The sequence below is a fragment of the Flavicella sp. IMCC45668 genome (assembly GCF_057219105.1).
In genome coordinates this window covers 979,738-1,210,423 of sequence record NZ_CM170114.1, presented here as the reverse complement: position 1 = coordinate 1,210,423, position 230,686 = coordinate 979,738, and the positions used below count along the sequence as shown (strand labels likewise).

Annotated in this window: 181 protein-coding genes, 2 tRNA genes and 3 rRNA genes (2 of these 186 running past the window's edge); 109 read left to right on the top strand and 77 right to left on the bottom strand. The window is 33.2% G+C overall.

Annotation, left to right across the window (positions count from 1 at the left end):
- The 6 genes from AC2DZ0_RS05520 to AC2DZ0_RS05495 form a co-directional block, all read left to right on the top strand.
- Positions 1–1,481, top strand: the 3' portion of a protein-coding gene (locus AC2DZ0_RS05520) for a GH92 family glycosyl hydrolase (RefSeq protein WP_484644197.1). Its footprint begins 829 nt before the window's first position; only the last 1,481 of its 2,310 coding nucleotides appear in the window; its start codon lies beyond the left edge, outside the window; it ends in the stop codon at positions 1,479–1,481.
- Positions 1,482–1,698: 217 nt separating this feature from the next.
- Positions 1,699–2,559: a hypothetical protein gene (locus tag AC2DZ0_RS05515; protein ID WP_484644196.1), complete on the top strand. Its 861-nt coding sequence runs from the start codon at positions 1,699–1,701 to the stop codon at positions 2,557–2,559.
- Positions 2,560–2,752: 193 nt separating this feature from the next.
- Entirely contained in the window at positions 2,753–4,738 is a 1,986-nt protein-coding gene (locus AC2DZ0_RS05510) for a sulfatase-like hydrolase/transferase (protein ID WP_484644194.1), read from the top strand.
- A 278-nt stretch (positions 4,739–5,016) separates the two neighbouring features.
- Positions 5,017–6,393: a sulfatase gene (locus AC2DZ0_RS05505; RefSeq protein ID WP_484644192.1), complete on the top strand. Its 1,377-nt coding sequence runs from the start codon at positions 5,017–5,019 to the stop codon at positions 6,391–6,393.
- 65 nt (positions 6,394–6,458) lie between these two features.
- Positions 6,459–7,988, top strand: coding sequence for a sulfatase family protein (locus tag AC2DZ0_RS05500; RefSeq protein WP_484644190.1), 1,530 nt, complete (start codon positions 6,459–6,461; stop codon positions 7,986–7,988).
- 26 nt (positions 7,989–8,014) lie between these two features.
- On the top strand, positions 8,015–8,899 hold the full coding sequence (locus AC2DZ0_RS05495) for an alpha/beta hydrolase (RefSeq protein ID WP_484644188.1): 885 nt from the start codon (positions 8,015–8,017) through the stop codon (positions 8,897–8,899).
- 713 nt (positions 8,900–9,612) lie between these two features.
- Here AC2DZ0_RS05495 and AC2DZ0_RS05490 read toward each other — a convergent pair.
- From AC2DZ0_RS05490 to AC2DZ0_RS05470, 5 genes are all read right to left on the bottom strand, one after another.
- Positions 9,613–11,016, bottom strand: a complete 1,404-nt coding sequence (locus AC2DZ0_RS05490) for a sulfatase family protein (protein ID WP_484644187.1) — start codon at positions 11,014–11,016, stop codon at positions 9,613–9,615.
- 469 nt (positions 11,017–11,485) lie between these two features.
- The gene (locus AC2DZ0_RS05485; protein WP_484492006.1) at positions 11,486–12,889 is read right to left on the bottom strand and encodes a sulfatase; all 1,404 of its coding nucleotides are present in this window, start codon (positions 12,887–12,889) and stop codon (positions 11,486–11,488) included.
- 152 nt (positions 12,890–13,041) lie between these two features.
- Positions 13,042–13,956, bottom strand: coding sequence for a T9SS type A sorting domain-containing protein (locus AC2DZ0_RS05480; protein WP_484644185.1), 915 nt, complete (start codon positions 13,954–13,956; stop codon positions 13,042–13,044).
- Between the two features lie 480 nt (positions 13,957–14,436).
- On the bottom strand, positions 14,437–15,366 hold the full coding sequence (locus AC2DZ0_RS05475) for a DUF4861 family protein (protein ID WP_484644184.1): 930 nt from the start codon (positions 15,364–15,366) through the stop codon (positions 14,437–14,439).
- A 158-nt stretch (positions 15,367–15,524) separates the two neighbouring features.
- Positions 15,525–16,658: a glycoside hydrolase family 88/105 protein gene (locus AC2DZ0_RS05470; protein WP_484492003.1), complete on the bottom strand. Its 1,134-nt coding sequence runs from the start codon at positions 16,656–16,658 to the stop codon at positions 15,525–15,527.
- Positions 16,659–17,386: 728 nt separating this feature from the next.
- Here AC2DZ0_RS05470 and AC2DZ0_RS05465 point away from each other — a divergent pair.
- The 4 genes from AC2DZ0_RS05465 to AC2DZ0_RS05450 are packed head-to-tail and all read left to right on the top strand — an operon-like array spanning position 17,387 to position 21,952.
- Entirely contained in the window at positions 17,387–19,207 is a 1,821-nt protein-coding gene (locus tag AC2DZ0_RS05465) for an arylsulfatase (RefSeq protein WP_484644183.1), read from the top strand.
- 15 nt (positions 19,208–19,222) lie between these two features.
- Positions 19,223–20,230: a hypothetical protein gene (locus AC2DZ0_RS05460; RefSeq protein ID WP_484644181.1), complete on the top strand. Its 1,008-nt coding sequence runs from the start codon at positions 19,223–19,225 to the stop codon at positions 20,228–20,230.
- 2 nt (positions 20,231–20,232) lie between these two features.
- Positions 20,233–21,150: an SMP-30/gluconolactonase/LRE family protein gene (locus AC2DZ0_RS05455; RefSeq protein ID WP_484644179.1), complete on the top strand. Its 918-nt coding sequence runs from the start codon at positions 20,233–20,235 to the stop codon at positions 21,148–21,150.
- Between the two features lie 13 nt (positions 21,151–21,163).
- Positions 21,164–21,952 (top strand): SDR family NAD(P)-dependent oxidoreductase, encoded by a 789-nt coding sequence (locus tag AC2DZ0_RS05450; protein WP_484644178.1) that lies wholly within the window; start codon positions 21,164–21,166, stop codon positions 21,950–21,952.
- A 211-nt stretch (positions 21,953–22,163) separates the two neighbouring features.
- Here the strand turns inward: AC2DZ0_RS05450 and AC2DZ0_RS05445 are convergent, their stop codons facing one another.
- The 3 genes from AC2DZ0_RS05445 to AC2DZ0_RS05435 form a co-directional block, all read right to left on the bottom strand.
- Entirely contained in the window at positions 22,164–24,794 is a 2,631-nt protein-coding gene (locus AC2DZ0_RS05445) for a sulfatase-like hydrolase/transferase (protein ID WP_484644176.1), read from the bottom strand.
- 109 nt (positions 24,795–24,903) lie between these two features.
- Positions 24,904–26,628: a RagB/SusD family nutrient uptake outer membrane protein gene (locus tag AC2DZ0_RS05440; protein WP_484644174.1), complete on the bottom strand. Its 1,725-nt coding sequence runs from the start codon at positions 26,626–26,628 to the stop codon at positions 24,904–24,906.
- 5 nt (positions 26,629–26,633) lie between these two features.
- The gene (locus AC2DZ0_RS05435) at positions 26,634–30,002 is read right to left on the bottom strand and encodes a SusC/RagA family TonB-linked outer membrane protein (protein WP_484644172.1); all 3,369 of its coding nucleotides are present in this window, start codon (positions 30,000–30,002) and stop codon (positions 26,634–26,636) included.
- 437 nt (positions 30,003–30,439) lie between these two features.
- On the opposite strand from AC2DZ0_RS05435, the gene AC2DZ0_RS05430 reads away from it, so the two are divergent.
- The 16 genes from AC2DZ0_RS05430 (at position 30,440) to AC2DZ0_RS05355 (ending at position 56,842) form a co-directional block, all read left to right on the top strand.
- On the top strand, positions 30,440–30,907 hold the full coding sequence (locus AC2DZ0_RS05430; RefSeq protein WP_484491995.1) for a (2Fe-2S)-binding protein: 468 nt from the start codon (positions 30,440–30,442) through the stop codon (positions 30,905–30,907).
- A complete protein-coding gene (locus AC2DZ0_RS05425) occupies positions 30,904–33,057 on the top strand; it encodes a xanthine dehydrogenase family protein molybdopterin-binding subunit (protein ID WP_484644170.1) in 2,154 nt (717 codons plus the stop codon). The genes AC2DZ0_RS05430 and AC2DZ0_RS05425 overlap by 4 nt, the downstream gene beginning before the upstream one ends.
- 2 nt (positions 33,058–33,059) lie before the next feature.
- Complete coding sequence (locus AC2DZ0_RS05420; RefSeq protein WP_484644168.1) at positions 33,060–34,385, top strand: sulfatase-like hydrolase/transferase; 1,326 nt, start codon at positions 33,060–33,062, stop codon at positions 34,383–34,385.
- A gap of 325 nt (positions 34,386–34,710) precedes the next feature.
- Positions 34,711–38,124 carry an alpha-mannosidase gene (locus AC2DZ0_RS05415; RefSeq protein ID WP_484644166.1) on the top strand — a complete coding sequence of 1,138 codons (3,414 nt, stop codon included), beginning with the start codon at positions 34,711–34,713 and terminating at the stop codon, positions 38,122–38,124.
- 73 nt (positions 38,125–38,197) lie between these two features.
- On the top strand, positions 38,198–39,427 hold the full coding sequence (locus tag AC2DZ0_RS05410; protein WP_484644165.1) for an Nramp family divalent metal transporter: 1,230 nt from the start codon (positions 38,198–38,200) through the stop codon (positions 39,425–39,427).
- A gap of 13 nt (positions 39,428–39,440) precedes the next feature.
- Complete coding sequence (locus tag AC2DZ0_RS05405) at positions 39,441–40,517, top strand: class I mannose-6-phosphate isomerase (protein WP_484644163.1); 1,077 nt, start codon at positions 39,441–39,443, stop codon at positions 40,515–40,517.
- Between the two features lie 149 nt (positions 40,518–40,666).
- Positions 40,667–42,949 carry a GH92 family glycosyl hydrolase gene (locus tag AC2DZ0_RS05400; protein ID WP_484644161.1) on the top strand — a complete coding sequence of 761 codons (2,283 nt, stop codon included), beginning with the start codon at positions 40,667–40,669 and terminating at the stop codon, positions 42,947–42,949.
- A 31-nt stretch (positions 42,950–42,980) separates the two neighbouring features.
- On the top strand, positions 42,981–44,645 hold the full coding sequence (locus tag AC2DZ0_RS05395) for a sulfatase family protein (protein WP_484644160.1): 1,665 nt from the start codon (positions 42,981–42,983) through the stop codon (positions 44,643–44,645).
- Between the two features lie 78 nt (positions 44,646–44,723).
- The gene (locus AC2DZ0_RS05390; protein WP_484644159.1) at positions 44,724–46,163 is read left to right on the top strand and encodes a sulfatase-like hydrolase/transferase; all 1,440 of its coding nucleotides are present in this window, start codon (positions 44,724–44,726) and stop codon (positions 46,161–46,163) included.
- Between the two features lie 8 nt (positions 46,164–46,171).
- On the top strand, positions 46,172–47,551 hold the full coding sequence (locus tag AC2DZ0_RS05385) for a sulfatase (RefSeq protein ID WP_484644157.1): 1,380 nt from the start codon (positions 46,172–46,174) through the stop codon (positions 47,549–47,551).
- A 2-nt stretch (positions 47,552–47,553) separates the two neighbouring features.
- Positions 47,554–49,821, top strand: a complete 2,268-nt coding sequence (locus AC2DZ0_RS05380) for a GH92 family glycosyl hydrolase (protein WP_484644156.1) — start codon at positions 47,554–47,556, stop codon at positions 49,819–49,821.
- 79 nt (positions 49,822–49,900) lie between these two features.
- Positions 49,901–50,998, top strand: coding sequence for a sugar phosphate isomerase/epimerase family protein (locus AC2DZ0_RS05375; protein WP_484644155.1), 1,098 nt, complete (start codon positions 49,901–49,903; stop codon positions 50,996–50,998).
- A gap of 205 nt (positions 50,999–51,203) precedes the next feature.
- Positions 51,204–52,778, top strand: coding sequence for a sulfatase-like hydrolase/transferase (locus tag AC2DZ0_RS05370; RefSeq protein WP_484644154.1), 1,575 nt, complete (start codon positions 51,204–51,206; stop codon positions 52,776–52,778).
- A gap of 62 nt (positions 52,779–52,840) precedes the next feature.
- Complete coding sequence (mgrA, locus tag AC2DZ0_RS05365; protein ID WP_484491982.1) at positions 52,841–53,833, top strand: L-glyceraldehyde 3-phosphate reductase; 993 nt, start codon at positions 52,841–52,843, stop codon at positions 53,831–53,833.
- A gap of 134 nt (positions 53,834–53,967) precedes the next feature.
- Positions 53,968–55,140 (top strand): glycoside hydrolase family 99 protein, encoded by a 1,173-nt coding sequence (locus AC2DZ0_RS05360; protein WP_484491981.1) that lies wholly within the window; start codon positions 53,968–53,970, stop codon positions 55,138–55,140.
- A gap of 127 nt (positions 55,141–55,267) precedes the next feature.
- Positions 55,268–56,842 (top strand): sulfatase, encoded by a 1,575-nt coding sequence (locus AC2DZ0_RS05355; protein WP_484644151.1) that lies wholly within the window; start codon positions 55,268–55,270, stop codon positions 56,840–56,842.
- Positions 56,843–57,114: 272 nt separating this feature from the next.
- On the opposite strand, the gene AC2DZ0_RS05350 is transcribed toward AC2DZ0_RS05355, so the two are convergent.
- A complete protein-coding gene (locus tag AC2DZ0_RS05350; RefSeq protein ID WP_484491979.1) occupies positions 57,115–57,423 on the bottom strand; it encodes an EF-hand domain-containing protein in 309 nt (102 codons plus the stop codon).
- A 915-nt stretch (positions 57,424–58,338) separates the two neighbouring features.
- Here AC2DZ0_RS05350 and AC2DZ0_RS05345 point away from each other — a divergent pair.
- The 5 genes from AC2DZ0_RS05345 (at position 58,339) to AC2DZ0_RS05325 (ending at position 67,301) form a co-directional block, all read left to right on the top strand.
- A complete protein-coding gene (locus tag AC2DZ0_RS05345; protein ID WP_484644149.1) occupies positions 58,339–60,612 on the top strand; it encodes a GH92 family glycosyl hydrolase in 2,274 nt (757 codons plus the stop codon).
- 147 nt (positions 60,613–60,759) lie between these two features.
- Positions 60,760–62,049 carry a glycoside hydrolase family 99 protein gene (locus AC2DZ0_RS05340; protein WP_484644147.1) on the top strand — a complete coding sequence of 430 codons (1,290 nt, stop codon included), beginning with the start codon at positions 60,760–60,762 and terminating at the stop codon, positions 62,047–62,049.
- A gap of 191 nt (positions 62,050–62,240) precedes the next feature.
- Positions 62,241–63,548, top strand: coding sequence for an L-fucose:H+ symporter permease (gene fucP / locus AC2DZ0_RS05335; RefSeq protein WP_484644146.1), 1,308 nt, complete (start codon positions 62,241–62,243; stop codon positions 63,546–63,548).
- A gap of 369 nt (positions 63,549–63,917) precedes the next feature.
- The gene (locus AC2DZ0_RS05330; RefSeq protein WP_484644144.1) at positions 63,918–65,498 is read left to right on the top strand and encodes a sulfatase-like hydrolase/transferase; all 1,581 of its coding nucleotides are present in this window, start codon (positions 63,918–63,920) and stop codon (positions 65,496–65,498) included.
- Between the two features lie 273 nt (positions 65,499–65,771).
- The gene (locus tag AC2DZ0_RS05325) at positions 65,772–67,301 is read left to right on the top strand and encodes a T9SS type A sorting domain-containing protein (protein ID WP_484644143.1); all 1,530 of its coding nucleotides are present in this window, start codon (positions 65,772–65,774) and stop codon (positions 67,299–67,301) included.
- 105 nt (positions 67,302–67,406) lie between these two features.
- Here AC2DZ0_RS05325 and AC2DZ0_RS05320 read toward each other — a convergent pair whose 3' ends face one another.
- Positions 67,407–67,601, bottom strand: coding sequence for a hypothetical protein (locus AC2DZ0_RS05320; protein ID WP_484644142.1), 195 nt, complete (start codon positions 67,599–67,601; stop codon positions 67,407–67,409).
- Positions 67,602–68,255: 654 nt separating this feature from the next.
- Between AC2DZ0_RS05320 and AC2DZ0_RS05315 the strand changes: the two genes are divergently transcribed.
- The 3 genes from AC2DZ0_RS05315 (at position 68,256) to AC2DZ0_RS05305 (ending at position 74,216) form a co-directional block, all read left to right on the top strand.
- Positions 68,256–69,716, top strand: coding sequence for a T9SS type A sorting domain-containing protein (locus AC2DZ0_RS05315; RefSeq protein WP_484644140.1), 1,461 nt, complete (start codon positions 68,256–68,258; stop codon positions 69,714–69,716).
- A gap of 714 nt (positions 69,717–70,430) precedes the next feature.
- Entirely contained in the window at positions 70,431–72,920 is a 2,490-nt protein-coding gene (locus AC2DZ0_RS05310; RefSeq protein ID WP_484644139.1) for a Kelch repeat-containing protein, read from the top strand.
- A 234-nt stretch (positions 72,921–73,154) separates the two neighbouring features.
- The gene (locus tag AC2DZ0_RS05305; RefSeq protein WP_484644828.1) at positions 73,155–74,216 is read left to right on the top strand and encodes a hypothetical protein; all 1,062 of its coding nucleotides are present in this window, start codon (positions 73,155–73,157) and stop codon (positions 74,214–74,216) included.
- A 70-nt stretch (positions 74,217–74,286) separates the two neighbouring features.
- Here the strand turns inward: AC2DZ0_RS05305 and AC2DZ0_RS05300 are convergent, their stop codons facing one another.
- On the bottom strand, positions 74,287–74,808 hold the full coding sequence (locus AC2DZ0_RS05300) for an IS1096 element passenger TnpR family protein (protein WP_484644138.1): 522 nt from the start codon (positions 74,806–74,808) through the stop codon (positions 74,287–74,289).
- A 144-nt stretch (positions 74,809–74,952) separates the two neighbouring features.
- Between AC2DZ0_RS05300 and AC2DZ0_RS05295 the strand changes: the two genes are divergently transcribed.
- The 5 genes from AC2DZ0_RS05295 to AC2DZ0_RS05275 all read left to right on the top strand — a co-directional run bounded on the left by AC2DZ0_RS05295 (position 74,953) and on the right by AC2DZ0_RS05275 (position 80,700).
- Positions 74,953–75,375: a PaaI family thioesterase gene (locus AC2DZ0_RS05295; RefSeq protein WP_484491969.1), complete on the top strand. Its 423-nt coding sequence runs from the start codon at positions 74,953–74,955 to the stop codon at positions 75,373–75,375.
- Positions 75,376–75,385: 10 nt separating this feature from the next.
- Positions 75,386–76,441: an isochorismate synthase gene (locus AC2DZ0_RS05290; protein ID WP_484644136.1), complete on the top strand. Its 1,056-nt coding sequence runs from the start codon at positions 75,386–75,388 to the stop codon at positions 76,439–76,441.
- 77 nt (positions 76,442–76,518) lie between these two features.
- Positions 76,519–78,192 carry a 2-succinyl-5-enolpyruvyl-6-hydroxy-3-cyclohexene-1-carboxylic-acid synthase gene (gene menD, locus AC2DZ0_RS05285; RefSeq protein WP_484644134.1) on the top strand — a complete coding sequence of 558 codons (1,674 nt, stop codon included), beginning with the start codon at positions 76,519–76,521 and terminating at the stop codon, positions 78,190–78,192.
- Between the two features lie 5 nt (positions 78,193–78,197).
- Entirely contained in the window at positions 78,198–78,614 is a 417-nt protein-coding gene (locus tag AC2DZ0_RS05280; protein WP_484491966.1) for a S1 RNA-binding domain-containing protein, read from the top strand.
- 103 nt (positions 78,615–78,717) lie between these two features.
- Positions 78,718–80,700 carry a ComEC/Rec2 family competence protein gene (locus AC2DZ0_RS05275; protein ID WP_484644133.1) on the top strand — a complete coding sequence of 661 codons (1,983 nt, stop codon included), beginning with the start codon at positions 78,718–78,720 and terminating at the stop codon, positions 80,698–80,700.
- Positions 80,701–80,749: 49 nt separating this feature from the next.
- Here the strand turns inward: AC2DZ0_RS05275 and yiaA are convergent, their stop codons facing one another.
- Together yiaA and AC2DZ0_RS05265 are read right to left on the bottom strand one after the other, a co-directional pair.
- Entirely contained in the window at positions 80,750–81,265 is a 516-nt protein-coding gene (yiaA, locus tag AC2DZ0_RS05270) for an inner membrane protein YiaA (RefSeq protein ID WP_484644131.1), read from the bottom strand.
- A 33-nt stretch (positions 81,266–81,298) separates the two neighbouring features.
- The gene (locus AC2DZ0_RS05265; protein WP_484644130.1) at positions 81,299–81,718 is read right to left on the bottom strand and encodes a hypothetical protein; all 420 of its coding nucleotides are present in this window, start codon (positions 81,716–81,718) and stop codon (positions 81,299–81,301) included.
- Positions 81,719–81,872: 154 nt separating this feature from the next.
- Between AC2DZ0_RS05265 and AC2DZ0_RS05260 the strand changes: the two genes are divergently transcribed.
- Positions 81,873–83,345 carry a hypothetical protein gene (locus AC2DZ0_RS05260; RefSeq protein WP_484644129.1) on the top strand — a complete coding sequence of 491 codons (1,473 nt, stop codon included), beginning with the start codon at positions 81,873–81,875 and terminating at the stop codon, positions 83,343–83,345.
- Here AC2DZ0_RS05260 and AC2DZ0_RS05255 read toward each other — a convergent pair whose 3' ends face one another.
- The 7 genes from AC2DZ0_RS05255 to AC2DZ0_RS05225 form a co-directional block, all read right to left on the bottom strand.
- Positions 83,346–84,578, bottom strand: coding sequence for a metallophosphoesterase (locus AC2DZ0_RS05255; RefSeq protein WP_484644127.1), 1,233 nt, complete (start codon positions 84,576–84,578; stop codon positions 83,346–83,348).
- A 156-nt stretch (positions 84,579–84,734) separates the two neighbouring features.
- Positions 84,735–85,451, bottom strand: a complete 717-nt coding sequence (locus AC2DZ0_RS05250; protein WP_484491960.1) for a YebC/PmpR family DNA-binding transcriptional regulator — start codon at positions 85,449–85,451, stop codon at positions 84,735–84,737.
- 165 nt (positions 85,452–85,616) lie between these two features.
- Positions 85,617–86,006, bottom strand: coding sequence for a group III truncated hemoglobin (locus AC2DZ0_RS05245; RefSeq protein WP_484644125.1), 390 nt, complete (start codon positions 86,004–86,006; stop codon positions 85,617–85,619).
- Positions 86,007–86,009: 3 nt separating this feature from the next.
- A complete protein-coding gene (locus AC2DZ0_RS05240) occupies positions 86,010–86,360 on the bottom strand; it encodes a cupin domain-containing protein (RefSeq protein ID WP_484644124.1) in 351 nt (116 codons plus the stop codon).
- 27 nt (positions 86,361–86,387) lie between these two features.
- Entirely contained in the window at positions 86,388–87,575 is a 1,188-nt protein-coding gene (locus AC2DZ0_RS05235) for an acetate/propionate family kinase (protein ID WP_484644123.1), read from the bottom strand.
- The gene (gene pta, locus AC2DZ0_RS05230) at positions 87,575–89,671 is read right to left on the bottom strand and encodes a phosphate acetyltransferase (protein ID WP_484644121.1); all 2,097 of its coding nucleotides are present in this window, start codon (positions 89,669–89,671) and stop codon (positions 87,575–87,577) included. The genes AC2DZ0_RS05235 and pta overlap by 1 nt, the downstream gene beginning before the upstream one ends.
- A 208-nt stretch (positions 89,672–89,879) precedes the next feature.
- Positions 89,880–91,508, bottom strand: a complete 1,629-nt coding sequence (locus AC2DZ0_RS05225; RefSeq protein WP_484491955.1) for an acyl-CoA carboxylase subunit beta — start codon at positions 91,506–91,508, stop codon at positions 89,880–89,882.
- A 134-nt stretch (positions 91,509–91,642) separates the two neighbouring features.
- On the opposite strand from AC2DZ0_RS05225, the gene AC2DZ0_RS05220 reads away from it, so the two are divergent.
- From AC2DZ0_RS05220 to rrf, 13 genes are all read left to right on the top strand, one after another.
- Positions 91,643–91,996, top strand: a complete 354-nt coding sequence (locus tag AC2DZ0_RS05220) for a DoxX family protein (protein WP_484644119.1) — start codon at positions 91,643–91,645, stop codon at positions 91,994–91,996.
- Entirely contained in the window at positions 91,996–92,406 is a 411-nt protein-coding gene (locus AC2DZ0_RS05215) for an OsmC family protein (protein ID WP_484644118.1), read from the top strand. The genes AC2DZ0_RS05220 and AC2DZ0_RS05215 overlap by 1 nt, the downstream gene beginning before the upstream one ends.
- A 3-nt stretch (positions 92,407–92,409) precedes the next feature.
- Positions 92,410–92,940, top strand: coding sequence for an NADPH-dependent FMN reductase (locus AC2DZ0_RS05210; RefSeq protein ID WP_484644117.1), 531 nt, complete (start codon positions 92,410–92,412; stop codon positions 92,938–92,940).
- 6 nt (positions 92,941–92,946) lie between these two features.
- Positions 92,947–93,384, top strand: coding sequence for a MarR family winged helix-turn-helix transcriptional regulator (locus AC2DZ0_RS05205; RefSeq protein ID WP_484644115.1), 438 nt, complete (start codon positions 92,947–92,949; stop codon positions 93,382–93,384).
- Positions 93,385–93,456: 72 nt separating this feature from the next.
- Positions 93,457–94,323, top strand: coding sequence for a pirin family protein (locus AC2DZ0_RS05200; RefSeq protein ID WP_484644114.1), 867 nt, complete (start codon positions 93,457–93,459; stop codon positions 94,321–94,323).
- A gap of 261 nt (positions 94,324–94,584) precedes the next feature.
- Positions 94,585–95,832: a hypothetical protein gene (locus AC2DZ0_RS05195; protein ID WP_484644112.1), complete on the top strand. Its 1,248-nt coding sequence runs from the start codon at positions 94,585–94,587 to the stop codon at positions 95,830–95,832.
- 308 nt (positions 95,833–96,140) lie between these two features.
- The gene (locus AC2DZ0_RS05190; RefSeq protein WP_484644111.1) at positions 96,141–98,729 is read left to right on the top strand and encodes a carbohydrate-binding protein; all 2,589 of its coding nucleotides are present in this window, start codon (positions 96,141–96,143) and stop codon (positions 98,727–98,729) included.
- A gap of 105 nt (positions 98,730–98,834) precedes the next feature.
- The gene (locus tag AC2DZ0_RS05185; protein ID WP_484644110.1) at positions 98,835–100,820 is read left to right on the top strand and encodes a glycosyltransferase family 39 protein; all 1,986 of its coding nucleotides are present in this window, start codon (positions 98,835–98,837) and stop codon (positions 100,818–100,820) included.
- 606 nt (positions 100,821–101,426) lie between these two features.
- Positions 101,427–102,950, top strand: a 16S ribosomal RNA gene (locus tag AC2DZ0_RS05180).
- Between the two features lie 95 nt (positions 102,951–103,045).
- Positions 103,046–103,119, top strand: a tRNA-Ile gene (locus AC2DZ0_RS05175).
- A 106-nt stretch (positions 103,120–103,225) separates the two neighbouring features.
- Positions 103,226–103,299 (top strand) — tRNA-Ala (locus AC2DZ0_RS05170).
- A gap of 287 nt (positions 103,300–103,586) precedes the next feature.
- Positions 103,587–106,416 (top strand): 23S ribosomal RNA (locus AC2DZ0_RS05165).
- A 165-nt stretch (positions 106,417–106,581) separates the two neighbouring features.
- Positions 106,582–106,692 (top strand): 5S ribosomal RNA (rrf, locus tag AC2DZ0_RS05160).
- Together the 16S, 23S and 5S rRNA genes with 2 tRNA genes alongside form the textbook arrangement of a ribosomal RNA operon.
- Before the next feature lie 185 nt (positions 106,693–106,877).
- Here rrf and AC2DZ0_RS05155 read toward each other — a convergent pair.
- The 5 genes from AC2DZ0_RS05155 to AC2DZ0_RS05135 form a co-directional block, all read right to left on the bottom strand.
- Positions 106,878–108,083 (bottom strand): RsmB/NOP family class I SAM-dependent RNA methyltransferase, encoded by a 1,206-nt coding sequence (locus tag AC2DZ0_RS05155; RefSeq protein WP_484644108.1) that lies wholly within the window; start codon positions 108,081–108,083, stop codon positions 106,878–106,880.
- A 55-nt stretch (positions 108,084–108,138) separates the two neighbouring features.
- Positions 108,139–111,066, bottom strand: coding sequence for a hypothetical protein (locus AC2DZ0_RS05150; protein ID WP_484644106.1), 2,928 nt, complete (start codon positions 111,064–111,066; stop codon positions 108,139–108,141).
- A gap of 49 nt (positions 111,067–111,115) precedes the next feature.
- Complete coding sequence (locus AC2DZ0_RS05145) at positions 111,116–111,646, bottom strand: hypothetical protein (protein ID WP_484644105.1); 531 nt, start codon at positions 111,644–111,646, stop codon at positions 111,116–111,118.
- Between the two features lie 167 nt (positions 111,647–111,813).
- Positions 111,814–112,650 (bottom strand): hypothetical protein, encoded by an 837-nt coding sequence (locus AC2DZ0_RS05140; RefSeq protein ID WP_484491943.1) that lies wholly within the window; start codon positions 112,648–112,650, stop codon positions 111,814–111,816.
- 35 nt (positions 112,651–112,685) lie between these two features.
- Positions 112,686–113,546, bottom strand: a complete 861-nt coding sequence (locus AC2DZ0_RS05135; protein WP_484644104.1) for a hypothetical protein — start codon at positions 113,544–113,546, stop codon at positions 112,686–112,688.
- Between the two features lie 194 nt (positions 113,547–113,740).
- On the opposite strand from AC2DZ0_RS05135, the gene recG reads away from it, so the two are divergent.
- Positions 113,741–115,840 carry an ATP-dependent DNA helicase RecG gene (gene recG / locus AC2DZ0_RS05130; protein WP_484644103.1) on the top strand — a complete coding sequence of 700 codons (2,100 nt, stop codon included), beginning with the start codon at positions 113,741–113,743 and terminating at the stop codon, positions 115,838–115,840.
- Here recG and AC2DZ0_RS05125 read toward each other — a convergent pair.
- Both AC2DZ0_RS05125 and AC2DZ0_RS05120 read right to left on the bottom strand, forming a co-directional pair.
- Positions 115,837–118,308, bottom strand: a complete 2,472-nt coding sequence (locus AC2DZ0_RS05125) for an exopolysaccharide transport family protein (RefSeq protein ID WP_484644101.1) — start codon at positions 118,306–118,308, stop codon at positions 115,837–115,839. The two genes, recG and AC2DZ0_RS05125, sit on opposite strands and share 4 nt — an antisense overlap.
- 9 nt (positions 118,309–118,317) lie before the next feature.
- Positions 118,318–119,115, bottom strand: coding sequence for a polysaccharide biosynthesis/export family protein (locus AC2DZ0_RS05120; RefSeq protein WP_484644099.1), 798 nt, complete (start codon positions 119,113–119,115; stop codon positions 118,318–118,320).
- A gap of 96 nt (positions 119,116–119,211) precedes the next feature.
- On the opposite strand from AC2DZ0_RS05120, the gene AC2DZ0_RS05115 reads away from it, so the two are divergent.
- The 6 genes from AC2DZ0_RS05115 to AC2DZ0_RS05090 all read left to right on the top strand — a co-directional run bounded on the left by AC2DZ0_RS05115 (position 119,212) and on the right by AC2DZ0_RS05090 (position 125,922).
- Positions 119,212–119,988 (top strand): O-methyltransferase, encoded by a 777-nt coding sequence (locus AC2DZ0_RS05115; RefSeq protein WP_484644098.1) that lies wholly within the window; start codon positions 119,212–119,214, stop codon positions 119,986–119,988.
- 2 nt (positions 119,989–119,990) lie between these two features.
- On the top strand, positions 119,991–120,554 hold the full coding sequence (locus AC2DZ0_RS05110) for a cob(I)yrinic acid a,c-diamide adenosyltransferase (RefSeq protein ID WP_484644097.1): 564 nt from the start codon (positions 119,991–119,993) through the stop codon (positions 120,552–120,554).
- A 103-nt stretch (positions 120,555–120,657) separates the two neighbouring features.
- On the top strand, positions 120,658–120,879 hold the full coding sequence (locus tag AC2DZ0_RS05105; RefSeq protein WP_152287470.1) for a DUF2795 domain-containing protein: 222 nt from the start codon (positions 120,658–120,660) through the stop codon (positions 120,877–120,879).
- Between the two features lie 179 nt (positions 120,880–121,058).
- Positions 121,059–124,394 (top strand): preprotein translocase subunit SecA, encoded by a 3,336-nt coding sequence (secA, locus tag AC2DZ0_RS05100; RefSeq protein WP_484644096.1) that lies wholly within the window; start codon positions 121,059–121,061, stop codon positions 124,392–124,394.
- Positions 124,395–124,494: 100 nt separating this feature from the next.
- Positions 124,495–125,172: a DUF2461 domain-containing protein gene (locus tag AC2DZ0_RS05095; RefSeq protein WP_484644095.1), complete on the top strand. Its 678-nt coding sequence runs from the start codon at positions 124,495–124,497 to the stop codon at positions 125,170–125,172.
- Positions 125,173–125,175: 3 nt separating this feature from the next.
- The gene (locus AC2DZ0_RS05090; RefSeq protein ID WP_484644093.1) at positions 125,176–125,922 is read left to right on the top strand and encodes a VIT1/CCC1 transporter family protein; all 747 of its coding nucleotides are present in this window, start codon (positions 125,176–125,178) and stop codon (positions 125,920–125,922) included.
- Here AC2DZ0_RS05090 and AC2DZ0_RS05085 read toward each other — a convergent pair whose 3' ends face one another.
- From AC2DZ0_RS05085 to AC2DZ0_RS05075, 3 genes are all read right to left on the bottom strand, one after another.
- A complete protein-coding gene (locus AC2DZ0_RS05085; RefSeq protein WP_484644092.1) occupies positions 125,923–126,378 on the bottom strand; it encodes a MarR family winged helix-turn-helix transcriptional regulator in 456 nt (151 codons plus the stop codon).
- A gap of 86 nt (positions 126,379–126,464) precedes the next feature.
- A complete protein-coding gene (locus AC2DZ0_RS05080) occupies positions 126,465–127,115 on the bottom strand; it encodes a response regulator (RefSeq protein WP_484644090.1) in 651 nt (216 codons plus the stop codon).
- Positions 127,112–128,821: a tetratricopeptide repeat-containing sensor histidine kinase gene (locus AC2DZ0_RS05075; RefSeq protein WP_484644089.1), complete on the bottom strand. Its 1,710-nt coding sequence runs from the start codon at positions 128,819–128,821 to the stop codon at positions 127,112–127,114. The genes AC2DZ0_RS05080 and AC2DZ0_RS05075 overlap by 4 nt, the downstream gene beginning before the upstream one ends.
- Positions 128,822–129,771: 950 nt before the next feature.
- Here AC2DZ0_RS05075 and AC2DZ0_RS05070 point away from each other — a divergent pair.
- Together AC2DZ0_RS05070 and AC2DZ0_RS05065 are read left to right on the top strand one after the other, a co-directional pair.
- Positions 129,772–130,164 carry a MarR family winged helix-turn-helix transcriptional regulator gene (locus tag AC2DZ0_RS05070; RefSeq protein ID WP_484491933.1) on the top strand — a complete coding sequence of 131 codons (393 nt, stop codon included), beginning with the start codon at positions 129,772–129,774 and terminating at the stop codon, positions 130,162–130,164.
- Positions 130,165–130,185: 21 nt separating this feature from the next.
- Positions 130,186–130,764, top strand: a complete 579-nt coding sequence (locus AC2DZ0_RS05065; protein WP_484491932.1) for a YceI family protein — start codon at positions 130,186–130,188, stop codon at positions 130,762–130,764.
- A gap of 47 nt (positions 130,765–130,811) precedes the next feature.
- On the opposite strand, the gene AC2DZ0_RS05060 is transcribed toward AC2DZ0_RS05065, so the two are convergent.
- The gene (locus tag AC2DZ0_RS05060; RefSeq protein ID WP_484644087.1) at positions 130,812–131,102 is read right to left on the bottom strand and encodes a DUF3817 domain-containing protein; all 291 of its coding nucleotides are present in this window, start codon (positions 131,100–131,102) and stop codon (positions 130,812–130,814) included.
- 174 nt (positions 131,103–131,276) lie between these two features.
- Between AC2DZ0_RS05060 and pheT the strand changes: the two genes are divergently transcribed.
- The 4 genes from pheT to AC2DZ0_RS05040 all read left to right on the top strand — a co-directional run bounded on the left by pheT (position 131,277) and on the right by AC2DZ0_RS05040 (position 136,658).
- Positions 131,277–133,703 (top strand): phenylalanine--tRNA ligase subunit beta, encoded by a 2,427-nt coding sequence (pheT, locus tag AC2DZ0_RS05055; protein ID WP_484644086.1) that lies wholly within the window; start codon positions 131,277–131,279, stop codon positions 133,701–133,703.
- Positions 133,704–133,856: 153 nt separating this feature from the next.
- Entirely contained in the window at positions 133,857–134,891 is a 1,035-nt protein-coding gene (locus tag AC2DZ0_RS05050) for a quinone-dependent dihydroorotate dehydrogenase (protein WP_484644084.1), read from the top strand.
- Between the two features lie 84 nt (positions 134,892–134,975).
- Positions 134,976–135,473 (top strand): ferritin, encoded by a 498-nt coding sequence (locus AC2DZ0_RS05045; protein WP_484491928.1) that lies wholly within the window; start codon positions 134,976–134,978, stop codon positions 135,471–135,473.
- 369 nt (positions 135,474–135,842) lie between these two features.
- Entirely contained in the window at positions 135,843–136,658 is an 816-nt protein-coding gene (locus AC2DZ0_RS05040) for a hydroxymethylglutaryl-CoA lyase (RefSeq protein ID WP_484644826.1), read from the top strand.
- A gap of 35 nt (positions 136,659–136,693) precedes the next feature.
- On the opposite strand, the gene AC2DZ0_RS05035 is transcribed toward AC2DZ0_RS05040, so the two are convergent.
- Positions 136,694–139,984 (bottom strand): DUF4955 domain-containing protein, encoded by a 3,291-nt coding sequence (locus AC2DZ0_RS05035; protein WP_484644082.1) that lies wholly within the window; start codon positions 139,982–139,984, stop codon positions 136,694–136,696.
- Between the two features lie 249 nt (positions 139,985–140,233).
- Here AC2DZ0_RS05035 and AC2DZ0_RS05030 point away from each other — a divergent pair, with 249 nt between their 5' ends.
- The 4 genes from AC2DZ0_RS05030 (at position 140,234) to AC2DZ0_RS05015 (ending at position 145,749) form a co-directional block, all read left to right on the top strand.
- The gene (locus AC2DZ0_RS05030) at positions 140,234–141,502 is read left to right on the top strand and encodes a DUF4856 domain-containing protein (protein WP_484644081.1); all 1,269 of its coding nucleotides are present in this window, start codon (positions 140,234–140,236) and stop codon (positions 141,500–141,502) included.
- A gap of 101 nt (positions 141,503–141,603) precedes the next feature.
- Positions 141,604–142,722: an imelysin family protein gene (locus AC2DZ0_RS05025; RefSeq protein ID WP_484644079.1), complete on the top strand. Its 1,119-nt coding sequence runs from the start codon at positions 141,604–141,606 to the stop codon at positions 142,720–142,722.
- 66 nt (positions 142,723–142,788) lie between these two features.
- Positions 142,789–145,287, top strand: coding sequence for a TonB-dependent receptor family protein (locus AC2DZ0_RS05020; protein ID WP_484644078.1), 2,499 nt, complete (start codon positions 142,789–142,791; stop codon positions 145,285–145,287).
- A 12-nt stretch (positions 145,288–145,299) separates the two neighbouring features.
- On the top strand, positions 145,300–145,749 hold the full coding sequence (locus AC2DZ0_RS05015; protein WP_484644076.1) for a heme-binding domain-containing protein: 450 nt from the start codon (positions 145,300–145,302) through the stop codon (positions 145,747–145,749).
- A 121-nt stretch (positions 145,750–145,870) separates the two neighbouring features.
- On the opposite strand, the gene AC2DZ0_RS05010 is transcribed toward AC2DZ0_RS05015, so the two are convergent.
- From AC2DZ0_RS05010 to argE, 6 genes are all read right to left on the bottom strand, one after another.
- Positions 145,871–146,215, bottom strand: a complete 345-nt coding sequence (locus AC2DZ0_RS05010) for a hypothetical protein (RefSeq protein WP_484644074.1) — start codon at positions 146,213–146,215, stop codon at positions 145,871–145,873.
- A gap of 9 nt (positions 146,216–146,224) precedes the next feature.
- Entirely contained in the window at positions 146,225–146,743 is a 519-nt protein-coding gene (locus AC2DZ0_RS05005; RefSeq protein ID WP_484644072.1) for a flavodoxin, read from the bottom strand.
- A 93-nt stretch (positions 146,744–146,836) separates the two neighbouring features.
- Entirely contained in the window at positions 146,837–147,778 is a 942-nt protein-coding gene (locus tag AC2DZ0_RS05000) for a sterol desaturase family protein (RefSeq protein ID WP_484644070.1), read from the bottom strand.
- Positions 147,779–147,842: 64 nt separating this feature from the next.
- The gene (locus tag AC2DZ0_RS04995; RefSeq protein ID WP_484491919.1) at positions 147,843–148,193 is read right to left on the bottom strand and encodes a hypothetical protein; all 351 of its coding nucleotides are present in this window, start codon (positions 148,191–148,193) and stop codon (positions 147,843–147,845) included.
- A complete protein-coding gene (locus AC2DZ0_RS04990) occupies positions 148,186–148,473 on the bottom strand; it encodes a hypothetical protein (protein WP_484644068.1) in 288 nt (95 codons plus the stop codon). Before AC2DZ0_RS04990 ends, AC2DZ0_RS04995 begins: the two co-directional genes overlap by 8 nt.
- 25 nt (positions 148,474–148,498) lie before the next feature.
- Positions 148,499–149,668, bottom strand: a complete 1,170-nt coding sequence (argE, locus tag AC2DZ0_RS04985; RefSeq protein WP_484644067.1) for an acetylornithine deacetylase — start codon at positions 149,666–149,668, stop codon at positions 148,499–148,501.
- A 64-nt stretch (positions 149,669–149,732) separates the two neighbouring features.
- Between argE and AC2DZ0_RS04980 the strand changes: the two genes are divergently transcribed.
- Both AC2DZ0_RS04980 and guaB read left to right on the top strand, forming a co-directional pair.
- Positions 149,733–149,966, top strand: coding sequence for a VF530 family protein (locus AC2DZ0_RS04980; protein ID WP_484491916.1), 234 nt, complete (start codon positions 149,733–149,735; stop codon positions 149,964–149,966).
- A 139-nt stretch (positions 149,967–150,105) separates the two neighbouring features.
- Positions 150,106–151,572 (top strand): IMP dehydrogenase, encoded by a 1,467-nt coding sequence (gene guaB / locus AC2DZ0_RS04975; protein WP_484644065.1) that lies wholly within the window; start codon positions 150,106–150,108, stop codon positions 151,570–151,572.
- A gap of 61 nt (positions 151,573–151,633) precedes the next feature.
- Here the strand turns inward: guaB and uvrA are convergent, their stop codons facing one another.
- A complete protein-coding gene (gene uvrA / locus AC2DZ0_RS04970) occupies positions 151,634–154,447 on the bottom strand; it encodes an excinuclease ABC subunit UvrA (RefSeq protein WP_484644063.1) in 2,814 nt (937 codons plus the stop codon).
- Between the two features lie 277 nt (positions 154,448–154,724).
- On the opposite strand from uvrA, the gene AC2DZ0_RS04965 reads away from it, so the two are divergent.
- Together AC2DZ0_RS04965 and AC2DZ0_RS04960 are read left to right on the top strand one after the other, a co-directional pair.
- Positions 154,725–155,309, top strand: a complete 585-nt coding sequence (locus tag AC2DZ0_RS04965) for an RNA polymerase sigma factor (RefSeq protein WP_484644061.1) — start codon at positions 154,725–154,727, stop codon at positions 155,307–155,309.
- Between the two features lie 55 nt (positions 155,310–155,364).
- A complete protein-coding gene (locus tag AC2DZ0_RS04960; protein WP_484644059.1) occupies positions 155,365–155,514 on the top strand; it encodes a hypothetical protein in 150 nt (49 codons plus the stop codon).
- A gap of 39 nt (positions 155,515–155,553) precedes the next feature.
- Here AC2DZ0_RS04960 and AC2DZ0_RS04955 read toward each other — a convergent pair whose 3' ends face one another.
- From AC2DZ0_RS04955 to AC2DZ0_RS04930, 6 genes are all read right to left on the bottom strand, one after another.
- Entirely contained in the window at positions 155,554–156,309 is a 756-nt protein-coding gene (locus tag AC2DZ0_RS04955; protein WP_484644057.1) for a 3-keto-disaccharide hydrolase, read from the bottom strand.
- A gap of 3 nt (positions 156,310–156,312) precedes the next feature.
- Positions 156,313–157,365 carry a sugar phosphate isomerase/epimerase family protein gene (locus AC2DZ0_RS04950; RefSeq protein ID WP_484644055.1) on the bottom strand — a complete coding sequence of 351 codons (1,053 nt, stop codon included), beginning with the start codon at positions 157,363–157,365 and terminating at the stop codon, positions 156,313–156,315.
- A 37-nt stretch (positions 157,366–157,402) separates the two neighbouring features.
- Entirely contained in the window at positions 157,403–158,548 is a 1,146-nt protein-coding gene (locus AC2DZ0_RS04945) for a Gfo/Idh/MocA family protein (RefSeq protein ID WP_484644053.1), read from the bottom strand.
- A 9-nt stretch (positions 158,549–158,557) separates the two neighbouring features.
- A complete protein-coding gene (locus tag AC2DZ0_RS04940; protein WP_484644051.1) occupies positions 158,558–159,727 on the bottom strand; it encodes an MFS transporter in 1,170 nt (389 codons plus the stop codon).
- 18 nt (positions 159,728–159,745) lie between these two features.
- Entirely contained in the window at positions 159,746–160,666 is a 921-nt protein-coding gene (locus AC2DZ0_RS04935) for a sugar phosphate isomerase/epimerase family protein (RefSeq protein WP_484644049.1), read from the bottom strand.
- 80 nt (positions 160,667–160,746) lie between these two features.
- Positions 160,747–161,796, bottom strand: coding sequence for an AraC family transcriptional regulator (locus tag AC2DZ0_RS04930; RefSeq protein WP_484644047.1), 1,050 nt, complete (start codon positions 161,794–161,796; stop codon positions 160,747–160,749).
- 231 nt (positions 161,797–162,027) lie between these two features.
- On the opposite strand from AC2DZ0_RS04930, the gene AC2DZ0_RS04925 reads away from it, so the two are divergent.
- Genes AC2DZ0_RS04925 through AC2DZ0_RS04915 form a run of 3 tightly spaced genes read left to right on the top strand, consistent with a single transcriptional unit; the run spans position 162,028 to position 165,152 of the window.
- A complete protein-coding gene (locus tag AC2DZ0_RS04925; protein WP_484644045.1) occupies positions 162,028–163,725 on the top strand; it encodes a GMC oxidoreductase in 1,698 nt (565 codons plus the stop codon).
- A 3-nt stretch (positions 163,726–163,728) separates the two neighbouring features.
- Complete coding sequence (locus AC2DZ0_RS04920; protein ID WP_484644043.1) at positions 163,729–164,352, top strand: gluconate 2-dehydrogenase subunit 3 family protein; 624 nt, start codon at positions 163,729–163,731, stop codon at positions 164,350–164,352.
- A 5-nt stretch (positions 164,353–164,357) separates the two neighbouring features.
- Positions 164,358–165,152 carry a 3-keto-disaccharide hydrolase gene (locus tag AC2DZ0_RS04915; protein WP_484644041.1) on the top strand — a complete coding sequence of 265 codons (795 nt, stop codon included), beginning with the start codon at positions 164,358–164,360 and terminating at the stop codon, positions 165,150–165,152.
- Between the two features lie 24 nt (positions 165,153–165,176).
- On the opposite strand, the gene AC2DZ0_RS04910 is transcribed toward AC2DZ0_RS04915, so the two are convergent.
- From AC2DZ0_RS04910 to AC2DZ0_RS04885, 6 genes are read right to left on the bottom strand one after another with little or no spacing between them, the layout of a single operon-like run.
- Positions 165,177–165,524: a DUF1801 domain-containing protein gene (locus AC2DZ0_RS04910; protein WP_484644039.1), complete on the bottom strand. Its 348-nt coding sequence runs from the start codon at positions 165,522–165,524 to the stop codon at positions 165,177–165,179.
- Between the two features lie 5 nt (positions 165,525–165,529).
- The gene (locus tag AC2DZ0_RS04905) at positions 165,530–166,843 is read right to left on the bottom strand and encodes a TolC family protein (RefSeq protein ID WP_484644037.1); all 1,314 of its coding nucleotides are present in this window, start codon (positions 166,841–166,843) and stop codon (positions 165,530–165,532) included.
- Between the two features lie 2 nt (positions 166,844–166,845).
- Positions 166,846–167,961 (bottom strand): efflux RND transporter periplasmic adaptor subunit, encoded by a 1,116-nt coding sequence (locus AC2DZ0_RS04900; RefSeq protein WP_484644035.1) that lies wholly within the window; start codon positions 167,959–167,961, stop codon positions 166,846–166,848.
- A gap of 5 nt (positions 167,962–167,966) precedes the next feature.
- Positions 167,967–168,659: an ABC transporter ATP-binding protein gene (locus AC2DZ0_RS04895; protein WP_484644033.1), complete on the bottom strand. Its 693-nt coding sequence runs from the start codon at positions 168,657–168,659 to the stop codon at positions 167,967–167,969.
- A gap of 11 nt (positions 168,660–168,670) precedes the next feature.
- Entirely contained in the window at positions 168,671–169,906 is a 1,236-nt protein-coding gene (locus tag AC2DZ0_RS04890) for an ABC transporter permease (RefSeq protein ID WP_484491898.1), read from the bottom strand.
- 13 nt (positions 169,907–169,919) lie between these two features.
- Positions 169,920–171,149 (bottom strand): ABC transporter permease, encoded by a 1,230-nt coding sequence (locus AC2DZ0_RS04885; RefSeq protein WP_484644031.1) that lies wholly within the window; start codon positions 171,147–171,149, stop codon positions 169,920–169,922.
- A 329-nt stretch (positions 171,150–171,478) separates the two neighbouring features.
- On the opposite strand from AC2DZ0_RS04885, the gene sucD reads away from it, so the two are divergent.
- The 7 genes from sucD (at position 171,479) to AC2DZ0_RS04850 (ending at position 176,344) form a co-directional block, all read left to right on the top strand.
- Positions 171,479–172,351: a succinate--CoA ligase subunit alpha gene (gene sucD, locus AC2DZ0_RS04880; RefSeq protein WP_484491896.1), complete on the top strand. Its 873-nt coding sequence runs from the start codon at positions 171,479–171,481 to the stop codon at positions 172,349–172,351.
- 174 nt (positions 172,352–172,525) lie between these two features.
- Complete coding sequence (gene fabG / locus AC2DZ0_RS04875) at positions 172,526–173,275, top strand: 3-oxoacyl-[acyl-carrier-protein] reductase (RefSeq protein ID WP_484644029.1); 750 nt, start codon at positions 172,526–172,528, stop codon at positions 173,273–173,275.
- Positions 173,276–173,354: 79 nt separating this feature from the next.
- Entirely contained in the window at positions 173,355–174,338 is a 984-nt protein-coding gene (locus AC2DZ0_RS04870) for a type I phosphomannose isomerase catalytic subunit (protein WP_484644028.1), read from the top strand.
- Between the two features lie 21 nt (positions 174,339–174,359).
- Positions 174,360–174,827 carry a MaoC family dehydratase gene (locus AC2DZ0_RS04865; protein WP_484491893.1) on the top strand — a complete coding sequence of 156 codons (468 nt, stop codon included), beginning with the start codon at positions 174,360–174,362 and terminating at the stop codon, positions 174,825–174,827.
- Positions 174,828–175,100: a hypothetical protein gene (locus AC2DZ0_RS04860; RefSeq protein ID WP_484491892.1), complete on the top strand. Its 273-nt coding sequence runs from the start codon at positions 174,828–174,830 to the stop codon at positions 175,098–175,100.
- A 25-nt stretch (positions 175,101–175,125) separates the two neighbouring features.
- Complete coding sequence (locus AC2DZ0_RS04855; protein ID WP_484644026.1) at positions 175,126–175,959, top strand: prohibitin family protein; 834 nt, start codon at positions 175,126–175,128, stop codon at positions 175,957–175,959.
- Between the two features lies 1 nt (position 175,960).
- Positions 175,961–176,344 (top strand): transmembrane 220 family protein, encoded by a 384-nt coding sequence (locus AC2DZ0_RS04850; protein ID WP_484644024.1) that lies wholly within the window; start codon positions 175,961–175,963, stop codon positions 176,342–176,344.
- Here the strand turns inward: AC2DZ0_RS04850 and AC2DZ0_RS04845 are convergent.
- The 3 genes from AC2DZ0_RS04845 to AC2DZ0_RS04835 are packed head-to-tail and all read right to left on the bottom strand — an operon-like array spanning position 176,337 to position 179,747.
- Positions 176,337–177,521, bottom strand: a complete 1,185-nt coding sequence (locus tag AC2DZ0_RS04845) for a BaiN/RdsA family NAD(P)/FAD-dependent oxidoreductase (RefSeq protein ID WP_484644023.1) — start codon at positions 177,519–177,521, stop codon at positions 176,337–176,339. The two genes, AC2DZ0_RS04850 and AC2DZ0_RS04845, sit on opposite strands and share 8 nt — an antisense overlap.
- 8 nt (positions 177,522–177,529) lie before the next feature.
- Positions 177,530–178,540, bottom strand: a complete 1,011-nt coding sequence (murB, locus tag AC2DZ0_RS04840) for a UDP-N-acetylmuramate dehydrogenase (protein WP_484644021.1) — start codon at positions 178,538–178,540, stop codon at positions 177,530–177,532.
- A gap of 13 nt (positions 178,541–178,553) precedes the next feature.
- Positions 178,554–179,747, bottom strand: a complete 1,194-nt coding sequence (locus AC2DZ0_RS04835) for a pyridoxal phosphate-dependent aminotransferase (RefSeq protein ID WP_484644020.1) — start codon at positions 179,745–179,747, stop codon at positions 178,554–178,556.
- 204 nt (positions 179,748–179,951) lie between these two features.
- On the opposite strand from AC2DZ0_RS04835, the gene AC2DZ0_RS04830 reads away from it, so the two are divergent.
- The 4 genes from AC2DZ0_RS04830 (at position 179,952) to AC2DZ0_RS04815 (ending at position 186,496) form a co-directional block, all read left to right on the top strand.
- On the top strand, positions 179,952–181,199 hold the full coding sequence (locus tag AC2DZ0_RS04830; protein ID WP_484644018.1) for a PDZ domain-containing protein: 1,248 nt from the start codon (positions 179,952–179,954) through the stop codon (positions 181,197–181,199).
- Positions 181,200–181,376: 177 nt separating this feature from the next.
- Positions 181,377–183,833, top strand: a complete 2,457-nt coding sequence (lon, locus tag AC2DZ0_RS04825) for an endopeptidase La (protein ID WP_484644017.1) — start codon at positions 181,377–181,379, stop codon at positions 183,831–183,833.
- A 73-nt stretch (positions 183,834–183,906) separates the two neighbouring features.
- Positions 183,907–185,526 (top strand): S8 family serine peptidase, encoded by a 1,620-nt coding sequence (locus AC2DZ0_RS04820; protein WP_484644015.1) that lies wholly within the window; start codon positions 183,907–183,909, stop codon positions 185,524–185,526.
- Positions 185,527–185,554: 28 nt separating this feature from the next.
- A complete protein-coding gene (locus AC2DZ0_RS04815) occupies positions 185,555–186,496 on the top strand; it encodes an NAD(P)H-dependent flavin oxidoreductase (RefSeq protein WP_484644014.1) in 942 nt (313 codons plus the stop codon).
- An 8-nt stretch (positions 186,497–186,504) separates the two neighbouring features.
- On the opposite strand, the gene AC2DZ0_RS04810 is transcribed toward AC2DZ0_RS04815, so the two are convergent.
- The 5 genes from AC2DZ0_RS04810 to mtaB all read right to left on the bottom strand — a co-directional run bounded on the left by AC2DZ0_RS04810 (position 186,505) and on the right by mtaB (position 190,222).
- Entirely contained in the window at positions 186,505–186,876 is a 372-nt protein-coding gene (locus AC2DZ0_RS04810) for a TSUP family transporter (RefSeq protein WP_484491882.1), read from the bottom strand.
- A gap of 6 nt (positions 186,877–186,882) precedes the next feature.
- Entirely contained in the window at positions 186,883–187,254 is a 372-nt protein-coding gene (locus AC2DZ0_RS04805; RefSeq protein WP_484644012.1) for a TSUP family transporter, read from the bottom strand.
- A gap of 10 nt (positions 187,255–187,264) precedes the next feature.
- Complete coding sequence (locus AC2DZ0_RS04800) at positions 187,265–188,155, bottom strand: lytic transglycosylase domain-containing protein (protein WP_484644011.1); 891 nt, start codon at positions 188,153–188,155, stop codon at positions 187,265–187,267.
- A 69-nt stretch (positions 188,156–188,224) separates the two neighbouring features.
- On the bottom strand, positions 188,225–188,878 hold the full coding sequence (locus AC2DZ0_RS04795; RefSeq protein ID WP_484644009.1) for a YqiA/YcfP family alpha/beta fold hydrolase: 654 nt from the start codon (positions 188,876–188,878) through the stop codon (positions 188,225–188,227).
- 27 nt (positions 188,879–188,905) lie between these two features.
- On the bottom strand, positions 188,906–190,222 hold the full coding sequence (mtaB, locus tag AC2DZ0_RS04790; protein ID WP_484644008.1) for a tRNA (N(6)-L-threonylcarbamoyladenosine(37)-C(2))-methylthiotransferase MtaB: 1,317 nt from the start codon (positions 190,220–190,222) through the stop codon (positions 188,906–188,908).
- 130 nt (positions 190,223–190,352) lie between these two features.
- Between mtaB and AC2DZ0_RS04785 the strand changes: the two genes are divergently transcribed.
- Both AC2DZ0_RS04785 and AC2DZ0_RS04780 read left to right on the top strand, forming a co-directional pair.
- Positions 190,353–191,981, top strand: coding sequence for an ABC transporter substrate-binding protein (locus AC2DZ0_RS04785; RefSeq protein WP_484644007.1), 1,629 nt, complete (start codon positions 190,353–190,355; stop codon positions 191,979–191,981).
- Positions 191,982–192,056: 75 nt separating this feature from the next.
- Positions 192,057–194,273: a fibronectin type III domain-containing protein gene (locus AC2DZ0_RS04780; protein ID WP_484644006.1), complete on the top strand. Its 2,217-nt coding sequence runs from the start codon at positions 192,057–192,059 to the stop codon at positions 194,271–194,273.
- A 74-nt stretch (positions 194,274–194,347) separates the two neighbouring features.
- Here AC2DZ0_RS04780 and AC2DZ0_RS04775 read toward each other — a convergent pair whose 3' ends face one another.
- The 5 genes from AC2DZ0_RS04775 to aqpZ form a co-directional block, all read right to left on the bottom strand.
- Positions 194,348–194,539 (bottom strand): cold-shock protein, encoded by a 192-nt coding sequence (locus tag AC2DZ0_RS04775; RefSeq protein ID WP_300320482.1) that lies wholly within the window; start codon positions 194,537–194,539, stop codon positions 194,348–194,350.
- A gap of 143 nt (positions 194,540–194,682) precedes the next feature.
- Positions 194,683–195,936, bottom strand: coding sequence for a DEAD/DEAH box helicase (locus tag AC2DZ0_RS04770; RefSeq protein WP_484644004.1), 1,254 nt, complete (start codon positions 195,934–195,936; stop codon positions 194,683–194,685).
- 88 nt (positions 195,937–196,024) lie between these two features.
- Positions 196,025–196,393, bottom strand: a complete 369-nt coding sequence (locus tag AC2DZ0_RS04765) for a hypothetical protein (RefSeq protein ID WP_484644002.1) — start codon at positions 196,391–196,393, stop codon at positions 196,025–196,027.
- Positions 196,394–196,847: 454 nt separating this feature from the next.
- The gene (locus AC2DZ0_RS04760; RefSeq protein ID WP_484644001.1) at positions 196,848–197,450 is read right to left on the bottom strand and encodes a DUF975 family protein; all 603 of its coding nucleotides are present in this window, start codon (positions 197,448–197,450) and stop codon (positions 196,848–196,850) included.
- A 20-nt stretch (positions 197,451–197,470) separates the two neighbouring features.
- Entirely contained in the window at positions 197,471–198,172 is a 702-nt protein-coding gene (gene aqpZ / locus AC2DZ0_RS04755; protein ID WP_484644000.1) for an aquaporin Z, read from the bottom strand.
- A gap of 269 nt (positions 198,173–198,441) precedes the next feature.
- Here aqpZ and kdsB point away from each other — a divergent pair, with 269 nt between their 5' ends.
- The 4 genes from kdsB to AC2DZ0_RS04735 all read left to right on the top strand — a co-directional run bounded on the left by kdsB (position 198,442) and on the right by AC2DZ0_RS04735 (position 200,501).
- A complete protein-coding gene (gene kdsB / locus AC2DZ0_RS04750; protein ID WP_484643998.1) occupies positions 198,442–199,170 on the top strand; it encodes a 3-deoxy-manno-octulosonate cytidylyltransferase in 729 nt (242 codons plus the stop codon).
- Positions 199,161–199,862, top strand: coding sequence for an HAD family hydrolase (locus AC2DZ0_RS04745; RefSeq protein ID WP_484643997.1), 702 nt, complete (start codon positions 199,161–199,163; stop codon positions 199,860–199,862). Before kdsB ends, AC2DZ0_RS04745 begins: the two co-directional genes overlap by 10 nt.
- A 76-nt stretch (positions 199,863–199,938) precedes the next feature.
- The gene (locus AC2DZ0_RS04740; RefSeq protein ID WP_484491869.1) at positions 199,939–200,205 is read left to right on the top strand and encodes a hypothetical protein; all 267 of its coding nucleotides are present in this window, start codon (positions 199,939–199,941) and stop codon (positions 200,203–200,205) included.
- Between the two features lie 101 nt (positions 200,206–200,306).
- Positions 200,307–200,501, top strand: a complete 195-nt coding sequence (locus AC2DZ0_RS04735) for a hypothetical protein (protein ID WP_484491868.1) — start codon at positions 200,307–200,309, stop codon at positions 200,499–200,501.
- 32 nt (positions 200,502–200,533) lie between these two features.
- Here AC2DZ0_RS04735 and AC2DZ0_RS04730 read toward each other — a convergent pair whose 3' ends face one another.
- The 3 genes from AC2DZ0_RS04730 to AC2DZ0_RS04720 form a co-directional block, all read right to left on the bottom strand.
- Positions 200,534–201,478 carry a hydrogen peroxide-inducible genes activator gene (locus tag AC2DZ0_RS04730; protein WP_484491867.1) on the bottom strand — a complete coding sequence of 315 codons (945 nt, stop codon included), beginning with the start codon at positions 201,476–201,478 and terminating at the stop codon, positions 200,534–200,536.
- Between the two features lie 111 nt (positions 201,479–201,589).
- Positions 201,590–202,405: a lysophospholipid acyltransferase family protein gene (locus AC2DZ0_RS04725; RefSeq protein WP_300320507.1), complete on the bottom strand. Its 816-nt coding sequence runs from the start codon at positions 202,403–202,405 to the stop codon at positions 201,590–201,592.
- Positions 202,406–202,456: 51 nt separating this feature from the next.
- Positions 202,457–203,089 (bottom strand): NUDIX hydrolase, encoded by a 633-nt coding sequence (locus AC2DZ0_RS04720; RefSeq protein ID WP_484643996.1) that lies wholly within the window; start codon positions 203,087–203,089, stop codon positions 202,457–202,459.
- 115 nt (positions 203,090–203,204) lie between these two features.
- Here AC2DZ0_RS04720 and AC2DZ0_RS04715 point away from each other — a divergent pair, with 115 nt between their 5' ends.
- On the top strand, positions 203,205–203,753 hold the full coding sequence (locus AC2DZ0_RS04715; RefSeq protein WP_484643994.1) for a TlpA family protein disulfide reductase: 549 nt from the start codon (positions 203,205–203,207) through the stop codon (positions 203,751–203,753).
- Between the two features lie 4 nt (positions 203,754–203,757).
- On the opposite strand, the gene AC2DZ0_RS04710 is transcribed toward AC2DZ0_RS04715, so the two are convergent.
- Entirely contained in the window at positions 203,758–204,348 is a 591-nt protein-coding gene (locus AC2DZ0_RS04710) for a hypothetical protein (RefSeq protein WP_484491864.1), read from the bottom strand.
- A 261-nt stretch (positions 204,349–204,609) separates the two neighbouring features.
- Between AC2DZ0_RS04710 and AC2DZ0_RS04705 the strand changes: the two genes are divergently transcribed.
- Together AC2DZ0_RS04705 and AC2DZ0_RS04700 are read left to right on the top strand one after the other, a co-directional pair.
- Complete coding sequence (locus AC2DZ0_RS04705; RefSeq protein WP_484643993.1) at positions 204,610–206,901, top strand: type IA DNA topoisomerase; 2,292 nt, start codon at positions 204,610–204,612, stop codon at positions 206,899–206,901.
- Positions 206,901–208,133, top strand: a complete 1,233-nt coding sequence (locus AC2DZ0_RS04700; protein ID WP_484643992.1) for a glycosyltransferase family 4 protein — start codon at positions 206,901–206,903, stop codon at positions 208,131–208,133. The genes AC2DZ0_RS04705 and AC2DZ0_RS04700 overlap by 1 nt, the downstream gene beginning before the upstream one ends.
- Here AC2DZ0_RS04700 and AC2DZ0_RS04695 read toward each other — a convergent pair whose 3' ends face one another.
- From AC2DZ0_RS04695 to rlmH, 3 genes are all read right to left on the bottom strand, one after another.
- The gene (locus AC2DZ0_RS04695) at positions 208,134–208,286 is read right to left on the bottom strand and encodes a PspC domain-containing protein (RefSeq protein ID WP_484643990.1); all 153 of its coding nucleotides are present in this window, start codon (positions 208,284–208,286) and stop codon (positions 208,134–208,136) included.
- A gap of 77 nt (positions 208,287–208,363) precedes the next feature.
- A complete protein-coding gene (locus AC2DZ0_RS04690) occupies positions 208,364–209,638 on the bottom strand; it encodes a T9SS type A sorting domain-containing protein (protein ID WP_484643989.1) in 1,275 nt (424 codons plus the stop codon).
- A gap of 442 nt (positions 209,639–210,080) precedes the next feature.
- Positions 210,081–210,554 carry a 23S rRNA (pseudouridine(1915)-N(3))-methyltransferase RlmH gene (gene rlmH / locus AC2DZ0_RS04685; protein ID WP_484491860.1) on the bottom strand — a complete coding sequence of 158 codons (474 nt, stop codon included), beginning with the start codon at positions 210,552–210,554 and terminating at the stop codon, positions 210,081–210,083.
- A 127-nt stretch (positions 210,555–210,681) separates the two neighbouring features.
- Between rlmH and nadC the strand changes: the two genes are divergently transcribed.
- From nadC to AC2DZ0_RS04630, 11 genes are all read left to right on the top strand, one after another.
- Positions 210,682–211,539: a carboxylating nicotinate-nucleotide diphosphorylase gene (gene nadC, locus AC2DZ0_RS04680; RefSeq protein ID WP_484643988.1), complete on the top strand. Its 858-nt coding sequence runs from the start codon at positions 210,682–210,684 to the stop codon at positions 211,537–211,539.
- A 19-nt stretch (positions 211,540–211,558) separates the two neighbouring features.
- On the top strand, positions 211,559–212,461 hold the full coding sequence (locus AC2DZ0_RS04675; protein WP_484491858.1) for a YihY/virulence factor BrkB family protein: 903 nt from the start codon (positions 211,559–211,561) through the stop codon (positions 212,459–212,461).
- 80 nt (positions 212,462–212,541) lie between these two features.
- Complete coding sequence (locus AC2DZ0_RS04670) at positions 212,542–214,425, top strand: T9SS type A sorting domain-containing protein (protein ID WP_484643986.1); 1,884 nt, start codon at positions 212,542–212,544, stop codon at positions 214,423–214,425.
- Positions 214,426–214,950: 525 nt separating this feature from the next.
- A complete protein-coding gene (locus tag AC2DZ0_RS04665) occupies positions 214,951–216,051 on the top strand; it encodes a Re/Si-specific NAD(P)(+) transhydrogenase subunit alpha (RefSeq protein WP_484491856.1) in 1,101 nt (366 codons plus the stop codon).
- Between the two features lie 11 nt (positions 216,052–216,062).
- Positions 216,063–216,371, top strand: coding sequence for an NAD(P) transhydrogenase subunit alpha part 2 (locus tag AC2DZ0_RS04660; protein ID WP_484491855.1), 309 nt, complete (start codon positions 216,063–216,065; stop codon positions 216,369–216,371).
- 50 nt (positions 216,372–216,421) lie between these two features.
- Positions 216,422–217,816, top strand: coding sequence for an NAD(P)(+) transhydrogenase (Re/Si-specific) subunit beta (locus tag AC2DZ0_RS04655; protein WP_484643984.1), 1,395 nt, complete (start codon positions 216,422–216,424; stop codon positions 217,814–217,816).
- A gap of 168 nt (positions 217,817–217,984) precedes the next feature.
- Positions 217,985–219,361 carry a histidine--tRNA ligase gene (gene hisS / locus AC2DZ0_RS04650; protein WP_484491852.1) on the top strand — a complete coding sequence of 459 codons (1,377 nt, stop codon included), beginning with the start codon at positions 217,985–217,987 and terminating at the stop codon, positions 219,359–219,361.
- Positions 219,362–219,384: 23 nt separating this feature from the next.
- Positions 219,385–220,071 (top strand): GTP cyclohydrolase I FolE, encoded by a 687-nt coding sequence (gene folE, locus AC2DZ0_RS04645; protein ID WP_484491851.1) that lies wholly within the window; start codon positions 219,385–219,387, stop codon positions 220,069–220,071.
- Between the two features lie 104 nt (positions 220,072–220,175).
- Positions 220,176–221,294: a DEAD/DEAH box helicase gene (locus AC2DZ0_RS04640; RefSeq protein ID WP_484643983.1), complete on the top strand. Its 1,119-nt coding sequence runs from the start codon at positions 220,176–220,178 to the stop codon at positions 221,292–221,294.
- A 65-nt stretch (positions 221,295–221,359) separates the two neighbouring features.
- A complete protein-coding gene (locus AC2DZ0_RS04635; protein WP_484643982.1) occupies positions 221,360–222,409 on the top strand; it encodes a flavin monoamine oxidase family protein in 1,050 nt (349 codons plus the stop codon).
- Positions 222,396–222,662, top strand: a complete 267-nt coding sequence (locus tag AC2DZ0_RS04630) for a hypothetical protein (RefSeq protein ID WP_484643980.1) — start codon at positions 222,396–222,398, stop codon at positions 222,660–222,662. The genes AC2DZ0_RS04635 and AC2DZ0_RS04630 overlap by 14 nt, the downstream gene beginning before the upstream one ends.
- Positions 222,663–222,686: 24 nt before the next feature.
- Here AC2DZ0_RS04630 and AC2DZ0_RS04625 read toward each other — a convergent pair whose 3' ends face one another.
- From AC2DZ0_RS04625 to gcvT, 3 genes are all read right to left on the bottom strand, one after another.
- Positions 222,687–223,145: a GyrI-like domain-containing protein gene (locus AC2DZ0_RS04625; RefSeq protein ID WP_484491847.1), complete on the bottom strand. Its 459-nt coding sequence runs from the start codon at positions 223,143–223,145 to the stop codon at positions 222,687–222,689.
- A gap of 63 nt (positions 223,146–223,208) precedes the next feature.
- Positions 223,209–223,904, bottom strand: a complete 696-nt coding sequence (locus tag AC2DZ0_RS04620; protein WP_484643978.1) for a helix-turn-helix transcriptional regulator — start codon at positions 223,902–223,904, stop codon at positions 223,209–223,211.
- A 12-nt stretch (positions 223,905–223,916) separates the two neighbouring features.
- Positions 223,917–224,999, bottom strand: coding sequence for a glycine cleavage system aminomethyltransferase GcvT (gene gcvT, locus AC2DZ0_RS04615; protein ID WP_484643976.1), 1,083 nt, complete (start codon positions 224,997–224,999; stop codon positions 223,917–223,919).
- 261 nt (positions 225,000–225,260) lie between these two features.
- Between gcvT and AC2DZ0_RS04610 the strand changes: the two genes are divergently transcribed.
- Complete coding sequence (locus AC2DZ0_RS04610; protein ID WP_484643974.1) at positions 225,261–227,090, top strand: sulfatase-like hydrolase/transferase; 1,830 nt, start codon at positions 225,261–225,263, stop codon at positions 227,088–227,090.
- Between the two features lie 68 nt (positions 227,091–227,158).
- Here AC2DZ0_RS04610 and thrC read toward each other — a convergent pair whose 3' ends face one another.
- The 3 genes in view from thrC to thrA are tightly spaced (at most 38 nt apart) and all read right to left on the bottom strand, a layout consistent with a single transcriptional unit that may run on beyond the window.
- The gene (gene thrC / locus AC2DZ0_RS04605; RefSeq protein WP_484643972.1) at positions 227,159–228,457 is read right to left on the bottom strand and encodes a threonine synthase; all 1,299 of its coding nucleotides are present in this window, start codon (positions 228,455–228,457) and stop codon (positions 227,159–227,161) included.
- A 38-nt stretch (positions 228,458–228,495) separates the two neighbouring features.
- On the bottom strand, positions 228,496–229,419 hold the full coding sequence (locus AC2DZ0_RS04600; RefSeq protein ID WP_484491842.1) for a homoserine kinase: 924 nt from the start codon (positions 229,417–229,419) through the stop codon (positions 228,496–228,498).
- A gap of 19 nt (positions 229,420–229,438) precedes the next feature.
- A protein-coding gene (thrA, locus tag AC2DZ0_RS04595) for a bifunctional aspartate kinase/homoserine dehydrogenase I (protein WP_484643970.1) crosses the window boundary here: on the bottom strand, positions 229,439–230,686 show its 3' portion. The gene runs 1,203 nt beyond the window's last position; the window shows 1,248 of its 2,451 coding nt (coding positions 1,204–2,451); the start codon falls outside the window, past its right edge — the gene reads right to left on this strand; it ends in the stop codon at positions 229,439–229,441.

The window sequence follows — 230,686 nt, the reverse complement described above, 5'->3', positions numbered from 1 at the left end:
CGATTTCGCCTGTAAGCACAGATGGTGCCAAAGCAAATATGTTGGCAGAGCTTCCTGGATGGGATTTTAATGAGGTTGTTGTTGAGAGTAAAAAAGAGTGGAACAAGCAATTGTCAAAGATTAATGCAGAAGGTGGTACAAATGACGAACAAACTATTTTTTATACAGCGATGTATCATTCCATGTTGAGTCCAAATACAGCTATGGATGTAGATGGTGGATATATGGGAATGGATCAAATTGCTCATAATTCAAAAGAGTTTACCAATCATACTATATTTTCTTTATGGGATACTTTCAGAGGTTTACATCCCTTATTGACAATAATTAACCCAGAAAAAGATAATGAGTTAATTAAAACTTTGCTTCAAAAAAGAAAGGAAGGTGGAATTTTACCTAAATGGGAACTGGCATCTAATTATACAGGTACTATGTTGGCATATCATTCTGTAGCCGTAATCTATGATGCCTATAAAAAAGGAATATCAAATTACAATGCAGAGGAAGCTCTAGAGGCAATGATAGAAGCATCAATTTATGATCCATCTATGTTAAAAGTTTCGGGTTATAACAATGCGGCAGGTAACGTAATGGAAATTGGAAAAAAATATGTGTCAGAATTAGGATTTATTCCTGGAGATAAAACTGTGGCTTCTGTAGCCAAAGCCTTAGAGTTTGCATATAATGATTGGTGTATTGCACAAATGGCAAAGGATTTAGGGAAAACTGAAGTGTTTGAAAAATATATAGAGCGCTCTAAATTTTATCAAAAATATTATGATAAAGAAACACAATTTATGAGAGGAATTATGTCAGACAGGTCATGGAGAACACCTTTTAATCCAAACAATTCTTCTCACTGGAAAACGGATTACTGTGAAGGAAATGCATGGCAATGGTCATGGTTTGTACCGCATGATATTGAAGGTTTTCAAAAAACGATGGGAGGGAAAAAAGTTTTTACTGAGAGGCTTGAAACTTTGTTTACAACAAGTCCTAAACAGGATGGAGAACATGTTCCTGGTGATATTTCTGGATTGATTGGGCAATATGTTCATGGAAATGAACCAAGTCATCATATCATTCATTTATTCAACTATTCAGAAAAACCTTGGTTAACTCAGCACTACGCGGATATGGTAATGAATGAGATGTATTTTAATAATCCAAATGGTTTGGCTGGTAATGAAGATTGTGGACAAATGTCTGCTTGGTATGTGTTAAACGCCATGGGTTTCTATCCTATTTGCCCTGGAAAACCTGAATATTCAATAGGTCGTCCAATTTTTGATAAAGTTGAAATCAACTTAGATAATGGAAAAAGAGCAACTTTGATTGCTCGAAATAATAGCAGAAAAAATAAATACATACAGTCTATAAAAATCAATGGTACTAAGGTTGATCAAACTTATATAACTCATTCAAATCTAATCAATGGGGATACGATTGAGTTTGAAATGGGGGCTAGCGTTGTTAAATAATTAATTAATTAATAGCTGTATTAAATGGACTAGTTAGTGAACATTGGTGTACTGATAGTGAGAAAATAAAATTTTTAGCAGTCCCCAATTGTATTCGAGAGCTCACTGTAAACTCAGGATTTTGGAATTAGTATTGGAATATTAATATTGATAAATCTTTTGGGAACTCTATGAAAGAGATGTTATTTCATTTAGTAATTTATAAAAATGAATATTTATGAAAAATCAGATTTTGAAATTAATATTGTTAATGAGTATAGTTTTTTTTGTTGGTTGTGAGAATGATATAGAGACAGAAAATAGCGGAACTACTGATTATTTAGAAACTGACAACGATGCTATCAATGATGAGGAAGGCAACGATGAAGATGGAGATCCTAATGAGGAGAATTCTGAAATTTTCATATTAGCCTATATAGAGGAAGAAGGGGTTGTTAAGGTAGAAATGGAAAGCGTATTGGATGCGTTAGATTGGACGGTTTCAACTCAAGAAAATTTTCCAAATGATTTGGATAATCATTTTAGGTCAGTCGCTAATTTAGCGGGTTATACAGGTGAAGGCTATATGTATAATGGTACTGGTGTTCAATATTTTCATGAACCTGGTACAGGTACATTAACCTACAATATTAAAATAACCAATGTTGGAACATACCATTTCCAATGGAGGGCTCTGATAATGAATAATATAGATGGGAATACAGAGCACAATGATGCTTGGCTTCGTTTTCATGATGCCGACGATTTTTATGGTTATAAAGGTACTGTTACTCCGCAAATCGTTTATCCTAAGGGGGTTGGTAAAACACCAGTTGTAGACGGGTCTAGTAAAGATGGTTGGATGAAAGTATATTTTAAAAACGTTGCAAATTGGTCTTTTACTGGGAGTACTTCTGATGGAGGAGGATATGATATTTATGTTGTTTTTCACGAACCAGGGATCTATAAAATGGAGGTTTCTATGCGCTCTACATATATCGCCTTAGATCAATTTGTTTTAATGAAAGAAGGGGTAAACGAATCCTTAGCTAAAAGAGTTACTACTTCGGTTAGTAAGATTGAAAGTATACAGAAATAAAGACTAAAATAATTTCTGCATATTGAACATTTTGAATATATCAGATAGATATATTTATCTTCAGAAAAAGTCGGAAACTAATGATTTAAATGGTAGAAATAGTGGTGAGTTATAAACGAATTATGTAACCCCAATATTATTAATCCGTTTAAGATATAAATTAAATAAAAGAATAATTTTAAGCATATTAAACATGAAAAAAATAACGCTACTTGCATTTGTTATGTTGTTTGGCGGAATGACCGTTATAGCAAAGAAAAAAAATCCAAAACCTAATGTATTACTCTTTTATGCGGATGATTTAGGATGGGGAGATTTAAGTATTAACAATGGAATAATTCCTACCCCTAATATTGACCAAATCTTTAAAAGAGGTACTACTTTTAATAATTATGGAACTCATTGTGTTTGTTCTCCTTCTAGAGCCGGATTGTTAACAGGAAAACATTACGTGGATGTGAACGCCGGCCCACAAACAGGAGGTGAGTTAGATCCAAAGGAAACAACAATTGCAGAATCCTTTAAAAAGGAAGGGTATGTAACTGGAGCATTTGGAAAATGGCACAATGGAAATCCTCCAAACTACGGTAAGAATCCTACCCCAAAGATTCAAAAGAAGTATAGTATAGGTTATGGTGTAAACAATCATGGTTTCGACAGATTTGTTGGTTATTATGGTGGTGGTGGTAACTACTTCACGAGATACACTTCTTATTATTATTTCAATACTTGGTACCATGATAATGAGAACAAACCAGATGAGAAGGGATACACAACGGATTTGGTAACAAAATATGCGATAGATTTTATGAAAGAAAACAAATCAAAGCCTTTCTTTTGTTACATTCCTCATGAAGCTATGCACAATCCAATTCATGCCAAGTACGAAGATATCTTAAGAGTTCCAGAATCGGTTAGACAAGGTGAAAAGTTATTATCAAAAGAAGAATACATGTCTTGCTTTAAAGATGAAGTAAGCTGGAAAAAATTATCGAAAAAACAAATACAAATTATTCGATCAGCAATGTTGATCAGTTTGGATGATGCAATAGGAAGAACAATTCAATTCTTGAAAGAAGAGAACTTGTATGATAATACAATTATCATGTTTACTTCCGACAACGGAGCAACGCCAGAAGGGAATAATTTACCATTAAGAGGAGGGAAACATACTGTATTTGAGGGCGGAATTCATGTTCCTGCTGCTATTTTGTGGGAAAATGGAGGTATTAATCAAGGGAAAAATTTTGAGGGAGACTTTGGTTATTTAGATGTGTATCCTAGTTTATCTGCAATGGCTGGGGTTGAACACAAAGTACTTTCAGAAATTGATGGAAAGGACTTAAGTAAAGAAATATTAGCGAATACAAAGCTAGAATCAAGATACAAGCATTGGGTTTGGAGACAACAAGGAGTTGTTAAAAATGAAAAGTGGAAACTGATTTACAACCTGAAAAGTATGCAGTTGTATGATTTAGAAAAAGATATCAGCGAGGAAAAAAACGTAGCTAAAATATACCCAGAAATTGTAGCAAAATTAAAAATAGAACACGAAAATTGGTTGGAAGAAAAAAAATGTAAACCTACCTATATAATACCAGAAAATGATAATATCGAAGCAACCCCTGAAGGAGAAGTGTTAGAGTTTTATGCAGAGCAAGTTAAAGAGGTAAACAACCAAAGAAAAGGGTTGAGATTTGTTTTTGCTTTAGGATACCCTAAAGATAAGGCTGTATTACCAGGTGATGTTATTGAATACGATATATGCGTGGCTAAAGATGGTAGAGAAGATGGTATTTTGTATACACCAACTACTGGATGGAGCCCTATGTTTTTACAGAACACAGGATACGATCAGTTTGGAAGATTGCAGACTACAGCTCCAAAGATAAAGGGAGGTAAAGGTGTTTGGGAACACAGAGTTTTGGGTGTTGGAAACGTTTGTCCTTTAAGAATTCCTTTTAACGTGATTGCAATGGTAGGAAAAAAAGAAGGAGTTTATCATTTTTATATAGATAACATTGTTGTAACTCGTGAAGATGGATCTAAAATACCTTTATGGCAAAACAAATCCAATACCTTCGCTAGGTGGAATGAAAAACCTTTTATGATGACACCAAAAAATAGTGCCTTTAAAGATATAAAAGTAAATGCAGTACAATTATCTAGTATACAATAAATTTAAATGAGCTTATCAAGAAATATCAAAGTTGTTTTTTTAATAGTTGTGTTATAGTATGTTATGTCGGTGATAAACAAAAAACAAGAATAAGTTACCTTCAAAATAGAACAATCTAAAATACTCGTATTTGATGCAGAACATGAGATAAAAGTGTTTTACATGAGAAAAAATAACAACTACATCTATGAGCATCTTTTCGAGGAAAATCGTCATAAAAGTAGAAGATATAATTATAAAAGAGTAATTAATTTTAAGAACCAATTCAAATTTTAAAAATGAAAAAAATTATCATTCTATTATTTTCAGTTTCATTGATTGCTTGTAAAGGACAAAAGCAAGATACGAGTAGTAGAACATTAAAACATAATCCTAAAAAGAATGTTCTTTTTATTGTGGTAGATGATTTAACAACAGCTTTAGGATGTTATGGTAATAAAGCAGTATTAACACCGCATATCGACGCCCTTGCTAAAGATGGTATCTTGTTTAATAACGCTTATTGTAATTATTCAGTCTGTAACCCTAGTAGAACTTCTTTCTTAACGGGTTTGACTCCTGAAACGACCACTGTTATGGATAACAAAACACCTTTGCTTTCTATTTTAGGAGACAAAGTTACACTACCAGCTTTATATAAAAGCAATGGTTATCAGACTGCTAGCTATGGTAAAATTTTTCATAAGTCTAATAAAGGTTACAATGATCCAAAAGCTTGGGATATTATAAAAGATTACCAAACAACCAAGATTGGAAATACAGGGAAAAAGAGAAACATGACTGATGGAGCATTAAAATGGTGCAGATGGTTAGAGGCAGAGGGTACGGATGAAGATCAGGAAGATGGTATGATTGCAAGAGATGCTGTAGAATTCTTAAAATCTAAAAGAGATAAACCTTTCTTTTTAGCTTTAGGTTTTAAAAAGCCACACGATCCATTCAATGCACCAAAAAAGTATTTTGATTATTACCCAATGGATGAAGTTAAAATTCATGAATTGCCTAAAGATTGGAAGTCTCCGAATAAACTAACGCTACCAGATGCGACAAAAATTTTTGATAAGTTTTCAGATCAGGATAAGAAAGAATTTATAAGAGCTTATTATGCTTGTGTTACTTTCATGGATACGCAATTAGGGAAAGTAATCAAGGTCTTAAAAGAAACAGGAGCGTATGAGAATACGTTAATTGTTTTTTTAAGTGATCATGGTTACCATCTAGGAGAACAAAACTGGTGGAATAAAGTTACTCTGTTCGAAAAAGGAACAAATGCGCCTTTTATAGTATCAGGAAACTTGGTTAAATATAAGGGAGTAGAGTCAAATTCTATGTTTGAGTATATCGATATTTACCCAACATTGGCAGATTTTTCTAATTTAGATAACACACCATCGTACTTAGAAGGAAAAAGTTTCAAAAAGGTATTAGATAATCCTAAAACACCCTTTAGAACGGAAGTAAGGGCAGTAATTAAAAGAGGTGAAAGACTTGGGAAATCAGTTAAAAATAAAAACTGGAGGTATGTACAGTGGGATAATGGCAAGTTTGGAGATGAGTTGTACAACCAGAATACAGATCCTTTTGAGTATGAAAATTTAGCGGATGATAAAGCATACAGTAATGTCAAGATGCAAATGGAAAAATTATTGAATTAAGGTTAAAATCAATAACCATAATCTAAATATTATTTATCCTGATAATTTTTTAATAAAAAACAATTATGAATTATAAAATAATGTCAAAACTTTTAGCCATAAGTATTGTGGCTGTTCTTTTTAGCTGTAAAAAAAATAAAACAACTGATTTTTTGGCTAACAATGAAGCTGAATTACCCAATATATTGTTTTTATACATGGATGATATGGGAATAGGAGATCCACAATGTTATAATTCGGAATCATTGATTCCTACACCCAATATTAACAAATTAGCGGCACAAGGAGTGCGATTTACTGATGCGCATTCAGCTGCTCCTGTATGCGGTCCAAGTCGTTATGGGTTAATAACCGGGAGGTATCCTTGGCGACGTGGCGAAGAAGGATTTGGAAACGGAGAAATGTATGAAAGTGTAATGATAGAAAAAGGTCGTGAAACTCTTGCCTCTGTACTTAAGAAAAAGGGATACAACACTGCTCAAATAGGTAAATGGGGGCTTAAGAATAATTACAATGATGCGGTAAAAGAAGGAGAGGAACCAGGGTCAATAGATGCTTATGATTTTCCTAATAAAAAACTACTAGGTTCAAACTTAGCAGGATTCGATTATGCTTATACTCAAACACACATATATGAGAAGGAGGGTTTTGACAGTATAAAAGGTATGGCTCCAATATCGGATTGTAAAATGCCTTTTGTAAACGGTTTGCCAGTCAATAAGGATTTGGAACCTGAAAATCCGTATAATTGGGTGCCTAACAGTGCTAAAAAAGTTATTGAATATTTAGAAGTATTTGCAGGCAAAAAAGAGAACCCAGAATATGGAATGGATAAAAGTAAACCATTTTTTATTTATTGGGATCCCCCAGGACCTCATGCTCCATACGTACCACTTCCTGAATTTGTAGGGAAAACTAAGGTTGGGAGATATGGTGACTATGTTTATGAAATTGATCACTATATTGGAAAGATGTTAGAAACTTTAGACGAACTTAATTTGTCAAAAAATACGATCGTGATTTTTTCTTCAGATAATGGTGCAGATAAATATTCGTATGATAGAATTCAAAAATTCAAGCATTATGGTATGGGGACATGGCGTGGCTTAAAACTAGATGTTTGGGAAGGAGGGAATCGCATTCCGTTTATTGCTAGATGGCCTGGACAAATTGAACCGAATACAATAAATACGCATCAATTTTGTTTGACAGATATGATAGCTACATTCGCAGAATTGGTAGGGGGTAACTTATCTGATGATGCAGGTGAAGATAGTTTTAGTATTCTAGAATTGTTAAAAAATGGAAAACCAACGGAAAAACGAGCACCAATTCTATACAATACACCTCGTAAATATTTAGGAATACGTAAAGACGAGTGGGTATATATTGATGCACCTGCGGGAGGCAAGGGTGAGCCAAAGTGGTTTATAAATGAACGGGGAATCAAAGAACACAATCAAAAGAATGAATTATTTAATTTAAAAGATGATCCCGGGCAAACAAAAAATTTAGCTCTTGACTATCCTGAAAAAGTAAAAGAATTGAAACAGGAATTAGAGAAAATGGTTGCGCAAGGTAACTCAAAAGAATAAATTATTAAATTAATACAAATTCAACAATGACAATTAATAGTAGTAAAAACATCGTTATATCTTTTTTAGCAATTATTTTAATAGCCTGTTTTGAGGGTTATTCGCAAAATAACACAAAAAAGGTAACCTATGTAGGAATAGATGGAAAGGATCAAGATATACAAATCTTTTTTCCTAAAAATCATAAAACAAATGACAAGAAAAACTGTTTTGTTTTTTTTCATGGGGGTGGATGGACCAAAGGTAATTTAACTCAAGGAAATGAAATTTGCAGTTATATGGCTGAAAGAGGATTGGTTGCTATTTCCGCCAATTATTCGATGCATGAAAAAGAAAAATCCAAGAATTTACCAAATGGAGAGTCAAAAAAAAGAATATGTGTTACGGACGGGAAAACTGTGGTCAGATGGGTCAAAGAGAATCATGAGGATTTAGGAATAGATCCAGAGAATATCGTTGTTAGTGGAGTATCTGCAGGTGGGCATATAAGTGTGATGCAAATGATGGATACCCAATTCAATAATCCAAAGGATAATACAGAAATTACAACGGATGTTAAAGCGTTTGTGTTGATATGTCCTGCATTTACATTATTGGAAAGAGATAAAACTCCAGAGCTAAATGTATTCAATCATTTAGATAAAAAATTTCCACCAATGCTCTTTATTGTAGGAGAAACTGATAAATGGAAAAAAGCCTCAGACAAACTCGTAGCCAAACTTAAGGAGCAGAAAGAGGTAGATTTGGAATTGTGGGTTGGACTAAATTCTCCTCATATGTTTTACAGAGAACAAAAATGGATGCCTTCAACACTATTAACTATAGATAACTTTTTAGTAAAGAGAGGCTTTTTATCCGGAACAGCGACGGTTGAATTAAAAAAGGAAAGTAAAAGTCTAGTAGGAAGATAACCTTTAATCCTCAGTATGCTACTCTGAAAATTTACTTCAAAAAACATTTTCTGGTATTCAAATAAAGCCTCCTTGTATTGAACTTGCTTAGTTTAATTTAAGGAGGTTTTCTGTGTTGGAAGAAAAATGTTTCTATAAAAGGCTATTCGGATACCTATAGTATGGTAGTTGTTTGCTTAGTTCGCGGACAAATAAGTTGTGTTTGTACATTCTAAATGATAAAAAAGTTAAATATGAAACTTGTATAACGAAATAACCTCACGCTGCAGTAGAAATAATTATATCAGTAGCCAATAAATACTGACAAAGTCAGGAAATAGATGGTAACATCGTGGACGAGTTGCATTTTACCAATAAGATGATTTTGGAGTTGTTGGCTTTGTCAAGAGAGGTATGGATAATCACTTTTTTTATATCAACTTATGTTAAAAAAAATATTGAGTAGCATTCCAGCTTTTCAAACCATTAAGTAAAAAATACAGGGATTAATATGGTTTATATGTTGAAAGGAAATTTTTTACCTTAATAATATCTTTTAAATAAATTTGTAAATAAAATGATAAGCAATATAAAATTCAATAACATCAAAAGTTTAATTTAATAACTTAGAGGGATTAAATACCAATTCATTTTTTGAAAACGAAAAAAAATCCGACTTTGAAAACTATCAAAGTCGGATTTTTACAATATAATATATAGAAACAACTAACGAACTAATGTGAGTTTTTCTTCTTATTCTTTTTATTTTGCTTTGGAGCTAAACCAATTGCTTGATCATATTTTTTCTGTTGTTTCTTGGTGAAAGGTTTCATTTGAGATCTCCAATCTTTGAAAACATCCTGCAGTTCTGCTACTTTTTCAGGATTTGAATCTGCGATATTATTTTTTTCAGAAACATCATTAGGTAAATAGAATAAATGTGTTTTTAATGGAGATTTATTGTTTACTTTGTCGTAAACTAATTTCCAACCATCTTTTAAGACTGCGTAGTTAGCGGCTCCATTATACCAAATAAATTCATCATGCAATTTATCCACTTTTCCTTTTATTAGAGGCATTAAATCCTTTCCATCAACCATGATTTCTGGGATTTCCATTCCAACAGCTTTTAAACTAGTAGGTAATATATCAAATGACATAATCGGTGCTTCTACAACAACCCCTGGTTTGATCTTATCCTTCCATATCACTCCAAATGGAGTTCTATGTCCACCTTCCCAAAAAGTGTGCTTATTTCCTCTTAATGGAGTGTTATCAGCTTTCATTCCAGGAGCACCACCATTATCGGTTAGAATAAAGATCAACGTATTGTCATAAATTCCATTGTCTTTTAATGCTTTTGTAATTCGACCAATATTTAAATCCATATGGTCTATCATCGCCATTAAGATATCTCTTGTTTTATCTCCTGTATTATATTTAAGGATATCTTCATCAGGTGCTTCAGCAGGTGAGTGAACGGCATTAAAACTTACCTGCATAAAAAATGGTTTATTTTTGTTTTTATTAATAAAATTAACAGATTCATCTCCAATTCTTGTAGTGAGGTAACCCTGATCGTTAATAGGGTCTAAATTCTTTTTCATACCATTGTACTCCATGTTTTTATCTCCAACTGGACCTAGGTCAAAATAGCTATGCCCCCCATGACCTAAAAATCCGTAAAAATAATCGAAACCTCTGTTGGCAGGGTTGTATTCCGGAGTTAAACCTAGGTGCCATTTTCCAATCATTGCTGTTGAATATCCTAATTCTTTAAAATATTCAGGTGCAATTTTTAAGTTTTTGTCAAAACCTTGGCGTGTATCAGGTGTATTATACAAACCATTTCTTTGTTGATAATTACCACTTAATATAGCTCCTCTGGTTGGAGAGCAAGTAGCACCACTAGTATGTGCATTCGTAAAACGAGCACCATCCAAAAGAAGTTTATCCATTTCTGGAGTTTTTACGTCTTTTTGAGAAAATTCAGACAAACTATAATCTGCATATCCTTGATCATCTGTTAGAATGATTAGAACATTTGGTTTTTTAGATTGCGCATTAGACAAGTTTGCAGAAAAAATTGCAAAAGTCATAAAAAATAGAATCAAAGTTTTTGATATGTTGTAGTTCATGTTTAATAAAATTAATTTCTCAAATATATCCGAATAGATTAAAAAAATAATAATAATCTATTAATAGGTTCTTTTAAGTAACCGTTGTAAAATAATTAAGAACATTATATTAAAGTTTTGGTTAAAGGTTTAAGTTAGGTATGTTTTTTTTGAAAAATCAAAATTTAAAAATTTATTTAGAGTAACGTAAAGCTTCTTTAGAATTAAATTTAGTGGTCTCCTATTTGGTTAAATTAAGTTCCTTCAAGGGAGTTCTGCTTTAGCAAAAATGATACCCGTCTCGAGAGTTACTTCATTTAAACTACGAAAAATTTGCTAATGCAATGACCATTATATGAAGTAATTTTTTAGCTAGTTAAAATAACTTAGCGTCTATTTGTTTAAATAAGGGAAGTTTATTTAATAAAAAAATTAAAACATTGATTTAGAGTGTCTTTACGAGGTGATTGTCGAGTTGAAATATTTTATTCTACCTTTTTTGATTAGGATTACTAGGATTAATTTTTCGATTTTTCATTTCGGTTACTACAGTTGCATATTTAGACTTACTTATTTCTTCCCAATTCATATTCTTAATTAAATTGTAATATTCACCTGGGTCTTTACTATGATCGTACAATTCATATTGTACTGGATTTCTATCAGCCCATACCGTAAAACGATAGCGGTTGGAAACAATGCTGTATTGCAAATTATTTACATCATTTCCTTCGTAAATAAACGCTTCGTTATCCCATGTAATAGTTGGATTTTCAACAAGAGTCTTGAAACTTTCCCCTTCAAGGTTTTTAGGTGGTGTAATATTAAGATAGTCTGCAATTGTTGGAAATATATCTACCAACTCCACGATACTTTTAGTTCGTTCTCCATTGGTTTTCAAATTTGGGGCGTAAAAAATCATTGGTACACGAGCGCTTTGTTCATAAAGGGTTACCTTTCCCCAATGGTTAAGATGTTCTCCTAGGTGATAACCATGATCGCCAAAACAAATAATTATAGTGTTTTCCCAGAGATTATGAGCATCTAACTTATCGAGAAGGCGTCCCATTTGATTATCGGAAAAAGTAGTAGCTGCTGCATAAGCAGCCATAAATTGTTTGCGTTTCTTCATGTCCATAGCATTGAATTTTTCTCTGCTAGATTTTGGAGTTGCCCAATTATAAGGAGGTATTAAATCTTTTGGCTCTTCAATCAGCACCATTTGATTTGTAGGGTATAAATCGAAATAACTAGAAGGGGCAATATACGGGTTATGAGGTTTTTTGAATCCCGCAGCAAGAAAAAAAGGTTGATGTAGGTTTACGGCTTTGTCTAAGAATTGTTGAATATCAGAAGCTACTAAATGATCTGTATATCCGTATGCATCTAAATCTTCTGGTCCTTTATAGGCATATTCACGAGATTTACCATTTAATTTGATATAGTTGGGGTCATTATTATATTTACCTGCTTTTTCATGATTTATGGGGTCTTTGTATTCTTTTTTATCCTCTAGATCCATATTCCATGATTTTCCATCCCCTGAATTATTATGAAAAACTTTACCAATAGATATCGTATAGTAACCATTGGTTCGTAGAAATTGAGGGAGTGTTATAATGTTTTTGCTAAGTTTGAAATCAGTCTTAGTATTTTGCACAACTTTGGTACTGGGGGGCCTTAAGCCACTAAGAATAGATGCGCGACTAGAATTGCATACGGGAAATTGACAATAGGCTCTGTCAAATCTAACTCCACGTTTTGCTAGACGGTCAAAATTAGGTGTTTGAACATCAAAAGGAGTAAACGAATCATGATCTCTTAAATCATCAATAATAATCATTATAATATTAGGCAGAGTAACTTCTTTTTGGTTTTGTGCTGAAGTATACATTGATGATAGAGAGAATAAAAATATGCTAGATATTAGGAATTTATTTAGTATTGTGCCCTTGGTTTTCATTTTGTGTTTTATGAGTCGTAGTTTTATATAATAAAAAAGGTGTTTTATATAATAAAACACCTTTTTTATTCTCATTACTTTATTTAATTAATAAGTATTTTGTTCGTTGAAGATCGATCATTTATGGTTACTTTTAAAAAGTATAGTCCTGGTTTAACTGAACGAACATCTAAAACATTTGAGTTTAACTGTATATCGTAAACGCTTCTTCCAATTGTGTCAAATAATTCAATATGTTTAGTTCCTAAGATAGTGGAGTTTATGGTTACTAAACCATCTTTTACAGGGTTAGGATAAATTGATAATTCTGAACTTGAAAATTCTTTGGTAGATAAAGTTAATGAAAATGACCCTAAAGGATATGGGATAGAAGGCGATGCTACTTCGAGACCGGCTAAATAGGCTTCTATACCGCCACCGCCATTAGCATCACATTTCACCTCACTGTCTACACTATTAAACCCCGTAAACACCCAGTTACTTAGGTTAAAACTCCCGTAATTTGGAGATCCATCTAGTCTAACAACAACCTGATCTCGGTGATCCCAATCCGTACCGACACCATCATTACCATCTTCTAAACCAACTCCAAATTGATCTGTTATCACGCCATCTACAATTGCTCTATATGCTTTATCTCCATTAGAAGTCGCTGAAACCGCGATGGCATTATATCCAGAAGTTCCGGAAGTAAAGTTAAAAGTGGTACTTGGGAATTCAGCAGCAATATCAGTTTCGCTAGTTAATCTCATGATATAAAAAAATTGATCGCTAACCATTACACCATTAAGTGTACCTAGACCAATATTATTCCAGGCATCAATGGTTCCATTTGTAACGTTTAAATCAAAATCTCCTAAATCTAAAGTTCCGTCAATATAAAGTTCTACAAGTCTTGCTTGTGAACTACACTGTGTTTCAACAACCTTCGTTATTGTAACTGTTTGTGCATAATTCATTGCTGTACATAATAAAAATAATTGGTAAAGTTTTTTCATGATAAAATAATTTAATTATAAATTAATGGTTAATAATTTTGTTAATCTTTTAAGTTCGAACTTTTTAAAGATTTGGTTTAAATCGGCAAGATAATTTTGCTTTGTTAAAATTCAATTAATTAATGATTAACATGAATAATTTTCGATAAAATTAAGGGAGATAATCAGCCTTAAATTCATGTTTATGCATTTTTTAATCAAACGTTTTTTTCTTACCGTATCAATAGAGTCTGTATCGTTCAGAAAATTTCTTTCAAGTCAAAAACAATTGTTTGCTTAATTTGGAAATTTTAATACTTCCAAAGTAGCGAAGACCTAGGTTATAAATGGAATCGTTTTATTACGAATACATCAAAAAAGATGATGTATAGTTTGTGATAAGTCATTTAAAAGACTTTAAGGTTTTGTTGTTTTGTGATGCCCAAGTTGGATGTGAAAAAGTTTAGTTTATCCTTAATTTTTTTTCGAGTCATCTCGGTTTTAATTTTCAGATTTTTTTGTCGTAAATGTATTTAGATAAGTCGTCCATTGGTCTTGAGTTTTAATATCACCTGCTTTTTCCCAAGCATAACCCGCGTTGTAAGTAATTGCTCCTTTCTCGTTAGTTTTAGCGATAATTAAAATATGCCCAGTATTATTTTTACCCGTTTTTTTCTTTCCGGGTAACATTTCAATAGATGATATTTGTTTAGGGTTCATAGAAACTGCGGTCCCAAGTCCATATCCATCATCGAGTGATTCATAGCAGGAAATCCAGCCAGAAGCTGTATTTATTGTTGTAATTGCATTACCATCATGTGTGGTAATACCAACACAAACTTCTAAATCTTTAGCAATTTTACCATTTTTGTAAAAGGTACTTTCAGCTTGAAACAATCGCTGGTTCATTTTAAGTGAAATTTTCTTTTCCTCCATATAAACATTACCTTTAATTTCCTTGATATAAGACAATACAAACTCACAATGGTTGTCACTTAATTCTAAAATTTTCCATGCTGTAAAACAATCTAATTCTTTTCGTTCATTTTCTATCCAGACTGCAGTACCGCCGGTACCAGCTGAGTTACCGACTTTGTATCCATCCCAGCCTTCACCGCGATCTATATGATAAGAATAGCCTTCTTGTTGTAATTTATACCACTTATTTATAATGGGATATTCTACATTTTTAGTCCAGATATCACAACCTGCTCCTTCAATTTTATTTCGCAAGCTTGGACCGTAAAAACGCATAGCTATATAATTATTTTCAAACATAAAATCATCTTTGCGTTCAGGTATAAAGCGACAAAAAACCTTTGGCTTTAGGTCTTCAATTTGTATTAAATTATCCTTAAGTGTTTTTTTATTTTGACTGAAAATGTTCAGACATACTATTAAAACCAATATTACAGATAGCTTATTTCTCATATTCTTAAAGTATGGGCAAATGACTATAAATTGATAATTAAAATACGTTAATGTTTTTTTGTTTTCCGCCAGGTATGAAGCTGTGGATTATTGATTTTTGGAGTATTGCCAAACATAGGTATAACCTTTTTTGCCATGGTTTCTATTATTTCAAGGATTTAATTTTTGTTTAATTCTAATAAGGCATTCGTACACCATAATACAGGTGCTTGTCCATGAAAATCACCTGTACGACGTTTTCTTTTAAGATATGCTTCTGCACCTGTCATTTCATTGGTACCGATACACACGTCCGAAATTTCTCCATTTTCATTAATCTTTTCAGTCAAAGCCAACCATCCTTTGCGAGCTGCAGGTCCATAAGTTTTAGCATCAAGCCACCCTTTATTAATTCCCGTAATATAGGAATATGTATACATGCCAGTACAAGAAGTTTCTTCATAAGCCTCTGGGTAATCAACTAATTGACGCCATAATCCACTTTTTGCTTGCAATGGTAGTAGACCAGCCATAAGTTTTTTATAGTACTCCATTAAGCGAGGGTATAATATATGATCTTCTTTAAGGGTTGTAAGTGCCTCCGTTAAACCAGCAGCTACCCAACCTATACCGCGTCCCCAATAAAAGGGCACACCATCGGTATGCGGAAGCAACCCATTGTTATCTTGCAGTTTACTACAATATGCATGAAGTAATAAAGCTGCGTTATTTACATATGTTTGATCTCCTGTAATACGTGTTGCCAATGCGTCTATTGAAGCAATCATATAAGCATCATCAATCCACCAGCGTGCTTGCCAAGTTAATCCATCTTCAGGATTAGGGTCTTTCCATTGTAGGTCTACCATTTCTTTTCCTAGACGATAAAAGCGTTTATCTCCTCTAAGTCTATATAATTCGAAAGGGACTAATGCGAAAACCGTAAAATCTCCGTGAAAACCTTGTGGAATTAAATGAGAATCTTTTTCATCTACAATAGGACGATAGCGTTTCTCTAAGCTTAAGAGTAGTTTTTTGTCTTTAATTAAATCGGAAAATTTAATAGCTCCATAGGCGGTAACTATTTCGGCATAGTGAATTGATCCTTTGCCTTTATTATTGAGGAAATGTGTTAGCATATAATCTCTTCCAAGAAGATTTTCCGTTACTCTAAGTCCAATTTCTTTTGGTGTTTTTCCTTTAGGGAATTTAGTTAGATGTTTATCTTTTTGAGCGTGTAGCATAGAGCAGGTTAATAATATTATCGCTTGGATAATAAACAAATTCTTTAGTTTTAAGTTTATAAGTTTCATGGTTGTAAGTTTTAAAAAAGTATATTTTTCTCTAATTTGAGAGGTTGTTATTAATATTTGATTAATAGTAGATTAATACATTCAATTAGAGTTTTATGAAACTTACAATAGGTTTGAGAAGTTTTATGATATACCTACTCACATAAAATTTTGTTTGCTGTAAATAATCAAGGATGATTCGCAACTTCTGATGTCGCCATTATGAATGTAAGGGATATTAAAATGTATCAAAAGAGAAAACTATTGAGCCATTATCCATTAAATCAAAATGCAAGCTTTAGATCACATCGAAACATAAAAAACAAATTACTAGAATTACTAAACTTATTAAATTAAATAAGTTCAATTTACTTGAGTACAATGGGGATTTAAAACTGCCGATGTACTAAGTTCTTTAAAATTCTTGATCATATCTTTTTCAAGAATCATTTCAATTAATTAAAAATTAACCCAAAATTAACTCAGATATCCGAATTTGCTGAAAATATGAATTTTTACAAAATCGAGTATTAATTATTTTGGGTAAAAAACAATTATCATTTTTAGAATCTAAACAAGTCTTTAAAAATACTGTTCCATCCAAACTGAGCATCTTTATTGATAGAAAGCGGCTGGGGGAAGGTTCAATACTATTTTTTTTTAAGTTCTTCATGTTTTCAATGATTTATAGCATAGCTCTTGGCGAATTAACAGAAGACCATAGCGAGTAAGTTAATTGCACTATAATTATGACTAAATTTTTAAGTCGTAAAAATTTAATTTTTAGCAGTATGTATTCAGTTCCTAATATTTTTCGTGAAGAATCAAAAATAATTCCAATTGTAATATGGTGTTTGTTTTTCAATTTTGTTGGAAAAGCAATGCATAATAAACCGCCAAACGTAATCATCATTATGACAGATGATCAAGGCTATGGTGATTTTGGTTTTACGGGAAATCCCCACGTTCAAACTCCAATTTTGGACGCCTTAGCTAAGAAAAGCATAAGATTTAATAATTTTTATGTGTCTCCAGTATGTGCTCCAACTCGTGCAAGTTTAATGACTGGAAGGTATTCTTTAAGAACTGGAATTAGAGATACTTATAATGGAGGAGCTTCTATGTCAACTAATGAAGTTACGATTGCAGAATTATTAAAAGAGAAAAATTACAAAACAGGTATTTTTGGAAAATGGCATTTAGGTGACAATTATCCGTTTAGACCGACTGAACAAGGGTTTGACGAATCTTTAATTCACCTTGCTGGAGGAATGGGACAAGTTGGGGATATCACAAATTTTTTTAAAGGAAATACTAGTTACTTTGACCCTGTTTTATGGTATAATAATACTAAAAAATCTTACCAAGGATATTGCTCTGATATTTTTACTGATGGCGCAATCTCCTTTATTGAAAAAAACAAATCGAACCCTTTTTTTTGTTACTTGTCCTTTAACGCACCTCACACACCCTTACAAGTTCCTGATAAATATTATAACAGATATAAAAAAACAGACCCCTCAATTGGTTTCAAAAAAGAAAATATACCCGTTCTACAGATGTCTGAAAAGGATAAAGAAGATGCCCGAAAGATCTATGGAATGGTTACTAATATTGATGATAATATTGGAAAACTGCTACAAAAACTAGAGGACTTGAAAATTTCCGAAAATACAATAATCATTTTTATGACGGATAACGGACCGCAACAAAATCGATATATTCAAGGAATGCGTGGTCTAAAATCAAGCGTATATCAAGGTGGTGTGAGAGTTCCAATGCTCATAAGATACCCTAAGGTTTTAAAAAATGATAGGGATATCTCTACCATGACGGCACATATAGATATTCTTCCTACAATAGCTGAATTTTGCGGTATAGAACTATCAAAAGAAAGTATCCTGGATGGGAAGAGCTTGGTGCCCCTTATAAATATGAGAAATGTTGAATGGACCAACAGATTATTATTTTTTTATTGGACCCGACGTTATCCAGAGCTATATAATAATATGGCGGTTCAAAAAAATGGTTTAAAACTCCTAGGTAAAACTGATTATAATGCTAAAATTGAAAAATTCGAGCTGTATGATATTGGAAAAGACCCTTATGAGCAAAACAATATTATTTTAAACCATAAACCGACTGCACGGAATCTAAAAATTGAAATGGACAGTATTTACAAAGTACTCATAAAATCTAAAAACCTTGTAAATCCTCCTTTACCAATTATTGGGACTGAATTTGAAAATCCTGTAATCCTAAATAGAAATGATGCAGATGGACAACATGGTATTTGGAAAGAAGAGGAAGTATATGGGAAATGGAATGTAAGCTTCAAAAAAGGGTATTATAATGTGAAATTTAAGTTTATCAAGCCTATTGAAAAAGGTGGAAAAATTATTCTAGAAACAACAGGGATTATTTATCAAAAGAAAGTCAAAAATGTGGAATCAGGTTTTATAAAAATGGATTCAATTTTTATCTCTGACATAGATACAGAACTTGTTCCTTATTACGCAGTAAAACAAAAAAAAATATTTCCTTTTTATATAGAATTGGAAAAATACTAATCTAAAAAAAACTTTATGAAAAAAATCTTATTTTTAATTTGTACAAATTTCTTGCTTTTTTCATGTTCAGCAAATCAAGTTACTGAAAGTGAGACAAATGATCCTGCAGAGTCTACTGAATCTACTGAAAATGTTACTGATCCAATCAACCCCTTCTTTGCCTATAATTTTGGAGAAGGGTTGGTAAATTTATCAGCCAAACAACAAGTTGAAAAGCTTCGTAAATATGGTTTTACAGGTATGACTTTTCAAATAGATAGTGATGATCAAATTGAATTTATGAAAGAGGTTATAACTGAAGCTGCAAAGGTTGACAATTTCGATTTGACATCCGTATTCTTCCGATACAATTTTGAGCTTGGTGACTTTCTAGAAAAATATGAAGAGGTTATTGATATCATAGCTGAAAAATCACCTCAAACTAATTTTTGGTTAATTTTTGGTAAAGTAGGTAGAGATAAAAATTTTGATTACAGCTATGTTGATGATGCTTTTGTAGAGTCTAAGTTGCTAAGTATTGCCAAATATGCGAAGTCAAAAGATATTGGAATCACTTTATATCCTCATAGTGGTACCTTTTATTATTCTGCGGAGCAAATCATCCCTGTGGTTAATAAAACCAATACAATGATAGGTGAACCATATATGAAAATTTCGATTCATTTATGTCATGAGTTACGTGCTGGAAATGGTAACCGTTTAGAGGAAGTTGTCAAAAATGTAGGAGATTTATTAGCTTATGTCAGTATTTCTGGAGCAGATAAAGTTCCAAATGAGGAGAATAATAGAGAATTTACGGCCAGTACACTGCGGTTATTATATTGGGGAGATGAAAGTATAGATCCCAATCAATCTAATAATAATGCATATGACATAACAAAATTTATAAAAGCGCTTAAAGTGAACAATTTCAAAGGACCAGTTGCGATGATAAATTTTAAAATCGACAATGCACTCGACGATTATTTACCAAAATCAATAGCGAAGTGGAATCAACTTAAAACGGAATATTTAAATTATTAAAAATGAATAAGATATATTATACTTTACTCATAGGAGTCCTAGTTTTTAGCACTAGTTGTCAAAATAAAAATACCCAAAAAGGAACTTCAAAGGATTCGGTCAAAGAAGTAGAAAAAGCTGGCGCTGAAAAGACATATGATGCGCCAGACCAGGCGGTTTGGCATGCACCATCAAAAACATGGTTTGTTTCTAGTTTAGGAGGAGGTATTTCTTTAGACAGAGATAATTATTCTTGGATTACGAGAACGGACGCTCAAGGAAATGTTATAGATCCTTTTTGGATTGACAAAAACCAAGGCTTACATGCTGTTTCAGGTATGATTGTGACGGATAGTTTATTGTTTGCATGTGATAGAGATGGCGTATACGAAATAAGTATTTCAGAAGGGAAAATAAAGGATTTTTATAAATTAGAAGGAGGAGAGTTTATAAACGACATTGCTATGGCAGCTAATGGTGATTTGTATATTTCAGATTTTTTTGGGAACAAAATATATAAAATTCCAGCGGATACAAAAAAAACAGAAGTATGGTTACAAACACCACGGTTGGAATCACCGGATGGTCTATACATGGATAATGGCAAATTAATAGTAGGCTCATGGGGGGTACTTAAAGAACCAAATTCTTTTGAGACTATCAAATTGGGTGATTTATTAAGTATTGACCTAGAAACGAAGGAAATTTCAGTTTTAGTTAAAGAACTTGGTAATCTAGAGGGCATCACCAAAGCAGGCGATTATTTTTATATTACAGATTGGGCTTCAGGAAAGGTATTGAAGGTAAATGCAGAACAAAATTCTGTTATCACTTTTATTAGTGGTTTATCTCACCCAACAGATCCAAACTACTCAAAAGAACTAAATACATTAGCTTTTCCTCAGCACGGAACGGATCAAGTTTTATTTATAAAGCTTTAAATATTTTGAAATTATGGAATTAGAACTTAAAGGAAAAATAGCCTTAGTAACAGCCTCGTCTTCAGGTATTGGTTTAGAAATAGCGAAATCTTTAGCTAAAGCTAATGCCACCGTTATTGTTAATGGGCGCACACAAAAAAGTGTGGATAATGCGATGCATTTAATTAAATTAGGCATTAAAAATGCAGAATTATTACCCTTAATCGCAGATATTTCAACTGATGTAGGCTGTAATGAAGCTATAGCTAAATATCCTGATATTGATATTTTAGTAAATAATCTTGGAATTTATGAATCTGTTGGGTTTTATAATGAAACAGATGAGGATTGGCAAAGACTATTTGAAACCAATGTGATGAGTGGCGTTCGGTTATCTCGATTTTATTTAGAGAAAATGATAATAAAAAACACTGGACGCATAGTATTTATTTCTAGTGAGTCTGCAATAAGCCCAGCTCAAGAAATGGTACATTATAGCGCCACAAAAACGATGCAATTAGGAATTTCAAGAGCATTGGCTGAATTAAGCAAGGGAACTAAAGTAACTGTTAATAGTGTTTTGCCTGGACCAACTAGAACAGATAATGTAGAAAAGTTTGTTCAAAGTCTTTATCCTGAATTATCACCTGATGAAGCCGCAAATAAATTTATAAAAGAAAATAGACCAAGTTCATTAATACAACGTTTTATCAACCCAAAAGAAATAGGAGATATAGTTGCCTTTGTATGTAGTGAAAGAGCATCAATTATAAATGGATCGAATATTAGAGCTGATGGTGGTTTGGTGAGAAGTGCTTTTTAACTACTTCATAAACTAAAAAAACTTTCCTTTACAGATGTTTATACTGCATTGAGAACAAATTCAAAAAAAAATCGAGAGGAAAACTCTCGATTTTTTTTTGATTGAGCACTTTCAAGAGCGATGTTCCTTTGTGAGATTCTATCTTGAAAGTTTTATGATTAATGATAAGTTTATCTTAGTGTTTAAGAGTACTTATTTACTTTTTTGAATACTATTTTTTTACAAATTTTTTGTGTTTTATAGCTCCTTCACTTTTAAGTAATAAAATGTAAATCCCTGATTTAAGGTTACTCGTGTCTAAAGTGTAGTTTTTTAAATTAATCTTTAGATCATTTACTTTTTTTCCATGTACATCTATTACTTGTAGTTCTTGTATAGTGGTGTTTGATTCAATGTGTAAAGAATTACTTGCAGGATTTGGATAGAGTAAGATGTCAAATTGTGACTTAGTCACTTTTTCGATGTCTAAAGATCCATTGGCCTCCTGTAGTTTGATCCAGTTGAAATTACCCATTACAGGAAAGCTGGATCTTCTCGCCACAAAATCTAATGTCAAAGTATGAGAGCCTGTAGGAATATCAACCGGAATATTCAAGATTTTATAGGTGCCATCTATCATACTATTATTAATTTCAAATTCACCTATATTAATATCATCTAAAAGGACATATATGAACCCTCTGTTTATAGGTTTACATCTAACGTCTATACTAGTAGCACTTTTAGTTAAATCTATATCGTAATTGAACGATGCGTTTTCTGTTGTTTGAGAAACATCCAATACTCCATCACAATCTTCTGTAATAGTGTTATTAGTATTTTCAGAAGAACTATAGTCTTCAGCTTCAATTTTAAAATAAGTAGTAACAGTACCATAGTTAAAGGATATTTCTGTGTAATAATTTTGATTGTTACTAGAATTTCCCCTTCCAATAATACGCAAGTGTTGTGCAGTTGTTTCTGGAAAATTAAATGTTTCTAATGATGTTGTATTTGTTCCGATATTTTGAGCATTTGTTAAAACCCTTGTCCAATTCTCACCATCCAATGATGTTTCTATATCAAAAGTATAAATACGACTATCACCATTAATTTTAAAGGACATATCAATACCAGAGATGCTCTCAGGGTCACACCAAGAAAACGTTATAGTTTCCCCGTCTCCGATAGATTCCCAATATGTGTTATTATCATTGTCAAAAATATTCTCAGGTTGTGAATCAGCATCACTGCTGGTTACAGTTACACTTTTTCCACCAACACCATTTGATTCAAAAATATATAATGAAGATAGTTTTTTGTCAAGTGAACCTAGAAATGGGGTACTACTCGTAATGAGATATCTTTCTCCTTCTAAATTGTCTTCAGTAAATCCATAGGCACTATATCCGGGAGCCAACAAAATAGATTGAGTTTCATTATCGTTGATACCGGTTAAATCACTTGAATTATAAACACCAACACTGTTAAAGCTTTGGTCGTTCCCTGCATAATAATATCCATCGAATAATGTTAGTAATTGTCCAGAAACTATATTAGGAGACCATTGTTTGCTTTGGGATTTTGGTTCAGGCATTTCACTGAGCCAGTCATTATATTGAGAAATCATAGATGTTACAATTTCTGGTTGCTGATTTGCCAGATCTGTAGTCTCACTAGGGTCTGTACTTAAGTCAAATAGTTCAATTTCGTCTTCAATAGCAACTAATTTCCAATTGCCATCTCTCATTGCCCATTCTCCTTCAATACCACCTTCATTCCAATAAAGTTTATCATGTGTTTTTTGAACTGTACCATCTAATAATGGAAGAAAACTTTTACCATCAAAAGGTTTATTAGTTGGGTGGGGAGTACCTGTAACGTCAAGAATGGTTGGTAGAATATCCATTGCTGAAATTGGTGTCGAAATCTCAGTATGATTGGGGTATTGATCTGGCCAACTAAAGATAAATGGAGTACGAATACCACCTTCCCAATTGGTTTGTTTAGTTCCCTTGAGAGGAGAGTTATCAGCTTCCATAGCACTTGCACCTCCATTATCTGTAAGGAAGATTACGATCGTGTTATTAAAAATATCATTGTCTTTAAGTGTTTGTATTACTTCACCAATACCATCATCTAAGTGTAAAAGCATTGCCATAAGTGTATTTCTTGTATCATTACCAGTATTGTATTTGGCAATATCTTCAGCGGGGGCTTGTGCTGGTGTGTGAACTGCATTGTATGCTAGATAACAAAAAAATGGATTGTCTTTTTCACGTTCTATAAAAGCAACAGCTTCATCCGTTAATAAATTTGTTAGATAGCCTTCAGCCGTAATAGGAGTTAGGTTTCTATACAAGGGATCATCAAGATTGTCTAATTCATAATAGTCATGGGCTCCTCTACCCAAAAAACCATAAAAATAATCAAAGCCTCGGGATGCAGGACTGTATTCAGCAGTCAAACCTAAGTGCCATTTCCCAAAAGCAGCAGATGTATACTCTTCAGGTAAAAATTGTGGAAATATAGTAGCATCTAATGATAACCCACTACCACCTTCTCCTGAATCGTAGATAGATTCGCGGTGTTGATAACGACCAGTCAAAATAGCTGCTCTACTTGGCGAACACGTATTTCCTGTCAAATATGCGTTAGTGAAAAAAATTCCCTCATTAGCAAGTAAATCCATATTTGGTGTATCTACATAACTTTTATGTTCTGGATTGTAGCTAATATCAGCATACCCCTGATCGTCGGTTACAATAACAACTATATTGGGGCGAATTTGTGCCGACAAATAGTTTGCAATTATTAGAAAAAATAAAGCATAGGACAATTTTGTTTTGAAGTTATAAAACATGATTTCAATTGTTTTTTTATTTATAGGGATAAAATTGTTTATTCTAAGTAAAAAGAAAGACTATTTAAACTTAGTCTTTCTTTTTATAATTTATAAGAGTTGTAGTGTCTTAAAAACCAGGGTTTTGCATAAGGTTACCAGTGCTGATTTCGTTTAATGGTATTGGGTACCACATTTTAAAAGGTTGGAAGTTAGCTTGTAAACTAAGGATTTGAGGTTTCATATAATTAGAGTGATTATCAACAACCAAACCTTCTATCATTTCTTGGTAGCGGTGTGTTCTAATCAAATCAAATCGTCGCCAACCTTCAAAGGCTAATTCTCTGGTTCGCTCTTCTAATAACTCAAGCATGGTGTCTGCTCTAAAATATTCAGTATTTAATGCTTGTAAATTAGTTGCATAAGCTGGGTCAGAAGTGTCCAAACCTAATGCCCTACCTCTTACAATATTGAGCATATCTGTAACCTCCTGTGTTCTAGTTTGACCATTAATTTCATAGGAGGCTTCAGCACGCATGAGTAATATATCTGCATAACGTATTAAGGCTTGATTGATGTCAGTATCTTTATCTGCTAGGTTAGGATATTGCCCTTCTCCTTTTGAAGGATTTCGGTATTTTGCAATATGGTAGTTATTATCTAATGGTCCATTTGGTCTCACAGGTTCTGGTAAAATGTATATGACGCCATTGTAAACTTCTCGGCTGTCTCTACCAGAATTAAGAGGTCTACCCATTAAATTTGTATTAAATCTAGTATCCATAGCTTGATTCATCAAATAATAAAGCTTAGCAGTGGGTCTCATAACACCTGCACCACCACCAAAAAGTGAATTTCCTCTAAATAAAAACTCATTTTGCATACGACGAGGTCTTAATGGTGAAAAGTTAATTCCAAAAAGCATTTCTGATCTCACGTCAGCATCTCTTTCAGTTGCGGTGATAAACAAATGCTGAAATACACTTGTTAAACTATTTCCTTTAACAGCATAAATTGCATCTGTGTATTCTTTTACTTTATTGTAACGAGCTATGTCATCAACCCAATCAAAAGAATTGATTTCTAACCAACCTCCAATATTATCAATATTTGTTCCAGAACCATAGCGTTTCATACTTGCAGCGTACAAATTAAGTTTTGCTAAATAGGCATAAACACCCATTTTACCGATTTTACCGTCATCAGTCATATCATTATTTGGAATGTCTTCCAAAGCTTGAAGCCATTCACTTTCAATAAACTCAGAAATTTGCTCTACACTTGCTCTTTTTGGTAATTTATTAGGGTCGTATGACTCAGCTTTTGTAACCAATGGAACTCCTCCATAATAAGTCATTAAATAAAAGTAATAAAGACCTCTCATGAATTTGGTGTGTGCAATAATTATATTTTTCTGTATAATGTCTGCATCGCTTGGGGCAGGGGTGTTTTTAATATTTTCAAGTATAACATTTGCAAGAAAAATACCTTGATACATTGCTACCCAAGTTGCACGCACTTGGGGATTATTAGCTCGATAAGACATTAATGATATTACACCTTCTGATGAACCTGAGTTTTGTGGTCTCACAATACATTCATCCGTATTTGAAGAAGATAAATGATCATTACCGCCATTACCAGTCCATACTCCAGTTTTACCATCTGCTGTTACTGTGTTATCGCCAATTAACGCATATAAACTTAGCATCACTGATTCGGCTCTACTTAATTCATCAAAAACAATATCTGATTGAGAGGTAGAAAAAACTTCTTCATTAAGAAAGTCGCTGCATCCTTGTGTTGTCATGGTAACAATCATCAAAAGGACTATATGTTTGAATATTTTTTTCATTTTTTTTAAATTTTAAAGTTTAATCCTATCGTTACACTTGCAGATCTAGGGTAGCTTGCCCTATCAACACCTTGAACTTGAGAAGCATTACTAGATCTAACTTCAGGATCAAATCCTTTATATCCTGTTATGGTTAATAAATCAAAACCTGATATAAACATTGTAAAGTTGCTAATGCCGTATTGATTCAATACATTACTTAGTGAATAAGATAAGTTTACACGTTTAAGTCTTAAGAATGAACCATCTTCTACATAGTAACTTGATGCAAGATCCATATTACCATTTTGTCCGTTAAATGTTCTAGGAACGTCAGTAGCTGTTCGATCTGGTTGCCAGAATCTGTTATAGTAGTCATAGGATACATTACCGTTAAGGCTTTTATGCGCCTCAGTTAAGTACCTTGAAGAATTATAAATATCATTTCCTATAGAATAAATCATATTAACCTGTAACGATAATTTTCCATAGATAAACGTATTATTAATACCTCCATACCAATCCGGTAAAGCGTTACCAATTATTTTTCTGTCATTTTCATTTACTTCAAAATCGTTATTTGGATTGTCATCATCATCTATAATCAAATTAGCATATTTTGGGTCTCCAGGTTCTGGATTCGCATTTCGATTAGTATATGCAACTCCATCTTTTAAAGTATAGTTGTTCGGGCTGTTATCAGCTGGAGAAACACCATTTCTAATTGCATAATATTCTGCAATGGCTTCTTCTTGAGTCATGCCATCAAAATTTGTAAAGTCTTCGTATCCATAGGTACCGACGTACTCATAACCATAAAAGTTTCCTAGTTGATCCCCAACTCGAATCAAACCGAGTTGATCAAAGGTCGCGTCTCCATCCAGAACTCTAAAATCTACAGCTCCAATGTCTTTAACAACAGATACATTTCTTGATGCTGTAATTAAGGCATTCCAAGTAAACTTCTTATTTCTGATAATATCTCCTGAAAGAGAAAGTTCTAAACCATCATTGTCAATTTGACCAATATTTGTAATATACCTATCGGTTCCATAGATACCTGGTAAATCTGCATTATAGAGTAAGTTCGTAGTTGACTTTTTGTAAACATCTGTTGTGAAATTTATTCTATTGAGCAAACTTAAATCCAAACCAAGATTAAACTGAGCTGTTTCCTCCCAAGTCAAATTTGGATCTCCAATATTATCGATTGCAAAAACAGAAATACTAGTACCGTCATTAGTAGGTATTATAGTACTTCTTAAATTTAATGTCGTTTGGTTATTTGGAATTCTATCATTTCCTGAAGTACCATAACTTGCACGAATTTTCAAATTTGATATAGTGTTTGAATTTTTTAAGAAATTCTCTCCAGAGACCATCCAAGCTGCGGCAACAGAATAAAAATATCCCCATTTATTGTCAGCTGCGAATTTACTTGACCCATCTGCTCTAAAAGTACCAGAAAACATGTATTTACTAAATAAATCAAACTGTCCACGACCAAAATAAGATAATCCTTGACTTTTAGTTCTATTACTATTCTGAATAAATGGTGAAGAACCAGCTTGAATATTATAAGCACTCCCAATACCTTCTTCAAATGATTGGTTCACAATTCTTTTGCTAGACCTGTCATCAACCCTGGACTCAATACCACCCAATAAATCCATTCTTAAGTCTCTGCCAAAAAAGTTATCGCGATACCTAAGTGTACTTTGAAAGTCATATCTCGTGCTAGCTTGAGATCTGACATCTGCTTCTCCATTAACAATAAAACCTCGTCTTACACTCGGGGTGTTAGGGTAAAATCTATTTGCCTCGGAATAAGCAAACCTTCCAGAAATTTGATTTCTCCAAGTAAGCTTGTCTGTAAATTTGTAATCCGCTCTTAAAGCTCCAAGTATATTAGCTAAAGTGTTGTTGTTAGTTACAGCGTTTAAATAGGTGAGAGGATCATCTAATTGCTCATCTTCATCTATAGATTCAGCATCTTCTACATTTGTAAACTGAATAGGAATTCTACCAATAGATTGTCTAAGTGGTCCTGCTGTATTCTGACTGTTTCCATCAGAATTATAGATCGTTCCGTTTCCAAAACCATAAGACATGTTTAAATTTGATTGCATAGTCAGTTTGTCAGTAACATCGACGCTATAATTCAATACGGATGTGATTCTTTGGTAGTTAGTATTTTGTACTGATCCTATGTTGTTCAGGTAACCCAATGAAGCTGACGATCTACTAGTTTCACTACCGCTTGTAAAAGAGATTCCTATTTGCTGAGTTCTAGATTGTTTGATAACTTCTTTTTGATAGTTTCTAGCTACATATTCCCCAGGGACTAGTTCTCGTGGACCTGTAATAATATCATCTTCTGTGTCTGGAATTCCATCAGGACCCGGAATAGTTTCATTAAAGTTTGGATCTTCTGGGTTTTTATAAAATCTGTAATCTACATAGTCTTCAGCAGTTAAAACATCTACTGGATTTGGATTAATTCCTATGTTACTCGAATAGGTTACGTTTAAAGATTTTACACCGTTTTTACCAGATTTGGTGGTAATAATAACAACACCATTTGCTCCTCTAGATCCATAAATTGCAGTTGCGTTTGCATCTTTTAATACTGTTAGTGTTTCAATATCATCTGGGTTTATAAATGATAAAGGCCCTAAGTTTTGGAATTGACCTGGATCTGCTCCAACTAAATTTGAGCCATCAGCTTCTACTTGAATACCATCTATAACATAAAGAGGACTTGTTGCTCCAGATAATGAACTTGCACCACGAATTTGAATATCAAAACCTACTCCTGGAGCACCTGAATTGGATGTAATTTGGGCACCTGCAATAGAACCTTGAATAGCACTTAATGCATCACCAGTAGGGTTACTAACTAAATCTTTTGATTTTATAGTGGAAACAGCTCCCGTTAAATCTCTTTTCTTAACCTCGGTATATCCAATAACCACAACTTCATCCAGTTCTGCAGCATCAACCATCATTTGAACATTTATTATGTTTGAGCTTGTTACAGTTATAGATTCGGATTTCATTCCTATATAAGAAAATTGAAGAATTTCCCCAGTTTTTGCTGCGATACTGTAATTACCATCAAAATCTGTGAGAGTTCCTCTTGCCGATCCCTTTACAATAATAGTTACTCCAGGCAATGGCTGATTATTTTCATCCGTAATATTTCCAGTAATTTGATTTTGATCATCATATGAAACAATTTTTATACTTTCTGAATTTGTTTCATTTGTAATGGCTTGAGTTTTACTGATGTTTAAAAAAACTATTAGAAACGTACATATCGACAGTTTTAATTTTAGTTTTTTCTTTTTTTGACAAGTGCTTTGATAATAACCACTTTTAAATTTTAGATTCATATTGCGTTTTTTGGTTTAGTTATTCGATTGTTACAGCAACCGAAATGAATAATTAGCATGTTCTGGGTAGCAATTAAAGAAACAACATCTAATAAAGTCTTAACAAATCATTAACACAGTGTGTTTTTAATAAAATTACGATAAACATTTTGTTTTTTAGGTATCACGTATTTTGTTTTTTCTATGCAGATGAAATCAGTGTTTGAATTATAAATCTCTATAAGTGAAGAGATGCTGTCAGTGGGTAGGGGATGGGGTTTTGTGTAGTGTAAGAATCTCCGATAAGTTTAACTTAAATTTAGATAAAATAAAACCAAAGAAACAGCCTGCTTTGAAAAACACTAATTTTTAAATTAATGATTTATTAATAAAAAAATAATCGATTCCTTTTAAATTGTTCTACGCATATGAATATGAATTATAATAAAAAAGTCGCTATGCCAAATTACGAGTTAAACATTAATAACAAGAAGTATAAGATTTCAGCTGAAGCAGACACTCCCTTGTTGTGGGTTTTAAGAGATGCACTGGGACTGGTTGGTACAAAATTTAGTTGTGGTATTGGAATGTGTGGTGCTTGTACAATACATTTTGAAGGTAATGCAATAAGAAGCTGTGTATTGCCAGTAGCCGTTATTGGTGAGTCCAAAATAACAACGATTGAGGGGCTTTCCGTTGATAATAGCCATCCGGTACAAAAAGCATGGAAAAAACTCGACGTTCCACAATGTGGTTATTGTCAATCAGGTCAAATAATGACTGCTTCTGCATTTCTAGAACAAAATAATAATCCAACAAAAGAAGAAATAAGGCAGGCAATGCATGGAAATATATGTAGATGTTGCGCGTATAACAGAATTGAAAAAGCAGTGGGTGAAGCAGCTAAAAATAATAATAAGTTATGATAAAGAACAAGAAAGAGGAAATGAATACTTCGTTCAGCAGAAGGTTGTTTATTAAGACGGCAGCTCTCTCTACTGGAGGTATTATATTTGGTGTTAATTTTTTAAATGCTTGTAAGGATGACAGCAAATTAATTTTAGCTAATGCTGAATTAAATTTTTTTGAATTTAATGCTTTTATTAAAATAGCAAAAAATGGCATTGTAACCATAATATCCCCGAATCCTGAAATTGGACAGGGGGTAAAAACTTCTATGCCAATGTTAATCGCTGAGGAACTTGATGTTGCTTGGAAAAACGTTGTGGTGGAACAAGGTGTTTTAGATACAGGTAATTTTAAAAGACAGGTTGCTGGAGGCAGTGGTTCCATAAGAACTTCTTGGCTTCCATTGAGACAAACTGGGGCGATAGCAAGACAAATGCTAATAAATGCTGCTGCATTAAAATGGGGTGTTTCTCCTTCTCAATGTAGTACAAGAGAAGGTATTATTGAACATTCAAGTGGTAAAACATTAAATTATGGTGATATTGTAGAATCTGCAGCTGGTTTAGAAATTCCTGAAAATGTTTCATTAAAAAATCCCAAGGATTTTAGGATTATTGGTAAAGATAAAATAAACGTAGATATAGATAGAATAATTTCAGGAGAGCCATTATATGGTATGGATTTTAAACGAGAAGGAATGCTTTATGCAACAGTATTGAGAAGTCCATCCTTTGGTCAAAAGTTGTTAAGTTATAACGATAAAGCTGCTAAAGCCATAAATGGGGTTTATAAGATTTTTGAATTTGATGACAAAATAGCCATTTTGGCTACAAATACTTGGGCTGCTATTTCTGGTAAGAAAGCAATAGAAGCTGAATGGAGTTATGATACTGGTTATATGAGCACCACAGATTATGATAATAAATTATTCAATTTACTAGACTCAGATAAGCTTAAAACAAGACGTTCAGATGGAGATATTAATATGTCCATAAAAAATGCAGATAAAGTAATTGAACATACTTATGAAAGTCCATTTTTACCGCATAACTGTATGGAACCAATGAATTTTTTTGCACATGTTACAAAAGATAAGGTAGAATTGATAGGGCCAATTCAAACACCGGAAGGTACTGCAAAAACAATTGCTAAATTGTTAAAGAGACCTGTTGAAGATATCTCATTAAATATGACAAGAATTGGTGGAGGATTTGGAAGAAGATTAAAAAATGATTTTGTACAAGATGCTGTTCTCATTTCCAAAACATCCAAAAAACCAATCAAATTGGTGTACACTAGAGAGGATGATATGACTGCTGGAATATACAAACCCCAGGTAAAGTATAAGATAAAAGCAGTTATTAAAGATTCAAAAGTTGTTGGTTACCATCTAAAAGAGGCTGCGGTTCGTGTAAATATTAATAAAAGTCGGGCAGGTAATTTTCCTGCTGGAGCTATAGAGAATTATAAAATTGATGTTGGTTCATTAAGAACTGAAGTGACTGTTGGTGCTTGGAGAGCTCCAGTTAGTAATACTTTGGCATTTGCTGAACAATGTTTTTTAGATGAGCTTGCAGAGACACTAAATCAAGATCCAACAGAAATGCAATTACAAATGTTGCAAAAAGCGAAAAATAGCCCGAAAAGAAGTATGGCATATGTTCCATCTCGAATGGAAAAGGTTATTAAGAAGGTTGTTGAAAAATCGAATTGGGGTAAGGCTAAAGAAGGAGTTTATCAGGGGTTTAGTTCGTATTTCAGTCATCAAACATATGTTGCAGAAGTAGCAGAAGTGATAATAAAAGATGAGATGCCAGTTGTAACCAAGGTATATTGCGTAGTTGACTGCGGAGTTGTTGTAAATCCAACGGGTGCAAAAAATCAAATAGAAGGTGGTATTATTGATGGTATTGGGCATGCAATGTATGGTGAGCAGACATTAAAAAACGGAAAACCAGAGAATTCTAATTTTAATACTTATAGATTGATAAGAATGATGGAGACTCCTTTAGTTGAGACTCATTTTATTAAGAGTGATAAAAATCCAACTGGATTAGGTGAGCCTACCTTACCTCCTGCGGGAGCGGCAGTAGCTAATGCAATTCATGCAGCCATAGGAATACGCGTTAGAAAACAACCTTTCATCAAGAATTTGAAGTTTTCTTAATCATGAATTGTAACATAAAAAGACGACCGTGTTTACTGCTTTTATTCGTGTTTTTTTGGGGTAATATTTACAGTCAAAATAGAGATAATAGACCCAACATCATAATTATTATGGCAGATGATTTAGGTTATGGTGATATTTCAACTTTCGGGAATAAAGAGATTTATACTCCACACATTGATACATTGGCTTTACATGGGGTAAAGTTTTTAGATTACCATTCCAACGGATCTGTCTGTACGCCCACAAGAGCTGCCCTTTTGACGGGTAATTACCAGCAAAGGTCAGGTTTAGAAGGTGTTATTTATGTGCAAAAAGAAAAGCGTATTTATGGTTTGTCTGATTCGGAAACAACAATGGGAGAGTTATTCCAAAAAGCAGGTTATAAAACAGGAGTTTTTGGTAAATGGCATTTGGGGTACCAACCAAAATACAATCCGATTCATGCAGGCTTTGACGAATTCTATGGCTATCTGAGTGGTAATATTGATTATATTTCTCATCGAGATGGAATTGGTGTTTATGATTGGTGGCAAAATGACCAATATAGTTTTGATAAGGGGTATGTAACAGATTTAATTACAGAACATGCATTGGACTTTATTGAAAAAAACAAGAAAAATCCATTTCTACTCTACATTCCCCATGAAGCACCTCATTTTCCTTACCAAGGAAGAGAAGATAAAGCAGATCGTTTGTCAGAAAATCAAGATTTTGAAATGCTAGGGTCTCGTGTAGATAAGGATAAAGCCTATAAAGAAATGGTTGAAATAATGGATGAAAATATTGGACTAATTCTGATGAGAATAAAAGATTTAAACTTAGAATCTAATACGTTTGTCTTTTTTTGTTCTGATAATGGAGCTAGAAGACCTGGTAACAATGCAAATTTAAAAGGTTACAAAGGTTCCTTATGGGAAGGAGGGCATAGAGTACCAGCAATCGCGTATTATCCTAAAAAAATTAAAAAAGGGAAGGTGTCCAATACACCTATAATGAGCATGGATATATTGCCAACAATATTATCTATTGCTCATATTAAAACTAATAAAGAATTTGATGGTGTAGACATGTCTGATGTGTTGCTTTCAGAGGGAATCCCAAAAGAAAGAGCTCTGTTTTGGAGATATAAGAATCAAAAATCAATACGACAAGGGAATTGGAAATATTTGAAAGTTGATAATAAAGAATACCTTTTTGATTTAGAAAGTGATATTGGAGAGAAATCTAATCAGATCACCAATCACCCTATAAAAACCCAAAAATTAAAACAACTTTTGTTTCATTGGGAACAAGAGATGAATGCATATAGCCAAAAAACAAACTAAACGCCACCATAGTCTAGTTTTAGAAGAATATTTTCAAGTGCTATATTAAAATTCAATAGAATATTTATAAATCAAAAGTAATTGTTTTTCGTTATAAATTGTTGGTTGTTAAGTGTGTATGTGTATTTGTGTGTAGTTTTGTGATTACAGTTTTCTTCTTAATGATATATTAATCAAATATTAATGCATTAAAATTTAATTAGCAATCTAAACTTGAATTAAATATTTAAATGTCATCAGTCATCTTTTTAGTTGCTGAATTTGCAATGATAATGAGTACCCATGTTTCAAAAGATTGACATTTTTCAAAAACTATCGATAAAGAATGAAAATAATAATTATTTCTAATATGAGAACATTAAGTTTTTTTAAACTATCTGTATTTTTCTTTTTCTCAGTTTTTATGTCTTTTGGACAAACTAATAAATCAAAAATAGTAAATACATATATTGATCCTTCTTCTGTTGACTTAACAAAGCCCACTATATTTGCTATACCATATTCGCATTTAGACGATCAATGGAGGTGGGCATATCCGCAAGTAGCTCGTGAGTTTCTTAGAAATACTCTAGACGAGAATTTTGCATATTTTGAACAATACAAAGATTTTAATTTTAACTGGACAGGAGGCTTTCGATATGCTATGATGAAAGAGTATTATCCGAATAGATATAAAGAATTAAAAAAATGGATCGATAAAGGGAGGTGGTATCCCAATGGTAGTTCTTGGACTGAGAATGTTGTGTTAGCACCAACAACTGAATCTGTTATCCGTCAGATTCTTATGGGGTCTCAATTTTTTAAAAATGAATTTGGAACAGAAAGTCGTGAGTACATGTTGCCTGACTGTTTTGGTTTTCCTTACTCTCTGCCATCTGTTTTGAGTCATTGTGGCATAAGAGGTTTTTCTACACAAAAGCTAACATGGGAATCTGCGAATGGAATTCCTTTTAATATTGGAAAATGGATTGGACCTGATGGAAATTGGGTTGTTGCTTCATTAAATGCTGGAAATTACGCTGGAAAACAGCATGAAGGTGTTGTTTATAGTACTGATGAAAAGGTAGCCAAACGTCTAAAAAAGAATGAGGAAAAATCAGGTTTACCTATTGATTACTTCTATTTCGGTGGAGGTGATCATAATAATGCTGATAGAGGTGGAGCACCAAGACAGAAAAATTTAGAATCTATTAAGAACTCTTTGCAAACAGAGGGTCCTGTGAATCTTGTTGTGGCACAACCAGACTTAATGTTTAATGCAATCACAGATAAGCAAGCAGAAAAATTTCCAACGTGGGAAAAAGATTTACTACTTGTAAAGCATTCTACAGGAGTACTCTCCTCTCAAGCATATCAGAAAAAAATTAATAGAGAGGCTGAATTAATTGCTCCTTCTGCTGAAAAAGCTGCAGTTACAGCACATATTTTAAACGGGATGGCCTACCCCAAAAAAGCAGTAAATCAAGCTTGGGGGCTTATGTTAAGTAATCAGTTTCACGATATATTACCTGGAACTTGCATTCCTGAAGCACATTCTTATGGGTGGAATGATGGTATTATAGCGCTAAATCAATTTGATGGAGTATATCAGGACGCCGTAGGTACATTAGCCCAATCGCTAAATACAAATGTCAAAGGAATACCAGTTGTAGTATACAATCCAATGTCAATACCCCGTACAGCTGATGTTGAAGCATTAATACCAGATGAACTAAAGAAAGCCAACAAGATAGCGGTTTATAATGCAAAAGGAAAAGAAATACCTTCTCAAATTACAGTGGGCTTTGATGGAAAAAAACGTATATTATTTCAAGGCAAACTTCCTGCTCTTGGTGCAAGCGTGTTTTCTATTCGTGAGGGAAACTCTAAAATAAAAAAATCAAGCTTAATAGTTCGCGAAAATTATCTTGAAAATACTGATTTTAAAGTCACTATTGATAAAAATGGTGATATCTCTAGTATTATTGACAAAAGCATCAATCGAGAATTACTTGAAAAACCAATTCAATTAGAGTTTGGTGAAGATTTTCCAGATTCTAAACCGGCTTGGCGTATTTATTATAAGGATATTATAAAACCTGCGGCTCATGTGTTATCAGATCCAATATCTGTAAAAGTTATTGAAAATGGCCCAGTGCGTGTGGCTATTGAGGTAGTAAGAGAATTTGGAGAAACAAAAGTTTGGCAAAGGATAAGATTATCATCTGGAGATGATGGAGCTAGAGTTGATATAGCTAGTCAAGTAGATTGGAAAACCCGAGGGCACTTCTTGAAGGCAGCTTTTCATTTATCAGCGGAGAATCCTTTAGCAACTTATAATTTAGATTTAGGGGTCATTCAAAGGGGAAATCGCAATAAAAAGCAATATGAAGTGCCTACACATAGTTGGATTGATCTAACAGACAAATCAGGTGAGTTTGGAACTTCTATCTTAACAGGTTATAAATACGGAAGTGACAAAGTAGATGATAATACCATTCGAGTTACCTTAATTCATTGTCCAAATACAAAAGAAAGTCAACAAGAAGTTATGGATGATGGAACAATGTCTGAACAAAGATGGCAAGATTGGGGTAGACATCAGTTTACCTATGGAATAACAGGGCATAAGGGTGATTGGATAACCGAAAAACTTCATAAAAAAGCAATGAGTGCTGAACAGCGTCCTGCAGCTTTTGTTGTTCCGAAATACAAGGGAAACAAAAGTACCTTATCGTTATTAGAAATCAATTCAGATTTGGTGAATATTCAAGCAGTTAAAATGGCTGAGGATGGATCTGGTGTTGTTGTAAGATTACAAGAATTATATGGAAAAGGAGTTTCTAATTTATCACTTTCAGCGATAAAACCGATTAAATCAGCTGAGTTCATTGATGGTGCAGAACGTAAATTAGGGAAAAAAATTATTGTAAAAAAAGGTAAGGTTAATTTAAACTTTAAGCCTTTTGAATTGAAATCTATCTTATTGAAGATGCCTGTTGCTACCACGAAACCGGTATTAACAACACCGGTTAAACTAGAATTTGATACAGATGTTTTTACTGTAAACGAAGATCCGGAGGATGGTTATCGTGAAGATGGTTTAGGTACTGCCACACCAAGATCTGAGGCGTATCGCGGTAGTTTTGATGGAAAAGGCGGAACCTACCCCGCAGAACAAGTAGCAGATAAAATACAAGTTGGTAACGTAGAATTTGTTATGGGGTCTAGAGATTATAAGAAATATAATGCAATGCAATGTGTAGGTCAAACCGTTGATTTGCCAGTAGGAACTAAAGTTGTTCATATTTTAGCCGCTGCTGATATTGAGAAAGAAGTTGTGTTTAAGATGGGGGAAAAAGATGTTCCTCTAACCATTGGTGCATGGACAGGATATCTAGGACAGTGGGATACGCGCTTGTTTGAAGGGCATGTTGCTGAGTTGTCCTATTCTTTAAGAAATCCTTTAAAGACTATTCGTCCAGCGTATTATAGGAACCATCGTGTGGCTTGGACCGCTTCGCATCATCACAGACCTGGTACTATGGTAGATCAATGGTATCAAACAAGTTATATGTTTGCTTACCGACTAGAACTTCCAGAAGGCACAAGTCGCCTAACCTTGCCTGATGATAGATATGTTCGTATTATGGCTATGAGCATAGGTGATGAAGCCCCTGCAAAAGCCTTACAATCTCCTTTTGAAGATTTACATCGTAATCAAGAATTCAAAAACAAATTTTATAACACAAACTATTAAAAAAAAACGAAAAGGGAAATAAACCAACTAAACGAAACCAAAATTAGAAATCATGAGTTTTAAAAAAAAGTTTATGAACACACTTGCCTTATTCCTTCCTGGGATTTTCTTACTGGGATTTAATATTGGTACTGGGAGTGTGACATCAATGGCAAGAAATGGTGCTTCTTATGGTATGCAGTTATTATGGGCAGTGGCTGCATCTTGTTTGACAACTTTTTTATTAATCAGCATATATGGAAAATTTACTGTGGTAACCGGTGAAACAGCTTTACAAGCTTTTAGAAAGTATATCCATCCTAGCTTTGCCTTGTTTTTTATTATCGCCTTAACTTTTGGAGTAAGCGGCAGTGTCATGGGGGTTATTGGTATTGTTGCAGAAATTTGTCAAGAATGGTCTAAATCTCAGGGAGGTGATGGTATTGATTCGATTTGGTTTGCAGGTTTTTTTATCACTTTGGTGTATATCATTTTTTGGAGAGGCAAAACAAAAGTCTTTGAACGCATGTTAGCACTTATTGTGGCATTAATGGCGGCTTGTTTTTTATTAAATTTCTTTATTGCAATGCCCCCTTTAGGGGATATACTTTCAGGTTTAGTGCCTAGTGTTCCGGATGTTAAACAAGGAGATGATCCATTGTTGCTTATAGCAGCTACTGTTGGTACTACTGTATTCTCTGGATTATTCATTATTCGTACCACTTTGGTAAAGGAAGCAAATTGGGATATATCTCATCTTAAACAGCAAAATACGGATGCAATTGTATCAGCCTCACTTATGTTTGTTATAAGTGCGGCTATAATGGCAGCGGCGGCAGGCACGCTTTATAAGGAAGGAGTTGTTATGCATCATGCATCTCAAATGATTACTATTTTAGAGCCTCTTGCGGGTGCTTTAGCAACCACTCTATTTGCTTTAGGTATTGTTGCTGCTGGAGTTTCTTCACAATTACCAAACATACTTATGTTGCCTTGGTTAATTTGTGATTACAATAATTCAGAGCGAGATATGAGTTTAACTAAATATAGAGTTATAGTAGCATTTATCTCGTTATTAGGACTGGTTGTACCAGTTTTTGGTGGTCGTCCTGTTTTTATAATGCTTTTATCTCAAGCATTAAATGCCTTTATTTTACCCGCAACTGTTGGGGCTATTATTTACCTAACAAATAGGAAAGACTTAATGGGAGAGTACAAAAATTCTTTATCAATGAATTTGTTTTTAGGGTTAATATTTGCCTTTTCATTGTTTACATCCTTTATAGCTGTAAATGGCCTAATTGACAATTTAAGTAGATTATAAAAATTAGATATTTATGAAAATACCTGACATACTTTTTTTACCAGCCAACCGCGTATGGAGAACTTACCCAGGAGGTAAAAAACTAGATATTCTCGAAGGTATTGCAAAAGTTGAGGACAATCATTTTCCAGAAGATTGGATTGGTTCAACAACTAGAGCAGTAAATTTAGGACGTGAGCATTTAACCGATGAAGGTTTAGCAGAAGTTGAAGTGGATGGCGTCATGGTTACTCTAAAAGAACTTTGTGAGAAAGAACCAATTGCAGTTTTAGGTGAAAATCATTATAAAAAATACGGATCAACAACGCAGTTTTTATTAAAGTTTTTAGACTCTGCAATTCGTCTTCATATTCAGTGTCACCCAACAATTCCATTTGCTAAAAAACATTTAAACAGCGACTCTGGAAAAACTGAAGCATACGTTATTTTAAGTGTACGAGAGGAAATTGAAGATCCATATATTTATTTCGGATTCCAGAAAGCTCCTGATGAAAAAAGATTTAAGAGAATTGTTGAAGAACAAGATATTGATGCGATGTTAGCTTGTTTTGAAAAAATTCCTGTGAAACCTGGCGATGTGTTTATGGTACCCGGAGGTATGCCACATGCAATTGGAGAAGGTGTTTTTATGGTAGAAATAATGGAACCTACAGATTTTGCCGTGCGAGTAGAGTTTGAAAGAGGAGGCTATGTACTTCCAGAGGGCTCTCGGTTTATGAATCGCGGTATTGATTTTGCGTTATCGATGTTTAATTATAACTCTATTTCTATCAAGGATATTAAAAAGAAGTTTTTCTGTCATCCTCGTTTGTTAAATTCTCAAAATAATAGTAAAGAATATATCCTTATTGATAAAGTCAAAACAACATGTTTTAAAGTAAATAGAATTGATGTAAAGGACAGTTATATCAAAATATCGGAAACTTTTTATATTGGAATTATCACAAAAGGCTCTGGGAAAATAGTGTTTAATGGTACCGATTATACCGTTAAATATGGAGATAAATTTTTTATACCGTACCAAACACATATGGTGCAATATCAATCGGATAATGAGATGGAAATTTTGCTCACGTTTCCACCAGAATAAAACGTCTAATGTTGTTAGTTTTCATACTTCAATATGAATTCAATTCATCGTTTTCGTTAATTAAGTATGTTAAACCATATTGAAAAACAAAGACACGACTTTTATTTATTACGTTTTAAATAATTTTTAGAAATCAAAATCACTTAAATATGAAAAAAATAATTCTAATTATAATCTTCTTTTTTAGCTTGTTACAGGTATCTTTTGGTCAAGAGGATTATACAAAGTACGTTGATCCAAAAATTGGAAATGTAGCACAGTTTTTAGTTCCGACATATCCTACGATGCATTTGCCTAATCAAATGCTAAGAATGTTTCCAATAAAAAATGATTATTTATCGGATGAAATAACTGCTTTTCCATTACAAGTGGTTTCCCATCGGAGAAAAGGAATCTTACAAATGAGCGTTTCACAAGGAAAAATAACTGATGATACATGGAATGCTAAAATGCATATAGATCATGATTTGGAAGTTGTTAAGCCTTGGTTTTATTCAACTTACTTAATTGATGATGATATTCAGGTAAGTTTTGTTCCTTCAAAAAGGACTGCAATGTATAAAATAGATTTTCCTAAAGGAGAACAAAAGAATGTAATCATACAAGGAACAAGAGATATGGAAAGTGTCGCATTTGACAAGAATGCCTTTACGATTCAAGAAAAAATTAAATATAAATCGAGAGGTGTAAATCCAATAACTAGAGAAATGTCAGCTTATGTTTACGCGACGATAACTAATGAGGAGGGTAAACCGATTAAAGGGTTACGATTTAATACAAAAAACAATAAGTTTTCTCTTTCATTAAAATCAAAGGTAGCTACCACATTATTTGTAAAATATGCAATTTCCTACATCAGTTTTGAGCAAGCAAAAATTAATTATGAAAAAGAAGTAGCATCAAAGAATTTTAATGCACTTGTTAATGATGGAAAAAAGGCTTGGGAAAAGGTCATTAGTCAAATTGAAGTTGAGGGAGGTACTACAGCACAAAAAAGAAGCTTTTATACCTCTTTATACCGAACTTATGAGAGAATGATAGATGTAAATGAAGGGGGCAAATATTACAGTGGGTATGATGGTAGAGTTCATGAGAGTGATCGTCCTTTTTATGTAGATGATTGGATTTGGGATACCTATAGAGCCCAGCACCCTTTGCGTACGATTCTTGATCCTCAAGTGGAAAATGAAATTTTGAATTCATATACTTTAATGTATAATCAAAGTGGTTGGATGCCAACATTTCCTCAGATACATGGTAATCACATGTGTATGAATTCATACCATTCTTCAGCAATTTTTATTGACGGTTATAGAAAAGGTTTAAGAGATTATGATATTGAAAAAGCCTACCAAGGTGTCAAAAAGAATTTAACAGAAGGTACTTTTATACCATGGAGGCAAGGTGCAAAGAAATTGCCCATTGATGATTTTTACCATGAAAACGGCTATTATCCTGCACTTAAAATACTAAAAAAAGAGGGGGATGGTAGAGACTTAAAAGAAATAATGGAAGAAGAAACTGAACCTATGGTTGATGATTTTGAAAAGCGCCAAGCAGTAGCTGTTTCTTTAGGTGTAGCTTACGATTTTTGGGCGCTAGCAGAGCTTGCCAGAGAATTAGGTTATGAGAAAGATTACCTAGAGTTTACAAAAAAAGCTAATAATTATAAGAAACTTTGGCATAACGAACTTCTTTTGTTTATACCAAAAGATAAAGATGGTCAATGGATAGATATAGATCCAAAGGCATCAGGGGGGGCTGGTTATAGACATTTTTACGATGAGAACAATGCTTGGACGTATGCCTGGGATGTGCAACAAGATGTTAAAGGTTTACTAGGATTGTTAGGAGGTAAAGAAAAAGCAGAAGCTAGGCTAGACCAATTGTTTAGAGAACCTTTAGGCATGAAGAAAAGGGATTTTTATGTAAATGGTTCTAACTCAACGGGGCTTGTCGGTCAGTTTTCTATGGGGAACGAACCCTCTTTTCACATTCCTTATTTATATAATTATTTTGGTGCCCCATGGAAAACACAAAAGCGTACCAGGTTTTTATTAGATGTATGGTTTAAAGACAATATTTTTGGAATCCCAGGAGATGAAGATGGAGGAGGAATGACTGCCTTTGTGGTATTTTCTTCTATGGGATTTTATCCAGTTACACCAGGATTACCTTTTTATAGTATTACAAGTCCCATTTTTGAAAAATCTACAACTCATTTAAAAAATGGTAAAAAATTTATAGTACTAGCTGAAGGAGCAAGTAAAACTAAAAAATACATCCAAAAAGCTTTTATAAATGATGAGGAAATTTACAGTCCTTTTATAACACACAAACAAATTATGGAAGGTGGTACCTTGAAACTTGTTTTAGGAGAACTTCCTAATAAAGCATGGGGGAAAGCAGGAGAAGTTCCTAATTACAAATAAATTTTAATGAAATAAAAATCCAAATGTAATCATGATATATAATAGAATAAATATTGTGTTGAGTTTAAGTTTCTGCTTAGGTTTTTCATTAATAGTTTTCGCTCAGAGTAAGGTTTCAAAAAAAACAAATATAATTTTAATTCTTATTGACGATCAAGATATGGATGAAATTGCTACTTATGGTGGTAATGTGTATACACCTAACATGGATTTGTTAGCAAAAGAAGGAATTAAATTTAATAATGCTTACGTAAGTAGTACCGTATGCACCCCTTCAAGGTATAGTTTTATAACAGGACGTTATGCTGGGAATTCATATAGTAATCTATATAAAAAAGAAGTTGGAGAAATAAAACAAGGTGCACCGGGTTTTAATGTTGCTATGGAAAATGATAGGATGAATGCAGCTCGAGTTCTAAGTGAGGCTGGTTATGTTACTGGTTTTACAGGGAAATATCATCTTACATCAGAGCTTGATCAGCCAGAGATGTATAAAGATTATACACCTTATAAAAATAAAAAAAAATTAGTACCAACTCCAGAAGTGTCTGCTTTGTTTGCTAAGAATGAGGCTTGGGGTAGAGCGTATTTAAAACATATTGGATTTGATTGGGCTAAAAATATTTATGAGGGTAATTTAGAAAAACCTTATGATAGTCATAACCCTGAGTGGACAGTGAACGCAGCGTTTGAGTTTTTAGATATGAATCATGATAAAACTTTTTTCCTGCAAGTATGTCCAACATTATTACACGGCCCTGTGGGGGAATGGGTAAAGTCGTTTGATCATCCCAATTACACAGCAGCTGGAGAGATAGAAGTTCCTCCTTCTATTATGGAAATAAGAAAAAAACTTAGAAAAAAATTGACAGATTTAGGTTATGATCCAAAATCTGGTGACTGGGGGATTGCTTGGATTGATGCCATGATTGGAGACATACTTGACAAGTTAAAAATGTTAGGTATTGATGATAATACTTTGGTGATATTTGCTCCGGATCATGGTAGTTCAGATAAATCTAGTTTATATAGTATCAATGGTACTAAAATACCTTTGTTAATGAGATGGCCTAATGGAATACCAGCAGGAATTGAAAGTGATGCCCTTGTACAAAACATAGATTTAGTTCCTACGTATTTTGAATTAGCCAAAGTAAAAACACCTCAAAATTATCATATTGACGGGAGAAGTTTGACAAGATTATTTAAAAATGGAAAAACAAAAAATTGGAGAGAGCATTTATATTTTGAATTAGGAAACAGCAGAGCTGTAATGACAAGTAAAAAGAAATATATAGTAAAGAGGTTCACCAAAAAAGAAATAACAAGAATACAGAATTCAAAGATTGAAATGCTCCCAAAATTGATGAATCCTCTTAAACGTTGGGGTATTGGATTACGAGGAGCAAGTCATCCAGGTTTTTGGGATGAAGATCAACTATATAACCTAACAATCGATCCTAATGAAAATGTTAATATAGCTTATGATATTAATTACAAGCACGATCTCTTGGATATGCAAGATATTCTTAAGAGTTATTTGATGAAAATTGGTCGTCCTTATGGAGAGTTTTATCTCGGGGAAGATTCGGCTCCTCCTGGGCAAGTTGATGATAAAATTGAAATTGTAAAACAATTAAAAATTAAAGGTAAAAAAGTTATTGTTACCAATTCCATAAATGTTAATACTAACTAAAAGCTTTCATTCTTATTAAATAATAAGGATTGTTATAGAAGCTTCTTTTTAATAAACCAATATAAATTATTGAGAGACATGAAAATTAAATTAATTTTTATCTTATCCACAGTGTTTTTAAGTTTTGGCTGTGAAAATAGTATTAACTCTACCTCTGAAACAGAACAAAGGCCAAACGTAGTAATTATTTTAGCTGATGATATGGGGTACGGTGATATTTCTTGCTATGGTCAAACAGGTTATAAAACACCAAATATAGACGCTATAGCAGCTCATGGTATAAGTCTTACAGATTTTTATGTTCCAACGCCCTATTGTGCACCTTCAAGAGCAACTTTATTAACAGGAAGGTTTCCTTTGCGGCATGGGATGATAAAAAATCCACATCCGGATACCACAGAAGAAGCTTTTAATGTAGGAATACCTTCTAGCGAAATTTTAATGTCCGAGATATTTAAGGTATCTGGTTATGCAACAAAAGCCATTGGTAAGTGGCACATGGGGCATAAAGAAAAGTTTTTTCCTGTAGAAAATGGTTTTGATGAGTATTACGGGATACTATACTCAAATGATATGCTTCCGATACAGGTAATTAAAGATAGAGACACCATACAGTATCCAGTAGATCAAAGACAACTTACAACTAATTATACAAAACAAGCTGTCGATTTTATAAACAGAAAAAAAGATAGTTCTTTTTTCTTATATATGGCACATAGCATGCCTCATAAACCATTGGCCGTTTCAGATAAATTTTTTACACCAGATACACCAAATGATTTATATAATGATGTAATTATGGAATTAGATTGGTCTGTTGGTGAGGTTATGAAAACATTGACAGAGTTAAAGTTATTAGAAAATACAATCGTTATTTTTATGTCTGATAATGGACCTTTTTATGGAGGAAGTACCGGTGGGTTTAAAGGGATGAAAGCAACTACATGGGAAGGAGGAATAAGAGTCCCTTTTATCATAAGTTATCCTAAAGTTTTTCCTAAAAACCAAAAAGTAAGTGTACCATTATGGTCTCCTGATGTGTTACCAACACTTTTGTCTCTAACCAATACCACACCAGAAAAAATGAATACACTGGATGGACAAAATATAATTGAAATTCTGAAAGGAAATGAAGCAAACCACCCTCCAGTTTTTAGTTTACACAACGATAAAATTATGTCTATCAGAAAAGGTGATTTTAAGCTCTTTTTAAATAAGCCTAATAATCATTTAGTTAATATTGAAACATGGGTTGATAAAAAAGCTCCAGATGGAATTAATATCATCGCCCAAATGGAAGGGCAACCAACACCAGAACAATATCCGGGTGTAATTCCTCAAAAATCTAAGAATAAAATTCAACTGTTTAACATAGTAATAGATCCTAGTGAGACAGAAGATTTGGCAAAAACAAATACATCTAAAGTAAATGAGTTAATGCAAGATTATAAAGCATTTTTTAAAAGCTTACCAGCTTTAGGAGATAATAAACAAGAAATTAAATCTAAGAATCATTAATAAAAAAAATGGAAAAACTATTTATAACAATTACAATTCTGCTAATAGCGTTTGGATGCAAGAATATCGATAAAACAAAAGTAGCAGAAGAAGCGAAAAAAGATAAAAATGTACTCTTTATCATTGTTGATGATTTAAAACCAACCTTGGGAACGTATGGACATCCTTTGGTAAAATCTCCAAACATAGATAATTTAGCTAAAATAGGTGTTCAGTTTAATAATGCGCATTGTAATTTTGCCGTTTGTGGTCCAAGTAGAGGATCGTTCATGACAGGATTACGCCCAGAAACTTTAGGGGTTTTAGATAATGAAACACCATTACAATCTGTTTTAGGCGATAGAACCACGTTGCCTTATTTGTTTAAGAAAAACGGGTATGAAACCATTGGTATTGGTAAAACCTTCCACGATAAAAAGCCTGATCATGGAGATGTTAAATCATGGGATGCCTATTATAAGTTTAAAACTACTGAAATTGGCGAAAGGGGAGAAAAGCGCAACTTAACTGATGGGGAGCTGCCATGGTGTTTTTGGAAAGCAACAGAAGGTACAGATGATGACCAAGATGATGGACAAATAGCTAAAAAAGCGGTAGAGATTATTAAAACAAAAAGAGAAAAACCATTCTTCCTAGCAGTAGGATTTAAAAAACCTCACGATCCTTACGTAGCTCCAAAAAAATATTTTGATATGTATCCTTTAGAAGATTGTGATCCTCTAGAATTACCAGAAGGATATGAATTACCATATAATCATTCTTTGTTACCATGGTCAAATGAGTTTGATAAGTTTGATGAACAAGATAAACGTGAATTTTTACGTTCCTATTATGCGTGCACTACTTTTATGGATGCACAAGTTGGACGGGTAATTGAGGCATTAAAAGAAACAGGACAGCTAGACAATACGCTTATTGTTCTTTTTGGGGATCATGGTTATCATTTAGGGGAAAACAAGTGGTGGAACAAAGTAACAGTTTATGAGCAGGGTACTAGAGCACCTTTTATTATAGCAGGAAATGCAGTTGGTAAAAAAGGTCTAAAATCTGATGCAATGTTTGAGTTTATTGATATTTATCCAACACTTGCAGATATATTGAACTTAAAAAATACGCCGGATTATTTGGAAGGTAAAAGTTTTGCACCAGTACTTCAAGATCCAGAAAAGTCATTTAAAGATCAAATATATGCCGTAACAAGACGAGGGGAAATGATGGGACGTATGGTTAAAAATAAATCATGGAGATATATAGAGTGGGATAATGGCAAAAAAGGAACAGAGCTATATGATCAAAAAAATGACCCTCTAGAATATAATAACTTGGCTGCGAATAAAGAATATTCAAATATTGTTGATGAAATGAAGATTTTATTAGAAAAAAAATAGATATGGTTATTTTTCGTTTTATTCATTATGTTTTATTAGTATCATTTTTTGCTGTGGCTTGTAAGAATTCAAGTGATAAAGTTAATAATAAAAATAAGCTAAGTAGTTTTGATTATGTAGATCCAATGATTGGTACTGATGGTTGGGGACACACATTTCCTGGTGCTACCACCCCTTTTGGTATGGTTCAATTAAGTCCATCACATGATGACCCTGGAAGAAACTGGGTTGCAGGTTATCATTATACCGATACTATTATAAAAGGATTTGCTCATAATCATTTGAGCGGACCTGGTTTAGGTGCATTTGGAGATTTTTTAATAATGCCAACATCAGGCAAATTAATTGTTAATCCAGGAGAGGATGCCAATGAACCAGATAAAACATATCGTTCAAGATTTTCACATGAAAGAGAAAATGCTAAACCTGGATATTATAGCGTAATTTTAGACGACTATGATATCAAAGTAGAGTTAACAGCTTCCCAACGAGTTGGTTTTCATCGATATACTTTCAATAAGAAAGGCGAAAATCATATCATCATTGATCCTACACATAGCATTAGAGAAAATATTAAAAATACTGAAATAGAGTTTATATCAGATACCGAAATTAGAGGGATGAAAGCATCTACGGGTGCAGCTGGACGTCCGGAGTCGAGAACTGTATTTTTTTATGCAAAATTTTCTAAACCTTTTAAAGCGAAAGGATTGGTTGTGAACAATAAAATTTTAATTGACGCCAACAAGGCAACCAACAAAAGTACAAGGGCTTTTATTTCATATGATTTAGAGGAAGGAGAACAAGTTCAAGTAAAATTAGCCTTATCATATATAAGCTATGAGGGCGCAAAAAAGAATTTTGATGCTGAGGCTACTAGAAAAGATTTTGAGGAAGTTTTAAAAGAAACACAAGGATTATGGAAAGAAAAGTTGTCAAAATTTGAAATAAAAGGAACTGAATCTCAAAAGAGGACTTTTTACACGGCTGTTTATCATTCTTTTATTGGTCCAAATTTAATATCGGATGTTGATGGGAAATATATTGTAGAATTTAAAGAGTTACAGTCGGATTTACCTCAATTCAGCAATCTTTCTACCTGGGATACATATCGTGCTTTACATCCGCTATTTAACTTGGTCGAACATAAGAAAAATGCCGAAATTGTAAATTCTATTGCTTCACGATTTACTGAGGCCCAAGTAAGTTTGCCGATTTGGGAATGCGGTGGGTTTGATAATTTTTGTATGATTGGTCGTTCTCCTATTGCTATTCTAGGGGAAGCGATACTAAAAGATGTTGAAGGAATAAACATAGAAGCTGCATATGCTGCAATGTATGACGCTGCTTTTACAAAAATTGGAGCTAGTCCTAATTATGGGAAAAATAATGGAATGGATAGTTACCTTGAAAACGAGGGTTTTATAACTGCAGACATTGGATGTGCGGTTTCAAAAACAACAGAATATAATTATCATGATTATGTTTTGGCACAAGTTTCTAAAAAACTCGGGAAAATCGAGGATTATCAATATTTTTCAAAAAGATCTAAAGGATATCGCAATTTATGGAATAATGATAAAATGTATCTGTGGCCTCGATATGAAGATGGTAAATGGATGGAATTAGATTTAAAAGAATGGGGTGATAAAAAAACGGGATTGAAAAGTGCCTATATTTCAGGTAATATTTGGGCATATTCAACCTATGCACCTCATGATTTGGAGGGCCTAATTGAGTTGGTAGGAGGTAAAGATAAGTTTGTAAAATGGTTAGATAAAATATTTACGGATACTACTGTTATTTCGGGAGAGAAGCATACTGATATTTCAGGTTTTATTGGTAAACTAGGTTTTGGTGATGAGCCTGGTCATCATACACCATACCTTTATACATATGCGGGAGCTCCACATCGTACTCAAGAATTGGTTAGACAAATAGCCACTAATTTTTTCTCTGATAAACCAGATGGTTTGGTTAATAATGAAGACTTTGGACAAATGTCTGCATGGTATATTTTTTCATCACTTGGTTTTTATCCAGTTTCACCTGCTGATAAAGAATATGCTATTGGCTCTCCATTAGTTGATGAAGCTATTGTAAAACTTGATAATGGTAAAACATTAAAAGTTACTGCTATTAATAACTCTGCTGAAAATAAATATGTAAAATCAGTATTTTTTAATGGTGAAAAAATTAAAGACTTTATTATAACACATAATATGATTATGAGTGGTGGCAATTTAGTTTTTCAAATGGAATCTAAATAACGGTATAATGGGTTTTAAATAAGTCTTTGTTAAGTAAAGTAGAATCTATTATTCATATATAGAAAATAATTTTGAAACTATGAACAGAAGAGAGTTTACAAAAAATACCGCATTAAGTTTATTAGCGTTAAATACCTTGCCTGTTGGTGCAATTACAAAATTTAGGACTCCTATTTTAAATAGCAACCAAAAAGTTCCTTTAGGAATATGTAATCACTCATTAAGGAGTCTAAAATTTAACGCAGATCAATTTATTACATTTGCTATTGCTCAAAATCTTGATTCTGTTTTATTTAACACACTACATTCATTTGATAATTTAGAAAGTATTTATCTTGTTGATTTAGAGAAAAGAGCAAAGGAAAACGACATAAGTATTTATGTTGGTGTTGGTAGTATTTGTGAATCATCTAATTCATTTTCAAAAAAATATGGCAATCCTGAAGCCTTACTTAAGGAAGGAGTTCGTGTTGCTTCTGAATTAGGGTCTCCTATCGTTGGTTGTGCTATCGGTAGTATAAATGATCGTTATACTGATGGAGGTATAGAGGCTAAAATAGAAAGAGTTGTAAAACTCATGAAAAAAGTGGCTCCTAGGGCTAAAGATGCTGGCGTTAAGTTTGCCTTTGAAAATCATGCAGGAGATTTGCGCTCAAGTGAATTATTAGAGCTCATCGATCAAACAGGTACTGATATTTGTGGTGCTTTTTTTGATCCCGCCAATGCTTTATGGGCAATGGAAGATCCTATGGAAGCTTTAGAAATACTGGGATCTAATATTTTATGTACAAGTATTCGGGATGTTGCTATTTGGGAAACTAAAACTGGAGCAACTTTTCAAGGTAAAGCAATAGGAGAGGGGGGGATGGATTATAAAATGTATGCAAAAACCATGTCAAAACTATGCCCAAATGTACCATTGCATGTTGAAACTATATCAAATTCACCAACTACAATACCTTATCTGAAACCTGAATTTTGGGACGGTTTCCCTAAATTATCCCCTAAAGATATTGTTGGATTTTTAAGATTGGTTAGAGTAGGAAATATTGAAACTCCTTTGCAGTCAGTTGTTGGACTGGATAAAAAAGAATTTGAAGGGATGTTGCAAAAATCCGAATTACTAAAAAGTTTTCAATTTTTAAGAAAACATTGTAATGCTGGTTTGAAATTTTAGTTAATCTAATATTAATCCTAAATTAAGTACAGCTCATTATTTTAGCCAGTAAGATTACCTATCATTAAATAATAGGAAAGCAGAGAAGTTTAAAATTATTTTCTATAAGTATTGAAAAGTGTTTTTCTATCCTTTTGTAGGCAATCAATCTATTAAAGTAAAATAAAGCATGTTGACCCAGTTTACAAGTTTAAAACATAATGATATGAATAATTTTAAATTTAGTTTTTTAAGCAACCATTTTCAAATGGTATTTCTAGTCCTTTTTTATACATTCTGTAATGTTTTTGCTTGTTTAGGACAAAACCAAAAGCAAAAACCTCCAAATTTGTTGTTTATCATGACAGATCAACAGCGATTTGATGCGTTGAGCTATGCTGGGAATAAAGTTTTAAAAACATCAAACTTGGATAGATTAGCTCGTGAAGGGGTATACTTTGTAAATGCACATACTCAAATGGCGGTATGTTCACCGGCAAGAGCAGCAATTTTAAGCGGACAGACTGTTGAAAATACAAAGGTATTGTCAAATAGAGAGGCTTATTCTGGACCAGAAACAGGTATTATGCCAAATAAAACCTTTGATGAAATTTTAGATGAGAACGGTTATCATTGTGAATATTATGGCAAGTGGCATACACCAACTTTTCGAGCAAAAGTGTATAAGAATTCTGTTACCGTTGCTGGTAAGTCGAAATCAGAATTAGGAGTAGGGCAAAAACAAGCGTATCTTAATTTTTTAGACCCTCTTTTCCCAAAAAAGAAACCAAATGAAAACCAATTAATGGATACATTTACGGTTCGTCCATATGCTCCAGATCCGTTAGATGTAAGGCACAATCTAAAAAAAGAGGGTAAAGATTACAATATAAAGGTTGGGCAATCATCTATTCATGGGGTTATAACTATTCCTCCAGAATATCATGTTTCTGCATTTGAAGCAGGTGAAACCATAGAAGCATTGGAGCGTTTAAAAGATAAAACTTTTAGTATAACTTGTTCGTTTCATCATCCACATCCTCCCTATTTGGCATCAAAAGAGTATTCAGAAATGTTTCCCGTAAAGGACATGACTCCTCCAGAGAGTATTAGTGATGATATGTTGAATTCCCCATACTTCAAATCAAAGAAAAGAACGAGAGAAGGGTATTCAGATCCTGAAAAAATAAAATATTTTATTTCAGAATATTACGCCCTTGTAAAAGAAGTCGACGATTGGATTGGTTTGATATTAAATAAATTAGACGAATTGGGCTTAAGTAACAATACTTTGGTGGTGTTTACAAGTGACCATGGAGAAATGCTTGGGAACCATGGTATGGTTGGGAAATTTAATTTTTATGAAGAATCATCTCATATACCCATGTTGATTAGATTTCCTGGAAGAATAAAACCGGGAACAGTGGTTAAATCTCCTACTTCAAATATGAATTTATTTGCTACCATTTTGGATTATTTAAACATGGATAAAGTTCCTTCTGATGGAGAGAGTTTACGTGGATTGATAGAAAATGGTGATAATGAAAACGCCTATGTGGTTACTGAATGGTTAAGCGATTTAACCTCCAAACCATCGCATATGGTATTGAAAGGAGGATGGAAATTAATGTTGCCACATGCGTCCGGGAAAAATGTGAAAATGGCCTTGTACAATCTTAATGAAGATCCACATGAGCTAAACAATTTGCTAGTTCCTGAGTCGGAGAAATACAAAAATAAAATTGCTGAGTTGCAAAGTTGTTTTCAGGAATGGCAAGAAAAAACAGGTTCAAAGATTTAATAATTTTTCAACTGTTGGTTTACTAATTAGAACCAATGGAACTAATATAAATAAAACGCATTATGCATTTTCAAGCAAAAGAGAGTAGGTATTCAAACATGGTTTATCGTAGAAGTGGTAAAAGTGGGATTAATTTGCCCGCCATTTCATTAGGTTTATGGCATAATTTTGGAGGAGTTGATACTTTTGAGAATTTTCGTAAAATAATTTGGAAAGCATTTGATTCAGGAATTACCCATTTCGATTTAGCAAACAATTATGGTCCCCCTCCTGGATCTGCAGAAGAGAATTTTGGTAAAATTCTTAAGATGGATTTTAAATCTCACAGAGATGAAATGATTATTTCTACTAAAGCTGGTTGGGATATGTGGCCAGGACCTTATGGAGATTTGGGATCCAGGAAATATTTGATAGCGAGTTTGGACCAAAGTTTAAAACGTATGGATTTGGATTATGTAGATATCTTTTATTCACATAGACCAGATTATGACACACCATTAGAAGAAACAATGGGCGCATTATCAACTTCTGTAAATTCTGGTAAAGCTTTATATACTGGTATTTCAAGTTATGAGGCAGATAGAACAAAAGCTGCATCCGATTTATTAAGAAAAAGTGATACTCCTTGCTTGATACATCAACCCAAATATTCCATGTTTGAACGATGGGTAGAAAATGGGTTGCTGGATGTTTTAGGGAATGAAGGTATTGGTTGTATTCCTTTTTCACCACTTGCACAAGGACTATTAACTAATAAGTATTTAAATGGAATACCGAAAAACTCTAGAGCAGCCAAATCTACTGGTTTTTTGCAATCGGGTGAAGTTACTCCTGAAAAAATTGAAAAAGTAAAACTACTCAATAAAATTGCAAAAAACAGGAATCAATCTCTTGCGCAATTGGCAATTTCTTGGTTGTTGAAAGATGAGCGAGTGACATCCGTTTTGGTGGGGGCAAGCAGTACGGAACAACTTGAAGATAATTTAAAATCATTAGATAATTTGAATTTTGAAACTGATGAATTATTTCAGATTGAAAATATTCTCAAACAATAAATAAAACTTATTATACAGCCTAAAAGATAGAAACAATGAAAAACAATAAATCACACATACTTTTCTTCCTAGTTCTAATAATATTAAGTTCATTTTCCTTTGCTCAAACAAAGCATGCTAAAAAAAGTAAATTCATGAGTTATAAAGGCCTTGTTATGGCTGGTTATCAGGGTTGGTTTAATACTCCAACTGATGGCGCAAATAGAAAGTGGACGCATTATAGTAGATCAGGAAAATTTGAAGATGGTTATACCACTATTGATTTTTGGCCAGAAATGGATGAATACAAAAAGAAATACAAGACTGCGTTTAAATTTGAAGATGGTTCACCTGCTTATGTGTTTAGTTCATATGATGAAAGTACAGTTGACCTACACTTTAAATGGATGAAGGAATACGGTGTTGATGGTGTATTTATTCAAAGGTTTTTTTCGGTATTGACGCGAAAAGGTAGAATAAAACACAATGATAAAGTGCTTAAGTCTGCCATCAAAGCGGCCAATAAATATGGTATAGCTATTTGTTTGATGTATGATATTGGAGGTATGGATGACGAAAACTATGAACTGGTTTTAAAAGATTGGAAACATTTAGTTGATGATCTTAAATTGACGAATCAAAAAAATAAAACAACGTATTTATTTCATAATGATAAACCTTTGGTAGCCTTGTGGGGAGTTGGTTTCAAAGATAGAAACAGCAGTCATATTCCCGAGGTTTCTAAAATGATGGATTTTTTTAAAAATGATCCTAAATATGGAAACTGTTCAATTCATTTGGGTTTACCTGCTTATTGGAGAACTTTGGGAAGAGATACATCTGGTGAGCCTGAACTTTTAGACTTGGCAAAACAAGCTGATATCATTCATCCTTGGTTAGTTGGACGTTATAATGAGAAAAGTTATGAAAAGTTTAGAAAAGAAGTAATCCTTGGAGATGTTGAATGGGCTAAAAAACACAAAGTGTCGTATGTACCTACCGTTTTTCCCGGGTTTTCTTGGTACAATATGAAACCAAATGCTAAATTTAATTCCATACCTAGAAATAAAGGTAAATTCTTTTGGAAACAAATAGCTGGAGCTATGAATAGCGGTGCAGAAATGATTTATGTAGCTATGTTTGATGAAATTGATGAAGGTACTGCCATAATAAAAGTAGCTAGGGAAGTACCTGTTGGAGAGAAAAGTAAGTTTGTTCCTAGAGAAGAGGGGGTGCCTTCAGATCATTTTTTATGGTTAACAGGTATGGCCGGTAAAATACTAAGAGGAGAGGTTGTTTTTTCTAATGAAATGCCAGTAAGAAATTAATAATTTGTGTCAATTTAATTGGAAGTTTTAAAAATGTTTACTGTTTTTCCAATTAGACCTCGTTTGTTTTTATCTCTTTTTTTATGGAATAAAAAGGAGTTGTAACATTTACATATTAAATAAAACTATGATAAAAATAAGAGTATTAATCCTTTCCCTTTTTGCTGTTGCTTCAATAGTGTTCTTTTTTACAAATCAAGAAAAAAAAATTAAAAATACGGAAGCTTCGCCAATAACAAAAAATGGATTATTAGAGCAGCCTAATGTTATTATGCTGGCATTGGATGATTTAAATGATTGGATAAACCCATTGGGATATACACAATTAAAAACCCCGAACTTAGATAGATTAGCAAATGCGGGGGTTAACTTTACCAATTCACATGCTCCAAATTCTTATTGTGCGCCCTCTAGAACTGCAATTTGGACTGGACTTCAATCATCTACTACGGGATGTTATAAAAATGAAGTATATCATTATGATTATCCAAATATTTTGCCTTTGCATTTAGCTTTTAAAAAGGGGGGCTATGATATTTATGGAGCGGGTAAGTTATTTCATCACAGGGCGGGATTTGTTGATTTACGCGGATGGAATGAATATTATACCAGGACCAAAGAAGTTAAGGAAGTAGGATATGAAATGGGATATCGTGGTAATGACTTGCCATTTCCAGAACCTTTTCCTTATAGCCCTTACTATATAAAGCAAGGAAAAAAGATTAAAGGTGGTCCTTTTTTAGAGTGGGCACCTATCCCTAACGAACTTAGTGAACAAATGTTAGAAAATAAGCGAACTAATTGGGTTTGTGACCTTCTTAGAAAAAAGCATGAAAATCCGTTTTTTATTGCTATAGGTTTGTATACACCTCATTTCCCAAATTATGTGCCACAAAAATATTTTGATATGTATGATTTGGAAAATATTGAGATCCCTGAATTTTTTGAAAATGATTTAGATGATTTACCTCCTGCTATTAGAGATGCTGCAATAAAAAGAAAAGCGCAACATCACGATAAACTAGTTAAATTAGGTTTAATGAAAGAGGCATATAGGGCCTATTTCGCAGCTGTATCATATGCTGATGATATGCTGGGGCGTATATTAGATTCACTTGAGCAGAGCCCCTATAAAGATAATACGATAGTTGTTGTTTGGAGTGACCAAGGTTATCATCATGGGGAAAAAGGAAATTGGGGTAAGCATACTTTATGGCAAGAAACATCGCATGTTCCTTTTATTTTCGCTGGCAATGATTTAAAAAAAGATATTGATGTTGATGCAACAGCTGGCTTAATTGATTTATACCCTACATTAGCTGAACTTTGTAATTTACCAAAGTCACACAATTTGGATGGTATGTCTTTAGTTCCGGCTTTAAGAGGAGAGAGTATGAAGGATAGGTCTTTGTTTGTTCCTTACCACATAAGAGGAAGTTATTCTGTTATTAATTCTGATTGGAGATACATTCATTATAACGACGGTACGCAAGAACTTTATGAATTAAAAAAAGATCCTAATGAGTGGTATAATTTAGCAACTAAAGAAAATTATAAAGAGGTTATAAATAATTTAAAAAAAGAGGCGCCGAAAGAGTTCAGAGAATCTGCCACACCAAGGAATACACTTGATTTAATTATAGAGAAGGATACCATGTATTGGAAGAGTAAAAATGGGGGAAAACCTCAAATGTATTATTAGATAAAGTTATTTAAAACATCAAGAGTTGTTCATAAATCTTCTAGAGATCAAAAAAAATCTATCGTTATTGAAAAAATCTCATGGAGGTATTATCTAAAGTCTTTTTGCTATGATCATTGTATAGAATTTTAAAGAAGAAAACGGAATATTTAATTGATTTTGTAATGGACAAAGAAGTAAATTAAATTTAAAATTACAGACTTCCGTACAGATAGGTATAAAAAAAGCTCAAGTTTTAAACTTGAGCTTTTTTTATTTAGTGATTTTTAAGCCTATTTTTCTTTTTTCTTTTTTCTTTCTGCAGCAGCCTCAGAAGCTTCAATCGCTTCTTCTAAAGATACCGTGCCATTGGAGTCTTTATCCATTCTGTTAAATTGTTTTTCTAACCTGTCATTAGGAATTTCCTTCTGTCTTTTCACTGATTTGAATTCTTCTAATGTCATAACTCCATCACCATTACTGTCCCAACGTTCAAACCTTTTTTCATAATTTGGCTCTTTTTTTTCTTGTGCAATGGTACTAAATGAAAAAGCAATTACAAATATTATAAATGCGATAAATTTTGATGTGTTTAGTTTCATATTGTTTGTGTTATTATTTTAACAATGATAAGATTTATACATTAATTTTTAGTTAATAGATTCTTAACAGTATATGGAAGAGAATTATACAATTATTGAATTAAGAGAAAGATAACGTGTGTATTGGGAAATTTCGTTAGAATTTGTTTTGATAATTCTATTTTGGTTTTACACCCGATGCTGTTTTTTGTACGTTAGAAGGTATTTATGATGTGCTAAAATTCAAGAGAAAAATAATTAGCGGATGAACTACTTAAATCATCCTTTGTCCAGTATTTATCGCGGATTGTATAAAAACAATTTATAATATCATGTTGCACAACTGTTAGCTTTTACTATTTAAAGCTTAAGACATTACTATAAGCACTTTCTAGATCTTCAGGAACTTGATAAAATATTGGAACTTCCAATAAGTGATAAATTTAATAAGAATATTTTTTTCTTAAACCAAAGTCAGAGACTGTAAAACTAACGGTATAATTTTCATAGCTATTAAAAAATAACTTGCAAAGTGAAATTGAAAAGGGTGGAATTGAAAGCAAAATAGCAATAATCTAACAATGACTTTGCATATTATTATTTAAGGCAATATTGATTGGTCGAACAAAGAATATCAACAATGTTTAAAAGTATGAATGAAAAAAAGCTATTTATCGATTCCATTTTATCTATGATTTAGGGATGGGGGTAGATTTCTGTTTTTTAAGGGGTTAGGTGTGTGTTTTGACTTTGTTTTTTTTATTTGTCGACCAAGAAATTAAAATTAATACTTAATTAAGTAATTATTATTTAATCATTAATCACTCGCTTTTACATTTATAAAAAGTTAATATGAATATTTTGTTTTAAAAATAAATTGAGAATTAGGATTTAATTAAAACGCTTATTCAAAACCGTATAATTTAATTTAAACAAATGAATAAAACATTTAAGTACTCAATTTTTATAGGAATCTTTATTATAATGATTTTATCAGGGTATGGATTGTCTGATTTGAAGCAGAATAAGAATAAAACAAAACCAATAGACTTAGTAAACCCTTATTTGGGTAACATAAGTCATTTACTAGTTCCAACTTTTCCAACCATGCATTTGCCCAACAGTATGTTACGCGTATATCCAGAACGTTCGGATTTTACTAGCGATTTATTGAATGGTTTACCCTTAATTACAACAAGTCATAGAGGAAGCTCAGCTTTTAATCTAAGCCCTTTTCAAGGAAAGGTTGAAGATATGAAATCTGTAATGAAATATAGTTATGATAATGAAAAATTGACTCCCTATTCCTATTATGTTTTTTTGGATGATGATGAGATTGATGTGAATTTTGGATTGTCTCATCAATCAGCAATATATTCGTTAGAATTTAATAAAGAAGAAGATACTTATTTGATAATAAATTCTAAAAATGGAGCTATATCTTGGAATGATTCAGGTTTGTCTGGGTTTCAACTTATTGAAAATGAAACAAAGGTATTTTTGTCAATGGAGTTTGAAGAAAAACCAGAAACGATTTCGGTTTTGAAGGAAGGAAAAGTATCGGAAGGAGCAAGTATCAAAGGTAAAAATGCAAGTCTTGTTTTGAAATTTCCAAAAGGTACTTCTAAAATAACTCTACGTTATGGGATTTCATTTATTGATGAAGCACAAGCAACTCGTAATTTATCGCGAGAAGTTAAGGGAAAAGACTTAAAAACATTACAAAATACAGCACGCAATATTTGGAATAATGCTTTAGGGAAAATAGAAGTTGAAGGGGGAAGTGAAGCTGAACAGCGCGTTTTTTACACCTCTTTATACAGAACTTACGAAAGACCCGTATGTCTTTCAGAAGATGGACGATATTACAGTGCTTTTGATAACAGCATTCATCAAGATAATGGCCGTCCTTTCTATACAGATGATTGGATTTGGGATTCTTATAGAGCCCACCACCCATTGCGTATTTTGGTAGACCCTAAAACAGAAGAAGATGTTATTAATTCTTTTGTCATTATGGCAGAACAAATGGATAATTTTTGGATGCCAACTTTTCCAGAAGTTACAGGAGATAGTAGACGAATGAATTCAAATCATGGTGTTGCCTCTGTAATTGATGCTTACAGAAAAGGGTTAAGAGGTTTTGATTTAGAAAAAGCTTACGAAGCTTGTAAAAACGGAATTAACGAAAAAACTTTAGCTCCTTGGTCTGGTTTACCGGCTGGAGAGATAGATTTGTTTTACAAAGAAAAAGGATATTTTCCTGCGCTTCATGATGGAGAAAAAGAAACTGTGCCAGAGGTACATCACTTTGAAAGTCGACAACCTGTAGCAGTAACTTTAGGTACTTCTTATGATGAATGGTGTTTGTCTCAAATAGCTAAAGAATTGGGGAAAGCTGAGGAATATCAAACTTTCAAGGCACATTCCTATAACTATAGAAATTTATACAATGATAAAACCAGTTTTTTCCATCCAAAAGACAATAAGGGAAATTTTATTGAACCTTTTGATTATAAGTTTTCGGGAGGAATGGGTGCAAGAAAGTATTATGGAGAAAACAATGCTTGGACTTATCGATGGGATGTACAGCACAATGTAAAAGATTTAATTGAGTTGATGGGAGGAAATGAATCTTTTATTGAAAATTTAAATAATACATTTTCAGAGCCTTTAGGTAGAAGTAAATTTGGTTTCTATGCTCAATTACCTGATCAAACAGGTAACGTTGGTCAATTTTCAATGGCAAATGAACCTTCATTACATATTCCTTATCTATATAATTATGCTGGTCAGCCATGGAAAACGCAAAAACGAATTAGAACTTTGTTAAATCAATGGTTTAGAGATGACTTAATGGGAGTTCCAGGAGACGAAGATGGCGGAGGAATGACTGCTTTTGTCGTATTCTCTCAGTTAGGGTTTTATCCAGTAACACCCGGGTTAGCTATATATACGATTGGGAGTCCAGTTTTCGAAGAATCTATAGTTCATTTAGAAAACGGAGCAAATTTCACCATAAAAGCAACAAATTATGCACCGGATAATAAATACATTCAGTCTGCAAAATTTAATGGTAAAACTTGGGAAAAGCCTTGGTTTACTCATTCTGATATTATGGAAGGTGGTACTTTAGAATTGGTGATGGGTAATAAAGCCAATAAGTCTTGGGGAAGCTCCTTAAGTCAAGTGCCTCCATCATTAGAATAAAAAGTATATAATAATTAGCCTATCAAACACAAACCAATTTATTGCCTCTAAATAAATAAAAGGGATAAATATTGGAAGTCTATTCTTGAGATTTTGGTTTGAAGGTTAAAAAATAAACACAGAATTACTTAATAATACAAATAAGAAATGAATAATAAATATTTAACAGGCATCATATTATTGTGCTTATTGTCGAGTCAATTAAATGGGCAAAGTAAACATGCTAGAAGTTATAAGTTTCCAAGCTATAAAGGCTTAGTAATGGCTGGTTATCAAGGTTGGTTTAGGGCACCAGGGGATGAAGCAAATTCTAAATGGGGGCATTACGGTTCTGGTGGTAAATTTGATAAAGATCATAATACCATTGACTTCTGGCCTGATGTGTCACAATATGAAAAAACTTACGAAACGAAGTTTAAATTTCCTGATGGTACAAAAGCAAGAGTGTTTAGTTCTGTGGATAAAAGTACAACAGATTTACATTTTAAATGGATGAAAGATTATGGTGTTGATGGTGTGTTTATGCAACGTTTTTTTGGAGTTGCAAGGCAGCATCATAATCTTGAAAAATCCCATGATGTTATTCTAGCGAATGCAGTATCAGCAGCTGAAAATAATAATAGAGCGATTGGTGTCATGTATGATCTCTCTGGTATAAAAGCAAATGGCGAAGATTGTTCTGTTGTTATTGAGGATTGGAAAAATTTAGTTGATAATTTAAAAGTTACCTCAAGTGAGAATTACATCCATCACAATGGTAAACCATTAGTAACTATTTGGGGCTTAGGATTTCCTGATCGCCCTTATAATATTCGTGAAATAGGAATTAATAGGTTAATTGATTTTCTAAAGAATGATCCAGAATACGGAGGATGTTCAGTAATGTTAGGTGTACCTACGTATTTTAGAGAATTGGATAAAGATTGTTTGCCAGATCCATATTTACATGATGTTATAAAATCTGCAGACATTGTTTTACCTTGGATGGTTCAACGCTTTACCCCATTATTACATCAAGACGAAATTCGTTATAGAGACCATGTAATTGCTGATATAAAATGGTGTAAAGAAAATAAAGTAGACTATGTGCCTTTAGTGTATGCAGGGTTTAGTTGGCGTAATTTATCAAAGATGAACCCACGTTTAGCAAAACATACCTCTTATGGAGCTATTCCCCGTTTAGGCGGTAAGTTTTATTGGGGGCTTATCTACAATGCTATTAATGCTGGGGGTGAGATGTTATATGTTGGTATGTTTGACGAAGTGGATGAAGGTACTGCCATAATTCCTATTTTAAACAAACCTCCAAATAGTAAAGATGCTTATTTTGTAGGAAATGATGATGTAGCTCCAGATCACTATTTGAAGTTAACCGGTTTAGCGGCCAAAATGTTAAGGAAAGAGATACCCCTGGAAAGTGAAATGCCTCTACAATGATTTTACGTTAGTTTTAAGTTAGTGAAGTAAGACGATTCTGTTAGAGGAAAAAAAGAGGGATTTATCCCTCTTTTTTTATTTGGTAACAGTTCATTAACACTTGGGGTTATGACAATGTTAATGAAAAATTAATCATAATTGTTAATCTTGTAGAATTAAAAAAAACAAACAAAGACTTAAACTAGAAGTAAATGAAAAAACAAAATAAAATAGCAGTTGTTTCAAGAGAAAACCTTATTCCCTTTATCTTAGTAACATCTTTATTTGGTCTATGGGGATTTGCGAATGCAGTTACGGACCCCATGGTACAAGCTTTTAAAAAAGTGTTAGAATTATCAAATTCTGAAGCTGCATGGGTTCAAATGGCATTCTACGGAGGCTATTTTTGTATGGCCTTGCCTGCTGCTATGTTTATGAGAAAGTATTCTTATAAAGTGGGAATTCTAATTGGACTTGGATTGTACTCTGTCGGTGCGCTTATGTTTTATCCAGCTGCGATTTCGGAGGAATTTTGGTTTTTTTGTATGGGACTTTATGTATTAACATTTGGATTGGCTTTTTTAGAAACAGCTGCAAATCCTTACGCCTTAGCAATGGGAGCAAAAGAAACAGCAACCCAACGATTAAATTTAGCGCAGGCTTTTAATCCAGTGGGGTTGATTGCGGGTTTGTTTGTTGCTCAACAATTTGTATTAAAAAACTTACAGTCCGATGATATTGCGGATTTTTCTGCATTAGAAGAGGCTTCGAAAGTATTGATAAAAACAGCTGATCTTTTGGTGATTAGAAATCCGTATGTGATACTTGGTTTAGTGATTATGGGGGTTTTTGTGTTGTTTTTGATGAGTAAAATGCCTCAATCTAAAGAAGAAGGAGCGATGCCAAAAATTGGTGAGACATTTGCTACGCTTGGAGAAAACAAGTCTTATGTTTTGGGTGTTGTTTCACAAATATTATATGTAGGAGCACAAATTATGTGTTGGACTTATATTTACCAATATGCTGAAGGAATAGGCATTGATAGTGTAACAGCTGGATATTATCAAATGTTTGCATTTGTGTTATTTACAGTAGGAAGAGCTTTTGGTACGTACATGTTAAGGTTTATGAATTCAGGAAGATTGTTAATGTCTTTTGCTGTATTAGCAATGATTTCATTATTGGGGACTGTTTTTATCCAAAATGCCTATGGGTTATATTGTCTAGTGGGTGTTTCCTTTTTTATGTCATTGATGTTCCCAACTATTTATGGGATAGCTTTAGGTGATTTGACAGAAGAGCAGTCCAAAGTTGGTTCTGCTGGTTTAGTGATGGCAATTGTGGGTGGTGCATTAATGCCCAAAATGCAAGGTCTAATTATTGATGCAGGTGGATCAGGTGTTTCGGATACGGAAATAATGGGGGTTTCTGAAGTGAATTTTTCTTTCGTGTTACCTTTATTGTGTTTTGTATTTATTGCCTGGTATGGAAAATCAATGAGTAAAAGTGTATCAGCCTAAACGAAGTAACAAAATAAATTCAAATGAATAGTCTAAATATCGGGAATGATAAGGATTGGAGAGAAGAAGATGCGGCTGACAGTTATAGTTTTAAAAAGACTGTTTTAAGGCATTTTATACATTATGAATGTCGATTATAGGTTCATAAAGATGCTGGTGTTAGAAAAGCAATATACTTTGGTACATGGAAATATATTGAGTGAATAGTAAGGGATGCAAAAAATGAGAGAGGTGAAATGCTTTTGGTTTAGTAAAAGATTAAGGAGAAACTAAGAAAAGAATAACTATGGAGACTGCAGTAACAAAAAAGGCTAAGAATTAATTAGTTCAGATACTTGAGTCTTTATCTAATAAAATTAGAAATAAATTATGAGAAATTTTAAATATCAATTGTTGTTTTTGACTTTAGGGCTTTGTTGTTTTAGGGGTGAGGCACAAAAGAAAAACTTGTTATTTATCATCACTGACCAACAAAGGTATGATGCTTTAAGTATTGCTGGAAATGAAGTTCTGGAAACACCAAATTTAGATAGATTGGCTAATGAAGGTGCTTACTTTAAGAATGCATACACCCCATGCGCTGTATGTGGACCGGCTAGATCTTCTATTTTGACAGGTCAAACTGTTGAAAATACTGGGGTTAATACAAATGATAAAACGTATCATTATAATGAAACACCAGTAATGACTTCTATAACTTTCGATGAGATATTAGATGAGCAAGGATATACATGTGAATACTATGGAAAATGGCATACGATGTCAACTCATTCCAAAGTGTATAAGAATCCTAAAAAGAAAGCGGATAATGGTAAATCGATGTTCGATCATGGTGGTCAGAATTATTTGTACCAAGATTATTTGAATGAGGCCTTTCCTAAAAGAAAACCGAAGAAAGGACAACTTATGGATAAATTCTCTAAAAGACCCTATATTCCGGATCCAATAGATGTGAATTTTGGTAAAACTTACGAGGAGGTTCGATCTGAGAAGCAAAAATTAACTCAGCCTGATTACCATGGGCAATCTGTAATTCCTGAGGATCATACAATTACCGCATATTACGGAAAGGAGACGATTGATGCGATTGAACGTTTAAAAGACAAGCCATTTAGTATTACCTGCTCGTTTCATTTTCCTCATGCGCCTATGCTTCCATCATTGCCTTATTATGGAATGTATCCAGCAAAGAAAATGGCTCCACCGTTAAGTATTCATGATGATATGAAAAACTCACCTTATGCGAATGCGAATGGGAGAAAGAGTTTAACTCAGTTTGCAGATCAGGAGAAAATAAAATATATGATTTCAAATTATTATGGACTAGTTAAAGAAATGGATATTTGGGTCGGAAAAATCTTGAATAAATTAGAGGAAGAAGGCCTTACAGAAAATACTTTGATAATTTTTACAAGTGATCATGGTGAAATGTTGGGAGCCCATGGAATGAGAGAGAAAAATGTGTTTTATGAAGAATCGTCTCATATCCCATTAATAATAAAAGATAAAGAGGCGATTTCAACTGCAATATCATTGAATCAATATGTTTCAACTATTGATTTATTTCCTACTATTTTGGATTATTTAAACATTCCTGGGGAATATAAATCTGACGGAAAAAGCCTAAGAGGAATTATTGAAGATAAAGATAAAGAGCATGGAAAGTATGTGGTTACAGAATGGGATTATAGAGGAGATATTTCTCCAAACTATATGATAGTAAAAGATAATTGGAAACTAATGATTCCCTATTCTGTTTCATCCAAAGTAATCAATGCGATGTATAACCTAAATGATGATCCGTATGAGATGAATAATCTATTGGGGAAAAACCCTAATAAAACTCAATATGAGAAGAAAGCAGAAGAACTGAAGGAATGCTTATTAGAGTGGTTAGCAAATAAAAAATCAAAACATTATAATGGAGTGAAAAACAGAGAGTTAATTTAAAAAAAGAGCTGTGTTTTGTAGTTTTAAGGATGACATATTCAATTAATTGGATAGAATGAACTTGAAGGAAATCAAAGAAAAAGAAGAAATGGGATACATCAATTAATAAAAGAAAAAAAATGAAAAAGAGTTTTTTAATATTTAATAAAATACAAATAATGGGTTCTAACAACTCAGGTAAGGTATTTTAATACTAACAAATTTATGGGGCATGTATTTAATGGGAGTATTTCTCTAATGACCTTTAAACTTTTAACTAAAACAATTTCTCAAATGAAAAACAAGACATTACTATTATTAATTTTATTCTTCGGAATAATTGTTTCTGCCAATTCTCAGGAAAACATAGATCTTTATATTTGGGCTGGGCAATCAAATGCCATGGGCTGGAAAGGAGATGGTGCGTTTTACCCTGCAGATCCCGACAATTTAGATACTTCAATCAGATTAAATCAGACACTAATGAGAAGCAATAATCCGGATAAACCGTTTACAACTGATGGTTGGGTTACTATGCAAGCTCAAGAAGGATTGTTTGATGATGGGCATTTTGGTCCTGAAGTTACCTTTAGTCGAAAACTCAAGCAAGCAGGTTATAATCCGGCCATTTTTAAGTTTGGACAAGGTGGATCAAGTTTGTATGAGGATTGGCAAGGTCCTGGGGATGGAATGAATTATGATCGAATGATCAGTAAACTAACTGAAGCTATTGATGAATTAGAAGCCGAAGGACATACGGTTAATATTAAAGCTTTTGTTTGGATTCAAGGAGAACATGATGCTCAGGCTCATACCTTCCCTGAAGATTATGAAACAAGACTTTCTTCACTGATATTGAATATTCGTAATTTTGTTGGAAATAGTGTATTACCCGTAGTTTTAGGTGTTGATGAACAACATAGAAATGTCGTTGATTATCCGGCGATTCATAATGCTCACCAGAATATTGCGCAAAATGATGTAAATATAAAGTTTACTTCAATGTATGGTTTTCCTAAAGCAGATGGATCTCATCTTACACCTGATGGTTTGGTAGCACATGGAGAACATTTATTTGATAACTACAATATTTTGCTTTCATCAGAAAAACCCTCTGAAAATTGCGTTGTTTCATCCTCAGGGACGAATCAAACAAAGGAAAATGTTTCATGGGGTCAATCTTTCAAACCAGATTGTTCTGGATTTTTGTCAGAGTTAACGTTCGATTCAGCATCAACAATAAATTCTTCCTTTACAATTTCAATAAGAAATGGTCCAGATTGTTATGCAACAGAGCTTCTTAATCAAAGTATTTCATCCATTACCGATGGAGATAACACAGTCCTATTGTCAAATCAAATTTACTTAAACGGGGAACACAATTACTATATCAATATTAGTTCTGATTTAGATGAAGAATGGCGTGTTCGCTATAGTGATTCTGACCAAATAATAGGGAATTTAAGAACTTATACAGACGAAGAAACTAGCACATCTTGTGGATTGAGTTACCCTAGCTATGATATGTCATTTTCAGTTTCAATTACTGAGAGTACACTGCATACAGATAAACAGGAACAACTTTTAAATGCAACTTATATAGCACCAAACCCAACTGAATCTGTAGTGAGTATTTATTTAAATGATCTTAAAGAAGTTTCTTTAAAAGTTTATGATATAAATGGTAGAGAAATATATAATAAGGATAACATAAATTCAGTCATTCAACAAATTGATTTAAGTAATGTTGCTACTTCTGGTATGTATTTGGTTCAGATTAATACCAAAGGCTATCAAAAAACCCACAAGCTTCTTATTCTTTAATAAGTACTAATAAAAAGAAATGTAAAAACGTTCCGCAATAGTGCATTTGCTCTATTGCAGAACGTTTTTTTGTTTCCAAATATAAGGAAGTGTAACTTACTCGATCTAATTTTTATAAGATGTAGTGTCTCTATACCTCCCAACAGACCATGGGGGAAACATATCAAATGCTCTTAATGGTTTATTCCTATAAGGCTCTGATTCACTATCTCTAATATGAGTTCTCCTGTATGAAAGGACTCCAGAAATTACATAAGTTTTGTTATTCTCTTTTCCATTTTTAGATTTGAATAAATCCAAAACATCTGTAACATATCTTACGGTGTAAGGTCTGTCAATGAAATCAAGCTCCCAAATTGCTAAAACATGTTTTTAAACTTTATCTCTGTGATTTTTTAATTTAGGATTTTCTAAAGACATTAATAATCGTTGTAAAAAAACTCCATCGATACCATAAGTCTGCATCCATTTAAAATGAAGGTCTATGGTTTGAGAATCATTTGAGGAGTATAACTTTACAGATTCACCATTTTTACAAGTTTAGCCAAGTGCCATAAAGTTTTTTAGTTAAATATTTTATTAATTTTGAAAACCTATCTATGGTAAGTGTTTCAGCATTTAAATCTTTTGACCCTGTTCCCCAATGAGTCCATTTGTTTAATTTGAAAGAATCTCCTTTTGTGGTGAAACAACCTTAATGTCCGCCGTGTGCTTGGTTCAAGAGGTCTTGCGCATGTAACCCTATGCAATAAAGAGTGATACATAGTATGCATCTTTTTTGTCTTAATTTATAGTTATTTGATAGAATTAATCGAAAAGGTTATTCTGACATTAATTTTTTATTTTAAAAAAAATAGACATTTTTTTAAATTTTTCTAGTCTATTAATATAATAATAAGACTTAATTAAGTTAGCGGCATAATTTTACTAATTATTAATTAAAAAATATTAATCATGAAAAAAATTACACAATTTAAAAATGTATTCTTACTTAGTGCTGCACTACTAGTGTCATCTGTTGTTGCGGCGGCTGATATTTATGTAAAATCAGATGGTAATGATTCAAATTCTGGTTCAGACATTGACAATGCACTAGCTACTTTAGATGCAGCCTATACAATGGCGAAAGGGACTTTAGCTGAAAATGATAGGATTATCATTAGTGGTACCCTAACTGTTGCTTCTTCATTGAATGTAAATGATACTAGTGGTACAATAACATTTATTAGTCATGATGATGTGGATGTTGTTTCCGGAGTTCAGGGGGTAATTTCTAATTCTGGTGGTATTAAAGTATTTAACCTGAATAGTTCGAGCGTGGCTACATCGGTATTCTCAGGTTTGGAGTTTACCAATATTGCTGGTGCTAGTAATGGAGGTGGCTTATTTAGTACTGTTGGTTCTGGGTCAAACACTAGTTTTACGGATTGTACCTTTACCAATAATAGTAATTCGGCAGGAAATGGGAATATTTATATTACTAATTCAACGTTGTCTTTGACAAATTGTGTTTTTGACAGCAATAGCACAGCTAACGGAAGCGGAGGAGCCATTTATGTTGGTTCTCTAGCAAATGTAACTGTTGTAGATTGCGTGTTTAAAGGCAACAGTGCAACAGATGCAAGTGATACTTCTACTGGTGGTGCAATTTCAAATTCTTCTACAGGTTCCGTTACGATTACGGGGTCTACTTTTTACGATAATTCAGCAGATCGTCAAGGTGGTGCAGTTTATACGACTGGAGACAGTAATTTATCAATGACAAATGTAACCATGTTTGAAAATACGATAACTACAACGCTTTCGCAAAGGGGATCAGCATTTAGAACAGATTCAACTGGAACTGTTAGTATTACGAATAGTTTGATATATGGAAACACATCTCCAAATGCAACGACATCAGCAGATATTGCTTTTGGTGGATTAGGGAATTCAGCATCGGTAACACATGTACTTTCAGGTAGCTATCGTAAGATTGTTGACTTCACTCTAACAGATATAGGTTCTGATTTGGAAGCAGATTTGGCAAGTTCAATGTTAACATGGAGTCCAAGTGAAGGGCTAGGAGCAGTTACATATGGTATTGCTACTTCAGGTAATTCGCCAATTGATTACGGTTCAGATGGTGAGGATGTTGGAGCCTGGGATTCAGGGTTAACGCAACCGTCATTATCAGTAAATGTTATTGATGCTTTAAATAATTTCGTAGTGAAAAATTTATCGAATGGTAATGTGAAATTTGAGTATCCAGGTATTGTTTCTGGAGAGGTATATAATTTATTAGGTACAAACATTACTTCTTTTGAAATGAACGGAGTCTATACTTTAGATACATCAAGTATGTTAGCAGGTATTTATGTTTTAAAAATAAATATTAATGGGGAGTCGGTAACAATCAAGTTTATTGTCTCATAGAGCTTCATAATAAATTAGTTTAGTTTAAAAACCACAGTTGTAAGGACTGTGGTTTTTTTTCTGTAAAAGTATATTTAAACTATTTTAAGAGTTTAAAATCAGATACCTTAAAAATTAAGTCGCTTAAAGTGTATATAAATAATACCTAACTAAAAATAATTACGGTTTAGTGCATTTATGATAGATATTGGTTTTGAAGTTTTATATTTTCATTTTGCATTTAGTAATTATACGAAAAGGTGTTTAGTTAGAGAGGCTACTGAACTTTTTAAAATTATTTATTTTTATTTATACGATTGGACCTTTGCAATTTCAAGATAAAAATTAGTTTTATTTTTGAAGTGAAAAATAGAAGATGCTTTTTATCATATCGATATTTGACTATCTTTGAAATAAGGTAGTGTTTTATTTAGTGCTAATGCAACGTTTAGATGCTTGTCACGTATCGAAATGTTTATTTTTTTTGTGATATTGATAGAGAACTAAACACAATACTTTTGTTAAAATGTAAATTTTTATTTGTAAAATTGTATTGCCTGTCAGATAGTAGGCTAAAAATAATTAAGAGATATCTTAATTATAAAGCGTAAATTATATTCCATTTTTTCCATGATTTTAAAATTGCGATTAATATTATTTTTAAGTGTTTTATTTTGTTTAAATGAAGTTTGCTCACAGTCTTACGGCGTTCAATTTTCAGGTCAAGATGTAATTTTGGACGAAAGAACAAGCTTAAATGTATTTCCTAATGGATTTAGAACATTTGACAATGAATTCGAGATGAAATTTAACTTGAATCTTAAAAATAACAGCTTTGGATATATTTTTAGGGTGATAAATGAAGAAGGTGATAATCTTGATTTAATTAATAATATAGACAAAGGAATAAACTTTAGTTTAGTAGGTAATAACAACGAGAAACCTAATGTTTTATCTATTTTTCAAGAAAAATATATCGATGATACATGGATTGATGTTAGGGTAAAATTTTTATTGTCAAAAAACGAGGTCATTCTATACTTATATGACGATATTTATGTGATGCATGGAGTAAATTTTAAATCTGTAGATCGTTTTAAGATTTTCTTTGGTGGTACTGATTACAATTCATTTACGAACACAGATATTCCGTCCATGTCCATTCGAGATTTAAAAATATTTGAGAATGGTAAATTGCAATTGTTTTTCCCTTTTGATGAAAATGATGGAAATATTGCTCATGATAAAATAAGCAATCACAAAGCGACACTTAAAAACCCTAATTGGATTGCTCATCTACACAATCATTGGAAGGAAATTGCAGAGCAAGAGGTGGACGGCTATGTCTTAAGTGTCTATAATGAGTTAAAGTCAGAAGTTTATTTATTGCAACAAGATATATTGAGAATATATGATGTAAAAGGAAATAAATTTAAAAAGATAAATTATTCTTCAAAACCTCCATTTCTTTCAGAAAGTTTTGAAGCCGTTTACAATATAAAAAACAATAAAATATATTGTTACTCAATTGATGAACGAAAAATTTATATTGTAAATCCAAGCACAGGTGATTGGAAACCAGATTTTCCACTTGATGATACAGCTGATATCAATAAGAAAGAATACCAACAGCACAATAGTTACTATAGTGCATTGGATAACTCAATACATGTTTTTGGAGGTTATGGACAATATCGCTACAAGAACGATTTAATTAAGTATCAAATAGATACTAAAACATGGTCTGGTTTCAATAAAAGAGATTCGCTATTTACACCTAGATACCTCGCAGGAATCGGTGTTTTAAATGACTCTATTTATTTATTAGGAGGCTATGGAAGTGTTTCAGGAGATCAAGTTATGAATCCCAAAAGTTATTATGATTTAGTTGGGTATTCATTGGAAAATGAAGCAATGTTTGAAAAACAAAAAATTACCGAACTTTTTGATGGAATGAGTGTTTCGAATACTTTTTACATAGATAAAAACACGAAGGATTTTTTTGCACTTGTTTATGATAAAAATAGTTTTATCGGAAATTTACAGCTAATAAAAGGTTCTTTAATTAACGGAGAGTTGGAGATCTTAGGTCAAGAACTTCCGTATAGTTTTATTGATGTAAAATCGAAATCAAAGCTGTTTTATTCAAAAAAGGCTAAAAAATTGTTAGGTTTTAAGTCCTATATAACGGATTCCTTGAAAACGAAGTATAGCTTACATACTATTAATTATCCTCCAAATAAATTAGCCTTGCAAAATAATGAAGAGCTAGATGAAAGTAACTTCAGTATTTTGTATTTTACGTTATCCGTCATTTTGTTGACTGCCATGATTTTATTGTTTTATTTTTGGAAGAATAAAAAAATGAAGCTTAAGGAGAATAACATAATATTAGATGCTGAACCGTTATCGAAAGAAGAGACTTTCTCTAATACTGAGATAGAAAATTCGGTTAACAAAACGAGGATTAAAATACAGGATTCAAGTAAGGAAAAATTATCAGAGTATGATTTTGTATTATTTGGCGGCTTTCAGGTTTTTGATGCATCGTCTAATGATATAACAAGTAAATTTTCTCCTCTTCTAAAAGAGTTGTTTTTGCTTATATGGGTGTTTACGGTAAAGAATAATAAAGGAATTTCATCTGAAAAGATTGTAGAAATATTATGGTATGATAAATCTCCAAAGAGTGCTCAAAATAACAGGGCTGTAAATGTAGCAAAACTAAGAACGATTTTGAGTTCGATAGGAGACTATGAATTAAGTAAAAAAACAGGATATTGGAAAATAATCGAAAGAAATAATAATATCAAATGTGATTATTTTGATGTTGTAAACATGGCCTCTTCAAAATCAGAACTAACTAAAAATGATATTGATTACTTGATGAAAATTACAGAGAAAGGGCCTTTTTTATTAAACGTAAATTATGAATGGTTAGATAATTTTAAAGCTTATGTTTCAGATTCAATAATTGATGCGTTAGTTACATTTGCAGAAAATTTTGACATTAAGGAGGATCCGGAATTCATTATCAAGCTATCTGATTGTGTCTTTAATTTTGATTCTATCAACGAAGAAGCCATGGCCTTTAAATGTAAGGCGCAAAATCTTATGGGGAAGCATAGTTCTGCAAAATTAACATATGCGAAATTTGAAAAGGAATATGAATTATTATATGGTCAAAAATTTGAATTATCTTTTACAGAGGTTATTCAAGATTAATTATTTCTCTCAGTTAAAAAGGCTCGAAATTTATTTCGAGCCTTTTCTTATTTTGTCCACTTGAAAATTGAATCTAACCAGTATCTTTGAATGATTGACCGTTTAAAGATAGAGTTAAGAGCATCTGTATTTTTAGATCTTTTTGAATTAAAAGAGACTTAAAAGTCCTTTTATTTGAGTAAATTTGTGGTAGCTTCTTGTGATTTTTTTCAAGAAGAATTAGACTATAGAATTATGGAAGAAAAATTAATTTCTAAGAAGAAGCCGAGTTTTCCGATCAGTGATAAATTAAAAGATTATTTAAAAAAATATAGTAGAAACGTACACATGCCTGTGTTGTATGATGATTTGTTGCGTTATTCTGGTGGAATTGAGGTATATGATAAATCTGGTGCAGATACCTTTTGGATCCGTGTTTATTATCCTGAATTTGAGCGTGAGGAAATAGATAGAAGTTTAAAAAGAATTTATAGTATTCTGCATGCCGATGGTAGTGAAGACTCTATTCCGTTTTTGAACATTGATGCTGTGGATTTTTGCACTTTTGGAAACTCTAAACCTTTTAGGGTAAAAGTAAGAAACATCCTTAATGATAACTATATGTATATGTACATTAAAAAGGCAGATGCATCTCGTGTTTATGGGTTGGAATTAGAACATCTTTTATCTCCGGATAGGATTAATTTTTTAGTATACAAAGATACGATTGTAGAAGAGCATATTCAGGGGATTCCTGGAGATGTTTTTATGAATGAGGGATACAAGAATTTTTCTTCACGTGATCAGAAGCAACTTTCTAAAGAATTTGTAAAATTTAATGAACGATGTATTATTCGTTTGTTAGGAGATATGCGTTCTTATAATTATGTGATTGTACCAACGCATGATTTTGATCAAGTACAGTATAGAATTAGGGCAATAGATTTTGACCAACAGTGTTATGAGGGTAAGTTTAAGGTATACATGCCACAGTTTTTAAAAGAAAATAATTTGTTTGTGCAAATGGTACATGAAAATTTGCATGAACAATCTATTAATCAATATAAAATTGAGGAACGATCGGCTATTTCAAAAAGAATTTTACGGGTACATGATCGTGTATTGCATTTATTAGATTGTATGTCTGAGAATGCAATTTCTACGCCTGAAAAAGTAGAGCAATTGAAAGCAGATTTGTTGATGTATACCAAAGATGTAAAATTCAAAAAATGTAAAAGTATGGGAGATTTACTTGGCGTTGCCTTTGAGTTTGTTGTTAGGAATTATGAAAATGAGAATCACTTTTTGATACATTAAGAATTAGAATAAGATAAAAAGCGCCCAAAACTATCGTTTTTGGGCGCTTTTTATTTTAAGGAATATCTAACTAATAGATATCGGTATCTAAGTCATCTAAACTTTGATGTTCTCCAAAGTTGTCAAAATCATCTTCTAATCCATAAGGGTCATTATCAAATCCTGGTTCTTTATCAGATGTAAATTCTTTTTCTGGAGCTTTTTCAGGTACATCACCAATTGTCAAGACTAATTTAGGAAGTTTATCTGCTGAGGTATCAGAGACTTCAACAATCTCAACAAAGAAAGTCCACATTTCTAAAAAGTCATAAACATAGATAAGTTTTTCACCTTCGTCCTCTATGTTTTGTTCTATAGTGGTGGTTGCCATAGATAGAGCACCTGGACTATCATCCATATTAATTAATGGAATTTCTTCACCTTGGGTCCAGTCATCATCAGTTCTATAAAATGACGCCATTTGTTGACCATTAAAACCAAATACATTGGCAATGGTATTATGAAGGTCTTCAAGAGTATTTTTAGAATCTATAGCAATAGTTCTGATAACATCTTCCTTTACATCTAGTACAACTCTAATTTTATAGATCATAATTTTTTCATTTTCGATAGTGCAAAATTAGGCTATCCCTAGGTACAAATCAAAAAATAAAAGAGAATATTTCATGAAATAATTCATCCGATATGAAATAAGATTGCAACATAAATTGTATTTTTATGCTCTAAAACCTAAGGTATGGATCGTGCTAAAATGCTTGAGCTGGCGAATAAAATTACTAAGAATACTTTGATGGAAACATTAGAGATTGAGTATATAGATGTTGGCCCTGATTATTTGATTGCAACCATGCCCGTAACACCAAAAGTTCATCAGCCTTTAGGTTTGTTGCATGGCGGGGCGACAGCTGCTTTAGCAGAAAGTGTAGGAAGTGCTGCTTCACATTTATTGATTGATACAAATTCCTTTGAGGTGAGAGGTATAGAGATTACTGCAAATCATCTGAAAAGTGTACGATCAGGAGTTGTAACTGCCAAAGCAAGTGTTTTACATAAAGGGAAAACAACACATTTGTGGAAAATAGAAATTCGTGACCAAGAGGATAATTTGGTCTCGTTTTGTAAACTAACAAATATTGTTTTACCAAAAACAAAAAAATAAGAATTCTAGCTTGATACAATTTAATTTACTGCTTAAAAAATTAGCAGAAGCATACGAGAATGGATTGCCTTTTGTAGGTTATAACAAACCCAATTCATCAGTAATTAATAGTTTTTTTCAGAAGGACGATACGCTCCATTATGTGAAAGATTTTTCTGAGGAAGGATTTGTTTTTTCTCCTTTTGATGCAAAGGAAAAGACTGTATTGATCCCTAATGAATTGTCGTTTTCTGCTGAGGTGAAATTTGATAAAAGAGCAGACCAAGGTAATGTTATTAGGGTTGGAGAATCTGAAGAAGTAAAAAAACATCATATTGATTTTGTAACGCGAACAAGAGAGAAAATTCAAAGTTCTGATGTTTCAAAAATTGTGATTGCAAGAGCTAAAGAAGTTTCGAATATAGAAATTGATGTCTTTGAAGTGTTTGAAAGATTGGTACAAAAGTACAAGCATGCTACTTGTTATATTTGGTTTCATCCTAAAGTTGGTTTGTGGATGGGAGCAACACCAGAAACTTTGTTGGAAACAAAAAAAACTCATTTTAAAACAATGTCTTTGGCCGGGACACAGCGGTATATTGATACACTTGATGTTGTTTGGGGAGGCAAAGAATTAGAAGAACAGCAGTTGGTTACGGATTATGTACTGTCAAATTTAGAGTCAGTTACCAGTACTTTAGAAGTTTCTAAAACCTATACTGCAAAAGCAGGTGCCTTGTTGCATTTAAGAACTGATATACAAGGACAATTTGATAAAGAAAATTCTGTTTCTAAATTGATTAATGTGTTGCACCCAACGCCAGCAGTCTGTGGTTTTCCTAGAGAAGAATCTAAAGCTTATATCCTTCAAGAAGAAAAATTTGATAGATCATTTTATACAGGTTTTTTTGGTGAATTGAATGTAAACCAAATGTCTTGTTTATATGTAAACTTACGTTGTATGGAACTGCTGGAGAAAAATACTATTCGTTTGTACGTTGGTGGTGGTATTACAGATAAAAGTAACCCTGAGAAGGAATGGGAAGAAACCGTTGCAAAGTGTAAAACAATGGAATCTATTTTGTAATTTTACACACTTAAAATTTTAAGTTGTTTGGGCGTTTTGTTCAAGTTTCTTGAAAATAATTTTAGGTTTTGTAATAGATGAAATACCCAAAAAATGATCTTGCTCAATTAGTAATAGCATCTTGCCTTGCCAATGGCATTGATTCTGTTGTAATATCTCCAGGGTCTAGGAATGCTCCTTTAACGATTGGCTTTACAAGTCATCCTGAAATAAAAACTTATAGTATCGTTGATGAAAGGTGTGCGGCTTTTGTAGCATTGGGAATGGCGCAACAAACAAGAAAGCCTGTAGCTTTGGTTTGCACGTCAGGTTCTGCTTTATTAAATTATTACCCAGCGATTTCCGAAGCATTTTATAGTGATATTCCTCTGGTAATTCTATCAGCAGATAGACCTGAGAATTTGTTAGAAATTGGAGATGGTCAAACAATTCGTCAAAAGAATGTATTTGAAAATCATGCTATTTACAATGCAAATTTGATTACTGGTGAAAGGGAGTACAATTCAGAAGAAATAAAAAATGCTTTATTTCAGGCGGTTGTGAATAAAGGACCTGTGCATATAAATATTCCTTTCGATGAACCTTTGTATGAAACAGTAGATACTATTTTATCATTGGATACAGTTGAACATTATGATTTTTCTAAAAGTTTTTTAAAGGAGACTCCTTTAGATGTAGACATGTTACAATTGTATGCGGATAAATGGAATAGCGCCTCGAAAAAGATAATTCTGATCGGAAGTAATTTTCCAGATGACTTATTGCAAGTTCAAATGGAGCATTTATTGAAAGATCCGTCTGTATTGGTTTTTACTGAGACTATTTCGAATATAAAACATGAACGTTTTTTTAATTCTATAGACCAGTTATTGTTTCCTTTAGAAGAACAGGACTTCGAAAAAATGCAACCAGAAATTTTGATTACTCTCGGTGGACTAGTAGTTTCTAAAAGAATTAAACAGTTTTTTAGAAAATATCAACCTAAAGAACATTGGCATGTGAACGAAAAAAGAGCTTTGGATTCTTTTCATTGTATGACACGTCATTTTGAAATTTCTGCTCAATTATTTTTTAGTCAATTTTTCTTTTTAACAAAGGAGAAAGAAAGTTCTTTTCATCATGATTGGATGCAAGTAAATAAGCGAAATAGCATAAAACATGAAGAGTATCTTAAACAGATTCCATACTCTGATTTTATGGTTCACGATATGTTATTGAAATCTTTTCCTGAATCTATTCAATTGCAATTAAGTAATAGTTCGATTGTGCGCTATAGTCAATTGTTTGATTTACATCCTTCTCTAAAAGTTTTTTGTAATAGAGGAACGAGTGGGATTGATGGAAGTACGTCAACCGCTATCGGTGCGGCAATGTCTACCAAAGAACAAGTTGTTTTTGTTACTGGAGACATTAGTTTTTTTTATGATAGTAATGCCTTATGGAATCAGTATATTCCAAAAAGTTTTAGAATAATAATTATAAATAATAATGGAGGAGGGATATTTAAATTTATTCCTGGTCCCTCTAATAGTGGAGCGTTAGATTATTTTGAAACTCCTCATGGACTAACAGCGGAGCATTTGTGTAAAATGCATGGTTTAGCATATAGTACTGCTTCTGATGAAGAGAATTTAAAAGAAGCCTTGAAGGAATTTTATGATGTTTCTGAGCAACCAAAATTGTTAGAAATACATACACCTTCAGAAATAAATGATAGAATCTTAAAAGAATATTTTAATAATTTAAAATAGAAGAAATGGAATTAGAAGTAGGAGAAAAGGTCGATTTGGTTATTGGTCGTTTTACAAATGTTGGAATCAGCGTTTTGGTAAATGACGAGTACGAGGGCTTATTATATAAGAACGAAGTTTTTAAACGTGTCAGAGAAGGCCAGAAGGTAGTTGGATACATAAAAAAACTTAGAGAAGATGGAGGGATTGATGTTTCATTGCAGCCTATTGGATTTTTAAATAAAATTGGTCCCAATGAAACTGTAATTTTAGAGAAATTACAAAGTTTAGATGGTGGATTTATTGGTTATAATGATAAAAGTAGTCCAGAGGATATCAAGTATCATTTTAAAATGAGTAAAAAATCTTTCAAAAGTGCTATAGGTGGATTGTATAAAGCAAAGAAAATTGAAATTTCTGATAAAGGAATTCAGTTGTTGTAATTCATAGATTTGACTAATGAATTAAATGTCAAAAAAAGTCTCTGTAAATTTTACAGAGACTTTTTTGTTGGTGCAAAACTATTTTTAGTAACTTAAAGTTGCTATGAAATCTTTTTTACATTTTATCCCAACACATATTTTTGTGTTATATAGTGCTGGTGTATTATTTCAGTACTATTTCTCTTTGTTTAATTCTACAATTATTCTATTTGGGATAGTCATTTTTTGTCTCATTGGACTTAGACTATATAAGTATTATCAATATTTCTTTTGTTTGTTGATTTTTACCTTTGGCATACTGTCTTTACAACTGAGAAACAGTCCTGTTAAAGAATCGCAAACGGATAAAACAATGATCCCTCTAGTTATTCAGGATGTTTTAAAAGAACCTGATTATTCATATAGTTATATTGCCTTATATCAGAATCCTAAAAGAAATAGGGGCTCTGAAAAAATATTGCTTAGAGTAGAAAAAACGCATCAAACCTTCCCGTTTTTGATCGGAGATGAGCTCATAGGTTATTCTAAAATTGAAGCAGTTTCATCTAAAAGAAATCCATATGATTTTGATTATAAAAATTATTTAGAGAAACAGAATATAAAAAGACAAGTTTCACTAAAACACGGAATATGGAAGCGGTTAGACGGATATCGATTTTCATTGAAACGAATTGCATTTCAATTGCGGCATAATCTGATAGGGTCCTTAACCCAAAGGATAAAGAACAAAGAGGTGCTTTCTGTATCCTTGGCGTTATTGTTAGGAGAACGTCAATACATTTCATCAGAATTACAGAAGAATTACGAAAACGCTGGCGTCATACATATATTAGCAGTTAGTGGATTGCATATTGGTATTATTGTACTGTTGTTATATTTTATTTTTCAGCCCTTAAAAAGAATCAAACATGGTGTAATAATAGAATTTCTTTTAATATTTCTGTTTTTATGGGGTTATGCCTTTTTAGCTGGTTTGTCTCCATCTATTGTTAGAGCCGTGGTTATGTTTTCATTTATTTCATTTGGATGGGTAATAAACCGTAGAGGCAATGTTTTTCATTCGCTTATTACATCTGCATTAATTTTAGTTTTGGTAAATCCCTTTTATTTATTTGATCTTGGATTTAAAATGAGTTATATAGCTGTATTTTCGATTGTGATTTTACAGCCTATTATTTCTAGGCTATGGAAACCAAAAAACAGCGTAATAAAATATTTATGGAACCTGTCGACTGTTTCTATGAGTGCTCAATTGGGTTTGTTGCCGTTAAGTTTGTATTATTTTCATCAATTCCCCGGTTTGTTTATAATCTCAAATTTAGTCGTTTTGCCAGCCTTAGGTTTGGTTTTAATATTTGGCTTTTTTGTTTTGTTATTGTCCTATTTTAGAATTGATATAGACGTATGTTATCAAATATATAGTAGTGTTGTGCAATTATTGAACGATTTTATTGCATGGATTTCTGTTCAAGAAAAATGGTTGTTAGAGAATATATATTTTTCAAGTGCTATGTTGTTAAGTTCATATTTAATATTATTCTTGACTTTGGGCACGTTTTATAAAATTAATACAAAGCGTTTATATGTTTTAGGGTTTTCAGTATTGGCTTTTCAGGGTGTCTTGTATTATGAAATGCTTCAACGTAAAAATTTAGAGGAGTTGATTATCTATCAGCAGTATAAAAAAAGCTGTATCTCAATTAGTAGAGGAGGGCGATTAAATTTTTATGGTGCTGATATTGAAAAAGAAGACCAGTTAGTTCAGTATTACGTAAATAAAACGGGGGTAACTTTGGATAGCTTGTTTAAAGAAGTACCACCAGTGATTTTTTTTCAAGATAAAAAGATATTGATCATTGATGCGTACGCGGTTTACAAGGTTTTAAATTTTTCTGATGGAATCCTTGTATTAAAAGACTCACCCAAATTAAATTTGGAAAGGTGTATAGATTTAGTGAAGCCAAACATGATTATTGCTGATGGCTCCAATTATCCCTATTTGAAAGAAAGATGGAAAAAAACTTGTTCAAAGTATAGAATTACTTTTCATGATACACAAAAAGATGGAGCATTTGTTTTAAAATAAAAAGCCACTTCTATTTTGAAGTGGCTTGAAAATTTTTGGATCTGTGAGATTAACTAGTTGTCTTTTGGTCAGTACCCTCAGACTCTAGAGATTCTATATATGCCTTATCTCTGGTGTTTTTTTGAACTGCTATCGCGGCAAATAAACTTAGTAGATATGACATTGCATAAAATCCTTTTTCACTAGCTAATAGATCTGCATTCCAAAGTCCGATTGTTAATAATACAAGAGCGGAGAGTGCAGAAAACCAGCTTATATTATGATACATTTCTGTCACTTTTAATCCTTCTAATTTGTCTCTTACACTTTTTTGAAGCGACACGGCTGAGAATAATCCAAATAATAGAATGGTAAAATAATAGCCACGTTCGTTTAATAACATGTCGGAATTCCATAAACCAATACAGTAGGCAAGAGTTCCGGCTAATAGAGCGAACCAAGATGCTCCGATAAATGCCGGTGTTGGTTTTTGATCAAATTGCAGCGTTCTTTCCTTTTTAGATGATTTCATTTTTTTATTTGATGAATTTTCTTCTGTTACGTCACTTTTAAAATTATAGTCCATAATAATTGATGTTTTTAGTTAATAGTTGTTTGTTTACATAATAGCAGCTATAAAAATGTAGCTGATGAGGTTTCCAATAAAAAGTGGAATGAAAATTTTTTTGATATTTTTTTTCAGAATAAACTTTACAGCAAAAGCTTCAATAATTACACTTCCAGAACACATTAAAATAAAAGTCATGATCCAGTTAATAGAGTTAAAAGATCCTTTGAAAAAAAGTGTGTCGGCTACCAAATGCCATAGAAGCATACCAAAGGTCATAACAAATGTTCCAATGATTCCAGAAACTAGATTTCCTATAAATGATATAAAAAACGAGTTTATCCACGAAGTTTTTAAAAAATATTTAATTGTGATGAGTTCGATAGCAATGGTTCCAATTATGATAAACCAAAACTCTAGAAAGGTTTGACTCACATAAACAGCAGGCCAAATGACATTTAAAAATTGCATATTATTTTATTAGGTTGTTAATACTGATGCAAAGATGCCTGACATTTAATGAATTGTAAATTCTATTTAGGTGAAAAACTTACGATTTAATATGTTTAAAAATAATTATATTGACCTATTTTGTTATATTTAGATTTCTTAAACTTACGATATAATGAATATAAATAAAACCATTATTGACACATTTTCTTTAGATCAGAAAAAAGAGTTTCTATCGATTCTAAAGAAAAAGAACAGAAGGGGAGATGTTAAGAATATAGAATTATTTTTAATGTTATCGCATGGTAAAGAGGACAAACCTATGGATATTGCTCTGTATGGTGCATCTAACAAAGGTGCTTATCACGCCATAAATAAAAGACTGCATGATTCTTTGATTGAGTTTATTGCAAGTGATAATTTCTCTAAGGGAAATTCCAATGAAACTTTTGTTTCAAAACTATTGGAAGCTAGTAAGTATTTTTTTTTATGTAATAGAACTGAACTTGCATTTAAGACCTTAAAGAAGGCGGAATTAAAAGCTCAGAAGCATGACCTCTTTCTGTTGTTACAGGAGATTTATCTGCTTAAAATGCAAAATTTACATAAATCCAAGGTGTATCATTTTTCCGACGTGAAACAGGATTTTGAGAAAAATAAATTGCAGTTACAGCAGCAAGAGAATTTGCAATTGTTTTATGCAACAATTCAATACGAGTTGGAAAATACTAATGCAAGTCCCGAAGAGGTGTTAGAATATAATTTAGAAAAATTTGCCATTACTGCTTCTAATGGATTGCACTTTGTAGCATTGATAAAGATTATAGAGGTGTTCAATACAGTGGCCCATGTCACAGGTAAACACATCAAATTATGGTCTTATGTTGAGAACATGATGGCTGAAATAGAGAAAAAAAATATAGAAGTAGAGCGTTATCTTCCTGAAAAAATACAGTTGTTATTCTATTTAGCCAACTTTAATTTTAGGACTAGAAATTTCGAGGCTTCCAATAAATATTTGGAGGAAATGCACGCTCATATGTTGCTAAAGAAAGGGGGGTATTACAATCATTTTGTTTTAAAATATAAGTTATTGAAAGTTTTAATAGCACTTTTTTCAAATAGAATAGACGTGGCATTAATTACTTTAGATGATTTGCCTAAGGAAATTTCTAAAACAGAAGAATATTATGATCTATTACTAGCAAGAATTGTTGTTTTATTTTTTAAAGGAGAAATTCTTGAGGCTTACAGAGTTTATTCGGAATTTTACCATAGTGATGTTTGGTATACTCAAAAAGTAGGGACTCTTTGGGTTATTCAGAAAAATTTAATTGAACTATTGTTGCTTCTAGAACAGGATTCTTACGATCTGTTTCAAGTAAGATTAATGAGTTTTAGAAAAAAACATAAAAGTTTACTCAAAAATAAAAATGAGGCTCGGGTTCTTGAATTTGTCAAATTGATTACTGTTTATTACAAAGATAATTCCTGTGTCGAAAATGACTCTTTTAAGGGAAAAGTGAATGATTTGATAAACCAAGACACCAAAACAGAAGATGTTTTTATTCTTTGTTTTTATGCATGGATAAAATCAAAAATAGATAAAAAAGAATTGTATACTGCTTGTTTAGACTTGTTACGATAATTATTTGGTGATGATAAAGCTGTCAAAACTTTTACCACTAATAGAGTTGATACCTTCAAATTTTAATGTATTCCCATCGATGGAAATTAAAGAAAAACTAGGTACATGTTCAAAATGTGCCACGATGCTTCCATCTTCACAGTTTTTTATATCATTTGGATCAGGACTCCATTTTTTATTCAATTTTCCACCTGCTCCCACGGTAATAGAAATAAAGCTTTTGTCTAATTTTTTGTAAGAGGATTGATTCTTAATTTCAGGATCTATGTCGCCGTTTTCATTATACGGCTTCAATCTCTCATAAGTATGTGCATGTCCGTTTAAAAGTATATCTACATTGTAGTCTGCAAGAATGTTGTATATAGAAATGACAGACTCATAGTTGGGTTTGTACGAGCATGTTTTTCCATTGTGATGTAAATAGACGATGGTCCAATCAAATTTTCCCTTATTAGATTCTAGTGTTTTTTGTAGCCATTTTAATTGCTCTTTGTAATTGTAGAACTGTCCTTTAGAGGAATCTAGACCAATAAAAAGTGCGTTAGAATATGAAAAACTATAATAATGTTCGTTATTTGGTAATGACCATTCTTTTTCAAAATTGTGTTCTGGGTCCGAATACCAATCATGATTCCCTGGGACTGGATAAAACGGAATATTTTTGAAGACTTCTTGAAATGGCTCAAACAATTGTTTGTCGTAAAATTTACTTTCTCCTTTTGCATATACGATATCTCCTAACCCCAACCCAAAATTAGGTTTGTTTTTTAAATTTTCAATACGCTTCGCAGGCTCGTCTGCAAAACTTTGAGGTAATTTGGCTCCGATATCACCTAATGCATAGAAACTAAATGCATTTTTTTTCCCTTTTGGGTTTGTGATGAAATAATAATCTTCACCACTAGCTAATTTAAAACCGTTAGAGTAAATACTGTAATAATATTTTGTGTTAGGTTTGAGTTTGTCAAGTACGACTTCATTAAACTTATTATTTTCATGCAGGCTCAGTGATCCCGAAACTCGTATTGTCTTATCCGATTTTTCTTTATGTATTTCAACATAGCAGTTCTCCGCAATATTATTTGTTTTCCATGTAATTGTTGCCGATTTTTCTCTTACCATTTGTAAATAAGGTTCTCTGAGCAATAAAGGTTGTTCAGGGGTGTTATTATTCATGAAAGTTGTAAAAGCAAAAAGAATTGGAAGTAGTAGTGTAAAAAGTATTTTTTTCATACAAATAATGCCGTTAAAATTGTAGTTGGGTAAAACTACATTTTTTTTGGAGTATAAATTTAAGTTTGACGGAAATGAGTCAATATTTGACGAATTTTACCCATAAAAAAACCGCTTTTTTTTGAAAAGCGGTTTTTTTATCTTGATAGAAGTATATTACATCTCTAAAGAATGATAAACATTTTGAACATCATCATCTTCTTCTAATTTTTCTAATAATTTTTCTACTTCTGCTTGTTCAGCTTCTCCGAGTTTTTTAGTTGTAGTTGGGATTCTCTCAAAACCAGAAGAAAGTATTTCTAAATTATGTTCTTCAAGATATCCTTGAATGGCACCAAATTGTTCAAACGGACCATATATTAAGATTCCGTCTTCATCTTGGAATACTTCTTCTACATCAAAGTCCATTAATTCTAATTCTAACTCTTCTAAATCAATATCAATACCTTCAGATTTTATTCTAAAGTTACAAGTATGGTCAAACATAAAAATTACAGACCCAGAAGTTCCAAATGTTCCATTACATTTATTAAATGCGGCACGTACATTGGCTACCGTTCTGTTGTTATTATCGGTTGCCGTTTCGCAAACAATTGCAATTCCATGAGGTGCGTAACCTTCAAACAAAACTTCTTTGTAATTAGCTGTGTCTTTATCTGTTGCTTTCTTAATCGCACGTTCTACATTGTCCTTAGGCATATTTGCTGCCTTTGCATTTTGCATTACAGCTCTTAATCTAGAGTTGGTGTCAGGGTTTGGTCCACCTTCCTTTACAGCCATCACGATATCTTTTCCAATACGTGTAAAAGTTTTGGCCATTGCTGACCAACGTTTCATTTTTCTTGCTTTACGGAATTCAAATGCTCTACCCATTTCTAAATGTAATTTACTTCTGTTAAAATTTGTGAAGCAAATGTAAAAATTACTGCCCTAGTTTACAACTTTTATTTATACTTGATGGTTGTCAATTATTATAGGTTAGGAGGGGAGAAAATTTCTACAAATACTTTTATTTCAACTAGAATACTTCTATTAAAATTATTTCGGTCTATGATTCCAAATAGCCATAAATTGACCATGAGCCATGCGTCTGGATGCTTCCTTTGCTTTGGTTGCTACATCCCCTGAGTAGAGTTCATCTATAGTTTCAAACCAAAGCTGCAACCACAACCCAAAATGAACTTGATCTACTTTGTGGTGTAAGTTTTTGTCAACATTGATATGTTTCATGGTCGGACTTCCTTTGAATTTTGGGATGCCAAATAGATTTGTTTCCCAAAAATCAGTAAGTTTATCTACGTGTTCTGGCCAACTATTCTCAGGGATATGCTTGTTAAAGATTGGACCTAAGGTTGCTTCGGTTCTAATTTTATCATAAAAGTTATGGACCAATAATGCTATATCTTTTCTAGATTCAATTGCTTTCATGATTTATTTTGTTTCAATTCCATGAATAACCTGCTCAACTCTATTGATAGTATCTTGCTTTGATAATGTTAATCGAACAATACTATTTTCTTGAGCGAATAAATCGTGCGGTACATTAGCTTCAAGACTGATGATAGCCCCTGAATTAAAGGAATGTACTTTTCCTTTTACTCCAAAATCAACCAATCCATCAAGGACATGCACAATAATTGGAAATTTGGTTTTGTGCTCTTTCATAACCTGTCCTTTCTTCATTAGAATACGAATCTCTTTTGAAAAATCAGTTTCTAAAATTACTTTCGTTTTAACTTTGTCTTCAAATTCTAATTCGTTGTTGAATGATGTAATTTCCATTTGAATGATTTTGTGGAGAAAAATGTTTTAATTCTGTAAAAGTTCGTAGGTCTGTTTTGCAATTTCAATTTCCTCATTGGTAGGAATGATTAAAACTTTAACCTTGCTTTTAGTATTTTGAATTTCTCGAATTCCTTTAGCGCGTGTATTGTTTTTGTCAGTGTCGAGTTCAATTCCTAAATAATCCATTCCTTTGCAGCTCAATTCACGCATTAAACTTGAGTTTTCTCCAATACCTGCTGTAAAAACAATTGCATCAAGACCATTTAATATTGCTGTATAGGAACCAATATACTTTTTAATTCGATGCGCTGCTAAATTCAAGGCATTGATACAATCTTCATTTCCTTCAGCAGCTAAGTTTCCTATATCTCTTAGGTCAGAATGGCCAGTTAAACCTTTCATTCCAGATTCTTTTTGTAGAATATGGTTTACTTCATCTGCTGTTTTTCCAAACTTCTTTTGTAAGTGTATTACAACGGATAAATCTACATCTCCAGCTCTCGTTCCCATTACCAAACCACTTGTAGGCCCTAATCCCAAGGAGTGCTCAATACATTTACCATCTTTAATTGCTGATATACTACAACCATTTCCTAAATGTATGGTAATTATGTTCTTAGAGTTTTCTCCTAAATGCTCAATCGCTTGTTCAGAAACATACTTATGACTTGTTCCATGAAAACCATAGGCTCTAATTTGATCTTCCTCTAGATATTTTTTTGGAATAGCATACTGATATGCTTCTTGGGGCATTGTTTGGAAAAAGGCTGTGTCAAAAACTACAGTTTGCGTTGCGTTCGTAAAAATATGCTCCGCTACTTCAATTCCTGTTAAGTTAGCAGGGTTGTGTAAAGGAGCGAGGGCAAACAATTCTTTGATATTTTTTTTAGCTTCTTCAGTAGCAACAACGGTATTTGCAAATTTACTTCCTCCATGAACAACTCTGTGACCCACAGCATCAATTTCATCAACATTTTTTAACACTCCATAATCGGTATGCATTAACGCAGCTTCCACTTTTTTTAATGCGATAGAGTGATCAGGAATAGGGCAGACTTCATTATGTTTCTGGTTTTCTTTTTCATGTGTGAAAATTGCATCATCCATTCCAATCCTTTCTACCAAACCAACACACTTTACTTGCTGAGAAGGCATTGAAATCAATTGGTATTTTAACGATGAAGATCCTGCATTCAGTACTAATATATTCATTATGATTCTTGGTTTGCTTGTATTGCGGTTAGTAAAACAGTGTTAAAAATATCATCAACTGTACAGCCTCTACTCAAATCGTTAACAGGTTTGTTAAGCCCTTGCAGCATAGGTCCAATTGCCAATGCGCCTGTTTCTCTTTGTATTGCTTTATAGGTATTATTACCAGTGTTTAGATCAGGGAAAATTAGTACCGAAGCTTGTCCGGCTACCTTTGAATCCGGCATTTTACTTTTTGCAACGTTCATATCAACAGCGGCATCGTACTGTATAGGTCCTTCAATTTTTAATTCAGGATGTTTTTTAGATACGATTTCAGTTGCAAGTCTAACTTTTTCAACTTGTTCCCCTTTTCCAGAACTTCCAGAAGAGTAAGATAGCATTGCTACTCTTGCATTGATTCCGAAAGCTTCTGAGGATTGAGCAGAACTAATAGCGATTTCAGCCAATTGTTCTGCATTTGGGTTTGGATTTACAGCGCAATCTCCCATAACAGAAACACGATCAGGTAAACACATAAAGAAGACAGAGGATACAACGGAAACTCCTGGTTTTGTTTTTATGAGTTGAAGCGAAGGTTTTATGGTGTGCTGAGTGGTATGTGCTGCACCAGAAACCATTCCATCTGCCATTCCTTTCATAACCATAATGGTTCCGTAATATGATACATCTTTAACAAGGTCATTGGCCGTTGTTTCCGTCATGCCTTTATGTTTGCGAGCTTCATATAAAGTTTGAGAGAATTCTTTGTTGTTAATGGAATCTTCAGGGTTTAGAATATTGATTTTATCCAAATCTATTTGAAGTCCTAATTGGTCACATTTTAATTGGATAGTACTTTTGTCTCCTAAAATAGTAAGGTCAACAATATCTAATAATTGCAAACGAGCAGCTGCTTGTATTATTCTATCGTCATTTCCTTCTGGTAACACAATATGTTTTCTGTTTAGTTTTGCTCTTTGCATCAGGTTGTACTGAAACATGTTCGGAGTAATTCTTTCTGAATTATATTGTGTAAGAATATTGGCTATTCCCTCTGCATTTACATAAGAATCAAAAGTATCCAATGCTAGCAGTATTTTTTTTGAATTGGTTGAATATATTTTTGATTTTACGGCTCCAATTTTATTTGTAGTGCTAAAAGTACCTCCTTGAACAGAAATAATTGGAACGGTAGATTGCACTCCTTCTATCAATTTGAGGATCGATGCTTCAGGCAACAAACCACCCGTTAAAATAAGTCCTGCAATTTTTGGATAGTTAGAGGATGCATTTGCTTGCAATGCTCCTAGAATAATATCGGCTCTATCTCCTGGTGTTACCACCAAAGCGTTTTCCTTAATACGGGTCAAGTAGTTTCTCAACTGCATGGCACCTGAACTAAAGCTACCAATGGTATTGTCAATAAATTGTTCACCAAATAAAACCTTTCCTTCAAGGGCTTCATTAATTTCTTTTACCGTTGGGTTTTCTAAATAAAGACTTTCAGGGATTACATCTATTTGGATCACGGTTGGGATTACTTTTTGAAGTTCTGTAGCAACTAAATCTCTATCATCAAGTTTAACTTTATTTGCAATCAAACCAAGTATATCCACCTCTTTTCTTTTGAAAGCTTTGTAGGTGATTTCCATACTGTTGATAAACTCATCCGTGGTTTTGTTTTTTCCAGATCCCACAATAACACAAGGTATTCCTAGGTTTTTGGCAATTGCAAGATTTAGATCGAGTTCTAGAAAACTACCCTCTTCAGAGAAATCAGTTCCCTCTACAAGTACATAATCAAACCGTTCTTCTAGGTTTTTATATTTTTCAATCACCGTTTGGATAACTTCGTCAACCTTTCCTTTGCTTAATAATTTCAAAACTTCACTTTGCTTGTAGGCATAGCAGTCAGATAATTTTAAATCTAAATTGAAAAAATTAATAGCGGTTTTAGTGTGGTTGTCAAAATGTCCACTTTCAGTATCGTTAATGATAGGTCTAAAATATCCTACCTTAATCGATTTCGTTAACATCATTCTTAAAAGTCCCAGTGAAACTAATGATTTTCCAGTGTGTGACTCTATCGTAGCAATATAAATAGCTTTACTCATCCGTTGTGTGTTTTGTGATTCGAATTTACAAAATATTCGACTTCAAAAATAAAACTGAGTCTTTATTATTTTTATGATGCATATCATAATCTGTAAACTATTATTAGGGTATTTATGGAAACTATTTTATGTTGTTCTTATTTTGAGGGAATAAAAAAGGTCAATACTTTTTAGTATTGACCTTTTTTAATTTTGTTTTCAAACCAATTTAAGCTTGAATAACACCAAGATTAAATTGTTTTTCAATAGGTGCGTTGTTTGCTATATCGATTCCTGTACTAATCCATTTTCTGGTGTCTAATGGGTTGATGACTCCATCTGTCCAGAGTCTTGCGGCTGCATAATATGGAGATGTTTGTTTGTCATATTTTTCCTCAATAGATTTTAGTATTTCAGCCTCACGTTCAGGAGTAATTACTTCTCCTTGACTTTTAAGTGAAGCTGTTTCCATTTGTAATAATACTTTAGCAGCTTGTGTTCCTCCCATTACCGCTAGTCTCGCACTCGGCCAAGCACAAATTAATCTAGGATCATAGGCTTTACCGCACATGGCATAGTTTCCTGCTCCGTAAGAGTTACCAATTACCACAGTAAATTTAGGTACTACAGAGTTACTTACTGCATTTACCATTTTTGCACCATCTTTTATAATCCCTCCGTGCTCAGATTTACTACCAACCATAAATCCTGTAACATCTTGTAAAAAGACTAGTGGGATTTTTTTCTGGTTGCAGTTAGAAATAAAACGAGTTGCCTTAGTAGCACTATCTGAATAGATCACTCCACCAAACTGCATTTCTTTCTTTGCAGTTTTTACCACTTTTCTCTGGTTTGCTACAATTCCAACAGCCCATCCGTCAATACGTGCATATCCACAAATAATGGTTTTACCAAATTCTTCTTTGTAAGGCTCAAATTCAGAGTTATCAACCAATCTTTTGATAATCTCATTCATATCATATTGGTCCGCTCTTGATTTTGGTAAAATTCCAAATATATCCTCTTGATTTTCCTTCGGTAATAGCGCTTCTTTTCTGTTGTAACCTGCTTTTTCTGAGCTTCCTATTTTGTCAATGATGTTTTTGATGGTATCCAAGGCGTCTTTATCGTCTTTAGATTTGTAATCGGTAACACCTGAAATCTCACAATGAGTAGTTGCTCCTCCTAAAGTTTCATTGTCAATACTTTCACCAATAGCTGCTTTTACAAGATAACTACCTGCTAAAAAAATACTTCCCGTTTTGTTAACAATCAAGGCTTCATCACTCATAATTGGTAAGTAGGCTCCTCCAGCAACACAACTTCCCATTACCGCAGAAATTTGAGTAATACCCATACTGCTCATTATAGCATTGTTTCTGAAAATTCGTCCAAAGTGTTCTTTATCAGGAAAAATTTCATCTTGTAAAGGAAGGTATACCCCAGCGCTGTCAACCAAGTAGATAATAGGAATTTTATTTTCCATGGCAATTTCTTGTGCACGTAAGTTTTTCTTAGCAGTAATAGGGAACCAAGCCCCAGCTTTTACAGAAGCGTCATTTGCAACTACGATGCATTGCATCCCTTTTATTTTCCCTATTTTTACTACTACACCTCCAGACGGACATCCGCCGTGTTCTTCGTACATATCTTCACCAACAAAAGCTCCAATCTCTATTGCATTCGCATCATTATCTAATAAGTAGCTAATGCGTTCACGTGCAGTAAGTTTTCCTTTTGCATGAATTTTAGCAATACGTTTTTTTCCACCACCTTCATAAACTTTTAAAAGTTTTTTCTTTAAATCTGTTGAAAGAAGTCTGTTAGAATCTTCGTTTGCGTTGAATTTTATATCCATTAGTATTGCTGATTTTTGCGCGGCTAAAGTACAAAAATGTAGTTAAATATCATTTTTTATATACCTTGGTTTTATTTACCATGGTAAATAAAAATATTTTTATTACATTTGTACTGTAATTAAAACTTTATAATATGAAAACAAATAAAATTATTTTTTGGGTTGCAACGGGGTTGTTGTCTTTAATGATGTTAATGTCGTCTGGGATGTATGTCTTTAACAATGCAATGATTAGTGAAACTTTTTTGAATTTAGGTTTTCCAACATACATTATTTATCCATTGGCCTTTTTTAAGTTATCTGGTATTGCAGTGATTACCCTGACAAAGTGGGAAACAGTGAAAGAGTGGGCATACACAGGTTTCTTTTTTAATTTTTTATTAGCAATTGGTGCACACCGTTCTGTTGAAGATGGTGAGTTTTATGGAGCTTTGATGGCTATGATTTTGTTGATTGTTTCTTATGTTTTTAGAAAAAGATTGGCTTAATGAAAGTAAAACCAAGTTCTAAAGTAGCTCTTAGTACGGAGAATTTTAAGGCCAAAGTACGTAGTAGGAACTTTTCTTATGTAATTGACACACCAAAATTAAAAGGAGGTAGTGGGACGGGGCCTACACCAGTTGAGTTTTTTTTAGCTGCAATTGGAGGGTGTGTCGCCATCACACTTAGAACTTATGCCGATAAAATGGAGTGGGATTTGGGAGAGATTATTGTGGAGGTTACAGAGGAAACGAAACTGACGCAAAAGGGAATTGTAAAGAAGATTCATGAAGAAATTTCAATAGAAAATAAAATTTCTCATGAACAATTAATGGCACTTAAGGAACGGGCTAAAAGTTGTCCTGTAGCGCAAATGGTGAATAACCCGACAGAAATAATTAGAAAAATAAAAAATTAAAATATGAAAAATATTATAGTAATAGGAGGAAGCAACAGTAAAATTTCTATAAACAAAACATTGGCAACATATGCGGCGGAACAGTTAGAAGAAGTCGTGCTTACCATTGTAGATCTTAATGAATTTAATTTGCCATTATATGGAATAGATTTAGAGACAGAGAATGGAATACATGAAGAAGCCAAAAGGTTGAGTGGTGTTTTTGATTGGGCTGATGGTTTTGTTGTTTCACTTGCAGAACATAACGGTGCTTATTCAGCAGCATTTAAGAATGCTTTCGATTGGTTGAGTAGAATTAATGGTAAGGTATGGAGAGAAAAACCAGTACTGTTATTGGCGACTTCTCCAGGAGGTAGAGGTGGACAAACGGTTTTACAAATCGCAGTAAACAGTTTTCCTCATTTAGGAGCGAAAGTTACAGGAAGTATGGCTTTTCCGTCTTTCTTTGAAAACTTTAAAGAAGGTGAGGTTGTGAATGTGGAACTGAAAGAAGCCTTAGAAAAAGAAATAACAAAATTTCAAAACGCAATTTAAAATTATATGGGAGATTTAGCCAAAGATATTAACTCTACTTTTCCGTCAGAACATGTAAAGGCTTTGATTAATATTAAATACACTGCTAATTGGATTGAGGGGAAATCAAACCATGTATTGAAGCCTTTTAAAATTAGTGTTCAGCAATATAATATATTAAGAATATTACGTGGAGCAAAAGAAAAGGTAACAGTACAGACCGTAAAGGATAGGATGATTGAAAAATCTCCGAATACAACAAGGTTGATGGATAAGCTTTGTGCAAAGAATCTGATAGAACGTGTACGTTGTGAAAATGATAGACGTGTTGTTTACGTTCAGATCGCGGATTTGGGATTGAAAATGTTACAGGATATAAAAATGGATGGAGTGGGAGCAACAATGAATAAATTAACAGAAGCTGAGGCAGAACAACTCAATCTGTTATTAGATAAGATTAGGTAGAATTTGCAGTTTTTAAGAGAAATATGATGTGATAAAGAGACATATTTAGGAATCAATTATAAAAATATAGACATGAAACTTAAAAATATAAAAGCAAAAAGTAAAAGCAATTTTGTAAACATGGGGCCAATACGATTAAGACAGCCCTTGCCAAGTTTTCAAATTAATGATGTAGATCCGTTTATTTTGTTACATCATTACGGGCCTTATGATATAAGCCCAGAAAGCAATCCGTTTGATTTAGGGCCTCACCCGCATAGAGGTTTTGAACCGATAACCTTCTTGATTCAAGGAGAGCAACTTCATAGGGATTCTTTAGGGAATAATAGTGTTGTAGCTGGTGGAGATGTGCAATGGACAACTGCGGGAAAGGGAATCATTCATGCAGAAGGGCCAACGAAAGAATTTGTTGCGAAAGGAGGTAAATTGGAAGGTATTCAATTGTGGTTAAACTTGCCAGCTTCTCATAAAATGATGGATCCAGCGTATCAACATGTGAAAGGAGAAGATATGCCATCGGTTAGAAGTGCTGATAAGAAGTTGATTTTAAAAGTGGTTGCAGGAAGTTTTGAAGGGAAAACGGGGAAAATTGAAACTCAAACGCCAATAAATATGTTGTGGGGTTATGCGGATGAGCAGGCTCAAAAAGAAATTGAGATAGAAACAGGTCACGATGCTCTTATTTACTTGATTAGTGGTCAACTTACAGTAAATGGTTCGGAGCCTTTAAATGAAGAGGCAAATCGAATGCTAACATTTATTGGAGAAGGAGAAGGTATTTCTATAGTAGCAAATAGTAAAAGCGAATTTATTATTTTGACCGGTGAGCCTTTGAAAGAAAAGGTAGCCACATACGGTCCGTTTGTAATGAATACCCAGGAAGAAATTCATCAAGCCATGCTGGATTATCAATCTGGTAAAATGGGAGTTCTTGAGTAAGTGAAAAGGAAATAAAAATGATTATAAAAGCCTAGGTGTTAAACCTAGGCTTTTTTTTAGATGAAATATTAAAAACTAAAAAAAAGTAAAATAGTCTGATATATACTGTGTTGAGTTGTTTTTTGTAGGGGCTGTGTCTAGAGTTGATTGTTTTTGGCAATGCAATTAAAAGATTTTTGTCAATTTATTGTAGAGTCTATATTTATCGATTCTTAGGTTGTTGTCAGTAAAATTGTTCTTTAACTAATTAAACTATTAATTATGAGAACAAAATTACTCTTTAGACTATTAATGATTTTAATACCAGTATATATTGGTGCACAAACGAATCACGTTTTGTTAAATCAAGATTTTGAAACAAGTTCAGGTGGGGTACCTACAAATTGGAATGTCAATTTGGGAACTTCAGCTGATGGTGATGCTTATACTGGGGCTAATGGTGTACTTTTTACGAGCAGTGCAGGAAGTCCAAATAGTGAATTGTTAAACGAAACTGTAAGTGTTTTATCAACTAGCTTGGCTACTTATTTTACAGTGTGGGTAAAACCAACTGCACTCAATGATAGAACTGCTCTCAGACTAGTGAGTTCTGACGGTACTTCAAATATTGCTGGAGGTTCGGCAATGGTTTGGAGTAATGCGGAGTATATAAACTCTTGGCATAAAGTATTAATGACAAAATATACACCTGTCTCAGAAGAAAGTGTGCGTGTTCAAATTGATAACCCTATTGCTAACGATATTATTCATTATGATACTGCTGAACTTGTTCAAAACCCATTAACAGTAAACGGTGATATGGAAATTGACTTTATGGGGAACAGTAAGACAACACCGCAAACTCAAATTTATCAGAAAAGCGGAATCAATCCCATGGAGAGAGAAACATCGGTAAAAAGGAATGGTAATAACTCTATTAAATGTACGACTACATCTGTATCTCCATATTTTCAACAAAATCCTAATTATCGATATGTTAGAGAGGCGGTATCAATGGAATACCAAGGGAGTATTTGGGTGAAGGTGGCGGATGAGTCACCTGCCGCAGATTTTACTGCAGAGTTGTTTGTAGATAATGTTAAAGTAGCTACTGGAATCACAACAAATGTAACTAATGCATCCGACTGGGTAGAAATAACAACACCTCTGTTTATCTCTGATGATACTGGAGGAGGGACAGTTTATTTAAGGTTGACCGTTACTAATGATGGTGAGAATAGGACTATATTCTATGTAGACGATTATGTGTTAACGAAAAGTTTACCGGAAACGGCTTCCGTTAGAAATGTTGAATTAAATAAGAACTCTCTTGTTGTGTCGAACGAATGTGTTCGTATTGATGGTAATTCAGGTGATATTAGAATAACTGATCTATTGGGGAGATTAATAGCATCTAAGGTGGTTGAGTCAAACGAAAAATTTGAATTTAACTTTGACAAAGCAAAAGTATATATTGTTGTTGCAACTACTAATTTGGGGACGATTTCAAAAAAGGTACTCTTTGATTAAAGAATAATGTATCCTAGTACAAAATATTCCTTTTTAATCTTAAGTCCGAGATATAATCTCGGGCTTTTTTTATGATGAAATTTTATGTGCCATTATTCAGATGTTGTTCTTTTCAGTGGAGATGCTTTATTGATTTTGTGATGTCAAGTTTTTATAAAAACTTGACATCATCTTATTCAGCGCATGTTTTATAGGGGATTTTAACTAGACATTTATGTCTTGTCTAGCAAAGGGTTAAAATAGCATATAAACAAGATAAAATTTGATATAGTTTTGTTGGTAACTAAACTAACCAAATTATTGAAAAAATGAAAAAAACAACCGAATCAATTATTTTAGACAATCTTAAATATAGGTACTTTAAAAACACAATTCTTTCAGCCTTATTTTTTATCGTCGTATTTTCCGTTCAATCTCAGGAATGGTCTGGGATTGTAGTTCCTGCCAATGCTGGTTCCGGAAAAACATGGAGTCTCCAAGAAAATGTATCAGATGATTTTAATTATAGCTTCGATGCTGTTAATTATCAGACGAATTTTGGAAGTAACAAATGGTATAATTTTTACCACAATCAATGGGATGGACCAGGAGTGACATATTGGAAAAATGATCATGTAAAAGTAGATGGAGATAATCTAGTTTTACGTGGTTCGAGATGGGATAAAAATAACCAATCAAATCCTCAATACCCATATCCAGGAGCAACAGAAGCTTTTAAAATGGGTAAAGAATATGAGGGAGTGAACTTAGGTTGTGTCACTTCAAATAATAGAGTTAAATATCCTGTTTTTGTAGAGTCTGCAATTAGTGTCGCAAACATCAACTTAGCTTCATGTTTTTGGTTATTAAGTCCAGATGACACTCAAGAAATTGATATAATAGAAAATTATGGTAGTACACCCTGGTTTAGACAATTTACTCATATCAGTCATCATTCATTTATTAGAAACCCCTTTCATGATTATCAGCCTAGAGATATAAATAGCTGGTGGCCAGACTCAAGAGTTTCTGATGCCTCAGGAGGATGGGGAGCTTGGGCTTGGAATGGTGGTAACAGAAGGTATCTTCGATTAGGTGTGTACTGGATAACTCCAAATCATTTTGAATACTATATTGATGGAGAGATTGTTAGAGTAATGTATCAAAATGCGATTGCTACTAATTTTAATGGTACTTGGAAGTATACCTATTATAATTCAATAAATCCAGCAGGAACGACGGATCAGTGGGGAGCGAATATTGGTGGAAGACCCACAGAGGTAAATGGCTATTCAGATGTTACCGTTCATGGAACATCTACAACATATGATTTTTCCAAATTACAGGCGGCGAACAATGCTTCTAATGGAATTAATGTTATCGATCCTGGAAATTATCAGAATGGAACTGGGTTTAATAAGGAAATGGATATCATTATAAATTTTGAATCCCAATCTTGGTTAGCGAATGACCATGCTCCAACTACACAAGATTTAAATAATACGAGTAAAAATGAAATGAAGGTGGATTGGGTACGTGTTTACAAACCTGTTGCTACCGAATCCGTAACGGGGGTTTCTGTAAGTCCGGCTACGTTAAGTTTAGAGCCAGGAAATCAAGGATATTTAACAGGAGCCGTGAGTCCTTCAAGTGCAGCAGATAAAACGATGACATTTACTTCTAGTAATCCAATAATTGCCTCTGTTAATCAAAGCGGTGTTGTTTCGGCTAACTCAATAGGTACTGCAGTTATAACTGTAAAAAGTACTGATGGTGGTTTTATGTCAACAAGTACCATTACTGTTGCAAACGGTGATGCTGAGAGTTTAGTTTTAGAAGCGGAGTCCTTTGTCACTACGGGAGGAACCTTTAATGATGGCTCAGTGCCTTATGGCGTAAATAGAGGAAGTTCAATTATAAATTTTGTAAATGCACAAGATTATACAGAGTATAATTTGAATGTTTCTGTGTCTGGTGAGTACAGTGTTATTTATAAAATAGCGACACCTCAAAATAATGCTGAGGTTTCTATGTATGTGGATGGTATTTTGCTTAATGTTGATACTGTGTTGAATAATGATTCTTGGAGTGATTATCAAGATTTGCAAGGTGCAAATAATATTTCATTAACGGCAGGTGTACATCAGGTAAAAATAGTTGCTTCTGGTAGTAATAGTTGGCAATGGAATCTAGATAAAATCGTTTTAAACAAAATTGGTGGCATATCAGCTCCTGTTTCTGCAGAGATTGTAATTGAGGCAGAGAGTTTTTCTTCAACTACAGGAACTTTTAATGATGGTTTGGTACCTTTTGGAATGAATAAAGCAGCAACGTTGGTGAATTATGTAAATAAAAATGACGAAGCTATATATAACGTAATGATTGAAGAAGCTGCTGTATATCATATATTATATGATGTTGCAACTCCGATGTCAAATGCTGAAATAAGTATTTATATAGATGGTGTTTTGATAAGTAAAGACGCTGTTATAAATGTTGGTTCTTGGGGGAGTTTTCAAAGATTAAAGGCGGAAGATAGCGCCTATTTGTCCTCAGGACAACATGTTTTGAAAATTATTGCTTCAGGAGCGGATAATTGGCAATGGAATATGGATAAATTTATATTAACTACCAGTTCTACCTTAAGTAAAACTGCGAAAGTTTTGAAAAATGAGTTGGATACAGATGTTTTTTCAATAAAAATGTTTCCAAATCCTGTTAGTGATTTTCTATTTATTGAAAGTTCAGAGTCGGTTTTGTCTGTTCGAATTATGAACTCTGCAGGTTCAGTTGTTCTAAATAGCAATAAATATTTTGCTCCAATTGATGTAAGTGATTTAAATACTGGAGTGTATTTTGTTGAGGTTATATCAAAATCAAATAAGAGGACCGTTAAAAGAATAATGATACAGCACTAAAGTTGTAGCGAACTCTAAAGACAAGTCCGGGTTTTATAAACTCGGACTTTTTTGTTTTAGAAATATTATAATACTTTCGCAATTCACAATCAAATAAATGGTTTAATGAGAGTTTTTCAAAAGCAAGAAAGTCGAATAATAGCAGTATTGCTGGTAGTAGGATTTTTATTGAGGTATTTGTTTGTTGCAGATTTGGCAATTTGGGGGGATGAATTTGTATTTTATAATACGGCATTGAAATTTTTAAAGGGAACTGGTGAGTTGTTTCCAGGGGACAATAATGGAGTTTTGTATACGCTCATATTATTACCTGTTTTCAAGTTTATCTCTACCTCTGTAATAGTAGCTCGTTTACCGAGCGTTATTTTTGGCTCCCTTAGTGTGTATATGGTTTATCGTTTAGGGAAAAAAGTGTATAATAAATATGTAGGAGTCATAGCTGCATTTTTAAATGTATCCTCATTAATTTTGATTTATTGGAGTAGGGTGCTTCGTAATTATTCGTTTTTCGAATTTTTCTTTCTTTGGTTTTTGTTGTGTTTGTACTTGTTTATAGAGCCGAAAGAAATTACCACAAAAAACAAGTATTTGAGGAAGTTAAATATTGATGTACCCTCTTTAATCTATGTAATAATTTCATTTACACTTGCTTTTTTAAGCCATCAATTGGTCTTTGTCTCGCTTTTTGCATTGTCTTTTTATTTAGGGGTAATGGGGCTAAAAACTTATTTTGTAAAATCAGAGAAGAATGTTATAAAATATCGTTATGTAGGCTTGTTTTCTCTATTTGTTATTTTGCTGTTGCTTGTTAGTCCGGCATTTTTAAATTTTACGAGGTCTGTTCTTAATTTATTATTACATCAAGAAATTGTTGATTGGATAGTGCCAGATCTTGCAAGGTTGGGGTATTTATGGGAAACTTCTCCTTATAAGGTCTTTGGGGTATATAAGGATGTATTGCTGTATGAAGTTGGGATCGTTCTTTTAGTGTTTGCAGCAATAGGTGTTGTTTGGGGATTTGTTAAGAAATTTAAATCTACCTTGTACTTGTCTTCATTTTTTTTCGTCCCATTTATATTGATGAGTTTTGTGTTTAGAGAGGCTTTTGCACCTAGGTACTTTGTTTACTTATTGCCTTTAGTTCATTTGTTTATTGGGGTATTTGTGTATGAGTTTTGTTTTTTTATTTCGTCTAAGTTTGAAATATTAAAAACTAACAAAGGGTTTTTATCAATGACCTTCTTTGTTGTGATACTATTTCTAGGTCAGGTAAAGTACAGAGAGATTTACAGTCTAGTTACGGTAAAATTAAAATCTGGAAATTTGGTGGATAAACGATTGTCGCAATGGTATTTTATGGATTATAAATATGCGTCAAGCTATGTAAATCATTTTAAAAAGGAGGGAGATGTTGTTTTTGCAACGCATGTAAATTCGGGGAAGTATTATTTAGGAGATAGTGTAATTCAGTTTCGACAAGTGTATTATGATAGGAAAGCGAAGCAATTTAAAAATTACCCAATAAGCAATAAGTATTCAGAATTTGGTAGAAATATGAATACCATTAAAAAGCTTTATAAAGAGAATGATCGAGGTTGGTTATTAGCAGATCAATCCTATTTTAGGAATAAATTGACTTCTGATGAAGCCAGGAAATGGGTTTTTAGTCATATGAGATATCATAAAAATGGAACTATTGATGGGGGAGTACAGGTTTTTGCTTGGGATAAATCTAAAAAAGTCCCCAGATATCAAGTAATTGTAGAAGATCTTGGTAAGAGTGATGTTGCTCACTTTTCAGCAGAATACAATGTATATATTAATGACAAAAAAAACTTAAAAATTAATTTGGTATCCGAAAATATAGACAGTGACCAGGAAGCGGCGATGATTTTAAATAGAAAGTTTAGATTGAAATTGAAGAAAAACACAGTTATGAATAAACCTCAGTTGTTTTCAATAGCTATTGATGAAAAATATTTTGTAGAGGGTAATAACCTTGTTCAGTTTTTTTACAATAAAGATTTGTCCGCAAATAAGGAGAAAGAAAAAGGCTTTATTCTTTACGGGTTTAATTTTTCAAAACAATAAAATTAAAATCAAAGTTTAAGATATTTAAAAAAAATAGATGGAATCCACCTTTTGTAATAAAGGGTGGATTTTTTTGTAAAGTTTCATGTTTGCGTTTTTCGGTGTTTACATGCTGATACTATTAAGTAAATCGGTTATAGTTTCAAGTATTGTTTCTATTTATGTAAAAAAGATTTTGTTTTAAACTGCATGTTTTAAGTGATGTAGGTTTTGGGAATAAAATAATTTCAAAAAAAGCGATTTTTTTCATTGTTGTAAGGATAAAAAGATCTAGTTTTGCATCCGCTAAGGAAAACAGCTATTGTTGTTTTGGGATGCGAAGAGTTCTTTAAAATGCTGGTGAAATTTAAGATTAAGAGTTTTAAAAAATAAATTAAATTTTATTTTTTTATAACGAAAAAAGGTTTTAGATTTGCAGCCGCTAACACGCCAAGCGTTGTTAGAGAAAAAGAAACAAACCAGATCTGTGATCTGACGTTCATTGAAAATATTGAAATTGACAGCGTAAAATTAAAGATTAAATTACGTGTTTTTAGTAACACGAATTCTGATTAGAGTAAGCTAGTATCGTATAAAAATAAGTCACTTTGGTGACTAAAAAAAATAACGATGAAGAGTTTGATCCTGGCTCAGGATGAACGCTAGCGGCAGGCTTAACACATGCAAGTCGAGGGGTAACAGGGAGAAGCTTGCTTTTCTGCTGACGACCGGCGCACGGGTGCGTAACGCGTATAGAATCTACCTTGTACAGAGGGATAGCCCAGAGAAATTTGGATTAATACCTCATAGTATAACTGAATGGCATCATTTAGTTATTAAACATTTATGGGTACAAGATGACTATGCGTCCTATTAGTTAGTTGGTAAGGTAACGGCTTACCAAGACATCGATAGGTAGGGGTCCTGAGAGGGAGATCCCCCACACTGGTACTGAGACACGGACCAGACTCCTACGGGAGGCAGCAGTGAGGAATATTGGACAATGGAGGCAACTCTGATCCAGCCATGCCGCGTGAAGGAAGACTGCCCTATGGGTTGTAAACTTCTTTTATATAGGAAGAAACACTCTTACGTGTAAGAGCTTGACGGTACTATATGAATAAGGACCGGCTAACTCCGTGCCAGCAGCCGCGGTAATACGGAGGGTCCGAGCGTTATCCGGAATCATTGGGTTTAAAGGGTCCGTAGGTGGACTAATAAGTCAGAGGTGAAATCCCATAGCTCAACTATGGAACTGCCTTTGATACTGTTAGTCTTGAGTTACTTGGAAGTAGATAGAATGTGTAGTGTAGCGGTGAAATGCATAGATATTACACAGAATACCGATTGCGAAGGCAGTCTACTACGAGTATACTGACACTGATGGACGAAAGCGTGGGGAGCGAACGGGATTAGATACCCCGGTAGTCCACGCCGTAAACGATGGACACTAGTTGTTGGGATTTATCTCAGTGACTAAGCGAAAGTGATAAGTGTCCCACCTGGGGAGTACGGTCGCAAGATTGAAACTCAAAGGAATTGACGGGGGCCCGCACAAGCGGTGGAGCATGTGGTTTAATTCGATGATACGCGAGGAACCTTACCAGGGCTTAAATGTAGGATGCATTAGCTAGAGATAGCTATTTCTTCGGACTTCTTACAAGGTGCTGCATGGTTGTCGTCAGCTCGTGCCGTGAGGTGTCAGGTTAAGTCCTATAACGAGCGCAACCCCTATTTTTAGTTGCTAACAGGTTAAGCTGAGGACTCTAAAGAGACTGCCGGTGCAAACCGTGAGGAAGGTGGGGATGACGTCAAATCATCACGGCCCTTACGTCCTGGGCTACACACGTGCTACAATGGTATGGACAGAGAGCAGCCACCTGGCGACAGGGAGCGAATCTACAAACCATATCACAGTTCGGATCGGAGTCTGCAACTCGACTCCGTGAAGCTGGAATCGCTAGTAATCGCATATCAGCCATGATGCGGTGAATACGTTCCCGGGCCTTGTACACACCGCCCGTCAAGCCATGGAAGCTGGGAGTGCCTGAAGTCGGTCACCGCAAGGAGCCGCCTAGGGTAAAACTGGTAACTAGGGCTAAGTCGTAACAAGGTAGCCGTACCGGAAGGTGCGGCTGGAACACCTCCTTTCTAGAGAAAGAGATGTTAGGTTATGAAAATTAAGAATTGTTTAATTCTTTAATTGCTGTTCAATTTTATATTATATACAAGACTAAAAGAAACAGAGTCTCGTAGCTCAGCTGGTTAGAGCGCTACACTGATAATGTAGAGGTCGGCAGTTCGAGTCTGCCCGAGACTACTTTTTTTAAAAAGAGTTAGGTATATAACATATAGGAAATTTTAGAAGTTGAGTATTCGTTAGAAGTCTAACGACTAACTACCCAATACTAGCTACTAGTAATTTTGGGGGATTAGCTCAGCTGGCTAGAGCGCCTGCCTTGCACGCAGGAGGTCATCGGTTCGACTCCGATATTCTCCACAAAAGTCAATTGACAATTACCAGTTGACAATTAGCAATTTTATAATTGTTATTTGTTATTTGAGAATTGTTTATTGCAAAGAGTTCATTGACATATTGAAATACTGATATCGTATGATATTAGAAGTTATATTTTAGAAAAACTAAAATTAATAACGAGCTATAATACAAATAGAGGCATGCATAGCATGCAAACCGTAGAAGGTATTTAGTTTAGGACAGGTAGTAATACTTTGTTTCTGATACTATTTACATTATACAAATAATAGAATAAAAGAGCAAAAAGTACAAAAAGCTAAGTAAGGGCGTATGGCGGATGCCTAGGCTCTCAGAGGCGATGAAGGACGCGATAAGCTGCGATAAGCTTCGGGGATTTGCACATAAGAATTGATCCGAAGATTTCCGAATGGGACAACCCAGCATGTTGAAGACATGTTACTCCGCAAGGAGGGCGAACCCGGTGAACTGAAACATCTAAGTAACCGGAGGAAGAGAAAACAATAGTGATTCCGTTAGTAGTGGCGAGCGAACGCGGATTAGCCCAAACCAAGCTTGTTTCGGCAAGTTTGGGGTTGTAGGACCACGATATTTGATGTTAATTGAATCAGAACAAACTGGAAAGTTTGGCCATAGAGGGTGATAGCCCCGTACGGGTAAAATTAATTATTGATAGTGGTATCCTGAGTAGTGCGGGACACGAGTAATCCTGTATGAATCCACCGGGACCATCCGGTAAGGCTAAATACTCCTGAGAGACCGATAGTGAACTAGTACCGTGAGGGAAAGGTGAAAAGAACCCTAAGTAAGGGAGTGAAAGAGATCCTGAAACCGTACGCCTACAAGCGGTCGAAGCACATTTACTGTGTGACGGCGTGCCTTTTGCATAATGAGCCTACGAGTTACTGTTTCTAGCAAGGTTAAGTGATTCAGTCACGCAGCCGTAGCGAAAGCGAGTCTGAATAGGGCGTATAGTTAGTAGTAGTAGACGCGAAACCTGGTGATCTACCCATGGGCAGGTTGAAGCTGTAGTAACATACAGTGGAGGACCGAACCCGTTGACGTTGAAAAGTCTTGGGATGACCTGTGGGTAGGGGTGAAAGGCCAATCAAACCAGGAAATAGCTCGTACTCCCCGAAATGCATTTAGGTGCAGCGTTGTGGTTTAGTTTATTAGAGGTAGAGCTACTGATTGGATGCGGGGGCTTCACCGCCTACCAATTCCTGACAAACTCCGAATGCTAATAAATATACACAGCAGTGAGGGCATGGGTGCTAAGGTCCATGTCCGAGAGGGAAAGAACCCAGACCATCAGCTAAGGTCCCCAAATATATACTAAGTTGAACTAACGAGGTTCGATTGCATAGACAGCTAGGATGTTGGCTTGGAAGCAGCCATTCATTTAAAGAGTGCGTAACAGCTCACTAGTCGAGCGATCGAGCATGGATAATAATCGGGCATAAGTATATTACCGAAGCTATGGATTTATGATTTATCATAAGTGGTAGGGGAGCATTCTAGTTGCGTTGAAGGTGTTCTGTAAGGAATGCTGGAGCGTCTAGAAAAGAAAATGTAGGCATAAGTAACGATAAGGCGGGTGAGAAACCCGCCCACCGAAAGACCAAGGTTTCCTCAGCGATGCTAATCAGCTGAGGGTTAGTCGGGACCTAAGGCGAACCCGAAAGGGGTAGTCGATGGACAACTGGTTAATATTCCAGTACCTGCTCACGTTAAAAGTGACGGATTCGTATAGTTGTTGCGTACTGACAGAATAGTACGTTGAAGGGAGTGGTAACACCCCGATAGTACACTGAGACTTCGGTCAAGGTGATAATACAGCGAAGCGAGTTCCAAGAAAAGCGAGTGAAGCAGCCCGTACCCTAAACCGACACAGGTGGTTGGGAAGAGAATTCTAAGGTGCTCGAGTGATTCATGGCTAAGGAACTAGGCAAAATCGCCCCGTAACTTCGGGAGAAGGGGCGCCCATCTATGATGGGCCGCAGTGAATAGGTCCAGGCGACTGTTTATCAAAAACACAGGGCTCTGCTAAAACGAAAGTTGATGTATAGGGCCTGACACCTGCCCGGTGCTGGAAGGTTAAGTGGAGGAGTTAGCTTCGGCGACGCTCTCAAATGAAGCCCCAGTAAACGGCGGCCGTAACTATAACGGTCCTAAGGTAGCGAAATTCCTTGTCGGGTAAGTTCCGACCTGCACGAATGGTGCAACGATCTGGACACTGTCTCAGCCATGAGCTCGGTGAAATTGTAGTATCGGTGAAGATGCCGATTACCCGCTACGGGACGAAAAGACCCCGTGAACCTTTACTATAGCTTAGTATTGACTTTGGATAAGTAATGTGTAGGATAGGTGGGAGACATCGATCATGCGTCGCCAGGCGTATGTTAGTCGTCCTTGAAATACCACCCTTTGCTTGTCTAGAGCCTAACCCTGCGAAGGGGACAGTGCTTGGTGGGTAGTTTGACTGGGGTGGTCGCCTCCAAAAGAGTAACGGAGGCTTCTAAAGGTACCCTCAGCACGCTTGGTAACCGTGCGTAGAGTGCAATGGCATAAGGGTGCTTGACTGCGAGACTAACAAGTCGATCAGGTTGGAAACAAGAGCATAGTGATCCGGTGGTTCCGCATGGAAGGGCCATCGCTCAAAGGATAAAAGGTACTCCGGGGATAACAGGCTGATCTCCCCCAAGAGCTCACATCGACGGGGGGGTTTGGCACCTCGATGTCGGCTCGTCACATCCTGGGGCTGGAGAAGGTCCCAAGGGTTGGGCTGTTCGCCCATTAAAGTGGCACGCGAGCTGGGTTCAGAACGTCGTGAGACAGTTCGGTCTCTATCTGTAGCGGGCGTTAGAAATTTGCGTGGATCTGACTCTAGTACGAGAGGACCGAGTTGGACTAACCTCTGGTGTATCTGTTGTTCTGCTAAGGGCATTGCAGAGTAGCTACGTTGGGAAGGGATAAGCGCTGAAAGCATATAAGCGCGAAACCCACCACAAGATGAGATTTCTTTAAAGGGTCGTGGAAGATTACCACGTTGATAGGCTATAGGTGTAAAGGCAGTAATGTCATAGCCAAGTAGTACTAATAACCCATAGGCTTTTGTACAAAGAACTTCCGCTAGGCAACTAGCGGGAGGGAAACTCTTTATACATTCTATTACTCAATTATTATAGCACTTCTAATTTGAATATTATATTTATGGCATCTCTGATGCATTTCAATATGTTAATTATTAAATACTGGTTTAAGAAATTAGACTAACAAAGACCTTAAGGTGGTTATTGCGATAGGGCTCACCTCTTCCCATTCCGAACAGAGAAGTTAAACCTATCAGCGCAGATGGTACTGCCTAACCGGTGGGAGAGTATGTCACCGCCTTTTTTTGAAACCTCAATCAGTAAAATGATTGAGGTTTTTTTTGTGATAAACTTAAAATACTTTTTACTGCATTGATACTATTGAACAATCTATACAGGAAAGCTGACATTGTAACAATACAATCTTATAAAAAGATCCCTCTTATTATCTAATAAGAGGGATTTAAAGAATTATATAATAATTAGGGCTTATTGTTTTCTTTCCAACAGAGCCATATAGAAACCGTCAAAACCACTTTCTGAAGGTAGAACTTTGTTATCCTTTATGAATACAAATTCATCATTGTTCGAAAGGAATTTCTTTACTTGGTTTTCGTTTTCAGAAGGTAAAATAGAACAAGTCGCATAAACTAACTTACCACCTTTTTTAACTAATTTTGAATAGCTAGCAAGGATTTCTTCTTGTGTACGTTTGATGTTCTCGATAAACTCTGGTTGTAATTTCCATTTGGCATCTGGGTTTCTTTTAAGAACTCCTAATCCTGAGCATGGCGCATCAATTAAAACTCTATCCGCGCTATTATGGAGTTTTTTAATGGTTTTGGTACCTTCTATTTGTTTTGGTGTGATATTGTGAGCACCGGCACGTTTTGCACGTCTTTTAAGCTCTTTTAATTTTCCACCATAGATATCCATTGCAACGATAGATCCTTTGTTTTCCATAAGTGCAGCAAGATGCAACGTTTTACCTCCTGCACCGGCACAAGTATCAATAACGCGCATTCCCGGTTTAACTTCAAGATATTCAGCTACGAGTTGTGAAGAGGCATCTTGAACTTCAAATAAACCACTTTTAAATGCGTCCGTTCTAAAAACATTTTTTCGTTCTTTAAGAATTAATGCGTCTTTATATTTAGGGTCTACAGTAGTTTCAACTTCATTGTCATTTAATGTTCTTTCTAAGTTTTGACGAGACCCTCTCAAGGTATTGGCACGAAGAACAACGGGAGCTTGGATGTTTAAGGCTTTAATTTCTTTATCCCAATTTTTCCCTAACTCTTGAACACCTAATTCGTCTAACCAGTCAGGAATAGATTCTTTTATTTTACGTATTGATTGTAGTTCATCAAATCTTCCTTTGATCCGTCTAACAGGCGCATTAGTAAAGTATTTCCAATCAGGTAATTCTATACCTCTAAGAACCGCCCAAACAGTAAAAAGTTTCCAAAGGTTTTCTCTAGAGAAATGATCTTTAGTTTCAGCAACTTCATTATAGAGACGCTTCCATCTTACAATTTCATAAATAGTTTCTGCAACAAATTTTCTATCTCTAGCTCCCCATCTCGGGTCTTTTTTAAGTGCAGCTTCAACTGCTTTATCAGCGTATATACATTCGTTAAATATGGCATTTAATGAATCGATAACTGTGAATACTAAATTTCTGTGTAAACGCATAGTCATTATTTTGAGAATGCAAAGGTACTTAAATCAGACCGTAAAGAAGAATTTGCTACTTTTTCTTTTTAGAAAAATCACGTATAATAACTTTTCTACGTTTTTCTAAAATATAAAACGATGTATAATAACCGTCTTGGTTATTATTTAATACAATTGGTATATTATTTCTGGACAATCTTAGTTTACTGCTAAGTATTGAATCATCCATAGTAAGTGTATATTCACCATTAGGAAGATAAAATTCGAAATGTCCCTTACTATCCGTTAGTGTACTATAAGTTTTTTCTTTTGTAGCTGTTATTTTAATTCTAGATAAATCCATAGGTTGTTCATCTGTGATGGCAATTTTTTGACGGTCAATGATAACATCACCATATAATTTAACTCCCCTTGAATAAGGTATAAAAACAATATCTTCACTATCGATATTAATTGAATCATTAACTTGAGGAAACCAGCCTTTTAAGTCTTCTAATGCTAAAACGTTAAATTTGTATTTTGCAAGCGGAACTTTGTTAATTTTAGCGATCCCTCTTGGGTTAGTAATTACTTCTTTAGTTCCTAGTGATACTACTATGTTGTCTAATATAACTTCGTCATATTCTTTGATACCATTACCGTTGCTGTCTTGAAAAGCTATAAAAGGGACATTAACCGTATGCTTTTTAGCAAAGGGTATAGGTATACCAAATTCTTTTCTAATCCCCATCCCTAGGGTAAAGTTAGACGATTGAGTTTTACCAATATTTGCAGTTGAGTATTGTTGTTGTTCAAAATTGATAAAACTATAGTCGGAACTATTATAAAAATAACTAGATGTAAAACTAAATCGCCAGTTAGTTTTTGAAAAGTAGTATAAACTTGGACTGATCCCGAATGAGTTGTTATTTGCAGTATTTCTATAAGTATAACTTGTATTTGTTTCTAAAATAAAGCGTCTATTTTTAAATGTATATTGGTTTTGGACAGATCCACGTATTAATTGTGGAATTTTAGTAAGTAAAGCAACATTTTGATTAGGATTAATTGAGGTAAATCCATAATTGTATTTGAAAGTAAAATTCCAAATTTTATATCGCGTTAATGTCGTAAAATCGAAATTAAATAAATTATCAGTAGGAGTAGCTAGAATTTCTTGTGTTAGACCAAATCTAAAGTTAAAAGATGTTTGTAAGTTATGTTCGGGTTTGTAAATGGAAAATCTATGTTCATAACCCCTGGTTTTAAATTTATAGGTTGCATAATCTCTTAAATCATAAAATAAACCGTTTTGTACTGATCCGAGTTTTGTTTTCTTAGTGATGTTAAATCTGTTATTAGCAAAAGAAGTAGATAATAGTTTGATATCCTGATTTGCTAAAAATGAGTTAGTTTGTTGAAAACTGTTACTTAAATTAATTGTGCGTCTAGAAGACATTTTAAAAGAAGTGCGATGATTAGCGTTAAGTCTTTCTATAGTGGAATTACCGAATTTAGGATCGGTGTATCGACCATTTACATTAAATTTTAATTTTCTAGATAATGTTGAACTAATTCCAGCTGTATAGGCATAACCTACTCTTTTAAATCCAGTTGTTTCATATTCATTGGTAGATTGTGCAGCTGAAAAATTAAAACGATGTTTTCTAAACAAATTAATTTGAGGACTAACGGTAATTATATTTGTAGTTCTGCCGTAAGTAAGGTTGTTACTTCTTCCATACGAGGTACTAATACTGAAGAAGTTTGTAAAGAAACTGTAACTAGCACCATAGGATTCATTGTTTTTTTTCTGGAATTGATCTTTCGATACAGAATAAAAAGCCGTTACTCTGTTGTTATTATTTAATCTGTAACTAGAGCGTATCCCTGTTCCTCCTGTAGAAAGTCCAGCAATATTGGTGTTTGTTTGACCGATTTCGAAAGATTTTCTATCATCAAAATATGCGACGTTCCACGGTACATCTTGAATGAAACGGTTGTTATAATAAGGTTTACTGAAATTGAAATTAGTGTTATAGGTTAAAACACCGTTATTTTTCAATTGTTTTACCCCTCTTAAATTAATAAACATGAATGGATTATCAGCTAAAATGTTTTGGATATACATATCCATGGTCAAAGGTATGGATGGGTATCCGTAATTTTGCATGTCAATTTCATTAGGAAGTTTAATGAAAGAAACTTTTGCCGTTTTTTTATAAGTTTTTTTTGTTCCTGATTTGTCCTCTTTACTATTTATAACTAAGTCATACTTTTTGAAATATTTATTTTCGTATGGTGTATAAGTTGTATTGGAAACTTTCCTTTGATTTCTATCATCTTTTTGAATAGCAGAAGCGTAATAGCTAAAGTCCGCTTCTTCACCTACATCAAGACTGATGCTATTATTTTTTTTTACAATTTCTTTTTCAACGTTTGTAGTGTCAGAAATAAATAAATCTTTTTTAGGAATTTTGTGATTGATTGAAATATCTTGTTTATAATTCCCTTTATTAACGATGCTATATTCAAATTTTTTATTGAATTCTTCGTTTTTAAAATAGAATCTATTGGCGGTTTTTACACCAATATCCCATTTAACTTGTTTTTTTGTACGGATGATAAATGAATTGTCACCGATTTGTTGACCATCCAAGTCCAAAATAAAACTATTGATAATCACTTCGCTATTTCCTGACTTTAATTTAGAAGGTACTACAATAACTGGTATAACTAGTGTGTCATTTACTTGTAAGTTGTAAGTTTTGTCAGGGTTAATGATACTGCTCCAGTCGTTAGGTATTAGAACGTCTAAGGTGAAGTTTAGATTATCATTACTGTTATTGATTATTTTAAGAACATTTGAAATTAAACCAGATTTTTCAATCTCAATTTCAGGTTTGATAAACTTGGTTTTAACTTTCTCCGCGGAAGAACCCTTATATCCATCATTGTTGGATATAACAGGAGAAGTTTGAGCATTAGATATTCCTAAATAAAAGAATAACGAAAAGGTCAAAAAAACTCGAAGAACTGTATGAAGATTTTTAAGGGGTATCAAATCTAAATTAAATGTTTTCTTCTAGACGGAAATTAAAAGTTAATCCGAAAGTACCTGGGTTATATGACATACCAGGTCTAATTCTTAATTCAATTTTAAAGGTGAATTCACTGTAATTGCTTATATAGTCTCCAACACCGTTAACGTTTTGTGTGCATGCTCCAGCGTTAATAATATCAGAGATATCTAAAGTACCTGCATTAGGTTTTATAAGTTCAAGAACATTAGTTACATCGCTAAGAGGCACAAAATTGGAATAGTCTGTTGATGTCATACAGTCATTAATCGCGCGAATCTCAAAAATACTTAATAATGGATTTTGACCAAGGCCATCACCATATAAATGTAACTGTTCTAATTCATCAGTCGGGGCTCCATCGTTGTCTAACAGAATTTTTAAATTCCAAGAGCATAAAACATCAGGTGTCGTTTTATCAGTAACACGAATTTTAAGTCTAGCTATAGTTTTGCGAGGGAAACCACCTTCATAAGATGAGAACTTATCAAAAACAAATTCATTATTCCCTGTGTCTTCCAAAAATAACTCTACAGATCCACAGTGCGTTTGAGAATTTGATAAGTTAATTATGAAAACAAAAAATAGAAAAAATATGAATTGAATTTTCTTCAAGTTGCTAATTGTTTTATACAGTAAAAGGATGTAATTGAACTACATCCTTTTACTTAAGTATAATTATTTGTTTACTATTGATCTTCTAATAAGATGTATTGTACATACATAGTATAAACACCAGGTTCAGCATAAGATGAAGCACCATTTACAGTAGCAATATCTTGAGCTGCAGCTAAAGTATGGTCATAAGCCATTGGGAAAGTAGCAGGTAATCCTGGAAGAATTCTATAATCAATTGTATAGTAATAATCAGAAGTTGTACCAGTTTGGTTTAAATAAGTTCCACCTGGCATAAAGTCTTCAACTCCACTAGTACCACTATGACCAGCAATATATTTACCAGTAGGTCCTGGAGGTGTTCCTGCAGAATTTACATAAATATTATTCTGGTGTAATGCAATTGGATCCGCAGCTACTCCTGCGGTAATTCCATCACTTTGATTTGTAGTTCTGTCATTTTGGAATTGTGCACTATAATCTCTTGTTTGGATTAATGGATCCACAATAGCTGGAATAGCAGAGTTTGGAGTGTTTTGTCTGATTTCTAATAAACTTAAAGGTAATTCTCCAACAGCGTTTACATTATCTCCGTTACCATAGTCAATTTGTTGATCCCAAAATCCATCTCCTGAATTTCCTTGTGATCTACCCACAGCATATAAATCCCAACTTACTGTAGAACTAACTTTTAAGATAGTTGCTGCATATTGAGTTATACCAGCTTGATATTCGTTGATGTCATCAAATACAAATTGAATTTGATCTGGTGTTGTCATTTCCAATTGAAGTACAGGCTGTAAGTCAAGTGTAATTGAAACATCTTTTTCATCGATAAGCTGTGCACTTGCAGTAGTTCCAATAAGAGCTGCTGCTGCTGCGAATAATTTAAACTTGTTTGTTGTTTTCATTGTTTTTTAAAATTAGGGGTTAGTAATTGTTTATATTAATTTATTGAAAATTCCATTTTGGCTGCTTGTATTTCTTCTGAATTCTCAAAATCTAATACTCCTACAGCAATATAATCACCGGGTTCTACATCAGGCGGTATCTTAAAAATAAAATCTCTTACCAAATCAGGTAGAATAGTGAATTTTTTCACTTTTAATCTTTGTTGTGTTCCGGTCTTTAAGTTTGTCAAATCAATATACGATGTGCAATATGAAATACCATCACCTTTATTTTCAGCGATAATAGATATTTTTTTACCAGTTTCGTTATAAACAAAATCTATGAATTCGACTTCATTAAGTGCTACGTTAGGAGGGTTTTGGTATACAAATACACCAAAAGCAAATGTAGGTATAACACCTAAAGCAACTGTGCCTTCTGATTTATTATCTGGGCTCAATGAAGTACGAGCTTCTTGTTGCTCAATCATGATAATACTCCAAGCTGCTTTCGCGCCAGATTCAGAAACAGGCACTGAAACTGTAAAATCAACTTTTCGTTTTTCATGTGGTTTCAATTCTACAAAAGTTGGGCTTATTGAAACCCATTTAGATAACGAATATTTTCCTTCTCCAGCTTCTAAAAATTGACTTTTTCCCTTTCCATTCATATTAAAGTCCAACATTTTAAGTCCGAAACTTTTAGAAGATGGAGTGTCATTGTTAATAGTTATACTATAAACTTTTGACTGACCTTGTTTTAAGTTTAAATGAAAATGTGCTGGAGAAACAGAAACACCGGAAGTCTTTTTGTCTGACGAAATTCCAACTTTTTTTACAGATTTATTCTGTGAATAAACAGAAGTTAAAAACAGAAGTAATACTGCAATAGGGGTATATTTTTTAAGAAGATACATTAATCGGGGGTATAGGGTAATATTAATTGTATGTTTAACAAATATAAATGGTTTTATCGGAAAAACAAATAAAAGTGAAAGAAATTAATGTTTTGTTAAAATGTCAAGTTGCTTATTTTATTCCGATGTTTTAAATAGATTATTTAGTCTTTTAGAATTTATTGATTAGTTTTGACAAGAGTTTTTAGTTGAAAATGAAAGATTTTAATATACCAGTATCTTATTTAAAAGGGGTTGGACCTGCTAGAGCGGAGTTGCTATTGTCCGAATTAAGGATAAGGAAGGTTCAAGATTTGTTTTCACTTATCCCGATAAGATATATAGATAGATCAAAATTTTATAAGGTACGAGAGTTACAGCCTACCTCATCTGAAGTGCAAATGATAGGTGAAATCTCAAATTTTAAAGAGGTTAAACAAAAAAGAGGTTCTCGTTTTACGGCCGTTTTTAAAGATCCTTCAGGAACTATTGAGTTAGTGTGGTTTAAAGGAGGGAAATGGTTAAAAGATTCCATGAAAGAGGGGAAGAGTTATGTTATTTATGGGAAATTGAAATTTTATAATGGCAATTTCAGTATGGCGCATCCAGAGGTTGAATTACTATCTTTATTTGAAAAAAGTTTGCGACCTGGTATCCAGCCCGTCTACCCCTCAACCGAAAAGTTAGCAGGAAGAGGAGTATCGAATAAAGTTATGTGTACTATTCTGGAGCACGTATTTAGGGATTTTTATGGTGGAATAAAAGAATCTTTACCTGTTGATATCATTGAAAAATTTGGATTTTTATCTAAACGTGAATCCTTATTAAATATTCACTTCCCTAAAAATCAAGAATTACTTGCTAAAGCTGAACATAGATTAAAATTTGAAGAGTTGTTTTTTTTACAATTACAGATATTGAACAAAAAAATAAACATTAACCAAAAAATTGCCGGATATACTTTTGGTCTTGTTGGTGAAAAGTTCAATGATTTTTATAAGAATGGTTTAAGTTTTGACTTGACAAATGCGCAGAAAAGAGTTTTAAAAGAAATCAGAAAGGATGTGGGGTCTGGTGTTCATATGAATAGACTTTTGCAAGGGGACGTTGGTTCAGGGAAAACTATTGTTGCCACATTAGCAATGCTGTTGGCCTTGGATAATGGGTTTCAGGCAGCCTTAATTGCTCCAACAGAGATATTAGCAAATCAACATTATTTTAGTGTAAAAGAAGCACTTGGAAATTCCAATATAAAAGTGAGTTTGTTAACGGGGTCTTCCAAAACTAAGGAAAGAAAGGAAATTCATGCCGCATTAGAGGATGGATCTTTAGATATTTTAGTAGGGACTCATGCTTTACTTGAGGATAAGGTAAAGTTTAAAAACCTTGGATTAGCAATTATAGATGAACAACATAGATTTGGAGTAGCTCAAAGGTCTAAGATGTGGATGAAGAATGTCAAACCACCCCATGTTTTGGTAATGACGGCAACCCCAATTCCTAGAACCTTAGCAATGAGTGCTTATGGAGATTTAGAAATTTCTGTAATCGATGAGTTGCCTCCAGGAAGGAAAGAGATTACAACGGTACATCGTTTTGATAGTAATCGATTAAAAGTATTCAAGTTTATGAGGGACGAGATTACCAAAGGAAGGCAGGTGTATGTTGTATATCCTTTGATAGAAGAATCAGAGGCAATGGATTATAAAGACCTAATGGATGGGTATGAAAGTATAGTACGTGAGTTTCCTTCTCCAAACTACCAAATTAGCATTGTTCATGGAAAAATGAAAGCTGTTGATAAAGAGTTTGAAATGAATAGATTTGTAAAAGGAGAAACACAGATTATGGTGGCAACTACCGTGATTGAAGTAGGAGTAAATGTGCCAAATGCGAGTATAATGGTTATTGAAAGTTCTGAACGGTTTGGATTGTCTCAATTACATCAATTGCGTGGTAGGGTTGGTAGAGGAGCAGAACAAAGTTATTGTGTACTGATGTCTGGTTATAAATTGTCAACAGATGCTAAAAAAAGAATTGAAACCATGGTAAGTTCTTCTGATGGATTTGAGATTGCAGATGTTGATTTGAAACTTCGTGGACCAGGAAACCTCATGGGGACGCAACAAAGTGGTGTTTTAAATTTAAAAATAGCAAATTTAGTTCAGGATACCGAAATATTGGAAAAGGCCAGGCAAACTGCTATCGAACTTCTTAAGGTAGATCCTGAATTAAAAAATGAGAAAAATAAAAATTTGTCTGAAGTTTATTCTTCCTTTGTCAAAAAATCAAATCTATGGTCTAATATCAGCTAGGATTTTGTGAGAAAATTAGAAATCTTATCTTTTATAGATAGTTTTTCATTTTCGTGATAGCTGTTTCCATAACCATAGCCGTATCCATAACCATAGCCGTATCCGTATCCGTATTTTCCATTAGAGGTAAAATCGTTAAGAATATAACCAATATTTTGTACTTCACCATTGATGTATTTGTCATCGATCATTTTCATCATTCCTCGTTTAGAGAAGTTTTGGCGGATTACGTAAATATTAGCATCGGAGTATTTTAAAAGTTCAAAAGCATCTGAAACCAAACCTACTGGTGGAGTGTCAATGATGATGTAATCATACTGTGTTTTTAAGGTATTGAAAAACTTAGTAGTGTTAGATCCTAGAATTAGTTCAGAAGGATTTGGAGGAATTGGACCCGAAACAATTAGATCCATATTTGGGATTTCCGTTTTATGGGTTATTTCTTCAATTGTTTTTTGATTGATTAAATAATTAACAATTCCAATATTATTATCAATATTGAAATCATTGAATATTTTTGGTTTTCGCAAATCTAATCCAATTAGGATTGTTTTTTTACCACTCAAAGCAAAGGCAGTTGCCATGTTTATTGAAACCATTGTTTTTCCTTCTCCACTAACAGAAGAGGTTAATAGAATCGTTTTGTTTCTACTGAATTTATTGTCGCTTTCCCTTGATTCGGTCAAAAATTTAATATTAGACCGTAAGGCTCTAAAGGATTCCGCTACCGATGATTTGGGTCTTTCAAAAACTGCAAGATTTGTGGAACTAGTATTCTTTCCAATGACACCTAGAACAGGAATTGAATAACTTTTCTCTATCTCCTCAACACTACTAATACTATCGTCTAATAATTGTTTAAGTACGATATACATCAAAGGAAAGATGATAGCCAGCATTAGTGAAACCATGTAATTGAACGAGGTTCTAGGTTTTGAGGAGCCTTGTCCAACATCTTTGGCTATATCTAATACTTTAATGTCCGAAACGTTTGCAGCAATTGCTGTTCCGGCCTCGTAACTTTTTTGTTTTAGGTAAGTATAATTACTTTCTGTTTGTTCGTAATTTCTTGAGTATTTTACTAATTCTTGCTCAAGCTGAGGGATTTTTTTTAGTTCTCTGTTTAGTTTGTTTAATCTTTTATTAAGTTGATTGATATCGTTTTTGTTTTTTTTCTCCAAAGAGGTTAAATTTTCTACAACAATCTTTTTTCTAGACTCAATTCTGTTTCTAATATCAATCATCTCTGGGTGAATCGCAGTAACCCCTGCGTCTTCTAATTCGTTTTTCAAGGTAACCAACGTGATGAGTTCCTGAGTGTTCGAAATTGTGGTAGGTTCGTTAATTTCGGTAATTGTAGGAGCTGGTATGTCTTTTGAACGCTGATCATGTGAAATAAGATAATTTCGTAGGTTTTTTATGTAATCTTGACTTCTTTGCTTTATCAAAAGTTCCTCATCAATTTCAATAATCTTTTCAAATAAACGATTTCCTTCTGTTTCTACATTATACAAATTTGTCGAATCTTTGAATTTTGATAGTTCTATTTCTAGTTGCTGTAATCGTTCTGCTTCATTTTTAAATAGAGTATCAATATATTTTTTCGTTTTTATGGCGTAAGAGATTTTATTCTCTTTTTGATCGTTACCAAGTACTTTAACAGATGTGTTTAGATAGTCTACCAATCTACCTTTATTGGATCCCGTAAGTGATAGGTCTAATAGAGAGGTACCAGATTTCAAATCTTTTATATAAAGATCACGATACTTATTTACGGTACTGTTAATATTTTTAAACTTTATATAGTATTTCTTAGTTTTGACGAAGTCGTATTTTTTTTCGATCAGGAATTCACAAAAAGGGGTTTTAATGGTGTCTCTGATGTCAAATTCTTTCTGAAATAAAATTTCACTAGGAGTAAAAACTGTTTTTCCATCGTTGGCATACTCATAAAGTGTTGTTGTTGATTCAGTATTCTCAAAATTAACAGTTACAGTAGCTTTGTTTTTCTCTAGGAATTGAATTCCAATTTCTGTGTTTGCTAACTGATACTTAGAAGAATCTGTTTTTATTTTAAATGGGATTTTTCCATAAACATCTTCTAGTCTGTATTTACCTTCTTCAAGATAATCGATATAAAATTTTAGTTGTTTTACAACTTTTTCATTATGAGTCCGTGATTTGAACCTAGCTTTTATGGTTTCTACGATGTTACTAGATCCCCCCCAGTTAAAAGCAATGTTTGTGCTTGATGAAAATAGAGGATTCTGCTCTTCTTTTACACTAATAGTTGTGTGGATTGCATATGACTTTTCTTCATATCCGTTTTTGAATTTAGCAATGCTTAAGGCTATAATTGAGGTAACAACGAAAAGTTTCCAATAACCAACTATTTTATACAATAATGGTTTTAAATCTATAGAATTTTCCTCTTGGGATTCATTAAATGAAGAATTCTTGTTTTTCATATAGATTGTTTAGAATGATTTTATCAATAACAAAGTAGTCGCGATAATTGAAAATACAGAGGCCAGAGTGGTGAAAGTTTGCAACCCGGTTGTTCCAATACCCCAAGATTTTGTTTTTATTGGGTTCACGAAAATGATGTCATGTGGAAGGATGTTAAAAACCTCAGAATCAAAAACGTCAATTTGAGTTATGTCAACCGTATATTTTTTTAATCCGTCAAATTCTTCTCTAAGTACCTCCACTTTTGTTCTGTCCCCTGTAGCGATAATGTCTCCAGAATTAGCAATAGCCTCTACAATATTTACTTTGTTTTGATATATGATGTGGGTACCTGGAGTTCCTATATCACCTAATATAGTGTATTTGATTCCTGCCAATTTAACGGTAACAAATATGTTTTTATCAAAATTGATATAATATTTTAATTCGGATTTAATCTTAATACGAACCTCTTCAATTGTATATCCAAGTACATTTACGTTTCCAACATAAGGAAGTCTTATGTTTCCATGTTCGTCGATGGTGTAACCTGTAAAGTAGAGATTAGAACCTCCAGTACTGCTGTTATTTGTTTGGTTATTATTATTTGTATTATCATTATTGTTAAACAACTTCACTAGATCCTCATTTTTGGATTTCAAAGTAATGTACAAGATATCGTTAACTTGAAGCTTGTATGGTGTGTCGTTTATTTTATGGATGTCTTCTTTTTCAATAGGTTCTCCTTGGAAATAGACTAGTTTTCTATGAGGAACACAAGAACTAAGAATAATTGAAAAACTAATTACTATAAATAATTTGTTCATGGTTAGTTTTTTTATCAATTTACAAATATAAATTTTATTGGTTATAAACAATGAATTTTCTATTACTTTTGCTCATACCTACATGCTGTCTTAATTATGTTTTTTATTCAAAAAGAGTATTTTCAATATTTGTTACGATCGACGAATCAACATGGAGTTCATTCTCCATTTATTTTTAATCTCTTGACAAAATGCATTTATTTAAAAAGTACCAAAGAACAAGTTGATAGATTTAACAAATATAAAGCTTGTTTATTGCACTCAAAAGAAATTTTGGAGGTAGAAGATTTTGGTGCTGGTTCCAAAGTATTTAAAAGCAATCAACGAAAGGTTTCTGAAATAGCTAAAGTAGCGGGGATTAAAAAAAAGTATGGGTTACTATTAATGCGTATGATGGAGTATTTTGATATAGAGAATTGTTTGGAGGTAGGGACTTCTCTAGGTTTGGCCTCGAATTCTTTGTTTAGAAACACCGAAAATTACAAGTTAACAACTTTAGAAGGATGTAAAAACACGATTGATTTTGCAGAGAGAAATATGACTAAGCAAGGTAATTTAAATGTGAAATATGTTGTAGGTAACTTTGATGTAACACTTCAAAAGGTTTGTGAAAAGGAAGTTTTTGATCTTGTTTTTTTTGACGGAAATCACACCAAAAGTGCAACATTGAATTACTTTAATTACTGTTTAGGAAGTAAACATAATAACAGTGTTTTTATCTTTGATGATATACATTGGAGTAAAGGAATGAAAGAGGCGTGGATACAAATTAAGAAGCATCCTGAAGTTACTGCTACTATTGATTTATTTCAATGGGGAATTGTTTTCTTCAGAAAGGAACAAGGAAAAGAACATTTTACAATTCGATTTTAACGATGAAAATATATACGAAAACGGGAGACAAAGGTACGACAGGGTTGTACGGAGGCACAAGAGTCTCAAAAGGTGATTTAAGAATTGAAACTTATGGTACAGTTGATGAGCTGAATTCTTATTTGGGGTTGATCCGTGATCAAAATTTGGACACGCAAAGTTTTGAAAGTTTGATTAAAATTCAGAAAGATTTGTTTGTGATTGGGGCGGTACTTGCGACTCCGGTAGACAAGGAGATTTTGAAGAATGGAAAAAGGAGATTGGCGGAAACTAAGGTTACCGAAAAAATGGTTTTATTTCTAGAAGAGCAAATAGATATGATAGATAAGGATTTGCCGGTAATGACGCATTTTGTTTTGCCAGGCGGTCATAGTACTGTGTCATATTGTCATATTGCCAGGTCAGTTTGTAGAAGAGCTGAGCGTTTGATAGTGATTTTGATGGGAAATGAATTGATTGAAGAGAACGTTTTAAAGTATATTAACAGACTTTCTGACTACCTTTTCGTATTGGCACGGAAGTTGACTTTTTACCACAAAGCTGAGGAAATAAAATGGATTCCTTAAGTTGAAATGAGACGTTCTTTTAAAATATTGAAATACATAAAAAAAGACTTGATTTTCTCAGAAAAAAAATTATTTTTGCACAAATAACTCAATTAATAGTAAGATGTACTGGACTTTAGAATTAGCTTCGTATTTGGCAGATGCACCATGGCCTGCAACAAAAGATGAATTAATAGATTATGCTATTAGAACAGGGGCTCCGTTAGAAGTAGTAGAGAACCTACAGAGTATGGAGGATGAAGGAGATGCATATGAATCTATTGTTGAAATATGGCCGGATTATCCGACAGAGGAGGATTATTTTTGGAATGAAGATGAATATTAGAAAAAAACAAATATTATCATTTAAAAGTCTCTATTGAGGCTTTTTTTTTGTGTATTTTTGAACGTGTTTTTTATGTGTTTCAAAAACAGTGATTTAGCATTTTATAGAGTGTTTGTAAATCTAAAAACCATTTAAAAAAGAAAAATCAACAACTTGTAAGTTGTTAAAAAAATAAAATTATGAGTATTTTAAATTCTGTCCTTAAAATTTTTGTGGGTGATAAACAAAAAAAGGACTTAAAGTTATTGCAACCAATTGTAGATAAAGTTCGTTCGTTTGAAGGCGAAATGAATAGTTTATCAAATGATCAGCTGAGAGCAAAATCAGAGGGCTTTAAAGTAAAAATAAAAGAAGCTACCCAACCTTTTGATGATAAAATTTCTGCATTAGAAAAAGAGGCAGTTGATGCACATATCGATAGAAAAGAACAAATATTTACGGAAATAGATGCGTTGAAAGACGAAGCATATGATGCTTCAGAAGCTGTTCTTGAGGAAATTATGCCAGAAGCTTTTGCGGTGGTTAAGGAAACTGCGAAACGTTTTACAGAAAAAGAGGTAGTTGAAGTTACGGCCTCTGTATTTGATAGAGAACTTTCAGGTGTTAAGGAGTATGTTACTTTGAATGGTGATAGTGCTGAATGGGCTACCTCTTGGGATGCTTCTGGTACACCAGTAACCTGGGAAATGATTCATTATGATGTTCAGCTAATTGGTGGATCTGTTTTGCATAAAGGTAAGATTGCAGAAATGATGACAGGGGAAGGTAAAACATTGGTTGCTACTTTGCCAATTTTCCTTAATGCATTAACCGGGAAAGGAGTTCATGTGGTAACGGTAAACGATTATTTAGCGAAAAGGGATGCCGCTTGGATGGCGCCTATTTGGGAATTTCATGGTTTATCTGTTGATTGTATTGATCATCACCAACCGAATTCAGAAGAAAGAAGAAAAGCTTATAATTCTGATATTACCTATGGTACAAATAATGAATTTGGTTTCGATTATTTGAGAGATAATATGGCGCATTCTCAAAAAGATTTGGTGCAAAGAGCTCCAAACTTTGCTATCGTAGATGAGGTGGATTCTGTATTAATTGATGATGCTCGTACTCCCTTAATTATTTCTGGTCCGATACCACAAGGAGACCGACATGAATTTAACGAGTTGAAACCAAGTGTTCAAGCTATTGAAAAAATTCAGCGTCAGTATTTGGTTGGAGTATTGGCAGAAGCAAAAAAAATGATTGCAGATGGAAATACGGAAGAGGGGAGTATTCTTTTATTAAGAGTTTACAGAGGACTTCCTAAGAACAAAGCATTGATCAAGTTTTTGAGTCAAGAAGGGGTAAGACAATTACTTCAAAAGACTGAAAATACTTATATGGCAGATAATAATAGAGAGATGCCAAAAATTGATAAGGAACTTTATTTTGTTATCGATGAAAAAAATAATTCTATTGAATTAACAGATAAAGGGATTCAATACATTTCTGGAGAAGGTGATCAAGATTTCTTCTTATTACCAGATATTGGTGTTAAAATTGGTGAAATAGATGAAAGTGATGCTACGGTAGAAGAAAAAGTAGCTCAAAAAGAAGAGTTGTATAACGACTTTAGTATAAAAAGCGAGCGTGTTCATACCTTAAATCAGTTGTTAAAGGCGTATACTTTATTTGAAAAGGATAAGGAATATGTGGTAATGGACAACAAGGTTAAAATTGTAGATGAGCAAACAGGTCGTATCATGGATGGTCGTCGTTATTCTGATGGTTTGCACCAGGCAATTGAAGCAAAAGAAAATGTGAAGATTGAGGCTGCAACACAAACCTTTGCAACTGTAACTCTGCAAAATTACTTTAGAATGTATCGTAAGTTAGGTGGTATGACGGGTACTGCGATAACAGAAGAAGGAGAATTTTGGGAAATCTACAAGTTAGATGTAGTTGAAATTCCAACAAATAAACCTTTGTTACGTGATGATAAAGAGGATTTAGTATATAAAACAACTAGAGAAAAGTACAATGCCGTAATTGATGAAATTGTTACGTTGGTTGAAAAAGGAAGACCGGTATTGGTGGGTACTACGTCAGTTGAAATTTCTGAGTTGTTGGCAAGAATGCTATCATTAAGAAAAATTAAACATAATGTATTAAATGCCAAATTGCATAAACAAGAGGCTCAGATTGTGGCTGATGCGGGTAACTCTGGTATGGTGACCATCGCAACAAATATGGCAGGACGTGGAACGGATATTAAATTATCTGATGATGTAAAAGCTGCTGGAGGTTTGGCAATTATAGGTACTGAAAGACATGATTCTCGACGTGTTGATAGACAGTTAAGAGGTCGTGCTGGACGTCAAGGAGATGTTGGTTCTTCACAATTTTATGTTTCGTTAGAGGATCATTTGATGCGTATTTTTGGTTCGGATAGAATTGCAAAAATGATGGATAGAATGGGGTTAGAGGAAGGTGAAGTAATTCAGCATTCTATGATTTCTAAATCTATTGAGAGAGCTCAGAAAAAAGTAGAAGAAAATAACTTTGGAGTTCGTAAAAGATTATTAGAGTATGATGATATCATGAACGCTCAACGTGAGGTAGTTTACAAACGTCGTCGTCATGCTTTGGATGGGAAACGTTTACAGATAGATATTGTAAATATGATTTATGATACATGTTCGTCTATTATTACCTCAAATAAACAAACGGATAATTATACAAATTTTGAGTTTGAGTTGATTCATTTCTCAGGAATGCCATCTCCATTTACTAAGGAGGAGTTTAAAAATCTTGCAGCAGATAAATTGGTTGATGATTTGTATGATAAAGTGTATGCATATTATACAGAGAAAGTTGTAAGAAATGCTTCAACAGCATTTCCTGTAATTAAAAATGTTTATGAAAATGAGGCTGATAAATATGAACGTATTGTAGTGCCTTTCACGGATGGGGTAAAAACATTACAAGTTGTTACAAACCTGAAAGAAGCTTTTGAGTCTGAAGGAAAAACATTGATCAGTGATTTTGAGAAAAATATTACGTTAGCGATCATTGATGAGACTTGGAAAGATCATTTAAGAAAAATGGATGATTTGAAACAATCTGTGCAAAATGCTTCTTATGAACAAAAAGATCCGTTACTTATTTATAAGTTTGAAGCCTTTGAATTATTTAAAGGAATGTTAGATAAGGTAAACAAAGATGTTTTGTCATTTTTGTTTAAAGGTGAGTTACCAACACAGGGTGCAAACGAAATTTCTGAAGCTCCTGTTGAAAAACGAGAAAAATTAAACGTGAGTAAGGAAGAGGTTCAAAACATTTCTGAATCGTCTATGTCCAGAGATACAAGAGAACAAAAAATTCCTGAAACTATTATTCGTGAAGAACGTAAAATAGGTAGAAATGAAAAGGTCACCATTAAAAATGTTTTGAGTGGTGAGAATAAAGAAGTTAAGTACAAACAAGCCATTCCGATGCTTGATAAAGGGGATTGGGTGTTAGTTGAGGACTAATAAAAAAGCGGAATCTTTAGATTCCGCTTTTTTTATATAAGTTTTTTATGGTAGAACAACCTCAATTATGTAAATTATGCTAAAATAATTCAGATAAATAATGACAAGAGTATCAAAATCAGCATTAGCGTTTTTAAATAAATTAAAAAAAAATAATAATAGAGAATGGTTTGATCAACACAAACTTGAATTTAAAGAGGAAGAAATTAAGCTGAAGGAATTTTACAATGCTGTATTACAAGATTTAAATGAAAGTGATACCATTGAAAAAATGAAAGTCTTCCGAATTTATAGAGATGTGAGGTTTTCTAAAGATAAAACTCCATATAATTATCATAGAAGTATTAGCTTCTCACGTGCAACGGAAAAGTTAAGAGGTGGTTATTATCTAAAAATCGCACCTGGAGAATCAATGATGGCTGGTGGTTTTTTCAAACCAAATCCTTCGGATTTATTAAGAATTAGAAAAGAATTTGAATCTGATGATGTTGAGATTAGAGAAATTATTGCAGCGGAAAATTTTCAAAAATTATTTGGAGAGTTAGAAGGAGAGGAAGTAAAATCAGCCCCTAGAGGTTTTGATAAAAATCATCCATCTATAGATTTGATTAGAAAAAAGTCTTTTTTGGTGACTAGAAAATTTACTGATAAAGAAGTTTTATCACCAAATTTCAGAGAAGAATTAAGAAAATCATATGTAGCATTAAGGCCCTTTTTTGACTATATGTCTGATGTTTTAACAACTGATATAAATGGAGAATCAATTCTAAAAGAATAAAATATGACTAATGATCCTCAGGAGAGTAAAGTACACGGAGAAGAAAATGTTTTTGTACAAAAGTTTCAAGAATATTTGGCTGAATTTGTGTACGGTGGAATAGATGGTAGTGTAACTACTTTTGCAGTTGTGGCAGGTGCTGTTGGTGCTGGTTTAGATTCTTCTGTGATTATTATTTTAGGATTTGCCAATTTATTTGCGGATGGTTTTGCCATGTCGATTGGAGCTTATCTATCTTCTAAAACAGATGTGGATAATTATGAAAAACACAAAGCTATCGAATATTGGGAGGTTGAAAATATTCCGGAAAAAGAAACGGAAGAAATTAGAGAAATTTTTAGAAATAAAGGATTTCAAGGTGAATTGTTAGAGGCGGTTGTTAAAACGATTACAGCGGATAAAGATAGGTGGGTAGATGTAATGATGAAGGAAGAGTTAGGGCTTATGGAGGAAACAAAATCCCCTTTTAAAATTGGACTAATTACTTTTGTTTCTTTTCTGATTTTAGGCTTTATTCCTTTGTTAGTCTATGTATTGGATATGTTTGTTGATATCAAAGGCGACCTACTGTTTTGGTCTACCTCATTGACATTTCTATCCTTTGCCTTGATCGGGTATTTAAAAGGAGTAGTAAATAGTAAAAATAGATTTGTTAGTGTTGCTACTACCGTACTTATGGGAGCAGCAGCGGCATTGGTGGCATATTATGTTGGTGACTTTCTAGAGGGGATAATTTCAGTAAAAAATTAACTATTCTCCTCTTATTTTGTCAATTAATTCATTTAGTATCAAAGATTCTTTATAATTTAAATGTTGGGTTATTTCTTCCGTGTAGGTTCTAATATCTACATCCATTGAATTTAAATGGGTGAGGCCTTTTTTGGTGATTTTTATCTCAACTCTTCTTTTGTTGTTTTTATCCGTTTTACGGGTCACAAAACCTTTAAGAATTAGTTTGTCTATCAACCTAGTAGTATTGCTCATTTTAGAGATCATGCGATCATGTATGTCAGTCAAACTAATTGGACGTCCCTTTTGACCTCTTAGAATTCTAAGAACATTATATTGTTGGGATGATAAATTAAAAGGTTTGAAAAAAATAACATTTTTTTCATTGATCCAGCTTCCGATGTGCATTAAATTTAAAACTGTTTTAGTATCAATATCGAGTACTACAGTTGATTTTATTTTTTTTTCTATAGACATTTTGAAAATAAATTAACAAATGTTAATAGGGCAAATTTACAGAAAATCAATGCGGCTTGAAATACGTGTTAACACGTATTTTTTAGTCAAATACTCAGAATAATCTTTTTATTTAGAAGCACCCAAGTGGTTAATGAGTTAGTTCCTCCATTTAAATTCATTTTATAAATGATATTGCTCCTATGTTTTTCAACCGTTCTTTTTGAAATCGAGAGAATATTGGAAATTTCTGAATTAGATTTTTGGGTTGCAATAAGTTTGAGTATTGTTTTTTCTGATGATGTCAATTGAGAGAATTTTTCAAGTTCATCGTTGAGCGGAGAGGAGGAGGATTTTTGAATGGAACTGCTAAAATAAGAGGTATTCAATATGACCAATTCAATACATTTTTCTATTTCTTCGAATTGATCTTCCTTCAATAAATAGCCATGGATGTTTAATTCTTTAGCTTTTAAAATATATTCAGCTTCTTTATAAAATGAGAGTATTATAAATTTTGTTTTAGATCCGTTGTCTTTGGCTTTTTGTATTACTTCAAATCCATTAAGTATAGGCATATTGATATCAATCATTGCAATATCAGGACTTCCAGATAGGATTATTCGAAGTGCTTCTTCTCCGTTTTTAGCCTTTCCAATAACGTTGTATTGATGCAATTCAAGTTCATGAGCTAGACCATTTAATAACATAGGATGATCGTCTGCAACCAAAATTTTTATGTTTTTATTATTGTTCATTTTATTATAGGTATTAATAGGGTTGTTTTGGTTCCTTTGTTAATTATACTATGGATTTTTAGCTCTCCATTTATGATTCTTGCTCTTTCCTTAAGGGTTTTCATTCCAAGACTACTAGAGGTCTTTAACTTGTTCTTGTAGTCAAAACCAATACCATTGTCTTTTATTACAATTAAAATATATCGGTTTTTTTTTGAAATAGAAATATATACAGATTTGGCAATGGCATGTTTTACAATATTAGATATTGACTCTTGTAGGATCCTATATACATGTAATCCAGTATCTTTAGAAATAAAGGAATCTAAATCTATCCAATCAAAAGTGAAAAACAAATTTGTATTGTTATCAAATTCCGCAATCAATGATTTTATTGAGGAAGTAACGCCAAGACGATCTATAATTTCTGGATGTAAATCTTTTGAAATCTCTCTGAGTTCAGTTAAAGTATTGTGTGCTAAAATTGCTAAATCTGTATTTTCTGAAGCTTTTATTCCTTTGGTTAAAAGCATCAACTTTTGTCCAATACTATCATGTAAATCTCTAGCGATTTTTGTTTTTTCGTTTTCTTGATTTTTTATTAAATTTCTAGAATACAACTCTTGTAAGTTTCGTTTTTTTTGTAGAAACTCGTTGGTTTTATATAAATAGAGCATGATAATTAGTGAAATGAACCCAATGGTACCAAATAAAATCCATTGGTTTTTTATTTTATTTTCTCCTGTAAGAATCTTTATTTTTGATTCCGAGATATTCTTTTGATTGACATAAAACAAGCTATCCCTTAATTTTTCTTGATTATATTTATAGTTTAGCTCTAGTGTTTGTATTTTTTTAATATTTTCTTTATTGAATAAGGAGTCTGAATATTTTTTATATGTTTTATAATTTTCATAAGCCTCTTTGTAATGGTGTAGGTTCTGTTGAATTTCAGATTTTTTCCAATAACTAATTTTTAATTTACTTTTAAAGTTATTTGCTTTTGCGATCTCAATGGTATGATTGCAATATTTGAGTGCTTTGTTGTAGTTTTTTAGTTTGGAGTAATCTACTGCAATATTGTATAATGTACTGCATAAAGAAGCTTTATTGTTTGTTTTTTTATAATAATGTAAATTTTCTAAATTGAGTTGTAAGCTTTCATTATATTTATTTTGTGTACTAAATAATACAGCTAGATTGCCATTAACTCTATAGAGGTTTGAAGAACTTCCAATTGCAATGAAAATAGATTTCGCTTTTTGATAATAAATTTTTGCAGAGTCTAGTTGATTTATTTTTCGATAGCTTACGCCTAACATATTGAAACTTTTTCCTAAATCTTCTTTTTTATTTGGTAGTTTTAGACGTAAAGAAATAGCTTTTTTGTAGTACGATATTGAAGAGTCGTAATCTTCTAGGTATCTATAAAGGACTCCTAAATTATGGTCTAAGGCAGCTATGTTAATGCTATCTTTAAGTTCGGTAAAGATGGTTTTTGATTTTAGGTAATACTCAATTGCCTTTGGGTAATTTGATTTTCTACGCTCCATAATCCCAAGGTCTGCAAAAACTGTAGCAATTTGAGTTTTGTTGTTTTGTTTCTGTGCAAGAATCAAAGCTTGGGTGAGGTAATTTGAAACTTTTATGAAATTCCCATTGATATGATATTCTCCAAGAGCAATAAGAGCATCTGTCTTGGTACTGTCTGTTTTTGAAAAATTCAATTTTTTTTCTAAACGAATTAGGGTTGTGTCTAAGGTTTTATTAAGATTATTATTTTGTGCTAGAAGTATCGATTGGATATAAAGAAAAGAAAGAATAAAAAAATGAAGTTTCAAAATTAGGTCTGTTTAGTGTCTTGTGAATATAATGAAACCTTATAAAAGTTATTATAATTTAGACCTTATAATGTTTTTTGTATCCGTAATGTTTTGATGATTTAAATCGGTTTAAGGGAATATTCACTCTAAAAACGTTGCAATGCAAGTATAGGTTAAAACAACACATACATCTATAGACTTTAGTACAGGGTAAAATGAAACTGAAAATTGATAATTTAGAAGATCTATTTCTATATCTTGAATAGCAAGTAGGACATTTTTTTTCCATGATATTAATTTTTTGCAAAGATAGGTTCTTGTTATAAACAAATGTTTATACTAAGGGTGGTTTAAATTTGTACGTACAAGTTAAATGACTTGATTATGCTCGTTTTTCTTTGTCTTTTCAGGTGTTGTAGCGTTTGGCCAGTAATAGTTTTCACAATAAAAATGTTTCTTTATCAGAAATCGTTTTTTTAAAAGTCTACAAACGATATATAATGAGCAACATGTTAAACATCTATATACGGTGGTGCATGGTATGACATGATTGAAAACATATAATTTTTTCGATAATCGTTTTTCCTTTGAAGTGCAATGTGGGCAGTTAGTGTTTATTTTCATTTTATTTAGTTTTAACTAAAGCACAAAGATATTATCTTTATATAAACAAATGTTAATATTTGTTGTGTTTATTGTTGTTTATACAACAATTGTTCTGAGTAAATTTGTTTGGATCTAAAAAGAATGTAAATTTGCTGTGTAAACAATAATTGTATAGACAAATGTTAGTTGAAGAGCAGTTGAAATCTGAAAGTAATCTGAATCCAAATACCAAATGCATTCTTAATTTAATGTACACAGGCAATTGGATTAATGAGAAAAGCAGTGTTTATTTTAAGCAATTTGACCTAACTTCTCAACAATTTAATATTTTAAGAATCTTACGTGGTCAGAATGGTAAAGCCATCAATTTGCAGGATGTTCAAGAAAGAATGATTTCTAAGATGAGCAATACTACTAGGTTGATTGAGAAGTTAAGAATAAAAGACTTAGTCAGTAGAATACAATGTGAGTCAAATAGGAGGAAAATAGAAATTACGATTACAAAAAAGGGACTAGATCTTCTTAGTGAGATAGATAAAACATTAAGAAAACATGAAAGAGAAACAACGAAAAATTTATCTGAAAAAGAAGCGATTCAACTAAATGAATTATTAAATAAATTAAGAACAAATCATAAATAAATAATTAATAAATAAGTAAACATGAAAACAAACATTTTAAAATCAACGGCATTTGTATTAGTAGCATTGGTAACAATGTCTTTTACAGCAATTAAAAAAGAGACAAAACAGGTTAAAACTAGAGAGAGTAAAATCAATTGGGTAGGAAAAAAAGAAATTGGTAGTGATCATAAAGGAACAATCAATATTCAAAATGGTGTATTAGACTTTAAAAAAGATAAACTTGTAGGTGGAGAAATCATGGTGGACATGAGTTCAATTACGGTTACTGATCTAGAAGGTGATTATAAAAACAAATTGGAAGGTCACCTTAAGGCTGATGATTTTTTTGGAACCAATAAATTTCAAAGTTCAAAATTAGTTTTTACAAAAGTAGAGGGGAAAAACGGAAAATATGCCGTTACTGGAGATTTAACGATCAAAGGAATTACAAAACCAGTAACTTTTGAATTAGTAGTGGATGGTAATAGTGCTACAACTACTTTAAATGTAGACAGAACATTGTACGGTATTAAGTATGGTTCTTCAAGCTTTTTTGATGGGTTGAAAGATAAAGCTATCAAAAATGAATTTGAATTAAATGTAAAACTTGTGTTTTAATAATTTTGTCTAAGAATAAAAAAAGCCGTCTGAAAAGACGGCTTTTTTTATTCCTTTATTTTTGTTAAATATTTTTTGTCAATATAAAAAGTGCCGAAAGGAACGAATGAGGCAAAGAAAATAATGATAAATTGAAGGAAAGTCCATTTTACTTTATAAGTGTAATAAATGGCAAACAATACATAGGCAATAAACAAAAGCCCATGGGCCATTCCAACAATTTCAACCAATATAGGTTCCTTAAGAATATATTTTACTGGCATAGCAATACCAAAGAGCAGCAAAAGAGATACACCTTCTGCAATACTTGTAAATCTAAAAAGTTTAAGACTATTCATTTTTTTGAAATTTTCACAAATATAATAAGAATTGAAAGCTCAACATCAAAATATCCTTTATATTCTGATGCAAAATGCTTTGCTTAAGAGAATTAATTTACTTTCTATATTCTGTTATTTAATTAATGGTTTCCGTATATTTGCCGGCTATTATAAGAACTTTATTTCACAAGAATGAAAATATCATACAATTGGCTTAAACAGTTTTTGAAAATTGACTGGGAAGCAACAAAAACAGGAGAATTATTAACTGACTTAGGATTAGAAGTTGAAGGAATCGAGTTGATAGAATCTATCAAAGGAAGTCTTCAAGGTGTTGTTGTTGGAGAAGTTATTACTTGTGGAAAACATCCTAATGCGGATAAGTTAAGTGTCACTACTGTAAACGTTGGCGGAGACGAACCAATTCAAATTGTATGTGGTGCACCAAATGTTGCAGCGGGTCAAAAAGTACCAGTTGCTACTGTTGGAACAGTTTTATACGATGATAAAGGAGAGTCTTTTAAGATAAAGAAAGGAAAGATCAGAGGAGAGGTTAGCTTTGGAATGATTTGCGCTGAGGATGAATTAGGTTTAGGAAAAGGTCATGATGGTATCTTAGTTTTAGATGATGCTTTAGTTCCTGGAACACCGGTTGCAGAAGTTTTTGAAATAGAAACTGATGAGGTTTTTGAAATCGGACTAACCCCTAACAGAGCAGATGCAATGAGTCATTATGGAACGGCTAGAGATTTAAGAGCCGGGTTAATGCAACAAGGAGTAAATCTTGAGTTGATTTCGCCTTCTGTAAGTAATTTTCATGTAGATGAAAGAAAATTGAAGTTTGATGTAGAAGTTGAAAATAAACAATTAGCTCCAAGGTATTGTGGAGTAACGATCACAGATGTTAAGGTTGCTGAATCCCCTGAGTGGATCCAAAATAAATTAAAAGCCTTAGGTTTAGCACCAATTAATAATATTGTAGATATTACAAATTATGTACTACATGAATTAGGACAACCTTTACACGCATTTGATGCTGCACAAGTGAAAGGAAACAAAATTCAAGTAAAAACCTTAGAGGCAGGAACAAAGTTTACCACCTTAGACGGTGTTGAAAGAGAACTTGATGCTGAGGATTTAATGATCTGTGATGCAGACGCTACTCCGTTATGTATTGCTGGTGTTTTTGGTGGGGAAGCTTCAGGTGTTTCTGATAATACAACGTCTATCTTTTTGGAGAGTGCATATTTTAATCCTGTTTCGATTAGAAAGTCTGCGAAAAGACATGCGTTGAATACAGATGCTTCATTCCGTTTTGAAAGAGGAATTGATCCAAACTTTACAAAATATGCATTAAAACGTGCTGCACTATTGATTACTGAAATTGCAGGAGGTAAAATAGCTTCAGATATTATTGACCTATACCCAACTAAGATTGAAGATTTTGAATTGGTGCTTTCTTATGAGAATGTAGAAAGGCTAATAGGAGAAAAATTGTCTAATGAGACGATTAAAAATATTTTAGCTTCCTTAGAGATAAAAATCAGTAGCGAAACAGAAGGTGGGTTAGGATTAACAGTTCCTGCTTATCGTGTGGATGTTCAGAGAGAAGCAGATTTAATTGAAGAAATATTGCGTGTATATGGGTATAATAATATTCAGTTTTCACATAAATTAAACACCTCAATTTCTTTTTCAGAATTTAATGGATTAAAGATAGAAAATATTGTAGGAAATCAATTGAATTCTCTTGGTTTTCATGAGATTATGTCTAATTCTTTGACAAAGGCATCTTATATTGAACATTCTGAAAATTTAAATGAAGAGAATAATGTTGCCATGTTAAACCCATTGAGTAATGATTTAGCAGTGATGCGACAATCATTGTTGTTCAGTGGTTTAGAGTCTGTATCCTATAATATTAATAGAAAAAATAGTTCGTTACAATTTTTTGAATTTGGAAAAACGTATCACAAATTTGAAGATAAATATGAGGAATTTAAGCACTTGTCACTTTTTGTAACGGGGAATAGAACCAGTGATTCATGGACGGGAACTCATAAAAAATCAGATTTCTTCTATGTAAAAGGGATTGTAAAATCAATTTTAGAAAGATTAGGAGCTACAAGTTTAAAAACGACACCAACAAAAAACGATGTGTTTTCTGAGGGAATTACGTTAAGCTTAGGGAAAATTAAATTGGCTGATATTGGAATTGTATCAAAATCTATTTTAAAATCTTTCGGAATTAAACAAGAGGTTATTTATGTGGATTTTAATTGGGATAATGTATTAAAAATTTCAAGTTCAAAAGGGATAAAAGTAAAAGCCCTGCCAAAGTTTCCAGCAGTAAAAAGAGATCTATCATTATTGTTAGATAGTACTGTAACTTTTGGTGAAATTTATAATTTAGCGTTCCAGTCTGAAAGAAAATTATTAAAAGAGGTAGATTTGTTTGACGTATATGAAGGAAATAAATTAGCCGCAAATAAAAAGTCTTATGCGGTAAGTTTTTTACTTCAAGATGAAGGTAAAACTTTAAACGAAAAGCAAATTGATAAAATAATGCAAAAGTTGCAAACTACATTCGAGAAAAACTTGGAAGCTAGTTTGAGATAATAAATTAAGAATCGAAAATCCGTAACAAAGTTGTTACGGATTTTTTTTGCACAATATAAATTTCATCCCTCTGCTAAAGATTGTCTCAATGACACAAATTTCGTAATTTTGCAGCGCTTAGAAATAACTAAGAGAATTATAAAAAAACATTCAATGTATAAATCGATTATTCGCCCAATATTATTTCAATTCGATCCAGAAAAAGTACACTATTTTACTTTTTCAGTAATAAAGGGTCTTTCAAAAATACCAGGTGTTTCTGCGATTATACGTTCAATGTTTCAAGTAAATGATTCTAGGTTAGAACGAGAGTTGTTTGGAATTAAATTCAAAAATCCAGTTGGTTTGGCTGCCGGTTTTGATAAAAATGCGGTGCTATTTAATGAACTAGCGGATTTTGGTTTTGGTTTTATTGAAATTGGAACTGTTACACCAAAAGGGCAAGAAGGAAACCCAAAGAAACGTTTGTTTCGTTTAAAAGATGATCAAGGTATTATCAATAGAATGGGGTTTAATAATGCGGGGGTAGAAGCTGCTATAGAAAATTTAAAAAAGAACAAAGGGAAAGTAATTATTGGAGGTAACCTTGGGAAAAATACGGGTATTCCAACAGAACAGTATACGCAAGATTATTGCGAGGTATTTAAAGCACTGCATCCTTATGTTGATTATTTTGTATTAAATGTCAGTTGTCCAAATGTTGGGAGTCATGCTAAATTACAGGATAAGGATTACCTAATTGAATTGATTCAATCTGTTCAAAAGTTAAATGACAAGGAAGCGATTCAAAAACCAATTTTATTAAAAATTGCACCAGATTTGAACAATCAACAACTTGATGAAATTGTTGAATTAGTTGATGAAACGAAAATTGACGGGGTGATAGCTTCAAATACTTCCACCAATAGAGAAGGTTTAAAAGCAACGGAAAGTCAGTTGGAAACAATTGGAAATGGAGGTTTGAGTGGAAAACCGATTGCAGATAGAAGTACACAGGCTATTAAATACTTGGCAGATGCGTCAAAAAAGTCATTTCCAATAATTGGTGTTGGAGGAATTCATTCAGCAAAAGATGCTTTAGACAAGATAAATGCTGGTGCTGATTTAGTACAAGTTTATACTGGATTCATTTACGAAGGACCAAGTCTTGTGAAACGTATAAATAAAGAAATTCTTAAGAATTTATAAGCAACTTATATTGTTTTAAAAAAAGAGCCTTTCTATTTTATATTCAGGGATTCTTTTTTATCTTGGATTCAAATTATTAGAAATATGATAGAGAAGATTCAAGATTTATTAAATGATCAAATAAAATATGAAGCTAGTGCTTCCATGCAATATTTAGCGATGGCGTCTTGGGCGGATCATGCTGGTTTTAGTGGTGTAGCTGATTTCTTTTACGCGCAGTCAGAGGAAGAAAAAGCGCATATGACGAAGCTCGTAAAGTTTGTGAATGAAAGAGGAGGGAAAGTGGATGTGCCTGCTTTAGAAAAACCCTTGTCAGACTTTAGCAATCTAAATGCCTTATTTGAACACTTTTTGAAAAGTGAAATGTTTGTTACCGAACAAATAAATCGTGTAATTTACGAATGTCTACAGCATAAAGATTATAACGTACATAACTTTATGCAATGGTATGTTACGGAGCAATTAGAAGAAGAATCGACAGCGAGAACTTTGCTCGATAAATTAAATATAATTGGTGAAGACAAGACTGGACATTACTTGTTTGATAGAGATATTAACACCATCACAACAGCTGAGGAATAATTTTTTTGTTAAAGTTCTGTCAACAAGACAAATATTAACTATCTTTGCGTTTATTTATTCTAAATAAGAACAAAGTTTATGGGACCAGTATTTGTATCTCCTTGTGTAATTGGTGGAGGATGTTCAACTTCTTGTGGTAAGAAGAAAAAGAGCAAATGTTGTAAGAAATATAAAAAAAGTGGAAAGACAAATTGTAAACGTTGTCCAAAAATCTAGCATTTGCTAGATTTTCTTTTATAGTTTGTTTTGAAATTTGAGATAGAATATAAAGTAAAATTTATATTTGTTGATTGATTTAAAATTTTGAACAAACGATTGAATTTATCCAAAAACAAAAACGTAAAGATTATTGAATGTCCCCGTGATGCAATGCAAGGGATAAAAGAATTTATACCTACACAAAATAAAATTGCATATATAAATGCTTTGCTAGGTGTTGGATTTGATACAATTGATTTTGGTAGTTTTGTTTCTCCAAAAGCCATTCCTCAAATGAGGGATACGGCAGAAGTTCTCTCAGGTTTAGACTTACAAGATACGAATACAAAACTTTTGTCTATCGTTGCTAACGCACGCGGCGCCGAACAGGCTTCACAATTTGAAGAGATAGATTACCTAGGTTTTCCATTTTCTATTTCAGAGAATTTTCAAATGCGAAATACTCATAAAACGATTGCTGAATCGATAAAAGTTTTAGAGACGATTCTTAATTTGGCTGAAAATTCTAATAAAGAAGTGGTTACTTACCTGTCTATGGGGTTTGGAAATCCATATGGAGATCCTTGGAGTGTGGAAACAGTTGGCTATTGGACAGAAATATTATCACAGATGGGAGTTAAGATTTTGTCTCTTTCAGATACAATAGGGACTGCCACTCCAACAACGATAAACTATTTGTTTAAAAATTTAATTCCACTATATCCAAAAATGGAATTCGGTGCACATTTACATACAACTTACGATTCGTGGTATGAAAAAGTTGATAGTGCTTTTAAAGCTGGTTGCTTGAGGTTTGATGGAGCAATAAAAGGATTTGGTGGTTGTCCCATGGCAAAGGACGAGTTGACAGGGAATATGCCTACAGAAAAATTACTTTCTTATTTTACTTCAGTGAAAGCTGATACAAATACAAAACCGATGAGTTTTGAAAGTGCATATAATGCTTCATTGGGAGTATTTTATTAAAAAAAAGCCTAACAAAATTGTTAGGCTTTCTTATTTTAAAGTTTCATCATTTTTTTGGTGATGGCTTTATCTTTTGAAATAAGTTTTAAATAATATATTCCTGGTACTATGTTTTTTGAAGATAAATCAATCGATAAAGAGGTATCATTAGAGATCGGAATATTGTAGATTATTTGGCCAAAACTATCTACTAAAATAATCTTAGAAAAAGTTTGATCTGATTGAATCCATATTTTATTTGAAAATGGATTAGGATATATTTTGGTGCTCTCTTTTCTAACAATTTCATTTCCTTTTCTTTTTAAAGTTTTTGCTAGTTTTATCGAGGTTTGCTCTCCTGAATATGTTCTCCATTTAATATTATCTATAGCTATTGTATTGCTGTCTGTGGCAAGCGATACATTTTTAATATTTATATTAAAGTCGCCTGAAATATTTAAGTTTTCTAATTGAACGGTTGTTGCTGTAGTTCCAGAAAAATTCAGGATTGATTGAGCAACAATTTGGTTGTTTTGAGTAATACTTAATTGAATTTTTCTTTCGCCACCATTGTTTTTCCAAAGACTTTTGCAATCAACCGATAGAAAGCTGATACCGCCGGAAATCATCGTAGATTGAATCAAGTTATTCGGTTTGCTTAATCCTGACATATAAATACATTTACTGCCATTTACATACGTACCGTTTGTTTTTTTTATGTCGGTTAAACTCCAAACAATATTTTGAATCCCTGGGAGGGTCCCATTCCAAGTATTATCTGCTGGTGACAATTGAAAGTCTTCGATATATTCTGTTTCTGTTTTAAAAAGAATCTCTTGTTTTTCGGATTTATTACCATTGTTATCAACTGCTTGAATAGAATATGTGTATTCAGTATTTTCTTCCAGGTTATCAAGTTGATAGTCGGATGTAGAAATGGTAGCGATAGGTGTTTGTTCTGAACCTTTGAATACTTCATAAACAATATTATTCGAATCATCATATGAGGGAGTCCAACTTAAAGTGGTTGATTTTGTTGTTGTATGTAGTGCATTTAAATTATTGATATTAGAAGGAGGAGTGTCACTATTCGTAAAACCAGAATAACTGGTCCATTTCAGATTATCTAAAGCAATTGTATTATTAGCATCCGAAATGTTTTTTAATTTCAATGTAAAAGTTCCAAGTATTTTTAATGAATTTAAACTGACGGTTCCTTGATTTTGAAAAGTGAGCGTATCAATAATTTTATCATTTATCATCACCAATATCTTTCTATAATTGTTCTCTGTTCCCCAAATAGCCTTGCAGTCAATTGAAAGACTGTTAATCCCACCCTCAATAGAAGAAGATGTTATTTGATTATCTGTTTTATTCATTGATTGTATGTAAATGCATTTGGTGCCATCAACATATGTTCCATCTGTTTTTTTTGCATGAGTCAAACTCCAAGTAACGTCATTTCTTCCTGTCATTGTTCCTCCCCAAGAATTGTCAGCCTCAGATAATTCAAAGTCCTCTAAATATTCTTGATTTTTTAAATGATCTAAAGATTCAAAAATCCAATCAGGTAAGTTGTTATTTCTACGGTATGCCAATTGTGCTTCATAAATAGATTCAATATTATGGCTTTTATCATCAATTATAGTGTGCGTAACTTTTGTCCCATTAGATTCAATAATTTCACAATCGTCCGGATCAGAAAAAGTAATTCCTTTGGTTCCAATCAGTATCGGCTGAATTGCCATTGTATTGTATCTTTCATTGTTTACCCAGAAATCTATAGGGCCTGTTTCTCCGCGACCAGCGTCATTACCTGTACCTTCAAAATTCCAAACGACCAATTTTTTCAAATGATTTGGTACTTCGGTTTCATTTCCTCCGGCATGGAAAAAGATACCACCTTTACAATTATCGAATAAATTTGCTCTTGGTTGACTTGCATGAATTTCCATCCCTGTATGTCCGTCCATAGGATGCGTATTTCTGTATAATACATTTCCAATGGACTGTTTGCTAACTCCTGTACCATGCCAAATTCCTTTACCGTTATTTCTAAAGAATAGACTACCAGAATCTGCATTATCAATGGGTATATTATTCCCTGTGGAGTTGTCTTCATTTAAAGCGATGAAACATTTAGTAGAACTTGCAGCAGTAATAAAATTGTGACCAGGGTAATTACCTGTGTATTCGTTGTCAATAGCTGTGCAATTTGCAGAGTTTTTAAAGCGTACACATTGAGACATTTGAGAGAATACTACATTTTTAATCCAACCGTTTACCACTCCATTAAATTCGATACCGCTCCAACCTGAAGTTCCTAGGTAAGAATATTTTTTTCTATTTTCGGAAGTAACAGCTTCTCCTAAATCGATTAAAGTTTTACTAGATGTGCTATGGTGCATGTGTTTTGATGTGAATCCACCTGTATATTTTAAGTCCTGAATCCCTACTTCTTTAAGCTCATTGAAACTATATATGCCCCAATCACTTCCAGAAACAGGTTTTAAAATAGGCTCATGGAATATCAGTTTGTTGCCTTGAATATCTTTAATTTTATGATATTCTATCGAGCTAGATCCCTTTTTTTTGATACTCAGGTCGAACCCATTTTCGTAAATGTTGTCTACTGTTTTCGGACTTAAATCTTCACTAACTAATGTTAAATTGTCAATAGTTCTTAGAGAAATCCATTCCCCGATATGCAACTCCGAGTGGTTTTTATCCATGTCACTTTGTGCAATCTCAATGGAAAATGAATTTAGTTTTGCTGTACCGGTAACAGTAGCAATTTTCTGTTGAGACGAGTGCCAGAATTTATCAGATTTAAATTGAAATAAATAAGGGCAATTGTAATCTGCTCCGTTTGTTGATTCTAAATATTGAGAATGAATTAATTCTGTTCCGTTTGGGCCAGACCCACTTCCCTGAATCACTATATTATTTTGAGTTATAGAAATGATAGCGCTTTTATCTGTAGTCGTGTTTACATAAAACTTACCAGGCGGGAACTTAACAATTGCTTTGTTTTGTGGATCTTCCTTGATATAGTTCTCTGCCGCTGTAATTGCCTCCTGAATTTTTAATTTGTCATCCACCATGTCATTTCCATTAGCATCTACTAAAAATACTTTGGCACCATCTGAAGTTAATTCTGAAATGGTGGGAATGGCTTTATCACCATAAGCGTAGCCCGCGTATGAGAAAGTAGGAAGGATTGATGTTCCTAGATATTGTTTGTCAATCCAGTCCTTATATAGGGTAGAGGTTTGAGAAAATGTGACTTTAACTGTTGTAAGTAACAATAGTGTTACTACATAGATTTTTCTTTGTAATAGTTTCATTTTTTATTTGGTTTAAGTTTGGTTGTAACAATTTCCATTTTTTTAATAAAATATAACTGGGGTTGTTTGATCAAAAAAAAGGGGTAAAGTGTTCATTTTTAGTGAGTATTACCGATTCTAAGGAAAAGCCAATAAAATATTTTAAATATTTATTTTAATTTATTCTAAATAAGTTTTGATAAATGTGATTGTTGTGTATCTTTGCGGCAAGAAAAAAAAACTATTTGTAATAAATCTAAATAAAAAGAAATGTACAAGCAATTAATCAAATCGAGTTTATTATGTGCAACGATCCTAATGTTCACATCATGTAAAGACGATGATAATGGATTAGGAAATGGAAATGGTGATTCTGATGTTGTAACAGATGTAAATGATATTGAATTTGGAGGAAGTGTTCCTAGTTCTTATTCATTTGAAAGAAATAATGAAACAACTATTAGTTTCAGTGGTCAAACAGCTCGTTTGGCAATGAATAAAGAAATTTTGAGTTATTTTTCTGTTACTTCAGGAAAGACAGCTATCGAAATTGAAGCAGCTTTTAATCACCAAGCTGGTGCCCAAGATTTTGTGGATGCTGGTAGTTTAGGGTTGAATGATTCTAGTAAAAATGTAAAAAGTAAGATTGCAGCTTCTGACGATTTGTTTGGAAATGATGCATTAGCAAAAGATGCTATTCAAGCTGTATTTTCATCATATATTACAAGTCAAGTTGCAGATGTAGTACCAAATAAAGGGAATACTGCAAGTGCAGGTAACGCCGGTATGATTGCAGATGGTAGCAGTACTCGTTATGTAAGTGCAAAAGGATTAGAGTATAATCAAGCTTTTGCAAAAGGTTCTATTGGAGCTTTAATAGTTGATCAGGTATTGAACAATTATTTGGGGACTACTCGTATTAATAATGAGGATTATATTTCAAAAAATGATGCAGAGACTTTAGAAGAAGGTAAAAATTATACTAAATACGAGCATCATTATGATGAAGCATTTGGATATGTTTACGGAGATCCGTCTGTAGATTTTGAAAGTCCAGTTAGTTATGAAAGTGATGCGTTTTTATTTAAATACATTACTAGAGTTGAATCAGATGCTGATTTTGCGGGTATTCAAGAGCAAATCTTCAAGGCGTTTAGAATTGGTAGAGCTGCAGTTGTAGCAAAAGATTACGATGCATTAAAAGATGCTGTAACTGTATTACAATACCAAATTTCTAAAGTGATTGGGGTTAGAGCGGTATATTATTTACAAGCGGGTAAAGCTGCATTAGCAAACCAAGACTTTGGGGGAGCATTTCATGATTTATCTGAAGGATACGGTTTTGTATATAGTTTACAATTTACAAGAAATCCTGCTACGGATGCACCTTACTTAAGTGCTTCAGAAGTGGATGCGTTGATTGCTAAATTAGAAGTAGGAAATGGGTTTTGGGATCTGACTGATGGAACAGTTTTAGACGAGGTTTCTAATGCGATTTCTGCAAAATTTGATTTTACTACAGCTCAAGCCGCAGAATAAATTGGATTAAAAAATATATAAAATAAAAGTGGTTGTCTGTTATTATAAGACAACCGCTTTTTATAAATTTGCAAACTCTTAATTGATAAAAAATTAATAAGATGAAAAATAGTATCTACCTTTTGGTTTTAACGTGTTTCTTCGCTTCTTGTAAGACAGATTCAAGTGTGGAAGACTGCACAAATGATTCTTTTAATAGAGGTGCTCTTTTGACTAATTGGGCAGATAATATCATCATTCCATCTTATGATTTATATGTAAGTGAATTAACGGATTTACAGATTGCTTCTGATGCATTTATTGCGAATCCGGATACTCAAAAATTGGAAACATTAAGGACTGAATGGTTGAATGTTTATAATACTTGGCAAAATGTGTCTATTTATGAAATTGGGCAAGCTGAGATATTGAGATTTAGAGATTACACAAATACTTATCCTTTGGAAGATGCCGTAGTTGAAAGTAATATTGCTTCAGGGAATTATAACTTGGCACTATCAACAAATATTGCAGCACAAGGTTTACCTGCATTGGATTATTTATTAAATGGTGTAGGGGCAACAGATACAGATATTGTTGCAAAATATAGTTCAGATCAAAATGCGGCTAATTATAAAAAGTATCTTTCTGATGTTGTTTCAAGATTAAAATCGATGGCTGTTTCAGTACAATCAGATTGGAAAGGAAGTTATAGAGGTATTTTTATTTCTAATGATTGTTCTTCATCCACTGCCTCTTTAGATAAATTGACAAATGATATGATTTTCAATTTAGAAAAAGTAACGAGAGCTGCGAAAATTGGAATTCCTATTGATTTTTTTGGTCAACCTCCTGTTATTGCACCTGAAAAAGTTGAGGCACTTTATAAGCAGAACGTTTCAAAAGAATTATTGATTGCTTCTATTGAAGCATCACAAGATTTATTCAATGGTAAATATTTGAATTCTGAAACGGAAGGAGAAAGCTTGAAATCGTATCTAGATGAGTTGCAAATTGAAGCTGGTGGAAAACTGTTAAGTACTGTAATCAATGATAGATACAATGCTGCAATTGCACAAGCAGAAACTTTGGATGATGATTTTTATATGGGAATTCAATCTAATAGAGATAAATATAAAATTACCAGAGATAAAATTCATAGTATTATAGAGGTATTAAAAACAAATATGATATCTGCTCTTGGAATTAAAGCGGATTACAATGATTCTGATGGTGATTAATAGTATCTAAAAAGAAAAATACAATAAGTTCAAAGGTTTTACTTTGAACTTTTTTTGCGTAAAAGAATGAACAAATTATTTAAATTAACAGTAAAACAAAGTATGCCCATAAAAAATATTTTAGGTGTTTTTTACGTATGGCTTATTATTGCTGGGAACGTTGTTTTTGCCCAAACAGAATTAAATGATATTGTTCTTAAAGTAAGGAATGTAGAGACAGGAGATGCAGTATCCTCTGCTCAAATATTTTTAAGTTCAGGTGAAGAACTTGGTATAACGGATAAGCACGGAGAGATCTGGGTAAATGGATTATCAGCAGGAAAAAAATATTTTGTAGTTTTCTCTTTTGAGTATGATGTTTTGGAAATAGAATCTGTAATAACAGAGAATACAAGAAACATTTCTTTTAGTTTAGTTCCTTTAGGTGAGGTTTTATCTGAAGTTGAGCTTGATTCTTATAAAAAGGAAATCTTTAATTTGAAAAGGTTAAAACCGGTTGAAGGGACTGCTATTTATGCAGGAAAAAAAACAGAAGTAATCTTAGTGGATCAAATTGCTGGTAATTTAGCAACTAATAATGCCAGACAAGTGATGGCTCAAGTTGTGGGGTTAAATATTTTTGATGCTGGTGATGGAGGATTGCAATTGAGTGTTGGTGGTAGGGGGTTAGACCCGAACAGAACTGCTAATTTTAATACCCGACAGAATGGGTATGATATTAGTGCTGATGTATTAGGATACCCTGAAAGTTATTATACTCCAGCTACAGAAGCTTTGTCTGAAATTCAAGTGATTAGAGGAGCTGCTTCATTACAATATGGAACACAATTTGGAGGATTGATCAATTTTAAATTGAAAGAACCTGTAAAAAGTAATGAAATAGAATTGGTTTCTAGAAATACGGTGGGCTCTTTTGGATTGTATACCAACTTTACAAGTTTGAGTGGAACCATAGGTAAGTTTAGTTACTATACCTATTATAATTTTAAAAGAGGAGATGGTTATCGTGCGAACTCTAATTTTGATTCACATAATTTTTTTGCTCACCTTGGATACCAATTCAATAAGAAAACAAAAATATCATTTGAGTCTACCTATTTAGAGTATTTGGCAAAGCAATCTGGTGGCTTGTCTGATGTACAATTTTTGAAAGATCCGAGACAAAGTAATAGAACCAGAAATTGGTTTGCTGTAAATTGGAATTTGTTGGCTTTAAAGGTTGAACATAAATTTACTGCCAAAACTGATTTTAGTTTGAATGTTTTTGGATTGAATGCGAGTAGAAAAGCTGTTGGGTTTGTTGCCAATTATAATTTTTCTCAACCGAATCCTTTTTTAGATGTTGATGAACAAGATAATGATGGTAACTTTCTTCATGAGAGGGATTTGTTGGTTGGACAGTTCCGAAATTGGGGAGCAGAAGCTCGTTTGTTGTCTCATTACGATATAAACGACAGAGAATCGGTATTCTTAATTGGTACCAAAATTTACAATGCAAATAACACCTCTCAACAAGGTCCAGGTAGCAAGGGAACGGATGCTGATTTTAGTTTTTATTCAGATCGATATCCATCGTATCCGAATCAATCTAATTTTAAGTATCCAAACTTTAATACAGCAGTTTTTGGAGAAAATATATTTAATATTTCAGACAGCTTTTCAGTTACGCCAGGATTTCGTTTTGAGTACATAAAAACGATCTCAAAGGGAGAATATTTAGATAACAATCAAGGAGAGTTTGTTCCTGATAACAGAACGTTTGATAGAAATATATTTTTGCTAGGTGTTGGGGCGAGTTATAAGCCAGATAACTATTTTGAATTGTATGGAAATGTTTCTCAAAACTATCGCTCCGTTACCTTTAGTGATATTCGTGTAACAAGCCCTTCTTTCTCTGTTGCAGAGGATATAAATGATGAAAAAGGATATACAAGTGATATAGGAGTACGTGGAAGGATTGGGAAATTAATATCCTATGATGCAAGTATTTTTGGTTTGTTGTATCAAGGGAAAATTGGAACCAATTTTGAAGATAGAAAAGGTTGGGTTCGTGATAATATAGGAGATGCCTTTATTTATGGAGTAGAATCGTTGTTTGATTTTAATTTAAGAAATATTTTTTGGGAAGATTATACTTATTTCAAGAGTAATATTTTTGTAAATACTGCATTTACAAATTCTTCTTATATAAAATCGGAATTCAATGGTGTGGAAGGGAAAAAAGTTGAATTTGTGCCTCTGGTAAATTTAAAAACAGGAACAAATTTTGGATATAAAAACTTTATGGTCGGTGTTCAATATACTTTTCTTTCTGAGCAATTTACAGATGTAACCAATGCGCCATATGATCCTAATAACGCAACAACCGTTGAAGGTGCGATACCAGCTTATGATATTTTGGACCTTTCTTTTTCGTATGTTTACAAAAAAATACGTGTAGAAACTGGAGTAACTAATTTATTGAATAATTCTTATTTTACTCGTAGAGCTACTGGATATCCAGGGCCTGGTATTATTACATCTGATCCTCGTGGTTATTATTTTACATTTGAATTTAAACTTTAAAAAAAGGTAAATATGAAATTTAACAAGAAAAACATTTTAAAAGTTATTGTTGCTTTATTGGTAATCATTCAGTTTTTTACGATTGATAAAATAACAACACCGGTTGATACGACTAAAGATTTTATGAGTGTAACAAATCCTCCAGCAAAGGTGGCTGAAATTATTAAAACTTCTTGTTACGATTGTCATTCAAACCAAACAAATTATCCTTGGTATACAAATATAGCACCTGTTTCTTGGTGGGTTGGTCATCATATTGAAGAAGGAAAAGAACATTTAAATTTTTCTAAATGGGCGGATTATTCTTATAAAAAAGCAGATCATAAATTAGAAGAATTTTATGAGGAAGTTGAGGAAGATGAAATGCCGTTGAGTTCATATACTATTTTGCATGGAGATGCAAAACTATCTGAAGAAGATAAAGAATTGCTGATTTCATGGGTGAAATCTTTAAGAAAATAATTAATAATTATTGATAGTTAAAAAGCCACTTGTATATTCAAGTGGCTTTTTTCATTGACAGTCATCGATAGAGGTAAATTTATGAGCTTAATTTAAATACTCAATCTTGAACAGTCAATGCTTAATCTAATGCATATTTTTTCAATGTTTTGTTCATATTTAATATGAATTGAGTTCCGGTAATTAAATCATCAATTTTTTCAATATTTTCGTCATTAAACTTTAGACAAATATCAATCAAAGGGTTGGTACACCATATTTTATTAGATACCTGTCCTTGGCATTCTGAACACATACAAGCTTCACCTGTGGTTTTGTTTTGAACAATATTTTTTAAATGTTCCAATTCTTGCATGCTTAAATAAAGACCTACCCGATCAATGATTAATTGCACTCCTTTGTCGTTGTTTTTATTGTCAAAATTTTTATAACTAGCGCCGTATTCGTTTTGATAAATTTTTTCCATTTTAATATATTATAGTTCTTTTTCAAGTTGTTCAATCCATTGATTGACACGATCATTGGTTTGGTTAGATTGCGTATCTTCGTCAATAGCAAGACCATAAAAATAGTCTGCATTCATTAAGGCTTTCGATTCTGTAAATTCATATCCTTCAGTTGGCCAATTTCCAATGAGTTTACCACCATTTTCTATCACAATTTCAGCAAGTATTCCAACCCCATCAATAAAATACTCACCATATCCTATTTGGTCGCCTAAACCGAATATAGCAACCTGTTTGTTAGAGAAGTTAATGGTTTTGAATTCGTCCAAAAATGATTCCCAGTCACTTTGTAAGTCGCCATCATACCAAGTGGAGAGTCCAAGAATTAAAAAATTGAACTTATAAAAGTCTTCAGCTTTAATATCAGTTACTTCAATTACATCCAATGGTGTTTTTGTCCATTTTTCAGAAATGAGATTTGATATTTCTTTGGTAATTCCTGTATCGGTGCCAAAAATAAGAGCACTAGTATCCGTAGTTTGTGTCATATTTAATAATTAAGAATGATTCTTAATAACAAATCTACAAACAAAATTCTATAAAGAATCTTTTATTTAGAATTATTTTAAATAAAATTTAATTTAAAGCTTAAAAATATTTTTAAAAGGCATTAATAAGTTCTGGAAGAAAGATTTGTAGTTTTTATTATCTTCTTTTCCAAGACCAAAAGTGATTCGTTTGATCTGTTGTGAGCGTATTAAAGTTCCAAACATCCAATCCCAAATAGCTAACCTAGAGCCTAAATTTTTATCAAAGTGTTTTGGGTTATCACTATGATGTACCTGATGTTGTAAAGGACTGATAAAAATATATTCTAAGAAATTAAAGAACTTTAACTGTACATGCGAGTGCCTTAAATTAGCCCCCCAAGTATAAAAGGCAAAACTAAATACATTAACGCCTAAGTAGGTCCATTTACTGATTTGATGTTCTGATAAATAATCAAAAAAACCAGTTGTAACTCCAAAAACCAGAATACCTTTTATGTTATTAGCTAAAAGTTCAATGGGGTGCAATCGATATTGTGTAAAGGGACTCATACTTGTGGCTGAATGATGAATTTTATGAAATTCCCATAGAAAAGGAATTTTATGAAACAACAAATGAATCACGTATGTCATAAAGTCATTAAGAATAGACAAACTTATGGTGTATAAAACTAAAGTTTGCGTTGTGGATAAACTAAAGGAAGCGTACCCGAAGGTTGTCAATAAAAAGTCATTTGTATTAAAAGCAAGCTTTAATCCAAAAAGTAAGAAAGGTGCGATTAAAACTAGTTTGAAAAAACTATTAAAGAGAATAAAGTAATAATCTACAAAGGCGGATTTACTTAACCACACTTTTTTGTTTAATACATATTGAATAAAAGTTTCTTTTTTTTTACTTTTCTGATATACATAAAAAGCAAGGGCTAAGGAGGTGAACAAATAGAAAATATACGTGCGTTTTCCTGGTGAGATTACGTAATTAATTACGAGCTGAAAACCATCATGTAAAAATTCGATTATTTCCTTGTATTCCATATTGCAAATTTACGACACAACTTTTGAAACTCAATTTTTATTTAGAGTAATTTTAAATAATGAGTTATTCAAATAGAAAGTCCACGTCGTTATTCGCATCCAATGCGTCAAAAGGCTCAATTTCAATTTTATCAAAAAAATGAACTATTAAATTTCTTTTAACTAGTTCCGTGTAATATTCATCTAATAGAGAAACTTTACATTCGTGATGTTCAATACCATTTGGTAAAAATGTAATTCTATCGATAGAGGTAAGCGTACATACAGCCGTATCGGTAGTTTTTAATTCTTTTATATTGAATAACATTAAATTTGTTTTATGATATTCTTTGAGCGTCATAATTTTTCCGTCATCATGTTGATGATCATGTTGATGGTCATGGTTATGATGGTGGTGTTTGTGGTCTTTACTCAAAATATTTGTTTATTTCGTTTTCAGATAAATTGTAATCTTTTACTTTAAAATGAGTTAAAATTTCTTCGATAGCATCGGTTTTAAATTTTAAGATGGCTTTGTTCAGGTCTTTTCCTGCTAAAAATTGCTTGAAGCAAGTGTTGTTGTCATTTTCCAATACTTCGTTGGCAATATTCATGGTTGCTCTGTATAAAACAATAAGTCTAAATTTTTTAGTTTTACTTTTTTTATCATACCCAAAACCAAGGATATAGTCGTTTCTGAATTCTGTTACTGTCATTTTTTTGTTGAAATATGAGTATTTCCTATTTTGAGTTTAATTCAATTAATTTTTCTAACAGAGCAATACATTTATATAATTCTGTTTTTTCAATGTATTCATTAGCTCGATGAGCTTGATCAATCGATCCAGGACCACAGATGATACTTTCTATTCCTGCAGCTGAAAATTGTCCTGCTTCTGCGGCATATGCCACTGTTCCAAGATTTTTATTTTCATTAATTTTTTTTAATATTTCTACAATTTCAGAAGTATTTTCTGTGTCTAGTGGAGGAACAGGAGGATGCTGTTCAATTGTTGAAATTTTGAAATCTGGATATCTGGTTTTTAACTCCGTTTCTCTTTCCAAACAAAACATTTTAAAGTCATCAAGGATGTCTTTTAAAGCGTCTTTTGGAATCACTCTAGCATCCCATGAGAAATGCGCTTTGTCTGCGATTACATTTGCTGCAATACCGCTATTCATTTTTCCTACATGGATAGAACTATGAGGAGGAGTAAATCTGTTATCAATACTTCCTGCTGCCACCAGAGATTTCATCTTTTCTTCCAACCATAAAATAAGTCTAGCTGATTCATGAATAGCGCTCACTTCCTTTAAAATACCACTGCTGTGGCCAGCAGAACCATTTACATGCGTATCATAAAGGCAGATTCCTTTATGTCCTATGATAGGTTGCATCATTGAAGGTTCACCGATAATAGCAAATTTTGGAGTTTCGCTATAATATTTTAGTAGGTGATCAATCAATGCAGGTGCTGCCAAACAACCTATTTCTTCATCATATGAAAAAGCAAAATATATTGGAGTTTGTAATTCTGTAGAGGTAAGTGTAGGTAATGAACTCAAACAACAGGCAAGAAACCCTTTCATGTCACAGGTTCCTCTACCATATAATTTACCATCATTAATATCAGTCAGTTCAAAAGGTGGCGTATTCCAATCTTGGCCTTCAACAGGCACTACATCCGTATGTCCTGAAAGGATAATTCCTCCATCAACAGCAGGGCCAATTCTGCAATGCAAAGAAGCCTTAGTGTGATTTTCATTATAGACCAATTCTGAATGAATATTGAAATCTGAGATGTAATTTTGAATCCAATGAATGATAGGCAGATTGTTTTCTCCTCCTAACACAGGAAAAGAAACTAATTCTTTAAGTATTTCTGAAACCGTACTGTTTTTTTGTGGCATGGAAATTAATTTTTACAAATGTATTGAAGTATCTTTACACGATATTTATTTTGTACAATTTTTTATGGAAAAGCAACCGAATAATCCAATTCACGGAAAACGATTAGACGTAATTTTAAAAGAGTTAGTGGAGTACTATGGATGGGACCATTTAGGTCATAAAATTAAGATAGGCTGTTTTAGAAATAATCCATCTATTGGATCAAGTCTTACTTTTTTGCGTCGTACGAATTGGGCAAAAAGTAAAGTGGAAGCTTTGTATATTGAAATGCACAACAAAAATAAAGAGGGTAATTAAAATTTTAATTAGGTAAGATGTTGTTTCCTATGAACTTAGTTTTAAGAAATCATTAAGGAATTTATTAGGCATTATGATGATGTATTACTAGAATAAAAAACGTATATTTGCACGCAATTAAATGATAAATTTATTGCACATGGCTACATCTAGAATTATCAATGAAGGATTAACATATGACGATGTACTTTTGGTACCGGCATATTCTGAAGTGTTACCAAACACGGTTAATATAGCTTCAAAATTCACAAGAAATATAACTTTAAATACTCCAATAATCTCAGCTGCGATGGATACAGTGACGGAGTCTTCTATGGCAATTGCTATGGCAAGAGAGGGAGGAATTGGTGTTTTGCATAAAAATATGTCTATTACAGAACAGGCATTGGAAGTGAAAAAAGTAAAACGTTCTGAAGCTGGTATGATTTTAGAACCGGTTACCATCAAAGCTGGAGAAACTGTATTAGATGCAAACAATTTAATGTTTGAACATAAAATTGGAGGAATACCTGTTATTAATGATGCAAATGAGTTGGTTGGTATTGTTACGAATCGTGATTTACGTTTTGAAAAAAATGATCAAAGGTTGATTTCAGAGGTAATGACTTCTCAGAATTTAATTACTGTAAAGGAAGGAACTTCGTTGAAAGAGGCTGAGGTTATTCTACAAGACAATAAAGTTGAAAAATTGCCTGTTGTTAGTAAAGAGAACAAATTGGTAGGGTTGATTACTTTTAGAGATATAATTAAGGTAAGAGAAAATCCAAGTGCTAATAAAGATGAATACGGAAGGTTGAGAGTTGCTGCTGCAATCGGTGTTACTCCTGACTGTGTAGATAGAGTTACGGCCTTAGTAGCTGAAGGTGTAGATGCAGTAGTTTTAGATTCTGCTCACGGACACTCTATTAATATATTAAACAAGCTTAAAGAAGTAAAAGCTAAGTTTCCAAATTTAGATGTTGTTGCCGGTAATATAGTTACTGAACAAGCAGCTTTAGATTTAGTTGCTGCTGGAGCTGATGCTGTTAAAGTTGGAATTGGACCAGGATCAATTTGTACAACAAGAGTTGTTGCGGGTGTTGGGTACCCTCAGTTATCAGCGGTAATGAATGTTGCAGATGCACTTAAAGGAACTGGCGTACCAGTTATTGCAGATGGAGGAATTCGTTATACGGGGGATATTCCTAAGGCAATCGCTGCTGGAGCAGATTCAATTATGTTAGGTTCATTGTTAGCCGGAACAAAAGAAGCCCCAGGTGAAGTGATCATCTTTAACGGGAGAAGATTTAAATCTTACCGTGGAATGGGCTCAGTAGAGGCAATGAAAAATGGTTCTAAAGATCGTTACTTTCAAGGAAAAGAAGATGATAGCTTAAAACTAGTTCCAGAAGGGATTGAAGGACGTGTGCCTTACAAAGGAGAGTTGTTTGCAACAATGCATCAATTTATTGGTGGTTTAAGAGCAGGGATGGGATATTGTGGTTCAGCTACTATAGAAGATCAGAAAAATAATTCGTCATTTGTGAAAATTACGGCATCAGGGATTGCAGAAAGTCATCCACATGATGTAACGATTACAAAAGAAGCTCCAAATTATTCTAGATAATAATTATAAAATAAAAAAGCCTTTCAATTTTTTGAAAGGCTTTTTTTTGTGCAATAATTTCTTAAAGTTTATCTCTTAAGAATTCTCCTGTGTACGATTTTTTATCTTTTATCATTTCTTCAGGTGTCCCAGAAAACAATAAATTACCTCCGTTTTTTCCGCCTGTTGGTCCTAAATCGATAATGTAGTCCGCGCATTTGATGAGTTCTATATTGTGTTCAATTAAAACAATGGAATGTCCTTTAGAAATCAATGCTTCAAGCGATGCTAACAGCTTTTTAATGTCATGAAAATGCAAGCCTGTTGTAGGCTCATCAAAAATAAATAGTGTTTTGTCTTTGGTAACTCCTTTGACTAAAAAGGATGCTAATTTTATTCTTTGTGCTTCTCCACCAGAGAGTGTTGATGAAGATTGTCCCAATTGTACATAACCCAATCCTACATCTAATAGAGGTTGAAGTTTCTGAACAATTTTTTTCTGGTGATAGTCTTCAAAAAATGAAATGGAATCTTCAATAGTCATATTAAGGATGTCATCTATGTTTTTATCCTTGAATTTTATTTCTAAGACTTCTTTCTTAAAGCGTTTTCCTTTACATTCATCACATTCTAGAAGTACATCAGCCATAAATTGCATTTCAATAGTAACTTCACCTTCCCCTTTACATTTTTCACAGCGTCCACCTTCCACATTGAAAGAGAAATGTTTTGGTTTGTAATTTCGGGCTTTTGATAAACTCTCATTTGCAAACAAACTTCTTATATCATCATAAGCTTTTATGTAGGTAACAGGATTTGATCTTGACGATCTACCGATAGGGTTTTGATCAATAAATTCTACACTTTTTAATCTATCAAAATCGCCATCAACAGAAGTGTGTTCTCCCATTTTTTCTCCATGTCCAATCAACCTTTTTTGTAGTGCTGGGTAAAGAATTTTCTTAACTAAGGTACTTTTACCACTACCGGAAACACCTGTGATTACAGTTAAGGTATTCAAAGGGATATCAACTGATATGTTTTTTAAGTTGTTTTCTCTTGCTCCTACAATCTGAATTTTTTTATTAGAAGTTCTTCTTTTGGATGGAATTTCTATTTTTAATTCTTCATTCAGATATTTGGCCGTTAATGATTCTGACTTTAGTATTTGATCAAAATTTCCTTCAGCAACAATATTTCCTCCATGCGTTCCTGCTTCCGGGCCAATATCTATAATATAATCCGCCTCTTTCATGATGTCTTCATCATGTTCCACAACAATCACGGTATTGCCAAGGTTTTTTAAGGATTTTAATACGTTAATAAGTCTTTCTGTGTCCTTAGGATGAAGTCCAATACTAGGCTCATCTAAAATATACATAGAACCAACAAGACTACTCCCAAGTGAAGTTGCTAAATTAATTCTCTGACTCTCTCCACCGGAAAGTGTGTTGGACGTTCGATTTAATGTGAGGTAGTTTAATCCAACGTTGTTCAAAAACGAAAGTCTGTTATTGATCTCAATAAGTAATCTTTTACCTATTTCTTTGTCATGTTTAGAAAGTTCTAGTTTCTTGAAAAAATCTGCCAGTTCATCAATAGGTAAGTCAACTAAATCAGAAATACTTTTTCCAGATATTTTTACATAATTTGTTTCCTTTCGCAAGCGTCTTCCATTGCATGATTTACATTTGCTTCTTCCTCTGTATCGAGATAAAAGTACTCTAAATTGAATTTTGTAGCTTTTGCTTTCTAGGTATTCAAAAAATTCATTCAATCCAATAAAGGAATTGGTTCCATTCCAAATTAAATCCTTTTGTTCTTCTGTTAATTCAAACCATGGTTTGTGGATAGGGATATCAAACTTGTATGCGTGATCAATCAATTGATCTTTATGCTTGATAAAAGACTCTGTTTTCCATGGAGCAATAGCATCTTCGTATATAGAAAGTGTAGTGTTAGGGATCACCAATTCTTCGTCTACGCCAATTGTACTTCCGTAACCTTCGCATTTAGGACAAGCACCGTAGGGGTTATTAAAGCTAAAAAAATGCGTATTGGGTTCTAAAAATGTCAACCCGTCTAATTCAAATTTATTACTAAAATTGATACTCTTTTTATCAGATAGGTTTTCTATTGAGCAAACACCTTTTCCTTCAAAAAATGCGGTTTGAATGGAGTCGGCTAATCGATTGTAGAAATCTTCTTCATGTTTAACAACAATTCTATCAATGACCAATTGAAGTTTATTAGAGTTAGCTACTTTGATTAATTTTTTTACATCGAATTTTTCTAAAAAAGTTTCATCTAATCTGGCAACTTCATCTTCCACTTTTATTCTAGCATACCCTTGCTGAGCAAGAAGTTTGATAACAATATCTGGGTCTTTTTCTTTATCAAAAATGATAGGGGAAAGTAATAATAACTTGGTTTTTTCTTCTAATGATTTTATGGATTCGATAACATCTGTTACCGTGTGTTTTTTAACTTCTTGGTTTGAAACAGGGGAGTAGGTTTTCCCTATTCTAGCGAAAAGTAATTTTAAGTAGTCAAAAATTTCTGTTGTTGTTCCTACTGTGGATCTGGGATTGGTACTGTTTACCTTTTGTTCAATCGCAATGGCAGGAGCTATTCCTTTTATGTATTCAACTTTTGGCTTGTGTAACTTTCCTAAAAATTGTCTAGCATAAGATGATAAACTTTCTACATATCTTCTTTGACCTTCAGCGTATAAGGTATCAAAAGCCAAGCTAGATTTTCCTGATCCAGATAAGCCGGTAATAACAACCAATTTGTTTCTAGGAATGGCTACATCAATATTTTTTAAATTATGTAGCTGAGCTCCTTTAATCAATATGTTTTTTTTAGGATCTAAGGAAGAAATATTTTTTGTCATTTGAAATAGAAATATGGAGTGTAAAATTAAGGATTCCTTTTTTATTTTCATGACTAGACTGGATGCATTTTAGAAGAGAAAAAGAAGATTTGATTAGTTATTTTATTCTTAACAATTGTTAAAATTTAGAAAATTTAACAGAATTGACTTGTTATTTTTGAATTAATACTACATATTTGTATACCTAATAACCACAAATCTAACTGCATATAGTATAAAACTACTTTTAAAATCTTAGTAATATCGTCTCTTGACGATTAATTTAAAAGGAAGAGTTATGCAGCGAGTTCATGTTTCAGATAGTACTTTAGTATCTAATTATATTAACGGGGATGAGAAATGCCTTGAAGTTTTGGTGGTGAAACACAAACAAAAACTTTTTGGGTTTATTTATTCTAAAGTAGGAGATAGACAATTAGCAGAGGATATTTTTCAGGATACTTTCATAAAAGTTATTCGTACCTTAAAAAAAGGGAGTTATAATGACGAGGGGAAATTTTTACCATGGGTAATGCGAATTGCACATAATTTGGTGATAGATTATTTTAGAAAATCCAATCGTTTACCAAAATTTAACAGAACTGATGAATTTGACATTTTTTCTGTGTTAAGTGACGATTCCAAAAATAAAGAATCTGAAATTATTCAAGAACAATTATATAGTCAGATCACTGGTTTGATTCAATATTTACCAAAAGATCAAAGGGAAGTTTTGAATATGAGGATTTATAATGAATTAAGTTTTAAAGAAATTTCTGAGAATACCGGTGCAAGTATCAATACCGTGTTGGGGAGAATGAGGTATGCTTTGATTAATATGAGGAAGTTGGTAGATCAAAAAGATATTATTTTGACAAATTGATATAATATATTGTAAAAATGTGCGTTGTGTATTGTATAACCCTTAAACTATATACATGACAAAAGATTACACAGAAGAAAAAATTAACAAAGACCCTAAGATGCCGTCGGATCAATCCATTGAGTTTATTTTGAATTATTCAAAATCGTTACATTTTTTGAAGTTAAAAAAAACTGAAGATCAAGTGGAATTAAATTTAAATTAGTAAAAAAAAACTTCTAAGAAATTAGAAGGTTTTTTTTGTTTAAAGTTTTCTGAGCCAAATGTTTCGATAACTCACGGGTGAACCATGATCTTGAAGCATGATTGGAGCATCGCCATGAGATTTGTATTCAGGGATGCCAATATATTTTGTAGGTCCCAATAATTCAAAATGGTCAATGGTTAAAATTCCATTATGTAAAACGGTAATGGTTGCTGCTGATTTTAAGGATTCATCTTTATTAAATACAGGAGCGTGGTAGATAATATCATAGGTGTTCCATTCACCAGTAGGAACAGAAGCTTTTGCTAGAGGAATGGTTTGTTTATAAATACTTGATACTTGACCGTTTGAGTATGTAGGATTGTCATTGTTATCTAAAACCTGAACTTCGTATCTACCTTGAATAAAAACTCCACTATTACCACGTTGTTGACCTTTTCGCTTTGCATCTAAATCTGGAGATTTCCATTCTAAATGTAGCTGCATACTGCCAAAATTATCTTTTGTTTTAATACTTCCCCCTCCTTTGTTTTTCCCAACAATTGTCATAGAACCATCGTTATTGATTTTCCAGTTAGCTTGCTTAGATGTTTTTGCATTTACCCATTGGTCTAAGTTTGTTCCATTAAATAAAACAATGGCATCACTTGGCGCTTGATTGTTTTGGTAAGTTGTAACTACTGGTGGAATAGGGACCCAGACTTCAGTGTCTTTCGGACTCATTTTTTTAGTTTTATCCTGTGCGTAACTTAACGTGGATAATATGCTCAAACCAATGAATAATACTTTTCTCATAATTTATATTCCTAAAATGTTTTTTAGTTGTTGTTTGTCTGTTTCTGAACCAGCAAAATCGTCAAAAGTTTTTCCTGTAGATTCAATAATATGTTTTTGAATAAAAGGAGCTCCTTCCCGAGCACCTTGTTCTGGAGATTTAAGGCAACATTCCCATTCCATAACTGCCCAAACATCGCATTCGTATTTGGTAAGTTTAGAAAAAATACCTTTGAAATCAACTTGGCCATCACCTAAAGATCTAAATCTTCCTGGTCTTTCTTTCCAATCTTGATATCCTCCATAGATTCCACTTTTTCCAGAAGGAAGGAATTCAGCATCTTTTACATGAAACATTTTTATAAATTCATGGTAGTAATCAATGAATTTTAAATAATCCAATTGTTGCAGTACATAGTGGCTTGGATCGTATAACATATTCACTCTTTTGTGATTGTTTGTTGCTTCTAAAAAACGTTCAAAAGTAACACCATCATGCAGGTCCTCACCAGGATGGATTTCATAACAAACATCCACACCTTGATCTTCAAAATGATTAAGAATTGGTAGCCATCTTTTAGCTAATTCTTCAAACCCCATTTCTACAAGTCCGTTTGGACGCTGTGGCCATGGATATACAGTATGCCAGAGCAAAGAACCTGAAAAAGTTGCATGTGCATTAATGCCTAGGTGTTTACTAGCGGTACCCGAGTCTTTTAATTGCTGAACGGCCCATTCTGTTCTTTTTTTTGGGTTATTTTTGCAATCATCTGGTGCAAAACCATCAAACATAAGATCATATGCTGGATGTACCGCAACAAGTTGGCCTTGTAAATGTGATGCTAGTTCGGTAATTTCTAATCCGTAGGAGTTTACAAGACCTTTTAAGTCATCGCAGTAAGTTTTGCTTTTAGCAGCCTTGTTTACATCTATCAGTCTTGTGTCCCATGAAGGGATTTGTATTCCTTTATATCCTAGTTGAGAGGCCCATTTACACATTCCTTCGAGGTTGTTAAATGGGGCATTATCTCCAGCGAATTGCGCTAAAAATACGGCAGGTCCTTTAATTGTACTCATGTTTTGTGGCTATTTTATAATTGTTATTTGATTGAATTTATAGTTTTGTCCAGCTCGAATTTTCATTACTGCTTTTTACAGCAGCATAAATGAATTTCATTCCTCTGATTCCATCTTCTACGGTTGGGAAATCTGGATTTTCAGAAGTGTTACCATTTTCCAGTGCTAGTAAATGATTTGAGAAGTTTTTATATACCGTGGCAAAAGCTTCTAGGTATCCTTCTGGGTGTCCTGCCGGAATTCTAGAAACATGTAAGGCTTCTGGATACAGTCCGTTTCCATTAGGGGTGTAGGTTTTAACGGGTTCATCTAACCATTTTGTAATCAATTGATTTGGGTTTTCTTGATGCCATTCTAAACTTCCTTTTTCCCCATAGACCTTAATGGCAAGGTTATTTTCTTCACCTACTGCAATTTGAGATATGGATAACGTTCCTTTGGCTCCATTTTCAAGTCTTAAAAGAATATTTCCATCATCATCTAAAGTTCTTCCTTTACCAAAGATACCTAGGTCAGCTGCGATTTCATCTATTTTGAGGTCAGTAATATATTCAGTAAGGTTTTCTGCATGTGTTCCAATATCACCAAGAGCTCCTCCAATTCCTGATCTTTTAGGATCTACGCGCCAGGCTGCTTGTTTCTGTCCTGTTTCTTCAAGAGAGGTAGCAAGCCATCCTTGAAGGTATTGTACTTGTACCTTTCTGATTTTACCTAAATCTCCATTTTTCACCATTGCTCTAGCTTGTTTTACCATAGAGTTACCTGTGTAATTATGTGTAAGAGCGAATGTTTTACCAGATTTTTGGATCACGGATTTTAACTCAATAGCTTCTTCAAGAGTAAGTGTTATTGGTTTGTCACAAATCACGTTGAATCCATTTTCTAATGCAAGTTTAGCCGGTGGGAAATGCATATGATTCGGTGTTACAATAGCAACAAAATCCATTCGTATGTCTTTAGGAAGTGATTTTTCTTTAAGAATCATCTCTTCAAAATTAGCATAACATCTATCCTCTGGTAATAACAAGTCTTTTCCCGAAGCGATTGATTTTTCAGCTGTGCTGCTAAATGCTCCACAAACCAATTCTATCATGCCATCAATTGAGGCAGCTTTTCTATGTACATCTCCGATGAAAGAACCAGTTCCTCCACCAATCATACCCATTCTTAATTTTCTAGTCATTATAAATATTTAAATTTTAGCAATTTCTTTTTTCTTCATGTAAAAGTTTAATCCAATAAAACAAACAATTAATATTGCTGGTAAAATAGACATTGTTCTTAATGCTTCACTTGCATCTGCGTTATCCATTAGTTTACCCATAATTGGTAATACTATAGATACAGATAACATTCCTGCTCCTCCCATGATTGAAAGTCCTAATGCTCCAGTTTCAGGTAGGTATTCGGCTACAAAACCAAGCATTGTTGGCCAAAAGAAAGTAACACCTACAGCAAATACTGCTGCTGCAACAAAGGTCATTCCTCCAGTTGTAATAGTTAACAACCATAGTCCTGCTAAAGTAAAAATTGCTGAATATAAAAGCATTCCAGCGGGTTTTAGTTTATGTACTACTTGACCAGCTGAAAGTCGACCTAGAGCCATTATCCCATTGATAAAGGCAAGAACTAGAAGAGGAGATTCTACAGAAGTCTTTAATAAAGATTCAATTCTTTGTGTTGTTCCTAATTCCGATGCAGCTGTTAAAAACATACAAAATACCATAAACAAGAATAAAGGTTTTCCTAAACTAGCAACCATTTTTTCTTTGCTTATTCCTAATTGTACTCTTTCTGTTAAAGGGAAATTTTGACCATAGAATAAAACTCCATAAATAATTACAGGAATAAATAAGACAGATACCATTGCTTGCCATCCTAGTCCCATGACATCCATAATGATGTATCCAGCCAGTGATCCTATTACAATCCCTCCAGGAAACCATACATGGAATCGGTTCAACATTTTCGTTTTATTTTCTGAGTACATGGATGCAATCATTGGATTTAAGGCAGCTTCTACCATTCCATTTCCAATTCCTACAAATAAAGTTGCAATAAATAATGAAGTCATTGATGTTGCTAATAATGTCCAAACAATTCCAATGGCATGAGTCACAAAAGCGATCCAAGTAATCTTTTTAATTCCTAAGGTGTCTACAAGTGGCCCTCCTATGATCATTGCCAAAGTAAATCCCCAAAATGCAGGGGTAAATGCATACCCAATTTGCTCTAATGTTAAACCAACCCCTTCCGGACCGAACACAGTCTCAAGACGAGCCCTTATGGCAAATGTCATGGCTGTAGTAATTAAAGCAAGGCAGCTTGCAAGAAATAATCTGTTTTTATTGATAGTTTCCATGGTGTGATAATTTTGGTTTTATGCTAGTTGCCCAGCTTTTATTAATAAGTTTTTTGTTAGTTCAATTCCTTTGAGCTCTTCATGTTGATTGCCTTCATATTCGATGCCTATAAATCCACGATAGTCAGATGTTTTAACCATTTTCATGATTTTGTAATAGTCAATGTTTTTTTCATCACCATTGTCTAAAAAAGTTCTGGATTTTGCGCTTACAGCTTTGGCAAACGGAAGTAGTTGCTTCATTCCAGTGTATCGATCGTATGTATCGATGCATTCTTTTTGTTTATTTCTACGTATGCAAAAATTACCAAAATCGGGTAAGGTTCCACAATTGTTGTTTTGAATTTGTGAAAATACTTGCTGCATCCAATACCCATCAGAAGATAGTCCGCCGTGGTTTTCAACGAGTACATTAATATTCGCCGCAGAGGCATATTCTGATAGTTTGGTTAGGGAGTCAATGCCTGCTTTAGCAACTTCTTCAGGAGAACCGTTTCCTCTTAAATTTACTCGAATAGCATGACAACCAAGGTAATGTGCTGCATCCACCCATTTATAATGGTTTTCAATGGTTTGAATTCTTTTATTTTGATCCTTATCAGCGATAGAGCCTTCTCTATCGATCATGATCAAAACGTTTTCAACACCCTCATTGTTTGCTCTAGTATTCATTTCATTTAAGTATGCTTTATTCTTTGCTTTTTCAAAGAAAAAACTATTTACATACTCCAATCCCACACAGCCAGTTTTTTTAGCAATAGCTGCAAAATCTAAATGGTCAATTTTTTTGGAAAATAACGATTTATGTAAAGACCATTGTGCCAAGGAAATTTTGAAAAATAATTCTTGTTCCTTTGAATCGCAGGCAGAATTAAGTCCTAACATGGACAATGCAAAACTTGCTTGAGTTGTTTTGGTAATAAATTCTCTCCTTTTCATAATTTTTAGTGGTCAAACAAAGCTATGCAATAGAATTGTTTTCTGTGTTTGTATTTAGTCAGTGAAAGAATTTAAACATTTTAGTTGTTGTTAGATTCTCTGGTTTTGAATTCATTTGGCGAGCATTTTTCATACTTTTTAAAAACTGTTGAGAAATATTGGCTGGTAGTGAATCCGCAGATGTAGGCGGTTTCTGCAACCGTTAGATTAGGCTTCTCAAGTAAAATGGTTTTTGAGAGTTCTAGTCTTCTAATAGTCAAGTATCTCATTGGGGTTAGGTTTGTAAGTTGTTTGCAATGGTGGGTAAATCTAGTGAGTCCGACACCGGCAGATTTAGCCATTTTTTCGATAGTCCATTCTTCTGACAGGTTGTTTTCAAGTTCGCTTAGGAATAAACTGACAGATCTTGAGCTGTCGGTTAGAGTTTCGTTTAGTACAACATCTCCTGTGTCTAGGAGGTCTAATAAGAGTATTAATAGGTAATTGATTAAGAGTCTGATTCTGGAGGCGTTACTTCCGTTTTTGTCGGTGTTTACAGCGTTGTTTATTCTTGAAAAACAGCTTCTTACTCGTTGGTCGGTTTTCCATATTGATTTTTCATTTTGGCGAAGAATTTGCGTAAGACGTGCAAGGTCATCGGGTGTCATACTAATCCATTCTGGCCATTCCCATTCTTGGTGCGGTCTCCTTACGCCAAGGTCAATGATCACCCAGTAGAATTTACCCATTCCTACATTTGGATTTCCTACTTTGTGTGCTTCCCAAGGTCTTGTGATTGTGAGGTGGTCAGGTGTAAGTATTGTTTCTTTGCCTTCCTGAGCGTAAGGCATAGAGCCAGATTCTAGGAAATGGATTTCAATTCCTTCGTTCCTGTGCCAATCGAGTCCCCAGTCTTGCGGTTTGTTAGCGTCCCAATAGCCAATACTGTTAAGTCCGAGTGTGTTGTTGTCTAAGCGATCTCCTGGGTAAGAGTGTCGTGCCAGAGCTTTGAACTTTAGTTTTTTGCGATTAAAGGCATCTGTTAAGGGTAGGCAGGTGTCTGCATGGTATACGATACCATCTGCTTCGTAGGGTTGGATTTTCTGTTTAGAATAAGTCACTGAAGTAATTTGAACATTATTACTGTGCAAAATAGTTAATTTAGACGAATAGATGTTGTAATTACGTTTATTTTTTGTTTCAACACGTTTTTTCGGTTTAACCGATCGAGAACTAATCTTAAATAAATTCTGGTAAGGGAGGAAAGTATCATGTACGATTCTATTTTTTGTTAGTACAAGAATCTTAGGACGTTAGGAGATAATGGAATTATGTGATTTCGGAGTTTAATAAAATAAATAATCAAAAAAATATTGAATAATATGTCTAACAAATTTGACGCCATTGTAATCGGTACCGGAATATCCGGAGGATGGGCTGCAAAAGAATTATGTGAGGGAGGTTTAAAGACCTTAGTTTTAGAACGCGGGAGAATGGTAAAGCATATTCAAGATTATCCTACCATGCACGAGGATGTTTGGGATGATACTCATCGTGAAAGGAGAACAAAGGAAGCGTCGAGAAATCAATTTAAGCAAGGAAGATTATGGGGTGGGTATGCTACCAATCCAGTTAGAAAACATTGGTTTGTTGATGATGTAAAACATCCTTATAATGAAAAGAAAAAGTTTGATTGGATTAGAGGCTATCATGTTGGTGGGCGCTCTATTATGTGGGGAAAGCAAACGTATCGATGGAGTGATTTGGATTTTGAAGCAAATAAGAAGGATGGGCATGGTGTAGATTGGCCAATTCGATATAAGGATATTGCTCCATGGTATGATATGGTTGAGGAGTATATCGGGGTATCTGGACAAAATTTAGGATTGGATCAGCTTCCTGACGGAAAGTTTTCTCCACCCATGGAGTTGAACTGCGTGGAGAAAGATCTGCAAAAGAAAATTACAGATTCCTTTGATGATAGACTTTTGACTATTGGAAGAGTTGCACATTTAACAGGAAATGCATTGCATGAGGGAAGATCTAACTGTCAATATAGAAATAGATGTGATAGAGGATGTCCTTTTGGTGGGTATTTTAGTAGTAACTCATCTACTATACCAGCAGCGGAAAGGACTGGAAATATGACATTAAGACCAAACTCCATTGCATATGAGATAGTGTATGATGAGAAAAGCCGAAAAGCTTCTGGAGTAAAAATTATTGATGCGATCACTAAAGAAAAATTATTTTTTGAGGCTGAAATTATTTTTAATTGTGCTTCTGCCATAGCGTCCGCAGGAATTTTATTACAATCGAAATCAAAACGTTTTCCAAATGGTTTAGGGAATGATAGTGGTGAATTAGGGCATAATGTGATGGATCATCATTATCAAGTAGGTGCTTCCGCATTGGTTGAGGGATTTGATGATTCTTATTATAAGGGACGCAGACCTAACGGGTTTTACATTCCGAGATTTCAGAACTTAAATGACAAAAGCGAAAAAAAGGAATATATAAGAGGTTTTGGGTATCAAGGCGCAGCGAGTAGAGGAAATTGGAAGCAGGCAATTTCAGAATTAAGTTTTGGAAAAAAATTGAAAGAAAAAATATTAAAACCTGGAACTTGGAGTGTTGGGATGGGTGCCTTTGGTGAGTGTTTGCCGTATCATGAAAATAAAATTTCTTTGAATTATGAAAAACTAGATGAATGGGGATTGCCAACAATCGATTTTGATGTGGAATACAAAGAAAACGAGATGAAAATGCGTGAGGATATGAAAAATCAGGCCGTTCAGATTTTAAAAAAAGCAGGCTATAAAAATGTTTGGGGATATAATAATGAAGCCATACCTGGTAAAGGGATTCATGAAATGGGAACTGCTAGGATGGGTAGAGATCCTAAAACATCAATATTGAACAAATACAATCAAATTCACACTGTTAAAAACGTCTACGTAACCGATGGTGCTTGTATGACATCTTCTGCTTGTCAAAACCCATCTTTAACATATATGGCATTAACGGCAAGGGCTGCAGATCATGCAATAAAGGAGTTTAAAAAAAATAATAAAGCATAAGTTATGGATAGAAGAAGTGCGCTGAAAAATTTAACCATGAGTTTGGGGTATGCAGTTGCAACACCTACTATCTTGAGTATTTTAAACGCTTGTAAAGAAGATTCAGAACTGTGGGAAACTAAATTTTTGACCAAGGAAGAACAGAGAGTAGTTACGGAACTAGTAGATATTATTATTCCATCTACTGAGATTGTAGGTGGATTGGATGTTAATGTTCCTCAGTTTTTGGATTTGATGTATAAGGATATAGAAACAGAAACAAATCAAAAGTTATTTAGGAATGGAGCTGTTGTTTTTGCTGATAAGTTTAAAGAGAGATTCGGAGTTTCTGTTTTGGAGGGAAAAAAGAAAGAGTTTGAAATTCTGTTAACTGAGTATTTTGATTTATCTGAAGAGGAGACAAAACAATTGTTGTGGTTTCAAAAAACTCCGATGCATAAAGTTTCTAGAGATAAGATGGAGTATTACAATGTGTATAAGTTTTTATTGTCCGTACGTTACTACGCCATTTTTGGGTATTGCACATCTGAAAAAGTAGGTGAAGAAGTGTTGAGTTATGATCCTATTCCGGGACAGTATAATGGGTGTATTTCTGTAGATGAGGTTGGGAATGCATGGTCAATTTAAAAAATATGAAAAAGATTTTAGTATTCGCGGTGGTTTCTTGTATGTTTTTGATTGCTTGTGATATAGGAAATAGAAAAACGAAAGGGGAGGCTAAGAAAAAGGAATGGGTGTCTTTGTTAGATGATAATTCTTTAAAAGGTTGGGTGGTAAAGATTACAGGCCGTCCTCTTGGTGAAAATTATAAAAATACTTTTCAAGTACATGATGGTGTTTTGTCTGTGAACTACGATTCATATGACACTTTTAATAATAATTTCGGTCATGTTTTTTACGACAAGGAGTATGCAAACTATAGGTTAAGAATGGAGTACCGTTTTATAGGAAGTCAATTAAAAGGCGGAGGTGGTTGGGCTAAAAGAAATAGTGGGATTATGGTTCATTGTGAAAATCCACGTCAGATGGGTCTTGATCAAAAGTTTCCTGTTTCATTGGAGGTTCAATTATTGGGAGGCTTGAACGATGGTGAGCGTCCTACAGGAAATGTTTGTACCCCGGGAACACATGTGGTAATTGACGGAGAGTTGGTAGAAAAACATTGTATTGATTCAAATTCTAAAACTTACAATGGAGATCAGTGGGTTAAAGTGGAAGTGGAGGTTAGGAATGATTCCATCATCAAACATTACATTAACAATGAATTGGTATTAGAGTATACTAATTTTGAGTTAGGGGGCAAGGTAGATGCAAATAAGGAATTATGGTTAAGCAAAGAAGGTAAACCTTTGAGTAAAGGCTTTATATCCTTGCAGAGCGAAAGTCATCCTTGTGAGTTTAGAAATATTGAAATTATGGAATTGTAAAAATGTTTATTTATAATTCTTTACTTACTCGTAGAGTTTTGAGGCTTGGTTAAATACCTCGTAGATAGTCTCAATTGCTATATCTTGGTCTAGGGGTATAGGTAGTATTTTGATTCTTGTTCTGTCTCCCTGAATTAAATTATGGTTTTCTAAGAGAAACCCTCTAGCAATTCCAATATAGGGTTCGTTGGTTTTTATATCTTTCCAGATGTAACAAAAGGGTTTCTTTTTATAGTAATAAGATGGTAAACCATATTTCCATTCTTCTGAAATATGGTCATTATAATTCAAAATAATATCGCGCAAAGCAAAAAGAACACTTCTATTCGGTTCTTTTTGTTTTAGGTAATAAGCTTCAATCTTTTCTTTCATGAGTACTAATATAAGGGAATGCCAAAATAAAACTCCAGTACCTTGGCTTTGAAGAAATAATCGTATTTGGATCGAATGACATCATTTTCGGCATTTTCATACCGCAATCTTGCCAAGCTATAATCAAAAGAATTCATGAGTCCTAGATCAAATTTTTCTTGAGAGTAGCGGAAAGATTCTTTTCTCGCAGCCAATGTCTTTTCGGAAGCTTCAAAAACCGCATAGGCGGATAGTACATCATTATAACTTTGGTTGACTTTACTTTTTAAATCAATTTTCGCTTGTTCTAACGCTAATTTGCTTTTTTCTAGGTTGATTTTAGAACGTCTCACACCATTAGAGTTGTCTAGTCTATTGAAAATCGGAATATTTAGCCTTAGCCCGATAGAGTGGTTGGCTCTGTCCGATATTTGTTGATCAAAGCTAGGAGGGGTGTAAAGTTCTGATTGAAAATAACTCGTATTAAAAGAGTATCCAGCCGATAAAGTTGGATGGTAAATCCCTTTGGAAAGTTTTAAGTTGTCCTCACTTATTTCTACAGTAATTTCAGCATTTTTAATATCATTTCTTGTTTCCAAAGCCTTAAGGTAAATTTCAAAAGGTGTTTTTTCAAGTATTGTGGTAGAAGCAATTTCGATAGAATCTGTAATTCTAAAGGATTTGTAGTCTACGATAGAAAGGATATTAGCGAGGTTTATTTGTGAGATTCTAACTTGGTTCTCTGAATTGATTATTTGCTGGCTTTGGGTAGCAAGATTGGATTCAAATTCTAGCAAATCCCCTTTGGGTATTGTACCAGCCTCAGCCAATTCTTTACTTCTATCATATTCAGCTTGATTGATTTCAAATTGTCGTTTGACTGTTTTAAGAGACTCTTTGTTAAAAGCTACTTGAAGGTAGGCGTTGATGATATTCAAGGATATATTATCCTTCATATCATCTAATTGGTACTGGTTTGCCAAAATTCCTAGGTTAGCCTTATGAAGTTGCCGAATGTTTCTTAATCCATCATATAGCATTACATTGGAGTTAACTCCAAGACTAGAATTTTGAGTTGTAGCTGTAACATTTAAATTTGTCGTAGGATCAGGATTCAATCCTGTATTCCAAGAATGTCCAATTGAAGTAGTTAAATTTGGTAAAAAATTCCCTACCGCACCTCTTTTATTTATTTCAGCAGTCTCAAGGTCAAGTTCGGATTGTTGGATAGAAATGTTATTTTCTAAGGCGTATAATATACAATCACTTAATGACCAGGTTTTTTGGGCGTACGTTGAAAAACAACAAAGAGAAAGCCCTAAGAGAAAAAGTTTTTTCATAATTAATTTTTCTTGTCGTTATCTTCTTTCGAGGCTTTGTTCCAAACTTTAATATTGTCTGATTCAGTTACTCCGGAAATAATTTCAACATTAATTCCATCAGAAATACCTAACTCTACATCTCTTTTTTCAAAATTTTGAGGTGTAGTTTCTATTTCAACAAAAGGTTTTTCAGTTTTTCTGTCGTATTGAAGTAATGCTTCTTTGATAGCTAAAATGTCTTCTTTTTTATCAAGAATTAATTCGGCATTGGCACTATATCCCGCTCTTACATAAGTAGAATCGTTAAGGGTCAATGCTGCTTTTATCTTGAATAAAACGGCACCTTGGTTTTCTGTTCCTTTTGGGGCAACAAAGTTTAATTTTGCTTTGTAACTAACTCCTTCAATGGCACCAATTTTAACATCTAGTATGGTTCCTTCTTTTAGTTTTCCAACTTCCGCTTCGTCAACATTTCCTTCAAAAATCATTTTATTTAAATCGGCAATGGAGGCTATAGTGGTACCAGCATTAAAATTATTACTTTCTATTACTTGATGCCCTACTTTTACAGGTATCTCTAAAATGGTTCCAGTAACAGTAGATCTAATATTTGTATTTGCAGAAGAAGATGCATTGGCAGATCCTACTTTGATAATTTTATAATCGCTTTCTGCATTATGTAGTTCTTGTTTAGCTTGATTATAATCTAATTCTATTTTATTGAAATTTTGAATTGCAATAACTCCTTTTTCAAGTAATTTTTTGTTTCTATCGTAATCAATTTTGATGTTGTTTAAGTTTAGTTCAGCACGTTTTATACGCCCCTGAGCCGTATTTAAGGCTTTTTCATTTGGGATGATTTTTATTTTCGCTAATAAATCACCTGTCTTTACAAAATTACCTTCCTCTACTAGAATTTCATCAATAATACCCGAGATTTGAGGTTTGATGTTAGTTTCATCTTCAGGAGTTACTTTACCTGTTGCTACTGATTTCTTTTCAATAGTGGTAATAAAGGCCGTGTTCGTTTTAAATTCTACTGCAGATTTGCTGTTCTTTTCTTTGAAAAACCATAATACATAGCCTAGCGCTCCTAGGATGGTAATTACAAGAATAATTTTAAATGCTTTTTTCATGTCAATTAAGAGTTTGTTTTGGTATTCATTTTTTCATCACTTACAATGACCCCGTCTTTAAGTCGTACCAAACGATCCGTTTGCTCAGCGATATCTTCTTCATGTGTAATCACAACAATTGTCATACCTTCTGCATTGATACCTTTTAAAATATCCATGACAGATTCCGTTGTTGTCGAGTCTAAGGCTCCAGTAGGTTCGTCTGCTAGAATTACTTTTGGTTTCGTGACCAAAGCACGTGCAATAGCAACTCGTTGTTTTTGACCACCAGAAAGTTCGTTCGGAAGATGTTTGGCCCAATCTTTAAGTCCTACTTTGTCCAGGTATTCTAATGCCATTTGTTGACGTTCTTTCTTTTTTATTCCTTTATAATATAAGGGTAAGGCAACATTTTCTACAGCAGTTTTATAAGAGATTAAATTGAATGATTGGAAAACAAAACCAAGAAATTTATTTCTTAAGATTGCTCCCTTTTTTTCATTCAAATCTTTGATTTCTTCATGGTTTAAGTAGTATTTACCTTCGTCATGAATATCTAATAAACCTAATATATTTAGCAAGGTTGATTTTCCAGATCCAGAGGCGCCCATAATTGCAATAAATTCTCCTTCCTTGATGTCTAAGTCTAGACCTTTTAACACATGCAGGGAGTCTTTTCCAACAGGATAAGATTTATGTAAGTTTTCAATTTTTATCATCTACAATTTTTTTATTCATCACTTAATGCTTCTATGGGTTTAATTCTTGTTGCTCTTCCAGCAGGAATCATACCGATGAGTGTTCCTAAAACGGTTAAACATAATACAGCAATCATAACAATAGGAATTGATACGGATGGATTCACAAGAGCTGCATCATCACCTTGTCCAAATTTTGAATCGACAAAAATCAAGATCAGTCCACCGGAAATGATACCTAATATACCAGCGATTAACGAGAGTGACAAGGCTTCCATAATGACTTGTCTTTTGATCATAATTGGTGTAGCACCTAAGGCACGTCTAATTCCGATTTCTTTGGTTCTTTCTGTAACGGTAATAAGCAGGATATTTCCAATAGCAAACACTCCGGCAATTAAAGTGGCAATTCCAACAAACCAAGTTAAAAATTGCATTCCTTTTAAGAAGCCAGTTATTTTTTTATACTCTTTACCAAAGTTGTAACTTCCAAAAGCTCTTGGGTCATCAGGCCTGATGCTTCCAAGGTTTTTTAAAAGTAACTTGGCATCTTTTTCTATCTGATTGATATCTTGGTTAGGGTATCCGGTAATCATTAACCAGCCAACACTGTCACCGGCATTAAATATTTGTTGGAAACAAGTGAATGGAATGTGTACACTATTTTCATTATCAAATTCTCCACTTTTAAAAACCCCAATCACATGAAAATTAATATTATTAATAAGAACATTAGAACCTACCGCTTCTTCATCTTTTTGATAAAGTTGTTTAAATATCTCTTCTGAAATTACTACAACTTTTCTTCTTTCTTTAATGTCTTTTTCATTGATGAAACGACCGAAACTCATATTCTTTTTCTGAACACGATTTAGGTGAGGGTAATCTCCAAAAACTGTAAAGTCCGCCGTTTCAAAATTTCTAGAAAGGGTTCCGTTTCTAGCGTGTCTAGGAACAACAAAGTCAACACCGGGAACTTCGTTTTTTATTTTTTCCATATCACTTAACTTGATACGAACTCTTCTGTTTTCTTGAAATCCTTTGAAAGGCATACTTGTTCTTTGTCCCCAAATAAATACACTATTTGTAGCTAAGTTTCCGAACAATCTATTAAAAGAGTTTTCCATTCCTTTTGCGCTACCTAAAAGTGTAACCAATAGAAATATCCCCCATGTAACTCCTATGATGGTAACCATAGTGCGCAGTTTGTTTTTACGAATACTTTCGTAAATTTCTTGCCAAGTATCACTTTCAAATAAAAACTTCATTTATTGTTATGGTTTAATCATTTCTTAATGCTACAATGGGTTTAATTCTAGCAGCTCTTTTTGCTGGTAAATATCCGGCGAGGCATCCAGCAATAATCAAAACAAACATTGCTGAAACTACAAGGCTAGAACTTACGCTGGGGTCTGTGATAAAATAATCTTCTAAGCTATTTCCAATTAACGAAAGAGTTCCAATACCTATGAGCATTCCGGCATATCCTGCAATAGAAGTGATGACAATGGATTCTAAAAGAATAATTATTACAATTGAACTAGGTTTGGCGCCCAATACTTTTCTAATTCCTAGTTCTTTAGTTCTTTCTTTAACAATGTATACCATAATATTGCTAATCCCAACAATCCCAGCAATAAGACTACCAAAACCAATAAAAATAACCATTAATCCAATCACAAAAGTCATTTGATTTATGTCTCTCCTGCGCTCAGCAAAATTAACGGTACGTATTGCTCTCTGGTCATTAGGGGCGACTGAAAACCTTTCTTTGAAATCTTCTGTTAATTTATTACTGAAAGCCAAGGTTTGGCTGTAATTCATTTTTGGATTGTAAGCAATTCTAATTTCTTTTATGTATTCTTTGTTTGAAAAAATACTTTGAGCTGTTGTTACAGGCATGTAAATCAAGCGTTCTTCGTTGTCACCGCCATCGTCTTCAAAGGTTCCAATGACCAGAAAAGAAATCCCTTGTAGGGTTATTTGTTTGCCGATAGGGTTCTTGTTTCCAAACAAGTCTTCTACTACCAATCTTCCAATAACTACATGTTTCAGTTTTTTGTCAATGTCATTATTGTTCAGATATCTCCCATAAACAACCTTCGTGTTTTCTAGGTATTGGTGATCAGGGTGTACTGCTCTAATATTGTATTCGTTCTTTTTTCCTTTAAAAGATCCAGTGAAGTTTTTGTATACACGAGCTGTGATATATTGAATCTTGTCGTCATATTTGTTCTTTACGTATTCATAGTCTTCATTAGTAAAATTGATTCTTTTACCAGTTTGGTTCCCCTTGTAGGGTTTAGATGTTCTACCAGATCTTATAAAAATAGTATTGCTAGCGTCATCAGAAAAGAAACCTGAAAAAGTATTTTGAAGACCATTAGAAATCCCTGATAAAAGTGTGAAAATCAGAATTGCAAATAAAATGGTAAAACCGGACAGAATGCTCCTAAGTTTATTTTTATTTATGCTTTGAAAAATTTCATTCCAAAGATCTGTGTTAAACATAGCAAGAACAGTCTAAGAGTTAGATTAATAGTTTGCTCAAATTTAATAATATATATGCTTGATAATCTGGAAAAACTGTAAAATTTTGTTAAAAACTGAAGTTTTAAAAATTTAGGTATTCTTCAAATGCTTGTTGTTGCTAGACTTTAGAACTATTAATTATCGTTTTTTTGATAAAACTTAAATTTTGTGCGTGTTAAATAAAGGATTTGAAGAAAATTCTAGCTTAGAAATTAGGAAATATTAAATCTTACTTTTGCTGCTCGCTGTTCAAGAAAATATCGATACTTTTGTTTTCTCACAAACTAAAAATAAACAAAACTTCTACTATGAGCGTTTTAGTAAATAAAGATTCAAAAATTATTGTTCAAGGATTCACAGGTAAGGAAGGTACTTTCCATGCAGGTCAAATGATTGATTACGGAACCAACGTTGTTGGTGGTGTAACTCCAGGAAAAGGAGGTCAAGAGCATTTAGGTAAGCCTGTATTTAATACAGTAGCAGATGCAGTTGAAAAAGCTGGTGCTGACACAACCTTAATTTTTGTTCCACCTGCGTTTGGTGCAGATGCTATTATGGAGGCTGCAGATGCAGGAATTAAAGTAATTATCTGTATCACAGAAGGAATTCCTACTGCTGATATGGTAAAAGTGAAAGCTTATTTAGAAGGAAAAGAAGCACGTTTAGTTGGACCTAACTGTCCAGGTGTTATTACTCCAGATGAAGCTAAGGTAGGGATTATGCCTGGGTTTATCTTTAAAAAAGGTAATGTAGGGATTGTTTCTAAATCAGGAACTTTAACTTATGAGGCTGCGGATCAAGTAGTGAAACAAGGTTTTGGAATTACAACTGCCATTGGTATTGGTGGAGATCCAATTATTGGTACTTCTACCAAAGAAGCTGTTGAATTATTGATGAACGATGAAGAGACAGAAGCAATTGTTATGATTGGTGAAATTGGAGGTCAGTTAGAAGCAGATGCTGCAAAATGGATCAAAGCAACGGGTAATAAAAAACCGGTTATTGGATTTATCGCAGGTCAAACGGCACCAGCTGGTAGAACAATGGGACATGCTGGAGCAATTGTTGGTGGAGCCGATGATACTGCACAGGCAAAAATGGCGATCTTAAGAGAAAATGGAATTCACGTAGTAGATTCACCAGCAAAAATCGGTGAAATGGTTGCTAGCGTGTTGAAATAATATAGGTTTTAAATCACCTGAAACGGTCTATATCTTTTATTAGGTATAGACCGTTTTGTTGTTTATATGTTTCGGTGTTAGTTAGTTGTTTGTTCATTTATTGTTTTTAGAATCATTCTATTAGTTGTTTGTGTCGGTTTGAGTATATTTGCTTCGAAATTAAAAATTTTGAAAATGAAACTTCTTGAAAACAAAACAGCATTAATTACTGGTGCAACTAGAGGAATTGGAAAAGGAATAGCGATTACCTTCGCAAAACAAGGTGCTAACGTAGCGTTTACATATAGCTCTTCAGTAGAAGCAGCAGAAGCCTTGGAAAAAGAATTAGAAGATCTTGGTGTAAAAGCTAAAGGATATCAATCTAACGCTGCAAAATTTGATGCGGCTCAAGAATTGGCGGCAGCAGTATTGAAAGAATTTGGGACTATAGATGTTTTGATTAACAATGCAGGTATTACAAAAGACAATTTATTAATGAGAATTAGTGAAGAAGATTTTGATAATGTAATTGAGGTGAACTTGAAGTCGGTTTTCAATTTAACGAAAGCTGTAATTCGTCCGATGATGAAGCAGAGAGCAGGTTCTATTATAAACATGAGTTCTGTAGTGGGGGTTCAAGGGAATGCAGGACAAACTAATTATGCTGCCTCGAAAGCAGGAATGCTTGGGTTTACAAAATCTGTAGCGTTGGAGTTAGGTTCAAGAAATATCCGTTGTAACTCGATTGCACCTGGTTTTATTGAGACTGAGATGACCGCAAAACTAGACGAGAAAGTTGTTGAAGGTTGGAGACAAGGAATTCCTTTAAAAAGAGGTGGTTCTCCAGAGGATATTGCCAACGCATGTGTGTTTTTAGCATCTGATATGTCAGCATATATCACAGGTCAAACATTGAATGTTGATGGTGGTATGATTACTGCCTAAAAATATATAGAACTTAAAAAGAAAGCTATTGCGATTGTTTGCAATAGCTTTCTTTGTTATATTTATATAAAAAACAACTATGGAGAGATCTACAATTGGACTTTTGAAATTTCAACCAGTTTTTCAATACCGAATATGGGGTGGTGAAAAATTAAAAACAGTTTTAGGAAAAAGCTATTCAGAGACTAAGATAGGGGAGAGTTGGGAAATTTCTGGTGTCTCCGGAAATGAAACAAAAGTTGTTCAAGGATCAATGAAAGGTGAAACACTCAAAACATTAACCGATAAGTTTGGGGCAGAATTTGTGGGAAAAAAGTGTTTTGATCATTATGGAACGGAATTCCCTATTTTGATAAAGTTTATCGATGCAGCAGCCCCTTTGTCTGTTCAGGTTCATCCGAATGATATTTTAGCAAAAGAACGTCATAATAGTCTTGGTAAAAACGAGATGTGGTTTATTATGGATTCTGAAATAGATGCCGAATTAATAGTAGGTTTCAATAAAAAAATGGATAAGGAATCTTATCAAGAGAGTCTTGCTAATAGAACTTTAATGTCTGATTTGAATTCATTGAAGGTTGAGAAAGGAGATCTTTATTATTTACCTGCGGGTAGGGTACACGCTATTGGTCAAGGTGTAATGTTAGCGGAAATTCAGCAAACTTCCGATGTGACTTATAGAGTGTATGATTATGATCGTGTAGATGGGTTGACGGGAAAGAAACGGGATTTACATGTGCAGGAATCAATAGATGCTATTGATTTTAAGGAAGTTGATGCATATAAAACATTGTATTCTAAAGAAGTCAATCAGTCAAACTTTATGGTTGATACACCATTTTTTAAAACAAATTATATACATGCATCTGAAGAAATGATTCTATCTTATAAGGAAAATGAATCTTTTAAAATTTATATATGCACAGAAGGAAAGGCTGTTTTTAAAATAAAAAATCAAGAGGTTGAGATAAAAAAAGGAGAAACGATTTTGTTGGCTGCAAATGAAAAAAGTTTGACTATCTTGCCATCGAATAATGTGGAGCTCTTGGAGGCTTCTTATTAAATAATCAACTAAAATAAAAATATGAGTGTAGTTATTATTAATAGTTTTGATGAGTACAAAGCTTTCGAAGGTAAAGTGATTGGAACTTCAGAATATTTAAAAATTTCACAAGACCAAATCGGTCAGTTTGCTGATGCAACATTAGATCATCAGTGGATCCACTTGGATAAAGAAAGAGCAGAAAAAGAAAGTCCGTTTAAAGCAACTATCGCACACGGATATTTAACCTTATCATTATTACCCTATTTATGGGAGCAAATTGCCGAGGTAAGAAATAATAAAATGATGGTTAACTATGGTATTGAGAATTTTAAATTCATCAAACCAGTTTTAGTAGATAGTGAGATTCGTTTGGTGGCATCTTTAAAATCAATTGTAGATTTGAGAGGGACATCGAAAGCAGTTTTAAATGTTACTATTGAAATAAAAGGAGAAAGAAAGCCTGCCGCACAAGGAGATATCATATTCTTGTATACATTTACGAATTAGATGACAGACTTAGATTTAAAAGAAAAAATAATGGCGAATATTGATATGTTCGCCATTTCTGATTTTTGTCCGAATGGAGGTTGGCCAAAATTTGACAATTTGTCTGTTAAAATCTACAAATCAGAGATACTTTCAGATGCGGTTTTATATGATCTAGAGTTGTTATACGATTGTCAAGTTGCTGGATGTTGTTTTATACCTGGTGGAGACAATTACACTAGGTTAAGAAAAAAAATAAAAATTTCTGACACCAAATTTTCGGTGCTGAATTAAAAATTAATTTTTAAATATATTAGTTATGAGTAATAGTCAATTAGATATACGTTTTCCAAAAGGAGGAGCTTTCTTTATCATAGTAGCCGTTTTTGCGGTGATATTTTTTTCAAAAGCAACGGTAACGATAGGTTCTGGTGAAGCAGGAGTGTTGTATAAAACTTTTGGAGGTGGGGTCGTAACAGATGAGCCTGCTTTAGGAGAGGGGTTTCATTTGGTTGCTCCTTGGAATAAAGTAATTATTTATGAAGTACGTCAACAAGAATTGTTAGAGAAAATGAAAGTTTTATCTTCGAATGGACTTGACATTCTTTTGGAGTTAAGTGCATGGTATCAACCAGATGCTAATCAACTTGGTTTGTTACATCAAAAGAAAGGACAGAGCTATTTAGATAGAGTTATCAAGCCTTCTATTAGGTCTGCTGCAAGAAGTGTGGTGGGGAGGTATACTCCAGAGCAAATTTATTCAAGTAAGAGAGATGCTATACAAGAAGAGATTTTTGAGGAAACAAAAATAATTTTGGATGAGCAGTTTGTACAGTTGAATGAGGTTTTGGTAAGAGACGTAACGTTACCACCTACTATTAAAACTGCGATTGAAAATAAATTAAAACAGGAACAAGAATTTTTGGAATATGAGTTTACTATTCAGAAAGCTCAAAAAGAAGCAGAAAGACAAAGAATTGATGCAGAGGGTAAGGCAGCAGCAAACCGAATATTAAATCAATCTTTGACAGATAATATTTTAAAAGAAAAAGGTATTCAGGCCACGGTTGAATTGGCAAAATCTCCTAATTCAAAGGTTATTGTTGTAGGAAGTGGTAAAGAAGGTTTGCCATTAATTTTAGGAAATAATTAAAATGGATAAAAGACAGAAAATAAATATTGCACTTGCAGTATTGTATGTTTTATTCGCTGTAGTTCAGTTAAATGATCCAGATCCAATAGAGTGGTTTTTGTTGTACTTTTTGGTGGCGGTATTTTGTGTTGTTGCGAATTATGTTGTACTTCCCAAAAAACTGTTGTTAGGATTAATTGTAGCTTATGTATTGTATTCAGGTTATTATTTTTCTTATTTCATGGACTGGATTCAAATAGAACACAAAGAAGAGCTCTTTGGTAAAATGGTTTATGAAAAACCTTATTTAGAGGGAACACGTGAGTTTTTAGGTCTATTGATAGCCGCAGCAGGTTTGTTGCATTTATACTTAAAGGGTTCTTTAGAAAAACAAGCAATCAATTGATGTTTTTTGCAACAAAATAACCAGTAGCAAAACACCCTTGTAATAAATAACCACCCGTTATGGTGTCCCAATCAAACATTTCCCCAGCAATATATATGTTGGGGATTTTTTTTAGAGATAGTTTAGGGGTCAACTCTTCAAGAGAGATACCACCTGTAGTTGAGATAGCTTCTTCAATTGGTCTAAGTCCTTTAATGGGAATGTCAAGTTTTTTTAAAGCTTTTACAAATAGAGTAGGAGTGGTATAAGTTTCTTTGTCGGTAAAAGATTTTAGAAAAGCTATCTGTGTTTTGTTTAATTTAAAAAGGTAACCATAGTTTTTAGGCTTAGTTCTGTTGGTTAGTTTTGAGAGCAATTCTTCTTCGGAGTTAAATGGTTTTAGATCGATTGAAATAAAGGATTGTCCGTTTTTTAGAAGTTGACCAAGTTGACTTGCTAGTGGGTAAATAGCATTTCCTTCAAGCCCATAAGATGAAATTACAGCTTCTCCCTTTATGCTTTTGTTTTGTAATGTGATTTTAATGTTTTTTAAAGGAGTGCCGATGTGATTTTTGATGGGTTTTGATTCATAATCAACAAGAACACCACAATTTGAGGGTTGAAAAGGAGTAATTTTAATATTGTTTTTCTGCATAGCTTTAACCCATGAGCCATCTGAACCCGTAACAGACCACGAAGCACCTCCTAAGGCAAAAATACATATGTCGAATTGTTTGGTGAAAGTAGTTGTTTTGTTTTTGATACAAATAGACTCTTTGTTAAAGTTTATTATTTCGTGCTCAACTAAAACATCAACATTTTGATTAATTAGTTTTTGTTTTATTGCATTTAAAACTTCAATTGGTTTTATTCCTTTCTTAGGGAATATTCTACCGCTCGATCCTGTGTATGTTGGTATACCAAGCTCCGCTAGCCAATTGGTGGTAGCTTTAGAATCGAAAGATTTTAAAATATTAGAGAATATAGAAGTCGGTGTATAATTTTCAAATAACTCCTCTCCGATTTTGTCATTACTAAGATTAAATCCACCTTTCCCTGCAACTAAAAATTTACGCCCTAATGTTTTTCCCTTTTCGTAAAGAGTTACTTTGTGTAATTTGCTTAGTTCAACGGCAGCCATCATCCCAGCAGGTCCACCACCCACAATAATAATATTTTTAGCTTGTTGTTGTTTCATAGTAATTGTTATTCAATTACGTTGACTTCAATTTCAAGATTAATTTCGAAGGTTGAAAAAATTGTAGCTTGAATTTTTTTCGCCAAGGCGTATATTTCCTTTCCTGTGGCGTTACCATAATTCACAAGCACCAAAGCTTGGTTTTTATGGGACCCAGTTTCACCAATGCGTTTTCCTTTAAAGCCAGACTGTTCAATAAGCCAACCAGCAGGAATTTTAACGGAATTGTTATCTACAGAATAGGAGGGAATGTTTGGGTGCAAGGATTTCAATTTTTCAAAATGAGAAATTGAAATAATGGGGTTTTTAAAAAAACTTCCGCTGTTCCCAATTTCTTTTGGATTAGGGAGTTTTGAATTTCTTATGTTTATTACAGCATCGCTTATACTTTTTATAGATGGGGTTGCGATATTGAGTGCGTTAAGTTCGGATTGAATAGCTCCATAAGAGTAATTTAATTTATGTTCTTTTTTTGTGAGTAAAAATGAAACTTCAATGATTATATATTTACCCTTTAAAGAATTTTTGAAAACAGAATTTCTGTAACCGAAATCACATTCAAAGTTTTTGAAAATTCGGATTTCACCGGTTTCTATTTCAATGGCAGTTACACTATCAATAGTATCTTTCACTTCCACACCATAGGCACCAATATTTTGGATTGGACAAGTACCAACATTACCAGGAATTAACGATAAGTTTTCTAAACCTCCTAAATTATGGTCGATGCACCATAGTACAAATTCATGCCAATTTTCACCCGCTTTGGCCTTAACTAAAGTCTCAGTTGAATTGATGTTTTTGGTTTCAATTCCTTTTAAATTCAAGTGAACTACGAGCTTGGAAATATCATTAACTAAAAGCAAATTACTTCCTCCGCTTAGTATAAATACGTCTTTTTCATTCTCTAAGACTTCCTGGAGCTCCTCTATTGTAGAAACGGATATATAGCTTTTGGCTAAAACATCAATCCCGAAAGTATTATAGTTTTTAAGTGAATAATTTTGTTGAATTTGCATCTAGTTAAAAAACTTAGTTTTTGTTGTATTGGTTCAAAGCTAATTTTAATATTTCTACAGATCTAATTAAGTCTTTTTTATTTAGAACATAAGCAATTCTAATTTGTGATTTACCAATGTCTTTTGTCGTGTAAAAGCCGCTGGCAGGTGCAACCATTAAGGTCTCTTTTTTGTCTGAGAATTTTTCTAACATCCATTGTGCAAATACATCAGTATCTTCAACAGGTAGTTGAACAATACAATAAAAAGCTCCTTGTGGTGTGAATACTTTTATCCCCTCAATCTTTTGTAATTGCTCTACAAGTATGTTTCGTCGTTCTGTGTATTCCTTTACCACTTCAGTGAAATAACTTTGAGGTGTCTCTAAAGCAGCCTCAGCAGCAATTTGTGCATACGTAGGTGGACTTAATCTTGATTGAGCCATTTTCATAATCGTATCTAGGAAATCTTTGTTTTTGGATACGATACAGCCGATTCTAGCACCACACATACTATATCTTTTTGAGATGGAATCTATCATGATGGCATTTTGATCCATTCCTTCTTCATTCAAGATGGAATAGTGGGTAGAGTCATCATAAACAAACTCTCTATAAACTTCATCTGCAATTAAAAACAAATCGTATTTAATGGCAAGTTCTTTCAATTGATGAATATCTTTTTTCGAATAAACCACACCAGTTGGATTCCCTGGGTTGCATATCAAAATAGCCTTTGTGTTTTTTGTAATCACTTTTTCAAAATCAGAAATTTTTGGCAAAGCAAAATTTTCGTCAATGGTTGAGGTAATCGGAACCACGTTTACACCTTCTGCTATGGCAAAACTGTTATAGTTAGCATAGAATGGCTCAGGAATGATAATTTCATCATGTGGATCTGTAATACAAGCAATAGTAAACAATAAAGCTTCAGAAGCACCTGTAGTTACTAAAATATTTTCTTTTTCTATTAAGATGTCATGTTGACTGTAGTATTGCGCAAGTTTTTCACGGTACTGCTCAGAACCATTTGATGTAGTATAGCCAAGAATTTCAATAGAATTATTTTTTACAGCATCTAAGGCAACTTTTGGCGTGTGAATGTCAGGTTGACCAATATTTAAATGATAAATATGGACTCCTTTTTTCTGTGCTGCCTCAGCATAGGGAACCAGTTTTCGTATTGGCGATTCTGGCGTTAAAATTCCCTTTTTAGATATTTGTGGCATGCTTATGTTTTTGTGAAAATTGTAATTTAAAATAGCGTACAAATTTAATTTTTTTAGCTTAAAAGCCTCAATAATAGCTTGTTTTTTTTGAGAAAAAATAGAATTCTTTTGTAACTTAGAAAAAAAATGAACCTAGTGAAGAAAATAGCCTGCATATTTCTTTTGTTTCTTGCTTTTTCTGTGAAGGCACAAAAGATTTCAAATTTGCGCCCCGGCAAAAAATATCAAAGCATTAAATTTAAATTTATCAATAATTTAATCATCCTTCCATTAGAATTAAATGGTGTTAAAGGAGATTTTATTTTGGATACTGGCGTTAAAGGTAATATTCTGTTTTTAGGAGAAAACGGAAAGTTTTTTATCAAAGATTCTTTGAGAACTGTCAATCTTCGTGGTTTTGGGTACGGAGATCCGGTAAAGGCTTATGTATCAATGGGGAATACTGTGAGGTATAAAAGCATGGTGCTTCCAAATAAAGAATTTTTTCTATTGAAAGATGAAAAATTGAATTTTTCTGCAAAAACGGGTATCGCTATTCATGGTTTGATAGGAGCAGATTTTTTTAGAAATAATGTTATTAAAGTCGACTATAAAAAAAATAGAATATATGTTTATGATCGTGAATATTATTATGAAAAAAAGCATAAAGAGACTAAAGTAAAAACGATTGATTTAGTTTTTCATAACGACAAGCCTTATATGGAAGGTGAGGTAAAAATATTTGAAAATGATACCGCACATAAACCTGTTAAATTATTAATAGATACTGGAGGTACTGAGGCATTATGGTTGTTTAAAGATGAAAATAAATTTGAAAAATTACCGCCTAAGTATTTTACTGATTTATTAGGGGAGAGTTTGACAGGGAGTATTCATGGAGATAAGGCCAGGATTGAGACATTTGCGTTTGGTGGGTATGATTTTGGAAACCCTATTGTTTCTTTTTTAGATGAAGATGTCGCTAGAAAAGCGAAAAGAATAAAGGGTAGAAATGGTACTTTGGGAGCTGGTATTTTAAAGCGATTTACGGTTTGGTTTGATTATAGAAATGAAAAAATGTACTTAAAAAAGAATTCTAGGTATAAAGAAGAATTCTATTACAACATGAGCGGTTTAGAAATAAATTATAATGGAAGCGTTATGGTTCTAGAGTTTAGACAGCCTGGTGTAAATTTAATAGAAACCGATAATTTAGTTTCTTTAGATTATCATTTTGCATTAAAACCTTCTTATATCATAGCCAATGTCAGGAAAGGTTCTCCGGGAGATTTAGGAGGCTTAAAAGAAGGGGATATCATATTAGAAATTGATGATATAGCGGTTCATCATAAAACTTATGGTGATATCATAGAACATTTTTATAAAAAGAAAAATCGACGTGTAGATTTATTGATTGAAAGAGATGGAGAAGAGATGTACTTTAAATTTCACTTGGTTGACGAATTGGATTGAAATTTGGATAGTACAGTTTGTCTGATTGTGAGACTTGGCACGAGAATTGAAATATTTACTGTTATAGGACGTTAAAACTTCAGAACTCCATGTATTAATGGGGTTTATAAGGAATTGTATAATTTCGATTGGAAGTTAAGTTTAGAAATAATGTCAGTTTGACAGTAAAACATATTTATGAGCAATTCAAAAGTTATAAAAATAGACAGTTTGTCTTTACAAAATATGCTTGATGAGGATTCAGAGTTGATCCCGTTAATGACAGCAGAAGATGAAGAAGAGATCAATAAAGAAGAAATCCCTGAGACACTTGCGATTTTACCTTTAAGAAATACGGTTTTGTTTCCTGGTGTTGTAATTCCAATTACTGCAGGTAGGGATCAATCTATTCAATTGATAAAAGATGTAAATAGTGGTGATAAAATATTAGGAGTTGTTTCTCAAATAGATCCTTCTGTAGAGAAGCCAACCGAAAAAGATATTCATAAGATAGGGGTTGTAGCTCAGATTTTACGTGTTTTAAAAATGCCTGATGGAAATACAACAGTTATCATTCAAGGTAAAAAACGTTTTCAAGTAAAAGAGGTTATTCAAGAAGAACCTTATTTGAAAGCTACTACACAAGATTTTCTAGAGGATAGTTTTATTGAGGATACGGATGAGTTTAAGGAAATCATGTCTTCTGTAACGGAATCTGCCTTAGAGGTAATTAAAGAGAATCCTAATTTACCGTCAGAAGCGGCTTTTGCAATTAAAAATATTCAAAGTCAGTCTTTTCTTGTGAATTTCATTTCTTCGAACATGAATTTGAGTGTGAAGAAGAAGCAAAATTTATTAGAAAAAAGTTCTTTAAAAGAACGTGCAATCACAACGCTAAAGGAATTGAATAAGGAATTGCAGCGATTGGAATTGCGTAATGACATTCAATCCAAAACGCGTGTTGATATGGATCAACAGCAGAAAGAATATTATCTTCAACAACAATTGAAAACAATTCAAGAGGAGTTGGGAGGTGTTTCTCATGATGAGGAGTTGGTTGAATTGAAGGAAAAAGCCAAAGACAAAAAGTGGGGAGAAGAAGTTCAGGCTCGTTTTGATAAAGAAATTAGCAGGTTGCAGAGAATGAATCCTCAAATGCCGGATTATTCAATTCAAAGAAATTACTTAGAGTTATTGTTAGATCTACCTTGGCATGAATATTCTAAAGATAATTTTGATTTAAAACGTGCTGATAAAATTCTTAATAGAGATCATTTTGGTCTTGAAAAAGTTAAGGAAAGAATTATTGAACATTTGGCGGTTCTGAAATTAAAAGGAGATATGAAATCTCCAATTATTTGTTTGTATGGCCCTCCAGGAGTAGGTAAAACTTCTTTGGGTAAATCTGTGGCGGAAGCCTTGGGTAGAAAATACATTCGAATGTCTTTAGGTGGTTTGAGAGACGAATCTGAGATCAGAGGACATAGAAAAACTTATATTGGAGCGATGCCTGGGCGTTTGATTCAAAATATGAAAAAGGCAAAAACATCGAACCCAGTTTTTGTTTTAGATGAAATTGATAAGTTAGCATCGAGTCATGGTGGAGATCCTTCAGCGGCAATGTTAGAGGTTTTAGATCCAGAGCAAAACACAGAGTTTTACGATAATTATTTAGAGGTTGGTTATGATCTTTCTAAGGTTCTTTTTATAGCAACAGCAAATAATATTGGAGAGGTTCCTTGGGCGCTTAGAGATCGTATGGAATTGATCAATGTTTCTGGTTATACGATTGAAGAAAAAACGGAGATCGCCAAAAAGTTTTTATTACCAAAACAGCTAAAGGAGCATGGTTTGACAACTGATCAGTTGAAAGTTGGAAAGGCGCAATTAGAAAAAATTGTTACTGGATATACGAGGGAATCTGGAGTAAGAAGTTTAGAGAAGCAAGTTGCAAAAGTAGTACGTTATGCAGCCAAGTCCATTGCAATGGAAGATGAGTATAATGTAAAGTTATCCAATGATGACATAGTCACTATTTTGGGAGCTTCCAAAATGGAAAGAGATAAATATGAGAATAATGACGTTGCAGGTGTTGTAACCGGATTGGCTTGGACAAGTGTTGGAGGAGATATTTTATTCATTGAATCTATATTGTCTAAAGGGAAAGGAGAATTATCAATTACAGGAAACCTTGGTAAAGTGATGAAGGAATCCTCGACAATTGCTCTAGAATACATCAAAGCGAATATTGAAGAATTTGGAATCGATCAGAAAGTGTTAGATGATTATAAGATTCATATTCATGTTCCTGAAGGAGCAACACCAAAAGATGGTCCTAGTGCTGGGATTACAATGCTTACTTCATTGGTTTCTGTTTTGACTCAAAGGAAAGTAAAATCAAATTTGGCTATGACAGGAGAGATTACTTTGAGAGGGAAAGTATTACCAGTTGGTGGAATCAAAGAGAAAATATTGGCTGCAAAAAGAGCGAATATTAAAGAGATTATTCTTTGTGCAGAGAATAAACGTGATATAGATGAAATTAAAGAATCTTATTTAAAAGGACTTAAATTTCATTATGTAACCGAAATGAGTGATGTGATTAAAATTGCATTGACTAAGCAAAAGGTTAAAAACGCAAAGAAGTTGGTATAATCTAAAATGTATGAAAAAAAGCGAATGGTTGTTTCATTCGCTTTTTTTATTTCTAAAATTGTAAATTGTTAAGATGAAAGTTTTGGTTTTTACGTTTTGTCTATTCAGTTCGTTGTGTTTTTCTCAAGAGGAGGATGCGTGGGTTTATTTTAAGGACAAGCCCTCTTCAAGTACCTATTTGGCTTCTCCATTATTAATGCTGAGTCAAAAGTCTTTGGATAGAAGAACGGCACAAGGTCTTAGTTTGGATTTGAAAGATGTTCCGGTTGAAGGAAGTTATATCACATCGATTTCTCAGAGTTCCGGTATTACTGTTTTGGCAAAGTCAAAGTGGTTGAATGCATTACATGTTAAGGGAACAGCTACGGATATTAATTTATTGAACAGTTTGAGTATTGTAGACTCTATTCAGTTTAAAGACCATAGTCTTAATAAGGGAAGCTTCAAAAGGTCTATTAGTAAATTTAGATTGGAAACCGCAGCGTCATCTGAGCTAGATTATGGAGTTACAGAAAATCAAATAGCAATGCTTTCAGGCGACTTTTTACATGACTTGGGATATTTAGGTAATGGTCTTAAAATTGCCGTTTTAGATGCAGGGTTCAAGGGGGTAGAAAATTTTACTGCCTTTTCTAGGTTGCACGATGCCAATCTAAGTAACGGAGAGATATTAGGGGGCTATGATTATGTCCATAGAGATTCTAACTTTTATGGTGATACAGGAAATACACATGGGTTATCTGTTTTGTCTACAATAGGCGCTTATATAGATGATCAATATATAGGTACTGCACCAAATGCTCAATTTTATTTATTTGTAACAGAAGATGCAAGTTCAGAAACACCTTTAGAGGAAAGTTTGTGGGTAGAAGCTGCAGAAGCTGCAGATAGCATTGGTGTAGATATTATAAATACCTCATTAGGGTATACCACATTTGACGACTCTAGTTATAATTATTCATATTCAGATATGGATGGAAATACAACATTTATTTCCAGAGGGGCAGAAATTGCATCATCTAGAGGTATTTTATTAGTTACCTCGGCAGGGAATGAAGGAAGTAGTTCTTGGAAGTATATAAGTGCACCGGCGGATGTTGCATCTGTTTTGTCAGTTGGAGCAGTAGATTCCAATGGAGTAATAGCAAGTTTTAGTTCTTTTGGCCCAACAGCAGATAACCGAGTAAAACCGGAGGTGGTAGCACATGGAAAAAGTGTTTATGTAATCAACAGTGCTGGGAATATTTCAATTTCAAGCGGAACTTCATTTTCAGGTCCAATTATTGCGGGTATGAGTGCTTGTTTATGGCAAGCTTTTCCGAATAAAACCGCTAGTGAGATAAAAAACCTGATCGTAACATCTGCAAATAAATATGATAATCCATCTGATCAATATGGTTATGGTATCCCTAATTACCAATCTATTTATGAGTCGTTAGGTGTCAGTAGATTAGTTCTTGATGAAATACAAATTTATCCCAATCCGGTAAACAATTATTTGGTTATTGCTTTGAAAGAGCCACATCTTGGGGGCAAAGTATATTTTTATGATGTCTTAGGACAACTTGTCCTAGAGAAGTCTTTATCAAACAAAGATGCTAAAATAGATGTAAGTACTTTAGAAAGTGGTGTTTATTTTTTGGAGTTGGTTAAAGGTAAGTATAGACGCTCCGTTAAATTAATAAAAAACTAGAAATAGAATTTTATAGTAAAGCGAATTAATGAAATCAAATAAAATTACAGATTTATTTAAAATAAAATATCCAATCATTCAAGGAGGAATGGTTTGGGTAAGTGGGTATAAATTGGCTGCCGCTGTAAGTAATGCAGGTGGACTAGGATTAATTGGATCTGGTTCTATGTATCCAGAGATGTTTCGGTCTCATGTAAGAAAATGTAAGAAAGCAACCGATAAACCCTTTGGAGTAAATATTCCAATGATATATCCTAATATAGAAGAGTTGATATCAATTGTTATTGAGGAAAAAGTGAAAATTGTTTTTACCTCTGCTGGAAATCCTAAATTATATAGCGCAAAATTAAAGGAGCATGGAATTACTGTAGTGCATGTTGTAAGTAGTTTGAAGTTTGCTTTAAAAGCTCAGGAGGCCGGGGTAGATGCCGTAGTTGCTGAGGGTTTTGAAGCAGGAGGTCATAATGGAAGGGAAGAGAGCACTACCTTTACTTTAATTCCTACAGTAAAGCAAGGACTAGAGATTCCATTAATTGCGGCAGGTGGTATTGCTACTGGGCGTGGAATGCTTGCTGCTATGGTGTTGGGCGCTGATGGTGTTCAGGTGGGAAGTAGATTTGCTGCGAGTATCGAATCTTCCGCTCATCAAAATTTTAAGGAGCGCGTATTGTCCACGCAAGAAGGAGATACAATGCTTACCTTAAAAGAGATAGCCCCAGTTAGAATGATAAAAAATGAATTTTACGACACGTTGCTTCAATTCTCAAAGCATCATACGCCTTCTGAATTAAAAGATTTTCTAGGAAAGGGTAGATTGAAAAAAGGAATTTTTGAAGGGGAAATGTTGGAAGGAATGATGGAAATAGGACAGATAGCTAGTGTGATTAACGAAATTGAATCGGCTCAAGAAATAATTAACGATATGGTTCAAGAGTATCAAAAAGTTGTTGAGAGTTCCCTTTTCATATAAAGATAGTATCAGAAATCAAAAATCATTTTTACTGCAACGATTATTTGTAAAACTGCAAAAATTTTCTTCAACGATTTTTGATTGATTTTTAGTGCAATTTTTGAACCAATAAAACCACCTAAAGAGAATAATATCGCTATGGTAATCATATAGTACCAGTTGATTGGGGCTGTGTTGCTGTAATTGTTGACAGCAAAGTAGGTTACAGGTGGAAGCATTACCGCCAGGCTCAATCCTTGTGCGTTATGCTGAGTAAAGTTTAGTAAATAAACAAAAAGAGGTACCATAACGATTCCACCACCCACACCAACTAGCCCACTTAAAATTCCAGCTAGGATGCCAATTCCGATAAGGATAAGAATGGGTTTGTTTTTTTGCATAGAAATTTATTTTCCAAAGTACATTTTGATTCCTGCTATGAACATTACGACACCAAAGACTTTTTTTAATGAAACTTGATCGATACGGATTGCTATTTCTGAACCTAAAAAACCACCAACAGTAAAAAAGAGTGCCACAATAATAGTATACTTCCAATTGACTTCACCTGCTTTGTGATAGTTAGAAACTGCAAAATAAGTAACGGGTGGTAGCATGATGGCTAAGCTTAACCCTTGTGCTCCGTGTTGGGTGTAGCCTAAAAGAAAAACAAATAGGGGTACCATAATAATACCACCTCCAATCCCAACAAGTCCACTTACGATACCAGCAGTTATTCCTATGAATATGAGTATTAAAATGGTTGTTGTGAGGGTCATTTATATTTTTTTATTCAGGTATTTTTATCTGATATTGTTTTCGAGATCTATTATTCAAGTGGTTTTCTCTTAACCAAGGGTTGTGTAATTTGATTTGTTTATAGTTACAATTCATTTCTTTTGCAAAAGAAGCAATATTATGAATAGCGGTATCCACAGATATCAATTTCGTTTTAGAAAGTTCATATAAATCTTCATTGTCAAAAATAAATCCATAATGCTGTGGGTGAGAAAGAATTTCTTTGATGGCGATTATTCGTGGGACATATCTCTGTGTTTCACTACTAAGTAATAGATCATAGTAATCGTTTACCTGTTGTTTTTCTTGATTTCTTGAAATTCCTCTATTACCAGCATTATATGCAGCGGCCGCTAAGGTCCAAGTACCAAATTTTTCTTTTGAGTCCAGTAAATATTGACAAGCAGCTTCCGTGGCCTTTTCAATATTATAACGTTCATCTACATTATTATTTACTTCAAGTCCTCGCTCTTTTGCTGTATGCGGCATTAATTGCCAGAAGCCTTTGGCACCGGCAGAAGAGGTAACATTTTCTAAACCACTCTCAATAACTGCTAAGTATTTAAAATCCTCTGGAATTCCATTCTTTTTTAGAATCGGTTCAATGATAGGAAAAAATTTGTGTGACCTTTTTATCAAAAGCAAAGCGTTGGATTGCCAGTAGGTGTTTACTAATAACTCTTTGTCAATACGTTCTCTGACGTCTGGTTTATTTAAAGGAATGTTTTCTCCAGCAAAAGTGAGGTTATTAGGGATTTTAAGCGCTTTTATTTGATAAGTATCACTGGTGTTTTTAGTAGGCTCCTCGGTACTATAAATAAATATAGCAGAAGTTAAGATTATCAATATAATTGCAAAAATATATGTTTTGAAGGTGCGCATAATTATAGAAATTTAGTAAGACCCAAAATGGTTAATTCGAGTAAACTTAAAGTTACAAATTTCGAGCCATTATGCTAATTCTCTAGATAAAATTTTATTTATTTTCTGAGCCTTTGTTAAAATCATAGCATGTGATCCATCTTTTATAGAAATACAGTTTTGAATATTCGTAATAGGGAAAATAAAGTCACTTGTTCCATGGATATGAATAATATCAGAAATACTTTTTTCTTGATTCCAATATAAAATTTCTTTAATGGCCCATTTGAGGTACAGGGGATTTCTTTGTGAAAGATACATTCTATATACTTCTATTTGTTTTTTCGCTTTATTTCCAAAACATAAAGTTAAAATTTTCTCCAATGGATCAATAAATCTAGTAGGTGCAAAAACATACAGTTTCAATTTTTTTATCAACTGTAGAGAGTTTGGTAATTCATGTTTGTTTTTTATACTAGAGATAATAACAAGCTTCTCATAATCAATAATTTTACCTATTTCTTGTGCCATAATTCCGCCGAAGGAAATACCAATTAGGATTGGGGACTGGTGTTTAATCTGAGCACATAATTCTTTAGCATAAGATTTAATGTTCTGATTTTTGGAAGATGGGATGTGCCATGTTAGATAATGTATTTCATATTTTTGATCGTCGAGTTTAATACGATCGAAAATTTTAGAATTAGCAGCTGTACCAGGAATGAAATAAATATGTTTTTTCATAAATCAGAAGGTACATCAAAAAAATGGTTAGAGAAAATCGAAACGTACAAGTCCATCTTCATCAATCTTTGTCAGCTTAATTTTATGTATGGTGTTCACTAAATTCGGATTCCAGGGAGTTTTAACTTTTACATAATTTTCGGTAAAACCTTGAATGTACCCCTCTTTGTTTTCGCTTTCAAATAGTACAGTATGTTCTGTGTCAATCTGACTTTCATAAAATGCACGTCTTTTTTTAACAGAGAGGCCACGGAGCATTTTACTACGTTTTTTTCTAACATTGGCAGAGACAACACCTTTCATGTCAGCCGCTTCTGTATTAGGTCTTTCAGAATACGTAAACACATGCAAATAGGAGACATCCATCTCATTTAAATAATTGTACGTTTCAAGAAATAATTCATCTGTTTCTCCAGGAAATCCTACAATAACATCTACACCAATACAAGCATTGGGCATCTTTGATTTAATTGCAGAAACTCGATCTGTATAAACCTGACGCAAATAACGTCTTTTCATTAATTTTAATAAAGTATCGCTACCACTTTGTAAAGGAATATGGAAATGAGGAACAAAAGTTTTGCTGTTTGCAACAAAATCAATGGTTTCATTTTTGAGCAAATTGGGTTCAATAGAAGAAATTCTTAATCTATAAATGCCTTTTACTTCATCTAAAGCTTGAACTAATTCAAAAAAAGTATGTTCGTGTTTTTTATTTCCAAATTCACCTTTTCCATAGTCACCAATATTCACTCCAGTTAAAACAATTTCTTTGATGTCTTTTTGTGAAATTTCTTCTGCATTTTTTAAAACATTTTGAAGCGTATCACTTCTAGAAATTCCTCTTGCTAAAGGAATCGTGCAATAGGTGCATTTATAATCACATCCATCTTGAACTTTCAAAAAGGCTCTTGTGCGATCTCCAACAGAATAAGAGCCAACATAAAAGTCGGCTTCAGAAATTTCACAGGAATGCACCTCACCCATATCATTTTTGGAAAGATCATTTATATAATCCGTAACTTTAAATTTCTCAGTAGCTCCTAGTACCAAATCAACCCCTTCTACATTTGCCAATTCTTCTGGCTTAAGTTGTGCATAGCATCCTACAGCAATTAAAAAGGCATCATTATTTTTCTTTAAAGCGTTTTTTACGATGGATTTAAAGCGTTTGTCAGCATTATCTGTTACGGAACATGTGTTGATCACATATATATCTGCTTTTTCTTCAAAATCAACTCTTTTGAATCCTTCTTCTTGAAAACTTCTAGCAATTGTTGAGGTTTCTGAAAAATTTAATTTACATCCTAAAGTGTAAAAAGCTACTTTTTTATCTGTATTCATTCTTGTACTTTTGTCGCTTACAAAAGTAAGTCTTTAAACTCAATTTTTTTATACGTTTTCGACTGAATTATTAGCATCAAAATAGTTAACTTAAAGCTTCAGTTTGTTACACTGAATTATTAAAAAATGTATGAATAATCTTAGTTGGAATAGTTTCGCTAGTAAAATTTTAATCAGCTTATTTGGATTGGTGGTTTTGTTTTCTTGTTCTAAAGGAAATACAAAAGATTCATCTAACTTAGTGTTTCGTTATAATGAAGCGGCAAACATTACGACCTTAGATCCTGCATTTGCAAAGGACTTACGTACAATTTGGGCTACCAATCAATTATTCAATAGTTTAGTGCAGTTGAACGACTCTTTGCAGGTTCAGCCAGATATTGCAAAGTCATGGACTATTTCCGAGGATGGAAAAAAATATGAATTTACATTAAGGGATGATGTGTATTTTCATAAGCATAAACTATTTGGTCGAGATTCTACTAGAAAGGTGGTAGCAAAGGATTTTGAATATAGTTTTAATAGATTATTAGACCCAAAAGTAGCGTCACCTGGAAAGTGGGTTTTAGAGCATGTTTCACAATTTGAGGCGAAGAATGATTCTGTCTTTACCATAAGATTGAAACAAGCGTTTCCTCCGTTTTTAAGTTTGTTGAGTATGCGTTATTGTTCGGTAGTACCCAAAGAGGCCATCAATTATTTTAAGGATAATTTTAGATCACATCCTATAGGAACGGGGCCTTTTTACTTTAAGTTGTGGGTGGAAAATACAAAGTTGGTTTTTAGAAAAAATAATAGCTATTACGAAAAAGACAGTAAAGGGCAGAGTTTACCATATATTGAAGCGGTAGCGATCACATTTTTACCGGACAAACAAAGTGAGTTTTTACAGTTTGTTCAGGGTAATTTAGACTTTTTAAATAGTATTGATGCTTCTTATAAAGATGAATTGCTAACAACCTCTGGGGTACTTACAGAGACTTATGAATCTAAGATAAATATGGTAAAAGGACCTTATTTGAATACGGAGTATTTGGGGGTTTATTTGGATGCAGATGAAAATGAAGTTCAGTCTTTGAAAATTAGAAAAGCCTTAAACTATGGCTTTGATAGGAAAAAAATGATATTCTATTTAAGAAATGGAATAGGCACACCTGCAGTAAATGGATTTATTCCAAAAGGTTTGCCTTCTTTTAATAATATGAAAGGTTATGATTATCAGCCTGAGAAAGCAAAAAAAATGGTGCAGTCTTATATGGATGAGACAGGAGATTTAAATCCGTCCGTTACAATAAGTACGAATAGTCAATATTTGGATTTGTGCGAATATATTCAGCGTGAGGTTGAGAAAACAGGTTTGAATGTAGAGATTGACGTGATGCCACCATCAACATTGCGACAAACAAAAGTGAACGGTCAATTGAGTGTTTTTAGAGGAAGTTGGGTTGCTGATTATCCAGATGCAGAAAATTATTTGTTTATTTTCCATAGCAAGAAGTTTTCTCCTAATGGACCTAATTATACTCATTACTCAAATAAACAATACGATATGTTGTTTGAAAAATCATTGGTAACAGTTGATAAAAATGAACGCGAAAAACTATATCAAAAAATGGATAGTTTGTTAATGGAGTCCGCTCCCGTGATCCCATTATACTATGATGAGGTGGTTCGTTTTACACAAAAAAATGTATCCGGTCTAGGGATCAATCCAATCAATCATTTGATTTTAAAAAGAGTAAGAAAAGAAATAAAATAGTGTTTAGAGAGTAGGGTAAACAACAATTCAATTGTTTTATTAATACCTATTACAAATTTAAATTATACTACTATTATGAATGTTTTAAAGAAAAATTTATTACTTCTGTTGTTGATATCCTTCAATATTATTGTGGCACAAACGTACGTCTCAGAAAATTTTGATTCTGGATTGGGAAGTTTTAGTGTTATTGATGAGGGCTCCGCAACAGGGGATTCTTGGAGTTCGGGAGATTTGGATTCTTTTAGAATTGGTGAAACTGATGCCGCATATGTATCTAATAACTTTAGTCATGGAGGTGGAGGAGAAGGCGGAGAAGAAGGTCCATTTATGGGCGTAGCTGCAAAATCTCAAGCAATTGCATTTAAAGAAACGCTGTTAACTCCTGTTTTTGACTCTAGTGCTGCTACAAAGTTAATATTAAAGTTTGATGAGTCTTATAATGGTAGTGATAATGATGATATAGCTTTGGTTCAAGTTTATAACGGGACTAGTTGGGTAACTGTTCATACCCATGCTGGAAGCTCATTATTATTTAGTTCTGAAACGGTGGAAATTGATATTGCAAGTTACAAAAATGCTGTGATGCAGGTAATGTTTGTTTTTGACGATTTAGGGGTAGAAGGTAATTACTGGATGGTTGATGATGTTAGTGTGGTGAATACAAGTTGTTCAGACCCATCAAATATTCTTGTGTCAGATATTGAGGATACATCAGCAACTATTAATTTTACAGTCGGATATAGTGAAACTGCTTGGGAGATAATTGTTCAAGAGTCTAGTTTAGATGAGCCTAATGTTGCCGGAGAATCCATAGTTCAAAATAGTTATACTGCATCGAATTTAACGGAAAACACGAGTTACGAAGTATATGTACGTGCTAGCTGCGGAGCTGGGGATTTTTCTAATTGGGTAAAATCTTCAAACTTTACTACACCCTACACATGTCCTAAACCAGATAATATTAAAAGTAGTAACAGTACACCAAGTTCTATTAGTGTTTCGTGGGCTGTAATGGGAGATGAAACAGAATGGGAGATAGAGTATGGACCGAAAGATTTTACGAATGATAATGGAGAAGGAGTAATCATTTCGAATGTCACAACGAATCCTTATGTGGTTACAAATCTAGATTCGGATACGAGCTATGAATTTTATGTGAGAGCGGTTTGTGGAGAAGATAACAAAAGTATTTGGGAAGGAGTTACCGAAAGATCAACTTTAAAGGCTTGTGAAGAGCCGACTGATTTTAAAGCGATATCATGGAGTTCAACCTCTGTAGATATAGAATGGAGTCAAGGTTATCAAGAATCTAGTTGGGAGCTAGAATATGGGATAAACGGATTTTCTCAGGGAACAGGTACAATGGTAGTTGTCGCTCAAAACTCACATGAAATAACTGGTTTAAGTGAAGATACTTCCTACGATGTTTATATTCGTTCTCTATGTACTGAAGAAGAGCAAAGTGAATGGGTTCAATTAAATAGTTTTTCCACTTTATGTGCCACTGTCCAGGAAGTTATTTTAGAAGATTTTGAAACGTATAACTCAAAATTTGTGATAGATGATGAGGATTGTTTATTACAAGAAGCTGTTACAAGTGCAAAATGGTTTGTGAATACAGGGGCAACCGGATCTAATGGCACGGGGCCTGAAGCTGGTTCAGGTGGATCAGGGTATTATGCTTACTTAGAGGCTAATAGCAATGTAGATACCGATTACGGGTCTACAGCAGATTTATATTTAAACTATGCAGTAGACTTGAGTGTTTTTACAACACCGACTATAAGTTTTGATTATCATATGGTAGGTAACGAAATGGGTGATTTACAGCTCTATATTGTTGATGAAAATGGTGTTTCTAGCTTAATAAAGCAGTTTGAAGGAGAACAGCAAAGTGATACGTCAGATGATTTCCTAACGGCCACTGTGGATTTGAATACTTATGCAAATCAAGAAGTTAGATTTTTCTTTAGAGCTGTTCGTGGTGGAACATTTGCTGGGGATATGGCTATAGATAATATCAAAGTGTTTGATTTAAATGCTTTGTCAGTTTCAGAACTTCAGAAAAAAAGCTCAGCTATTAGTGTGTATCCAAATCCAGCTAATTCGAAAGTAACCGTTCTAAATATAAACCAAGATAGTTTTTATGAGGTATTTGATATGTCAGGTACACTAGTATCGCAGGGTGAATTAAGTAAAAGCAATAATAGCTTGAGTTTAGAAGGATTGTCAGGCGGTGTTTATTTACTAAAAATTAATGAGAAAGTAATTCGGGTAATTAAAGAGTAAACCATAAAATTCATATAAAATAAAAAAGCCTATCAAATTATTTGATAGGCTTTTTAATACTTTAAAATATGTGTTTAGATAACTTTTACGTTAACTGCATTCATACCTTTTCTTCCTTCTTGTAATTCAAATTCTACTTCGTCACCCTCACGGATTTCATCGATTAAACCTGTTACGTGAACGAAATGTTCATTGCTTGATCCTTCTTCTGTAATGAATCCAAAACCTTTAGTTTCATTGAAGAACTTTACTGTACCTTTACTCATTTTTGTAAATTAATTATAATTAGTTGTAACCAAATTTAGCATTATATTGTTAAAAATGCTAATGTTTATTTTATTTTTTAAACAAATGGTAAAAGAATAACGAAATATTTACATTTGAGTTAAATGAAAAGTGAAATTTTTAATTAATTACGATTCTGGTTTTGACGTCTGTTTTTTGGTTTTCCTTTGTTGGCGTTTCCCTTTCTTCTTGCTTGTTGTTTTTGTTTAGAAGGTCCCTTTTTCTCAAAAGATTCTTTGCTGTCGTCAACGTAATCATGACTTTCTATAACAGGGATTTTTTGATTGATGAGCTTTTCGATGTCTCTCAAATAAGGTCTTTCTTCAACATCACAAAATGATATAGCATTTCCACTAGCATCAGCTCTTCCCGTTCTACCGATTCGATGTACATAGGTTTCAGGGATGTTGGGTAAATCAAAATTAATTACCATAGCCAAGTCAGATACATCAATCCCTCTAGCCGCAATATCCGTTGCTATTAAAATATTTAGTTCCCCATTTTTAAAAGCACCTAAAGCTCTTTGCCTTGCGTTTTGAGATTTGTTACCGTGGATTGCAGCAGATTTAATACCTGCTTGTGCTAATTTTTTTACCACTTTATCTGCTCCATGTTTGGTTCTAGAAAAAACGATGGTTGTTAATTTGGGGTTTTCATTGATAATGTCTATCAAAAGTTTTGTTTTATCACTTTTTTTAACAAAATAAATAGACTGTCCAACTTTTTCTGCGGTAGCTTGTTTAGGTTTGATGGTTACACTTTGATGATTGTGCAAAATGGTTTGTGATAGTTCTTTAATATTGTTGGGCATTGTTGCAGAGAAAAAAAGAGATTGTCTTTTTTCAGGTAAAAGCCTCAATATTTTTTTGATATCATTGATAAAGCCCATGTCTAACATTTGGTCTGCTTCATCTAAAACAAAATGTTCAATATATCTTATAGAAAGTAAGTTTTGATTGATTAAATCTAACAATCTTCCAGGAGTAGCTATTAATATGTCAACTCCTTGTTTTAACCTTCCAACCTGGCTAGCTTGTTTAACACCTCCAAAGATCACGGTATTTTTTAGATGTGTGTTTTTCGAATATTCCGTGAAGTTATCCGCAATTTGAATCGCTAATTCTCTTGTAGGAGTAACGATTAAGGCTTTAATGCGTTTTGGTCTCTTTTTAGTATTTGAACTATTAAAAAGTTGTTGAATGATTGGAATAGCAAAAGCGGCTGTTTTACCAGTTCCAGTTTGAGCACAACCTAATAAATCATTTCCTTCTAATAAAATGGGAATTGCTTGTCTTTGAATAGGTGTGGGAGTTGTATATCCTTTTGAGTCAAGAGCTTCCTGAATTGGAGCAATGATCTCTAAATCTTTGAATGTCATAAATTATGTATAAGATGCAAAGGTAGGTTATTCAAACGGGATAATGAGTAAAGTAAATGCTGATACTAAATTAGTACCAGCATTTTTATTAAGAGGCAATATCTAAGCTTTGCTTATTATTTATAGTAAACCCGAAAGTAGCGTTACAAATTATTTCTTTGTGAACACTGTTTTCTCTATGAACCAAAACTGTAAATAGAATTTCTTTTGAGTCTAATTTTTGAATGGTATGCGTAATTTTCAGTCTATCTTTTAAAAAGGCATGCTGTAAAACATTTAATTTGAAAAGATGTTGCTGTATATTTTTTTGCTCTTCTATGCCTTTTAAGAATTGTTTGGCGGTAGATTCCATTTTGTTGTATAAAACAGATGGCAATAATGTTTTGTTGTTGTTTACATCGCCTTTTGCAATGTTGAAACTGTAAGTGTTTGTTTGTATTGGGTATTGCGTTTTCATAATTTTTAATCAATGAGTTATATAAATGGGGATGTAGCTTTCTGGAACTTTTCTATTTTGGAATGATAAGACCATGGAAATGTTTTTTAATGCTTTCATAATTTTTTTCGTTGTTGTTTTCATAATTGTTATTTTAAATTAATAGTAAAAAAAAAGGTGCTTTTCATTTGAAAAGCACCTTTGATATAATAGAATGATATTTTTATTTCTTAAAATGATCAAAAGGACTTTTTCGTTTTTCAACTTTAATATATACAGCTGACATACCACGATTTTCCATGTTAAAAATGGATTTTAACACAGTTGTCATTGCTTTTTGTAATTGAGATATGTTCAAAAATTCTTTCATCATGAATCAAATATATTAAATATTTTCTTTTAAAGTATCTTTGCGTTGAAAAATTAACAAAATATAAACTTATGTTTTTTATTTTGATTTCGTTGCTCGGATTGCTTATGCTAAAATATCAATGACAGTGTCTTCTTTAATACTATCATAAAATTTAGCATTGGTTACATACATATAGGGAACTAGCCAAAGTAAACCGATACCTAAAGTTAAAATACATAACAATAGAAGTCCTATAAACCTTAGATATAAAAAGAAATATTTCATTTTATGACCATCCATCATTTTATAACTTTTCTTTAGAGCGTCTACTGCTGATATTTGGTCGTCTTCTGCGATGATAAAAAAGGTCATGCTTAAAGCGATTCCGATAATGATACCCGGAACAATAAACAAAATAATTCCCGCTGTTACGAGCAACATCATTAAAAGATATGCTAAAAATGAATTTAAAAAGTTAGAGAATCCGGTAAAGGAATCTTCAAACCTAGCATCTTCACCTCTTGAAATTTTCAATGAAAAAAGACTTAGGCCAGTTGCAAAAGGGCCTGAAATTAAGGCAGAGAAAATAATTGCGAAAGGATATTCCTCAACAATAGTTTGTGTACCTCCAGTTAATAGTAGAAATACAAGAAAGGTTCCAATTGCAAGTCCCCATTGGTTTGTCAAAGACTCTTTAGAGGATTTCATTAATTCAGAAATAGTCATTTTATTAGGTTTTATAAAAATTAATCGTTAGGCGCCATAAATTTATAAACAATACCGGCTAATGCAGCTCCAACAATAGGGGCAACCCAAAATAGCCATAATTGGCCCATTGCCTCACCTCCTACGAAAATTGCACTTGCTGTACTTCTTGCAGGATTAACAGAAGTATTAGTTACAGGGATACTAATCAAATGAATCAATGTCAATGCCAAACCAATAGCCATTCCTCCAAACCCTGGAGATGCATTTTTATGTGTCGCTCCTAAAATAACTATTAAGAACATAAATGTCATGACAACCTCAGTTACAAGAGCTCCCATCATTCCAAAGTTTACACCATATACGTTTGCATCATAAAAGTTACTTGCAAAAGCTCCAGGTGCAGTTCCAACACCAGCAAAATCAGGTGAGCTACTTACAATAATAAATAACACTGCGGCACCCGATATACCACCTATTACTTGTGATATTATATAAGGCAAAAGGTCTTTTTTGTCAAATCTACCTCCTAAATAAAGTCCAACAGATACGGCCGGGTTAAAATGTCCACCAGAGATATGGCCTAATGCATATGCACCTGTTAAAACGGTCAAACCAAATGCAAGAGATACTCCCACAAGGCCAATTCCTACAGTGTCAACTCCTGCAGCCAAAACAGCACTTCCACAGCCTCCTAAAACGAGCCAAAATGTTCCAATAAATTCTGCTAATAATTTTTTCATAATTTAATTTTAAGTTAGTATTGTTGATTTGAGCATGAAAATATGATTTTATCCTGAATTTTAGGATGTTAGTATACAAACAGTAACTTCAATTTTGTTTATGGTTATTTTTGATAAATTACAGTTGTTTTGATTTTCATGCTTTACTAAAGTACAAAAAAATATAATGGAGAAGTTCTCTTTGATTATCTCCATAAAAATGAAAACTAAGGAATCCTTTTTTCTATCTTTGATTTTTATTAATTAAACTTGATTTTTTACCTCTTATTATGAAAGTGATTGCAATGATTCCAGCTCGATTTGGAGCTTCAAGATTTCCAGGGAAGTTATTAAAAGATTTAGCAGGTGAACCTGTAATTGTTAGAACTTATCAAGCGGCAGTGCAAACTGAACTTTTTGATGAAGTTTATGTGGTAACGGATAGTGAGGTTATAAAGGAAAAAGTTGAAGCGGTGGGAGGTAAGGTTTTTGTAAGTCAAAAAAATCATGAAACAGGTTCAGACAGAATTGCTGAGGCAGCAGTTGATTTGAATGTAGATGTGGTAGTAAATGTACAAGGAGATGAACCTTTTACTAGAATTGAACCTCTAAGAGATTTGATAGAAGTCTTTAAAAATGATCCTGAACAAAAGATTGATTTAGCATCTTTGGTACATCCGATGGATCGCTGGGATGAAATAGAAAATCCTAATAATGTAAAAGTAGTTATGGACTCTTATAATTGTGTTATGTATTTTTCTAGGTCTCCTATTCCTTATCCGCAAAATAAAGAGATACCTACAACCTATTACAAACATATTGGGATCTATGCGTTTAGAAAATCAGCATTAACTTCTTTCACAGAGATGCCGATGAAACAAAATGAGGCTACTGAGAAGTTAGAAGGAATACGATTTTTGGAGTATGGGAAAAAGATAAAAATGGTTGAAACACTGTATAAGGTTATTGGAATTGATACAGAAGAAGATTTGATTAAAGCCAATGAATTATGGAAATAGATTTGAAAAAAATAAAGGTGATTGCATTTGATGCAGATGATACTTTATGGGTAAATGAACCTTATTTTAGAGAGGCTGAGCATGAGGTAGCTAGATTGTTATCGGCTTATGAAACAGAAAATAAGATCAACCAAGAGCTATATAAAATGGAGATTAATAACCTTAAACATTATGGATATGGTGTGAAAGCTTTTATTTTATCTATGGTGGAGTTAGCTGTTGAAATTTCGAATCAAAAGGTACCAGCAAAAGTAATTAATGAGATAATAGGTATTGGAAAGGATATGCTTCAAAAGCCTATTGAATTGTTAGACGGAGTAGAAGAAGTGTTGAAAGCACTGCAAGGAAAATATAGATTGATCGTTGCTACCAAAGGAGATTTATTGGATCAAGAACGCAAATTAGAAAAATCGGGTTTGTTAAAATATTTTCATCATGTTGAGGTGATGAGTGATAAAAAAGAATCAGATTATTTAAAAATTGTAAATCATTTAGATATTAAACCTGATGAATTATTAATGATTGGAAATTCCTTAAAGTCAGATATTCTTCCTCTTGTAGCAATTGGTGCTTCTGCTATCCACATACCTTATCATACAACTTGGTTGCATGAGCAAGTTGATGAGTTGGAGTGTTCTAAAGAGACCTATAAAACGTTTAAAAATATAAAAGAATTAATAGGAGTTGTTTGATACGTTATCTTAACTCGTTTATAACATCTAATCAGTTATAAATGACTAAATTTGCATTAAATAAAAAAAGAAAATAATGGCAGCGATTAAAAATTTAAAAAAAGATATTCATAATACTTTAGGAGATCTTATTGAAGCATGTTACGTATGGGAGTTTAATAATGAAGGAGCAGACGCTTCAAAAGCTCAGGAAATTATCGATGAGGCAATTTCTTCTTTTGATGCTTTGATGGATAAAATTCATGTAAAAAATGTGGAAAGTAAAAAAGCACATTTTACATCAATTAAATCAGAATTAGAAACAGTAGCAGCTAGTTTGGTTGCAAAAATAAATGCTTTATAAAAGAAGTGTTAACAAGTGTTAAAAGACTGCTAGATGATTCATCTAGCATTTTTTTTGAGTATATTTGAGGCATTGAAAAAGTATTACTAAAAAAAAAATAAATGTCAAGAGCAGTATTTGATTATACTAAAGAAATATTAGAAAAGGTCAGTTTTAATTCGGAATTATTTCACAAGGAAGTAGAGAAAGCAATGAAAAAATTACAACCTTATGAAATTGAAGAATTAAAAATATGGTTGAACAGTTTTACTGTAAATAAACCAGAATTAAGAGAAAGTTTAGAACTTGTAGTTTAAAAAAATCCTGTAGAATTATCTACAGGATTTTTTTATTTCTTTTTTGTCAAGGGACTAATGATTTTTACATCGTTAAAAGATATTGCACCTCTTACGATACCATCAATAGTTGTTTTTAAGGCTTCGATCAATTGCATTTTTAATTGCGATTTATGATACAGTAAACTAACTTCTCTAGCCGGGACAGGTTTTTCAAATTCTCTTAAAAGTTTTTTGTCCTCCGCAGATAAATCTAAACTATGTAAATAAGGAAGTAAAGTCATCCCAAGATTTTCTTTGGCTAATTTGATCAAAGTATCAAAACTCCCACTTTCTAAACGAAAAGATTTCGCATTTGGAGAATTGAAAGAACTACACATATTAAGGATGCTTTCCTTGAAGCAATGTCCGTCTTTCAGTAATAAAATATCATCAGCATCCAATTCATCTACACATAATAATTTGTTGTTATATAATTTATGAGAGCTCGGAATAAAACCAACAAAAGGTTCATAGTATAATGGTTTTTCTTTGATACTTGGATTTTCTAAAGGAGTAGCTGCAATGGCTGCATCAATATGTCCATCAGATAATTTTTTGATACACTCCTCTGTTGTTAACTCTTCAATTTGTAGATTTACCTTAGGGTGTTTTGTGTTGAATGTTTTTAAAAACATAGGCAACAAAGTTGGCATAATGGTAGGAATGATAGCTATTTTGAATTCTCCGCCTATGTAACCTTTTTGCTGATCTACAATGTCATTAATCCTATTACTTTCTTCAACAATAGTTTTTGCCTGAAAAACTATTTTCTCACCAATTTCCGTCAAAGAGATTGGTTTTTTGGCTCTGTTAAAAATTACGACATCTAGCTCATCTTCTAGTTTTTGTATTTGCATACTTAACGTGGGCTGAGTTACAAAGCAATGTTCAGAAGCTACGGTAAAATTCTTGTGTTCTGCAACCGCAAGGATATACTTTAATTGAGTAATAGTCATAGTATCATTATTTGCGATAAAAATAATAAAAACTATTGGTTTTGTCTATTAAAAAATAAAATTAAAGTTTTTTGTAGTAGATGGTGAAAATTCAGTTTTCTAGGAAATTAATTAGCTTTTGGTTTGCCAGAATTCTCTTTGCTTGTTAAGTTCATCCTCTTGTTTTTTGTATTCCTCAACAGAAATAACTTTCAAAAAGGAAGGATGTTGCTCAATTGCCATTTCAATTTGTTTTACAATGTCGTCAAAGGAATCATTCTCATAATCAATTTGAAGTGGTTTTTTAATCACCATACTTTGCAAAACGCCTCGTTTTTTAATTAGCAATCCCTTTTTGTCAAATGAACGTCTGAATCCATCAATAACAATAGGAATCACAATAGGTTTGTAAGTTTTTATAATATGAGAGGTACCTCTTCTTATTGGATTAAATGGTTTGGTTGTTCCTTGTGGGAAAGTAATTACCCAACCGTCATTTAATGCAGTTCCAATATTGCTAATGTCAGACATCTTTACTTGTCTTTTTACATCTTTTCCTTCACTTCTCCATGTTCTTTGGATCGATACGGAACCCATGTATGCAAATATCTTCGGAAGTATTCCTGCTTTCATTGTTTCAGCAGCAGCAATATAATACATGTTTAATTTAGGATTCCAAATATAGCCTATGTTGTTAATGGTGTCAACTCTTCCTTTTAATGAAGCGTTAAAAACGTGATACATAGCAGCAACATCAGCAAAATATGTTTGATGATTCGCAACAAATAAAACATTGCTATCTGGTAAATCTCTTATGATTTCAGAACCTTCAATCTGTAACTTATTGAACTTATTATATCTTCTATGAGAAACCACACCTACAATTCTGATAAGCCATTTTTTTAAGAATAAAATATGCCCAAAAGGATTTTTTTTAATGAATTTCATTGAGAAGCGTTTAGTTTTTAGTGGCAACAAATTTACAAAAAGAAATGGTTTTTACAGCCTTTTTATAAGTTCTTTAATCTCGCTGATAATCATGGCAGTAGCTCCCCAGACCATCTGGTTGTCAAATTTGAAATATGGAATTTCTACCTTTTTTGCATAAAATGTGTTTTTTGTGTCAACAGCTAGAAAAGAGTCATCTAAGAGGTCTTTTATGGAAACTTCTATCATTGTTTCTACTTCATGATTTTTTTTAAAATGAAGTTTGTTTTTTGCGACACCGATGAAAGGAGTTACTAAAAAATTACTGGGTGGAATATACACATCAGTAATTTCTCTTAAAATCTCTATTTCATGTGCAGGTATACCGATTTCCTCAAAAGTTTCTCTTAGCGCAGTATCTTCTAAATTATTGTCTGTATCTTCTATTTTTCCACCAGGAAAACTTACTTGCGAAGCATGTGTCCCAGAATAATTTGGTCGTAAGGTTAATGCAAAGCAAGCTTCACCTTTTTCATTTGGATAAAACAAAGCCAATACGGCTGCTTTTTTTGCATTCTCCAGAATTGACTTTTTAGTTGTTAGATTAGCTCTTTCCTCTGGGACCATTTTGTTTTGATCCTTATGGCCCCCTAAATCTGTGTTTTTGATGAGGTTTTTTAAATTTAGGAAAGTACTGTGCTGCATATGATTTTTAAATTTGACTCAAAACTACAAATATAATTGCTGCTTTTATATTCTTTTGTAAGAACTGTAGCTTTTGTTACACTAAGAAATTGTAATATAAGATATTTTTGTTTTTATGATTGAGATAATAAAAAAGCAATGGAGTAATGTGATTTTTGTGATACTATTGATATTAGTATTAAATCCCAGCTCAAAAGAATGGTTAATAAAAAGTACTTCATTTTCGCCATCATTAAATTCTAAAGAAGAAAGAATACATGATTTTAATTGGAAACTAAAAGGTTTGAATACTAAAGATGTAAACCTAGCGGATTTTAAAGGGAAGGTAGTTTTTGTGAATTTTTGGGCAACTTGGTGTCCTCCTTGTCGCGCAGAAATGCCAGCGATTCAGAGTTTATATGATGCTCATAAGGATAAGGTTGTTTTTTTATTTGTAACGAATGAAACAAATACTGAAATCAAGCCCTTTTTTAACAAGTACAACTATAATTTACCTGTTTATAATAGCCAATCAGAAGTGCCTCTAGAGCTTGATAAAACAAATAATATTCCTGCTAGTTATATTATCAATAAAAAAGGAGAAATAGTTGTTAGTAAAACAGGTGCTGCAAGTTGGGATAGTTCTAAAAGTTTTGAACTGATAGAGGAACTATTATTGGAGTAATTGGTTAATCTCGGGCAATAGATAAGGTTGCTTTAGCACCCGTTGCAAGATTCCATTGATTTGATGATAATACTCTTCCTCCTTCATCAAACACCATAAAGGCCGCCGTATTTGGACCAGAAGAACCTTGATTGAGAGCAACAAAAGATAAGGTATTTAAGCCTTTAATTAAATTTATGGTAAATTGTTGATAGCTATTTGTTAGTTCTATATATCGAACTCTCGTTTCTCCGTTTACAACAATGGAAACTACATCACCATCCGCATAAGAAAAGTCTCTACAGATAATAGTTATGTATTCACTTTGAGTACTAAATCCACCCAAATCTTTGTCTACTATAGGCATTCGATTTGAAATGGCATCCATTTCAGCTTTTACTCTCTGTTTGTAAAATTTCTCTTTATCAATAATTCCTTTTTGTTGTAAATCTTTTAATTCTTGGTTGGCAATTTGTTGCAGCATAATTCTATTCAGAGCTGCTTCAAATTTTTCCGCTTCATTCTCAGGGTTGATAAATTCAAAGGTAGCATTTGGACTATTGGGAATCGATGGAATTACAAAATCCTTATCATTATCCAAACTACCTGGGCGCATAGATTCAATTTGGCCACTAATTCTTGAGGAAAGAAAAAAAAGTGTACAGCATATAACAATAGTAAAACTGTGATTGAAATTGATATAATTTTTCATGACTGATACAAAATTAGGCTTTTGAAATCTTTTTGAAGTTAATTAAATCAAAATATTTGTTCAGAAAACCGTTGAAAACTCATCTTTTTACAGAGGTAGTTTTGTTTTCTAATTAAAAATAGTTGTGTAAGTTTGTGTCCTCCCGCTTTAAAAACCAAGAATTTTATGAAAGTATGTATTGCCGAGAAGCCGAGTGTTGCTAGAGAAATTGCTACTATATTAGGAGCGAATCAACGACATGATGGTTATTTTGAAGGAAATGGATACCAAATAACATGGACTTTTGGTCATTTGTGTACTTTATTCACGCCAGATGATTATAAACCGCATTGGAAGCGTTGGGATTTGAATACCTTACCAATGTTGCCCGATAAGTTTGATATAAAATTGACGAGTAATGATGGGGTCCAAAAGCAATTTAATACCATTAAAGCATTATTTGATAAAGCCGACGTTGTGATAAATTGTGGGGATGCTGGTCAAGAAGGAGAATTGATTCAACGCTGGGTAATCAAACAGGCAAATTATACAGGTAAAGTAGATAGACTTTGGATTTCTTCTTTGACTCCAGAGGCGATAAAAGAAGGATTTGAAAACCTGAAAAATGGAGAAGATTATGACAACCTTTATTATGCTGGTAGTTCAAGAGCGATTGGAGATTGGTTGTTAGGAATGAATGCAACTCGTTTGTATACGCTTCGGTATGGAGCGCAAAAGCAAGTTCTTTCAGTTGGACGCGTACAAACTCCAACTTTGGCAATGCTAGTGAACAGATATAAAGAAATATTATATTTTAAACCTAAGCCTTATTGGGAGTTACAAACAGAATATAGAAATACCGTTTTTAATAATGAACAAGGGAAGTTTCTAAAAAAAGAGGATGGAGAAGCGTCTTTGAATCTTGTAAAAGATGCTCCTTTTGAGATTATTTCTGTTACCAAAAAGAAAGGTAAAGAGTATGCTCCAAAATTATTTGATTTAACAGGTTTGCAAGTTTATTGCAATACCAAGTTTGGGTATACAGCAGATCAAACCTTGAAGATAATTCAAAAACTATATGAACAAAAATTAGTAACCTATCCAAGGGTAGATACTACATTTTTGCCAGATGATATTTTCCCTAAAGTTCCAGGTATTTTGGGGAAGCTGACGCAATATGCAGCACTAACAGCACCGTTAAAAGGACAACCTTTAAAAAAATCTAAAAAAGTATTTGATTCAAAAAAAGTAACAGATCACCACGCTATCATTCCTACAGGTATGGAAAGTCATTTAGGGGAACATGATCATAATGTTTATGATATCATTACAAGAAGATTTATTGCTGTTTTTTATCCTGAATGTGAGGTGTCTAATACTGCTGTAATTGGGGAGGCTGCAAAAATTAGTTTTAAAGCAACTGGTAAGGAAATATTATCTGAAGGATGGAGGGCTGTTTTTGTTTCTGCGAAATCTAAATCGACAAACAAAGATGAGGTGCTTATGCCAACCTTTGTTAAAGGAGAATCAGGGCCACACAGTCCATCGTTTAATGAAAAAACAACCAAACCTCCAAAAAATTATTCTGAGGCAACATTATTGAGGGCTATGGAGACTGCTGGAAAGCAAGTGGAGGATGATGAGCTTAGGGATTTAATGAAGGCCAATGGAATTGGAAGACCTTCCACCAGGGCAAATATCATTGAAACGCTTTTTCGTAGAAAGTATATTGAGAGAAATAAAAAACAAATTCTTCCTACTCAAATGGGGATTCAGCTAATTGACACTATTCAAAACGAGCTTTTGAAATCTGCAGAGTTAACAGGGCAGTGGGAGAAACAACTTAAAGAAATAGAGGAAGGGAATTATAGTGCTGGGCAGTTTATCAATAACATGAAAAAAATGGTGGACGATTTGGTGGTAGAGGTGCGTATGGAAAAAAATACCAGGCGTTTTTCTGTAGAACAGAAGCCATTGCCAAAGCCTTCTAAAACTGCTAGCAAAAGTGATTTAACAGGTAGCGAATGTCCTAAATGTAAAAAAGGTAGATTGCTAAAAGGAACGAGTGCATATGGGTGTTCTGAATATAAAGAGGGATGCAATTTTAGATTGCCTTTTGAATTTATGGGCAAAAAGGTTTCAGTTAATCAATTTAAGAGATTGTTATCGAAAGGAGCGACTGTAGTTTTAAAAGGATTTAAGCAAGATGGGGCTAAAATAAATGGAGCGATTTCATTCGATGATAGTCATCAGCTAATACTAAAACCAGAAGAGTCAAAAAAATATGCTGTTTCTGGTGCCTTGATTTGCCCTAAGTGTAAAAAAGGAGAAATTATTAAAGGAAGTTCGTCTTACGGGTGTTCTGCTTATAAGGACGGTTGCGATTATAGATATACTTTTGATGCCATAAGGAGTAACACTGCTGGTCAAAAGATGACAAAAGAATTGGTTGAAGAACTTTTGATAAAAGGAATGTGATGTTAAATACAGTACTTGTCATAGGAAGTGTTTGGCCAGAACCAAATTCATCTGCTGCTGGTAGTAGGATGATGCAGCTCATTTCTTGCTTTTTAGAAGATGGGTATAAAGTCATTTTTGCAAGTGCAACAGAAGATAGTCAATATATGTATCCGCTTGAAAATTTAGAGATAGAGATAAAAAAGATAGCGTTGAACGATGCTAGTTTTGACTATTATATTGAGGATTTAAAACCAACGATTGTTTTGTTTGATCGGTTTATGACAGAGGAACAGTTTGGTTGGAGGGTTGAAAAGCACAGCCCAACATCCATAAGAATTTTAGATACTGAAGATTTACATTGTCTCAGAAAAGCGCGTCAAAAAGCCTTTAAGGATGGACGTGATTTTGAGGAAAAAGACTTGCTGTCAGAGATCGCTAAAAGAGAAATAGCGAGTATTTTTCGATCAGACTTAAGTTTGATGATTTCTTCTGTTGAAATGAAAATTTTACAAGAGGTTTTTAAGGTGCCTGCTAGTATTTTGCTGTATATTCCATTTTTGTTAGATGCAGTAAGTGAACCTAAGAAAAAAGAATTTCCAATTTTTAAGGATAGGTTGCATTTTGTCACGATAGGAAGTTTTCGACATGAACCGAACTGGGATAGCGTGTTGTATTTGAAGAGAGAAGTATGGCCATTGTTGAGAAAATTAGTACCTGAATCAGAGCTACATATTTATGGTTCGTATCCTCCTCAAAAAGCAATGCAATTGCATAACCCTAAAGAACGTTTTTATATAAAAGGATGGGCTAAGGATGCGCATACTGTTGTTCAAAATGCTAGAGTGCTATTAGCTCCATTGCGTTTTGGAGCTGGTTTGAAAGGAAAGTTCATTGATGCTATGTTAACCGGGACTCCTAGCGTAACTACAAGTGTTGGAGCAGAGGGAATGCATGAATCATTTGAATGGCCTGGGGTAATTAGTGATTCGCTCGATGAATTAATTATTGGAGCAAAGGAGTTGTATACAAATCAAGAGTTATGGGAAAAATCTCAAATTGCTGGTTTTGAAATTATTGAAAATTGTTTTTCTAAAGATTCTTTTCGTATAAAATTGTATGAAAAAATTAATGAGATAAAGCAAAATCTAAACACACATAGAGAGTCCAATTTTATTGGAAGTATGCTTTTGTTTCATACAATGAGAAGTACTGAGTTTATGTCTCGTTGGATAGAAGAGAAGAATAAGTAATTATTCTTTTGAGATTATTTTATAGAGCCATAGAGCGATATAAAACCCTAATCCTATTCCGTAAAAAACAATAGCGATCGTAAAGATTAATCTCATGTATTTTTCTTCGATACCTACTTTTTCTCCAAACCATTTTGATACTCCTAAAATCATAAGATGCTTTTTTTTAAAGATACAAAAAAAGCTCGTTGAACAATTTCAACGAGCTTCAGATAAGAAATAGGATAGGATTATTCAATTATCAATTTAGAATTGTAAGATTTTCCATTGTTAATAATAGCTATAATATATACACCAGGTGTGAAATCTGTAACCGAAATATGAGTGGTTTTGTTTTTAGCAGAAGTACTATAAACTGTTTGTCCAGCTAAATTAAGTATAGAGATTTTGCTATTCAAATCAGTAGATATATTTACGTATTCAGTGGATGGATTTGGGTAAATTGACACACCGTCAAGTTCGTTTTTATTTGTAGAAGCCGTTCTGTTATCAAACAGGGTTCTGTAAAGCGCAGATTCGGAATCCGTAACTTGAGATATAGCATTTGAGACACCATCTATTTGTAAAGTAGCTAAGTCCGAAGCAGAAAGGTCTACATCAATTTTTATTACATTATCGCTAAAGTTTTTGAAATTAGTGGTACCAAATAAAGATTTAGTATTAAATACAATTTCTGTTACAGATTCGTCTAATTCAATGTTTAATGTAGCACCATCAACTGTTTTTAATTGTGTAATATTATTTTGATTAGCATTTAAGTACAAAGTATGTTCTCCCTTGGCTCCGTTTATTGTTCCTTCAATAGTGTTTGCTCCATTAATAACTAAAGCCCCACCAGAGTTTGTTCCTTGAAATTTAAATACTCCACCTGATGGTAAAAAACCTCCTGCGGTGGTAATGTTTGATACGATTTTTTCTTCAAAAAGAAGTAACGTTGAGACGTTGGTTATTTGTGCAGTACTTTTAAATTCGATTGCTCCATTTGCTGAATAGGCCCCATTGGATATTGTAAGGTTGTTATTGTTGCAATTAACTGTCCCGTGAAACTCAATAGGAGTGTCGTTGTTTGATTTTACTTTTATTTTATTTAACAACGTTATGGTTCTTGAAGGAGAAAACACCAATTTATTTGAAGCAAAGGCAGAGTTAAGTATAAATCCATCCGAAACATTTAAGTCAATATCTGTATCTAAGGTTAATGTCCCTGATAAGTTGTTGTCAATTAATGGAGTTGTACCGTTTAATGTTAATTTAAATCCTGCTCCGTTCACGGTGTAGTTTTCAGTTGCAGTATCAGTTATAAGTGATCCAACAACTTCTGACTGCGTTAGCGTAGGAGAAGCAGAAAGTGTTGCTATTCCTGTTGCTATTGTTGAGTTTGACCAATTTGATGCGGTATTCCAATCCCCATCAGTTTCAAAAGTTTCATCTTGTGCTGTGCTAATTTGAGCACTAATAATAATTGTTAAAAGTGTAATTAATTTTAAGTGTAATTTTAATTTCATATTGTTGTTTTAAATGATTATTGTTCTTCGCAAAGGAAGATGATAAGTGAAAACAACATGTATTTGGGAATAAATCGAATGTGTTTGTGGGTAATTTAGTTTAAATATGTCTTTTTAATGTTTGGTAATTCGGTAAAGTGATAGTGTATCCAAATAGATGAATGCGGTAGAATACTGCAACGACTATGGCTGTTTTTGAATGTAAAGGAATATCTGGTTTGTACAGTGCTAGAAAGCGATAATTATATCTTACATTGTTAGTATATTTAAAAATGCCTTTATTTATGAGTGTTTGGTTGCTATATTTTTTTACATATAAATGACCCCTCCAAAAGTTTTATTGATATATGTTTTTACAGGGTAGAATAAATAGATGTAGGAACGCAAAGAAGAATTGTTATTATACCCGTTGAAATTGAATTTAAATTAAAAGTGTAAAAAATCATTCATGATGGTAGGGCTCATTTTTAAGAATAGTGAAACCTCTGTAAATTTGTTCTACCACAAATAATCGAATCATTTGATGCGAGAAGGTCATTTTAGAAAAAGAAACCTTGCCCATGGATTTTTTATATATTGTGTCAGAAAACCCATAAGGTCCACCAATAACAAAAACTAATTGTTTGATTCCTGAATTCATCTTTTTTTGGAGATATTTTGAAAAGTCAACCGAGCTGAAGTCTTTTCCTTTTTCATCAAGTAAAATTAATTGATCCGTAGGTTGAAGTTTTTTTAGAATAAGTTCCCCTTCTTTTTCTTTTTGTTGGCTTTGAGAAAGGTTTTTTACATTTTTTATGTCAGGAATAATTTCCAACTCAAATTTCACATAATGCTTCAATCGAGAATTATATGTTTCTATCAATGCATTCAGATTTTTATCATCTGTTTTACCTATGGCTAAAAGTTTTATTTTCATATTGCAAATATAGAGATTAGAAGAAATTATTTTGAAATATTACAGTGATTCTTACCTAAGATTTAACTAAAAAATATTTTTTTTAAGGATGATAGAAAATGTATTTTTGTGGCATAAATTTAATACTATGATCAGCGAAGCCCAATTTGAAAAAGAACTAGAAATAATAATTGAAAATTCTATCCGTGAGGATGTAGGAGATGGGGATCATAGTTCTTTAGCTTGTATACCCGCTGAGGCAACAGGAAAAGCTCAGCTTTTGGTAAAGGATACCGGAGTGATTGCAGGGGTATCTTTTGCTGAAAGAGTTTTTAAATATGTGGAACCTAGTATAAAACTTAATATTTTAATTGAGGATGGTGCAGAGGTAAAACAAGGAGATGTGGTGTTGACTGTGGAAGGAACGTCACATGCAATTTTGAAAGCTGAAAGACTGGTTCTTAATGTAATGCAAAGAATGAGTGCTATTGCAACCAAAACAAAACATTATACCAATTTATTAGAAGGCACCCAAACAAAAATTTTAGATACACGTAAAACAACTCCAGGAATTCGAGCGTTAGAGAAATGGGCTGTTAAAATTGGAGGAGGTGTAAATCATAGATTTGCTCTATACGATATGATCATGTTGAAAGATAACCATATAGATTTTGCCGGAGGTATAACTAAGGCTATTGCCAAAACACATGCTTATTTAAAAGATACTGGTAAAGACTTGAAAATTATTATAGAAGCACGAGATTTAGCAGAAATAAGAGAAATATTGAATTCAGATGGTATTCACCGAATATTAATCGATAACTTTACTTTTGAGGATACTAGAAAAGCGGTTGCCATGATTAATGGTAAATGTCAAACAGAATCTTCTGGTGGAATAAATGAAGAAACTTTAAGAGGCTATGCAGAGTGTGGTGTAGATTTTATATCTTCTGGAGCCTTAACTCATTCTGTATATAATATGGATTTGAGTTTGAAAGCTTTTTAAAAGTTGGATTGTAATAGCTATGATTGAGAAAATTTTCGACTTAGGGAAAAGAATAAAAATACCGGGCCTAGAGGGAATGTCTCTTTATGATCTATTACATATGTATGTTGTAGGAATAGTTCGTGGTGGTTTAACATCAAGAGCAGGTGGTATTTCTTATAGCTTTTTTATGGCTATTTTTCCTTTTATGCTGTTCATGTTAACATTAATACCTTTTATCCCTATTGATGGATTTCAAGAGAGTTTTATGGAGCTTATTTCTGAAGCAGTACCCCCAAAAACTTATGATGCTGTAGTGCCTATATTAGAAGATATTGCGAATAATAAATATGGAGGTTTGCTGTCCTTTGGTTTTTTAGTTTCTATTTTTTTAATGACCAATGGTATCAATGCTATTTTCGGTGGTTTCGAGTATTCTTACCATGTAACAGAAGTAAGGAGCGTGGTAAAAGGATATGTCGTTTCTTTGGGTACTTCATTATTAATGTCTGTGTTGCTTATCGTAACTGTTGTATTTACCATCTCATTTAAGTTTGGATTGGATTTTTTAATGCAAAATGGTTGGTTGAGTGATCAGTATATATGGTTAGGGAATATTAGATATTTAATTTTTATTTTCATGATATTTACCACGGTATCATTGCTTTATTATTTCGGTACAAAGGAAGGCAGACAATCTTCATTTTTTTCTCCTGGAGCTGTATTGACAACAATATTATATGTTTTTACTTTTTATGGTTTTGGAATTTATGTGGAAAAATTTGCCAAATACAATGAATTATATGGTTCTATAGGAACCTTATTAATTATGATGTTATTTATTTGGCTGAATTCTATTATTCTATTGCTTGGTTTTGAGCTGAATGCAAGCATGACGAAATTAAAAAACAACTCTAAAGAGTTGGATTACTTTTCTGTTTAATAAACGGTAGAAGACATTAAATTACCTTTAAGCTACATCGTTTTTACCTTTGGTTTTTAGTTTTGTTCAAAACTTAATAAATGAAACCAAATAAAATTATTTTCCTTTTTAGTATTTTAACTACACTTTTTAGCAATGCTCAAATTGATTTAGAAAGCAATTTTTATACTATTGTTAGCAATTCAAATTATGATAGAAATATTGTCACCGACTATTCGGTAGATAATGATTTTGATACAGATGATAGCCTTGCTTGGCAAACGGCAATAGACGATATTTCAGAAAACGGCGGGGGCGTTTTAACAATTCCAGCAGGGAACTATACCATTCGAAATATTGATTTAAAATCTAATGTACATATTGAAATCGATCCTGATGCCATTATAAGACCCTTTCAGGTTGATGATGGAAAAAACTATGCGATGTTCAAATTGGCTGATGGTAAGGAAAGAATCTACAATGTAAGTGTTATTTGTTCAGACCTAACAGGTTTGGAAGAAGGTCATATTTGTGATGCTACTGAACCCGGACGTTATACAATTGATTTAACTCAAGTTGTTAATAATAATGTTACTGTTTTTGCTATTCGAAATGCGGAGAATTTTTTAGTAGCTGATTTTCATGTAAATGATATATATACAGATTTTTCTGCGGTTACTTTAGGAACAACCAAAGTAGGAGGTTATTCGGATAGTTCTATAAAAAATACCTTAACAGGAACGGATAGTGAAATATTGACAGCCTTTGATTTGGCGTTGGTTATGGATTCAGGTTATATATCAAATGTAACCACGGTTTATAATACACATATTGCTTCAATAGAGAGTTTAATTCCAGATGAAGATCAACAAAATGCTAAAGATTTGTTAGATCCCATTATTCAAGATTTAACAACTGTTTTAAACGAGATAGCTGCCACAGGAACACTTCCCGGTAATGATACTAAAGAGGAAATGGTGGAAGAATATACCGATAGGTTGGAGGATTTTATAGTAACAATGGTAAACAGATCTGAAGTGCCAACAAATTATTTTATGCCTGTGAATGGTATTGTTAGGTCTGGAAGTGTGTGCAATGCCGCTTATGGTTATGGAACAATTCAGTCTCAAGCTGCGACGAATGTACTTTTTAAAGATCTCTATGGGTTTGGTGGCGCAACATTACGATTAGAAACAGGATATAGCAAAATGAATAATGTCCAATATGGAGGGAATTTTGACATTGTTGCTAGGAATATTTATAGCGAACAAGGAAATTCTACTTTGATGATTTCTCCGCATGCAATGCACTGTGGAGCAGTAGACGCAGAAGGTATTCGTTCAAAAGGTAGTGGGTTTGATGCTAGAATAGAAGGTGGCTTTATATCAAAAAAATATTGTCAGGATGTAGGATTAGAAATTGGTACTTATAGTTATGTAAAAGTTGTTGATGTTGATGCAGAGTTTGGAATGGTGGCCCAATTGAAGTCAAAGCATTTTTATTTAATGCCAGAAGAGTTAGTTGATGATATAACTGATATTTCACAAGATGGAGGCGAGAGTGTCATCGGACCATCTATCGCAGCAGCAGTGAATGATGCGCATTATATCTGCTCTATTGATGGCGTACAAAATGTGTTTTTAGAGGATGTTTCTCAAGTAGGATTTGAATATCAAGAACCTGTTGTGCCTGAGGAAAATGTTCCAATTGTTTGTGAAAACTTGTCGGTTGAGGGAAGTGCACTTGAATCAAATCGATTTGTAGCGTACCCAAATCCATCTAACGAGCTTTTACATGTAAAAACCTATGAACAAGGAACGCTAAAAATAATGGATTTTTTGGGTGCTGTCGTTATGATAAAAACTATTGAAAATGGAAAGCATACTTATGTTCTTGATGTTTCAAATTTTGCTAATGGGATGTATGTTGTTATGTTTGAAGGAAAAACCTCTAGGTTAACAAAAAGTATTATTGTGAGTCATTAAATAATTTAAGGACCACTATATTTTAGAAGTTTTTTTAGAAAGGAAGTAATGTTATATTACTTCCTTTTTATTTGTGATTTCTGCTCAAAAAATATGTAAAAAAAAGAGGTTAAAATTAAATACGATCGTTGAGTGGAATGTTTTGGTGTGAAAATGTAAAGTTTTTGGAGGTTTTGATAAAATCGGAATTTTTTCTAGTTTTCGAAATCGATGTAGTTATGCCAATCGATTGTATTTTGGTTTTTTGATATTTCAATTCTGTTAGAAATATTTCTATGAAACAGTACAAAAAGGATCAACTTTTGTTTATTTCGTATTAAAAATTGGTTAAGAGTGTAGTATCTGTAAAAATACACTATCCATATTATCGTGTTTTCATTTTAGCTAACTTAGCCGACTTAAAATAACTGGATTTTATCCTAGTTATCCTTGAAATTACCCTTTTGCAATTATTTGCAATTGGTCTATTTCAAAAATCACTAAAATGAACATATTTATTAATTAAAAATTAAACCACCAGAAAATATGAAAATAGGCATATTGAAGGAAACACAAAAAGGTGAAAAACGTGTCGCAATCTCTCCTAACATTGCGAAACAATTTGCATCTAAAGGATTTGAGTTGTTGTTAGAAGAGGATGCAGGTAAAGCATCATCTTACAAGAATTCGGATTACAAGGAAGTTGAGGTAAAAGTTGAAAAAAGAGAAGTTGTTTTTAAAGAGGCAGATGTACTTGTAAAAATCAATCCTTTTGATGAAGAGGACCTTAAATTAGTTAACAAAGGACAAGTATTGGTAAGTCAATTATACCATAAGTCAAGTCCAGAATTGATCCAAGCAATTGCAGCGAAAGAGGCGACGGCATTTTCACTGGATGCGATACCTAGAATCTCTAGAGCGCAGGATATGGATGTGTTGAGTTCTCAAAGTAATTTAGCAGGTTATAAGGCTGTAATTTTAGGGGCTTATGAAATGACAAAGATTTTTCCTTTGATGATGACTGCAGCCGGAACGATTACACCTTCCAAAGTGTTGATTTACGGGGTAGGAGTTGCTGGATTACAGGCAATTGCAACTGCGAAAAGATTAGGTGCTGTGGTTGAGGCTACGGATATTAGAACAGAAACGAAAGAACAAGCTGAATCATTAGGAGCTAAATTTATTTCTGTTGATAATTCTGGTGAAGAATCAGAAGGAGGATATGCAAAAGAGGCTTCGGATGATTATAAGAAAAGACAAAAAGAAGCTGTAGACAAATCTTTGTTTCAGGCGGATTTAGTTATTACTACTGCGAATATTCCAGGAAGAAAAGCCCCTGTTCTAATAACAGAAGAACAAGTTTCTCAAATGAAAAATGGAGCTGTGATCGTTGATTTGGCAGCTGCACAAGGAGGTAACTGTGAGGTGAGTGTGATGAATAAGACTGTTGTTAAAAACGGTGTGAAAGTTATCGGTACTACGATTGCTCCAGAAAGTGTTTCAACCAATGCAAGTGAATTGTTTGCGAAAAATATTTACAACTTTTTAAATCATTTAACTGAGGAAAATCAGTTTAAATATGACTTAGAAGAAGAAATTACTGACGAGACTTTAATCGTTAGAGATGGAACAATTAGAAAAAATTAAAAATATAGATGATGAACGAATTAATTGAATTTATAAGTAACAATCTTCAAATTACTTACATATTAATATTAGCAACATTTGTAGGGATTGAAGTAATTAAAAGTATTCCGGCTGTATTACATACGCCTTTAATGTCTGGTGCAAACGCCTTAAGTGGGGTGGTAATTGTAGGGGCAATTTTGGTAATGTTACATTCTGATCCAACGGATTATGTTGCATTGGGACTTGGTTTTGTAGCTGTTGTATTAGGAGTTCTAAATGTTGTTGGTGGTTTTGCGGTTACTGACAGAATGTTAGAAATGTTTAAAAAGAAAAAATAATAAATCTATTCTTTATAGTTTACTATAAAAAGATTTTAAAAATATAAACGATGAGTATTTTATTAAGTATAATCTATCTTATATCAACGGTAACGTTTATCGTTGGTCTTAAAAAATTAGGACATCCAGAGACTGCCAAAAGCGGAAATTTAATAGCGGCCTTAGGAATGGGATTGGCAATTGTTGGAACGATTTTTATCAATGATATTGAAGTGCCAACTATTATTTATGTATTGATTGGCTTGGCAATTGTTATAGGATCAATCATGGGATGGTTGATTGCTATGAAAGTAGAAATGACAAAAATGCCCGAATTGGTTTCTTTGTTTAATGGTTTTGGTGGTGCAAGTGCTGCATTAATTGGAGTGGTTGAATTTATTGGAAATGACAATGTTGCTGGAACTGAAGCTACAATTATTTCAACAATATTATCTGCCATTGCAATCGGTGCTATTACCTTTTCAGGAAGTTTGGTTGCGTGGGGAAAGTTAAATGGTTCTTTAAAAAGTGTTGTTAAGATTCCTCAATACAACATCATTAATAATTTAGTGATTATTGGAATTGTTGCTTTTTCTGCTTTTATAGTGGTTACAGGATCAGATAGTCAAATTTTATTGTACGGACTATTGGCTGCTGGATTATTGTATGGAGTTTTGTTTGTATTGCCTATTGGTGGTGCAGATATGCCAGTTGTAATTTCATTATTAAACTCTCTTACAGGTATTGCAGCCGCTATTACAGGTATTCTATATGATAACATGGTAATGTTGGTAGGTGGTATTTTGGTTGGTTCAGCCGGTATTATTTTAACTGTGGCAATGTGTAAGGCTATGAATAGAACATTAGGTTCTGTTATTTTTGGTTCTTTTGGAGCATCTGCAGTCGCTGAAGAAGGAGTGAACAAAACTTTGGGAACTATTAAGAAAACGACTTCTAGTGATACTGCAATTATGATGAATTACGCATCAAATGTAATAATTGTTCCTGGTTATGGTTTGGCAGTTGCACAGGCGCAGCATGTTATTCATGAACTAGAGGAGATTTTAACAAATAAGGGTGTAAACGTTAAGTATGCAATTCATCCAGTAGCAGGTCGTATGCCTGGTCATATGAATGTACTGTTAGCTGAATCTAATGTTGAATATAGTTTACTTGCAGAAATGGATGATATCAATCCTCAGTTTAATAATGCTGATGTTGTATTGGTGGTTGGAGCAAATGACGTTGTGAATCCAGCGGCACATAATGATCCTTCAAGTCCAATTTACGGAATGCCTATTTTGGATGTTGAAAATGCAAAACATATTGTAGTAAACAAACGTAGTATGAAAGCGGGATATGCTGGAATTGAAAACGAATTGTTCTATAATTCTAAAACTTCTATGTTATTTGGTGATGCTAAAGATGCATTGACAGAATTGGTAGGAGAGTTGAAAGGGATGTAATTTCTTTTTAGAATCGACTAAAAAGCCTAACAGATCAGAATAGATTTGTTAGGCTTTTTTTATGCTTGAAAACCGAAGTTTACATGAATAAAATATTCATTAATTTTCATAATAATTTTGGTGGTTGACATCTGATTTTTTCGGATATTTGCAGCTTATTTTTTTATCATGGCACAAAAACCAAGTATTCCAAAAGGAACGAGAGATTTTTCTCCAATAGAAGTTGCAAAACGTGACTATATTTTTGGTACTATAAAACAGGTATTTCAAACTTTCGGATTTCAGCCGATAGAGACACCTTCTTTTGAAAATTCATCAACGTTGATGGGGAAATATGGTGAAGAGGGAGATCGTTTAATTTTTAAAATATTGAACTCAGGTGATTATTTGAAAAAAGCGGATGAAAAGCTGTTATCGGAAAAACAAAGTACGAAGTTAACATCTCAGATATCTGAAAAAGCTTTGCGTTATGATTTAACAGTTCCATTTGCAAGATATGTTGTGCAACACCAAAATGAATTAGAATTGCCTTTTAAAAGGTTTCAAATTCAGCCGGTATGGAGAGCAGATCGACCTCAAAAAGGACGATTTAGAGAATTCTATCAATGTGATGCTGATGTAGTAGGAAGTAAGTCCTTGTGGCAAGAAATTGAATTTATTCAATTATATGATACTGTTTTTAGTAAGTTAGGTTTAGTCGGTACGACTATAAAAATCAACAACCGAAAAATATTGTCTGGGATTGCTGAAATTATTGGAGCCAAGGATAAATTAATTGATTTTACAGTTGCTTTAGATAAACTAGATAAGATAGGAGCAGAAGGAGTTACGAAAGAAATGTTAGGAAAAGGAATTTCTGAAGAAGCGATTGAAAAAGTGGCACCTTTGTTTTCTTTTAACGGTTCTAGTTCTGAAAAATTGAATCAGCTGGATGAAATGTTGGCAAATTCTGAAGAAGGTTTGCAAGGGGTTAAAGATCTTAGGTTTGTTGTTGATAAAATTGAAGCACTCGGGTTAGAAACTGCATCTTTAGATGTTGATGTAACCTTAGCGCGAGGATTGAATTATTATACAGGGGCCATCTTTGAAGTTGCAGCTCCGGAAGGTGTAAAAATGGGATCCATTGGAGGTGGTGGTCGTTACGATGATCTTACCGGTATTTTTGGATTAAAAAATATGAGTGGTGTCGGGATTTCTTTTGGTTTGGATAGGATATATTTAGTTCTTGAAGAATTAAATTTATTCGCAAAATTTGAAAAACCAAGACCAGAGGTAGTATTTATTAATTTTGGTGATGAAGAAGCTTTTTATGCTACTAAAGCTATTAAGGTTTTGCGTGCAGAAGGAGTAAAAGCAGAATTATATCCAGATGCTGCAAAAATGAAAAAACAAATGAACTATGCTAACAAAAGAGAAATCCCTTTTGTAGTAATAGTGGGCTCAAAGGAAATAGAAGCGAATACATATACATTAAAAAATATGCAAAGCGGAGAACAACAGGAATGTAGTTTAGAAGAATTACTTCAAGTGGTGATTAATTCGTAAATTTGCAACATAATATAAGAACAATGTTTGAAGGTAAAAACGGAATGAGTATTGATAACATAGATGAGATCGGAGAAAATCATATCGCTACTTCAGCAGAGACACCTTTGCGTGATGATGCTTTTGATATGTCAGATTCAGAGAAAATTAGTATTATTCAAGATAAAGTAAAAGATATCCTAACTACTTTAGGGATGGATTTGACTGATGATAGTTTACAAGGAACTCCTAAGAGAGTTGCAAAAGCATTTGTAAATGAATTGTTTTCTGGGTTGAATCCTGCTAATAAACCAGAATTGTCAACTTTTGATAACACTTATAAATATGGTGAAATGTTGGTAGAAAAAAACATTGTTGTTTATTCTACATGTGAACATCATTTACTTCCAATTGTAGGAAGAGCACACGTTGCTTATATTTCAAAAGGAAAGGTAATAGGTTTGTCTAAGATGAATAGGATAGTGGAGCACTTTGCTAAAAGGCCTCAAGTTCAAGAAAGGTTAACAATGCAAGTGGTACAAGCTTTACAAGAAGCTTTAGGAACAGATGATGTGGCTTGTGTAATTGATGCCAAACACTTATGTGTAAATTCTAGAGGAATTAAGGATATTGAGAGTAGTACTGTGACTTCAGAATATGGAGGTGCCTTTAAAAAGAAGGAAGTTCGAAGAGAATTGTTAGACTATATAAAATTAGAAACTAACGTCTAGTTTATAAGAGTAAAAAAAGCCGCTTCAAGCGGCTTTTTTAATATCATTTTTCTAAAATTACAAGTAGAATTAAAACTATCTTTGCATTCTAAAATTATATCATTTTGAGTACATTTTCAGATTTAGGAATTTCTAAGGATTTCCAAAAGGCATTAAAAGAGAATAATATCGTTTCACCTACAGATATTCAGGAGAAATCTATTCCGGTTTTATTGAAACAACAAACTGATTTTATTGGTTTAGCGCAAACAGGAACAGGTAAAACAGCAGCCTTTGGTTTGCCTATTTTACAAAATATAGATCCTAACAAAAATGAGATTCAAGCGTTGATTTTATCTCCAACCAGAGAGTTGGTACAGCAGATTAATAAGCAGTTATTTCGTTTTACAAAATATGCGCCTACTAAAATATTTTCGGAAGAATTATATGGAGGAGTTAAAATAGATGTTCAAATTGAAAAGTTAAAAAGACCAACTCACTTTGTTGTGGCTACTCCAGGTAGACTTGTTGATTTAATTGAACGTGGTGCATTAGATTTGACTAAAATTAAAACAATTGTTTTAGATGAGGCTGATGAAATGTTGAGTATGGGATTCAAACAGGATTTGAATAGAATCCTTAATTACACCAATGGAACAAGAAATACTTGGTTGTTTTCAGCAACAATGCCAGAAGAAATTAAAAGAATAATTAACACTTACATGTCTCCGGATGCGATAAAAGTGAGTGTTGATGTAGATACTTTAATTAACAAAAATATTACACATCAATATGCTGTAGTTAATGGAAAAGAGAAATATAATGCTTTAGTTTCTTTTTTAGAGCAAAACCCTGATGGAAGAGGAGTCGTGTTTTGTAAGACTCGAGCTGGAGTTCAGAATCTTACAGAATATTTGCAAGAAGATGAATTTTCTGTTGGTGGATTAGAAGGAGAAATGGGGCAGCGTGATCGAGATAAGGTAATGCGTGCTTTTAAAAATGGAACACGTCAAATATTAATTGCAACGGATGTGGCTGCTCGTGGAATTGACGTTAAAGATTTAGCGTTTGTAATTCATTATCAGTTGCCAGAACAGCTAGAGTATTATACACATAGAAGTGGTAGAACTGCAAGAGCTGGTAAAAAAGGAATTTCTTTAGCTCTAGTGACAGCAACGGAATTAGGGCGTTTAAGAGAAATTGAAAATGACCTAGAAATTAGAGCAAAACAAGTTAGTATCTAACTTTTATATCGACTATAATAAAAGCCTGTTTAATTTATAAACAGGCTTTTTGTATATTAGAACAAATGGAGAAAGAATATAAATATTTAATAATTGGTGCCGGTTTATCTGGTCTGGTTACAGCATATAAACTCAGGCAAAGTGGTGAAGAAAATTTTGTGATTCTAGAATCTAGATCAAGAGTAGGTGGAAGGGTGTTTACTAAAGATTCCATTGATTTTGGAGCTACTTGGTTACAAAATTATCATACTAATTTATTAAGTCTGTTGGAAGAATTAAATATTCAAGTGTTCGATCAGTTTTCAAATGGGAAAAGTGTGCTGGTTTATAGTTCTATGTCTCCTGCTCATTATTTTGAAATGGATGCCTCTCAGCCTTCTTCTAAACGAATTATCGGGGGGACTCAGCGACTTATAGATGCTTTGTATCAGAAGGTAGAAGATAAGGTACTTTTGAATGTTAAAGTACAAGAGATTAAAAACCATGATAGTAGGTTACTGGTAAATACTGAGAATACAGATTTCTCTGCGGAAAAAGTTGTTTCAACATTACCACCATTGTTAGCTTCCGAAATAGCCTATCAACCTAATTTACCAGATAGTCTGAAAATAGTTATGGAACAAACGCATACATGGATGAGTAATGCGATTAAAGTTGGAATACATTTTAAATCTCCCTTTTGGAAAGAAATGGGGTTCTCTGGAACTGTTATAGGACAGGCTAGCCCGGTGGTTGAGTTGTATGATCATACCAATTATAAAGAAGATGTATTTATATTGAAGGGCTTTGTAAACGAGAGCTTGCGAGAACTATCATCAGATACTAGAAGAGATAGAATACTTAATTTTTTAGAAAAATATCTTGGGGAGGAAGTACACAACTATCTAAGTTATGAAGAAAAGGATTGGTCTAAAGATGTGTATACTTCTGGTGATAGTTTAAAATCCTACTATCTAAGTCCTCAGTATGGAAATCCTATTTTTAAGGAATTGTATTTTGATTCTAAACTGTTGTTTTCTGGTACTGAAACCTCAGAGAGCTATGGTGGTTATTTGGAAGGAGCTGTCATAAGCGGCATCAATGCATTTAAATTGATATCTGATGAAACTAAGTAAATCGAGTAATTTGCTTATTGGGATTCTTTGCGATATAATTGGAATGGGCTCATATTTGTTACCTGGTGCAGGTGAGTTTTTTGATGTAATTTGGGCTCCATTATCACTCTATATAATGATCAAAATGTATAAAGGAACGGAAGGAAAAGTGGCAGGTGTGGTTTCTTTTATTGAAGAAGCTTTGCCGATAGATTTTGTTCCAACTTTTACTTTAATGTGGATATATACTTATAAAATTAAAAAAGGACAGTAATTTTTTTTTACTGTCCTCATTTATTTATTGTACTGCTATATAGATACTAGCTTCGCCGTTTGTAGGATTCATTGCTTTTTCATCATAAACCTCTAAGTCTGTTGTATAGGTTCTGTTTAGATTTGTATTCCAAATTTCTCTCCATGTATTAATTACAGCATCTTTGGTTAAGTCTCCTTTTGCTGTGAATTTCTTATAATGTGCCTTTGGAATTATTTTTACAGTCAGGTCTTCTGGTACTTTGTCTAGATTTGAAACTTCATGACCTAGAATTACTGTATAGTTTCCATTATGATCAGATTCATAATCTGTGTATAAAGCATAAATGGTTTCATCTTTTTTATGCGGTAATGTTTTTAATGATTGAGTTTGCATAAATTCATGCCATAGTTTTGGAATTTGAATTTCTGCTTTTCCAGCATGGTTAGAAGTTCTTGTTTCAATACCAACAATGGTTAGTGCGTTTTTTTCTACTGTATTCATAGGTGTTAAATTTTTAATTCGAATCAAAAATACACGTCATGAATGACACAGTTATGTCAGGGGTTATTGCTTCGAGTAAAAATTTTTATAAAATTCTTTTAAAGTCATATTATGTGAATCAAAATGAATTGAAGTTCGTTTTATATTTTCGATATGATCTACTCTAAACATTCTAAATTCTTGTCTTAATCGACAATAAGCAATCAAGAGCCAGTTTTCTTGGGTACTATATAGGGCGAAAGGTTCTACTTCCCGATTGGTGGTTTTTGACTGCAAGGAGAGATAATTTATTTCTAACAGTTCAAAATTTGTTATTGCCGTTTGTAAGAGCATCAGATAATTACTTGTTTTCTGTTGCTGAAAGTTTGCATTAAAATAAACTCTGTCAGAAAGCAAAGCCGTTTTCTCTTTTTGTTGAGATTTAAGTGTTGCCTTTATTTTTAGAATCGCCTCACTATAGTGGTTTGCAAAAGAAGAATCTTTATTTTTTAGAATTAACTGTTCTGCGGTAATCAAGGCATTAGCTTCTTCTTCAGTAAACATCACCGGAGGTAGTTTGTATCCTTCCATCAAAGAATAGCCTTTTCCTTCTTCTGTAAAAACAGGAATACCTGAGCTTTCTAAAGTTCGTATATCCCTGTAAATGGTTCGAATACTAACCTGATGCTTTTCAGCTAAAGTTTTTGCAGTTGTTATTTTTCGAGTTTGTAGCTCAGTAATTATGGAAGTAAGTCGTGATATTCTAGGTTTCTCTTCCATTTATTTAGGGTATTATTTTTTGTAAAATGGAAGCTTAACTACTTGAGCTTTTAGTTGTTTTTTACGAACTTGGATAAATATTTCACTTCCTACAGTTGAAAATTCAGAGCTTACATAACCCATTCCAATTCCTTTTTTTACCGTTGGTCCCATCGTTCCAGAGGTTACAACTCCAATAGTATTCCCGTTTGTGTCTACAATTTCATAATCCTTTCTTGGAACACCTCGATCTATTAATTCAAATCCTACCAGTTTTTTTGAAACTCCAGCGTCCTTTTGAGATTTTAGAAATTCACTATTGGTAAACTCTTTATTAAATTTTGTGATCCAACCCAACCCAGCTTCAAGAGGAGAGGTTGTGTCATTGATATCGTTTCCGTATAAGCAATACCCCATTTCCAAACGAAGGGTATCTCTTGCGGCCAATCCTACAGGTTTGATGTCAAAGTTGGCACCAGCTTCAAAAACTTTGTTCCAAATTTGCTCCACTTCTGAGTTTTTACAATAAATTTCAAAACCTCCAGAACCTGTATATCCTGTTGCAGATATGATAACATGTTCAATTCCTGCAAAATCTCCAACTTTAAATGTATAAAATTTAATATCAGCTAAAGAAACAGAAGTCAAACTTTGCATTGCCTCTACCGATTTAGGTCCTTGAATAGCTAATAAAGAATAGGCATCTGATAAATTACGCATGCTAACATTGGCCGTATTCTTACTACTGATCCAGTTCCAGTCTTTTTCAATATTAGAAGCATTGACAACCAGTAAATAAGTGTCTTCTTTTATTCGATAGATTAAAAGATCGTCAATAATCCCACCTTCCTCATTTGGTAAACAGCTGTATTGTGCATCTCCAATTTTAAGAGTACTAGCATCATTTGTGCTAACCTTTTGAATCAGCTCTAAAGCACCGTTTCCTTCAATCAAAAATTCCCCCATATGAGAGACATCAAAAACACCAACACTTTCTCTTACAGCACTGTGTTCAGCGTTTACACCTTCGTATTGTATTGGCATATTGTAACCAGCAAAAGGTAAAATTTTTGCGCCTAAAGATTCATGTATATGATTTAACTGTATGTTTTTCATGAGTTGGGATTTATTATCAATTACGAGTGCAAATTAAAGAAAATTTAATGCAAGTTGAGAAGCAATTGAAAGAAATCCTTTCATAATATGACAAGATTTAAGTTTATAGATTGTTATACAATTGAAGAATTAGAGTTTTTTGTTCTTGATATAAACTTATACGTCTAGATATTATCTGAACATATTTAGAATTGCTGTTTTCTTCAATTCTTTCTGAAATTGTATTTCTGTACATTTATCATAAATTATAAAAAGTGAATTATGAATATTAAATTTTATACCGGTTGTTTGCTTGTGTTTTTAAGTCTTAAAGGTTGGACTCAAGCTCAGCCAAATATTTTATGGATTGTTACTGATGATCATAGAGCAGATGCTTTGTCATGTTTTAATAAGGCAACTACAGGGCAATCTGAAAGTGCTTTGGGCTATGTTTCGTCTCCAAATATTGATCAACTAGCAGATGAAGGAGTGCTATTTGTAAATGCCTATTGCAATTCCCCAGCTTGTGGTCCTTCAAGAGGGGCGATGGTAAGCGGAAGGTATCCATTTAGATCTGGTCATTACTCCTTTAACCCAACACATCAGGCGCCTGATTTTATCAAACCAACTTTTCCACAGCAGCTTCAAAAGAAGGGGTATAAAACCGCCTTATTCGGTAAGGATGGATGTTATATTTTTCAATGGGGACCAGGCCAAGGGTTTAAAGATGCACAACATTATAATTCAAAAGTTAGCTTTAAGCACGATATACAAAAGCATGATCTTGGTGATTTTTGGAACCAACCTAGATATGTTAAGAATACATGGAAAAATTTAGGAACTGAGGAACGAGTTAGATATGCTGATGGAACAATTAAAACCTATCTAATTAAAACAAAAAATGGTGAGATTTCTCAAGAGGATAAAGAATTAAAAAAGAAAGTAGATCAAGAATTTGAAATTCTTAGAGCCTATAAAAGATATAATAAAGATCTTATTATAGGTGGAGAAAACCCATTGCCAGCCGGTGAAACGATTGATGCTAAAATAGTAGAAGAGTTTAAAAGGTTTTTGAATAATAAAAATGGATCCTATAAAACTACCTGGGGAGCGCCAAGAAAAGGAGCCGAATCAGAAACTCCATTAATGGTTAATTTAGGGTTTCATTTACCACATACACCAGTATTACCTCCTAAGTCTTTTAGGGATGATTTTAAGAATAGAGCTTATAAAATTCCTGAGTTTGATGTAAGAGATATGAAAACTTATACCCCGCAGATGCAAAGACTTTATAGGAATTTGAATATGCACGAAATGTCGGAGAAAGATAAAATTCAAGCGATTCAAGATTATTATGCATTTTGTGCCTATGGCGATTCGCTAATAGGGGATGCAGTAGCTACTTTTAAAGAGTATTGTAAAGAGAATAATCAAGAGTATTTAATTTTATTCACCGTAGGGGATCATGGATGGCATTTAGGAGAACAAGGAATTGAAGCTAAATTTGGTCCATGGGAAAAATCTACGAAAGGAGCAATGATTATGGTTTCTTCGGATAAGACTAAAGTACCTAGTGGTATTGTTAAAAATCAGTTGATAGAATATGTTGACATTGCACCTACGATTTTAGAGGTGTCGGGAGAGAATATTAAGGATAAAAAGTTTGATTATTTAGATGGATCGAGTTTATTTACTTTTTTAGAGAACGACAAAGAAGTAAGAGAGTATGTGTTGGGTGAGATAAATTTAGTGGCTGGTCCAAGAGCCTATATAAGATCAAAAGATTTTGCTTTTTCGATGCGAACAAGACCTCAAAGAAAATTATCGCCAAACCAAAATGTCAAATGGGCACTAGAATGTTCAACAAAAGAAGCAGAATTAGCACTGTATGATTTGCGAAAGGATCCGCATGAACGAAATAATGTGGCAACTGCTAAGGAATATAAAAAACTAGCAGCCTGGTTTAGAAATAAACTTGGAAATATTGTTCTTGGTGATGGTCGTATTGAATGCGATTGGTCTCAAGAGAATAGTTATAATCTAAGTAATTTTGCAAAAGGAAGCGATGATAAAAAGTTAAAAATACCGAAAAAGATGCTACCAAAATTATAGAGTGAGCTCAAAAAAAAACTCGAATGTAAATTATTATATTCGAGTTTTTTGTATTTGAAAAAATCTTTTTAAGCTTTTAAAAATGATTTTAACTCATTGTATTCTTTGATTTGCGTAGCTTCTTTTTTTAGATCAATTACCGCTTTTATTTGCGAAGGAATTTCAATGTTTTCAGCAACGCCAGGATAAAGAACATCTAAAAATTTAACAGGATGTGCAGTTTCAAGGAAAATACCTTGAACATCGTTGTTTGTTTTTAGGTAATTTTTTAAAGCTAAATATCCAATTGCTCCATGCGGTTCAGCAACATAATTACAACTTTTGAGGAGGTGTCCTAAAGCAGCAGTAGTTTCTTCATCAGTGTAACTAAAACCAGATAGATTTTTTCTCAATGCTTCTAGGTTGTTGTTATGAATTTCTTCAATTCTAATAAAGTTACTAGGTGCCCCAACATCCATAGCATTTGAAATAGTTTGAATTGAAGGTTTAGGCTCGTATTTACCAGTTTCCAAATAAGTAGGAACTACCTTGTTGGCATTGGTTCCTGTAACAAAATGTTCAATAGGTAAACCTAATTTTTGAGCCATCATTCCAGCGCATATATTTCCATAGTTTCCACTAGGAACAGAAAAAACTAATTTTTTAGATTTATCCTTTAATTGTTTATAAGCAAAAAAGAAGTAAAACATTTGTGGCAACCATCTTGCAATATTGATAGAGTTTGCCGATGTTAGTTTCATATAATCGGTTAGATCAGAATCTAAAAAAGCCTTTTTAACCATCGCTTGACAGTCATCAAAAGTACCTGTAACTTCAAGAGCTTTGATATTTTGACCCAATGTAGTTAATTGCTTTTCTTGAATGTCAGAAACCTTTCCACTTGGATATAAAATAACAACATCTACACCTTTAACTCCAAGAAAGCCGCTAGCCACAGCACCACCGGTATCTCCAGAAGTAGCCACTAAAACTGTAACATCCTCTTGTTTTTTTGCTTGCGTATTGAAGTACCCTAAACAACGAGCCATAAAACGTGCTCCCACATCTTTAAATGCCATGGTAGGACCGTGGTATAACTCTAATGAAGAGATATTTTTATCAACGGGAACGACAGGAAAATCAAAACATAAAGTTTCTTCGATAATTCTTTTTAGTTCATTTTCTGGAATTTCATCACCCACAAATTGTTTGATTGCTTCATAAGCAATTTCATTATTGCTATAATTCTCAATATTTTCGATAAATTCTTTAGAAAGGGGAGTAATGCTTTCAGGAAAGTACAAACCTTTGTCTGGAGCCAATCCTTTGACTACAGCTTCCTCAAAAGAAGTATTCGGTGCTTTTTTATTTAAACTAAAATAGTTCATGTTGTGTTAATTTCGGTGAACTTCGTTAAAAGTGAAGTTTATTTAATTATTTTTATTCCTTCTGTGTTGATTTTTGAAATATGAACATCATAGTCAATACCAACATTTTCGTATACGTTTTTCATAGCTTCTGCTACTTTTTCAGCGGTTTGTTTTCCTTGACTAAGTGCATAAATCGACGGTCCAGATCCTGAGATACCTGCTCCCAATGCACCAGCTTTAATACTATCTTCTTTCACTGCGTCAAATGCAGGTATTAAAATAGATCGAATAGGCTCAACAATGTGATCTTGCAGAGAGCGACCAATAAGTCCGTAATCTTCTGTGTATAGGCCGCTAATAAGTGCACCCACATTTCCCCATTGTTTGATAGCTGTTTTTAAAGGAACGGATCCTCTTAGTATTTCACGAGCATCTGAAGTTTTAACTTCAATTTGAGGATGAATTACAGTTGCATATAATTCTGATGGTGTATGTATCTTTAAAACCTCTAAAGGTTCCGTACTTTTTACAAGTGTAAAACCGCCTAATAGGGCAGGAGCCACATTGTCTGCATGGGCAACACCACTAGCCAAACGTTCCCCTTGCATAGCAAACTCAATCAAATCGTGGTTAGAGAATGGTTTTCCTAATAACGCATTTATTCCAAATACTGCACCAGCACTACTGGCTGCACTTGATCCAATTCCACTACCTGGTTTGATATTCTTATAAATTTCTATTTCAAAACCAAATTCAGTATCAACTTTTGATAATAAGGCTAATGCCGCAACACCAGCTACATTTTTATGAGTTGTTAAAGGTAAATCTTGTCCAACAATTTTAGTGATTGTAACTCCTTTCTTGGCAACCTTTCTAATGATCATTTCATCACCAACGTTGTCTAAAGCAAGTCCTAATACATCAAAACCACAAGATACATTGGCAATAGTAGCAGTACAGAATAATTTTATTTCTTCCATGTCAATTATTATACGTTTGTTATCCTCTACCAATTCTAATAATATCAGCAAAAATTCCAGATGCCGTAACATCTGCACCAGCACCAGCACCTTTAACGATTAGTGGGTACTCTGGATATCTTTCTGTAAAGAAAAGTACAATATTATCACTTCCTTGAAGATTAGAGAAAGGATGCTTACTATCAACTTCTTGAAGGGATACATTTGCTTTTCCATCAACAAATTCAGCAACGTACTTTAATTCTGCGTTATTTGCAGCTGCTTTTTCTTTGATTGCCTCGAAGTGTGCCTTTTCTGAAATCAAAGTTTTCTTAAAGTCTTCAATAGAATCAGCTTCTAAACTTGCCTTAGGAAGGAAAGAAATATTTTCAATATCTTCTAAATTCATCTTTGTACCACTTTCTCTGGCTAAGATTAAAATTTTACGAGCAACATCTACACCGCTTAGGTCAATTCTTGGATCAGGTTCTGTAAAACCAAGTGCACCTGCTTCATCAACAATTTTGGCAAAATCTCCATCTCCAACAAACGAATTAAAAATAAAGTTAAGAGAACCGGAGGCTACGGCTTGAATTTTATGAATTCTATCACCAGATAAAACTAGATTATTAAGTGTATTAATGATAGGTAATCCTGCACCAACATTTGTTTCAAACAAGTAAGGCGCATTGTATTCCTGTGATAAAGATTTTAATTCAGCATAAATTTCGTAATCAGAAGAAGCTGCAATTTTATTACAAGTTACAACGGCAATACTTTCTTTTAGATAACCAGCATATAATTGAGCGATATCATAATTAGCTGTATTGTCAACGAATATACTATTCGCTAAATTTAAAGCTATCACATTGGCATGAAATTGATTTAAATCTAGGGCTTCACCGTTTTCTAAAAGATCATTTTTCCAATCAGAAAGATCAATACCTTCTTCTTTAAAAAGCATTTTTTTAGAGTTAGACAAAGCAATTACATTTACTTTTAACTGTAGTTTTTCAAGTAAATATTGCTCTTGAGCTTCAATTTGTTCAATTAATTTACCACCAACATTACCTACTCCTACAACAAATAAGTTTAGGTGTTTTACTTGGTTTTCAAAAAACTCATTATGTAAAGAGTTTAATGCTTTTTTTATGTTTTTGCTTGCAATCACTGTTGATATATTCTTTTCAGAAGCACCTTGTGCTATCGCTCTAATATTAACATTATTTTTTCCTAGAGTACTGAACATAGTACCGCTAATTCCTTGGTGATTTTTCATGTTATCTCC

Excerpts from the sequence above, each read along its gene's own strand:
- AC2DZ0_RS05515 (WP_484644196.1), top strand. The coding sequence starts at position 1,699 with ATGAAAAATCAGATTTTGAAATTAATATTGTTAATGAGTATAGTTTTT.
- AC2DZ0_RS05510 (WP_484644194.1), top strand. The coding sequence starts at position 2,753 with ATGAAAAAAATAACGCTACTTGCATTTGTTATGTTGTTTGGCGGAATG.
- AC2DZ0_RS05505 (WP_484644192.1), top strand. The coding sequence starts at position 5,017 with ATGAAAAAAATTATCATTCTATTATTTTCAGTTTCATTGATTGCTTGT.
- AC2DZ0_RS05500 (WP_484644190.1), top strand. The coding sequence starts at position 6,459 with ATGAATTATAAAATAATGTCAAAACTTTTAGCCATAAGTATTGTGGCT.
- AC2DZ0_RS05495 (WP_484644188.1), top strand. The coding sequence starts at position 8,015 with ATGACAATTAATAGTAGTAAAAACATCGTTATATCTTTTTTAGCAATT.
- AC2DZ0_RS05490 (WP_484644187.1), bottom strand. The coding sequence starts at position 11,016 with ATGAACTACAACATATCAAAAACTTTGATTCTATTTTTTATGACTTTT.
- AC2DZ0_RS05485 (WP_484492006.1), bottom strand. The coding sequence starts at position 12,889 with ATGTATACTTCAGCACAAAACCAAAAAGAAGTTACTCTGCCTAATATT.
- AC2DZ0_RS05480 (WP_484644185.1), bottom strand. The coding sequence starts at position 13,956 with ATGAAAAAACTTTACCAATTATTTTTATTATGTACAGCAATGAATTAT.
- AC2DZ0_RS05475 (WP_484644184.1), bottom strand. The coding sequence starts at position 15,366 with ATGAGAAATAAGCTATCTGTAATATTGGTTTTAATAGTATGTCTGAAC.
- AC2DZ0_RS05470 (WP_484492003.1), bottom strand. The coding sequence starts at position 16,658 with ATGAAACTTATAAACTTAAAACTAAAGAATTTGTTTATTATCCAAGCG.
- AC2DZ0_RS05465 (WP_484644183.1), top strand. The coding sequence starts at position 17,387 with ATGACTAAATTTTTAAGTCGTAAAAATTTAATTTTTAGCAGTATGTAT.
- AC2DZ0_RS05460 (WP_484644181.1), top strand. The coding sequence starts at position 19,223 with ATGAAAAAAATCTTATTTTTAATTTGTACAAATTTCTTGCTTTTTTCA.
- AC2DZ0_RS05455 (WP_484644179.1), top strand. The coding sequence starts at position 20,233 with ATGAATAAGATATATTATACTTTACTCATAGGAGTCCTAGTTTTTAGC.
- AC2DZ0_RS05450 (WP_484644178.1), top strand. The coding sequence starts at position 21,164 with ATGGAATTAGAACTTAAAGGAAAAATAGCCTTAGTAACAGCCTCGTCT.
- AC2DZ0_RS05445 (WP_484644176.1), bottom strand. The coding sequence starts at position 24,794 with ATGTTTTATAACTTCAAAACAAAATTGTCCTATGCTTTATTTTTTCTA.
- AC2DZ0_RS05440 (WP_484644174.1), bottom strand. The coding sequence starts at position 26,628 with ATGAAAAAAATATTCAAACATATAGTCCTTTTGATGATTGTTACCATG.
- AC2DZ0_RS05435 (WP_484644172.1), bottom strand. The coding sequence starts at position 30,002 with ATGAATCTAAAATTTAAAAGTGGTTATTATCAAAGCACTTGTCAAAAA.
- AC2DZ0_RS05430 (WP_484491995.1), top strand. The coding sequence starts at position 30,440 with ATGCCAAATTACGAGTTAAACATTAATAACAAGAAGTATAAGATTTCA.
- AC2DZ0_RS05425 (WP_484644170.1), top strand. The coding sequence starts at position 30,904 with ATGATAAAGAACAAGAAAGAGGAAATGAATACTTCGTTCAGCAGAAGG.
- AC2DZ0_RS05420 (WP_484644168.1), top strand. The coding sequence starts at position 33,060 with ATGAATTGTAACATAAAAAGACGACCGTGTTTACTGCTTTTATTCGTG.
- AC2DZ0_RS05415 (WP_484644166.1), top strand. The coding sequence starts at position 34,711 with ATGAAAATAATAATTATTTCTAATATGAGAACATTAAGTTTTTTTAAA.
- AC2DZ0_RS05410 (WP_484644165.1), top strand. The coding sequence starts at position 38,198 with ATGAACACACTTGCCTTATTCCTTCCTGGGATTTTCTTACTGGGATTT.
- AC2DZ0_RS05405 (WP_484644163.1), top strand. The coding sequence starts at position 39,441 with ATGAAAATACCTGACATACTTTTTTTACCAGCCAACCGCGTATGGAGA.
- AC2DZ0_RS05400 (WP_484644161.1), top strand. The coding sequence starts at position 40,667 with ATGAAAAAAATAATTCTAATTATAATCTTCTTTTTTAGCTTGTTACAG.
- AC2DZ0_RS05395 (WP_484644160.1), top strand. The coding sequence starts at position 42,981 with ATGATATATAATAGAATAAATATTGTGTTGAGTTTAAGTTTCTGCTTA.
- AC2DZ0_RS05390 (WP_484644159.1), top strand. The coding sequence starts at position 44,724 with ATGAAAATTAAATTAATTTTTATCTTATCCACAGTGTTTTTAAGTTTT.
- AC2DZ0_RS05385 (WP_484644157.1), top strand. The coding sequence starts at position 46,172 with ATGGAAAAACTATTTATAACAATTACAATTCTGCTAATAGCGTTTGGA.
- AC2DZ0_RS05380 (WP_484644156.1), top strand. The coding sequence starts at position 47,554 with ATGGTTATTTTTCGTTTTATTCATTATGTTTTATTAGTATCATTTTTT.
- AC2DZ0_RS05375 (WP_484644155.1), top strand. The coding sequence starts at position 49,901 with ATGAACAGAAGAGAGTTTACAAAAAATACCGCATTAAGTTTATTAGCG.
- AC2DZ0_RS05370 (WP_484644154.1), top strand. The coding sequence starts at position 51,204 with ATGAATAATTTTAAATTTAGTTTTTTAAGCAACCATTTTCAAATGGTA.
- mgrA (WP_484491982.1), top strand. The coding sequence starts at position 52,841 with ATGCATTTTCAAGCAAAAGAGAGTAGGTATTCAAACATGGTTTATCGT.
- AC2DZ0_RS05360 (WP_484491981.1), top strand. The coding sequence starts at position 53,968 with ATGAGTTATAAAGGCCTTGTTATGGCTGGTTATCAGGGTTGGTTTAAT.
- AC2DZ0_RS05355 (WP_484644151.1), top strand. The coding sequence starts at position 55,268 with ATGATAAAAATAAGAGTATTAATCCTTTCCCTTTTTGCTGTTGCTTCA.
- AC2DZ0_RS05350 (WP_484491979.1), bottom strand. The coding sequence starts at position 57,423 with ATGAAACTAAACACATCAAAATTTATCGCATTTATAATATTTGTAATT.
- AC2DZ0_RS05345 (WP_484644149.1), top strand. The coding sequence starts at position 58,339 with ATGAATAAAACATTTAAGTACTCAATTTTTATAGGAATCTTTATTATA.
- AC2DZ0_RS05340 (WP_484644147.1), top strand. The coding sequence starts at position 60,760 with ATGAATAATAAATATTTAACAGGCATCATATTATTGTGCTTATTGTCG.
- fucP (WP_484644146.1), top strand. The coding sequence starts at position 62,241 with ATGAAAAAACAAAATAAAATAGCAGTTGTTTCAAGAGAAAACCTTATT.
- AC2DZ0_RS05330 (WP_484644144.1), top strand. The coding sequence starts at position 63,918 with ATGAGAAATTTTAAATATCAATTGTTGTTTTTGACTTTAGGGCTTTGT.
- AC2DZ0_RS05325 (WP_484644143.1), top strand. The coding sequence starts at position 65,772 with ATGAAAAACAAGACATTACTATTATTAATTTTATTCTTCGGAATAATT.
- AC2DZ0_RS05315 (WP_484644140.1), top strand. The coding sequence starts at position 68,256 with ATGAAAAAAATTACACAATTTAAAAATGTATTCTTACTTAGTGCTGCA.
- AC2DZ0_RS05305 (WP_484644828.1), top strand. The coding sequence starts at position 73,155 with ATGGAAGAAAAATTAATTTCTAAGAAGAAGCCGAGTTTTCCGATCAGT.
- AC2DZ0_RS05300 (WP_484644138.1), bottom strand. The coding sequence starts at position 74,808 with ATGATCTATAAAATTAGAGTTGTACTAGATGTAAAGGAAGATGTTATC.
- AC2DZ0_RS05295 (WP_484491969.1), top strand. The coding sequence starts at position 74,953 with ATGGATCGTGCTAAAATGCTTGAGCTGGCGAATAAAATTACTAAGAAT.
- menD (WP_484644134.1), top strand. The coding sequence starts at position 76,519 with ATGAAATACCCAAAAAATGATCTTGCTCAATTAGTAATAGCATCTTGC.
- AC2DZ0_RS05280 (WP_484491966.1), top strand. The coding sequence starts at position 78,198 with ATGGAATTAGAAGTAGGAGAAAAGGTCGATTTGGTTATTGGTCGTTTT.
- AC2DZ0_RS05275 (WP_484644133.1), top strand. The coding sequence starts at position 78,718 with ATGAAATCTTTTTTACATTTTATCCCAACACATATTTTTGTGTTATAT.
- yiaA (WP_484644131.1), bottom strand. The coding sequence starts at position 81,265 with ATGGACTATAATTTTAAAAGTGACGTAACAGAAGAAAATTCATCAAAT.
- AC2DZ0_RS05265 (WP_484644130.1), bottom strand. The coding sequence starts at position 81,718 with ATGCAATTTTTAAATGTCATTTGGCCTGCTGTTTATGTGAGTCAAACC.
- AC2DZ0_RS05260 (WP_484644129.1), top strand. The coding sequence starts at position 81,873 with ATGAATATAAATAAAACCATTATTGACACATTTTCTTTAGATCAGAAA.
- AC2DZ0_RS05255 (WP_484644127.1), bottom strand. The coding sequence starts at position 84,578 with ATGAAAAAAATACTTTTTACACTACTACTTCCAATTCTTTTTGCTTTT.
- AC2DZ0_RS05250 (WP_484491960.1), bottom strand. The coding sequence starts at position 85,451 with ATGGGTAGAGCATTTGAATTCCGTAAAGCAAGAAAAATGAAACGTTGG.
- AC2DZ0_RS05245 (WP_484644125.1), bottom strand. The coding sequence starts at position 86,006 with ATGAAAGCAATTGAATCTAGAAAAGATATAGCATTATTGGTCCATAAC.
- AC2DZ0_RS05240 (WP_484644124.1), bottom strand. The coding sequence starts at position 86,360 with ATGGAAATTACATCATTCAACAACGAATTAGAATTTGAAGACAAAGTT.
- AC2DZ0_RS05235 (WP_484644123.1), bottom strand. The coding sequence starts at position 87,575 with ATGAATATATTAGTACTGAATGCAGGATCTTCATCGTTAAAATACCAA.
- pta (WP_484644121.1), bottom strand. The coding sequence starts at position 89,671 with ATGAGTAAAGCTATTTATATTGCTACGATAGAGTCACACACTGGAAAA.
- AC2DZ0_RS05225 (WP_484491955.1), bottom strand. The coding sequence starts at position 91,508 with ATGGATATAAAATTCAACGCAAACGAAGATTCTAACAGACTTCTTTCA.
- AC2DZ0_RS05220 (WP_484644119.1), top strand. The coding sequence starts at position 91,643 with ATGAAAACAAATAAAATTATTTTTTGGGTTGCAACGGGGTTGTTGTCT.
- AC2DZ0_RS05215 (WP_484644118.1), top strand. The coding sequence starts at position 91,996 with ATGAAAGTAAAACCAAGTTCTAAAGTAGCTCTTAGTACGGAGAATTTT.
- AC2DZ0_RS05210 (WP_484644117.1), top strand. The coding sequence starts at position 92,410 with ATGAAAAATATTATAGTAATAGGAGGAAGCAACAGTAAAATTTCTATA.
- AC2DZ0_RS05205 (WP_484644115.1), top strand. The coding sequence starts at position 92,947 with ATGGGAGATTTAGCCAAAGATATTAACTCTACTTTTCCGTCAGAACAT.
- AC2DZ0_RS05200 (WP_484644114.1), top strand. The coding sequence starts at position 93,457 with ATGAAACTTAAAAATATAAAAGCAAAAAGTAAAAGCAATTTTGTAAAC.
- AC2DZ0_RS05195 (WP_484644112.1), top strand. The coding sequence starts at position 94,585 with ATGAGAACAAAATTACTCTTTAGACTATTAATGATTTTAATACCAGTA.
- AC2DZ0_RS05190 (WP_484644111.1), top strand. The coding sequence starts at position 96,141 with ATGAAAAAAACAACCGAATCAATTATTTTAGACAATCTTAAATATAGG.
- AC2DZ0_RS05185 (WP_484644110.1), top strand. The coding sequence starts at position 98,835 with ATGAGAGTTTTTCAAAAGCAAGAAAGTCGAATAATAGCAGTATTGCTG.
- AC2DZ0_RS05155 (WP_484644108.1), bottom strand. The coding sequence starts at position 108,083 with ATGCGTTTACACAGAAATTTAGTATTCACAGTTATCGATTCATTAAAT.
- AC2DZ0_RS05140 (WP_484491943.1), bottom strand. The coding sequence starts at position 112,650 with ATGAAAACAACAAACAAGTTTAAATTATTCGCAGCAGCAGCAGCTCTT.
- AC2DZ0_RS05135 (WP_484644104.1), bottom strand. The coding sequence starts at position 113,546 with ATGTATCTTCTTAAAAAATATACCCCTATTGCAGTATTACTTCTGTTT.
- recG (WP_484644103.1), top strand. The coding sequence starts at position 113,741 with ATGAAAGATTTTAATATACCAGTATCTTATTTAAAAGGGGTTGGACCT.
- AC2DZ0_RS05125 (WP_484644101.1), bottom strand. The coding sequence starts at position 118,308 with ATGAAAAACAAGAATTCTTCATTTAATGAATCCCAAGAGGAAAATTCT.
- AC2DZ0_RS05120 (WP_484644099.1), bottom strand. The coding sequence starts at position 119,115 with ATGAACAAATTATTTATAGTAATTAGTTTTTCAATTATTCTTAGTTCT.
- AC2DZ0_RS05115 (WP_484644098.1), top strand. The coding sequence starts at position 119,212 with ATGTTTTTTATTCAAAAAGAGTATTTTCAATATTTGTTACGATCGACG.
- AC2DZ0_RS05110 (WP_484644097.1), top strand. The coding sequence starts at position 119,991 with ATGAAAATATATACGAAAACGGGAGACAAAGGTACGACAGGGTTGTAC.
- AC2DZ0_RS05105 (WP_152287470.1), top strand. The coding sequence starts at position 120,658 with ATGTACTGGACTTTAGAATTAGCTTCGTATTTGGCAGATGCACCATGG.
- secA (WP_484644096.1), top strand. The coding sequence starts at position 121,059 with ATGAGTATTTTAAATTCTGTCCTTAAAATTTTTGTGGGTGATAAACAA.
- AC2DZ0_RS05095 (WP_484644095.1), top strand. The coding sequence starts at position 124,495 with ATGACAAGAGTATCAAAATCAGCATTAGCGTTTTTAAATAAATTAAAA.
- AC2DZ0_RS05090 (WP_484644093.1), top strand. The coding sequence starts at position 125,176 with ATGACTAATGATCCTCAGGAGAGTAAAGTACACGGAGAAGAAAATGTT.
- AC2DZ0_RS05085 (WP_484644092.1), bottom strand. The coding sequence starts at position 126,378 with ATGTCTATAGAAAAAAAAATAAAATCAACTGTAGTACTCGATATTGAT.
- AC2DZ0_RS05080 (WP_484644090.1), bottom strand. The coding sequence starts at position 127,115 with ATGAACAATAATAAAAACATAAAAATTTTGGTTGCAGACGATCATCCT.
- AC2DZ0_RS05070 (WP_484491933.1), top strand. The coding sequence starts at position 129,772 with ATGTACACAGGCAATTGGATTAATGAGAAAAGCAGTGTTTATTTTAAG.
- AC2DZ0_RS05065 (WP_484491932.1), top strand. The coding sequence starts at position 130,186 with ATGAAAACAAACATTTTAAAATCAACGGCATTTGTATTAGTAGCATTG.
- AC2DZ0_RS05060 (WP_484644087.1), bottom strand. The coding sequence starts at position 131,102 with ATGAATAGTCTTAAACTTTTTAGATTTACAAGTATTGCAGAAGGTGTA.
- pheT (WP_484644086.1), top strand. The coding sequence starts at position 131,277 with ATGAAAATATCATACAATTGGCTTAAACAGTTTTTGAAAATTGACTGG.
- AC2DZ0_RS05050 (WP_484644084.1), top strand. The coding sequence starts at position 133,857 with ATGTATAAATCGATTATTCGCCCAATATTATTTCAATTCGATCCAGAA.
- AC2DZ0_RS05045 (WP_484491928.1), top strand. The coding sequence starts at position 134,976 with ATGATAGAGAAGATTCAAGATTTATTAAATGATCAAATAAAATATGAA.
- AC2DZ0_RS05040 (WP_484644826.1), top strand. The coding sequence starts at position 135,843 with ATGCAAGGGATAAAAGAATTTATACCTACACAAAATAAAATTGCATAT.
- AC2DZ0_RS05035 (WP_484644082.1), bottom strand. The coding sequence starts at position 139,984 with ATGAAACTATTACAAAGAAAAATCTATGTAGTAACACTATTGTTACTT.
- AC2DZ0_RS05030 (WP_484644081.1), top strand. The coding sequence starts at position 140,234 with ATGTACAAGCAATTAATCAAATCGAGTTTATTATGTGCAACGATCCTA.
- AC2DZ0_RS05025 (WP_484644079.1), top strand. The coding sequence starts at position 141,604 with ATGAAAAATAGTATCTACCTTTTGGTTTTAACGTGTTTCTTCGCTTCT.
- AC2DZ0_RS05020 (WP_484644078.1), top strand. The coding sequence starts at position 142,789 with ATGAACAAATTATTTAAATTAACAGTAAAACAAAGTATGCCCATAAAA.
- AC2DZ0_RS05015 (WP_484644076.1), top strand. The coding sequence starts at position 145,300 with ATGAAATTTAACAAGAAAAACATTTTAAAAGTTATTGTTGCTTTATTG.
- AC2DZ0_RS05010 (WP_484644074.1), bottom strand. The coding sequence starts at position 146,215 with ATGGAAAAAATTTATCAAAACGAATACGGCGCTAGTTATAAAAATTTT.
- AC2DZ0_RS05005 (WP_484644072.1), bottom strand. The coding sequence starts at position 146,743 with ATGACACAAACTACGGATACTAGTGCTCTTATTTTTGGCACCGATACA.
- AC2DZ0_RS05000 (WP_484644070.1), bottom strand. The coding sequence starts at position 147,778 with ATGGAATACAAGGAAATAATCGAATTTTTACATGATGGTTTTCAGCTC.
- AC2DZ0_RS04990 (WP_484644068.1), bottom strand. The coding sequence starts at position 148,473 with ATGACAGTAACAGAATTCAGAAACGACTATATCCTTGGTTTTGGGTAT.
- argE (WP_484644067.1), bottom strand. The coding sequence starts at position 149,668 with ATGCCACAAAAAAACAGTACGGTTTCAGAAATACTTAAAGAATTAGTT.
- AC2DZ0_RS04980 (WP_484491916.1), top strand. The coding sequence starts at position 149,733 with ATGGAAAAGCAACCGAATAATCCAATTCACGGAAAACGATTAGACGTA.
- guaB (WP_484644065.1), top strand. The coding sequence starts at position 150,106 with ATGGCTACATCTAGAATTATCAATGAAGGATTAACATATGACGATGTA.
- uvrA (WP_484644063.1), bottom strand. The coding sequence starts at position 154,447 with ATGACAAAAAATATTTCTTCCTTAGATCCTAAAAAAAACATATTGATT.
- AC2DZ0_RS04965 (WP_484644061.1), top strand. The coding sequence starts at position 154,725 with ATGCAGCGAGTTCATGTTTCAGATAGTACTTTAGTATCTAATTATATT.
- AC2DZ0_RS04960 (WP_484644059.1), top strand. The coding sequence starts at position 155,365 with ATGACAAAAGATTACACAGAAGAAAAAATTAACAAAGACCCTAAGATG.
- AC2DZ0_RS04955 (WP_484644057.1), bottom strand. The coding sequence starts at position 156,309 with ATGAGAAAAGTATTATTCATTGGTTTGAGCATATTATCCACGTTAAGT.
- AC2DZ0_RS04950 (WP_484644055.1), bottom strand. The coding sequence starts at position 157,365 with ATGAGTACAATTAAAGGACCTGCCGTATTTTTAGCGCAATTCGCTGGA.
- AC2DZ0_RS04945 (WP_484644053.1), bottom strand. The coding sequence starts at position 158,548 with ATGACTAGAAAATTAAGAATGGGTATGATTGGTGGAGGAACTGGTTCT.
- AC2DZ0_RS04940 (WP_484644051.1), bottom strand. The coding sequence starts at position 159,727 with ATGGAAACTATCAATAAAAACAGATTATTTCTTGCAAGCTGCCTTGCT.
- AC2DZ0_RS04935 (WP_484644049.1), bottom strand. The coding sequence starts at position 160,666 with ATGAAAAGGAGAGAATTTATTACCAAAACAACTCAAGCAAGTTTTGCA.
- AC2DZ0_RS04925 (WP_484644045.1), top strand. The coding sequence starts at position 162,028 with ATGTCTAACAAATTTGACGCCATTGTAATCGGTACCGGAATATCCGGA.
- AC2DZ0_RS04920 (WP_484644043.1), top strand. The coding sequence starts at position 163,729 with ATGGATAGAAGAAGTGCGCTGAAAAATTTAACCATGAGTTTGGGGTAT.
- AC2DZ0_RS04915 (WP_484644041.1), top strand. The coding sequence starts at position 164,358 with ATGAAAAAGATTTTAGTATTCGCGGTGGTTTCTTGTATGTTTTTGATT.
- AC2DZ0_RS04910 (WP_484644039.1), bottom strand. The coding sequence starts at position 165,524 with ATGAAAGAAAAGATTGAAGCTTATTACCTAAAACAAAAAGAACCGAAT.
- AC2DZ0_RS04905 (WP_484644037.1), bottom strand. The coding sequence starts at position 166,843 with ATGAAAAAACTTTTTCTCTTAGGGCTTTCTCTTTGTTGTTTTTCAACG.
- AC2DZ0_RS04900 (WP_484644035.1), bottom strand. The coding sequence starts at position 167,961 with ATGAAAAAAGCATTTAAAATTATTCTTGTAATTACCATCCTAGGAGCG.
- AC2DZ0_RS04895 (WP_484644033.1), bottom strand. The coding sequence starts at position 168,659 with ATGATAAAAATTGAAAACTTACATAAATCTTATCCTGTTGGAAAAGAC.
- AC2DZ0_RS04890 (WP_484491898.1), bottom strand. The coding sequence starts at position 169,906 with ATGAAGTTTTTATTTGAAAGTGATACTTGGCAAGAAATTTACGAAAGT.
- AC2DZ0_RS04885 (WP_484644031.1), bottom strand. The coding sequence starts at position 171,149 with ATGTTTAACACAGATCTTTGGAATGAAATTTTTCAAAGCATAAATAAA.
- sucD (WP_484491896.1), top strand. The coding sequence starts at position 171,479 with ATGAGCGTTTTAGTAAATAAAGATTCAAAAATTATTGTTCAAGGATTC.
- fabG (WP_484644029.1), top strand. The coding sequence starts at position 172,526 with ATGAAACTTCTTGAAAACAAAACAGCATTAATTACTGGTGCAACTAGA.
- AC2DZ0_RS04870 (WP_484644028.1), top strand. The coding sequence starts at position 173,355 with ATGGAGAGATCTACAATTGGACTTTTGAAATTTCAACCAGTTTTTCAA.
- AC2DZ0_RS04865 (WP_484491893.1), top strand. The coding sequence starts at position 174,360 with ATGAGTGTAGTTATTATTAATAGTTTTGATGAGTACAAAGCTTTCGAA.
- AC2DZ0_RS04860 (WP_484491892.1), top strand. The coding sequence starts at position 174,828 with ATGACAGACTTAGATTTAAAAGAAAAAATAATGGCGAATATTGATATG.
- AC2DZ0_RS04855 (WP_484644026.1), top strand. The coding sequence starts at position 175,126 with ATGAGTAATAGTCAATTAGATATACGTTTTCCAAAAGGAGGAGCTTTC.
- AC2DZ0_RS04850 (WP_484644024.1), top strand. The coding sequence starts at position 175,961 with ATGGATAAAAGACAGAAAATAAATATTGCACTTGCAGTATTGTATGTT.
- AC2DZ0_RS04845 (WP_484644023.1), bottom strand. The coding sequence starts at position 177,521 with ATGAAACAACAACAAGCTAAAAATATTATTATTGTGGGTGGTGGACCT.
- murB (WP_484644021.1), bottom strand. The coding sequence starts at position 178,540 with ATGCAAATTCAACAAAATTATTCACTTAAAAACTATAATACTTTCGGG.
- AC2DZ0_RS04835 (WP_484644020.1), bottom strand. The coding sequence starts at position 179,747 with ATGCCACAAATATCTAAAAAGGGAATTTTAACGCCAGAATCGCCAATA.
- lon (WP_484644017.1), top strand. The coding sequence starts at position 181,377 with ATGAGCAATTCAAAAGTTATAAAAATAGACAGTTTGTCTTTACAAAAT.
- AC2DZ0_RS04820 (WP_484644015.1), top strand. The coding sequence starts at position 183,907 with ATGAAAGTTTTGGTTTTTACGTTTTGTCTATTCAGTTCGTTGTGTTTT.
- AC2DZ0_RS04815 (WP_484644014.1), top strand. The coding sequence starts at position 185,555 with ATGAAATCAAATAAAATTACAGATTTATTTAAAATAAAATATCCAATC.
- AC2DZ0_RS04810 (WP_484491882.1), bottom strand. The coding sequence starts at position 186,876 with ATGCAAAAAAACAAACCCATTCTTATCCTTATCGGAATTGGCATCCTA.
- AC2DZ0_RS04805 (WP_484644012.1), bottom strand. The coding sequence starts at position 187,254 with ATGACCCTCACAACAACCATTTTAATACTCATATTCATAGGAATAACT.
- AC2DZ0_RS04800 (WP_484644011.1), bottom strand. The coding sequence starts at position 188,155 with ATGCGCACCTTCAAAACATATATTTTTGCAATTATATTGATAATCTTA.
- AC2DZ0_RS04795 (WP_484644009.1), bottom strand. The coding sequence starts at position 188,878 with ATGAAAAAACATATTTATTTCATTCCTGGTACAGCTGCTAATTCTAAA.
- mtaB (WP_484644008.1), bottom strand. The coding sequence starts at position 190,222 with ATGAATACAGATAAAAAAGTAGCTTTTTACACTTTAGGATGTAAATTA.
- AC2DZ0_RS04785 (WP_484644007.1), top strand. The coding sequence starts at position 190,353 with ATGAATAATCTTAGTTGGAATAGTTTCGCTAGTAAAATTTTAATCAGC.
- AC2DZ0_RS04780 (WP_484644006.1), top strand. The coding sequence starts at position 192,057 with ATGAATGTTTTAAAGAAAAATTTATTACTTCTGTTGTTGATATCCTTC.
- AC2DZ0_RS04775 (WP_300320482.1), bottom strand. The coding sequence starts at position 194,539 with ATGAGTAAAGGTACAGTAAAGTTCTTCAATGAAACTAAAGGTTTTGGA.
- AC2DZ0_RS04770 (WP_484644004.1), bottom strand. The coding sequence starts at position 195,936 with ATGACATTCAAAGATTTAGAGATCATTGCTCCAATTCAGGAAGCTCTT.
- AC2DZ0_RS04765 (WP_484644002.1), bottom strand. The coding sequence starts at position 196,393 with ATGAAAACGCAATACCCAATACAAACAAACACTTACAGTTTCAACATT.
- AC2DZ0_RS04760 (WP_484644001.1), bottom strand. The coding sequence starts at position 197,450 with ATGACTATTTCTGAATTAATGAAATCCTCTAAAGAGTCTTTGACAAAC.
- aqpZ (WP_484644000.1), bottom strand. The coding sequence starts at position 198,172 with ATGAAAAAATTATTAGCAGAATTTATTGGAACATTTTGGCTCGTTTTA.
- kdsB (WP_484643998.1), top strand. The coding sequence starts at position 198,442 with ATGAAAGTGATTGCAATGATTCCAGCTCGATTTGGAGCTTCAAGATTT.
- AC2DZ0_RS04745 (WP_484643997.1), top strand. The coding sequence starts at position 199,161 with ATGGAAATAGATTTGAAAAAAATAAAGGTGATTGCATTTGATGCAGAT.
- AC2DZ0_RS04740 (WP_484491869.1), top strand. The coding sequence starts at position 199,939 with ATGGCAGCGATTAAAAATTTAAAAAAAGATATTCATAATACTTTAGGA.
- AC2DZ0_RS04735 (WP_484491868.1), top strand. The coding sequence starts at position 200,307 with ATGTCAAGAGCAGTATTTGATTATACTAAAGAAATATTAGAAAAGGTC.
- AC2DZ0_RS04730 (WP_484491867.1), bottom strand. The coding sequence starts at position 201,478 with ATGACTATTACTCAATTAAAGTATATCCTTGCGGTTGCAGAACACAAG.
- AC2DZ0_RS04725 (WP_300320507.1), bottom strand. The coding sequence starts at position 202,405 with ATGAAATTCATTAAAAAAAATCCTTTTGGGCATATTTTATTCTTAAAA.
- AC2DZ0_RS04720 (WP_484643996.1), bottom strand. The coding sequence starts at position 203,089 with ATGCAGCACAGTACTTTCCTAAATTTAAAAAACCTCATCAAAAACACA.
- AC2DZ0_RS04715 (WP_484643994.1), top strand. The coding sequence starts at position 203,205 with ATGATTGAGATAATAAAAAAGCAATGGAGTAATGTGATTTTTGTGATA.
- AC2DZ0_RS04710 (WP_484491864.1), bottom strand. The coding sequence starts at position 204,348 with ATGCGCCCAGGTAGTTTGGATAATGATAAGGATTTTGTAATTCCATCG.
- AC2DZ0_RS04705 (WP_484643993.1), top strand. The coding sequence starts at position 204,610 with ATGAAAGTATGTATTGCCGAGAAGCCGAGTGTTGCTAGAGAAATTGCT.
- AC2DZ0_RS04700 (WP_484643992.1), top strand. The coding sequence starts at position 206,901 with ATGTTAAATACAGTACTTGTCATAGGAAGTGTTTGGCCAGAACCAAAT.
- AC2DZ0_RS04695 (WP_484643990.1), bottom strand. The coding sequence starts at position 208,286 with ATGATTTTAGGAGTATCAAAATGGTTTGGAGAAAAAGTAGGTATCGAA.
- AC2DZ0_RS04690 (WP_484643989.1), bottom strand. The coding sequence starts at position 209,638 with ATGAAATTAAAATTACACTTAAAATTAATTACACTTTTAACAATTATT.
- rlmH (WP_484491860.1), bottom strand. The coding sequence starts at position 210,554 with ATGAAAATAAAACTTTTAGCCATAGGTAAAACAGATGATAAAAATCTG.
- nadC (WP_484643988.1), top strand. The coding sequence starts at position 210,682 with ATGATCAGCGAAGCCCAATTTGAAAAAGAACTAGAAATAATAATTGAA.
- AC2DZ0_RS04675 (WP_484491858.1), top strand. The coding sequence starts at position 211,559 with ATGATTGAGAAAATTTTCGACTTAGGGAAAAGAATAAAAATACCGGGC.
- AC2DZ0_RS04670 (WP_484643986.1), top strand. The coding sequence starts at position 212,542 with ATGAAACCAAATAAAATTATTTTCCTTTTTAGTATTTTAACTACACTT.
- AC2DZ0_RS04665 (WP_484491856.1), top strand. The coding sequence starts at position 214,951 with ATGAAAATAGGCATATTGAAGGAAACACAAAAAGGTGAAAAACGTGTC.
- AC2DZ0_RS04660 (WP_484491855.1), top strand. The coding sequence starts at position 216,063 with ATGAACGAATTAATTGAATTTATAAGTAACAATCTTCAAATTACTTAC.
- AC2DZ0_RS04655 (WP_484643984.1), top strand. The coding sequence starts at position 216,422 with ATGAGTATTTTATTAAGTATAATCTATCTTATATCAACGGTAACGTTT.
- hisS (WP_484491852.1), top strand. The coding sequence starts at position 217,985 with ATGGCACAAAAACCAAGTATTCCAAAAGGAACGAGAGATTTTTCTCCA.
- folE (WP_484491851.1), top strand. The coding sequence starts at position 219,385 with ATGTTTGAAGGTAAAAACGGAATGAGTATTGATAACATAGATGAGATC.
- AC2DZ0_RS04635 (WP_484643982.1), top strand. The coding sequence starts at position 221,360 with ATGGAGAAAGAATATAAATATTTAATAATTGGTGCCGGTTTATCTGGT.
- AC2DZ0_RS04630 (WP_484643980.1), top strand. The coding sequence starts at position 222,396 with ATGAAACTAAGTAAATCGAGTAATTTGCTTATTGGGATTCTTTGCGAT.
- AC2DZ0_RS04625 (WP_484491847.1), bottom strand. The coding sequence starts at position 223,145 with ATGAATACAGTAGAAAAAAACGCACTAACCATTGTTGGTATTGAAACA.
- AC2DZ0_RS04620 (WP_484643978.1), bottom strand. The coding sequence starts at position 223,904 with ATGGAAGAGAAACCTAGAATATCACGACTTACTTCCATAATTACTGAG.
- gcvT (WP_484643976.1), bottom strand. The coding sequence starts at position 224,999 with ATGAAAAACATACAGTTAAATCATATACATGAATCTTTAGGCGCAAAA.
- AC2DZ0_RS04610 (WP_484643974.1), top strand. The coding sequence starts at position 225,261 with ATGAATATTAAATTTTATACCGGTTGTTTGCTTGTGTTTTTAAGTCTT.
- thrC (WP_484643972.1), bottom strand. The coding sequence starts at position 228,457 with ATGAACTATTTTAGTTTAAATAAAAAAGCACCGAATACTTCTTTTGAG.
- AC2DZ0_RS04600 (WP_484491842.1), bottom strand. The coding sequence starts at position 229,419 with ATGGAAGAAATAAAATTATTCTGTACTGCTACTATTGCCAATGTATCT.